We start from the raw sequence: 230,686 nt of genomic DNA, 5'->3' as shown, positions 1-230,686 counted from the left end.
CGCAGTGCTCCTGTACCACCAGGAGCTTGCGCTGTGGCAGCACGGCCAGAAGAAATTAATGCACTGCCTTCGCCGAACAACAAGGTTTGTACTACACGGTTATAAGCTTGAACGCCTTCAATGCCTAAGTAGTTTTTGGTCTTCTCTTGCTCAAGTAAAATGGCCTCGGCTTTTTTCACTGAAGCCAGAACGGGAGTCTGTCCTGCCTCATCCTTATAAATGCCAACACCAAGATTAACTTTATCCTGACGCGGATCAGCTTTAAAGGTATCGGTTAAACCAAGAATTGGATCAGCGGGTGCGAGTAATACTTGAGAGAAAATCATGACTACGTATCCTAATATGCGCGTGTAGGGGAAATTTCGGCTTATTTATACCACTGTCTTTAAGGGGGTAATAGCGACTTAAGTCCCTTCTTAGGGAAATTATTACACTATTGTCGATTCAACAATAAAAAGTACATTTTATTACGCAATTACTAGCCAAATAGTGACATTATTTAAATAAAGCGATTTACAACATCTAGATCACAAAATCACTCAGTTTTGTATTGTAGAGAAGAAACAGGTCAGAAGTCGCAATACTGAATGAGTAAAATAGTGGGCTTGGGCCTAACCAATCTATAGCTGTAGTTATACTAGATTAAGAATCATAAAATGTGGATGTAGAAGTTACAAAGCAAAAAAGCCCTGACATCAGTCAGGGCTTTTCTGTTTTTTGGTACCCGAGGCCAGACTTGAACTGGCACGCTGTTACCAGCGAGGGATTTTAAATCCCTTGTGTCTACCGATTCCACCACTCGGGCAAACTCTTTATATTAACAACTGGAATCGTGTCATTAATACTTTAATCTATGGAGGCGCGACCCGGAGTCGAACCGAGATCGACGGATTTGCAATCCGCAGCATAGCCATTCTGCCATCGCGCCCAAACTGCCAAATTTATTAAAATTTGGAGCGACATATCGGGTTCGAACCGATGACCTATACCTTGGCAAGGTATCGCTCTACCAACTGAGCTAATGTCGCCTATCATTGCGCTTAATCATTTGAACTCATGCTCGGCATGCTTTCCCTTGACTGCGGATTGGCATTCTACCGATTTAGACCTCAGAGTCAATCAACAATTTTTAAAAAATGATCTAAGCCGCATCGTTTGCCCAATAAACCGCCACACCTCAGTAAAGTTGATGTTTCATTCATCAATTTAGGCTTTTTTCCGATACTGATGCCGATGCTACCGCTAATTAAATGCGGCAGATAAACAGGGGATCATGGTGAGCTATGGAGTCGAGTCCAATAAAATTGTAGAAGTATAGAAAAACAAAAGCGCCCTATTGGGCGCTTTATTCAAAGGTTAGGCAAAGTCATTAATCACTCGAGAAAAACCTACGTGGGCAATTTACGCAGGTAGAGATAGCGTCGTTAAACCTAACATAGTTTGCATTACGCCAACCACTTGGCAACTGTAACCAAATTCGTTGTCATACCATACATAAAGAATGGCACGCTTGCCTTCTGCAATAGTCGCTTGTGAATCAACCACACCCGCGTAGCGAGAACCCACTAAATCGCTCGATACAATCTCAGTAGAGTCTGTGTAATCAATTTGATTTTGCAGTGGTGATTGTAACGCCGTATCTTTCAGATACTCGTTAAGCTCATCTTTACTGGTTTCAGCATTCAGGTTCATGCTGATGATCGCCATAGAGACGTTAGGCGTCGGCACACGAATCGCGTTACCAGTTAACTTACCAGCTAATGCAGGCAAAGCTTTAGCAACCGCTTTTGCTGCACCCGTTTCAGTGATCACCATGTTTAATGGTGCACTACGGCCACGACGGTCAGCGGTATGATAGTTATCAATCAGGTTTTGATCGTTGGTATAAGAATGAATCGTTTCAACGTGACCATTCTCGATACCATATTTATCATTCACAGCTTTCAGTACTGGCGTAATAGCATTGGTGGTACAACTCGCCGCTGAAACGATAATGTCTTCAGGGGTAATATCGCCTTCGTTCACACCGTAAACGATATTCTTAATCGCGCCTTTTGCAGGAGCCGTCAGTAATACTTTGCTGGCACCAGGGCTCTTAAGGTGTAAACCAAGACCCGCTTCATCTTTCCAAATACCCGTGTTATCAACAATCAATGCATCATTGATGTCGTATTTAGTGTAATCCACTTCGTCGGGTGAATTAGCATAGATCACTTGGATATAAGTGCCGTTGGCTATGATGGCGTTGTTCTCTTCGTCAACTTCAACAGAGCCATTGAAAGGGCCATGGACTGAGTCACGACGCAGTAAACTCGCGCGTTTTTCTAAATCGCCTTTCTTACCGCCACGTAAAACGATAGCGCGTAACCTTAACTTATTGCTGCGACCTGTGCGTTCAATCAGCAAGCGTGCCAATAAGCGACCGATACGGCCAAAACCATAAAGCACGACGTCACGCGGTGCGACATCATCAGCATGGTCGATGGCATCGGCCAACTCTTTTGCCATATAGTTTTCAATTTCGCTGACATCGGTGTGATCGCGCCAGTAATTGACTGCAAGCTTACCAATATCCACTTTACATTGTTTAACTGCGAGTTTGCTCAAAGCTTGAACGAAGGGGAAACTCTCGCGTAAACGTAATTTTTCACCGACATGACGACGAACTAAACGGTGCGCTTTAATGATTTCAATCGTAGAAGCATTGAGTAACGGCTTGCCGTAGACCACGACTTCAACGCCTTGGTTACGGTACAACTTGCCTAACAAAGGCTGCATTGCCTCTGCCATTTCAAAACGTTCTTGCCAACTTTGTAGGTGTTTATCAGCGCTCATTTACAGATCCTTTATCTCACTTTTCAATAAAATGTACTGAAAGGTTTGAGTAACATGACGAAAAGACCAATAATCTAATGCGGGTTTTAGGGAAAACCCTGTTTTGGTCGGCGCCATTGTAATGAAAGTCGCGCTTTGTTGCCAGTAAGATATTTTCTGTAAATCTGTAATTTTATTAGAAAAATTATCGTTTGGAGAGTGTTTTGAGACAAAATCTAGTAATAATTACATCATTTACCTTAGGGATGAGCTTTTTCGGTCTTTTCGGTTGTGATAATGACCGAAATATCTCAGCAATTTGTAAAAATAATCCTGAAATTTGTGCCGATTTGCATAAGGACAGCTGGTGTTTGACTGAAAAGACCAAGCTTATCCAAAACCGCTACAAGTTAAAAGACAGCGAAAACCTCACTGGTAAGCAGCTCTACTCACAATTAACCTACCTTGAGGATTACAGCCGTTGCATTGAACTCGCCTCTGGCGTTCAGCATATCATCCACACCAATCGCACAGCAGATAGAGCCAGAGCCTTTAGACTAAGCACTCAAAATTTAAGTTTACTACAAGATCAAACCCGTGAACGGCAAGACCCTTTTATGTCCTATTACCAATGGACTCGCTTTGGCGATACCGCAGCGTTAAATAGATTATTAGAACAGGAAAACGCCGGCGAAGTGACCGACCCCTTTCTACTTGCCCAAGTCGCCACCTATTACAGCAATCGAAATGCCATCAAAGCGCAACAACTCTATCTTAAAGTCTTTGCGGAGATCCAATACGATGATTTCGATGTTAACTGGTTACTTGGGCTCGCATCTGCCTATCGCCAGCAACAGGTTTTAGATAAATCCTATATGCTGACGAAGGCAAATTTACTACTTACGCAGCAGAAGTATTCTGAAGAAAAAATGCTAGCCTTGCTCGGTGGCAATAAAACGCTGGCGACTGAACTCAACTTAAAAGCCCAAGCCCTTATCGACGCGCTAAAAAACGGCACTTATTCTATGAGTCCAGTAAGACAATGGCTTGATCCTCAAGCGGTTGCCCAAGCGCCAACTGAAACCGAAGCAGTGCCGCCTGCGCCTGTCGAAAAAGTAAACTAAGCAACTGATGGCAAAATGTTTGCCATCTTGTAATTTTTTACCCAATTAACGCGTGAAAAATGGCGATTTCGCGACCGATGTAAAAAAAATACCTAATTTGTTAATCAAGACAGCGGTAAAATGCCGATTTAACTTGACGATAGCTGTCAGTTTGGTAATTTTACTACCAGTTGAATTTTATAATCACCAGAGGGATATGAGATGACTATCCGTGTAGCAATAAATGGCTATGGCCGTATCGGTAGAAACGTATTACGCGCCTTGTACGAAAGCGAAAAAGCTTACCCAATCAAGATTGTCGCTATTAATGATTTAGGCGATGCTTCAATCAACGCTCACCTGACAAAATACGATTCTGTTCACGGTCGTTTCAATGCCAAGGTTGACCATGATGCCGAAGCTATTTATGTGAATGGCGATAAGATCCTCACTTTCCAAGAACGTGATCCTGCAAAACTGCCATGGGCAGAGTTGCAAGTTGACGTGGTTTTCGAATGTACCGGTATCTTCACTTCTAAAGAAACCGTTCAACCACATTTAACCGCTGGCGCGAAGAAAGTGATTATTTCTGCTCCAGGTAAAAATGTGGATGCCACAGTTGTTTACGGTGTGAACAACAACGTGCTGACGTCAGACATGACAGTGATTTCAAATGCTTCTTGTACGACTAACTGTTTAGCCCCTTTTGCTAAGCCGTTAAATGACGAGATTGGTATTGAATCAGGCCTAATGACCACCATTCACGCTTATACCAACGATCAACGTTTATCTGACGTGTACCATACAGATTTACGTCGTGCCCGTGCTGCGGCACTGTCAATGATCCCAACTAAAACTGGTGCAGCTGCTGCTGTAGGTTTGGTTGTACCTGAATTACAAGGTAAGTTCGACGGTTTAGCGGTTCGTGTACCTACAGTTAACGTATCACTCGTGGATTTATCTTTCATCGCTGCCCGTGACACTACAGTTGAAGAAGTGAATGCCATTATCGAACGTGCTGCCAGCGTTGCGCCATTGAGCGAAGTGTTAGCGGTAAACAAAGAGCCATTGGTGTCTATCGACTTTAACCACAATGCGTTTTCTTCAAACTTTGACGCAACTCAAACCCGTGTAAACGGTCGTTTAGTGAAAGTGATGTCTTGGTATGATAACGAGTGGGGATTCAGTAACCGTATGTTAGATAACGCGGTTGCACTGATGAACGCAAAGTAATCTAGTCACTAGATTCCGCGTTACTCAATTAAGCCTCGCATTTGCGGGGCTTTTTATTGCCTTAGTTTTAATAAAAACAACAGACATAAAAAATCCCCACGCTATGGCGGGGATTTTTATTACGCTGAAGAAAAGCTAAATAATGGGCTTAGGCATTACCCTTCACTTTCATATTCAGTGTCTTGGCAAAATCCAGCATACGCGTCAGTGGGATAAGCGCTTTAACTCTTAAGTCTTCATCCACAAAAATCTCATGGGTGGTTTTATCGCTGTCGGCGAGTGACGCTTCAATGGCCTGCAAACCGTTCATCGCCATCCAAGGACAGTGGGCACAGCTCTTACAGGTTGCGCCATTTCCGCCGGTTGGCGCTTCAATTAAAATTTTACCTGGCGCCGCCTGCTGCATTTTATAAAAAATGCCGCGATCGGTTGCCACGATAAAACGCTCATTTGGCATGGTCTGCGCTGCTTTAATCAGTTGACTGGTCGAGCCAACTGCATCGGCCATCGCCACCACACTGGCTGGCGACTCAGGATGCACAAGGATAGCTGCATCGGGGTAAACGCTTTTCATATCGCGCAGCGCGTTCGATTTAAACTCGTCGTGAACGATACAATCGCCCTGCCACATCAACATGTCGGCGCCCGTCTGTTTGGCGATATAACTGCCTAAATGACGATCGGGTCCCCAAATAATCTTTTTACCTTCGCTGTCCAAGTGCTCTACGATTTCAAGGGCAATACTAGAGGTCACCACCCAATCGGCGCGCGCTTTAACTGCAGCCGAAGTATTGGCGTAAACCACCACAGTATGATCTGGGTGGGCGTCGCAGAAAGCGCTGAACTTATCGATTGGACAACCTAAGTCCAATGAACAAGTGGCTTCTAAGGTCGGCATTAAAATGGTTTTTTCTGGGCTTAAAATCTTGGCGGTTTCACCCATAAACTTGACCCCAGCAACGATTAAGGTTTTTGCTGGGTGATCGCGGCCAAAGCGCGCCATTTCTAAGGAGTCTGAAACACAGCCGCCGGTTTCTTCGGCAAGGGCTTGGATTTCAGGATCGGTATAATAGTGGGCAACCAGAACGGCATCTTTTTCAATGAGCAGTTGCTTGATACGTGCCTTATAGTCGGCTTTTTGCGTATCGGACAAAGGCACTGGCTTAGGCGGAAACGGGTAATCAATGGTTTCTATTGTTGGAGCAAATGGGCTGGGGGCTAACTGACTCATAACACATCCATCAGGATAACGACGTTCGGGAATTATACGTAATCGGGATCAAAAGATTAACCCATTTGTGCAAAGCAAATAAAAAAGGACGCTTTTAGCGTCCTTTTAGTGTCAGTTATTCGTGCCAGCGCCTTAGCGCATCGCTAATAACATCTCTTGAGGCTGCTCAAGATACTGTTTCCACAGATTACAGAAGCGAGCAATGGTGCCGCCATCGATCACTCTATGGTCGCCAGACCAGCTCACTTGCATGATTTGGCGAGCTTCGACGTCCCCTTTCGCGTTAAAACGCGGCAAGGTTTGCAACTTACCTAAGGCCACAATCGCCACCTCAGGTTTGTTGATAATTGGCGTCGCCACTGTGCCACCTAAGGCGCCAATGTTAGAGATGGAAATGGTGCCGTCTTTCAGATCCGCTGGCGCCACACGGCCGCTGCGGGCTGCTTGGGTCAGACGGGTGATTTCTGCCGCCACTTCTAAAATGCTCTTGTCCTGCACATCTTTGATGTTGGGCACCAAAAGACCCACTTTAGAATCCACCGCCATGCCGATATTGTGACGTGCCTTGTAAGTGAGTTCAGTGCAATCCGCATTCACTTGACTGTTCATCACCGGGAATTGAGTTAATGCCAGCGACATCGACTTCATAAAGAAAGGCATCATGGTCAGCTTCACTTCATCGGATGAATACTTAACCTTCATACTTTCACGCAGTGCAACTAAGTCTGTTAAATCAAACTCTTCGCAATAGGTAAAGTGCGGAATGCTCGACACCGACTCCACCATCATACGGGCCATCACAGCTTTTACGCCGCGGATCGGCTCAACCGTGTCAGCGCGTTGAGTCACTGTCGATGTTGGAACTTGGGTTTGAGATGCTTGAGTCGCTTGAACTGGTGCTTCTTTTACCTGAGTCGCACTTGATGCAGAAACATTGCTCGCGCCTTGTTGGAAGCGAGTGATGTCTTCCTTATACACACGGCCGTGCTTTCCTGTGCCAGGTACTTGGCTTAAATCAATATCTAAAGATCGCGCCATACGGCGAACAGCAGGGCTGGCCAAGGCTTTACCTTGGCGAGCAGGTTCTGCATTCACAATCTGGGCTGCTGGTGCCGCATTGGCCACAGTATCAGTGTTTGTTGTTGCCGCAGGTGCAGAAGCCATATGCTTAACTTCAATGGCAAATAAAGGCGCATGTACTTTAGCTAGCTGACCTTTGCGATAATGCAGTTTGGCAATTTTACCCGCTTTAATAGCAGGAATTTGCACCAGCGCTTTATCTGTCATCACGTCGGCAATCGGTTGATCTTCCTCAACCCAATCACCTTCGCTCACTAGCCATTCGACGAGTTCACATTCAACAATACCTTCGCCAATATCCGGTAGTAAGAATTCTTCAATGCTGATGGATGAACTGGATGACGTATTGGCAGTTGTTGCCGCCACAGGCTCAGTCACTTTTGCAGTCGTCGCAGCAGATTCAGCCACAACCGCTTCACCTGAAATTTCAACGGCACCTTCAATTTTTACGGCATAGAGCGGCGCATGCACTTTCGCAATATCACCCTTGGCGTAATACAACTTAGTGACCACGCCCGCAAAAGGTGCAGGGATTTGCACTAAAGCTTTGTCTGTCATGACATCGGCAATCGGCTGATCTTCAACGACTGTGTCGCCTTCTTTGACTAGCCATTCAACCAACTCACACTCCACAACACCTTCGCCAATATCCGGCAAAATAAAATCTTTAATCATACCGGACTCCTAGAAGGTCACTGATGCTTTGATGGCTTCAAACGTTTTGAATGCATCTGGCATGTATTCTTTTTCATGAATGAGTGGGTACGGGGTATCTAAACCACAAACGCGGCTGATGGGCGACTCTAGATACAAGAAGCATTCTTGCTGAATCGTCGCGGCAATTTCACCGGCAAAACCACCCGTTAATGGCGCTTCATGATTGACCAGTAGACGTCCGGTCTTTTTGACTGAATCGGCAACGGTATCGATATCCCAGGGTGACAAGGTGCGTAAATCGATAACTTCACAGGAGATCCCTTCTTTAGCGGCCATGTCGGCGGCTTTTTCAAGAATTTCCATTTGCGCGCCCCACGCCACTAAGGTGATGTCTTTACCTTCGCGAACCACTTCAGCCTTACCCAGTTCAATTTCATAATCGCCCGCGGGCACTTCGCCAACCGATGCACGATATAAACGCTTAGGCTCAAAGAAGATCACCGGATTTTTGTCACGGATTGACGCCAACAGCAATCCTTTGGCTTGCTCAGGGTTGCGTGGCACCACCACTTTTAACCCCGGCGTCTGGGTAAAATAGGCTTCAGGTGATTGCGAGTGATAATGTCCGCCCGCGATACCGCCGCCATAGGGCGTACGGAACACTAATCCACCGACATCGAACTCATTACCGCTACGGTAACGGAACTTAGCCGACTCGTTAACGATTTGATCAAACGCCGGAAAGATATAATCGGCGAATTGAATTTCAGCCACGGCGGTCATGCCATTTGAGGCTAAACCATTGGCAAAACCGGCAATACCTTGCTCTGTCAGCGGCGTATTAAAGCAGCGAGCGCGACCGAATTTTTCTTGAAGACCGGAGGTGGCGCGAAATACCCCGCCAAAGTGGCCCACATCTTCACCAAAAACCACCATGCGTTCATCGGCTTGCATGGCAATCGACAAGGCCTCATTGACGGCCTGTAACATATTCATTTCAGCCACGGCTTATAGTCTCCCTGCACTTTTTGGATAGGCTTGCGGATATTTCTTGATATGTTCTTTAAGATCGGCAAGTTGCTTTTTCAGCACTGGCGTCGGCTTGTCGTACACATCTTCAATAATTTCATCCAGCATAGGCACAGGAATTTTTTCAGCCACTTTTACCGCAGCCAATACTTCTTCACGATATTTTTCATGCAGTTTCACATCATCCGCTTCAGCCAACCAACCTTTGTTGATAAGCCATAATTTGAAGCGTTTAACCGGATCGTGTTGCTGCCACTTGGCTTCTTCATCTTTCGAGCGATAACCTGAGGGATCGTCTGAAGAAGAGTGTGCGCCGAGACGGTAAGTCATGGCTTCAATCAGCACAGGCGCATTATGCTCAATCGCATAGGCGCGGGCTTGCTGAGTTGCGGCTAACACGGCCAACATGTCATTACCATCAACACGAATGGTGTGCATGCCATAACCGACACCACGGCTGGCAATACCGTTTCCAGCAAACTGCTCTTCAGTGGGGGTAGAAATGGCGTAGCCATTGTTACGACAGAAGAAAATCACTGGGCATTTCAGTACCGCGGCCATGTTTAGGCCAGCATGAAAATCCCCTTCCGATGCAGCGCCTTCGCCAAAATAACAAACCGCGACTTTGCGCTTACCTTGCATTTTTAAGCTGTAGCCCACACCAGTCGCCTGCGGGATTTGCGTGGCTAACGGTGACGAAATCGTTTGATAATGCAATGCCGCACTGCCGTAATGGATTGGCATTTGGCGACCTTTACCAAGATCTTTCTCGTTACTGAACATCTGATTCATAAACTGTTCAGTGGTAAAGCCGCGATAACGCAGCGCCGCATGCTCACGATATTGTGCAAGGATCACATCTTCTTGATCGAGTGCGGCCACACTGCCAACAATCGCCGCCTCTTCACCCGTACAGGTCATGTAGAAACTGATGCGTCCTTGACGCTGGGCGCCAAGCATACGTTCATCAAGTACCCGAGTGAATACACAGGTATCGTAAATTTTAGTGGCTAAGGTTTCATCTATCACAGGCAAAACCGCGGTTTCATAAGTGGTGCCGTCGGCTTGTAGAATTCGAAGGATAGGAATGTGTAGCGATGCCTTATCCAAGAAGCCGACACGGTGCACTGTATCAGTGTTGAGTGTTGCTTTGCTCATATTGTGCTCTTGTTATCTCATTACGCATCAAAGCGTTTTGATGCGTCTGTTTATACGAATATGCCCGACGAACATTACGTTAACGTAAACTACCTATCAACCATTGGCATAGCTCAAACCACAAGTTATCCCTGCCACGCATGTATATATTGCTTTACAAGCCTAACGCACGTCCGCATTCACCGCAGGGATCAGGCAAATCACAGTGCGATTACCAATAGGCACTTTGGCATTAGGGAACACGACAGACTCAAACTCATGTTCCACTTTAATTTCTTGCCCACCTTCCCGCGCTAAAACAAAGCCCTTCGGGAAAGATCTGAAGTTTTCGACATCAGTTGCGAAGGTAAATTCAAAATCATCGAAATGTTTATTGATGACGCGGCACACTTGGTACAAGTTAACCTTATCGGCATCAAATGCATCCAGCGCCAACGGCTTAGCGGTGATCAAGCGCATGAACATTTCATGGGTGGCGATAAAACGCGTCATGTCGTTCTGCCCCATGGGATACACTTTGCCAAGCTCAATGGTAAAGGCATCGGCACCGTAGCGTTCAGAGGAAAAATAGCTGAAGGTCGTGGTCGGTTCATGGTGGAAAAGTACTGTATCGACGCCGCTTGCGGCTAAAAACATAATTTGCTCGCCGCTAAAGGCGCGCCCAGGACGATAGGGATAGATAGCGAACTTTTCATGCTTCGAGGCGCGCATCGCCGTGTGCAGATCATAATGGATGCGCTGACGTCCATCGGCAACCGCAGTATAAAAACGATCGACATAGGCTTCGAGTTTTTTCGCGCGAACTCGCTCAGGGTTCACTAACCCTGGTGGATTGGAATGCTCACCACTAAAGAGACGATTCATGTTTTCGTCAATAATCCGCGTGCCGTTATTAATCGCTAATGGGTTACCAATGAGAAATAAAGTGCGCTGCTTTGCGATGATCTTTTGCTGTAGAAGTTGTTTAATTAAGCTATTGCAGAGTTCAATAGGCGCGGTCTCGTTACCGTGAACACCGCAGGAAAGCACAATATCTTTTCCTTCATTCTTTACTGGTTCGAAAACAATAACACCGGTATCCCACACTTCCACTTGAGTATGATCGCCTAAGTTAAATGAAAATTCGCCATCGAACTGTTTAGGGTGGGCTAAGGTGAGCGCTAAAAAATCCTTTGAATCTAACAGAGCTTGTAACACAGAATTCTCCTTATAATGATGTGTAACAGTATTGGCGCAATAGCATAAGTACAGGCAGTAATAACCACTTAAGCATTTATCTCACCGCGGTTAGTCTCACTCGCACCTAAAAAACGGCTTCAATACTAACACATGTTTTTAGTGCTGTTCTCAGACATTTATTGCCGTAAGACCCAGTTTTAAGCGGAATGACATTCAACTAAGCTGATTGTTAAATTCTTAGGACATTCCCTAAGAATTTCCCATGATAAATATTCCAGCTTGAGGCTTGCTTTTGCACTCAAGTTTCATCACAATCCTTAGCCATCTAGACTTCTATTGGGTTTAATTATGGCGTTAGCAACCTTTGGTGCCGGCTGTTTCTGGGGCGTAGAGTATTTTTTTAGACAAGTGAACGGCGTATCGAATGCCACCTGCGGCTATATGGGCGGCAATAATGCGGCGACGAGCTATGAAGAAGTCAAAAAAGGCAAAACGGGCCATGCCGAAGTGGTACAAGTGGAATTCGATCCCGCCCTTGTCAGTTATGAAGACTTGCTCGATGTATTTTGGAAAAACCATAATCCTACGAGTCTGAACATGCAAGGCGGAGATATTGGCACTCAATATCGCAGCACCATTTTCTTCCACGACCGTGAGCAAAAAGCGGCCGCCGAAGCCTCAAAGTTAGCTTTTGCCCGCTCGGGCCGTTGGGGATTACGCCATATCGTCACTGAAATAGTGCCACTTCAACAGTTCCATGTGGCTGAGGAATATCATCAAAATTACATCGATAAGAATAACTTACCGAGTTGTCATATCGAGTACTAAATACGGTCAAATCAGTATTAGATCAACTACTCACAGCTGAATTAGACACAAACAAAAACGCACTCAAATCTGAGTGCGTTTTTTATTTTGAGACGTTAGCTAAACCTACTACTGCATTAAGCGTTTAGCGCCTTATCAATTAATGCCTGCGCATCTTTGATGATCTCAGCCAAATGTTGCTCACTGATAAAACTTTCGCCGTAGATTTTAAATAACGCTTCAGTGCCCGATGGACGCGCCGCAAACCACCCATTAGCGGTGGTAACTTTGATGCCGCCAATCGCCGCATTATTGCCTGGCGCATGGGTTAACACGTTTTCGATTGTCTCACCTGCAAGCACAGTGGCATTTAAGGTATCGGCATTGAGCAAAGCAAACTTGGCTTTGTTTTCAAGACTGATTGGGCTATCGATACGCTTATAGAAACTTTGGCCAAATTGTTTTACTAACTCTTGGTGACGCTGACCTGGGGTTTTACCTGTCACCGCAAGAATTTCTGCGGCAAGTAATCCTAAAATGAAGCCGTCTTTATCTGTGCACCATGTGCTGCCATCACGGCGTAAAAATGCCGCGCCAGCACTCTCTTCACCGCCAAAGGCGATTGTGGCTTCGGCTAAACCGTCGACAAACCACTTAAAGCCCACAGGCACTTCGAGTAACTTTTTGCCGTGGAAAGCACAGATTTTATCGATAAGCGCACTCGATACTAAGGTTTTACCTATGGCTAAGGTATCGCTCCAATCTGGTCTGTGTGTCAGTAAATAATCAATAGCGACCGCAAGATAATGATTCGGATCCATCAAACCCGTACCAGGGCAAACGATGCCGTGACGGTCATAATCGGGATCATTACCAAGGCATAAATCAAAGGATTCTTTATGGGCGAGTAACCCGGCCATCGCGTAGGGAGATGAGCAATCCATGCGGATTTTGCCGTCTTTATCCAGCGGCATAAAGCTAAAGCTTGGATCAACCTTATCATTAACTAACGTGATATCGAGCCCATAACGCGCGGCAATCGGTGCCCAATAGAAAATCCCTGAACCACCGAGCGGGTCAACGCCGATACGCAGCTTAGCGTTGGCAATCGCCTGCATGTCGATAACATTTTCTAAATCAGCCACATAAGGCGTGATCAAATCAATGGCGTTGACATAGCCTGATGCCAGCGCTTCGGCATACACTAATTTTTGCACGCCAGCTAACGCTTGGCGCAAGTAATCATTGGCCCGCGATTCAATCCAAGCGGTGATATTACCTTCGGCCGGTCCACCATGGGGTGGATTGTATTTAATCCCACCATCTTGAGGCGGATTGTGGGAAGGCGTAATGATCAAACCATCGGACAATGCCGCACCCGTAATATTGGCTTCGCGATTGGCGCAAATCACCCCATGGGAAACCACTGGCGTAGGCGTAAATCCATCGTTCTGTTGGATTTTCACTGTGACTTTATTTGCCGCAAGCACTTCAATTGCCGACAAATAGGCCGCATAGGATAACGCATGGGTGTCAATCCCAAGGATCAGCGGCCCATCGATATTTGCCGATTGACGGTAGTCAACCACAGCTTGGGTAATCGCCCAAATGTGTTGTTGGTTAAAACTGCCATTGAAAGCGCAGCCTCTGTGCCCAGAAGTGCCAAAGGTGACGCGTTGTTGTACGTCATCCATATTTGGCGTGATGCTGTAATAATGGCTCATCAGTTTTGGAATATTGACCAGATCCGTCTGATTAGCGATTTGTCCTGCCCTTTGATGTATTGCCACCTATGGCTCTCCTGCACTCAATTACAATTAGAAAAAGTAGAAAAATGTCGTACTAACCAGGCTCACCCGCGGATTAAACGCGCTCGGCGATGCCCGCAGCTACTGTCGCATCACAACCAAATTGCACTAAAACTTCCGATAAAATAGTGCGTTTCTTGGCGGTATTGTTGTTACTCGTTACCCAGAAACCACTTGCACCAATTTCTTTTGGGTTAGCCGAAGCACTCGCTTCGAGCAGTTCCTCCTTAGAGCGAGCAAAATACAAACGATCGCGCCCTTGGATCTGCAAAATTTGTGAGAATTGCTCTGGGGCTAATTGATACAAACTTTCGAGCAAAAACAGAAAACGACCTACTGCGCCTTTTTGCTGCGATAACTGATGTTCATCGACTAAGCGACTAAAATCATTCACTGCTGGCACTGTTTGCGCCGCGATGGGCTGAATAGGTTCAGCTTCAAGGCTCGGTTGGCTAATCGCCAAAGGCTGGGGTTGTTCGACCGCATCGACGGACAGGCCGAGTAATCGACGAAGAATGTCAGAGGCGCTCTCACCAATTCGTTCTGTTTTGCTGGCAATATGACGATAGAGCTCTTCATCTACTTCGATATATTTCATAACCTTAATTATCCTTTGTTATTCGACAGGCTTAACCGAAAAAAGTGTACCACAGCGATCGGGGCAGATCATTGCGATCTGTTACCAGTGTATCTATCTCTATCAATCTGATAAAGCGCCATTATTCTAAAAGTGCGGGAAATAGCACAGCAAACTAGCAGTTAATCGACAATTGCCGAAAAAGCACACAAGTTACTGGCCGCCCCCACTATAGAAATGGCAACTGACTTGTCAAGCCAACGGCATTAAGGGCACAATTCGCGTCACGCTAAGCTAAAAATCTCCAACAGGAATCACCATGAACTTTGTTTCCACAGGCCAAGGACCCGCAGTGCTCTTGATCCACGGCTTGTTCGGTAATCTAGATAACCTCAAAGGTCTAGGGCAAGTATTAGAAAATCAGTATCAAGTTATTCGTGTCGATGTGCCCAATCATGGTTTAAGTGAGCATTGGGATCAAATGGACTACCCTCGCCTCGCCACTGCAATGATCAGCTTGCTCGACGAACTGGCTATTGAACGCGCCCATATTGTGGGTCACTCCATGGGCGGTAAAATCGCCATGGCGACGGCGTTAGCCTTTCCAGAGCGCATTATCAGCATGGTGGCAGCCGATATCGCCCCTGTCGCCTATGAGCCAAGACACGATACAGTGTTTGCGGCATTAGAAAGTCTGCCCTTAGAAGGCCATACCGACAGACGCTTTGCCCTAAACCACTTAATTGACAATGGTATTGACGAAGCAACGGCACAATTTTTACTCAAAAATCTACAACGCACGGATACTGGCTTTCGTTGGAAAATGAACTTAAGTGGCCTAAAGGCTTGTTATCCTAATATTATTGGCTGGCAAAATCAGACACTAAATCCAGTACAAAGCTATGCTGGACCAAGTCTGTTTATTCGCGGCGGCGACTCAAATTATGTCACTAGCGAGCACAGAAGCGCTATCATGGCGCAATTCCCCGCGGCACAGGCAAAAACACTTGAAGGATGTGGTCATTGGTTGCATGCGCAAAAACCCGCCATTTTTAACCGGATCGTGTCTGAATTTATTGACAAACACTCAATGTAAATCAGCAGCAAACTCGACCGAAAGCATATGGCAGCCGCCATCTTGTTGTGATATATTCGCGCCTCTTTTGGCCTTAGAACACTCTCAAGGACTAAGAAAGTATGTTATCTCAGTACATGGAACAAATTGAAACCATCGGCCTGAACCTGTTTTTTGCCTCGATATTTTTCTTTATCGGCATGGCCATCCACGATGTGCTTAAACAAGGTAACGTGCCAAAATTTGGTCGATTTATTGTTTGGTTAGTGTTATTTCTCGGCTGCGCCGGGTTTATTGTAAAAGGTATTATCCAGATCACTTGGGAAGGCTCAGGGATCGGTTAACAATAAGAACATGGCAAAAGAAGCGACAGACAGAACCACTATTGACCTTTTTGCCAACGAAAAGCGCCGGGGCCGACCACGTAGCAATCCTTTGTCCCGTAGCCAACAGCTTAAGGTCAACAAACGCAATCAAATCCAGCGCGATAAAGCCAACGGATTAAAGCGAATAGAGTTAAAGGTGTCACAAGATTTGTATGACGCCTTGAATGAGCAGGCATTGGCCAGTAACATCAGCCGTAGCCAGTTAATCGAATTAATTCTTCAGCAACAAGTTGAGTGCTGAACGAGTACCAGCAAGATTAACCTAATAAGTGAACTAGACATTAAAGGATAGACAATGGCAACTGTAGGTCTTTTTTTCGGTAGCGACACAGGTAACACCGAAGCTGTAGCCAAGATGATCCAGAAAAAACTGGGTAAAAAAATGGTTGAGGTGAAAGATATCGCCAAAAGTACCAAAGAACAGATTGCAGAGTATGACTTGCTGCTGTTCGGCATCCCGACCTGGTATTACGGTGAAGCGCAATGTGACTGGGATGATTTCTTCCCTGAATTAGAGCAAATTGATTTTACTGACAAACTTGTCGCTATTTTTGGTTGTGGTGATCAAGAAGACTACGCTGAGTACTTCCTCGATGCCATGGGCATGGTTGGCGATATTGTTCAGGCCCGTGGTGGTATTATCATCGGCCATTGGCCAACTGCAAGCTACAATTTTGAAGCCTCTAAAGGTCAAGTCGATGACGACCACTTTATTGGTTTAGGTATCGATGAAGATCGCCAACCAGAGCTGACTGAAGAACGTGTTGATGCTTGGGTTAAGCAAATTTACGAAGAAATGTGTTTAGCTGAATTAGAAGATTAATTCTGTTAACCATTTGATTAAAGCGGCTTAACGCCGCTTTTTTTATGCATATATTTCTGACTAAGAATAACGACATACCACACTCATGACCAACACACCCAGCTCCACCCATTGGGATATCTTTTGTACCGTCGTCGATAACTATGGCGATATTGGCGTCACTTGGCGTTTAGCCAAACAAATGGCTAATGAGTACCACATTCCAGTTAATTTGTGGGTCGACGACCTCGCAAGCTTCTCCCATATCTTACCGACACTCGATCCACTAAAAGCCACTCAAACCTTCAATGGTGTGAATATTATTCATTGGAAAGAGCCTTTGCCTGTAGCGTTTGTCGCAGGAGCTGTGCTCATCGAAGCCTTTGCCTGTGAACTCCCCGAACAGGTAAAAGCGCAGCTGGCTTATTTACATCAGAACGCCCCAAAATCTGTACCTGTTTGGCTGAATTTAGAGTATTTAAGCGCAGAGGATTGGGTTGAAGGCTGCCATGGTCTGCCATCGTTACAAGCCAATGGTTTGAAGAAGTATTTCTACTTTCCCGGTTTTAGCGCCAAAACGGGTGGACTCATTTGCGAGCAAGATTTGTTTGCCGAGCGCGATGCTTGGCAAGCTAACTCAGCTAACAAATTACAGCTTTTTAGTCAGCTAGGTCTTAAGGGGATTGAGGCTCAAGATACTGTGATTAGCATCTTTAGCTATGAAACCGAGGCACTGCCGGCGTTATGCGAGTTATGGCAGCAATCGGCCGAGAAAATTCATGCGCTAATCCCCAAGGGTCGCAGCTTAAACAGTCTGACGCATTTACTGCCCTGTGAAATTGCCGCTCTAGTGCCGGGTCAACAGGTAAATCATGGCAATTTAACCCTGCACATTTTACCTATGACTGACCAACAGGGGTTTGATCGCCTGCTCTGGAGCAGTGATTTTAATATCGTGCGCGGTGAAGATTCCTTTTTACGTGCCCAATGGGCCGCAAAACCCTTCATTTGGCACATTTATCCCCAAGAAGATGATTATCACCTCGTAAAATTAGAAGCTTTTCTCAAACTTTACTGCGATAATCTGCCACCTAAAATTGCTTGTTATTGGTCTGAATTGAATCTCGCGTTCAACCAAGCACAGCAATCAGCCGTGAGCCTTCACTGGCAAAACCTTAATCCTGTTAATTTGCCCTTGTTGCATCACCATGCTAAACAATGGCCAATTAATGCATTAAATGCTGCAGATCTCGCTACTCGACTAGTTCAGTTCGTTAAAAACAGCTAAGATACTGCGCGAAAACAGAAAAATCTAAACATAGGAAATAGTGTAATGAAAACTGCTCATGAAATCCGTCCTGGTAACGTGATCATGTTAGATGGCAGCCCATGGGTTGTGCAGAAAACTGAAACAACTCGTTCTGGCCGTAACGCTGCTATCGTTAAGTTAAAGTTGAAAAACTTACTGCTTAACTCTGGTACTGAAACGACTTTCAAAGGTGAAGATAAGTTAGAAGACATCATCTTAGATCGTCTTGACTGCACATATTCTTACTTTGCAGATCCTATGTTTGTATTCATGGATGCAGAATACAACCAATACGACGTAGAAGCTGAAAACCTAGGTGATGCAGCGGCTTATATCGTTGACGGTATGGAAGAAACTTGCCAAGTGACTTTCTATGATGGCAAAGCTATCTCTGTTGAAATGCCAACCACTATCGTACGTGAAGTGATCTACACTGAGCCTTCAGCTCGTGGCGACACTTCAGGTAAAGTGATGAAGCCAGCGACTATCACTGGCGGTGGCACAGTGAGTGTTGCTGACTTCGTGAAAGTAGGCGACAAAATTGAAATCGACACTCGTACTGGTGAATTCAAGAAGCGCGTTTAATCGCCCTTCTCGTTTCCAGACGAAGAAAAGCCAGTGCTTGCACTGGCTTTTTTGTCGCTATTTTTTAGTCACTCATTTTTAAGACTCTTGAGTCATTGAAGGGGTTAAAACTTTAATAAGTAATAATTCCCTTATTCATAAAAGCGTTAGCATTGCGGCCCTAAGAAACGTCGCTCCCAAGCCCCTATCTCACTCAAATAACTTTGGAATTCAATTTCCTTCACCGATACAAAGCCAGTGACAAAATCGTCCCCGAGTAAGCGTCGTGCCGAATCACTTTGGCGCATTTGCGTTAACGCAGCTAAAAATGTCTGCGCTAGGTCATGGCTGCTATCGTAGGCGCTCCCGGTTTCTGGTGCACTTGGCGATAATTTTTCTTCCATTCCGGCAAGGCCCGCAGCCAAAGATGCGGCAATCATCAAATACGGATTGGCATCGGCGCCCGCAATACGGTTTTCTACCCGTCTCGCCACCGGAGCACTTAATGGCACACGTAGGCCCGTGGTGCGATTATCAACGCCCCAACTTAAATTAATCGGCGCTTGACTGCCGGAAATGTAACGTCTAAATGAATTGATATTGGGTGCAAATAACAACATTAAATCAGGTAGATACTTTTGTAATCCGCCGATATAGTGGTGAAAACGGTCAGTGTCGCTACCATCTGCATGGCTGAAAATATTATTACCTTTATCATCGACGACACTTTGATGTAAATGCATAGAACTGCCGGGTTGACCCGCTATGGGTTTCGCCATAAAAATCGCATTCAAGCCATGTTTTATGGCGATTTCTTTCGCGGCGTATTTAAACATAAAGGCTTGATCTGCAAGAGCCAGCGGATCGCCATGCACTAAGTTAATTTCATATTGCGATAGCCCCATCTCATGGATCCAAGTATCACCTTTAATCCCAATCGCATCGATAGCGGCATTAAACTCATCCCAAAATGGCGCGAGTTCATTGAGCATATTCATGCTAAACGCGGATTGACCATTTTCAGCTCGGCCACTTTTTGAAATGGGCGCCTGATACGGCACACTCGGATCGGTATTCGCCTCCGTAAGATAAAACTCAATCTCAGGGGCCACCACGGGCGTTAACCCCAAGGCTTGGTAACGGGCCAACACATTTTTTAACATAGAGCGCGGCGCAAATGGACATAAATTACCATCCAGTAATACGCAGTCATGGATGGCAAATGCGCGCGGCACTGTGCTCCATGGGATCATCTTGAGAGTGCTGTAATTGGGGACGAGTAAAAGATCAGGATCAGCATCAGGGAAAACAGGATCGTAGGAATACTCACCGGTAATCGCTTGCATCGAAATCGCTTGGGCAATACGTAATTCAGCACCCTGAGCAAAACTTCGGGCTGGCATAAGCTTTCCCCTTGGATAGCCTGAAATATCAGGGAATAAACATTCGACATCACGTATTGTGCCGTGCTCGAAAAACGCAGTAAGAAGAGTTGAGTCCATTTGATTCGTTTGCCACTAATGTTGAAAATAATACCCTGAAGGATGCAAAGTATAATCAGGCTTTGATTTGAAAAGCTACATGGCGACGATGAAATATGTAAAATATAAATGACAATTCCGTAAAATATAATTTGACATCAGTTGAAAATCTTCATTTAGCAGTGTAATCGTGTTTATTCTAGTTCAAGCCTCATCACTCTTTACTCACCTTTTACTCATTCTAGCCGCCTAACCCCATTACGGCAGACATAAAAAAACCAGCCGTAGCTGGTTTTTTTATATTAATCGTGACAGAAGTTATGCAATCACAATAAAGCCGATAAATGCTATTACTGCTGCGATAAGTGCATAAGGTAACTGAGTCACAGCATGGCTCACTAAGTTACAACCTGAGCCTTGGGCGGCCAATACGGTTGAATCTGAGTAGAAGCACGCTTGGCTACCAAATGATGATGCAGACAATAAGGCCCCAATGACTAATGGGATGTCCGCCCCTACCGCTTGCGCTAATGGCATCACGATAGGAATCGTCACGGCAAATATACCCCAGCTCGAACCTGTGGCAAATGCGAGTATAGCCATAGATAAGAACACTACCGCAGGTAGCAATTTAGGTGTCATAAATGGGCTTAATGATTCAATGACATACTGCGGCAGTAATAACTGATCGCACACATCCTTAAACACAAACGCCGCAATCACAGTGCTAATTGCTGGTAGCATGCTTTTAAAGCCATCGATCATTTGGTCCATCATCTCTGAAAATGGCATCAAACGCTGCACTGCATAATAAGGAATCGTGATAACTAAGGTCGCCAGCAAGCCTTTCCACACGTCGATATCAAAGTACACGGTAAAGGCAACTAACAAACCAATAGGCACTAAAAAGTTATGCAGTTTGCCCTGATTATCGGCGTGCTTAAATTCCTCTTCTATGGCTTTAACCGCATATTCATCCGAAGTTTGAACTTGGTCGAAATCCACTTGCGCTTCAGCGGGTTCACCTTGGGCAGCGCGCAGCTGCGCAGTCTTCATTGGACCAATGGCGGGCACAATACCTAATGCGACAAGTAGCACCATAGCCACAGCTAACCAAGCATAAAGCATATAAGGAATGGCTTGCATGTAAACTGCAATGCCTTGACCTTCGGCTGCCACACCGTTATCCACCAGTAATCCACCAAAAAATACCGCCCAAGTCGATAATGGCACTAACACGCACACGGGCGCGGCGGTGGAGTCTACGACATAGGCGAGCATTTCACGGGACACTTTAAATTTATCCGTTACACGCTTCATGGTTTCACCCACGGTCAACGCATTGAGATAGTCATCGATAAAAATCACGATCCCAAGGATAAATGTCATTAATAGGGAAGATTTAGGTCCTTTCGCCAATTTAAGTGCATTGCGGCCAAACGCTAATGCGCCGCCAGTTCGTACTAAAAGTGCGATGAGCGCGCCAAAACCACCACACACCAGAATCAACCAACCTATGGTTTCATCGGCCATAACCTTCAATGACACACTAGCAAAATTGTTTAAGACTTGACTGGGATCGAGTAACAGGAAACCGGTTACCGCACCTATGATCAAAGATAAAATAGGACGGCGTAACCAAATAGCTAACACCAATACCACCAAAGGTGGAATGAGACTTAACGCTGTCGGTTCAGACATGCACTTAGGTCCTCTAAATAAATCGCCTAAAAGGCAAATGGTTTTAGAATAACGTCTGAAATCAACACGATTCAGAACGTCAACACAGCTGCTTCATGATGACTAACCCTGAAGATAAAACCCGCGAATTGCTTGCTATCTAAGGTGCCTTGCCAAAAACATCGCGCAGAAAATAAAGCGCATCGAATATTGAGTCAACTATAAATTTAACTTGATAGAAAATAAATTGAATTCCCGTGAGACAATTTTACATAACCGCATAATCTAAAAGACTTTTAACGCCATTGTAACTTAAACATTTATGATCTTCTTAGCTTAATAAGCATTCAATAAATATGCCTAATTATCACAAGATAAAATGCCGCTTGCATAAGTTTACCTTATCAAAAATCTGTGATTAAAAATCAACCATTAAGTATCAGCTAAAATACATTTTCTTCTGTTACGATTAATATGGCTAATATAGAAAAATCAAATATGAGTCAGCTAATGAAAACGCATTTTCATCTTTCGAAATGAAAAAACATAAACAAGATTCCTCTACCAACCCAACAGATAAACAATCTTAAAATCATACAAATATCAGAACATAAAACTTGTGCATATTTCTTTAATCGACTGTTAAAGCATATTTAACTGAGGGGTATTTATAAAAAAAGCGCAATTCTGTGCTTATCCCCCCTTTCATCTACAATGAAATTTCGTTATGGTGCGCTAACTTAAGCCAAAACTTTATGCATGTTCCGAGGTGTAAATGCGCCCTATCATCAAATCCAACAAGCTGGATACCGTTTGCTATGACATCCGCGGCCCAGTGCACAAGGAAGCCAGACGTTTAGAAGACGAGGGGCATCGAATCCTCAAACTCAACATTGGCAATCCGGCCCCCTTCGGTTTCGAAGCGCCTGAAGAAATTGTGCGCGATGTGATCCTCAATTTACCCAGTGCCCAAGGCTACTGTGAGTCAAAAGGATTATTCTCTGCCCGTAAGGCCATAGTGCAGCATTATCAAGCCCAAGGGATTTTTGGTGTCGATATCGAAGATATCTATATAGGTAACGGCGTTTCAGAACTCATTATGATGGCAATGCAAGGCCTGCTAAATACCGATGATGAGATCTTAATCCCCTCACCAGACTATCCCCTGTGGACAGCAGCGGCGAATCTCGCGGGCGGCAAGGCTGTGCATTATCGCTGTGATGAAGAAGCGGACTGGTTCCCCGATCTCAACGACATTAAAAGTAAAATTTCATCACGTACCCGCGGCATAGTGCTGATTAACCCGAACAACCCAACCGGAGCTGTATACAGCAGAGAATTACTGCTGCAAGTGGTTGAACTGTGTCGTCAACATGATCTGATCCTTTTTGCCGATGAAATTTACGATAAAATTTTATACGACGAAGCCAAGCATATTCCTGCTGCGGGTCTATCAGACGATATTTTAACTGTTACTTTTAACGGTTTATCAAAGGCTTATCGTGCAGCAGGATTTCGTATTGGTTGGATGATGTTATCTGGCAATCTTAAGGCTGCTAAAAGTTACATCGAAGGCTTAGAAATGCTGTCCTCGATGCGCCTCTGTGCAAACGTGCCCAATCAACATGCGATTCAAACCGCGCTCGGCGGTTATCAGAGTATTAACGAGCTTATTTTGCCTAATGGCCGCCTCACAGTCCAAAGGGATGCCTGTTACGAATTACTTAACCAAATTCCAGGTGTGAGCGTTAAAAAACCCAAGGGCGCACTCTATGCCTTCCCGAAACTGGATATGAAGAAATTCAACCTAAGGGATGATGAGCGTTTAGTGCTGGATTTACTCAGAGAAAAGAAAATTCTGTTAGTGCACGGCACGGCCTTTAACTGGCCTGAGCCTGACCATTTGCGAGTGGTTTTCTTGCCCTATAAAGAAGATCTGAAAAAAGCATTTACCGAGTTTGGCGCCTTCCTCGAAAACTATCGGCAGTAAGTCTATCCTCAGTTAACAGTTTGAGTCATAAAGCGATCCTAGTGGTCGCTTTATTTTTAGCTATTTCTTTAAATCCTCTACGCTCATGCTCACGTGTCATCCAAGGCTGTGATAATCTAAGACTTCACTAGCGTCAATACTGCCTATTCACTCGTTTCATGTCTTCCATTGCAGCTTGTCGCCTACCGATTTCACTCTTTAGCAGGAAAACTATGAGTCATTTATTTGCGCATTTAGCTCGCATGAAACTTATCCAACGCTGGCCTTTGATGTACAACGTTCGCACTGAAAATGTTCAAGAACACTCGCTGCAAGTTGCCATGGTGGCCCATGCACTGGTGATCATCAGTAATAAAAAGTTCGGCACAACGCTCTGCCCCCATCAAGCCACTAGTCTGGCGATTTTTCACGATGCCAGTGAAATTCTCACGGGTGACTTACCGACGCCGGTAAAATACTTCAATAAAGAAATTGAAGCCGAGTATAAAAAGATTGAGGCGATTGCCGAGCAGCGCATGTTAGATATGGTACCTGAGGAATTTAAAGAGGATTATCGCAGTCTGTTCATCAGCGATTACGCCGATCCCGTTTACAAGACCATAGTGAAATCCGCAGATACTCTGTGTGCCTATCTTAAATGCCTTGAGGAAAACCGCGCGGGCAACAGTGAATTCAATACCGCCCGTAAGCGTCTCGAAGACATGCTGTCGACGAATCCTGATCCCGCAGTACAGTATTTTATGAACTGCTTTGTACCCAGTTTCACTTTGAATTTAGACGAAATTAACAAGATGCTTTGATTTTCCACTCTCGCTAGGAATGCATATGACTTCAAGTGTTTGGCAAGAACGCCGTCATGGTGAAGATAAACAACGGCGCTTTGATCACCGCAGCCCCTACCAAAGAGACAGGGCGCGTATTCTCCACTCGGCCGCCTTTCGCCGCCTTCAGGCCAAGACCCAAGTGCTCGGTGTTGGCATGAATGACTTCTATCGCACCCGATTAACCCACTCACTCGAAGTCTCGCAAATTGGCACTGGCATAGCCGCGCAGCTCAGACGCAAATATCCACAACATAAGCAGCTGCTTTGCTCTATGAGCTTATTAGAGTCCTTATGTTTAGCCCACGATATTGGTCATCCTCCCTTCGGCCATGGCGGTGAAGTCGCATTGAATTACATGATGCGCGACCACGGCGGCTTTGAAGGCAATGGCCAAACTTTTCGTATTTTATCGAAACTTGAGCCCTACACCTTAGATTTTGGGATGAACTTATGTCGGCGTACCATGCTCGGGATTTTAAAATACCCAGCGCCGCACTCGAAGCTATTTGTCGCGGGCGAGCATAGTGAAATAACCAACCACAGACAGTTAAAACCGTCACAATGGCCGCCGGTTAAGGGCATTTTCGACGATGATAACGACATCTTCGCTTGGGTGCTTGAGCCTTTATCTGAGGCAGATAGCCGTCGTTTTACATCGACTCAGCAAGGTTCACACCCCGCCCTGCACCACTATCCGCATCTGCGAACCCAGTTTAAATCCTTCGATTGCTCAATTATGGAACTGGCAGATGATATTGCCTATGCGGTGCACGATCTCGAAGATGCGATTGTGATGGGCATAGTCACAGCGTCCCAGTGGCATCAAGATGTGGCGCCGACACTGACGAACAGCAGTGATGCGTGGATAAAACAAGAGCTGGCAGATATTGGCAACAAGCTGTTTTCCCATGAGCATCACCTGCGTAAAGATGCCATAGGCACACTCGTTAATGGCTTTGTCACCGCTATTGTTATCTCAGAAGATGACGTGTTCGAAGAGCCATTATTGCGCTTTAATGCGACGTTAGAGCCAGAATTTGCCATTGCGCTCAATGTGCTCAAGCAACTGGTTTATAAATACGTTATTCGTAAACCCGAAATCCAAATGCTCGAATATAAAGGCCAGCAGATTGTGATGGGCTTATTCGAAGCCTTCGCTTCCGATCCCGAGCGTTTACTGCCACTGAACACCCAAGAGCGCTGGCGCGAAAGTGAGCAACAAGGTTTAAACAGTCACAGAGTGTTGGCGGACTATATTTCGGGGATGACAGATGAGTTTGCAGGCAGACTGTATCAACAGCTATTTAGCCCAAAAGCCGGCTCAAATGTGGAACTGAGCAAGGAAATGTAGGTAAACAGACATTGCGCGGCCCGACTTGCTATAAAGCCAGACCGTTTGTAAATGTACGAGTTTCTATAAAAGCTAGACTTTCTATAGCGTCGGCTATCGCAGACATTCTTTATCAAAGGCTAAAGATAAAAGACAAAAAACCACCTCGCGGTGGTTTTTTATTTTGTCACTATTTCAAACTCGATTTATAAAGCGCCAATGGCATCTTTACAAAGTTGAGTGATACGATCCCAATCGCCGTGTTCCATTGCATCCGTTGGCGCAATCCAACTACCACCAATACAATCCACGTTTTTCAGCGCTAAATAATCTTTATAGCTGCTTGGCGTAATGCCACCTGTTGGGCAGAAGCGAATATCCGCTAGCGGACCCGAGAAGGCTTTCAGCGCATCAACACCACCCGAAGCTTCGGCTGGGAAGAATTTAAAGTGGGTGTAACCGAGCGCCATCCCCGTCATCACTTCTGAAATGCTCGCAACCCCTGGAATTAAAGGGATTGGACCATGCATACCCGCTTTGAGCAGTTCAACCGTTGCCCCTGGGGTAATAATAAACTGCGCACCCGCGGCAATCGCAAGATCAAGCTGAGCTTCGTTTAGGATAGTCCCTGCGCCCACTAAGGCCTCAGGCACTTCTTTAGCGATTTTAGTGATAGCTTCGAGTGCACAAGGCGTACGCAAAGTCACTTCTAACACGCTAATGCCGCCGGCAACCAGTGCTCGCGCTAATGGCACCGCATGTTCAATCTTGTTAATCACCATAACAGGAACAATAGGGCTGCGTTTAAAAATATCTTGTGGCTGTAGTGACCAGTTATTCTCAAGCATTGCGTTATTCTTCCTTTGTATTAATAAAGTTCATCGATGGCATTAGTACAACGCGCACCAGTTTCTGGACTACTTAGATTTGAACGTAGCGCACTAAATAACTCGCGGCCCATCCCATAACGTGAGCGATGTAAATCGACTATTCCCGCGGCTCTGGTGGCAAGTTCAGCTTCAGATACAAGCAGGCTCAGTTCGCCTGTTAACGCATCGACACGGATCAAGTCGCCATCTTGGACTTTGGCAATTAAACCGCCATCTAAGGCTTCTGGCGTCAAGTGAATGGCCGCAGGGACTTTACCCGACGCGCCAGACATACGACCGTCGGTCAGCAGCGCGACTTTAAAGCCTTTGTCCTGAAGCGTTCCCAATAGTGGGGTTAACTTGTGCAGTTCTGGCATACCGTTGGCTTTCGGGCCTTGACCTTTAACCACCACAACACAATCTCTATCCAGAGCACCGGCTTGGAACAAGGCATCGAGTTTGTTTTGATCGTCAATCACCACTGCGGGCGCTTCAACGACACGATGTTGTTCTTGTACTGCTGACACTTTGATCACAGCGCGGCCTAAGTTACCTTTGAGTAATTTTAAGCCACCGTTGCCTTGGAAAGGTGATGCGACTGACGTTAACACTTCAGTATCTAAGCTAGTCGTTGGACCATCGACCCAGCGCAGTTCACCGTCGAGCAGCCTTGGCTCTTGGGTATAACGGCGTAAACCAAAGCCCGCAACGGTATTCACATCTTCATGCAATAGACCCGCATCGAGCAATTCTTTGATTAAGTACGCCATGCCACCGGCTGCATGGAAGTGATTAATATCGGCATGACCGTTTGGATACACGCGCGCCACTAGTGGTACAGCATCGGATAATTCAGAAAAATCATCCCAGTTCACAATAATACCGGCAGCACGAGCCGCGGCGACTATGTGCATCGTCAAGTTAGTAGAACCGCCAGTAGCCAAAAGTGCCACAATGCCGTTAACCACAGACTTTTCGCTGACCACTTCACCGATTGGGGTATATTGAGTACCCATTTCGGTTAAACGACACACTTGCTTAGCGGCCATCTTGTTTAAGGCTTCGCGCAGTGGATCATCAGGATTTACAAACGACGAGCCTGGTAACTGCAGACCCATCACTTCAAGCATCAGCTGATTCGAGTTTGCAGTGCCGTAGAAGGTACATGTTCCTGCACTGTGGTAAGACTGGGCTTCAGCTTCTAACAGTTGCGCGCGATCCACTTTACCTTGGGCAAATTGCTGACGAATACGGGCTTTTTCTTTGTTCGGGATACCTGATTTCATCGGCCCAGCAGGCACGAATAACATAGGCAAGTGACCAAAGCTTAAGGCGCCGATAAGCAAACCTGGTACGATTTTATCGCAAATGCCGAGCAGTAAAGCGCCATCAAACATGTTGTGAGACAAGCCCACAGCCGTTGCCATCGCAATCACTTCACGACTCAGTAAGCTCAATTCCATACCGGGTTGACCTTGAGTCACACCGTCACACATGGCCGGAACACCGCCCGCCACTTGTGCAACACTGCCGACTTCCTGACAGGCTTTTTTAAGCAATTCAGGATAGCTTTCATAGGGTTGGTGCGCAGATAACATATCGTTAAATGCCGTCACTATGCCGATGTTCGCCTTATTCAATTGACGCAATGCATTTTTGTCGTCTGGATTACAGGCGGCAAAACCATGGGCTAAGTTGCCACAGCTCAATGAGCTACGGTGTACACCATGGTTACGAGCATCATTCAATGCGGCGAGATAACCTTCACGTGACGCTTTGCTACGGGCAATAATTCTGTCGGTAACAGCTTGAACTACTGAGTGTATTTCTACTGAGTGCATAGTGACTCCTTAAGCGCTCCAGAACACATCAACGGGCGTTTTACGCTGCGCTAATACGGCTCTGATAGGCATAGCATGGACATCATCACTTTCTAACGCTTGACGATATACGGATAATTTCTGTTCCCCGACCAAGTGCAGATAAATTTGTCTGCTGTTCAGAATCGCACTCTTAGAGAGCGTAATTCTACCATGGGGCGCTGTGGTGGGGTTCGTCGCCACACACAGGGCTTGGGTTGTGAGCGCATTTTCAAGCTCAGCACTGCAGGGAAACCAAGAGCAGGTATGACCATCGTTACCCATGCCTAACACCACCACATCAAAAGGACGTGGGAAGTTAGACAAGGACTCGGCGGCCATATCGGCGCCCGCTTCTGCAGTCGAAAACATGTTTTTTAAACCGCGGAATTTGGCATTCGCCGCACGGTTTTGTAATAAATGTTCACGCACGAGACGCTCATTAGAAGCATCGGCGTCGGCTTCAACCCAGCGCTCATCGGCAAGCGTGATATAAACATCACTCCAATCGATGGATTTCATGCTCAATAGTTGAAATAACTTAAGCGGCGTCGAACCACCGGAAACGACTAAGCTCGCTTTTCCGCGGGCATCGACGGCTTCCTGCAACTGGCTCGCAATTCTATTCGCAAGCTGTTGTTCTAACGCACTTGGCGTATCGAAAGATTTGAATACGGTTTCTTTAATCATCAAAGTCTCCTACTCGTCCCACGAACGGCCATCTTTGGTGATCAAAGCAACTGACGCAACTGGACCCCAAGTACCCGCAGGATAAGGTTTTGGTTTTTCGTTGCTTTGTTCCCACGATTGGATAATACCATCCACCCAAGTCCATGCCTGCTCGACTTCGTCGCGGCGCACGAACAGCGCTTGATTACCGAGCATAGCTTCGAGTAATAGACGCTCGTAGGCATCGGCGATGCGTTCATTTTTAAAGGTATCGGAGAAGCTCAAATCGAGTTTAGTGGTTTGTAGACGTTGTTTTTGCTCCAAACCTGGCACTTTGTTCATCATCTGGATTTCAACCCCTTCATGGGGCTGCAGACGGATCGTCAGCTTGTTCGGTGGCAGATTACGGTAGCTTGAGCGATATAAGTTATGCGGTGGGTTTTTGAAATACACCACAATTTCAGAGCTCTTAAACGGCATACGTTTACCGCTACGTAAATAGAAAGGCACGCCCGCCCAACGCCAGTTGTCTATATCCACGCGGATCGCCACGAAGGTTTCTGTGTGTGATTGAAGGTTGGCGCCTTCTTCTTCTAAATAACCCGGGACTGGGCTGCCCTTTAAGAAGCCTGCGCTGTACTGACCGCGTACGGTATTTTCATACACATTGTCTGAATTAATCGGACGCAGTGATTTAAGCACTTTAACTTTTTCATCACGGATGCTGTCAGCATCTAAGTTAACGGGTGGATCCATGGCAACGAGCGTTAACACTTGCAGCAAATGGTTTTGGATCATGTCACGCATCTGACCCGCTTTGTCGAAGTAACCCCAACGGCCTTCGATGCCCACTTCTTCTGCGACTGTGATCTGGACGTGGTCAATCGTACGGTTGTCCCACTTAGAGGCAAATAAAGAGTTAGCAAAACGCAGTGCAATCAAGTTCTGTACGGTTTCTTTACCTAAGTAATGGTCGATACGGTAAACCTGACGTTCTTTGAAGTAAGCGGAAACTTGGTCATTGATAACGCGAGAAGAGTCTAAATCTGAGCCGATGGGCTTTTCGAGCACCACGCGTGAATCTGGGTGGATAAGATCTTGTTCATGCAAACAACGGCAAATGTCGCCGAATATTGCAGGTGGCGTAGCAAAGTAACTGACCATAACGCGCTCTTCTGGTTTGAGCAGATCATGGAAGGCACTGTAGCCCGCTGAATCGGTAAAGTTAGTGCCTATATAGTGGCAGCGGGACAGGAAACGTTGGAGAGTCTCTTCGCACAAAGGCTCTTTCACGAAGGTGTTTAATGCAAGCGTGACTAATTCGATAAACTCATCTTGAGTAAACTCGTCTTTCGCGACACCGATCACTTTCGTATCTTTATCGAGAAGTTCAGCTTTATCTAGCTGGTATAAAGAAGGTAACAACTTGCGTCGTGCCAAATCGCCTTTAGTACCAAAGAGTACGAAGTCACAAGCTTTGGCGCCTGATGTTGTTTTGCCCATTGCGTTACGATCTCCTTTGTATGTCGTGTCCCTTCATGTCGATGAAGAAATCCACACTTTTGTTGTAATATAACAACAGAATTTGTTAAATGCATCTATTTTTATAAATATTAACATTCTAGCTAACTAGTCACTTGCTGCATAAATCTGATATGCTTTTTGTGCTTAAATTACTGAAGGTAGTAAAGTCTTATTTCAAAATTGTACTGAAAAGTTACTACATAGAGTCTATTAGTGGGCTGCCAGTCTTGATCTGCTCCCACGAAATAAAAATAAATAAAATTACATTCTCAATTTAGCGGACATACGCGTATGAATACCCTAGAAAAGGTTCAAAAAAGCCTCACCCATTTTAGTAAATCAGAACGCAAAGTTGCAGAGGTGATCTTAGCATCACCACAGACAGCTATACATTCTAGCATCGCCACACTGGCTAAGATGGCAGATGTCAGTGAACCTACTGTGAATCGTTTCTGCCGCCGCTTAGATACTAAAGGTTTCCCTGATTTTAAGTTACATCTAGCACAAAGTCTTGCGAACGGTACACCTTATGTGAGCCGCCACGTTGAAGAAGATGATTCGACTGAGTCTTACACGACAAAAATATTCGAATCTTCAATGGCTTCGCTCGATACCGCACGTCAAAGCCTAGACATTTCAGCCATTAATAAAGCCGTTGATATTCTCACTCAAGCTAAGACTATTTCCTTTTTTGGCCTAGGCGCATCCGCTTCAGTTGCCCATGACGCGCAAAATAAATTCTTCCGCTTTAATGTGCCTGTCATCTGTTTTGACGATGTTCTAATGCAACGCATGAGCTGTATTAACAGTAATGAGGGCGATGTGGTGGTATTGATTTCCCACACTGGCCGCACTAAGTCATTGATTGAAATAGCGCGTTTAGCGAGAGAAAATGGTGCAGCTGTGATTGGTATTACCGCCCGCAACTCGCCTCTGTCAATGGAATGTACACTGCCCGTGACAATGGAAGTGCCAGAAGATACTGACATGTATTTACCTATGGCCTCGCGTTTAGCCCAATTAGTCACTATAGATGTATTGGCAACGGGTTTTACCTTACGTAGAGGCCCACGTTTCCGCGATAATTTGAAACGAGTGAAAGAAGTGTTAAAAGAGTCTCGCATCAATAAAGATCCGATACTGTAACTCACTTCCTTTTCTAAAAATGGCTAGTGTTGATCCTTAACCTAGCCATTTATCGTGCAAATATCAGCGATACCTCACAATTTTCATACATAACTTTAGATCAATTTGATTGTAACTTTACTACAAAATTTGGAATTGCATGGTAATATAGTCCCAAGATTTTTTTTAACTTTAACGGAGTATCCTTATGTTCCGCAGAACCAAAATCGTCACCACTCTAGGTCCCGCTACAGATCGTGATGATAACCTACGCCGCATCATAGCGGCAGGTGCAAACGTTGTACGTCTTAATTTCTCCCACGGTTCCCCCGAAGATCATCTAAAACGAGCAACTCAAGCGCGCGAAATCGCTAAAGAGTTAGGCGTTCATGTGGCCATTCTTGGTGACTTACAAGGCCCTAAAATCCGCGTTTCTACTTTCAAAGACAATAAGAAAGTACAACTCGTATTAGGTCAAGCCTATGTACTTGATGCCGAGTTAGCCAAAGGTGAAGGCGACGAGACCCAAGTGGGTATCGATTACAAGCAATTGCCAGACGATGTGACTGTTGATGATATCCTGATGTTAGATGATGGCCGTGTTCAATTACGCGTTGAGCGTGTTGAAGGCCGTAAAGTGCATACCACAGTGACTGTGGCGGGCCCTTTATCTAACAACAAAGGTATTAACAAGCAAGGCGGCGGACTTTCTGCTGCTGCGCTAACCGAAAAAGACAAAGCTGACATTTTGACTGCGGCAATGATCCAAGTGGATTATTTAGCCGTGTCTTTCCCGCGCAGTGGTGCTGATTTAGATTACGCCCGTGATCTTGCCCGTCAAGCCGGTTGCAATGCCTTGATCGTGGCTAAAGTAGAACGTGCTGAAGCCGTTGCGACCGATGCCGCTATGGATGATGTGATCTTAGCGTCTGACGTTGTTATGGTTGCCCGTGGTGACTTAGGTGTTGAAATTGGTGATGCTGCACTCGTTGCAGTGCAGAAGAAGTTAATCGCCCGTTCACGCCAACTGAATAAAGTCGTCATCACTGCCACTCAGATGATGGAATCGATGATTTCAAGCCCAATGCCAACCCGCGCCGAAGTGATGGACGTGGCGAACGCTGTGCTTGATGGTACCGATGCTGTGATGTTATCTGCTGAAACTGCTGCCGGTGACTTCCCAGAAGAAACCGTTAAGGCAATGGCAAACGTGTGTGTTGGCGCTGAATCTCACCCAAGTGTGATTGTGTCTAAACATAGATTAGATGTGCGTTTCACTTCAGTTGAAGAAACCATTGCACTATCAACTATGTATGCAGCAAACCACCTAGAAGGCGTTAAGGCGATTATCGCTCTGACTGAATCGGGTGCAACACCACAGTTGATGTCTCGTATCAGTTCTTCACTGCCAATCCTGGGTTTATCACGTCACGCAACAACCTTAGCCAAAATGGCCTTGTACCGCGGCGTGTTGCCAATCTACTTCGATTCAACTATCCACCCAGCCGATGAGCTAGCGCAAAAAGCGTTAGAAGCATTAACTGCGGCTGGTTATTTGAATAGCGGTGATATGGTGCTGATGACCAAAGGCGATGCAATGGAAACCATCGGCGGCACTAACACCTGTAAAGTGTTGATCGTAGCTTAGGTTGCTTAAGCTTCTTCTAACAACTCAAGCTCGTTAGAAAAAAGCCAATAAAAAACCACCTCATGAAGGTGGTTTTTTTATATTGACTATTTTCTGTAAGTGCAGATTTCTGTTGATGAAGATTTGTTGGTCTCTCATTTCAGAGGGAAATCCAAACGGCCTAAGCGGCTTAGCTATCGAACTTAACACCGCTTAGACCAAACTGCACTAACATTAAACGCTAACATCAAACACTAACAATCACTATAACGCTTCGAAATCATTCACATTAATTGCCGCTAAGCGCAGCTTATCAGCATGCTGTAACTTTTGTTCTTCGTCGGCAGTGATAACGCCAGTCTCGAGTGCTTTTGCAAACAAGACTAGATTCGGCACTTTTGCTGGCAACTCACCGGCACGCTGCGCTTTCTTCAGTTTTTTATAGATATCTTTACAGGCATATTGCGCGATAAATGCTTGCTCAACTTCAGCAATACCGCCCTTATCCCCTTCAAATTCAGGACATAAGAAAGTAATACGTTCGCGAGCAGGGCCAGGCTTCAACATGCCGCTAACTAAATCGGTCGCCATTTTGTCGCTCGGTGCAGTGAAGTGATTACCCAGCGGGAAAATTAAGCCGCGCAGTAACCAGGCCACAGGACGGCTCGGGAAGTTACGAATCGTGTCTTCCAACGCTTTAGCCGCCAAGTGCAAACGATTGGCCATTACATAACGTACCGCAGGCAAATCGTCCTGTTGACGGCCATTATCTTCAAATAACTTCAAGGTCGCTGAGCCTAAATACAACTGGCTGAGCACATCACCCATACGTGCCGACAGCATTTCTTTGCGTTTTAAATCGCCGCCCATGATCAGCATAGATAAATCTGTCATTAAGGCTAATGCAGACGAAATACGCGACATATCTTTATAGTACTGCTTAGTTTCACCGCTCACTGGCGCACTGCCAAAACGGCTACCGCTTAACGCGCTAAACAAAGCACTGAAAGCATTACGCGTGGCATAACCCATGTGACCCATTAATAACGCATCAAAACGCTCTAAGGCTTCATGTTGGTTTTCCATCGCTGCGGCTTCCATTTCGGCAAGCACGTATGGATGGCAGCGAGTCGCACCTTGACCAAAAATCATCAATGAGCGGGTTAGAATATTCGCGCCTTCCACAGTGATCGAAATTGGATTCGACATATAAGGGTGGCCTAAATAGTTTTTAGGTCCTAATTGAATGCCCTTACCCGATTGAATATCCATGGCATCATTCATCACAGAACGGCCTAATTCAGTCATGTGGTACTTAGCTATCGCGGTCACGACCGAAGGTTTGACTTTTAGATCGATACCCGTGGTTGTTAAACGACGCGCAGCTTCTAACTGATAAGTGTTGGCAATAATACGCGCCAGCGCTTCTTGCACCCCTTCAAACTGACCAATTGCCATACCAAACTGGTGACGCACATAGCTGTAAGCCGTTGTCGTCTTCGTCGCCATGTGACCAGAAGCCGTTGCCAATGCTGGCAATGAAATACCGCGGCCCGCTGACAAACACTCAACCAGCATACGCCAGCCTTTACCGGCAAACTCAGGGCCACCGATAATCCAATCCAGCGGAATAAACACTTCTTTACCTTGAGTAGTACCGTTCATAAACGCCATACCCAGCGGATTATGACGACGACCAATAACCACACCAGGATGATCCGTTGGGATCAACGCACAGGTAATGCCTAAGTTTTTCTTATCGCCAAGCAGACCTTCAGGATCGCGCATTTGGAATGCTAACCCCAGAACCGTCGCTACAGGCGCCAGCGTGATATAACGCTTATCCCAGGTGAGTTTTAGCCCGAGCATTTCTTCGCCATTGAAGGTATCACGGCACACAATACCCACATCTGGGATAGCGCCGGCATCACTGCCCGCTTCTGGACCAGTTAATGCAAAACAAGGAATTTCATCGCCTTTAGCTAAAGCAGGTAACCAACGTTCTTTCTGCTCGCTCGTACCATAGTGGGTCAGCAACTCACCTGGGCCTAAAGAGTTCGGCACCATCACAGTAACAGCAGCGCTTACGCTACGGCTGGCTAATTTGCTGACAATGGTCGAGTTTGCATAGGCAGAGAAAGCTTTACCACCAAATTTCTTCGGAATGATCAGTGCGAAGAAACCTTCTTTCTTAAAGTATTCCCACAGCTCTGGCGGTAAATCCTTGCGGTTATGCACTATGTCGAAATCATCGATCATCGTCAGTGCTGTCATCACTTGATTATCAATAAAGTCTTTTTCTTCTGCAGTTAGCGTGGGTTTGCCATAGCTATGCAAGGTATTCCAGTTAGGATTTCCGCGAAATAACTCCCCTTCCCACCAGACATCACCCGCTTCCATCGCTTCACGCTCGGTATCGGAAAGTGGCGGCAAGACCTTCTTGAAAAAACTAAAAACTGGGCGGGTAATAAACTGCATCCGGATATTTTTCACCGCAAACAACACGACAATGGCTATCAGGGCAAGAATTATAATCGTCAACATTATCAAGACCTTTTAATTAAGAAGAAACGGGGACTGATACGCCAGCCGCCATGTAGGGGATCACTTTACGGATCACGGCTTCGATGTCGTTATGCTCACCAAACTCAGCAGCAGCGATATCGTTTAGGGCATCGGCGGAGGCCATAGTGAATACGATAGTGCCTAAGGTAAAGTGTAAGCGCCAAAACATTTCAGCGGGTGGAATATGTGGTGCACTGGCCGAAACGGCTTTAACAAAAGCATCCAGATGCTGGCCGTAATGGGTAGTGATAAACCAACGTAAATGCCCTTGGCTTTCGATATAGCCACGGCCTAAAAGCTGCAGGAAGATCGTGGTGCCTTCGGTACGAAGCGCGTTTAAATCCAATAAAGGATCGACCAAAGAAGACAGGATCTCTTCGAGTGTAGCTTGTGCTGGAGCGGCATTTAAACGGTGAATTTGGCTTGAAGCAGCAGGCATAAATACGTCTAAATAGCGGGCTAACACTGCACGGATCAGCTCTTTTTTAGAACCAAAGTGATAATTGACCGATGCTAAATTCACCTCAGCTTTGCTGGTAATGAGTCGCAAGGAAGTCTCAGAAAAGCCCCGTTCGGCGAACAGTTTTTCTGCGGCATCAAGTATTCTAGTTTTTGTATCGGATCGACTTGCCATTCCGTGACCTTGAATTAATTTAAAACACTCGTTTAAATTAAACATTGGCACCACGGATGTCAAACTAAAATTGGACAAATTCACCGCTTTCTAGTCTGTGATACAAGCGGTATGTCGTACATGTCCGAATAAGTGTTAAAAACAAGTCAATTAACCCTTGTGCAATAACCCTGTGGTTTAGGTAAACTGTGTAACACAAAAACAACAAGGAAAACTAGACATGGTTATTTCATTGAATCGTCGCAGTAAAATCGCCCTCACAGTGGCACTCGCGCTGGGATTAACGGCCTGTAATGATGCACAAAGTAAAACAGACAAAACAGCTACTGCAGAAGCAGCTGTCATCAATACCGCCCCAGATAAAGCACAAGCCATTGCTTTTATTAACGATGCTGAAGCCAAGATGGCCGAATTATCGATTGAATCTAATCGCGCCGAGTGGATTTACAGCAACTTTATTACTGATGATACCGCGGCCCAGTCTGCCGCAGTCGGCGAAAAGGTCAGTGCAGCGTCGGTAAAATTTGCAACCGAGGCGGCTAAGTATGCCAATGTGCAACTCGATCCCGTAAATGCCCGCAAGCTCAATATCCTGCGCAGTGCGTTAGTGTTACCCGCGCCGCTCGATCCTGCGAAAAATACCGAGCTGGCGCAAATTAGTTCAGAATTAAATGGCTTATACGGCAAAGGAAAATACTGTTTTGCCGACGGCAAGTGTATGACTCAGCCTGAGCTATCGAGCTTAATGGCCGAATCACGAGATCCCGTAAAATTACTGGAAGCGTGGAAAGGCTGGCGTGAAATCGCCAAACCTATGCGTCCCTTGTTTCAACGTGAAGTGGAACTGGCCAATGAAGGCGCAAAGGATCTTGGTTATGCCAACCTGTCTGAACTATGGCGCAGTCAATATGATATGAAACCCGATGATTTTTCACAGGAACTCGACCGTCTTTGGGGCCAAGTTAAGCCTCTTTATGAGTCCTTGCACTGCTACGTACGGGGAGAATTGAATAAAGAGTACGGCGATACCGTCGCACCGAGCACTGGCCCCATCCCGGCACACTTACTTGGCAACATGTGGGCCCAGCAATGGGGCAATGTGTATGATCTCGTCGCCCCTGACAATGCCGATCCGGGTTACGATGTCACTGAGTTACTGGCAAAGAAAGGCTATGACGAGCATAAAATGGTGAAACAAGCCGAAGGCTTCTTCACATCATTAGGGTTCGCACCATTGCCAGAAAGTTTTTGGGCACGTTCTCTATTCGTTCAGCCAAAGGACCGTGATGTGGTTTGTCACGCTTCGGCGTGGGATCTCGATAATCTCGACGATATCCGCATTAAAATGTGTATCCAAAAAACTGCCGAAGATTTTAGCGTTATCCACCACGAACTTGGGCATAACTTCTATCAACGCGCTTATAAGCAACAACCCTTCCTGTTTAAAAACAGCGCTAACGACGGTTTCCATGAAGCAATTGGTGACACGATTGCACTGTCAATCACGCCAAGCTATTTAAAGCAAATCGGCTTATTAGAAGAAGTGCCTGATGCATCTAAGGATATCGGCCTCTTACTAAAACAAGCCTTAGACAAAATTGCTTTCTTGCCCTTTGGCCTGATGATAGATCAGTGGCGCTGGAAAGTGTTTAGCGGCGAAATCACGCCTGCCCAATATAACCAAGCTTGGTGGGAACTGAGGGAAAAATACCAAGGCGTCAAAGCACCGACTGAACGTAGTGAAGCAGATTTTGATCCGGGTGCTAAATACCATGTACCAGGCAATGTACCCTACACCCGTTACTTCCTAGCGCATATTTTGCAATTCCAATTCCATCAAGCGCTGTGTGAAACTGCAGGCGATAAAGGTCCGGTACACAGATGCAGTATTTATGGCAATCAAGCCGCGGGAGAGAAACTCAATAAGATGCTCGAGTTAGGCTTAAGTAAACCTTGGCCAGAAGCATTGAAAGAAGTCACCGGCAAAGAAACGATGGATGCAAAAGCGGTGCTCGATTACTTTACCCCACTTAAAACATGGTTAGATGAGCAAAATACCACCGCAAACCGCCAGTGTGGTTGGTAAGGGTTCATAAAATCATCACCCAATAACATAAAACAAAATGCCCAATAACATAAAACAAAATGCCCAATAAAATTGGGCATTTTTATTCAATACTTATCTGTTTAATCTAACGCCATCCCATGCCTTTACGATTGGCTTCACGGTTTTCAAGCTTAAGCTGTTCTGACTTAGTTAACATCACGTAAAGTGCCCCAGCACCGCCCTGCTCGGTTTTCGCCGAATGATAGGCAAGCACCATGTCGAGTTGTGATAACCAATAGCACACAGCTGATTTGAGCAATCCTGCAAAGGGTTGACTCTGATAGCCTTTACCGTGGATCAACATGACACAGCGTTCACCATGTGCCTGCGCTGCCAGTAAATAGTTAAGGACGGCATCACGAGCTTGGTTTAACCGATAAGCATGCACATCAAGCTCCATCTTGATGCTGTATTGCCCCATTCGGAGTCGTTTAAAAACGCCGCCTTGTACCCCCTCACGCTTAAAGCTCACAATGTCATCTGGCGCTTGCTGTGGAAACGCTTTTAAATCCAGTGGCATACACGCTAGAAAGGCTTCGCGTTGTAAAGCATCGCGTCTGTGTATTTGCTCTGCCGTCAACGCTTTCGGTGCTAAATTTACCACTGGCATATCGCCTTTTAGTGGCACGACTCCAGCCATTTCCTCAAAAAACAGTGCTGATTCATCATCCAGCATGGCAAGCTCCTTTACTTCACACTCTTGTACAGAAACACACTTTGTAAACATTCAAGGCTTTAGTTCAGCGGGCGCCTCCATTATAGTGACGCCATGATTGCCAGATTAGAATAAAGTAATGAAATTTTTGCCGCTAGTCCTGATGTGCTTATTGTCACTGCCAAGCTTAGCCAATCCAGCTAAAACTCATACAAAATCCACTGATGATCAATTGATCAACGCTAATTACCCTTTGTTTATTAGCGCTTTTAATCAATTGTCCCCTGAGGTGACCCGTGAGATTTACGCTGATGACGCTAGCTACTTATCTGAGAGTCAAAGTAAAGAAATTTACTATGGACGAGACAATATTGTCGCCATTTACAAGAAGTTTTTCGATAAAATCCGTGCCAAAAAAGCCACTATCGACGTGGATTTTCGCATTACTAAACGCAAAATTATCGGTAATGGTGCCATAGATACAGGCTATTATTTGGTTCGATTTTACCCGGCACAAGAAACCGGAGAACCTGTGAGTGAATTTGCTGGCAAATTTGCTATTGGTACAGAAAAAGTCTCATCCACCCAATGGAAAGTGAGCTTAGATACCAATAACCGCGCAGAACCTAGCTATTATCTGAATGCGAAACCGGTACCTAACTTATATTATGGTCGCCAATTTCCGCCTTTACCTGCGGGTAAAAAATTACCCTAATGTTAATGCCGATTACGTTTAAATGGACTATCTCACATCTAGCGCATTTAGATAGAAATAGAATAAATTTAAACAAATACAATTAAATTAAAGATTTAGCTAACATGACTACAACTAAGCAAACCTGCCCCTGTGGTAGTGGAATAAGCTATCAAGATTGCTGTGGTCCACTGCATACGCATGTAGACTCTGGGCAAGTCATTGCCCGTACTCCTGAACAGCTTATGCGCTCACGCTTCTGCGCATTTGTATTGAAAAATTTTGATTACATTTTAAAAACACATCATCCAGACTATCTAAATGGCCTTACTCTCACGAGCCTCAATGCTGGTCCTCACCCACATTGGTTAGGATTAGATGTACAGAGCAGTACTGAAACACCAAGCCACAATGCTCAAGCGGCGATAGCTGAACAACGACATGGCACAGTTACCTTTAAAGCTTGGTATAAGCTCGATGGTGAAATTGATGCTATCTATGAGCGATCCGAATTTATCTACCAAGCAAGTCGCTGGTATTACAGCCAAGGCCAGCAAATGACGGCTAAATTACCCGGTAGAAATGACCTCTGTATTTGCCATAGTGGCAAAAAATTCAAACAATGCTGCTTAAAATCTTAATAGGTATACAGTGCTGAGCTGCACTGGAGAATGACGGTGAAGGTTTATAGTGCTGATTGAACAAGCACAGAGATGAATAATAAAGGCAACCTAGATTACAAACCTAGGTTGCCTTTATTTTATCGTGAGCAGCACATTTGAAATAATTGTAACTTTAGTGGGTTATGACTGAAGCGCTTTTCGCCGACAAGATAAATTGTGCAAACTCAGGCTCCCGTAATGCAGGACTATAGAGATAACCCTGTGCCTGATGACAAAAACTTTTCGCTAAAAATGCTTCTTGCTCAAGGGTTTCAACCCCTTCTGCCGTCAGAGATATATTCAATGCATTCGCCATGGCAATAATGGCTGACACAATTTCGCGACTTTCGCGGCTGACGGTAAGATCTGAAATAAACGAACGATCAATTTTAAGTTTACTGATCGGAAACTGCTTCAAATAACGCATAGAGCAGTAACCCGTCCCAAAATCGTCAATCGCGAGCCCTACGCCTAATTCTGCTAATTCTTGACATAACAAGGTCGCGTGGCGAATATCACCCATCAATTCAGTCTCAGTGATCTCTAAGATTAACGTCTTCGGTTTCAAGCGATAACGCGTCAACAACTGCCACACTTGCTCGAATAAATTACCACTGAAGAACTGACGAGCCGACACATTCACATGCATTGTCATATCGGCATTATGATGCTGCCATAGGTTTAACTGTCGACATGCGGCCTCTAAAACCCAACTGCCGATAGAATTAATCATCCCCGACTGCTCTGCAATATCAATAAAGGAAGCTGGAAATAACACGCCTCTTTTAGGGTGGTGCCAACGGATTAAGGCTTCGGCGCCAATATAGGTATTCTGCTCAAGATCCCTCAGAGGCTGATAATAAAGCTCAAACTGACGACCACGGATCGCACTGTGTAAATCACGTTCTATCTGCGCATCCTCTTTAAATGCACTCAATAACGTGCTGTTAAATACTTGGATTGCAGTGCCTTTTTTCTTTTTAGCATACTGCACTGCAATATCGGCACAGGTTAATGGGGCAAACAAACTCGCCACAGAGGCAATATCAACCACAGCTAAAGCAGGCTTTGGTTCGACTTGCTCGCGGCCGATTAAAATAGGCATGGCAAGATGTTGATACAGGCGCGTACTAAAATAATCGAGATCGTAAACCGCATTATCATCGGTCAACAGCACGGCAAATTCATCGCTGCCGACGCGGGCAATTTCGGTGGCCTTATTAATCTCAGAAAAATGTTTCAAGCGGCGGGCAATTTCTATCAACAAGCTATCGCCATTTTCATGACCATAGGTATCGTTAAAACGCTTAAATCCCACTAAATCAACTAATAACAACAGTCCCTTCGTGGTACGTTCAAGGACTCGATTAAAATGAGTACGGTTATGTAGTCCCGTTAATCCACAACGCCAAGCAAGCCGTTCAAGCTCTGACTTATAGTTATGCTCATCGGTATTTTCTTCACACGAGACCAAGGCATAATGATTACCGCGATCGGTAATGAACTGACTCAGCACGTATGTCAGCCAATAACGACTGCCATCGGCACGACTAAACTGCACTTCGCCTTTGGCAATTTCCCCCCTAAAGATTTGCGCTAGGGTTTGCTCGGCTAATTGGGCATGCTGCTTGAAAAAAGCCAACTCACGGATATTCGCGCCGATAATCTGCTCACGGGGTATGCCGGTGATTTCACTGTGCGCCTGATTCACATACTCGACTTTTTCAGTATGCAGATTAATTAACATACTGATTTGTCGCGATTGTTCAGTGGCACAGCGAAATAAACTCAAGCTTTCTTCTTTATCGTAGCTGTGTTTTGTCGCTAAGGTCAGGGCTAATTGGTCAGCCATCTGGCACGCGAGGTGAATTTCACTGTCATGCCAGTGGGGAGTCAATTGTGCCCGCTCGATGCAGAGCACACCTTCGAGATGACCATTGATGCGAATGGCGATGTCGAGACTCGAGTTGATTTGCCGCGGGATAAAATAGCACTCAGCCAATTCACTTAAACGTGGATCGGTCAGGGCATTGCCTGCATCGATATGGCGCAGAGTTTTGAGCTCGTGTACATACCGGGGACAATCTTGTAATAACTTAGGTCGATGAATGTCTTGCAACATCATAGAACCAAATTGTGCGACGAGTGATTGGGTTTGTTGATCAGATGAAAAAGTCCACACTGATACCAAAGAAACCGCTAAATTCTGGCACAACAACTCTGTGGTTAACTCTGCCGTCTTTGTGAAATCGCCCTGCTGTTTTGCAGTTGACTGTACCAAAGACTCCAATAAATGCTGATGCTGACGTCGCTTCACGCTGGTTCCCTACAAAACTTCGTGTTGGGCTAAAGGTCTTTGCTGTTAGCAAACTTACCTTGAAATTTAGAATTAAGCTGATTGAATTATTCTTATTTGGAGGCAGATTACACTAACTGTTGTAAGCACAGCAACATGTGGCACAATTTATTACAATTTGGTTAACAATAGCAGCATTTTTAGGCAATTAGCGCGATTTCCGTGACATCTATAACCGACTAAAAACTAAAGTGCTGCTCTAAAAATTACAGGCCGTTTTCCAATTGAAAAATCATTTTTTCCGCACTGACATTGAAGGTCAGCAGTAAGTCGACGCCTTCAGCTTTAGTCACAAATTCAGTTTGCACTTCAGCAAATCGAGTTTGAGCGCGTGTTGCCATGCTTTCGGCATCCGCTTGAGCGCTATCGCCAACAAAATTTAACGTCAATAACGTATCGTGCTCATCAATAACGGCGCCGATATCGACAAAGCTGCCGCAATCGGTGCAAGTGTCATTCACTGTCGGGCTCTGTGCTTCTATTATGCCTTTCATCTGTATTCCTTAATGTATAGAGCGACTGATTAACGGCATCACTAAAATATGCTCGTTAAATTTTTAACGCGGTAAATTTTAACTCGATAGGTTAATACGAATTATAGGTAATTAAGCTTCAAGATAACTGGCTTTAGCTCACGCTTATTTATCGAAATGGATCAGATTGACCCGATGGGTATTGAAGATCACTTGCGGGAAGACGGCCTTAGGCTGAGGCGAGCAAAGGCACAAGATTACGTTGGATTGCCAATTGATCAGCAAAGTGCATGATCTCGACTTTGGGTGCGGTTAATTGGCCCCTTTGCCTCAGCTGAGTCACATGGTCACAGTTACTTAACGCTTCTGCCATTGCGACTGACTCGCCGCCACGGATGACTAAGGCTTCCGGTCGCAATGCTTGTTGTAATTGAAACGCACGTGGACCTTGAGCCATAAAAATACTGCTGTTATCAACCACTGGTTCAGCAGACGATAAATCCGCCATTAAACTTTGCTGCGGTGGTAATTCGAACTGACGCTGTAATTTTTGCGCCATATCGAGTTCATTTTGCCATTGGAATTGTGCCATGTCCCGTGCGTCAACCGACAGTAACGACAGCAACAGGGCGAATTCGCCCCGTCTGTCGTTTTCTATCGCCGCGTTTAAGCGGGTGCCAATTTGGGCTTCGTTGACTAAAGGAACATCAATTTGCATAAAAAAACATCGTCAAAACAATTCGTTGTTAGTTAATCGACCATTTGATACATAACTTTAGGAATATTTTTAAATTGGGTATTTACATGGAAAAGGTTTCTGACTACTATGGCGGCCGCAATTGAGGAGGGGTTCCCGAGTGGCCAAAGGGATCAGACTGTAAATCTGACGGCTCAGCCTTCGAAGGTTCGAATCCTTCTCCCTCCACCATTTGCACTGCAAGTTTTATCGTGTTGTTCGAAAATGATGTAGAGTTTTACAAAAGCGTTAAAGGTATTCGTGGAGGGGTTCCCGAGTGGCCAAAGGGATCAGACTGTAAATCTGACGGCTCAGCCTTCGAAGGTTCGAATCCTTCTCCCTCCACCATCTTTATCTCTAACGCAGAGAATCATTTTCAAAAACTAAACATGGCCAATGTTTAGTTTTGTCTTGATAAACAAGTCCGTTATTGATGATGTTTTGAAAGACAATTTTAAAAGTCAGTTGTAAAGCTAAAAAGAAAGTTTGTGGAGGGGTTCCCGAGTGGCCAAAGGGATCAGACTGTAAATCTGACGGCTCAGCCTTCGAAGGTTCGAATCCTTCTCCCTCCACCATTTCTTTCACTCTCGCATATCCTTCTTGTTCCACTTCCGCATAGTCTTTTTCAACTTAATCTGACTGTTCCAGCTTAATCTAATTAAATTCTTGGCATTTCTATATTAAGTAAACCTCTTGGTGAGCGACATTTGTTTTTGATTTCAATTACGTCGTGCTCTACTTTAAGCGAATGACTTCAAGCTCATCCAATAAAACCGCTTTGCCCGTCCCTGTGATATGCTCTGTAAATGATCCCTTTCGATGTGACTACTATGATTTCTAACACGATTCAACCACCAGTGGATTCTCACAGCGCTCACAGACTCTGCCCAACATGGGAAGCCCACGCAATAGGCAAGATTGAAGCGGATTTTCAGCGTAGCGCCGATACCCACTTGATTAAGCTTGAATTACCTATGCTCGATGGCATAGATATTTATCTTAAAGATGAAAGTACCCACCCGACAGGGAGTTTGAAGCATCGCCTCGCCCGCTCACTCTTCCTCTATGCCCTGTGTAACGGCTGGATTAAGCAAGGCACGCCAATTATCGAATCCTCATCGGGCAGTACGGCGATTTCTGAAGCCTACTTTGCCCGCTTACTCGGTTTACCTTTTATTGCCGTGATGCCCAAAAGCACAGCTAAAAAGAAGATTGAGCAGATCACTTTCTATGGCGGCCAATGTCATTTTGTCGATCATTCCAGTGAGATTTACGCAGAATCGGCGCGCCTTGCCGCAGAGCTCGGCGGCCATTATATGGATCAATTCACCTACGCCGAGCGTGCAACCGACTGGCGCGGTAATAACAATATCGCTAACTCGATTTTCAATCAGATGGAGCGCGAGCCACACACTATCCCGCGGTGGATAGTGATGAGCCCAGGCACTGGCGGCACATCGGCGACCATAGGCCGCTACATTCGCTATCAGAGGTTGGCAACACAACTTTGCGTAGTCGACCCGCAAAACTCCGTTTTTTTTGATTTCTATCAGAGCGGCGATGCCAGCTTAACCTGTTGCAATGGCAGTAAGATTGAAGGCATAGGTCGACCGAGTCGAGCCATCGTTTATTCCTAGAGTTGTCGATACTATGCTGCAAATTCCCGACGCCGCATCGGTGGCGACGATTCATTGGTTAGAACAATTAATTGGCCGCAAAACCGGCGCATCCACAGGAACCAACCTGTACGGCGCATTGCAACTTGCCGTACAAATGCAAGCGCGTGGAGAGCAAGGCTCAATAGTGACCCTCATTTGTGACTCGGGTGAGCGTTACCTTGATACTTATTACGATACAGATTGGATTGCAGCTAACATCGGCGATATTGCGCCCTATCAGCGCCAACTTGCAGCATTTAATCATTTCGGCCAGTTAAGTGAGCTTGATTAAGCAACTGTATTAAGTCGTTAGGTTTAGAATCCACAAAACATCCACCATAAAAAACGCCCCACAACTGTGAGGCGTTTTTTATGCTTTGCAGATTAGCATTAATCAATATTCAAATACTTATGGGTCTGGATCGATAAGCGCCAATTACGGGCGATACACACTTTCATCGCCAGTTCTGTCGCTCTAGGCTTTTGACTAATCGGCTGCAGGCAAATCGTTTTCGCTGAAATATCGATGTCTTGCAGTAATTCATCAAGTTCATCGATGTGATTTTCAGTAGCGATAGGATGCTTAATCTCATTGGCACGGTTCAGCGCCTGTGCTAATACCTGATAGCCCCCTTTCATGTTCACCTTGGGTGATACTGTCACCCAAGTGTCATCGGCACAGTTGATTTCGAAGGTGCCACTGGTTTCGATTTGAGTCGCAAAGCCTTGACTGTGCAAGGTCTCGGTTAATTCGCGTAAATCGTACATACAAGGCTCACCGCCGGTGATCACGATATGCCGCGCAGTAAAACCTTTAGCGTGAAAAGCAGCGATAAGACTTTGCGCCGTATGATCAGCCCAGCGACCAATGGTGCCGTCCACGGTAATCACTTGCTCTGGCGACACCTTATTGGCTTCAAGCACATCCCATGTCTGTTTCGTATCGCACCAAGCACATCCCACAGGACAACCTTGTAGGCGGACAAATATAGCAGGCACTCCGGTAAAAACACCTTCACCTTGAATGGTTTCAAATACTTCGTTGACAGGGTAATTCATACTGACGTTCCACTTTTCTGGGGCGGCATTTATAGTGGATTTTAGCTTGAGCTGCAAGTCTTTGCGCCGAGAAAGCCTATTTCGACCCTATAGTCAGAGTTTGCAAGCCCTATGGCCTGAGTTACACTAACGCCCTATTTATACCTGTTCTACGGTGAAGTGAAATCCTTTATGTCAACGAGCTTAGTGTCAAAAACAGTGGTGTCCAAAGCAGTGGTGGTATTCAGTGGCGGACAAGACTCAACAACCTGTCTTATTCAAGCCCTAACCCAGTACGATGAAGTACATGGGATCACTTTTGACTACGGTCAACGTCACCGCGAAGAAATTGAAGTTGCCAAATCCTTAGCAAAACGCCTGAAGATCACCAGCCATAAAGTCATGGATGTCACCTTACTTAATGAGTTAGCTATTTCAGCCCTCACCCGTGATGCAATACCCGTTTCACACGAGTTGATGGAAAATGGCTTACCCAATACCTTCGTGCCCGGCCGTAATATTTTATTTTTAACGCTTGCAGGTATTTATGCCTATCAATTAGGGGCGCAAGCGATTATCACAGGCGTGTGTGAAACCGATTTTTCAGGCTACCCTGATTGTCGTAACGATTTTGTCAAAGCGATGGAATCCGCCTTGGTTCAAGGCATGGATAAACAACTAAAAATCATCACGCCTTTAATGTGGCTCAATAAGGCACAAACCTGGGCACTGGCGGATAAATATCAGCAACTTGATCTGGTTCGCCACCATACTCTCACTTGTTATAACGGCGTGATTGGCGATGGCTGTGGTGATTGCCCTGCCTGTCATCTTCGCAAACGTGGATTAGATGACTATCTACAGAATAAAGCAGCGGTCATGGCTGAGCTTGACGCCAGCGAGCCAAAAGCATGACACGCAGTCCCTATTGGGTCGCGCTGATGGTGAGTCTGATCTGTGCGGGTTTGTATGCCGCAGGCTTAGCAAGCCCCGATGTCGATAACTTACTCGCCTATCGCCGCAGTGCAATTAGTGAGGGTGAATGGTGGCGATTAATCAGTGGAAATTTACTGCACACGAATCAATGGCATCTATTGATGAACCTTGCAGGGCTGTGGGTGGTGCTATTTTTGCACCATTTTCATTATCATCTCAAAGGCTTAAGTGCACTATTTTTCGTGTTATGTTTACTTGAAGGTATAGGCTTGTATTTAGGCTATCCGCAATTGCTCGGTTATGTCGGCTTAAGCGGTATGTTGCATGGTTTGTTCGCCTACGGCGCAGTGCAGGATATTGTCCGTAAGCTGCGCTCAGGCTATCTGCTGCTCGTTGGCGTTATCATCAAGGTCGGTTACGAACAGCTTTATGGTGCCAGCAGTGATGTCACCGCCATGATAGGTGCGCGCGTGGCAACCGAGGCGCATTTGGTCGGCTTAATCTGCGGGCTGATTTGCGCTTTAGCAGTGTTTATCAAGCTAAAAATGAGCCAATCAAAAGTCCCTGCTTAATCCAAGTCAAGATATTAAAAAGCCGTCGCAGCATGATTGCTGGACGGCTTTTTTAATGCTAAGCGCAAGAATAAATCTAGGCTTTGATCAACAGGTCCCGCAGGTGCTTGACTTCATCACGCATTGCCGCCGCTTGTTCAAACTCTAAGTTGCGCGCATGTTCATGCATCTTCTTCTCAAGCTGATCAATTTGATGGCTTAACTCTGCCGCATCGGCTTTATGATAATGGGACTTAGGCTCAGCCACTTTGCCATACACAGCTTTACTGTCGCGGCCATCATCCACATCCATCACATCGGTGATCCGTTTAACGACGCCCTTAGGCGTGATACCGTGTTTTAAGTTGTGCGCCCGCTGACGTTCACGACGTCGGTCAGTTTCACCTATCGCTTTCTCCATCGAATTGGTGATGCGATCGGCATAGAGGATCACTTTACCATTGACGTTACGCGCCGCGCGGCCAATCGTTTGGATGAGCGAGCGTTCAGAGCGCAAGAAGCCCTCTTTATCGGCATCTAAAATACACACCAATGACACTTCAGGCATATCTAAGCCTTCGCGCAATAAGTTGATCCCAACCAACACATCAAACTTACCTAAACGCAGATCGCGGATGATCTCAACCCGTTCGACAGTGTCAATGTCCGAATGCAGATAACGCACTTTTACGCCATGTTCGTCGAGGTATTCGGTCAAATCCTCCGACATACGCTTAGTGAGCGTCGTCACTAACACCCGCTCATTGACGGCCACTCGCTTGGCGATTTCAGACAATAAATCGTCCACTTGGGTCCCAACAGGGCGCACTTCTAATTCAGGATCGAGTAATCCCGTTGGCCGCACGACCTGCTCAGCAATCTCGCCTTCGCTCTTTTCCAGCTCGTAGGCACTCGGTGTTGCCGACACATAGATAGTTTGCGGCATCAATTGCTCAAACTCTTCAAACTTGAGCGGTCGGTTATCCAAGGCGGACGGTAAGCGGAAACCGTATTCCACAAGTGTGGTTTTACGGGAACGGTCACCTTTGTACATAGCGCCGATTTGCGGCACTGTCACATGGGATTCATCGATAATTAATAAGCCGTCGGCAGGCAAGTAGTCGAGTAAGGTTGGTGGTCCTTCCCCCGGTGCGCGGCCAGACAAATAGCGCGAGTAGTTTTCGATGCCAGAGCAATAACCCAACTCCACCATCATTTCCACATCGTATTGCACCCGCTCATGGATACGCTGGGCTTCAATTAACTTGTTGTTATTGAGTAGATATTGTTTACGCTCGCGTAGTTCTTCTTTAATAAACTCAGTGGCGGCGATGATTTTTTCCCGCGGCGTGACATAGTGTGTTTTAGGGTAAACCGTCGTACGGGCGATACGTTTAATAATATGGCCCGTTAACGGGTCAAACTCACTTAAACGTTCAATCTCATCGTCGAACAACTCGACTCGAATGGCATTACGCTCAGAATCGGCGGGGAAAATATCAATCACTTCACCGCGCACACGATAAGTACCACGTTGTAGCTCAATATCATTGCGCTTGTACTGCAATTCACTGAGACGAATTAAGATGTCACGCTGCCCCATCACATCGCCTTGGCGTAGATGCAGCAACATTTTTAAATAGGAATCGGGATCGCCCAAGCCATAAATAGCCGACACCGAAGCAATCAGCACCACATCTTTACGTTCTAACAGCGCCTTAGTGGCGGATAAGCGCATCTGCTCAATGTGAGCATTAACCGAAGCGTCCTTTTCGATAAAGGTATTTGACGCAGGTACATAGGCTTCGGGCTGATAGTAATCGTAGTAAGAAACGAAATACTCGACCGCATTATGGGGAAAGAACTCTTTCATCTCGCCATAAAGCTGCGCCGCCAAGGTTTTATTAGGCGCCATGATAATCGTGGGCCGGCCTAACTTTTGGATCACATTGGCAATTGTGAAGGTTTTACCTGAGCCCGTCACTCCGAGTAAAGTTTGGCAGGCCAGACCCGCTTCGAGTCCATCGACTAATTTGGCAATCGCTGTAGGTTGGTCGCCTGCGGGGGCGAATTGCGATTCAAGCTGAAAAACAGATTCTGACACGCGCACATATCCTTTTAGTGAGTCGCCCCATTCTAATCAAGTCACCGACTAAGCTCCACAGTTATCCTTCCTGTCGTCATATCAATACGATCTAAAACCGCAAGATGACAATTTAAAGGAAGAAACATGAAACTTTTAAACTAAGGCGTTTTCAGCGTTTTTTGCTCACAAAACACCCGCAAACTAAGCAAAAATGCCAATTTAATACACAAGAAATCAATTTCGTTCGATTACAAAATTGCAACCTTGTTTTCACCCTCAACAAAAACCACTTGCTTTTAGTATGCATTTGATAATGTTTAAATTTATTTTTGAACCCCAAAATAGTGCATTTTAAGTCCGCCGCCCATACCCCAAGGCTTTGGCGGCCATTTTTCAGGACAACTCACAGGGTTATCCACAGATTTTGTTGATAAGTCGAAATAACCTAGAAACCACGCGGGATTGGAGGCTGTCATGTGTCTTAACAACCGTCTCTCGGCATTTAGTAATTTAATTACATTTGATAAATGTTGCTACTTGTATCAATTTCACTAACTGTAATTAACGCGCGCAGTGGTAGCGCATCTGGTGCCACAACGGATAGTGAAGTGCATCACTTAATTTGAAAAACAGCTCACGCTAATTCGATAAAGCCTCAATTAACACCTCCATCAACAACAGCAAACTTGTTAAAACAGAAAAACAGACTTTAACAGCGAAAAGATAACCCACGTTTTCTATCGGTATAAAGAACTGAGTAAATTCACATTACCCCACCTGAAATCCTTTTTGAGCGGTTTGAGTCTTAAGTACTCGACCAAGTACCAAAAACAGTGTCGATTATTTAGCGAATGATTTCAATTTCATAGAATCACCGCTTAAAAACGATGGACTCAATTATGGCTATATTGTGAATTGTTAAGTGGTTTTTCACGAAAAATGTCGAATTCTGCACCACGATGCACATTAGATGAGCACTTAACAGCATAATTACACTTTTTTTAGTAACTCGAGTTGACTCATCCAACAGAGCGTTTTACTATGCGCTCCGTTCTCAACGAGTCGCTACGATTGTGTGAAACGATTCCCCTGTAGTTCAGTCGGTAGAACGGCGGACTGTTAATCCGTATGTCACTGGTTCAAGTCCAGTCAGGGGAGCCACTTTAAGCACATGATAAAAATGAGTTAGAACAAGCAGTAAGATAAGTTGTAAACAATTCCCCTGTAGTTCAGTCGGTAGAACGGCGGACTGTTAATCCGTATGTCACTGGTTCAAGTCCAGTCAGGGGAGCCAATTACATTATCAAGCTGAAGCATTAAAATGATTCCCCTGTAGTTCAGTCGGTAGAACGGCGGACTGTTAATCCGTATGTCACTGGTTCAAGTCCAGTCAGGGGAGCCAATTTAAGCAAGCTAAAAAGTCGATAGTAATATCGCATCTCGATTCCCCTGTAGTTCAGTCGGTAGAACGGCGGACTGTTAATCCGTATGTCACTGGTTCAAGTCCAGTCAGGGGAGCCATTTAAAAAGTGTTATTTCTGTAAAGTCGATAGCAATATCGCACCCTCTACTCCCCTGTAGTTCAGTCGGTAGAACGGCGGACTGTTAATCCGTATGTCACTGGTTCAAGTCCAGTCAGGGGAGCCAATTATTCTTCGTTTTGTTCCCGTGTCTTTGCCTCTTCTGGCTTCTAGTTACCCTATTCTTTTCCGTTTTGTTTTTAAGCAAATGCAGTTACACTGTTATCAGCTTATTAATAAAAATTTATGAGTGTCATCACACAGATAGCTGCAGTTAAGTATTCTTGACTTAAACTTATCCTGTTTGAGCTCACCCAAAAAAATAGAGCGGATTTTTATGGCCATGTCAAAATCATATCCAATTTTTTTACTGCTTATTTTCTTAGGTCTTTTTGCTTGGGTTTATCAAAGCGAAAATAGCCAATTACAAATCCAACAACAGCAAGAACTGGATAGCTTTAAAACCAGTTTAACCCGCTACCAACAATGGCAAGGTGATGGCGCCGAACTCTTCAAAAAGCTTTCTGAAAATTACCCATTCCAATTTTTCCAATATATTGATGATACAGATGGCCAACTGAGTTATACCGAAGGTCGTTTAGACAGCCAACATCCTCATCCTTTAGCCCGTTTATTTTCTATTGAGCTCAGTCATACACAAAAATTGGCAACCGGTCGTTTACAAGTCAAACTCAGTGCAAACCAAGCGATTGAAACTTCGATTAGTCATACTCAAAAGCTCGGTGTCATGTTACTGGTGGCTTACCTTATCTTGCTGTTAGTGTTTATTCTGTTAATGTCAAAACATAGGGCGGCGATACGTTATGCTGCTGATTATATTTCAAAAATACCTGAGTTAGGGTTTTCTGCTGTCGCATCATCAAAACTCACAGGTGAGCTCAACCCCATTGGAATATCCCTTGAAGAGTGTCGTCTTCAACTTAAAGCCCAAATCGATAAACTCAATCAAGAGAATGAAAAGCTGCATAAAGCGGCCTATCAAGACACAGTGACGGGTTTTGGTAGTCGCCAACGCTTTACCCAAAAATTAGAAACCATAAGCAATCCCGATATTCCTCAATTGGGGCTGATGGCAATGGTTAAGGCCACAGAGCTTGCGCAAATCAATCAAAAACAAGGGCGAACTGCGGGGGATGATTATCTTTCAAGGGTGGCAAATTGTATCCGCAAAGCCTGTAGCAAGTATTCAGATGCAGAATGTTTCAGGGTATCGAGCGCTGATTTTGCCATCTTTATTCCTGATGTCATGCTGAAGGATGCGCCAAAATTTTTAGATCAATTAAAAATTTATCTCGATGAATATTTGCAGATGACAAAAGCGGAATCTGTTGCCCATATCGGTTTAGTTCCCTATCACCAAGGTACCGATGCGGTTAATTTGCTGACGATTGCGGATACCGCAGTCAGCATAGCGCAGACCCTTGGACCTAATAGTTATCATATCCAAGAAAAACTCAATGGTGACGAGCAGTTTGGTGATGATCGCTGGAAAATGGCGATCAATGATTTAGTCACTCGCCAAGCATTAAAATTCTACCAACAGCCAATTCAGCCCTGCCGAACTGATGTAGAGGTTTACCGTGAGTTGTTAGCGCGCTTTTACAATAGCGAAGGTAAGTTTTTACCGACCACCACAGTGATCGCTATGGCCGAACGTCACGGTATGAGTTCTGAATTAGATAAACTGGTGGTGATCAGTGCATTAAGAATGCTTAAGGAAAACCCGACCATTTCGGGTAACTTTGGCATCAATATCAGCGCATTTTCTGCGCATCAAGATATGTTTCTCGCTTGGCTAAAGGACATTTTAGGCAAGCAAAAATACATCGCTTCACGCTTAGTATTTGAGATCAATGAGTCCGGTATGCAGTCTAACTTAGGGGCAAGCTATAAGTTCGTTCGCGAAATACATAGCGTTGGATCGCGGGTGTCGATAGAGCGTTTTGGCATGAGCTTTACGTCCTTCAAATTTTTCAGTGAAGTGCGTCCAGACTACATAAAGCTTGATGGCAGCTACACATCGAATATCGATGAAGACAGCAATAATAAGTTCTTCGTCCGTATGATGGTGGATGTTGCAAGACGGATAGGCATTCGGGTTATTGCGACCAGCGTCGAACGCCAAGAAGAAAAACTCACCCTCGAAAAACTCTTAGTTGATGGATTGCAAGGCTATTACATAGCACAGCCCCAAGCCATGGCGATTACAGATCAAATTTAATACTTTAACGGGTTAATTCGTCGCCAAAATTTACAGTAAAGATGGTTAACCCTGCATTCTATATGTTGTTTATGCAAACGGAAAAGTCGATAATACGGCCAAGATCCGTTTAGAAAAGTATTGAGATGACTGAATATCTCCTCTTGTTGATCAGTACAGTACTGGTCAACAATTTCGTTTTAGTGAAATTCTTAGGCTTGTGTCCTTTCATGGGGGTCTCCAGTAAACTGGAGTCCGCTATTGGCATGTCTATGGCGACCACTTTTGTGCTGACGTTAGCCTCTATTCTCAGTTACCTCGTCAACCAGTATCTATTATTACCCTTTGATCTGAGCTACCTGCGAACCATGAGCTTCATTTTAGTGATTGCGGTTGTGGTGCAATTTACTGAAATGGTGGTGCAAAAAACCAGTGCTGCACTGCATCGCGCTTTAGGGATTTACCTGCCGCTGATCACAACTAACTGTGCTGTGTTGGGTGTTGCCCTATTGAACGTTAACGAGAAGCACGATTTTATCCAATCGGCTATCTATGGCTTTGGTGCTGCGTTAGGCTTCTCATTAGTGTTAATTCTCTTCTCGGCGATGCGCGAACGTTTAGCTGCCGCAGATGTCCCCTTACCTTTCAAAGGCGGCGCCATAGCGATGATCACCGCAGGTCTTATGTCCCTCGCCTTTATGGGATTCACAGGATTGGTTAAGTAAGATGTCCGGAATTTTAATTGCAGTCATATTGTTGACCCTATTGGCATTAGTCTTTGGACTATTACTCGGTTTTGCCGCCGTTAAATTTAAGGTTGAAGGCAATCCGATTGTTGATGAACTCGAAGCGATTCTGCCACAAACCCAATGTGGTCAATGTGGTTACCCTGGCTGTCGCCCTTATGCTGAAGCGATTGCCAACGGCGATAAAGTCAACAAATGCCCTCCCGGCGGCACTGCCACCATGGAAAAACTGGCGACCCTGATGGGCGTCGAGCCAGAGCCGCTGAATGCCGAAGCACAATCTCAAGTAAAAAAGGTCGCCTACATACGTGAAGACGAATGTATTGGCTGCACTAAGTGTATTCAAGCCTGCCCCGTGGATGCGATTATCGGTGCAGGTAAGCTTATGCATACTGTGTTGACGACCGATTGCACGGGTTGCGATCTCTGTGTTGAGCCTTGTCCCGTCGATTGTATTGATATGATCCCAGTCACCCAGAATCTTAAAAATTGGAACTGGCGCTTAAATGCCATCCCAGTGACTCTCATTCAAGAGATTCAGAACCAAGACCCACAGTTAGAAGAGGAAAAGCGGTGTTAACTTTATTAGATCAATTAGATAAAGGAACCCTTTGGCGCTCACCCGGTGGTATACATCCACCCGAAGTCAAATTCCTCTCGAACGCGACGCCGATTAGCCAACTGCCCTTAGCCGCTACGTACTTAGTGCCCATTCCTCAAGTCGGTGAAAACTGCACACTTGCGGTAAACATCGGCGATAGCGTATTAAAAGGCACACCGTTAACTCAAGGTACCTCCATTTGGCATTTACCTGTGCATGCGCCGACATCAGGCACTATCGTTGCCATTGAGCCAAGGGCCAGTAACCATGCTTCAGCATTACCGGTTAATACCTGCGTTATTCAGGCCGATGGCAAAGACACTTGGTGTGAGCTGGTGCAAAATGAGCTTGATGACTTAAACCATCAACAGATGATCGATAAGATCCGTGCTGCTGGCATTGCAGGCATGGGCGGCGCGGCGTTTCCAACTCATATTAAGCTTAATCCGGTCAGTGAAATTGATTTAGTCATCATCAACGGCGTCGAGTGCGAACCTTATATCAGCGCCGATGACAGATTAATGCGCGAATACAGCCAAGATATCCTCGCCGGTATTGGCATTATTCATCGGCTATTAACGCCAAAACGCATTGTTATCGCCATTGAAGATAATAAGCCAGAAGCGGCAAAAGCCATGCAAGCTGCAGTCGTGCAATGTGGGCTCCCAGCGGACAGCATTCGGGTAACGGTCATTCCGACAAAATACCCTTCTGGTGGTGAAAAGCAGTTAATTCAAATCATTACTGGCCGCGAAGTGCCCTCAGGCGCGATTCCCGCCAAACTCGGTATCGTCGTGCATAACGTCGGCACTGCCTTTGCGATTCATCAAGCGGTTACTCAAGGTAAACCGCTGATTGAGCGCGTTGTGACTGTGACGGGCAAAAATGTCGGCAAACCGGGGAACTACTGGTTACCGATAGGCACACCTGTTGAGCATGTGCTAGCTGCGACTGAGTTCACGCCTGAGCCTGAACAAAAGGTGATTATTGGCGGGCCTATGATGGGCCATGCATTGGCGAATATCCAAGTGCCTATTTTAAAAGGTACTAACTGTATTCTGGTGCCAAGCAGCCAAGAAATAGGAACTACGCCAGAAGAAAAAGCCTGTATCCGCTGCGGCGAATGCGCCAATGCCTGCCCTGCACTCTTATTGCCACAGCAACTCTTTTGGCACGCCAAGGCCGAAGAATATGACAAAGCAGCCAGTTACAATCTAAAGGATTGTATTGAATGCGGTTGTTGTAGTTACGTCTGCCCGAGTGATATTCCCTTAGTCGAGTATTACCGCATTGCCAAATCTGCACTTAAACAAGCCGCCGATGAAAAGCAGCAAGCGGAGCGCGCTAAACAGCGTTTCGATGCCCGTTTAGCGCGTCTTGAAGAAGAAAAACTTGCCCGTGAAGCTAAGGCCAAAGAAGCCGCAGAGCGCCGACAAGCGACTATGACTGGCACGGATAAAAATGCCGTCGCTGAAGCCATGGCACGGATCGCCGCGAAAAAAGCCGCAGCGGCACAATCAGCAACTGAAGAGTTGTCGACTGAAGAATCATTGAATCATCAATCAAACGTAATAAGCACTGATACGACAGACGCGCCCAAAGGTAAAGCTGCCGTTGCCGCAGCCATCGCCCGCGCTAAAGCGAAGAAAGCCGCCCAAGTGAATGCCAATGGTGCTGATACAAACGATGTGGTGAATGTTACTGCAAGTGATGAATCCTTCTTAGCAACAGATGCAATCGCGCAAGAAGCGCCATTATCTCAGAAGGACAAAGTCGCCGCGGCCATTGCTCGCGCCAAAGCTAAAAAGGCGGCTCAGCAAGCCGATACCGCGCCGCTTGAAACGACTGAAACGGCTGACAGCACACCAGAAGCCAGCGCTGCCGATGATAAAAAGGCCAAAGTGGCTGCCGCAGTCGCGCGGGCAAAGGCCAAGAAAGCGGCGCAGCAAGTAGAAACCGCCGCTAGTGATATTGAAGTTAGCAATACTGAAATTATCGTTAGTGACGTTAATGATTCAGAAGCGATTAAGAAAGCCAAAGTAGCCGCCGCGGTTGCCCGTGCTAAAGCGAAAAAAGCCGCGCAGCAAGTTGAGACAAATGCTGACAATGATTTAACTCAGACCGCGACTCCAGCAGTTGATTCCGCAGCTAGCGTTCAAGCAGATGTGAATGATGATACAGAAGCCGCCGCTACTGACGTTAACGACGCTGAAGCGATTAAAAAGGCCAAAGTGGCCGCCGCTGTTGCTCGTGCTAAAGCGAAGAAAATAGCTGCGGCATCAGCAGCTGAGTCTAAAACTGAGTCTGAAATAGAGTCCGTTGACGACATTCAAACTAAAGCTAACGTGGCATCGCCGTCGATAGCAGCACTTGACGCCGTCGCAGCTAAACCCGAAGCCGTTTTACCATCCGCAGAACCCATTGAAACGGCAGCCTTATCAGGCGATGAGCTTAAAAAAGCACGGATTGCTGCGACCATCGCCAAGGCGAAAGCCAAAAAAGCGGCACTCGCTCAACAAACCGAAGCTTCGAGCGATTCAAATGTTGCTAATGATTAAGAACAGAATGATAAAAAGGGAACACAATGGCGTTTAAAATAGCCTCATCACCCCATGTCACACGTAATTTGCATACCTCAACTGTGATGCAAAGGGTGATTTTATGTTTACTGCCGGGCCTTGTGGTGCAATGCGCCTTTTTTGGCTGGGGCACGCTCGTGCAAGTCCTGCTGGCGATCCTTGTTGCCTTAAGCTGTGAGGCCGCGGTGATGAAACTTCGCAATCGTGATATCAAAGCCAGCCTTAGCGATAACAGCGCCATGCTGACCGCAATCTTGATTGGTGTCGCCATTCCTCCCCTAGCACCTTGGTGGATGATAGTGATGGGCACCGCCTTTGCGATCGTTATCGTTAAGCACCTTTACGGCGGTTTAGGCCATAACCTGTTTAACCCTGCAATGGCGGCGTATGTATTGCTGTTAATCTCATTCCCAGTGCAAATGACCACTTGGATAGCACCGAGTACCGTTGCGCTGCATTCGCCTAGCCTAGCTGAGAGCTTGCAACTTATCTTCAACATTGGCGCCCACGTTAACTTGGAACAGTTTCGTTTAGGAATAGATGGCATCGCAATGGCGACGCCACTCGATACCCTTAAAACCGATTTATCCCTAGGATTAACCACCACTGAAAGCCTGACTAAAGCCATCTTTGATGGCAGCACAGGCGTAGGTTGGTTCTGGGTGAATTTAGCTTATCTGGCTGGCGGTTTAGTGTTACTTAAACTGAAAGCCATTCGTTGGCACATCAGTACTGGCGTGTTATTGGGGCTCTTTGTTGCATCGAGTATCGGTTTCTTACTGTCGCCCGATACCCAAGGCAGTCCCCTATTACATTTGTTTTCTGGCGCGACCATGTTAGCGGCATTTTTTATCGCAACCGATCCCGTCACAGCTGCAACCAGCCCCCGAGGTCGCATTATCTTCGGCGCGTTAATTGGTGTGTTGGTGTACATCATCCGCATTAAAGGCGGTTACCCTGACGCCTTTGCCTTTGCCGTGTTATTGGCTAACCTCTGCGCCCCCTTTATTGACTACTATGTGCGGCCACGCACCTATGGTCATTCAGCTAGCTAAGGCCATTTAGCGGACTACCGTCATGCTACAAGATAATGTCATTCTGCTGGCAACGAGAGCTTAAGGAAAAAGAGTTGAAAAATCCGATGATTAAAAATGGTTTTTTATTGGCACTGTTTGCCTTGATTTGCACGGGTCTCGTCGCCGCGGTCAATCAACAAACCTTTGACAAGATTAAGCAGCAAGAACAACAGGAATTGATGCGAGTATTGCAACAATTAATCCCTGATGAAATACATGATAACGAGCTTACCGCTCAGTGTACCTTGCTATTAAACAAAGAAGCATTAGGCACGGATAGTCCAATGCCGGCCTATATTGCTACCCATGCAGGCAAGCCTGTCGCTATCGCCATGGAAGCCATAGCACCCGATGGCTATAGCGGTAATATCAAATTAATTGTTGGAATTAATATCCAAGGTGAAGTCTTAGGCGTACGTACCTTGTCCCACCAAGAAACCCCTGGGCTGGGTGACAAAATTGAACTACGTAAATCGAATTGGGTCACTCAGTTTGTTGGTAAAGTGCTGGGCTCTGCAGATGATAAGCAATGGTTGGTTAAAAAAGATGGCGGCGATTTTGACCAATTTACAGGGGCAACCATCACCCCGCGCGCTTATGTTAAAGCAGTCAAAAACGCGGTATGGTATTTCAGCACTAACCAAGCACAAATTTTCAGCCAGCCGCTAAATTGTGAGGCCAACCATGACTAATTATCGCGAAATTGCGTGGCAAGGACTGTGGAAAAACAACCCAGGCCTAGTGCAACTGTTAGGTTTATGTCCGCTACTTGCGGTTACTGCAACGATCACTAACGCCCTTGGCCTTGGTCTAGCCACTATGCTGGTGCTGATTGGCTCTAACATTTTGGTGTCACTGGTGCGCGACTATGTGCCCAAAGAAATTCGTATTCCTGTGTTTGTGATGATCATCGCCGCGCTAGTCACCACAGTGCAACTGCTCATTAATGCCTATGCCTACGGCCTATATTTATCCCTTGGGATCTTCCTGCCATTAATTGTGACGAACTGCATCATCATCGGCCGCGCCGAAGCCTTTGCCTCGCGCAATAATGCGTTTAGTGCCGCCTTCGATGGTCTTATGATGGGCCTTGGTTTTACTTTAGTGCTTACAGTGCTGGGCGCAACGCGGGAAATCTTAGGTCAAGGCACACTGTTTGATGGAGCGGATCAACTGCTCGGCCCATGGGCTAAATCGTTAACCATCCACTTATGGCAAGTCGATACCCCATTTCTCCTTGCTATGCTGCCACCCGGCGCATTCATCGTGATGGGATTATTGATTGCATTGAAAAATGTGATTGATAAAAAAGTCAAAGAACGCCAACCTCAAGTCGCCGCAGAGCCGAGTGTTACCCGCGCACGGATCACTAAGGTAGGTTAGGCTTTCAAGTAACGACAGGCATTATGGCGATCAGATATGCCCTAGTGTTAACGCGTTTAATGTGTGCCTAGCACATGATTAGCGGCAAAACTCAAAGCATAAGAAAATCAGCGAACGTGGGTTGTAAACTCATCAATCATCATTAATAAGATAGTGATAATGAACGGTTGAGAGTTGACACCCACCACAGCGCAGGAATCGTACATGAATCAAGAAAAACGTATCCAGATCCTCACTCGTCTTCGCGATAACAATCCCAAACCTGAAACCGAACTCAATTTTTCAAGTCCCTTCGAACTGCTAGTGGCAGTGACGTTATCGGCCCAAGCAACAGATGTGAGTGTCAACAAGGCAACAGACAAGCTCTTTCCTGTAGCAAACACAGCCCACAGCATTTATGCCCTTGGCGTAGAAGGTTTAAAGCAATACATAAAAACCATAGGCTTATATAACAACAAAGCCATCAATGTGATCAAAGCCTGTGAGATCTTAATTGAGAAATACAATGGCGAAGTGCCAGAAAACCGCGAAGCCCTAGAGTCTCTGCCCGGCGTTGGCCGCAAGACGGCTAACGTGGTACTAAACACTGCGTTTGGTTGGCCAACCATCGCCGTAGACACCCATATTTTTCGCCTCGCCAATCGCACTAAATTCGCGCCCGGCAAGAACGTAGTCGAAGTGGAAGAGAAAATGCTAAAAGTCGTGCCGGCGGAATTTAAAGTCGATGTACACCACTGGTTTATCCTGCATGGCCGCTACACTTGCCTTGCGCGCAAACCCCGCTGTGGTAGTTGTATCATTGAAGACTTGTGTGAATTTAAAGAAAAAATTTATCCTGAAGAGTAAACCCAAGCCAGTTAGCCTTGGCTTTTCTTCTCGAGCAAACTGACTAGCTCTTCATATTTTGGCCCTTGCCCAAATTGCGGCAAGGCCACTGCAAAAACCACGATTCCAAAGGCCATATAAATGGCGAATTCATTGACCCACAAGCCAGATATCGTCAGCCCAGTACCCAGCACGACTAATGCAATCACAGCTAATCACACTTTCTGCGCCATCTGTACTTTTCGCTTGGCCGACGCAATTAATGCTATTTCAGTTTCGCTAAACAACATCTTCAAATCCTTGTTAAGTTTTACATGCATTAAATCACAGACAAACAAAAAGCCGCAATAGCGGCTTTTTTGCTTAACTTGGAACTGGGTTAACTCAAACTTGTATTAGTCGTTAAAACATTGAAACAAAGAACGCACTGAAAAATAAAGCAATAACAACTGTGGTGCCTAAAGCCATTTTAAGTTCGGTGTTCATCATTCACTCTCCTAGTTGGTATGGCTACATTATTATCAACCCAGTGATAAAAACCCATGTTTGTATCTGTGTTTTGTGAGCGATAGCCAATTTATCGGCAATTTTCTCTTCTAAATCCTGAAAATTCCTCTTACAGACAATCATTTCCCTATCCTAAGCTTTAATCTGGGTCAAGCGCAGTAAAAACAATGGCTGACATTTATCGAGGTCCATCTACAGATTTTTGGTATACTCCACCCCGTAATCTATTTAGAGAGAGGACCTATGTCGCAACTATTACATACTATGATCCGCGTCGGTAACTTAGAACGCAGTATTGCTTTTTATACTGAAGTGCTCGGCATGAAGCTACTTCGCACCTCTGAAAATCCAGAGTACAAATATTCTTTAGCTTTCGTGGGTTACGGTGAAGAATCCACAGGCCAAGCCGTGGTTGAACTGACCTATAACTGGGGCACTGACAAATACGATTTAGGCACAGGCTTTGGCCACTTAGCGATTGGTGATGAAGATATCTATGCCCGTTGCGCAGCTATTACCGCAGCCGGTGGCAAAGTGACTCGTGCCCCTGGTCCTGTCGCAGGTGGTACCACTGAGATTGCGTTTGTTGAAGATCCAGACGGTTATAAAATTGAGTTCATTCAAATGAAATCAGCGACTCAAGGTTTAGGTTAAGTCCTGCCAACTGAACCCGAAAAATAGCTGAGCAAGACTATTTATTCAGCGAAAAATGCCGGATCTTCATTCGGCATTTTTGTTTTTATACTTTAGATCTCACCATAGGCACAAAGTAACATAAATCAAGCCAGTGATTTACTGCTCACGCCATGCGTTTAAACCGACTTTATCGAAGCTTTATCTTGTGTCAGCTTTCGCTCGGTTTTGTTCGCCACTTTACGGCTGAAATGACGTTTAAACCAAGGCGTGCGCCACAGCAGCAACACACTAAAACCTACGATATACAGGCTCGGTTCGATGATTTCTGATTTTACCGACCAGTAAAAATGGATTGGCGCTAATATCGCGACTAAATACACCCCATAGTGCAAGGTTTGCCAACGACGTCCCATCTTGCGCATCAAGGCTTTAAACGAAGTTATCGCCAAAGCGGTGACGATAAGATAAGCCACTGCGCCGACTAAAATATACGGCCGTTTTACCACCTCGCTAAACAGTAATTCCCAAGCAAACAACAGATCTAAACTAAAAAAGGCCAAGATATGCAAAGTGGCATAGGCAAACACATATAACCCCACTAAACGGCGGGTCTGCATCAACAGCCCTTGCTTGGTCAACTTGGCAATCGGTGAGATCAGCAAGGTCGCCGCTAGTGCATTTAATGCGCCTATGCCTGTGTAGTGGATAATGTGCTGCACGGGATCGCCGCCTGCACGGCCAAGCACCACTGTAAGCACAAGGTAGACGATGGGCACTAAACCCAACAAATGAAATAACGCTTTTAGCCAAAACAAGTGCTTAGCGGTTAATCTCAACATAGCTTGTCCCCGCTTAATGGCGAATCCCCAAACAACAAACCAATCATCAATAGTATTTCCTCAGATCCATGCCGTCATACAGTGAAGCCACAAACTCGCCGTAACCGTTGAACGGCTGGGTATCGATGCGGGTTGCTGAAAACAATCCCCCCTCGCCGATACGACGCTCTGTGGCCTGCGACCAGCGTGGATGATCCACCGCCGGATTAACGTTGGCATAAAATCCATACTCGTGTGAGGCAAGCTGATTCCAGCTGGTCGGCGGTTGTTTATCCATGACGCGAATTCGCACTATTGATTTAATACTCTTAAAGCCGTATTTCCACGGCACCACTAAGCGAATGGGCGCGCCGTTCTGCGGTGGCAAGGTTTTACCGTACAAACCCACCGACATTAAGGTTAAATCGTTCATTGCTTCAGCTATCGTGAGGCCTTCAACATAGGGATAATGAATACCGCCCCCCATTAATCGGCTCTTCTGCCCCGGCATTTGCTCGGGATCGAAGGCGGTTTCGAAGGCGACATACTTGCCCTTACTGGTGACGCCAACTTTTTTCAATAATGCCGCCAGCGGGAACCCCACCCAAGGGATCACCATAGACCAAGCTTCAACGCAGCGCAGGCGATAGTTACGCTCCTCAAGCGGGAACATTTTAGTCAGATCATTAAAATCTAAGGTCATGGGCCGTTCAACTTCACCTTCGATACGCAGTTGCCAAGGGTCGACTTTAAAGCCTTGGGCATTATTGAAGGGATCTTGCTTGTCCGTACCAAATTCGTAGAAATTATTATGCTGCGTCACTTTATCAAACGGGGTTAACACATCGGCGTCACCGTACTGCTTATTGGATTGAAACGTCAGTGGCGTAGTGATAAATGAGGACTTAGGTTGATCGCCAAATAGATCGAATAATCCAGCCTGCACATAACCGGGCACGCTGGCACCGATAGCACCGAGTCCCATGGCTTTTACAATTTGCCGACGCGAGCGAAATACCGCTTCTGGCGTCACTTGGTTGTCTTGCATGTGCCACTGCGCTTTTTTAAGAATACCTGGGGTAAAACGGGAATGTTTAGCCAATTGACACCTCTACCATCCAATGATTAAAGTCACCGAGTTGCGATAAAAACCTTCTCTGGCGCTCGTCTGTATCGCTCACTCTTATATAGACAGGTAAAAGCCAGAAAAACTTTCCACCCGCGAATAAATTCACCTTAAACGTATAAGACTTGCTCATTCAAGCATTAAGCGCAGATATAGTTGATTAAAGGGCTTGAAGCCAGTTGGGGGGCATGCGAACCTAAGCGCCAAAGCTAAAGGAGTGCTATTGATCATGCCATTTTCTCAATCTTTTTCTGTCGCCGAAATCATCGGCCTTCTCGCCATTGCCTTCTTAGGCCTGTTGATCGGTGCTCTGCTCAATCAAAAACTCACCCGCCAACGCTGGCAACTACACAAAGACCAACTTGAGCAAGAAATGCGTCAAGTAAATGAAGATGCAGAATTATCCTTAGCACAACAGCAAATTTTGGTCGATGACAAAGAAGCGCAATTACGTCAATACCAGCAACGCCTTGAGCTCAAAATTGAACAACTGGGCAAAGCCGAGGCCTTAGCCGAACGCGTTCCCACCTTAGAGCAGCAATTAAATGATAGCCAGCGCCGTCAGTTAGAGATCCAATTAGCCCTGTCGAAATCCAATGCCATGCAGCAAACCATTCAAGCCAAGGCCGATGCCCAGCAAGAATCGCTGCAGGATAAAATTGCCAGCTTAGAATCGGCCGAAGTGCGTTTACAAACCCAATTTGAAAACCTCGCAAACCGTATTTTTGAAGAACGTAGCGAAAACTTTAAGCACCAAAATGCCAGCCAACTCGAAGGCGTGCTTGGGCCATTGAAGCAACAGCTAGAAGGATTCAGACAGCAAATTCGTGAATCCTACACCCACGAACAATCCGAACGCAGCGCCCTCAAACATCAGCTTGAGCACTTAAGGGAGCTCAACCTTAAGATGAGCCAAGATGCCATCAACCTGACCAAAGCGCTCAAGGGCGATAACAAACAGCAAGGTAACTGGGGTGAAGTGATCCTCGATCGCGTACTGCAAGAAAGCGGCCTACGTGAGGGCCATGAGTACCATACTCAGCAAGATCTCAAGGATGATAGCGGTAAACGCTTTAAGCCGGATGTGATTGTGCATCTGCCAGAAAATAAGGATGTGGTCATCGATGCTAAGATGTCGTTGGTCAGTTATGAGCGCTACTTCAACAGTGAAGATCCGGCACTGCGCCAACAGGCGATTAACGAGCATGTCATTTCAATTCGCAGTCACATTAAAGGCTTAAGTCAAAAGGATTATCAACATCTGCATGGCCTTAAGAGTCTCGATTATGTATTGATGTTTATTCCTATCGAACCGGCATTTTTACTGGCATTGGAGCATGATCCTAGCCTAGTCAATTTTGCCCTTGAGCAGAATATCATGTTGGTTAGTCCAACGAATTTGTTGGTGGCCCTGCGCACAATTAACAATATTTGGCGCTACGAATATCAAAATCAACACGCACAAACCATTGCAAAACAAGCGGGTCGAATTTACGACAAGTTATGTGGTTATATTGAAGATATGGAAAAACTCGGCCGCGCCTTAGATAACGCCGAAAAAACCTATCACAGTGCAATGAACAAGCTGTCATCGGGCAAAGGCAACCTAGTGCGTCAAGCCCATTTAATGCAGCAGCTCGGGGTCGATACCAGCAAACAACTGGATAAAATGCTGCTAGAAAAAGCGCTCAATGAAGCCCAGGACGATAACGACACTCAGGATGACGACGCTGAACTTAATCTGTCGCATACCCGCGATCCTAAGGACACAGAACTCGAGCCTGTCGAGTGCGATGATAGATAACAAGAATTGAACACCCATTAATTACCTCAAATCGATACGGACATGTCGATTGATACCTTGATGCCCGGAGGCAAACGCTCCATGTGCAAAGCAGTTATAAATGTGGTTATATCCAGTGCAATATTGCTCGCAGGCGCATTGAATGCCCCTGCTGCACTTGCGTTAACATCAACGCAGAAAACCTTTCTTGAGGCTGAAAAAGCCCTGAAGAAGCAAGATTATGCAACCTATAAACCCCTACGGGCAAAACTAGGTAATTATCCGCTCGCGATTTATTTAGATCATGATATCGACATAGGTGCTCTTAATGCCTTACAGGGTTATGCAGCTAAAGCCTTGATTGAAAAATATGAAACCACACCCATGTACAATAGGTTACGGTCTAAATATTTAAACAATGCTGGTAGCCAAAAACGCTGGAATGATTATCTTGCGATCACCCCAGAAGCGCCTACCGACATCCGCCTGCAGTGTTATTACTATGAGGCGAAACTCGCCAAGGGCGATCTAAAAACGGCTTATGCGGCCGCACAATCACTTTGGGTATTTGGGGGTTCGCGACCAAAGGAATGTGATCCTCTTTTCAACACATGGACCAAAGCCGGTAAACGCACGCAAGATGTCGTATGGGCGCGAATGATGCTGAGTTTCGAGGCTGGCGAAACGAGTTTACTGAGTTATTTATCCCAAAAAATCACCACTCATAGTAACGAAGCTAAGCGTTTAGTCGCCGTCTATAAAGATCCCAATAGCCTGCGCCATACCGAAAAGTTTAAAGATAAAAATCCCATTGTCGGTGACATAGTTGCCGCAGGATTAAAACGCCTTGCCCGTAAGGATCTCGACCAAGCCATTAATTTGTATGAACGGTATCAAAAGGCCCATCGTTTTACCCCAGAACAAGCGCAGCAGCTGGATAAATACCTTGTTCGCCGCATTTTAATTGAACAAGATAATAACTATAAAAACTATGTCGACAATGTGCTCACTGAGCTGAAAAATGACGACTTATTTGAGCGCCGTTTAAGATGGGCTATCCGCGATCACGACATGCGCAGTATTGCCCGTTATTTGAACCTACTCCAACCAGAAACCTTGGCAAAGGAACGTTGGCAATACTGGCTTTATCGCACCAATGCCAAAGAAGCGCCTGAAAGCGCCATAAAAGCGCTCGCGACAATCAGTAATGAACGTAATTTTTACGGTTTTGCTGCTGCGCAGTTCTTAAATAAACCGGTATCACTCAATCAAAGCCCTGAGCCTGTTGTTGATGCCAATAGTCAAAAGTTAACCGATGATCTGGGTTTTGTCAGAGTGCAAGAGTTAATGGCGCTCGACCGTTATTTCGATGCTCGCTATGAATGGATGTCGCTACTAAAACGCAGTGACAATACGATGCGAGCACGCTATGGACGCTATGCCCATGAACAGGGCTGGTACGATTTTGGTGTTGAAGCCAGTATTCAAGGTAAGTTGTGGGATGATATTCCTCTACGCTTCCCTATGGCACACCAAGCCGGTTTTGAGCACGCCAGCAAAAAGCATAGGGTTAACATCGATGAGATCCGTGCGATTAGCCGCCGCGAAAGTGCATTCTATCTTTATGCGACCTCGGGCGTAGGTGCCCGTGGTCTAATGCAAATTATGCCTGCCACGGCCAAAGCTACCGCCAAAAAACACGGGGCCAGATATAGCGATCCAAAGGATCTCTACAGCGCAGAGCTTAACCTCAATCTTGGTAGCGCTTACTATGCCCAGCTGTTGAAAGAGTTTAACCAAAACCGCATCCTCGCCACGGCGGCCTATAACGCGGGTCCCTCTCGCGTGCGTCGCTGGTTATCAAACTCTGATGGCAAACTCGATGCCATGGGTTTTATCGAGGCCATTCCCTTTACTGAAACCCGTGAATATGTTCAAGCCGTCCTCAGCTATCGATTGATTTATGAGGCGCAAAAGCAAAAAGCACAGCCATTATTCAGCGAAGCTGAGCTTAAGTTTGCTTACTAACTCGTGACATGAAAAGGAACTCGATACTCAGCAGCATCGAGTTCCTACTTTTCAGCATACCCTAGGGTAAAGCTCATGCTTTAACCACCAAAAATTCTAAATGATATTCTCTAAATTCAAATAATTAGCAAAGCGAATAATTATTCAGCAATCACGCCGTTTTATCGAAAACTTGTTTGCACTGAAGGGCGTTAAATGCGAATAATTAGTATTAAAGCATTAAGAATCCCATTACACCCATGATTAACCTTAGTTCGTTAACCCTTAGCTGCGAATACCAACCCTTTGTCAATCCTCATACTTTAGCCATCGACGGCTATGAAGCCTTAGCACGCTTTTACTTGCCTAATGGTGATGCGGTTGCACCTAATATTGTGTTCGAGCAATTGCATGAATCCACAGAAATACTCGCTGCAGTTGAATATCAAGCCAAGGCATTTCAACTCATCCATGCGCCGAGTCAGCAGCGAATTTTTATCAATGTTGATCCCCACGCCGTCGATGGACCACATACCGCCAAGCTCATTCGTTTGCTGTCCCACTATGAACGAGTCACTGTCGAGATCATCGAAAACACCTGCATTAACGATGCCCAGCTGGCCAGTCAATTATTCACTCAATTTAAACAAGCTAAGATACATGTGGCGCTGGATGATATTGGTGCGACCCACTCCATGCTCAGTGTCGATCTGATGATGAACGTGGATTATCTTAAGTTTGACCGCCATTGGTTAACACACATAACACACCCCGAGGGAGCCCAATTATTAATTGCATTGGTCAACTTTGCCAAAAAGACCCACAAACAGTGCATTTTAGAAGGCATAGAAACTGAAGCTCACTTAGCCTTTGCGCGGGATATTGGTGTCGACTTTGTCCAAGGCTTTTTGTTTAAATCCTGGTTTATTCGCCCCACCAGCAGCCAAGCACTGTGCCTTACGTAAGATCAGGCTAAAACGGTTTACATTCGCGCCACCAGCCCACTCAAGACCAAATCTAATGCTGTCGAGTAATTGATTTAGCACTAGAAATGCCACTGGATATACGGGCGATGATCCGCCATAGTGATAACGCACATCAGCTTACAAGTGCACCTTAAGCACACTTCCAAATGTATTAGGAGTCGCCCGTGGCACAATCTGGGATCAGCGAATTACTACAACAACTCGAACAAGTATTGCTGGGCAAGCCTAGGCAAATTCGTCTCGCTTTAGCCTGTATTCTCGCCCGTGGGCACCTGTTGATTGAAGACTTACCCGGTATGGGTAAAACCAGTATTTCCCATGGTATAGCCCAAAGCTTAGGTTTGAGCTATCAGCGGATCCAATTCACCAGTGACATGCTGCCTGCCGACATTCTCGGCGTATCGATTTTTGATAAACATCAAACACAATTTATCTTTCATCCTGGACCAATTTTTAAGCAGATGATTTTGGCCGATGAAATTAATCGCGCCAGCCCTAAGACACAAAGTGCTTTACTCGAAGCGATGGCCGAACAACAAATTTCCGTCGATGGCATCACCCACAGATTGCCCAATCCTTTCTTTGTGATCGCGACTCAAAATCCCACCGATCAATCCGGTACATTTTCGCTACCAGAATCGCAGCTCGACAGGTTTATGATGCGTCTGTCTATTGGTTATCCAAGCCACGATGCTGAGCTCGCTATGCTTAAGAGCAATCATAACCACTTAACCTTAGATCAATTGCCCCAATGCCTGACACCGATGGCCTTAATGCAACTGCAAGAGCAGTGCGACAAAGTCAGCGCTTCCGATGCCTTACTCAATTATATTTTGGCCTTAGTGAGTTTTTCCCGTAGCCAAAGTGACAGCGTGGGGTTATCACCGCGTGCCACCAAAGCGCTATTACAAGCGGCTAAGGCATGGGCCTTTTTAGAAGGCCGACATTATTTAGTCCCCGAAGATGTGCAAGCGGTATTTTGTTGTGTAGCGGAGCATAGACTCAGAACCAGTAGCCAATTACAGGGTGAAGCCCTATCTGAGCGAATTCTCGCCAGTGTTAACCCTATTATGTAGCAAGATACTGTAATGAGAAGATATCGCTAAAGTATGCAGTTAACGCATTAAACTAAGGAAATAACTCAGAAGTGAAACGACTGATACTCCCGACTTTCATTCCGATGTTAGTCCCGATTTGGCAACGTTGGTTAGCAAGACGCTTGCCACCGAGTCCCGAAATAACCTTAAGCCATCGCAGTATTTTTATTCTGCCGAGCGGTTTTGGGTTAGTTTGGCTTGGTCTGGTTTTACTCTTATACTTATTCGGCACTAACTATCAAAACAACTTAGTCATTGGCCTCAGCATCTTACTCCTAAGCCTCTTTAATACCTGCATTCTATACAGTTACAAAAATCTGGCCGGCTTACATGTACGGGCCACGACGCCGCCCGAAGTCTATGCGGGCGAAACCTTAACTTTTCCTGTCCTTATCAACACTCACCATAGTGGCCATAACATACAACTTAACTATCCGCATAATCGCACTTATACGGTGCAGAACGTCGGCACAGATGAACAACAAGCGCTCGTGCCCTTCGAATATCATCAGCGGGGCCTAGTGTCACCGGGTCGGCTCAAAATTGAATCCTTCTATCCCTTAGGGCTTTGCCGCGCCTGGTCGCATGTGGATTTAGCCATTAGTCACTTAGTCTTTGCCCAGCCGATTGAAGCGCCGCTACAGCTTGAGGCTGATCATACTCAGTCGGAGCAAGATCCCCTGTTACTCGCGGGTAAACATGTATCGGGGATTGATGAGTTCAAAGGCCTTAAACCCCATGTGCTCGGCGAATCCCTCAAGCAAGTGGCATGGAAACAATGGGCACAGGGTCGCGGCATGCTGACTAAAGAATTCCAGCAGCCCCAAGGTGATCCCGTCTGGTTAAGGCTCAGACCCGATGCCAAACGCCTCGAAACCCAATTGAGTCAGCTAAGCTGGCAAGTCAATAAACTCACGCAACTTGAGCAGTATTTTGGCTTACATCTGCAAAACCCAATGGGAGACGATGTCTTGATCGCGCCCGCGATAGGCAATCACCATAGGATCGCCTGTCAAAAAGCCATTGCCTTATATCCACAATTAGCGCCTTCAGCGGCGAAGCCCCCATATCAGTCATCAGCCGCTAATCACCCACAAAAAACGAATCAAGCTCCCCGCAAGCAGCATCATATCCCTACTTCGAGGGAGCAAGTATGAAGTTAGCGGCCAATAGCATGACACCGCAAATCGGCGACAATATTAGCCGCCAGACACTTTTTTGGTTATTGATCACCAATATTGCGGTATTAAGCCCACTATTTGATAAAACCACGCCTTGGACTTTGGGCATTTGCGCTATCTGTTTGCTGTGGCGTGTGGGGATTTATGTCGGCAAAGTGGCAAAACCACCGCGTTTTTTGGTGACCAGTCTTGCGATCGGCGCCGCAACCACACTGGCACTCGTTTCAAAGGAAATAGGCTTACTCAATGCGCTAGTAAATCTGCTGCTGTTAGGTTATGCCTTAAAATACATTGAAATGCGTAATCAAAGGGATGTACGCGTTGTCGTCCTCGCGGGCTATTTTATTATCGCGCTGACCTTTATCGACCATCAATCCCTGCTTAATACCGCGCACTTGCTCGTGGTGACGTTGATCAATACCTGCGTACTCGTGACTTTGTATCAAGATAAGCAATCCTTAAAACACACGGCTTGGATAGGTGGCAAATTTTTACTCCAGAGCCTTCCCCTCGCGCTGCTGTTATTTTTAGTGTTACCGCGTCTTGCACCGCTCTGGTTAGTGCCCAACATGAAAGAAGCCCAAACGGGCTTGTCCGATAGTCTGGCGATTGGTGATATAGGTAAGCTCACCCGTTCGACTGAACTGGCCTTTAGGGCGAGTTTTACCAATGCAACGCCCATTAATGCCGAGTTATATTGGCGCGCCCTCGTGATGGAGAACTATGATGGTGTCACTTGGCGCCAAGAAGCGGGGATTAAACAGTTGCAAAAAGATGCGCTGCTGTTTCCGCCCTCACGGCCCAGCCCAGCATTGATAGGCAGTGAAGGTCAAGATGCTGCAAAACAAGGTGAGCAAAACAACAAGCTGAGTATTCGTTACCAAGTGATTGCTGAGCCGAGCCACCAGCCGTGGTTATTTGGTCTCGATGTGGCCTATAGCCAAGATGATAACGTGGTCAATATGCCCGACTATCGGCTGTTGGCGCTGCGCAATATCGATCAGCGAATGAGTTATCAAGTAGAGTCTTGGCCTAAGGCTAAGATGGATCTCAGGCTATCTGCGCGGCAAAGGCAGATTAACCTCGAACTACCGAGCCAAAGTAATCCACGCACTTTAACGTTAGCTGAGCAGTTTAAGACTCAGTATCCCGCGCCTAAGCCACGACTATGGGCCATGATGGGCCACTTTAATAGTGAGCCTTTTTTCTACACTCTCACGCCGCCTCCCCTTGGGCCGCAGCAAGTGGATGATTTCTTATTTGAAAACAAAGCCGGTTTTTGCGTGCACTATGCCGCAGCCTTCATTTTTATGGCGCGGGCCACAGGCTTACCCGCGCGTATGGTCACAGGCTATCAGGGCGGTGAATTTAATCCGCAAGCGGGTTACTACAGTGTGTATCAATATATGGCCCACGCATGGGCAGAAGTCTGGCTTGAAGATGAAGGTTGGGTGCGTTTCGACCCCACCGCTATGGTGGCGCCCAATCGTATCGAGCAAGGATTCGACGCCCAGTTTGATCCCGAGCAGAGTTACCTGCAGGAAAGCCCTTTTAGTAGCTTACGATTTAAATCCATGCCTTGGCTCAATGAGTTAAGACAACGTTTTGCCAGCATAGATTATTACTGGAGCGTGTGGGTACTGGGTTTTAACCAAGAGAAACAGAATCAAGTGCTCAGTGACATTTTAGGCGATGTGACTCACACTAAAATCGCGGTCTTTATGGGGCTCTGTATCAGCCTTATCGTGCTCTATATCGCCTACAGTGCGGGCTTATTACATTTTAGAGTTCAAGGCGATCCTATTAGCACTCGTTATCAACAGATCTGTAATCGTCTTGCACACCACGGCATTAAGCGCAAAGACAGTGATGGACCAAATCAATTTGCGCAGCAGATTATTGAGCAATACCAACACAGTGCACCAAAGCTTTGCACGCTGTTCCAAACCTTGACCCAAAGTTATGTAGCGCTGAAGTACCAAGATTTACCGGCTAAAGACTATCAAGCGCATTTAACCGCATTTAAAGCGGCGGCGAAGCAACTCAACTGGTTATTGCTCAGAGCCAAAGTGAAAGATAAGTTCAATCTAGCCTAGCATTCGTCAACTGAGCTGTAACTGACGATACCTCATCAGAGCAAGCAGCAATAAACACCTAAAATTGCGGGTTAATTCCACAGAAGCAGCAATAGTGTTGAATCTTATAAATCAAACACATAGAATTGTTTTATTGTCACCATGCCGAGTTGCACATGCTAAAGTTAATCCAGTCCAATCAGATGGAAGTGCTCTGCGCCCATTTAGCCGCTTACCTGACCCAACCCCTTGCTTTTGCACGTCTACTGAGTAACGAGCATATTCTGGTGCAGAGTCCCGGCATGTCGACTTGGCTACGCCTCGAAATCGCCAAACAAAATGGAATTGCTGCCGCATTGGAATTCCCGCTGCCATCGAGCTTTACCTGGCAGTTGTGCCATGACTTATTGCCCGATGTGCCCAAGGACAACGCCTTCACTAAGGCAGCGATGACCTGGAAGCTGATGCAACTCTTACCGCGCATGTTGCAAGATGACGCCTTTGGGCCATTACGACACTATCTAAGTCATCAGCAATCCAGCACAAATGCCGCCGACACGAATGAACAGCACAACACCCGTGATATGACGGCTGACGACATTAAGCTGTACCAACTCTGTGGCCGCATTGCCGATATCTTCGACCAATACTTAGTGTATCGCCCCGATTGGATTTTAGCGTGGGAGCAAAACGAGCATCCCGACTCACTCACCAAGCCGCTGAATGAAGACCAACGCTGGCAACCCATTTTATGGCGCGCGCTCATTGCCTTTAACCGTGATGAGCTTAATCAAAGCCATTACCACAGGGCCAACCTGCACAGTGACTTAATTGCAGCGCTGAATCATCCCGACACGTCACTCGCCAAATTGCCACAACGCTTATTTGTGTTTGGCATTTCCTCGATGGCGCCGCAAACCCTTGAAGTGCTTTACCATCTAGCAAGTCGTATCGATGTGATAGTGCTGGGTTTAAGCCCGTGTCAGCACTATTGGGGCGACATTGTTGATCCCCGTAATCGTGCCCGCATGGCGGTGCAATATGCGGGTAAACGCCAATTAGCCGAACTGTGGGAAGATAAACTCGAAGTGGGTAACCCGCTGCTTGCCAATAACGGCAAGATGGGCCGTGAATTACTCGATATGCTGCTTGAGCTCCCCGCCGAACACTGCGACTTTGGCGATGATGTGTATTGTGAGCCCTGTGACGATCCCAACTCGCCGCACAGTCACGCCAGCATGCTCCACGGGGTGCAATACGATATTTTAGAGATGCAAACCTTAGACAGAGTGCTAGGGCCTGATGCCGAGCTGTATCAGAATGTCGAGAACAGACGCCTGCTTAAGCGCGACGATGAATCCATTCGAGTCAAGAGTTGTCACAGCCCACTGCGGGAAATCGAAACCCTGCACGATCACTTGCTTGAGTTACTCAGCAATGATATCGACCTGACGCCTAAAGACATAGTGGTGATGATGCCCGATGTCGCCGCCTACGCGCCCTACATCGATGCTGTCTTCCCGGCGAAGCAAGGCCTGCATTACGTTCCCTACGCCATTGCCGACCGCGGCGCAGCGCAGGAATCACCGCTCATCAATAGCTTTTTAAATTTACTCGGGATTAATCAGAGTCGTTTTGGTCTGACCGACATTTTGAGCATACTCGAAGTGCCCGCCATTTTGCGCCGTTTCCAGCTCGATGACGATGAATTGCAACTGATCCGCCGCTGGTTAGATGAAGCGGGCGTGCGCTGGGGCCGCGATGAACAAAGCCGCCTTAAGCAAGGTGTGCCGGCGTTTGAGCAAAACTCCTGGGCCTTTGGTATTAAAAGGCTGATTTTAGGTTACGCCTTGAGTGACGATGCGCCGCTCTACCAAGACCATCTTGTCGTCACTGGCATCGAAGGCCAATCGGCGCAGGCGTTAGGTAAGCTACTCAATTTTATTGAAGTGCTCGATGAAACGGCGCAAATACTCGCCCTGCCGCAAGTGGGCGCCCTGCGTTTAGCGGAATTAACTGAGCTACTAGATGCCTTCTACGACACCGATGAAGACGAGCGCGAACAATTGCAGGAAATCCGCGATGCCATCGCCGCCCTAGAGCAAGAGTTACTATCGGCGGGTAAGCCCGTGGATACAAAAACGTTAGAGACAAACCCGCTAGAGGCGCTAACCCAAGAGCGTATAAGCGGACTGAGCCTCAGTATTGAAGTACTGCAGCAGTGGTTTAATCAACGCTTAACCGAATCTCGGGTCGGCCAGCGTTATCTTGCGGGAAGCGTGAACTTTTGTACCTTAATGCCGATGCGATCGATCCCCTTTAAGGTCGTGTGTTTACTCGGCATGAATGATGGGGTTTATCCTAGGGTTCAACATCCCGTTGGCTTTGATTTAATGGCACACTTTGGTGCCCGTAAAGGCGATCGCTCCCGCCGCCTCGATGACAGATATTTGTTTTTAGAAGCCTTATTGTCGGCGCGGGAGCAACTGTATATCAGCTACATCGGACGCAGCGAACGGGATAACTCTGAGCGTATCGCCTCTATGCTCGTCTCTGAACTGATTGAATATTGTCAGCTGTGCTATCTGCCTGAAACGCTATTGGCTCAATCGCAAAACGCTTCAAGCCCCATAGACCCAGAGGATGCCGAAAAAGCCCTCTATAACGCAATTGTCAGCCACCAGCCGCTGCAACCCTTTGATCCCAAGTTGTATCAAGCCACAGTAAAAAGTGATGACAAAGATGGCTCGGCGGGCATAGGCCAAAGTTACAGCCTGCAATGGTGTCCGCCCAATGCGGGCGCTGCGGGCACACATGCGGGCCGCTTTATCGGCGCGCAAACTCGCATCATGCTCGAAGCGGATGAACAAGACTCAGTGCCAGATACAGAGGCACAGCCAGCTTCTGTGCACGAACAACAGCAAAGCAAGCAAGTGGATGTGTCTGCCCTGATCCGTTTCTTTCGAAATCCGGCGCAGTACTTCTTCAACCGAACGCTTAAAGTCGATCTCAGCCTTAATATTCAGGCCGATGATAATGACGAGCCCTTTAGCTTGAATGCCCTAGAGCGCTATATGTTACAGGCCAAGTTACTCGATGATGCCATAGGCCAAGGCCTAACTGAGCCCGATATCGAGCTGATTAAACGCCTCAAAGCCAGTGGCACTTTGCCCATGCAGCCCTTCGATGATTTGCTACTGCGCCAATATCAGCATGATATTAAACCTTTGATTGGCAGAACCTTGTTCCTCAAGGGAGAACAAGCCAGCAGTCACGCCGATATTAAACTCGTGTTTGACTTGCCCATCACGGCGGGTAAATCCCAGCAAGTGTTACTGCAAGGTCGTATCGATGACATCAGCCCTAAGGGGTTAGTCAATTACCGTCCCGGTAGCGCCCACGGTCGCGATGTGCTGAGGTTATACCTTCGCCACCTGTGTTTAATGGCAATGGGCCACACACATGCAAGCTATCTACTCGACATGGGGCATTTCCACGCCCTAGCGCCAATCACTGCTGAACGCGCCCATGCGTTACTGGCCGATTTGCTGGTGCTGTTTTATCAAGGCCAACAACACCCACTGTGTTTTATGCCGCGCACGTCACTGGCCTACGTCAGCTGCGAGGGTGAGCACGATGAGCGTTTGCAGCAAGCGTTACCCGAATGGTTAGATGAGCAGAGTCAATTGGGTGAAGCTGCTTTTGGAGAAGGAAATGAACCCCATTACCAGCGATTATTCAGTTTCCCGCGGGATTTCTCTGAGGATAGCTTTGGCGCATTAGCCGAGCGTATCTATCGCCCTATGGTGAGTTTATATCTCAAAGACACGCTGGCTCAGCTTGAGGAATTTGCGCTCAACGATGGCATGAGCCAAGGCCCTGCTAATGAACACGCGACTGACACACAAGCTCTCGCACCACATTTGAACCGCAATAGCGCACAGGGAGAGCAAGCATGAGTGAACACATGCCGTTGAACACGCAAGCCTTACATTCAGCACCACAAGCGCTTGATCCTCTCACTCTGCCCTTTGGCGGTAGTCGTCTTATTGAGGCCAGCGCAGGCACAGGTAAAACCTACACGATTTCAGGTCTTTATTTACGCTTATTGCTTGGTGATGGCATTCTTGCACCGCTCACCTGCGAACAAATTCTCGTGGTCACCTTCACCAATGCGGCCACCGAAGAGCTAAGGGATCGTATTCGCCGGCGTATTCAAGTCGCCTTTAAGTGCTTCTTAGGGCTAACGATTGCCGATCCCTTTGTACAGGCGTTGTATGACAACACCCCAGAGAATGAACGCGCCATTGCCCTGCGGCGGTTCGATCTCGCCCTTAAATCCCTCGATGAAGCGGCGATTTTTACCATTCACGGTTTCTGTCAGCGAATTTTATCGGATCTCGCCTTTGAGTCTTCCTTACTGTTCGAATCGGACTTTACCTTGGACGACAGCGAATTTTTGCACCATGCCGTGCGGGATTTTTGGCGTGAGGCCTGTTATCCGCTGCCCGATTACTTAGCGCAAATCATTGCCAAGGAATTTGGCGAGCCCGATGGTTTAGTCAAACAGTTGCGACCGCTCCTTGGCGCCAGTCAAGCAAAGCCTCTGAAACCCGCGCTTAAGTTTGATGCCTTAGCCCTGTCACTACGCCAAAGTTTAGAGCGCTTTAAATTAGCTTGGCCAAGGGGACGCGATGGCTTATTGGCATTGCTACACAGTTTGCCACTCAACGGCACCCGCTTTGGCAAAGCAACGGATAAGTACCCCAAGCTCGCCGCCATGTTCGATGCACTAGATAACTGGCTCGCCTTCGGTCATGGGTTGCCGCCACTGAAAGAATTAGAAGCCTTATCGCTGTCTGAGTTAAAACTCAACAAGGGCGGCGTGCTCCCAAGTGTGAGCGAAGCACCGCTGATGGATCATATGGAGCAACTCGCCACATTGATTGCCGCCATTACACCGGCATTTTTATATAGCGCGAAACTCGGCATAAGCGAGCGATTTGCCCAGCAAAAACAACAAAAAAATGTGCTGACCCCAGATGACTTACTCACGACATTAGCGAGCGCGTTAAACGCCAATAACGAAACCTTGCCCAAAGCCGTGGCAACACGTTTCCCCGTCGCGCTTATTGATGAATTCCAAGATACCGATCCGCTGCAATTTGCGATCTTCTCTGGCATCTACCAAGACCGCTACTCGTTTGAGCAGCAAGGCAAAAACGGTACAGAAAATAAGCTCAGCCTGTTGATGATTGGCGATCCTAAGCAAGCCATTTATGCCTTTCGCGGCGCCGATATCCATACCTATATTGAGGCCCGTCATCATACGCAGGCCCACTATCATCTGGATACCAACTACCGCTCAAGCGCAAACATGGTTGCTGGGGTCAACCATCTGTTTAGCCAGCATCACGATCCTTTTATCAATCAATCGATCCCCTTTGATAGCGTGAAAACGCCCAGCAGTGCTAAAGGGAAAATCCTCACTGAAAAAACCGCAAACCCCGCCGCCTTAAGATTAAGACTCTTAAGTGAAAGCGCAGAAAACGGCCTCAACAAAACCACGGCAAGACACTTGCTCGCCGAAGACGCGGCGGCACAAATTACCCGTTTACTGACAGATGCAGCCAATGGCGAATGCCACGGCCCGAAAGGGCCTTTGATCGCTAAAGACATCGCTATCCTAGTGCGGGATCGCAACGAGGCGGCGGTAATGAAAACCGCCTTGAGTAAACGCCACATAGGCGCAGTATTTTTAAGTCGCGACAGTGTGTTCGATACCCTTGAAGCGCGGGAAATGGCGTTAATTTTGCGCTCTCTAGCGAACCCAAAAGATGAACGGGCACTGCGCAGCGCCCTAGCCACGGCATTATTGGGCTACAGCGCCGAGCAAATTCATGCCTTTAACCAAGATGAAGAACACAGACAGCTGTTATTAGAGCAATTTTTTAACTTGCACCAAGTGTGGCAAAAACGCGGCATCATGCCCGCGCTACTCAGCCTTGCCAATAGCACTAAACTGATTGACCGTTTACTGCACACCGCCAGTGTAGAGGTAGATGCTCAAGAGCAAGATGCCACAAACGGTGAGCGTCGCCTGACGGATTTTCGCCACCTTGCCGAGCTATTACAACAAAAGGCCACCGAACTTGATGGTATGAGTGCCCTGCTCAATTGGTATGAACAGCAACTGATTGATAACACAGGCACCGATGAACAGCAGCTGCGCCTTGAAAGCGAGCAGAATCTGGTGCAGATCGTCACTATCCATAAGAGTAAGGGTCTTGAGTATCCCGTATGTTTTGTGCCCTTTGTCAGCCTAGCCCGCGACAATCGCCGCCGCCCTACGCCTATGCTGTACCACAGAACTAACGATGCAGGTGAGCAAGAGCTAGTATGGGATATCGAAGGCACGGATGAGGGTTGGGAGCGCGCAAAACAAGAAACCTTGGCCGAAGACTTGCGCCTTTTGTATGTGGCGCTCACTCGCCCTGTGTATTTGTGTTACTTGTATATCGCCAACCACAGTCGTCAGCTTAAAAATGGTCTTAAAAGTCAGCTACATGAAACCGCTATCGGCTATCTATTGGGCATAGGCGACTCAGAATGTGACTTTGCCCGTATCTGCAATGCTGCGCAGCAGCTCGCCCAAGATGTGGAAGCCATAAGTCTTGATAAGGTGCCCGATGACATAGACGAGCGGCCATTGCCCTCAAGCCAAGACTTAGCACAAATACTGAGCGCGAAAACCTTAACCCGCCAATACAGCACGCCGTGGCGAGTCGGCAGTTATTCAGGTCTCGTTAAAAATACCAGCCATGGTAAAGCCGCTCCGGGTGCCGACGATGAAATATTAGGTACGCTTGAATATACGGCTGCGCAAACACTCTCTATTCCTGATGAGGCAAGTCATGATCTGCAGGATGACATGCTCAATCGCTTTAACTTTGAGCGCGGCGCCAATGCCGGTAGCTTTATGCATTTAGTGTTAGAAGAGATTGATTTTACGCAGGCAGAAATCGACTTACCGCTGCAATTGCCTAAAGCCATGCTGCAATATGGTATCGCGCCCGAGTGGCAAACAGTATTACATACTTGGTATTTGGATGTGCTGCATACACCGCTCTGCGCGATACCGCACGCCTTAGAGTCGCAAGTCACGGGGCATGTAAGCGCCGTCAAACCTGCTCATCCAGATCTGTGCTTAGCCAAGTTATCGCCGCAGAATACCTTAGTCGAAATGGAGTTTTATTTACCCTTAAGCGAACTTAAAGATACTGAGCTCAATGCGCTACTGCAGCAGTTTGGCTATGAGTCGACACTTAAGTTTGATGATCTCAAGGGCATGCTCAAAGGCTTTATCGATTTAACCTTTGAATACCAAGGTCAATATTATATCGCCGACTATAAGTCGAATCATTTAGGCGACAACATCAATGCCTATCATCAGAGCGCGCTGCAAAGCGCAATAACCGATCACAGGTACGATTTGCAGTACATTCTCTATTCATTGGCGCTACACAGGTATTTGAGTTTACGCCTGCCAAGTTATGACTACGACAGCCACATAGGCGGTTGTTATTACTTGTTCTTACGGGGAATGTCGGCTCAATATCCCGGCTATGGTATTTATTACGACAAACCGCCGAAGGCACTTATTCTCGCGCTAGATTCACTTTTTAATGACAATTTATTTCACAGCAGATTGGCTCGTGCAATAGATACAGGAGTCACGGCATGATGCGCTCAACCCAAGGGCTAAATGCACATTCACTCACAGCAGCGAAATGGATAGATCATGGCGCAATTCAGCTTACAGCGCCGCTGCCAGAGCTGTTAAAACAGTGGGAGCAAGAACGACTGCTCACACCGCTCGATCGGCATTTCGCACTCGAAATGAGTCTCTTACATCCAAGCGACAGCCAACATCCCTTGTTTATTTTGCTGTGTGCGCTATTAAGCCAGCAATTATCTTCACAGCACAGCTGTCTAGTGCTCGCCCATATTGTGCCACTTAATCCCATGGCCGAACAAAATAGCCATTGTAAAATCACCTTAAGCCTCGAAGCACTCACTGAGACCTTACAAACCTTTGATGCCGTCGGCCAAGCGGGCAGTAACAAACCGCTTATTTTTGATAATGGCAGACTCTATTTACAACGTTATCATCAATTTGAAACCTCAGTGGCCGCTGCTTTAATTCGCTTGTCCGGAAGCGTATCTAAGCACTTATCTGAAGAAGCAAGCCACCAAGAGCAAACTCAAACTGCTAAGTTGAGGTCACTGCTAGATCAACTGTTCCCTGCCAATGTGCTCGCGCCCCATGCACTCACTACCAATGTACTAACTAACAGTGAAGACACAGCACCCATTGATTGGCAAAAGGTCGCCACGGCCACAGCGCTGGGTAAAAAACTGTCGGTGATCACTGGCGGCCCAGGGACGGGCAAAACCACTACTGTGACTAAGCTTTTGTTATTGCTACAAATGGAATCACAGCAGGAAATCCGTTTAGTCGCGCCAACGGGAAAAGCTGCGGCTCGCTTAAGCGAATCAATCAAAGCCTCAAAAGCGCGTCTGGCGAAGGAACTCAGCGCCCATGCTGATGTTGGAGCTCTCAATAGAAATAGCCAAGACTTTTTAACGGCTCTGGGACGTATTCCAGAGGAGGCATCAACCTTACACAGGCTGCTTGGGGTGATCCCAAATTCGCCGCACTTTCGCCACCATCAAGGTAATCCGCTTAGGCTCGACTTATTAATCGTCGACGAAGCCTCTATGGTCGATTTGCCCATGATGTACAAACTGCTCAGCGCACTGCCTGAGCACGCCAGTTTGATTTTACTCGGCGATCAAGACCAACTCGCCTCGGTTGAGGCTGGCGCTGTGCTCGCCGATATTTGTGCGGGACTTAAAATACCAGTAGATCCCAATAACTTTGCTCAGAACAACATAGCGTCAAACAGCCCTGCTCTGTGGCAAATGCGCTATTCCAAAGAACAAGCCCAGCGTCTGAGTGCTTTAACGGGTTTTGAGTTAACGCCCTATATCAGCGACGCCCCTAAACTTGGCGATAGCTTATGTATGCTAATGCACAGCCACAGATTTAAAGGCGATGCAGGGATTGGACTGCTCGCCAGTGCCGTCAATCGCGCAGATCTTCAAGGCATTTTGCAGGTATGGCAACAGGGACCTGCAGAATTGAGCTGGTTAGAACACAGTATGATCGTAAGCCAAACCCAAGCCAAAGTAAGCGAGCCTGCTAATAATGTGGGACTCAATTTACTGCTGGAGCAAGCCTGCCAGCAATATGGCACTTATCTCAGCGCCTTGAATAGCGATACGAGTAATAGTGATTTAAGCAAGCGTCCAAGCACAGCTGACATCATTGAACGCTTTAACCAGTACCGTATTCTATGTGCTATGCGCTCGGGCGATTATGGGGTTGAAGGCATTAATCAGTATGTGACTCAAGCACTGGCCAATGCCAAGCTGATTAAACCGCTACAGGAGTTTTATCTGGGTCGGCCCATTATCATCCAAAGCAATGACTATAACTTAGGCCTGTTTAACGGTGATATCGGATTGATTTTGCAGGATGAAGATAAACCCGAACGTTTAATGGCGCACTTTATCAAGGCCGATGGCAGCCTATTAAAAGTCTTGCCAGCCCGTTTGCCCAGCCATGAAACCTGTTATGCCATGACAGTACACAAAAGCCAAGGCAGCGAATTTAGCCGTGTGGCCTTAGTATTGCCGCCGAGCCCCAGCCTAGCCCAATGGCAACTGCTGACCAAAGAGTTGGTCTACACCGCCATCACCCGCGCTAAAGTCCACTTTACCTGCTTAGGCACCCAGCACGTATTCGAGCGGGCCAGTAGCCAAGCAACCCAACGCGCATCGGGTCTTGCCGACCGCCTTTGGGGGTAAATGAAGCTTTGTGGTCAATGGGGAACACTTTAGGAACTACATTTTAAGATATGGCTTTTAGATTTACTCTAACCATGAAACTAAGGATTTAAACATTGATTAAAAAGGACATTATTACACTTAAGGATCTACAAGCCGTTATTGCCTTGTTTGACGCCATAGCACCAGGTGCCGCTTTACCTAAGCGTTATTATGAAAAAACCCGCTATATCCAGTGGTCAGAATTTAAAGACATGCAGGTATATGCACTCGACTTTGAGCCCTATTTAACGATTAGCCAGCGTTGTAATATGACGTATTTTGGCATACATCAAAGTACGCGACGTTTATACCTAGCACACTGTAATGATGCTGGCCACGCACCGCGCTGGGAAGCGAGACCAGTGACCTTAGCGCAACTAATGGATGTCGAGTTAATGGTGAATTTACATAAAAATCATGCCTATAACTTAGGGCTAAACATCTGTTTTGATCTGAACTATTTACTCTGAGCTTTGGTATTAATGTACAAATTCGCATGACTGAATATCGGTGGTGGGCCAGGCAATATCAGTTGCTAAAATCAATTTGAAATTATCAATGTCACCCGCAACGTTTTTCCGGTACCCGAAGGCACAAGGACAACGGATCTGATTATGCTCGCTCGAGCCAAGAATTAGCCGTTTGGTTCGCTCAAAACTAAGCTGTAGCGAAAAGATGTTTTGGTAAACCCTATACTTTCATAGTATTGCTGTGTGGCAATGCGCTGCATCGATGTAGTGAGTTCGAGTAACTGGCAATTCTCTTGCTTTCCCCTCTTTTTCGCAAAGGCAATCAACTGAGAGCCAACGCCCTGACCCCGCATGTCGGCATCCACCACAATTGCGGTTATACGACAGATACGACTCAAGGCGGGGAAATAATCAAAGAACATTAAGGCCATCACAGCGACAACTTGCAGGTCACCCTGCGCATTATGTTGCTCATACACCAGTAATTCATCACTGCGGCGCAGAGAATCATGCTGATATTGGCTTAACGTCTGGGCTAAAGCGGCATGGGACAAAGAATAACCGAGTTGCTCAAGTAATACCTGCACACTATCTGTATCCTGTAAGCGGGCTAACCGAATGTTTTTATTCACCATGAGATACCATGTTGTAATCTGCCTAAAGTCAATGTCACTCGTACTGGGTTGCACAGTTTAGATGACGGTGACGAAGCAATAGTCCAACGACATTGCCATCTCACGCCACAAAAATCAAAATAAACCCGACAAAGGCACAACCCCATATTTGCAATGCGATGTAATGCGTTAAAATTCACCACTTAATAGCCATCAGTCAGCAAAACCTTGCACTCATAGGGGCAAGAAAACTAAGATGACAGCGGCTGTACTATAGGATGATATTCGTATTGCCACAGGCCGATGTCATCCGATTTTGCTCACTTTGAGGAATCACCCACAATGTCTAAGATCAACCTGCTTTTGCTGTGCGGCGGCGGAAGTGCCGAACACGATATTTCACTCATGTCGGCCAACTATTTTGAAACCTCACTGGCAAAATCCGAGCAGTTTTCCGTCTTGCGAGTCGAACTGGATAAATTTGGTCAATACCGCACCGCTGCGGGTGATGATTGTGAACTGACCAATAGCCGTGAAATTCGCTTCCGCGATGAGAGCAAAGCCCCATGGCCGGTCGATTACGTCATTCCCTGCATTCATGGCTATCCCGGCGAAACAGGTGACATTCAATCCTATTTTAACCTAATCCAACTGCCCTATTTTGGCTGTGAGTCCGAGGCTAGCAGTAACTGCTTTAATAAGATCACCGCTAAAATGTGGTTCTCGGCCTTAGGTATTCCGAATACTCCGTATATTTTTCTAAACCAATTCGATGATGCAGCAATAGAGCAAACCCAAGCCGCATTAGCACTATGGGGATCCATCTTCGTCAAAGCGGCCTCACAGGGTTCCTCTGTTGGTTGTTATAAAGTCGATGACAGCGATAAAGTCGCTGGCGTGCTTAAAGATGCTTTCGGCTATGCGCCCTATGTTATCGTTGAAAAAACCATTAAAGCCCGTGAATTAGAAGTCGCAGTATACGAGTACAACGGTGAAGTGGTGGCGACAGTACCAGGTGAAATCATCTGTGATACCAACACCTTCTACACCTTCGATGAGAAATACGCCAAAAACAGTAAAGCACGCACCGATGTGGTGGCACAGAATGTGTCAGCTGAGATCAGTGAACAAATCCGCGCCTATGCAATCAAAGCATTTAAAGGTATGAAATTGCGTCACCTGTCGCGCATCGACTTTTTCTTAACCGCGGATAATGAAATTTTACTAAATGAAATCAATACCTTCCCAGGTTCTACGCCGATTTCTATGTTCCCCAAAATGCTGCAAAATCACGGTCATGACTTTACTGAATACTTGAGTCTAGTGATTAACAGCCAGATAACCGCTAAATCTTAGCGCTCGCCACCTGACTCAATGTAAACTCAGAGACTCAGTGCAGCACCTGTTTTCAGTAATAAAAAGAGCGCCTCGGCGCTCTTTTTATTTATTATTTTTCAATGTTTTATATCTAAAACTTGAATTATTACCTTACATCTAAACCCAATATCAAAATCAGACTGTCACTGATTAAGCCGCCCTCACATCTAGGTCAAACATCTAGGTCAAACGTCAAAACCCTTATGCAGCTCAGCTTGCTTTGCCAACAGGGCAAAGAATGCAGCTTTGGGCATAGGCTTATAAAATAAATATCCTTGAATTTCTTGAATATGATTCGCCATTACAAATTTAAGCTGGGACTCAGTTTCTACCCCTTCTGCCGTCACAGTTAAATCTAACGCATGGCTTAAACGCACTATGGCCTCCACCAACGCTTCGTGACGTTTGCCTTCATCTAATCTGTCGATAAAGCTCTTATCGATTTTAATTTGATCGATAGGAAAATTAGCTAAATAAGATAGAGATGAGTAACCCGTCCCAAAATCATCTAAGGAGATTTTAATCCCTTTAACTCGCAAACCATTAAGTACATCAATAAGATACGTATGCTGCTTCATCAATAAAGATTCAGTGATCTCAAGGGTTAATCTGTCATAAGGGAAATCTGTCACCTCAAGTTGCTCGGTAATCGCAGCAAAGGATTCCACAAAGGCATCTTGTAGTTCATGGGACCAAAACTCAAAAGTCGAGACATTCACCGATAAATTAATGGGCCAATTTCGTTCCTGCATTTCTAAAATAGTCTGCATAGCACCAAGGCGAACATCTCGACCAATATCAACGATTAAACCACTATTCTCAGCGATGGGAATAAATTCATCGGGTGGAATAAACGTTCCCTCATGCTGCCAGCGCAGCAGCACTTCAGCACGGACAATCAAGCCTGTGGTCGCATTGACTATGGGTTGGTAATAAAGCTCGAAGGTATGCTGATCTAATGCCTGCTTAAGCTGATTATGAAGGCTAGCAACACGCTCGGCATTTAGCTGCATTTGTTCAGTAAAAAAATGATATCGATTGCGACCATTTGCCTTAGAAATATACATGGCCTGATCGGCACAATTTAACAACTGTTCAAGATCGAGGGCATCTTCAGGAAAACGGGCAATCCCTATACTTACCGAGCTATAAACGCCTTTTCCATCGGCTAGCACATAATGTTTTGCCACATTTTTGTTAATTGTATCTGCAATTTGTGCCAATTCTTTCTGGTTAACAACCCCAGGTAATAGCAAGGCAAACTCATCCCCTCCTAAGCGTGCAAACACCATAGTGTCATCGACACACTCGCTGATCTGTTTAACCACTTGCACTAACAGTGCATCACCTTTGTCATGGCCATGGGTGTCGTTAACTTGCTTAAAGTTATCTAAATCCATCAACATAAAACTAAAGCCGGGAGTCAAACTGTCGGAGGTAATTAACGCTTGGATCTGCTTGAATAACGCATTGCGGTTAGCAAGTCCGGTAAGAGAGTCATTATTGGCCTGATACTTAATCAGCTGCGCCGCTTTCTTACGTTCACTAATGTCTGAAAATAGCCATGCAAAACAGGGTTGCTGACCATTGGATTCTCGGAAGGTCGTGACGATAAGGTCAAGATAAAACTCCTCGCCATTTCCCCTAAGACCCACCAACTCACCCTGCCACATTCTGTCCTGAGCTAAATGCTCAAATAACCCCACTAATTCATTAGATTGGGATGATGCTAAAAAAATCTTAGGATGAAAGTTAGCGATATCAGTATCTTGAGGGATAACTATATGTCTGAAAGCAGGATTAGCATAGAGAACTGCATCGTCAGAATTGGAAATAACCAGAGCAAGGGGTAAACGGTCAAAAATTTTCACAGCTAAATGCTGAAATTCCATTGCACGACTGCGTTCAATGGCTAAACTCGCCAGTCTTGCCGCCTCAGAAATGAGCTCTAAATCCTGCTCTGTTGGGGATTTTATCGTGTCATAATACATGGCAAATGTGCCTAGCACTTTACCATGAGTATCTTTGATAGGTTCTGACCAACAAGATTTAAGACCTGCACGTAATGGCAGTTCTTTATAATTAACCCAGTAAGGATGTTGAGCGATATCTTCAACGATGACACGCTGCGCATAATAGGCTGCCGTGCCACAAGAACCCACATTGGGGCCAATTTCGACACCATTAATGGCTTGATTGTAACTGTCGGGTAAATTGGGGGCGGCACCTAATAACAGACGTTTACCGTCAGCACTGAGCAGCAACACAGACCCTCTGGTTCCTACTTTTTGAGCTTCGATTTTTAAGACTAAGGCGTGCAAGATTTCATGTAGCGGTGCGCCATTGAGCAGCATAGAAAGAATACTGCTATAACAAGCTATGCTGACATTGTGGGCGAGTTTAACGTCTGCATGATCGAGCAGATCTGGAAGGTTAACGCCGTACGCCATAATTTCCTTAAGAGCAAAGTTGCAATATAAATACTGATTAACAATGTTAAATATTTATAACTTATAAGAAATTCTAGGCACTAATGTTAATTAAGTAAACCCTTTACCTACGCGGTAAAAGGTTTACTTTAGTCTAAAAAGCAATGCTTTATTCTTGAATACGTTCAAGTTTGGCAAGGTAAAAGCCATCAAAGCCGCTATCGGCTGGGCTGATACTTTCATCCTCAATCAGGCGAAAGTTGGGGTTCTCGGCTAAAAACGCATCCACTTGACCGCGGTTCTCGCAAGGAAAGATAGAGCAAGTCGCATAGACGACTATGCCACCGACTTTGACCATGCGGCTGTAACTGCTCAAAATGTGTTTTTGCAGTTCCATTAACACGGGTAAACGCTCTACGGTATCACGCCATTTTGCATCGGGATTACGCTTTAATACACCCAAACCAGAGCAAGGCACATCAAGCAATACTCTATCGGCACTGAGCTTTAAGCGTTTAATGGTTTTACTGCTGGCGATAACACGGGTTTCGACATTGTGTGCCCCATTACGACGCGCTCGTTCCTTAAGTTTGTCGAGTTTCCATTGCTCCACATCCATGGCCAACAAGCGTCCTTTACCCTGCATTTGCGCAGCTATGTGTAAAGTTTTACCACCCGCACCCGCGCAAGCGTCGATCACTTTCATGCCAGGTTTAGCATCAAGCGCCGCCGCCACGCGCTGAGAGCCCGCATCCTGCTGCTCGAATAAGCCATCTTTAAAGCTTTGTGTACGGAACAAGGCTGAATCGGAGGTCACTTCAAGGGCGGAATCGACCCCATCAACACAGAGCGTGCTCACAAACTCAGCGGCAAGCTTAGCGGCCAGTTCATCACGAGTCACCTTAAGGCTATTAGCGCGTAAAAAACGTTTCGGCGCTGTACTTAACGCGGCGCGCTCTTTTTCCCAAGACTCACCTAGTTGCTCACGGCCCATAACATCGAGCCACTCAGGGCAACCGTCCCACAACACCGGCTTAGTTTTCGCTTGCTCGATACGCTCAGCTAAACGCACCTCATCAACTTGCAGCGAATATTGCATTTTAGGCAGTTCAAGCCCGTGAAATAAATGCCAGGCATTAAGCAATTTAGAGCCAAAACGCTCCATCTCATCTGGACTAATTTCCGCCAGATAACAATATAAATTTAAACGACGTAGGATATCACCCGTCGTTAATGCGATACGCGCCTGCTCGGCGGGTACTAATTGCAACCCAGAAAAATGCTGAGAATAGGCCCGATCTAAGGGTTTTCCTTGGCTCAGCACCATAGTTAAGATACTGATCACTAATTCGTTCGAGCTGGCAGAAAGCGGAGAATTCAACATTTAAAAGGTCACCATGAATGATAAAACCGGAGGATCATAGGAGGTCAGGCCTTAATACGCAAGCGCGCTGGCGCCGAGTTAAGGTTAAAGCCATAAAAAAAAGCGATCCTAAGATCGCTTTTTTGCCACAGTCAGTTTAACCCATTACATTTTTGAGCCTTTAGCCCCGTAGAACAGGATAAAGCCATAACAAATCACGGGCAGAATAAAGGCGAGTTGCACGCCAAGATTATCCGCTAACATGCCTTGGAATAAAGGCAAAATCGCGCCGCCCACAATCGCCAAACACAGAATGCCACTGCCCTGTGAAGTGTGTGGACCTAAATCACGAAGTGCTAAGCTGAAGATCGTTGGGAACATAATCGAGTTAAATAACCCCACCCCAAGGATTGCCCACATGGCAATGCTGCCACTGGTTGTCATCGCTGCAATCACAAGTAGCGCCGCCATAAAAGCATTAAATGCAAGCACTGAGCCTGCTGGTACTTTTTGCATCACCACAGAGCCAATGAAACGTCCCACCATAGCGCCGCCCCAATAATAGGCGATGTAATGGGCGGCTTCGGCTTCTGGCATACCCGCTATATGGCTTTCACCTAAGAAGCTAACTAAAAAGCTACCGATAGACACTTCTGCGCCGACATACACGAAAATACCCACAGCGCCGAGCACTAAGTGCTTGCTTTGTAAGGCACTGGTTTTACCTAGATGGGTCTGAACTTCACCTTGAACACTTTCATCATGCTCACGGATCACAGGTAAATCTAACTTCGCAAAAATCAGCGCTAAAATTGCCAAGGCGCCAGAAAGTAACAGGTATGGCAGTTTAACCACTTCTGCTTCAGCGCTCGCTTGGGCTAAATCGCCTGATACTGAACTGGCAACAGAAAGAATTAACATAGCACCAAAAAACGGTGCAACCGTTGTGCCTAAGGCGTTGAACGCTTGCGTTAAGTTCAAACGACTCGACGCAGTTTCGCTACTGCCTAAGGCATTGACATAAGGATTAGCTGCCACTTGCAGGATTGTGATGCCGGATGCCAAAACAAATAATGCACCGAGGAACAAGTTGTAAGTAGCGAGGGCCGCCGCAGGATAAAACAGCGCACAACCAATACTTGCAATCACGAGACCAGTAACAATTCCCTTTTGATAACCCAGCTTTTTCACTAAGTTACCCGCAGGGATTGAGACTAGAAAATAAGCACCGAAGAAACAAAACTGGATCAACATGGCTTGAGTATAATTCAGTGAAAACACCGCTTTAAGATGCGGGATCAGAATATCGTTCAAGCAGGTGATAAAACCCCACATAAAAAACAGTGAAGTCAATGAGATCAAGGCAAAACGATAACTGCCCGACCCATTTTCGCCAGTGCTGCTCGTGTAGCTACCGGTATTAATTGATGACGCCATAGTTATTCTCTCTGTATGTTTTTATTATCAGGAACTAATTAAGGTTACATTCCCCATGGTGCCCGTGGGCGGGTTTATATCAAACTGTGGGCTTGGGATCCCGTATCTATAACACTTCAACCGAATAAAAATGAATCATTTTCACTTTAACACTGCATAAAAGCTGGTAAATGCCGAAAACTTCAGCTGATTGTGTTCTATTTGTGCGGTTTTAAGGCCATGTCCCGTCAGCGACTCACTGATTTCAAATGCAGAGAAATCAAACTCGACCTCGGTATCACCTAAATTGAATCCCACGAGCACTTTTATATCGCCTAAGGTGCGAACAAAGGCCAAAATGGGCTCCTTTGTATCAACAAATTTAATATCACCTTCAACTAACACTGGGTGTAACTTACGCCAAGCCAGAAAACGTCGATAACCATTGAGCATAGAATCAGCATCAGATTCTTGTACATCCACAGCTAACGCTTGGTGCGCAGGTGGAATTGGCAGCCAAGGAGAAACATCACTAAAGCCAATAAAGTCAGCGCCTTGCTGCCACGGCATTGGCGTACGGCAACCATCACGCCCCTTAAACATAGGCCAAAATGTTTTGCCAAAGGGATCTTGCAGCTCATGGTATTCAATTGGCGCCTCGGTTAGACCGAGTTCTTCACCTTGATAACTACATATACTGCCGCGCAGCGAACTTAGCATGGCATTGAGCATTTTGACCATGTCTGAATTCAGCTTACCTTGCCCCCAACGACTCGCTACACGCTGCACATCATGATTGCCGATAGCCCAACATGGCCAGCCATCACCTATGCTCGCTTCCAAAGCCTCTACGGTTTGGCGAATATAACTTGCGCTGTAATCATCAGTAAGCAACTCAAAACTGTATGCCATATGCAGGCGATCTTCGCCCTTAGTGTAGGCAGCCATTACAGCCAAAGAATCTTCGGCAGAGACTTCGCCTAAGGTCACCGCTCCTGGATAGCGATTGATGAGCTTTCGTAAATCTTCAATAAAAGCGATGGTTTGCGGACGGTCATTATTGTAGTAATGGTATTGATAAGCGTAAGGGTTATCTTCACTGAAACCACGGCCCTGACGTTTATCCTTAGGCTTTGGCGGATTATCCCTGAGCAGTTCATCGTGATAACAGAAGGTAATGGCATCTAAGCGGAAGCCATCTACCCCCTTTTTAAGCCAAAATTCAACGTTATCCAGCACAGCTTGGCGCACTTCGGGATGATGGAAATTAATATCGGGCTGACTACGCAGGAAGTTATGTAAATAGTATTGCTGTCTGCGCGGTTCCCACTCCCAAGCACAACCGCCAAAAATCGCGAGCCAGTTGTTAGGCGCTGTACCGTCTTCCTTAGGATCGGCCCACACATACCAATCCGCCTTGGGATTCGAACGGTTCTCGCGGCTCTCAATAAACCACGCATGTTGGTCCGAGGTATGACTTAATACTTGATCAATAATGACCTTAATACCTAAACCGTGGGCTTTTTCAATCAATTCATCGAAATCATGCATAGTGCCAAAAAGAGGGTCAACTTCGCGGTAATCACTGATGTCGTAGCCAAAATCTGCCATAGGAGATTTAAAGAAAGGTGAAATCCAGATGGCATCGACATTGAGACTCGCAATGTAATCCAGCTTTATGATAATGCCGCGTAAATCCCCGACGCCGTCACCATTAGTATCTAAAAGGCTACGCGGATAAATTTGGTAAATCACTGCACCACGCCACCACGTTAACTCACTCATTGTTGCCCCTTTTATCATTATTCTACAGCGAACTTTCCCTGACACACTCAAGCAAACAGTTATCGTTTTGTTACTGCAGAGTAAAGTCATCGCGGCTTCTTTTGTGTTACCGAGCATACGTGAAGAGGGAAATAAGGTTCAATACACCTGCATACGTATGCAGAAGATGCAGCCAATAGTCACATGACATCACAATGAAATTTACTCTTTATTAACAGTCACTTGATTGCAAAATAAAATCATTTTATTCCCTGAGTTCACCCTCTATCACAGTCTATTCTTAACTCTGCTAGGTATTGAATACGTATGCACTCTGTTGTTCAGCTAAGAAACTCGGGAGTAGTATCTTCACCGTTGCATAACAATTTGGTCATAAACGCAGCACTTATGCAGTCAATTAAGCGCCCATATACCAAAAAAAGGCCGCAAACATAACGCGGTGATAACGATAAAACGCTCTACAAAGCGATAAAGCGACTCCAAGGGGAAGAGAGATATGATGCGATTTAAACCCAGTTTGCTAACCTTAGCGCTCATCGCCGCAGGTGCCAGTATGCACTCCTATGCGGCAGATGAAGTGACCACAGATAAGGAAGCAAAAGCAAAAGAAGCTGCTATTGAGGTTATTGAAGTTAAAGGCTTTAGAACCAGTGTCATCAAATCACTAAATGATAAACGCTTTGGAGATACCGTCTCTGAATCGATTTCAGCAGATGATCTTGGCGCCCTTCCCGATCAGTCAATCGCTGATGCACTGACTCGCTTACCAGGCGTGACTGCAGTGCGCACTGGTGGACAAGCAAGCGGCCTCAATATTCGAGGTCTTGATGGTGATTTCGTCTTTGCAACGCTTAATGGACACGAACAAGTGACAACGGGCGGTAAACGCGCGATTGAGTTTGACCAATATCCATCCGAATTAATTAGTCAAGCCGCCGTCTATAAAACACCAAAAGCCTCGCTGATTGAAGGTGGCGTCGCCGGTACGGTAGAATTAAAAACCGCAGATCCCTTAAAAAGCGACAAAGACCAATCATTTAATATCAATGCTCGCGGCAGTTTTAATGACAGAGCGGATGAGATTTCCGATGCCGATCAATATGGCAACCGTCTTAGCTTTGCCTATCAAGGCAAATTCCTTGAAGATACACTCGGTGTGGCGCTAGGCTATGCCCATTTGTACCAACCTTATGTTGCCAGTCAATTCATTGGTTTACGTTTCAACGACGATAAAAAAGATGTCAATGGCGACGGTGCTGCCGAATCAATCAGTGAAGGTTTTGAGTTACAGCAAAAAGGCGGTGATGATACACGTGATGGTTATATGGCGGCTATCCATTGGCAACCAACAGACAATCTCAGTATAAAAAGTGATTTATTCCATTCAAAATTCACTTCCGAAAACTTTGCCCGAGGCTTTCGCGTTAAGTCATTAAAAAACGGTACTATTAGTGATGCGGTTGTCGAAAATGGTTCTATGACAGGCGGAACGGTATCAACTGATGGTACTGATAACTTTGCCGTTTTTGTTATCAATGATAACGACTCAAAATATTCAGAACTGACATCAGGCTCAGTCAATATTGAGTGGAACAATGGCGGCGCATTAACTGTCGCAGGTGATGTGAGCTATTCAAAAGCCGATGGTGAGTTCGTCAACGGCGGCACTCGTGCAGTTTTATATGATGATATAGGTAATGAAGTACGCTCAGCCGAATCAATTAATTATCAACTACATGGTTTAAGCCCAGCCGATGTCAGTTTTTCAAACGACTATACCAATACCGCGACCTTGGGTTTAAAAGAAGTGGGTATGTGGCCATACGATCAACAAAATGATCTTGTCGCCTACAAGTTAGACTTTAACTATGCATTAGATTCTGGTTTCTTAACTTCAGTTGATTTTGGTCTGCGCTACTCAGAACGTGAGTTTAATGCGCAACGTTCACAAGCGGGTTATGGTTTTGAATTTGGTAAAAACCCAACTAACCAGCCCGTGCTTCAAATGAACACTGACATGACAAATGTCGTCAACTTTGGCGGTGAATTATCTGGTTACCCTAACTTCCTTTCCGTTGATTTTAACAAAGCCATTGAGCTGGTTAACGCGCAGTTAGCGGCAACAGGACAATCCCCTTTCACCCCAACTGCAAATTGGTCTAATAACTGGACCATGATCCAAAGCGGTTCGGTCAATGAAGATGTATTAGCTGGCTATGTCCAAGGTAATCTCGAGTTTGACTTAGGCGATATGAAAGTCACGGGTAACGTGGGCGTGCGTATTGTTCAAACAGATCAAAGCAGTAAAGGTCTACAACAAGTTGGCTATGGTCTAGGTGAAGCGATTACTGATGAACTTGGCGTGGTCAGTACCGATTATATCCGTAACGAGATAGGTAAAACCTATACCGATTATTTACCGTCACTCAATTTAACTTTCCACCTCACTGAAAATGATCAACTGCGCTTTGCTGCAGCCTCTGTGATGTCACGTCCTCCAATCGACAAGCTAAAGTCAGGCATGGGATCTTGGTATGACGATTCTGCTACACCGGGATACAAAAAATACAATGCTTGGGGTAACACCAGTCCTCTACTCGATCCGTTTTATGCAGATCAATACGACTTATCTTACGAGCACTATTTTGAAGATTCTGAAGGTGCGGTTGTCGTAGCCTTGTTCTACAAAGATATTAAATCCTTTATCAACAACTTTACAATCCAACCATTTGATTTTGAAGGTAATGGATTTATCGTCCCCGATACTATTATCGATAATGGTGTTGAATTCCCAGTAGTGAAAGATGAAGGTCAATATCAAACTGCGATCAACAACGACAATGGCGGCTACATTCGTGGTGTTGAGTTAGGTTATACCCAAGTCTTTGATTTCCTACCATCGCCACTCAGCGGTCTTGGCTTCACTGGCAGCTACTCGTATTCAGACAGTGAAGTGGAATTTACCACAGATTTAAGTGGTTCAAACTTAACCATTCCATTACCAGGTTTATCAGAAAGCGTACTCAACACCACCTTGTTCTATACTCTGGACGGTTTCGATACTCGCGTCAGCATGAGATATCGTAGCAGCTATGTTTCAGAACAAGTGGCAGTTGAATCACAACTTGCTTTCTTCGATGCCGAAACGATTGTGGATTATCAAGCTTCATACGCTCTGGAAAATGGACTTAAGTTCTTATTCCAAATTAATAACTTAACTGATGAACCGAACAAAACCTATTTTGGTGAAGAACATCAGACAGGAACAATCCAATACTTCGGTAGACAGTACTTCCTAGGGTTAAGTTACTCTTTATAAACTACCCCAAATAAAGCCTGCTTCAATTAAGAAGCAGGCTTTTGCTTATGTAGATTTCAGCATTTCTAACATTCATCATGCCAGCACGTTTTACTTATTTCTCTTTAAAAGGCTTACATTATGATCCGTCAAAACCTAATGATTGCGCTTTATTTATGCTTGGTTTGCTCTTCATTTAATACGGCCTATGCAAACACCTTTGAGCCAGATATATCGACGGACGTTAAGCTTGAACCCGCTTTTTGGTGGGCGGGAATGCAGAATCCTGAGTTACAGCTGATGCTGTATAGCCGCGAACTTCCAAGCTTACCGCAGCAGATTAAGGTTGATATACAAGGAAAAGGCATCACACTTAAAAGCCTTGAGCACACTGATAACCCTCACTATCTGTTTATCAATTTAGATCTGAGCCAAGCTGCGCCGCAAACCTTTGAGCTAATAATTTCCAACACTGACTCGGCTTCAAAAGCCGACACGCCTCTTTATCGCCTGCCCTATACGTTGCAAGGGCGTGCTAAGGGCAGCCGTGAGCGCCAAGGATTTAGCAATAAGGATGTGATTTACCTTATCACGCCGGACCGATTCGCCAATGGCGACACGAGTAATGACAATCAAGCCGATATGTTAGAGCAAGTCGCAGCTAACTCTCCCAGTAATCTCAACTATCCCGATGCTCGCCATGGCGGCGATATAGCAGGGATCAGCCAGCACTTAGCATATCTGGCAAAACTTGGCGTGACTCAGTTATGGATCAACCCGCTGCTTGAGAATAATCAAGCCCAGTATTCATACCACGGTTACTCAATTACCAATTTATACCGCGTCGATCCCCGCTTTGGCAGCAACGAAGATTATAAAGCCTTAGTCGCTAAGGCTAACAAGCTTGGCCTAGGGGTGATTAAAGATGTTGTGGTGAATCATATCGGCTCTAACCATTGGTGGCTCAACGATTTACCTAGCCATGACTGGCTGAACGATGCCACAAAAACGCAGCTAAAGAATAAAAAATCCAAGCCTAATTTGACTCAGTCTGCCGATGCTAAATCCAGCGCTATCACATCCAGCGTTACCAGCCCCCGTTTCACCAGCCATAGGCGCACGACAGTGCAAGATCCCTACGCGGCTACGCAAGATCAAATCGATTTTGTCGATGGTTGGTTTACCGACACTATGCCAGATCTGAATCAAAGCAATCCAAAACTGGCAACCTATCTTATCCAAAACAGCATTTGGTGGGTCGAGTACGCCGGACTTTCGGGGATACGTGAAGATACTTACTCCTACGCCGACAAAGGGTTTCTCGCTAAATGGTCTAAGGCCGTAATGGCTGAGTACCCAAATTTTAATATTGTTGGCGAAGAATGGACCGCAAACCCCATCACAGTGTCCTATTGGCAAAAGGGCAAAATCAATGCCGATGGCTATACCTCAGATTTACCCAGTTTGATGGACTTCCCGCTATATGAAAAATTGATTGCCAGCCTTAATGAGCCAGAAAGCTGGGATACGGGTTTTATCAAGCTTTACGAGATTTTAGCCAACGATGTTGTGTATGCAGAACCTAGTAAGCTAGTGCTATTTGAAGGCAATCACGACACCAATCGTATCTTCAGTTTAGTTAAAGAAAATATAGACTTATACAAGATGGCCCTCACCTATGTGCTGACCGCCAAACGCATTCCACAGCTGTTCTACGGTACAGAAGTGTTGATGACAAGCCCAACCGAGGGCCGTCACGATGGCGTTGTACGCAGTGATTTTCCCGGCGGGTTTGCCAACAATGCCACGAATGCCTTTACCGGCCAAGGACTGAGTGAACCTCAACGACAAGCGCAGCAATTTATCCGTACCCTACTGAATTACCGTAAACAATCCCCTGCGCTGCAATCGGGCGATTTACTGCACTTTGTGCCGCAGGATGGCATCTATGTGCAATTTCGCTGCTTATTAAATGATCCATTATCAGCTGAACAGAAAGCCGAAGCACTTAAGTCACTAACTCAACACAATTCTCAAACCCAACACAATGCCTGTACTCAGCCCTTAGCCGATAAAGTCATGGTGATTTACAATAAAAATGACAAAGCAGTCACGCTAGATGTAAACCGCTTTGCCAGTGTACTTGGCGATAACCGCGCCGCTACAGATATCATCAGTGGCAACACAGTTTCACTCAATCAAGCGCTAGCATTGCCCCACGCAGGGGTCACTATACTTGAGTTTAAAGCAAGACCGCAGCTAAATACTGGCTTACCTAGCCGTCAGACCTCTAATCACATGAGTTACTCAGCTAGCGATTTAACTCAGGCTCAAACAACTCACCCAATCAAAAACTCAACCCTAAAAGGAATTCAGTCTTGAGCTTTTTATCGCCTATCTATTCCCGAGTGACTCAGTGCCCTGAAGAGGCTAAATTTCCCATAGTGGCTTTACTTATAACCAAAGCGGCAAAAACCCAGCAGCGCCGACAGTCATCACTCAGCTTATGTTTAAACGCTCTATTCAGTGCCTCTTTATTAACTGCCTCGCTTTTTAGCTTCTCGCCCAATGCAAATACATCGACGCAGGCGCTTGATAATGAGTTACTGCCAAAGTCTGAGAGTGAGGTTATGACGTTTAAACCTGTGGTGTATCAAATCTTTACTCGCCTTTATGGCAATAAAAATCCAACCAACAAACCTTGGGGCACGATTGCCGACAATGGCGTCGGCAAGTTTAATGATATCGACGATATTGCACTCAATAGTATCAAGGACCTAGGCGTTACCCATGTGTGGTACACTGGCGTTCCCCACCATGCATTGATTGGTGATTACAGCGCGATTGGCGTGAGTGCAGATGATCCCGATGTGGTAAAAGGCCGTGCGGGCTCACCCTACGCAGTCAAAGATTACTACAACGTCAACCCAGATCTGGCGGTCAATCCCGCCAACCGTTTAGCCGAGTTCGAAGCGCTCATTGCCCGTACCCATCACCACGGCTTAAAGGTGATTATCGATATAGTGCCAAACCATGTGGCGCGCCATTATCAATCCGTGAGTAAACCCCAAGGCGTGCGCGATTTTGGCGAAGATGATGATACAGGCATGGAATACGCCAAAAACAACAACTTCTATTATGTCGTTGATAAATTTGATGTTAATAATGGCTTCGAGAGGAAAAAGGGAAAAGCGCATGCCTTTGAAGTGCCAAGCTTACCCGCAAATCTTAAACCGCTGGGCGGAGAAGCTCACCCATTAAGTGAAGGCAAATTCAACGAATTTCCCGCAAAATGGACTGGCAATGGCTCACGCTTAGCCAAGCCTGATGCCAATGATTGGTACGAAACAGTCAAAATCAATTACGGCGTACGCCCCGATGGCACGTATGACTTCCCTCGCCTGCCAGCCAATTTCGCCACTTTAACGCAGGCGCAGTATTACGCTTTTTGGCAACAACACTTAGCCGAGCTCCCAAGCTCTTGGATTAAATTCAATCAAATTGCGCAGTACTGGCTAGCGAAAGGGGTCGATGGCTTTCGCTATGATATGGCCGAAATGGTACCAGTGGAGTTTTGGAGCTATCTCAACAGCCAGATAAAACACACAAATCCCGATGCCTTTATCTTGGCCGAGGTCTATAACCCCAAGCTGTATCGAGATTATATCCAACTTGGCAAAATGGATTATCTGTACGATAAGGTCGATCTTTACGACACCCTAAAAGCCGTGATGGCGGGTAAAACCAGCACAGCTAATATCGCGGCAGATCAGGAAAAATTGCACGATATTGAATCTCACATGCTGCACTTTTTAGAAAACCACGACGAGCAACGTATTGGTAATGCAGCATTTTTAGCAGCGCTACACACAAATAAGCCCACGGCAACCCAAGCCGTTAATCCACACTATGCCCTACCCGCTATGGTAGTGTCGGCAACAATAGGTACTTCACCGACGTTAGTGTATTTTGGCCAAGAAGTGGGAGAAGCCGCCATCGACAACCCAGGATTTGGTCATGCATCACGCACCAGTATTTTTGACTATGTTGGCGTCCCCGCCCATCAGCGCTGGATGAACAATGGCAAGTTTGATGGTGGACAATCAACCCTAAAGGAAGTCACTTTGCGGGCTTATTATCAAAAATTACTGAACCTAAGCACAGGTAAAAATGTACCTGCGCTCTTAGGAGAGTATTACTCGCTCGATGCCGCCAACCGCAGCGCACAAACCGCCACAATGGATACTCATGGCAGTGCAACGGGTTATGATGACAGCACTTTTGCCTTTGTGCGCTTTGAGCGCTTTGAGCGCTTTGAGGAAGATACGACCAATAAAACGAGCCAAAAACTGATTATTGTGAATAACTTTAATCAAACTCAAGCAAAGCCATTATCCCTTAAGTTACCAAAGCCACTTATCGACCAATGGCAATTAACGGATGGTACCTATTCACTTAAGGATTTGCTGGAAGACAATAAAGCACAGTTGGTTGTCAAACTAGGTGAAGGACAAGTTCAGATGCAACTTGCACCGCTGTCTTCAGCCATATTCGAGCTGGAAGATTAAACGAGCAAAAAGCCTAGGTGAGCTAAAAAGTGAAATCGACCGATAGCGTCACGCTAAACTGTGACGCTATCTTTTTTTAACCGTTATACTCTCAAACCTTTCTATCTTATTTGATCAACCATTAAAAATCACAAAGGAAAGCAATGTTACTCGGCATTCACCATGCAGCGATTATTTGCAGCGACTATCAAAAGTCCAAACACTTTTATGTAACCATTCTTGGCCTTACCGTGCTTGCAGAGCATTTCCGAGAGGCACGTAAGTCCTATAAACTTGATTTACAACTGGCCGATAAGAGTCAAATTGAGTTATTTTCATTCGATAATCCACCCAAACGACCAAGCTATCCCGAAGCCTGTGGACTTAGGCATCTCGCCTTTCGCGTAGCATCAATTGAAACCGCCATCGAACATCTTCATAGCCATCACATTACCGTTGAACCCGTCCGCATTAACGAATACACAGGCAGAAAATTCACCTTCTTTAGCGATCCCGACGGCTTACCCTTAGAGTTATATGAGCTATAGCACGAGTAAAATAAGGCAACATCGCAGCAATAAGATGAATAAAGCTTAATTACGCTACGGGATAGTCAGCATTAGACTCAATAAAACGACGCAGCCGTTTAACCAATAGTTTAAGTAATCGATTGACCAGTTTGACGCTGTGATAAGGTCAAAGCCTACCTAGGCTAACCATTTAGGAACTCAAGATGTTTGATAATCCAGCATTATTACTATGGAGTTTAGTCTTTAGCCTCTTTGGTCTTGGCTTTTTCACCTATGGCAAACGCCAAGTTGCACCCATCCCTTTAGTCGTTGGCCTCACCCTGATGATTTATCCCTATTTTGTCACCAATCTCGCGTTACTTATCGCTATCGGCATCGCCCTGATCGCACTGCCCTATTTTGTAAGGATATGATTTGGGGTTTATAGAAATGTTTACGGACAGAAGCTACAAAATAAATGGTGAGGCTAATACAACTTCGTATACCTCTACACTCATACCACAATAGGTTGATACAAAATCTCAGGCACCCCACGCTTCTTAAGAAAATATTGCGCCGTCTTTGTTATTTTTTCAGTATGAGAAACTGTTTTCACCTGATAATAACCGCTTAAAATTCGCTTAGTCAGCATGACCGCGAAATCATAATGTTCCTGTTGATAAGGTTCTATTACCTCATTTGTTGGAATTAATTCATTTAGCTCATTCATTTCTAACCAATCCATCGCTTCAGCAAGCCAAAATAGCTTTATGGCAATGGCTAACTCGCATAATGGATGATCCGCAATTGCAATAGGAATCTCATTACCATCATCCCAATTATAATGGTCCAATAAGGCATACAATTCATGTGCTGACGAGATAGTTTTTACAAGGTTTACCGCCTCTTCAACATCCTCGATTTCATAAACAATTCTATCAATAATGTCTGTCATTATATTTAAGTCCTTAATGTTTCAATCAGCCCATTTAACATAGGGTAAAGGAGTGATAAGAACTTAATACAAAGCCCGAAATAGGAATGGCCAAAAGATGAAACTCCTTTTCGTTCACCTCACCCCTGATAAATGAGTTCAACTATTCTCGGCAGATGGTAAAACGGCCGAGTGACAAAATTCCCAATAGTGAAAGGATTAATAGGGATAAACTGCCACCGCCGCTGTAACCTTGTTTATGTTCAATGGTAAAATTAACGGGCCATCCAACTTTAGAAATACGGCCTAAGCATATCTGTTATGCCACTATCGCTCACTGGTCATGACTTTACTGGCCAAACCAATAAGCAAAACACCTGATACGCCCTCTAAGGCTCTAGAATAACGCTGAGAATTGGGGCGACTAAATACCCAGCTTCCCGCAGACGCATAAAGAAGGTTACATAGCGTCGCTAAAAAACTGAAAATGAGACCAAGCGTTAACAGCTGCATTGACGTTGAACCCGCTAACGGGTCAATAAACTGCGGCAAAAAAGATAGAAAAAATAAGGCGACTTTAGGATTAAGTACGCTAACGACAATGCCTTGGAAAAATACATTACCGTTTGGTTCACTATTTTCATCAACTACAATTTGATTGTTGCCACGCCACATTGATATTAACGCTTGAATGCCTAAATACACAAGATACGCTGCACCCAACCACTTCACTATGCTAAAAGCAAACGCTGAACTGAGAATGATTGCAGATAATCCCAAGCTAGCAGCAAGCGTGTGAACAAAATAACCCACACCTAAACCCATCGCAGCTTTAAGCCCACTGCTCATTTTCCCTTTCATTGTGTTAGATACAATGTAGATGACATCGGGTCCGGGGATAAGATTGATAGCAAGGCAAGCAACTGCAAACAGTAATAGTGAATTTAAATCCATTTAATTTTTCTCCTTGTTAAACGCGTAATGTATCTCGCCGCTTAAGTGGTGTCCGACGCAATACCGCAGCCTCTGTAAACCACTTTAAAAATAAAATCAAAACGTTAACTACAAGTAAATTGGTAACCAGAACCTGTGCTCAACTTTATATACTTTTTGCTCACGTCTTGATTCAAAGCAAACTTCAATTTGCTCATCCTTAACGATCTTAATTTGCGCTTAATTTTTTTATTCACGGCAAATCGTTAAACGGCGCACCGCAAAAATCCCCAGTAGTGAAAGTATCAATAGCGATAAGCTGCCACCGCCGCTGTAACCTTGTTTATGTTCTATGGTGGCGACGTGCTCTTCCTTAACCCGAGTTTTAAAACGGGCAAGCTCGTCATCTAAATTGACTATCATGTCGTTCACCGCAAGCTCAAAACCCTCGTAGGATTTCTCTCTTAGGGTTGTCGTCACGCCAACAGCGGTTGAACTCTCAGTTAACTGATTAATACCTGGCGCCCTAAATAACATCTTCTGGCTACGCATATCGAAAACGGCTGTATCAACAAAGGTTTGAATCGCATTTTCATTACCGGGAATTAAATACATGCCCACGATAGTCCAATAAAGGATGGAGGATTTGTTCTCGTGGCTTTGCATCAATTGATCGTAAGAAACCAATGCCATAACATCAACATCATGCAGGCGAGCAACCTGCTGCAAGGTTTCAAAACCTTTACCATTTTTAAGATAGGTACTTGGGATCACTTCGATACGATCAATATAGTCATATTTGACAAAGGATTTTTTAACCTTATCAAGTAATGCCATCTGAGTTCGGCTATCAATTGCATCGGCTTGCCAATGGGACGAAGGCAAGAAAGCGATGCCGACGGTAATCGGTAAACGCAGCACAGGTAAGGATGGCTGCTGGGCTTGGCGACTCTTCTCATCAGGGTATAAATATTCAACTAAGCTACTTGATACCGCATTTTTCTCCGTAGTATTACCGTTAAAAAATGCACTACAACCACCCAGTGAAAGCATGGCGAATGAGGCTATACCACAGGCTATTACCTTAAGTTTCATTTGTTTCCCTACCGTATCCATACACTTGCTGTTAATGATGAAAACTGAACCCACAACTAATGCAGATTTTGGATTACCTTATCCACTCATCAGAGTAAAAACAAGCTGTTATGTTCACATATCACAGCATTAATCTTCTTTGATTAGATTTTAAATACAAAAAAGCCGCACTATAAATGCGGCTAGTGAATAGGTAAAACCACCTTCTAAAATACAACTTAAGTCAAAAATTAAGCGTATTTACGCACTTTTTTAAGGGCGATTTGTTGTTTTAGCATGGATAAATGTTCGATAAATACTTTGCCATGCAAATGGTCGATTTCGTGCTGCAACACTATGGCTAAAAACTCATCGGTTTCGATTTCGATAGCTTTGCCAGTTCTGTCTAAGGCTGTCACTTTAACTTTTTCAAAACGTGACACTTTAGCGCGATAACCTGGGATAGACAGACAACCTTCTTCACCGACGAACTCACCTGACTTTTCAACAATCTCAGGGTTAATCAGCACTAAAGGCTGATCGCGACCGTCAGATAAATCAATCACGATAATGGCATCTGTACTGCCGACTTGAGTTGCCGCTAAACCTATACCATCGTCCGTGTGATACATGGTTTCGATTAAATCATCGATAAATCCCTGAACAGCTTCAATATCTTTTACAGGTTGCGCTTTACGTTTAAGGCGCTCATCGGGAATAGTTAGAATATCGAGTACAGCCATGCCAGTTATCTTCTCTCATCGAGTCAAAAAAATTGGCGCTATTATGGACTATTTGACCATTTACACAATATTTAAGCTAAAAACAGTTTAAATATTTTGTTAGTAATCGAGCTAGCCGATAAAAATATCGAGAAGTGCTTAATCCTTTAAATGCCAAATACTCTCATATCTTCCGCTAAGCCACACTTTACCGTTACACTAGCGTGAACTCATCAAGCAAAAGTTTTTGAGCGTGATTCTTTGTGAGTCATACCAATCGTATTAAATATCTGTTCATTCAGCGAGAATTCAACGCGCTTTAGACAAGGCGAAGGCTTGAAGGCATAGTGGTGCTCTGTCGAAAGCCTTAAACGCAGTATAAAGCGTTTTGAAACCCGCCCTTTGGGAGCCTCACAGGTATCCCACTCCGGTGTTGCATTGACTTAAAAGAGAATAACGATTTCTGCGTCAATGCGCCTGAGATTTAAATACCTGTGAGGCTTTGAACTGATTAGATATTTAATGTGATTGGTATCAATACCATTAAGCTGAGGGTTAACAATTCAATGGCATCGTTTCCTAAAGACAAATCACCGCTGTATCAATACCTTGAACAAGATAAACAGAGTGTAGCGAAAAAACAGCCCCAAGCAGTGGATTTGTCTCCTATGGCGAAAATCTGGCATATCGTCGCCATGATCCCGCAGGGTAAAGTCAGCAGCTATGGCAAAATAGCCGATTATGCAGGATTACCGGGACGAGCGCGTTATGTGTCAAAAGCGCTGAAAGCAGCTCCCGAACATTTGTCACTCCCTTGGCATAGGGTACTCAATAGTCAAGGCAAAATATCCTTCGAGAAAAATTCAACCTTCTTTCAAGAACAGATGGAATTATTAAGAATTGAAGGGATAACAGTGAACTGCGGCAAAATTAGTTTGTCTGAATACGAGTGGCGCCCGGATCTGGTGACTTTAGTCATGGCAATGCCATTTTAGTTTAATATATTGATCCATAAACTATTTACATCTCTATTTACAGAAACGTCGTCCTCGGCTATAACCTGCTTACAGTCGATCCGATAATTGATTTATGCTCAACTGATTGACCCAGAACTGTGTAAGTAAGCATGCTACTCGACACTTTTTTATCAACCACTACCGACCATTCTGTAGTGATACAAGGTGAAAACCTGCGACCCAAGGAGCATTCTTTGCGTACCATTCCCACATTATTAGTGAGTTTAACCGTCCTCACTCAAAGTATGTTTGCCATGGCAGCGCCAACGCCGCTAACACCGCAGACGGCCGAATACCAAGTCAACTATGGAGACATTGAATTAGGAAAAGCCAAATACACGCTACCCAATGCCGAAGATGGCGTGTTTAAGTATCGTTTTGATAGCGATCTCAGCCTATTATTGTTAACCGATGTGCGTCACATCTTGAGTGAATTTACTCAAAATGATTCGCAGCTCAGTCCTTTGCGTTACTTACAACAACGCCAAGGTGTCGGGCCTAATTACACGGAGCAAACCGCATTCGCCAAAGCTCAAGGCTTTATTCATACCCGTTACAAAGATGAAAAAGGCAAGTTTCCCTATGATGATAAAATCTTTGATCCTCTTATGGTGCAGTTGCAATTTAGGCTAGATATGATGGCGGGCAAAGAAGTGCTCGACTATAAGATGGTCAAGGACAACGAAGTCGATGAATACAAATTTCATGTGATCGGTAAAGAACGAATGAACATCGACAGCGGCAGTTACGACACAGTCAAAATTGAAGTCGTGCGTGACAATAAAAAGCGTCAAACCTTCTTCTGGATGGCGCCTGACTTAGCGTATTTGCCCGTGCGGTTAACTCACTTTGAAAAAGGCAGTAAGCAGCTCGATATTAAGTTACTTAAATATCACTTCGATGAAGTGCCGAACCAAGAAACCATACCTGCAGACATTGCAGAGAAACCGCTAGTGCCTAAACTGCTCGGCACGACTGAAGGTTAATCGGTAAGGCGTTGAGTTAAGATGTATAAACTTAACCCAATGATACAAAGCCTTAGCTTAACAATACTGAACTAAAGCCAAACTCATATCGAATAAAGCCCAACCGAACTAATATCTAACTGAACTATATCTAACTGAACTTAGGGCCTACCTCTAAGTTCGGTTTCGGTTAATGTTCATCGCTAATGGTTCATCACTGATTGCTAGAAGGTATGTTAGATACTGAATCGAACTTTTTAATAGAGTGACCTGAACAAAACAAAATCAACCGTAAATCCGCTCGCCCTCATTATTTAGCTCAACGGCATAGCATCAGAGATCGATTAACAGCTCACCCAATCTAAACAGCTTCCAGTTACCCGGCTGCATAACGCGCCACTGTTCATTCTCGGTCAATGGGCGAGTCGCAATCACAGTCACCACATCATGGGCGGTAGTTTCCTTATCAAAATCAATCACCACATCGGTATCAATAAGTTTCGCTTTACCAAACGGCGCGCGGCGAGTGATGTAACATAAGTTATTACTGCAATAGCTCATTAAATGCTCGCCATCGCTCAATATCATGTTGAACACACCTAAGGCACGGATTTGCTCGGCCAACGTTGCGATGTAATGGAAAACTGCCAACATATCTTCAGGTTTAGTACCGCCAAACTTCTGGGCGACTTGTTCCAAAATCCAGCAGAAAGCAAGTTCGCTATCGGTATCGCCTACGGGTTGATAGCGCGAGACATGAAACTTGGGCAGATAGTCCGTCAATTGCCCATTATGGGCATAGGTCCAATAACGTCCCCATAATTCGCGGGTAAAAGGATGAGTATTCTCTAAAGACACACAACCGCGATTCGCTTGGCGAATATGGCTTATCACCACTTCACTTTTAATCGGGTAGGATTTGATCAATTTTGCAATATGCGATTCGCTACTCGGGCAAGCATCTTTAAAAGTACGGCTGCCTTTCCCCTCGTAAAAAGTAATACCCCAGCCGTCCACGTGGGGACCGGTTACACCACCACGTTGTGCTAATCCCGTAAAACTAAACACAATATCGGTCGGCACATTGGCGCTCATCGCCAGTAACTCGCACATATTTCTCGCCTATCATCAATCAAAAAAACTACTTATTGGCATTGTAACTAGTTGATGACATTTGTGGAATGATCAAAGCTGACAAATAATTTAAACAATTGTTTGAAAAATACTTGTATTAAAATTCTCTTAGGTTTAACTTTTATGCGACACAGGTCTGACCACAAACTATAATTGTGATCGCAATCAATAAAACACTCTATGACCTGTGGTTGGCACTCGGTCATATTTAAGGAGAATTACAGTGACTACCCTACTTTGGATCATCGCCATGATCTTAGTGCTAGGAGCCCTAGCTTACCTTCGGGTATCTTTGCTCACTGCCACTATTACAGCCGCTGTTGTGATGACAGCAGGATGGACACTCGATGTTGTCGGCCCTATCTCTTGGATCGTTTTCCTCGTGATCGCGCTGCCGTTAAATATCAGTGCATTTAGACAAAATGTGATCAGTCGTCCACTGATGAAGGTATATCGCGGCATCATGCCGGAAATGTCTTCAACAGAGAAAGAAGCGATTGAAGCCGGCACCACTTGGTGGGAAGCGGATCTGTTTGCGGGTAACCCGAACTGGAAAAAACTCCATAACTACCCAGTTGCGCGTTTAAGTGCAGACGAACAGGCCTTCCTCGATGGCCCTGTTGAAGAAGTGTGCCGCATGGTGAATCAACACCAAGTGTCACATCAACTTGCCGATCTGCCTGCCGACGTATGGCAATATCTGAAAGATCACGGTTTCTTCGCCATGATCATTAAGAAAAAATACGGCGGTTTAGAATATTCAGCTTATGCCCAATCTCGCGTGTTACAAAAACTGGCGGGCTTAAGTAGTGAATTGGCTTCAACTGTTGGCGTACCTAACTCTTTAGGCCCTGGAGAGCTGCTGCAACATTACGGCACGCCAGAACAACAAAACCATTATTTACCGCGTTTAGCCAAAGGGTTAGAAGTCCCTTGTTTCGCTCTGACCAGCCCAGAAGCCGGTAGCGATGCAGGCTCGATTCCTGACTTTGGTATTGTGTGTAAAGGCCAATGGGAAGGTGAAGAAGTTCTGGGGATGAAGCTGACCTGGAACAAGCGTTACATCACCTTAGCGCCTGTCGCGACAGTATTAGGCTTAGCCTTTAAACTGCGCGATCCAGAGCATCTACTTGGTGATAAAGAAGAACTCGGCATTACTTGTGCTTTGATCCCTACCGATATGGAAGGGGTTGAAACGGGTCGTCGTCACTTCCCGCTCAACTGCATGTTCCAAAACGGTCCGACTCGCGGCAACGAAGTATTCGTGCCATTAAGCTTCATCATTGGCGGCCCGAAAATGGCTGGTCAAGGCTGGCGCATGCTGGTGGAATGTTTATCTGTGGGTCGTGGTATCACACTGCCATCAAACTCAGCTGGCGGCGTGAAAACCGCAGCGCTGGCAACAGGTGCTTATGCTCGCATTCGTCGTCAGTTCAAATTGCCTATTGGCAAGCTTGAAGGTATCGAAGAGCCAATGGCACGCATCGGCGGTAACGCTTATCTGATGGATGCTGTAACGACTTTGACCACCACAGGTATCGACTTAGGTGAAAAACCGTCGGTTATCTCTGCGATTGTGAAATATCACCTGACCGACAGAATGCAGAAATGCGTTATCGATGCCATGGATATTCACGGCGGTAAAGGCGTGTGTCTTGGCCCCAATAACTATTTAGGCCGTGGCTACCAAGCTGCGCCTATCGCAATTACTGTTGAAGGTGCAAACATCCTTACCCGTTCTATGATCATCTACGGCCAAGGCGCAATTCGTTGCCATCCGTATGTACTCGCAGAAATGGAGTCAGCGTTTGATACTGAATCGGGTCAAGGTTTAGCTAACTTCGATGCAGCTATTTTTGGTCATATTGGTTTTGCGACCAGTAACTTCATCCGTAGCTTCTGGTTAGGTCTGACATCAAGCCGTTTCTCTAACGCGCCTTATTCAGATAAAACCAAGCGTTATTATCAACAGATGAACCGTTTCAGTGCCAACCTTGCCCTGCTTTCTGACTTAGCCATGGCAACCTTGGGCGGCAACCTTAAACGTAAAGAACGTATCTCTGCCCGTTTAGGTGACTTACTGAGCCAACTGTATCTGGCATCAGCCACGCTGAAACGCTATGAAGATGAAGGCCGTCAAACCGACGACTTGCCATTAGTACAATGGGCAGTTGAAGATGCGCTATATAAGCTACAAGCTTCTTTAGACGATTTACTGGATAACTTCCCTATGGGCCTTGGTGGCGTATTACGTGTGGTGATGTTCCCATTCGGTCGTCCACTGAAACGCCCAAGCGATGTGTTAGATCATAAAGTCGCTAAGATCATGCAAACACCATGTGAAAGCCGTAACCGTTTAGGTAAAGGTCAGTTCTGGACTAACTCTGAGCACAATGCTGTGGGGATCCAAGAACAAACACTACTCGACATCATCGCGTCTGAACCGCTACATGACAAAGTCTGTAAAGCCAGTGGTAAACGTCTACCATTTATGTGGTTAGATAAAGTTGCCGCAGAAGGTAAAGCCTTAGGAGTGTTAAGCGATGCCGAAGTGCAATTACTGGAAAGAGCAGAAATTGGTCGTATGAAATCAATCAACGTTGATGACTTTGACCCAGCAGAACTGCGCCCAGAAGTGGTTTCAACCACTTCACAGGAACGTGCAGCGTAATCCACTCAGTAAGATTTAAACCACAAAAAGGAGGCTAATAAGCCTCCTTTTTTATTCCGATGGCAAGGCGTGCCACAACTAAGTGAATTTGGTTGAGTTACTACCTCGACTTTGACCGATGCTTTCATTGCTCAGTATGACTGATCAGTACTATGCTAATGACATTACTATCAGTCCATTGATAAAAGAATACCATGTCAGTAAGTCGCTGACATGCCACTTTAAAAACTGTTCAGTTTTTAAACCTGTAGGGCTTTAGAGCTAATTCAGCCTTAACACTCTCCATCACTCAGGTCTTCAAAGTACCAGTAACCGAGGTTCACCCACTCAGTAAGCTGCTTAAGCAAGTCGGCATCGGCTAACCAGGGGGCTAAGGCGGTTTTATCTAACTGATTGCTATCACATAGTAGTGGGATCACCTCGGCCAATTCGGCTGAAAGCAGATACTTATCACCATTAATATACACAACGCCTTGTCCCACATTGATATCAAAATACAAACAACGCAGTCCGCCGAGGCGAATAAGCGGCTGCTCATCGAGCCAAGCGAGCACTTCATCTTGCGTGATGTCCAATGGCTCATCGGGTAAATCGAGAGCGCACTTTGACTGAGTTAAATAGCGGCCCGAAAACTCGCTCACCAGTTCATCGGTTAACATATTAGTCAGTTGCGTACGTAACCGCGCTAAATCGCGATTATCGACACAACCACTGCGCGTTGTCAGCTCGCGGTCTGGATCTTCAATCTGCTGTGCGCCTAAATCTTGCTCAGACAGATGATCGGCCAAAGCACTTACCATATCTTTGGCGGAAGCTGTACGATAACCTACTGAAAAACTTAAAGACTGTTCTAAGGTTATACCGTCATGGGGGAATCCTGGGGGAATATAAAGGATGTCGCCGGGCAATAACTCAGTATCGATAATCGGTTCAAAGGCTTCTGTGTGCAGCAAAGCGGGATGGGCGGCAAACTCTTTGTGCGGTCCCAGATCGCCTACGCGCCAGCGGCGACGTCCCGAACCTTGGCAAATAAACACATCATACAGATCGATATGCGGCCCCACGCCACCGCCAGGAGTGGCAAAACTCACCATCACATCATCTAAACGCCAGCGCGGAATAAAATCAAAACATTGGATCAGGGCTTCTGCATCGGGCACCCAGTTGTTCAAGGCTTGCACGATCAAAGTCCAATCCCGTTCACCGAGATGATCGTAGGAATCAAAAGGGCCAAATTCAGCCTGCCATTGCCCTGCCTGTTGGTACACTCGCCGAGATTCCACCAGCTCATCCATGGCTAACCCAGCTAACTCTTCGGGCGAGATTAAATCTTGAAAATGTTTGAATCCTTGGCGGATAACCAAAGGTTTTTTCTGCCAATATTCTGCTAAAAATTGCGCGGGCGTTAAGCCATTAATATCGAGTTGCATGGGTTGCTCACAAACCAAACTGTTATTCATAGAGGTAAATGCTAACAGGAAGCGAAACCAAGAAAGCTCGACCGGATCAACAAAGCATTAAGTCTTTTATCAGCGTTAATGTGATAGTGAATTTACTAACGTATTGAATTACAATCGGCTTATCTAAAAGCGTTGCGCTGTCAAAGACGGCAATGCTGACACATCATTTATAGAGTTCACATAAGATCTATGCCTACATCTGCAGCTAACACTTTGGTCGTGCTCGACTTTGAAACCACGGGGCTATCGCCCAATCAAGGGGACCGCGCGATTGAAATCGGAGCTGTGCTGATTGAAAACGGCGTGATCACCCAAAGATTTTCAGAGTTGATGAACCCAGGATTTAGAATAAGTCGTTTTATTGAGGACTACACAGGGATCAGCAATCAAATGCTCAGGGATGCAGCGCCCTGCAATGAAGTAATGGCGCGTTTTGCAGACTTTATCGCCGATCATAACTTAGTCGCCCACAATGCGGCATTTGATCAGCGCTTTTTAGACGCGGAATTTGCTCAAATTCGCCATCGCTATCGAGGGCAATTTGGTTGCTCCTTGCTGGTGGCAAGACGTTTATATCCAGCGGCACCGAATCATCAATTAGGTACTTTAGTGCGCTATAAACAGTTACCAAGCGATGGCACCTTTCACCGCGCCTTAGCCGATGCCGAAATGACTGGCCATTTGTGGCTGGCAATGCTGGCAGACCTTCAGCAAGAGTTCGGTCTCAATGCCCCCACCTTCGAGTTACTGCAAAAAATCGCCAAGAAAACCAAAGCAGATGTGCCGAAGTTTTTACGCCAATACTCAGGCAAGTGAACTCAAAAAGCAAAAAGCCGATAAATCCAAGGATTATCGGCGATGTTTCAATAAGCAAATTAAGTGCTCAACGACTTGCCAGCAAAAAACAGCAAGCTCCTAGCAATAACGGCCCATCTATAACGGCTTAAGCGGCGCACTATCAATGCCGCAGGAACTGCGAACCACTAAGGTCGTCGGAATAAGCTGCGCACTCACCTCTTGTCCGCGGATAAGTTTGAGTACACTGTCGACTAAAATTTCACCAGCTAATTGGGTATTTTGCTTAATGGTCGTTAATGGCGGATTGGCAAAACTCGCCACCGGAATATCATCATATCCCACCACTGCAACTTGTTCTGGGACTGAAATGCCCTTCTCTTTCAGCGCACGAATAGCACCAATGGCAATCAGATCGCTAGCAGCAAAAATAGCATCAAACTGTGCGCCTTTGGCCATCAATGCCATAGCCGCATCGTAGCCAGCACTTTCAGTGCTAATTGCCGACACTTGCTTAGTACGATCGACAGCAATATTCGCCATTTGCAGCGCTTTCACATGGCCTAAATATCTGTCCCTAAACTCAGGGCTGTGGCTTGAGGCATCGCCTAAAAAGGCAAAAGCTTTACGACCAAGGGAAATCAAGTGCTCTGTTGCAATCAAGCCGCCTTGATGATTATCACAACCAATCGATAGTACTGACTTATTGTTATGCTCAGCGCCCCAGATCACAAAATGAGTATTCTGCGCGAGCAATCGCTCCAGCTTTTGCTCGTAGTCCATGTAATCGCCGTAACCAAGCAGGATAATGCCGTCAGCTTTATTACTGTCTTCATAATCGGCGTGCCAATCGCTGGACAATTGCTGAAAAGAAACCAATAAATCATAACCTTGCTGCGCCGTTGCTCGGGTAATGGAGCCAAGCATAGACAGGAAAAAAGGATTGATTAACGAGTCATCGTTGGTGGGGTCTTCACACAATAACAGCGCTAAGGTATGGCTATTTTGGGTGCGAAGATTGCTGGCATTTTTATCGACCTTATAATTCAGCTCTTTAGCAATGGTTTGAATACGTTGGCGAGTTTCTAAATTGACTAACGGGCTGTTTCTAAGGGCACGGGAAACCGTTGACTGGGATACGCCAGCACGATAAGCAATATCAATCGAGGTCGCTTTCGATGCCATAAAGAGGATTTAACCTTAGTTATTATTTTGCGTCGATACTAAAACAGTTCCACCCACTTGTATAGACGAATGCGTTAACATCCGTCTTACATTAGAGGCTCTGCTTAAATGCCGAGCTGATCGAGCAAATCATCGGCTTCATTATCAATGGCACGAGTCGCAATGGCGGGTTTATCGGCCATCTTAACCCAAGGCGAAACATTCGAATTTGTGTCGTTATTTCCCCCAATCGAACTGTGCTGCTCTAACAGACTATCGGGATCGAATTCTTCATCGTAGACAAATTCATCTAAGCGAATGAATTCGGTTTTGTCCATGGCAAACTCGAGGTAGAAAATATGGTTATTCTCTGTCCTAAACGACACTCTACGGGCAACCGCATCGTCTAAGTTAGCGTCGATTGATATGGTTAGCTCTTTATTAATCGTCAACATTTTTGGCTGGCTTTGGCTGATTGACGTTTGCAATTCTTTAGAAATTTTATTAATAAAATCCCCTAGAATTTGGTTCATCAGTTCGCCCATCACATTACTCACTTCATCTGACGTATGTGAAAATGCGAGCTCAGACTCAGGCATGCCCATGTTCAGCATGTAGCGACGGTAGATTTCAATCGCTGCAGAGGCGGAAAAGTTGATCACCACTAGCCCTGAAAAACCACCATCAAAAATCGAGAAACAACCGAGATCAGGTTTAAGACGAGTACGCGCAATACTTTGTACCATACCCGCATGGGTAACATTGCTGGCACTGGTGCTAGAAAGGACGTGGGCGACTGAGTGGCATAACTTCAGTAAAATATCATCCGACGTTACGATAGTATTTGTGGTCATAATCGATTCTCAAACTGAATAATGAATTAATCTTGCGCGTAAAAGCGTAAAAAATCAAAATTAAAACAATTGATTAGCCTAATATAGCAAGATGGCAAAATTAACATAATGCTAACTTATTGATATTTAATAGATCAGATAAAACCTTCAACACAAAGCGACTTATAAAACGGCCTAACTTAATAAGAACATGCCCCATAATGCAACAGATTAAAGTTCCCTATCACTATTCTCTGCTTTAGATCAAAGAAACTCATATTTTATAACGGCTTTTACTTAATTTCTGTCACAGACGATTCAATTGAGATTGATTCGCAGGTATATTGATGCACAATAATAAGCCCTTAAGGAATCCAAATGATCACGTTTTTGCGCCGGTTTACCATTTTGCAACGCTTAATGATGATGCTCCTTATGGCCGCGATAGGGACTGTGTGTTTTGCCAGTTTTTCAATTAAAGAGCAGTACAGTAATTTAATTGAGCAGAAATGGTTGCAGATAGACGGTCAGCTCGCCAGCATGTTAAGCGTGATAGATGTGCACCGTCAGGATGCGCTCAAAGGTAAGTTTAGCGAAGCAGAAGCTAAACAAATCGCCGCGGATTTAATCAATCAAACTCGCTATTCAGGTTCCGGCTACTTCATTGTTATTGATGATAATAATCAAATCCTCGCCCACGGGGATAGCGCAAATCTTATTGGCACCTCAGCATTAACCTTCAAGTTACCTAATGGCACAAACCCCTTAGCCACTATGCTGCCATTAGCGCGTGCTAAATCGAAAACAACCCTCGAATACCCTATCGCCGATCCTATGACCCGCGCGATAGAAGACAAGCTTACTGAAGCCCGTTACTACCCGCAATGGGGCTGGACAGTCATAACAGGCGCCTATCTTAGCGATGTCAAAGCGAGCTTAAAGTCAGTCATTATCGACTATCTAATTATCATGTTTTTGATTTCAGTGCCGATTTTTGCCTTCTTCCTTGTGCTTAACCATTCCATCACCTCACCATTAAATGATGCTATTGATGCCCTTGAAGATATTGCCCAAGGCGAAGGCGACTTAAGTCAGCGCATTAATGCTCAAGGTAAAGATGAGATTGCCCATCTCGCCCGCGCCTTCAACATGTTCGCCCAAAAAATTGGCGACATGGTCGGCCATTTACAACCTTTAGGCCAAGCATTAGATAAAGATGCAAAACAGCTTTTGATTGCAGTTGAAGAGTCCAATCAGAGTGCTGAACATATCCACAGAGAAACTGGCAGCGTCGCCACAGCCGTCAATCAAATGCTGTCGACCACCCATGAAATGGCGAGCAACACCCAGCAAGCGGCCGATGCGGCGAACAGCGTAAAAGAACAAGCGCAGCAAAGCCAAGTCGTGATCGACAACACAGTCAGCAACACAGAAAAACTGGTGGCAGAATTAAAAGCCTCTGAAGTCATCACCCAAAAGCTGGGCGTCGCCTCACAGCAAATCGGTAGCATTCTCGATGTGATCCGCAGCATTGCCGAGCAGACCAACTTACTCGCCCTTAATGCCGCCATTGAAGCTGCTCGAGCTGGGACCCACGGCCGTGGTTTTGCCGTAGTTGCCGATGAAGTCCGCGCCCTTGCTACTCGCACCCAAGAATCGACCAATGAGATCCAAAAAATCATTAGCGAGATCCAATCCGGTGTTGGCTCAGTGATGAAGAGCAACAATCAAACTCAACTGCAATCCGATGAGCTACAGGCCCAAGCCCACGAAGCGGGTAAAGCCATGGCGGCGATTCTGCAATTGATTGCCCATATCAGTGACATGAACACACAATTAGCCAGCGCCACCGAAGAGCAATCACTGGTGACCGAAGAAATTAATCGAAATATTTGTAATATTTCGGAATTAACCGAAGTCTCAGTAAAAGCTAACGAAAGTAATAGCCATGCAGCTCAGTCACTGCAAGACATTAGCCAAGACATGTCCCGCACCTTAGGCCAGTTTAAAATCTAACTAAAGTGTATGAGAACGGCATGACTTGTCGATTGGGGCGCCATAGGGCGCCCTTTTCTTTGGGTAAACCTTCTGGTAACGCTTGTTAACCGCTATCTCACCAATAATGAATTTCAACGACAAAATCCCATTAACCACAAATTCTCTGTCACGCTAACGTTTGATATGCGGTATGCTTTAGCCTTAAAAATCCAACCGAGACACTGCCATGCGAATGACCTTAGCCGTTCACCCTGAACAGTACACAATTCATAGCTTTAGCCCGAATGCCGTATTGCCCAGTGAGGTTTTTGCACAGGACATGTATTTCATTGGTAAGACCCAAGAAGGTTTATCTTTAGTCGTTTCCAGTGAAATGGAACTCGACAGCCTAGAGCAAGAACCGGGCTGGTGTTGCTTTGAAGTACTCGGGCCACTGGGATTTTCGATGACAGGCATTTTATCTAAAGTGTCTGGCACCTTAGCGGACGAACAAATCAGTATTTTTGCGATTTCGACCTTTGATACCGATTACATTTTAGTAAAAAATAATCGTCTCAAAAGTGCCATCGCCGCCTTGAAAAAACAGGGCTATCACATCATAGAATCGAAAGACGAAGTGTAATACCCCTTTAAATATGAGCTCATCTACTATGTACGAAAAAACAGTCACCATTACCGCCAAACATGGCATTCACACCCGTCCAGCAGCCTTACTGGTTAAAGAAGCCAAAACCTTTGACTGTGATGTCATGGTCGAATGTAATGGTAAGCAAGCCAGTGCTAAGAGTCTGTTTAAGCTACAAACCTTAGGCTTATATTCTGGCGTCACGGTAAGAGTGTTTGCCGAAGGTGAACAGGCACAGGCCGCGGTTGAGAAAGTCTCTGAGCTGCTCATAACCCTAAGCTAGGCCTTTTCTTGCGCTAAAGTGCGTTTATCTGCAGATTTAACCGACACGCAAAAAAACTCATCTTGACCGTCTTGGCATGCTAATGCTTTACATACAAACACTTTACAAGCTTAGCGTCACTCAACTAGACTCGCTATCGCTAACGGACACTCAGTTCAGTGGTTAATTTAGGAAGGGATATGTCAATAACGGGGATTATAGTGTCATCGGGAATTGCCTTTGGACAGGCACTTCACCTGCTCCACACCGAACATCACCTCGATTATCGCCCTATTCCCCTGTCTAAAATCCCTCAACAACAGGGTAAATTTGCCAAAGCCTTGCAAGAACTACAGGCACAACTGACCCACAGTCAAGCTGCACTCGATAGTGACTCCGAAAATTATCAGTTGATCGAAGCCGACTTATTGTTATTAGAAGACGATGAATTAATCGAGCAAGTGAACGATGCCATTCGCACCTTACAATTGTCGGCAAGTGTGGCGGTTGAACGTATTTTTGCCCATCAGGCCAATGAGTTACAATCCTTAGATGATCCCTATTTAGCCAATAGAGCCCAAGATGTGCGCTGTTTAGGCCAAAGAGTCGTCGCGGCGATAAACGGCCATTTAGCTCAAGGACTCGAAAAACTCGATAGACCCACTATCTTATTAGCGCAGGATTTGACCCCCGCCGAATTTGCCTTACTGCCGCGGGAAAACCTTTGCGGTATTGTACTGAAAACGGGCGGTTTAACGAGCCATACGGCCATTTTAGCCAGAGCAGCCGGCATTCCAGCCATGTTAAGTTGTCAGTTCGACGCAGACTCTATTCCCAACGGCACGCCCTTAGTGCTCGATGCACTCGCGGGTGAACTTTGTGTCAATCCCAATCCAGACCAACAGGCAAGACTCACAGTCACCTTTCACCATGAACAAGCAAGGCGCGCAGCACTTCAAACTTACAAGGATGTCCCAGCGCAAACCCAAGACGGTCATACTGTGGGACTCATGGCAAACGTGGGTAATCTCAACGACATCACCCATGTCAGCGATGTCGGCGCCGATGGAATAGGTTTGTTTCGCACCGAATTTATGTTGATGAACGTCGCCACCCTGCCCGATGAAAAAGCCCAATACAGCTTATATTGCGATGCATTGCACACCCTAGGCGGTAAAACCTTTACCATCCGTACCTTAGATATAGGTGCAGACAAAGAACTACCCTGTTTATGCCAAGAAATTGAAGATAATCCCGCCTTGGGTCTTCGCGGCATTCGCTACACCTTGGCGCACCCAGAATTATTTAAAACCCAATTGAGGGCCATTCTGCGTGCCGCTAACCATGGCCCGATCCGTTTGATGTTCCCTATGGTCAATCAAGTCGAAGAATTGGACGAGGTGTTTGCACTCATTGCCCAGTGCCAAGATGCCTTGGAAGAAGAAGAGAAAGGCTATGGCGAACTTAGCTACGGTATCGTTGTCGAAACACCTGCTGCGGTATTCAACCTCAACGCTATGCTGCCAAGACTCGATTTTGTCAGCATTGGTACCAACGATTTGACCCAATATGCAATGGCCGCCGATAGGACAAACCCGCAGCTTACCCGTGACTATCCGTCCCTTTCGCCTGCCATTTTAGCCTTAATTAACATGACAATAACCCAAGCTAAGGCCGCTAATGTTAAAGTTTCTCTGTGCGGTGAACTCGCCAGTTCACCGCAAATTGCGCCACTGTTAATCGGCATGGGGTTGGACGAACTCAGTGTTAACTTAAGCTCACTCTTAGAAGTGAAAGCAGCTATTTGCCAAGGCAGCATCACACAATTTTCGGCATTAGCGCACACGGCATTACAACAAGATAGAATTGCAAGCTTACAGCAGTGTATAACAAGCTATAAATAGAGACATTTATTCGTTATGCTGCATTACAGAACAAAAACAATGACAAAAACAAGCAAAAGAGGCTCTAGATTATGGGATTTTTAAGCCGAATAAGGCGCTTGGTATCGGGCCAGACTCAATTAGCTGGCGGTATCATGGTATATGCCCCCGTTTCCGGCGATATCGTCGCCATTGAAAAAGTCCCCGACGTGGTTTTTGCTGAAAAGATTGTCGGTGATGGCATCGCTATCGCTCCCAAAGGCGAATTAATTCTGGCGCCTATCGACGGCACCATAGGTAAAATTTTTGAGACAAATCATGCATTCAGTATTGAGTCTCCCCAAGGTTTAGAGCTATTTGTTCACTTTGGTGTAGGTACAGTCGAGCTGAGAGGCAAAGGGTTTAAACGTTTAGCCCAGGAAGGTCAAGAAGTGAAAGTCGGCGATCCGATCCTGTCATTCGATATTGATTATCTAAAAGACCAAGTCGACAGCCTACTCACTCCTGTCGTTTTGGCGAACATGGAAGATGTCAAATACCTCGACAAAGCCCAAGGTAGTGTCACCGCAGGTAAAGACGTGATCTTTACGGTACAGCTCTAATCAAGCTTTACTTTAAGTGTTTGAATTAGCAGTTTGAAAATACCCTTGATTGATATAAAAAGGCTGGCTCCCCCAAAGGCGCCAGCCTTTTATTTATCTCCACTTTCCTCGCGAAGAGGCCTGTCCGATAGCTGAAATTTTTTCATCGCAAAACCGACATAATGTTTCAAACTGATTTAAAACAGAATAAGCCAAATATCAACCACCCAGATGTAGGATTGAATGACAATCGAAAGCACGTTAGCAAGGTGGCGATTTGCAGGCCGAGTAGACTAAGACAACCAGGCCAACAAAACTCCCTATCCTGTATAGCGAGTGCTATTCGAGCGTCAGAGTATCGGCTCACATTGGTCACAAAAAGCAAAAAGATCAATGCACCCGCTGGCTCTCGAACGAAATCATGACTATACATCTAAAGGTGCTTTTAATATTACAGAGGAATAACAATGAAGTTCAGTCATAAGATTGTCGCCGCATCCTCTGCGTTACTGTTAGTGACAGTAACGCTTCTAACGACCAAACAATACTACTCGATTCAGAATGAAATGCAGGCACAGGTGGAAGCCAGTGTCACCGAAATCGTCGATGGGGTTAGAAATACGGTTTCATCGGAAATTGAAGCCCGTAAACAATTGGCAGCTTATACGACCAGCCTACTGGAACAAGATCTCACGCCCGCACACATCAGCGCAGTCATCACTCGCCCCATAGTTAAAAATGCATTTATTCTCGTCGGTTTAGGTTATGAAAAAGATGGCACGAATATCAATAATAATCCTAGCTGGGATCCAGGTGCGGGATGGAACCCAAGAGTAAGGCCTTGGTATCTCGATGCAAAACAAGCCGATAAATTAATCATCACGGCTCCCTATGCGGACTCAGCCTCCGGTGAAATTCTCGTCTCAATTGCGACGCCCGTGAAAGATCAAGGTACATTCATCGGTGCCATTTTCTACGATGTTAGCTTGGTCGGGTTAGCCAAACTCGTCAATGAGGTCAAACTTTTCAACGCTGGCCATGTGTTTATTGTTTCTGGGGATGGAACGACCATAGCCCACCCAGAGGAAAAACGAAATGGCACTCTTATGGCCGATTATTTACCCAATGTCAAAGTGATGGAAACGCCACAAAAAGTAACCATAGAGGGAAAAAGTTTCACCTTGGATTTCTCACGCGTTGCGGGAGAGGACTGGTATGTTGGTGTTATCTTGGATGAGGAGATTGCCTATGCTGCAGTGACGGACTTACGCAATAGCTCTATTCTCTATTCCGTTATCGCCTTAATCATCAGTATCACAACCCTACTACTATTGATCACAACCTTAATGCGCCCATTACAAACATTAAACGATGCAATTCAAGATGTTGCTTCTGGCGAAGGTGATTTGACTCAACGCTTAAATACTAAAACAGACACTGAGTTTTCAGCGTTAGCCTTGGGATTCAATACCTTCACGGCAAATCTACAACAGTTGATCATTCAATCTAAATCCATTGGCCAGCTCATCCATAAAAGTTCAGAAATGACATCGCTAGAATTACAGCAATCTACTGATGCCATGAACTCGCAACTGCATGAACTAGAACAACTTGCAACTGCCATGCACGAAATGGCAACCACTTCAACTGACGTAGCCCGTAATGCCCAAGGCGCGGCTTCTGCTGCGAAAGAAGCAGATGAAGCAACAAGTGTAGGTTCTAAAATCGTCAGCGATACAACTGATGCCATTAATGCCCTGTCATCAAAAATCGATATGGCCGTCACTGAAGTCAAAACATTAGAATCTGCAACTGACAACATTGCCACAATATTGAAAGTGATCAATGACATTGCAGATCAAACAAATTTATTAGCCTTAAATGCCGCCATTGAGGCAGCAAGAGCTGGTGATTCTGGTCGTGGTTTTGCTGTGGTAGCAGATGAAGTCAGAACCCTCGCCCAAAGGACTCAACAATCTACAACTCAAATCCGTAACATGATAGAGCAACTTCAAGCAGGAGCAAGGGCTGTTGCAGAGGTAATGAGCCAAAGTAAAGATAATGCAGAAGATGCGGTTACACGCGCCCAAGGTGCTAATACCGCATTAAACAAAATTCGTGAAGCAATATTACAGATAAGTGATATGAACCTACAAATTGCCTCTGCAGCAGAAGAGCAGAGTTTAGTAGCTGAAGAAATTAACAATAATACTATCAGGATCAAAGATTTATCAGTCCAAGTTTCTGACACTGCAGTTCATGCAAATACAGCCATGCATACGCAAACTCAATACATCAAAGAACAAGATGCAATCCTTAATAAATTCATAGTCTAAGCCAGTGAGCCATGATTTTATCCATGGCTCACCATGACATCTACTAACAACAGGACCTCATCATGAGCAAAATAACGTTGTTCGTCATAGTTAGCATGCTTCAGATCCCACTACAGGCTAATGCCCAAACAACCACAGAAGAGTCGGAACGACTGCAACGACTCGAGCAAAGAGTTAAAGAACTTGAGCAACAAGCCAAAGCGGAGCCTGCCAGTCCCTCATTGCAATCCTCCCTACAAGACAGTCGTTTTATCCTCTACGGTTCACTACGTCCGACCTTAGAATACCAAGACAAAGGTGAGGATGTGTGGGATATCGGCGATGCACTCTCCCGCTTAGGGGTTAAAGCTGAAACCGAGTTCGCCTCTGGTTGGCGTGCCATTGCCCAAGGTGAATGGAAAATCCGTCTCGATGACAATGGCCGATTCGGCGAGGCGAGACTCGCCTTTGCGGGGATCGATTCTCCCTATGGCAAGTTGACTTTTGGGCGCCAAAGGCCGGTGCAGTACACGTTAGTCGCTGAATATGTCGATATCTTTAACAATGCGAATAGCCCCTTTGGTTATAACCAAGAGAGTCCATTTTTTGTTGATAATGCCTTGATCTATGAACTTAACATTAAGCCAATCACCTTAATGGCTTCAGCCATTTTTGATGGTAACTCAGGTGGCAGTGGTGCCGATGTAATTAATGTCGGCGTAGGATTTAACCAGAGTGGATTTCACGTAGGTATCGCCTACTTACAACAGGATACCTATGTGAACGATATTATGACTGGAGAAGAACAACTGGCCGGGGGCGTCATTTCCTATGAATTTAGCAATGGCATATATGCCGCCGTTGGTTATCAGCATAAAGACTACGAATTTGAAACCGCAGTCAATAGAACCGGTAATACATTTGATAGCGCCATCGCGATTCCAGTTGCGAAAGCTTATAAGCTGAAACTAGGATACTTCAGGTTTGAAGATGGGATAGAAGATACCAGCAGCCAAAATTATGATGGCTACAATCTCACCTTAGAGTGGCAAGCCGCAACAAATGTCCGCATGCATTTAGAATATTTACAACAAAATAATGATCAACGTGAAGACGACACTATCATAGCCTTAGGCATTCGCTATGATTTTGATTTAAATTGGCAACTTTAGTCAACGCCATCCCATTACCGTTAAGCCCGCAGCGCACTCAATGAAGCGTGCTATACGGCATCAGTAAGCAGCAAGATATGACTAAACGCTCTGAGGGCGTTTGGTTACATAAAGTGACAGACATCACCCGATAATCCCAATACGCTTCAAGCACACTGACATTTTATGCTCACGCTATCTCAGTAACACATCCCACTTGTGACATGCGGCGCACAATGCCACAATGCCAGCAAAATCAATGCTTGCAAGCCAAGCGTCCATCCACACTGGAGCATCATTTTGACCCTCTACGGTATTAAGAATTGCGATACAGTGCGTAAAGCACGTAAATGGATTGAAAATCATCAACTTCCAGTTCATTTCCATGATTTTAGAGATGACGGCCTACGTCAAGAAGACCTCGAATTCTGGTGTAACACCTCAGGCTGGGAAACCGTATTCAATAAGCGCAGCACGAGCTTTCGTGCGCTCAGTGACGCAGATAAAACCGATATCGATCAAGCCAAAGCCATTCAACTTATGCTGGCGCAACCGACACTGATCAAACGCCCCGTCTTAGTCGTCGGTGAACAAGTGCTGATTGGCTTTGATGAAGCCGCCTATAAAAGAGTATTCTCAGTATGATGCCAGCCGACAATTATCCCGTTACAGAACTGACAAAAGCGCTGATCGCCCGCCCTTCGGTGACGCCGCTTGATGAAGGCTGCCAAACCTTAATGGCAGAAAGACTCAGCGCCATCGGCTTTAATATCGAACCTATGGTATTTGAAGACACCACCAATATGTGGGCTCGCCGTGGTAATGAAGGCCCCGTTTTTTGTTTTGCGGGTCACACAGACGTTGTGCCGACAGGCGATGTGAGCCGCTGGCACACGCCGCCGTTTGTGCCCACCATCATTGATGGCTACTTATATGGCCGAGGCGCAGCGGACATGAAAGGCTCACTGGCGGCTATGATCATTGCCACCGAGCGGTTTGTGGCTAAACATCCCGATCATCATGGCTCTATCGCCTTTTTGATCACCAGCGATGAAGAAGGTCCATTCATCAACGGCACGACGCGAGTCATTGATACCTTAGAAGCGCGCAACGAGAAGATCACCTGGGCATTAGTCGGCGAGCCTTCATCGACCCTAAAGCTGGGCGATGTGGTCAAAAATGGTCGCCGCGGCAGCTTAACTGGCAACTTAACCGTGAAAGGCATTCAAGGCCACGTGGCCTATCCACACCTTGCCGATAATCCAATCCACAAAGCCGCGCCTTTCTTGGCCGAGCTAAGTCAAATGCACTGGGATAATGGCAATGAGTTCTTTCCGCCCACCAGCTTCCAAATTGCCAATATTAATGGCGGCACAGGTGCATCAAATGTGATCCCCGGTGCACTGGAAGTAATGTTTAACTTCCGTTACTCCACCGAAGTGACCGCCGAAATCTTGATTGAGCGAGTTGAAACTCTATTGAAAGCCTATGAGCTAGATTACGATATCAGCTGGATTTTCAATGGCCTTCCCTTTTTAACCGGTGATGGCCCGTTATTAGATGCAACTCGTATCGCGATCCGCCAAGTCACAGGTTATGAAACCGATCCGCAAACCACAGGCGGCACATCAGACGGTCGCTTTATCGCGCCAACGGGCGCCAAAGTGTTAGAGCTTGGCCCTGTCAACGCCACCATTCATAAAGTGAATGAATGCGTTAAAGTGGACGACCTTGAGCAGTTAGCCCTGTGTTATGAAGTCATTTTGGAACAATTACTGTGTTAGCACATCTGAAGATCCGTCCCGAAACCGCAAAGCTTTACGGCTTAAGCTCCCCTGAATTGGTGGATTATTTAAGCCCGTATCACCTTAGTTATCATAGCTTTGGGTTAGAGGAGAACACAGCTATCGCCTTTAAGTCTATGGCGGCAAAAGCTGAAGATGCGGGCATAAAACTCGCGATTTGCTCGGCTCATCGTCCCTTTGAACGGCAACTGGCAATTTGGAATGCCAAGGCTAGTGGTAAACGCGCGGTATTGGATGCCAATGAGTTACCGGTCAATATTCAGGGCTTAAGTGACGATGCCATAGTTGACTTGATTTTGCTCTGGTCGGCGTTGCCTGGCGCTTCACGCCACCATTGGGGTACCGATCTCGATGTGTTCGATGCGGCTCAAATTGATGTTAAAACCCTGCGCCTTGTTGAAGCTGAATATGTTCAGGATGGTCCCTGCGCTAAATTGCATGCTTGGCTGGTAGAAAATGCCCATGATTTTGGCTTTTACTTCCCGTTTCAGCAGGGACAAAGTGCGGTAAGTCCTGAGCCTTGGCATATCAGCTATTTCCCTGTAGCGCAGTTATTGTTGCCACAATTCGATCGTGCCGAACTGGCAATCCTGTTAGAAAACAGTGATATGTTGCTAAAAGATGCAGTACTCGCCCGATTAGACAGTCTAATAGATGAATACGTGCTGCGTATCGCTCAGCCCTAATCACGAAATACTCGCCAAGGTCAGTCAACACAGGTTAAGCCTAGCGCAATATCGTCAAAATGGGCGCCAAAATGCGGTTTAACACAATGATATATTTGATTAAGTAGGTTTTATGGATTTTTCTTCACACCGTCAGCAGCTTGTTATTGCCGATCGAAAATTAAGTTACCTTGATGTCGGATCAGGCCCTGTATTGTTGTTTGGGCATAGTTATTTATGGGATAGCGCTATGTGGGCGCCTCAAATTGCCACCTTAAGCGCCCATTACCGATGCATAGTGCCTGAACTTTGGGGCCATGGTCAGTCAGATTTACTGCCCAATAACTGCAAAACGCTACTCGATATAGCCGATCAAATGCTTGAGCTAATGGATGCTCTTGAGATAACTCACTTTAGTGTTGTCGGACAATCTGTCGGTGCTATGTGGGGCGCAGAATTGGTACTGAAAGCACCAACAAGAGTTAAAACCCTCGTTATGCTCAACAGTTTTATCGGCTTCGAACCCGAAGTCACCCGTGCGAAATATGATGGCATGCTGGATATGATTACCGCCGCTAAGGCGATCCCTGCGCCGCTGATCAGTGCGATTTCACCTTTATTCTTCGCCAATGATGCCGCAAATAACACTCCTGAACTGGTTACTGGCTTTGAACAGTCACTTGCCAGTATCACAGCGGAGCAAATCCCCACGATAGTTAAACTTGGACGAATGATTTTTGGTCGTCGCGATACCATGGAATACGCCGAGCAATTGACGCTACCCTGCCTCATCATGGCTGGCGTGGAAGATAAGGCCCGCAGCGTATTGGAAAGTTACCTGATGAGTGATGCCATTGACGGCAGCCAACTTGTGCATATTCCTGCGGCAGGACACATATCAACTCTCGAACAAGCGGAATTTATTAACCAACATTTAGCCGATTTTCTGGCTAAACATTATTAATCAATCGCTAAATCTACGCTTCAAGGTGCGAAAACTCGCATCTTGAAGATGAGTATTTCTACTTAGCACATGTTACTAAGATGTGCTTATATCAATATTGCTCACCCATACTTAATTCCTATTTTATGGATAAATACATTAGGCTTTACTTTATTAAAGTCTGTTATTGAGCACGCCTCGTTTCATTAAACTCACCTGTGAAGCCTCTATTAACAAGTAAAGACCTTGTTTTTGTTCCAAGCGGCTTAAAAAATGTTGCACAAAGGTGAAATCCACTAATTATCAACTACCTTTATACTGTATTCCCTCAACAAGGTATTCTGCCATGAGAAAAAGTACAGTTGCCCTCTGCGTATTCAGCACACTTTATATACCGTCTCTTTATGCCGATGTTCAAATAAATGGATTTGCCTCTATTGTCGCGGGCTCAAGTCTAAGTGACGATAAAAGCTATTATGGTTACGATAAAGAACTCGATTTTAATAATGATTCCAAAGTTGCCTTACAATTTACCGCCGATCTTGGTAGTGGCTTAAGAGCTACTGCACAAGTGCTATCCAGAGGCAGTAACGATTATAGCGCTGAATTCGAATGGGCTTATATCTCCTATGACATCAGCGACAAACTTATGCTTATGGCGGGTCGCCAACGTTTTAATCTCTATAAATACTCCGATTATATTGATGTCGGCTATGCCTATCATTGGATCACTCCGCCCCGCGGAGTTTATTCACTGCCATTTAATTCAGGTGAAGGTGTAGGCTTAGTTTATGCCGATTTATGGGGCGATACCGAAGTAGGTTTAACCTATAAATACATTACCACTTCAGTTTCTGACTACTCGCCTACAGGTTCATCAACGCCTCCTGCGCCCTTCTCCGCCGAGGGCCACATAATGAACTTTAACTTTGTAACCTCAGGGTTTGAGTACGGTTTAAATATTGGCATAGTCACCGATTTCTCCTACGAATTACCCGCACTGCTTGGCTTAGGTAATGCAATTTCTCAAACCGGACTCTTTACTCAGCAAGTAGTTGATGATCTTTTACCGATTAATGACAGCGCGTTACTCATTGGCGCTAACGTTAAATATGATGCCGAAAAATGGTTTATTTTGGCCGAATACACACGAATTGATGTCGATCCCAGTAGCTTTAATATTCAAGATTCAGCCTTTGTTTCCGGCGGGATCCGCTATCACGATTTCACCTTCCACTTAACCTACGGTATTGATAAAGGTGAGCCCCAATACGATGCCTATGACGCTATGTTACCTGTTTACAATGGTCTGCCACCGGCAAACCAAGCTGCACTCGCACCGCTTGTTTTTGGAACACAAGCGGCGCTTGAAGCACAGCAGGAAGACAGCGCCTACTACATCATAGGCACCCGCTGGGATTTCCATCCTTCTGCCGCACTGAAACTAGAGTACACCAACTACAGTAACGACAAACCGTCCTCCGATGAACAGTTGCTGAGTATGGCAATAGACTTAGTTTTTTAAGGAGTTAAGCATGAAACTATTAATAAGTTCTCGGTTGATGATAAAAACCTTAGTCGCCAGTGCGCTTCTATTTGGCAGTGCCTGTGTTCAAGCCGAAATTGCCGTCGTGGTGCACCCTTCTAATACGTCAGAAATTAGCGCTGCGGATATTTCACGGATCTATTTAGGCAAACTCAAGTCTTTCCCCAGTGGTGGCACTGTCGTCGCACTCGATCAACCTGAAGGCACGCCCGCACGTGATGCATTTGTTAAACAGATCCTTAATAAAACCGAGAGTCAGTTAAAAGCCTATTGGTCAAAACTGGTCTTTTCAGGCCAAGGTCAACCGCCCAAAGTCGTCGACTCCAGCGCTGAAATGCTCGCATTGATTGCCGCCAATCCCAATATGATCGGATTTGTTGACGTCAGCGAAGTCAACGATAGCGTGAAAGTGATCAGTAAGTTCTAACCCATACTGCATCATCCTTGTCCGCCTTAACCTGTGGCGGACAAGGTTTCCACTCAGCATTTGTGCGATATAAACAACAAACACACTATCAAAATCAAATGGTGCTTGAACCCTCAGAGAGGGCTTATCCATTTGCAGTACTATTAAGAAAAAATAATCTCGATTTTTAAATATCCTGATTCAAACCTTAATTGGATAGACCAGCAGAGCCAAATTTGCTGGTATACTCTTGCTAAAAATGTGCTGCTTGCATGAATTAGAGCATGAGAAGACATTTTATATGTCAATAAAACAATAGGTTAAAATGAAACTACTCAAACCTTTATTCGACAATAACCGCCGCTGGGCCGGACGTATACGCCAAGAAAATCCTGATTTTTTTGAACAATTAGCGAAACAGCAACATCCTGAATACCTGTGGATTGGCTGCTCAGATAGTCGCGTACCCTCAAACCAAATCATTGATCTTATGCCCGGTGAAGTCTTTGTTCACCGTAATATCGCCAACATGGTGATCCATACCGATCTTAACTGCTTATCTGTACTGCAATACGCCGTCGATGTGCTCAAGGTGAAGCATATTATGGTGGTGGGTCACTACGGTTGTGGTGGTGTGCGCGCAGCCATGGGTCAGCAACGCTTAGGACTCATCGATAACTGGCTCGGGCATTTACGTGATATCTATCGTATTTATCAGGAAGAATTACAACAGATGGACGAAGCCAAACGTTTTGATCGCCTGTGCGAGCTAAACGTGATTGAGCAGGTTGCTAATGTGACCAGTTCAACCATAGTGCAAGAAGCTTGGGATCGCGGCCAAGAAGTGGCGGTACACGGCTGGATTTACGGCATTGATAACGGTTTACTGACAGATTTAGATGTCACGGTTGACCGTGAACATGGTTTAGCTAATCCACGCTAACAGCCTGAATGTAGGCTTTCAACACCCCGCTGAGTGTCATCAATGCTCAGATAAAACCTGCCCCTGTGCAGGTTTTTCTTTTTCCATGACAATTTTCAGCAATAAAACATCGCAAGGGTCTATTACGCCAGTTATAATCCGTCAGTTAATTGCAGGCGACCTATGCGCCACAAATTCTAAGGAGATACCTTCCATGCCCGGTTTTGAATTATTTGGTCCTGAAGAGAAGCAGGAAGTCGCTGACGTTATGGAAAACGGTTTTACCTTCCGTTACAACTTCGACCATATGCGTAATGATCGCTGGAAGACGCGCGATATGGAGCAACTGCTTTGCGAGAAGATGAACGTGAAGCATGCTCACCTTTTATCAAGCGGTACTGCTGCGCTGCAAACGGCCATGATGGCTGCAGGCATTGGTGCTGGCGATGAAGTTATCGTGCCACCTTTTACCTTTGTAGCCTCAGTTGAAGCGATTTTTATGGCAGGCGCTATTCCGATTTTTGCCGAAATCGATGAGACATTGTGTTTATCTCCAGAAGGTATCGAAGCCGCGATTACCCCACGCACTAAAGCCATCAACTTAGTGCACATGTGCGGTTCTATGGCGAAGATGGACGAGATCAAAGCCGTCTGTAAAAAACATAACTTACTGATTTTAGAAGATGCTTGCCAAGCCATCGGTGGTAGCTACAAGGGCCAAGCCCTAGGTACTATCGGTGATGTGGGTTGTTACTCATTCGATTCAGTCAAAACCATCACCTGTGGTGAAGGTGGCGCTGTGATCACTAACAACACAGAAATCTACAACAACGCGCATATGTTCTCAGATCATGGTCATGACCACATTGGTAAAGACCGCGGCGCAGAGTCACACCCTATCATTGGCTTGAACTTCCGTATTTCGGAAATGAATGCCGCCTTAGGGTTAGCGCAGTTACGTAAACTCGATACCATTATCGATATTCAACGTAAAAACAAAAAGACCATTAAAGATGCAATGGCCGCTATTCCAGAAGTCACCTTCCGCCAGATCCCAGATCCCGAAGGCGACTCGGCTGGCTTCTTAACCTTTATGTTGCCAACCGAAGCGCGCACGCAAGAAATCAGCAAAAAACTGGCTGAAAACGGCGTCGATGGCTGCTTCTACTGGTATGTAAACAACTGGCATTATTTGAAAAACTGGAAACACATTCAGGAGCTTAAGGCATCTGCTGCGTTGCCAATCACATTAATCGCCGACAGACCTGACTATACTCAAGTTTCTGTGCCTAAATCCGATGCCATTATGAGCCGCACGATTTCTATGCTCATCAAGTTGTCTTGGACCGATGCTCAGATCGCCGAGCGTATCGAAAACATCAAGAAAGCATTTGCCCAATAATTCTACGGGAGTTTGTTGCAATGAGTTTTAAGAATTTTAAAGTAGTTGAAAAAATGATCTTCGGCCGTGGCTCATTCGTCCAATTGGATGAAGTGTTAGCTGCTGAACGTAAAACCGCCGACGACTTCGTGGTGTTTTTAGTCGATGACGTGCATCAAGGCAAAGCCCTTGAGGGCCGCATTCCAGCTAAAGCACAAGACATGATAATTTGGGTTAACGTTGATGAAGAGCCAAGCACAATTCAAATCGATGCCCTGACTGAACAAGTTCAAGCTTTCAATAGCAAACTGCCAGTGAGCGTCGTCGGTTTAGGTGGCGGTTCAACCATGGACGTGGCTAAAGCGGTATCGCTGATGCTGACAAACCCAGGTGGCTCTGCCATGTACCAAGGTTGGGACTTAATCAAGAACCCCGCGGTACACCACATTGGTATCCCAACGATTTCTGGTACTGGTGCAGAAGCGTCACGCACCGCCGTATTATGTGGTCCAGTGCGTAAGCTAGGCCTGAACTCAGATTACACAGTATTCGATCAAATCATCATGGATTCTGAGTTAATCGAAGGCGTGGAAACGGACCAATGGTTCTACACAGGTATGGATTGCTATATCCATTGTGTTGAATCGTTACAAGGTACCTTCTTAAACGAATTCTCTAAATCCTACGCTGAAAAAGCCATGGATTTATGTCGCCAAGTGTACTTAGACGACCACGTAGAAAAAGACGACAAGCTGATGATGGCGTCTTTCATGGGCGGTATGAGTATCGCTTACAGCCAAGTGGGTGCCTGTCACGCAGTATCTTATGGTCTGTCTTACATCCTGGGTTACCACCACGGTATCGGCAACTGTATCGCCTTTGATGTGTTAGAAGAATTCTATCCAGAAGGTGTTGAAGAGTTCCGTCTGATGATGAAGAAACATAACATCACGCTGCCGAAGAACATCTGTAAAGATCTGCCAGACGAAACCATAGCGAAAATGGTTGCCGTGACTAAGAGCATGGGTCCACTATGGGCTAACGTTTACGGCGCGGGTTGGGAAGAGAAAGTCACAGATGAAATGTTGACTGCCCTGTTCCGTCGTATCTAAGCTCTAACACATGTTAAAAGGGCTCAATTGTGAGCCCTTTTGTCTATATGCATTGTATATCTACACTGTATGCCTTTGATAAAAGTAGGATAATTTGATGAATGTGACTCTGTTAATCCCGGCTCGTTACGGTTCAAGCCGCTTCCCGGGCAAACCCTTAGCCCCGATTAACGGCAAGCCAATGATCCAACACGTGTATGAACGCGCGTCGTTAGCCAAAGGCCTCACCAATATTTACGTCGCTACCGATGATGATCGCATTAAAGCGGCCGTTGAAGGTTTTGGTGGCAAAGTGGTCATGACCAGCCCAGAAGCGGCATCGGGTACAGATCGTATCAATGATGCAATAAACCAACTGGGACTAAAAGATGACGACTTAGTGATCAACCTACAGGGCGATCAACCTCTTATTGACCCAACCTCTATCGAGCAAGTCATCAGCCTCTTCGAGCGTCACCCTGGTGAGTTTGAAATGGCCACCTTAGGCTTTGAAATCGTCAATAAAGCCGAGCTTGACGATCCTATGCATGTGAAGATGGTGTTCGATAACAACAACTACGCCTTGTATTTCTCTCGTTCGCGTATTCCTTTTGGCCGCGATACTCAAGATTACCCCGTTTATAAGCACTTAGGTGTGTATGCTTATACACGCAAATTCGTACAGGCCTTCGCAGCCCTACCATTAGGTCGTCTAGAAGATCTGGAAAAACTCGAGCAATTACGTGCATTAGAGTACGGCCATAAGATCAAAATCGCCATTAGCGCCTTTGATTCTATTGAAGTTGATACGCCAGAGGACATTCGTAAATGTGAGCAACGTTTAGCGGTTGATTAATCGCCCGTTAGGTGTGCGCGAGTCAATTCGAAACAGGAGCTGAGTATGTCGACCTTAGAAGTCTGGATCATTATTATTTTGATCGTCGGTGTCATCGCCAGCAATCTTGCTGCGTTGAAGTACAGTGCTAAGTTCAAACTGCCGCAGTTCGGTCAACATGGTAAAGATAAGCAGATAAAGCCAGGTACTACGAAGGCTTCGGCAGCAGACAATGACGCCGATGCGGCTTCAAACAAGCCAGGTTCTGCGGACTCCGAACCCAATAAAGCAGATCACAGCAAAACTGAACCACCTAGGGGCTAAGCTCAATGGCGGCTTTTAAAGAGTGAGTCTAAAGATGGCTCTTAAACATGCCTTTTAAAGACTGTGCTATAAACACTGAGCAATGACGTTCGCAAACATAGAAAAGGCGCCACAGGCGCCTTTTTTGTCTCTCAAATAACAAGCTAGCCAATGCCACTCATCCGCCTTAGGCTTTTTTCGCTGATGTGCGACTCAATGGCTGCTCCTCAAGGTGCGCCACTAAAAAGACTAAAAAGCGAAACAGGGATTTAATCTTAAGATCATGATTTTTATTGGGCTCTGCCGCGACTAACTTCTGCAGCGATTTGATTCTAGCGTAAGCATTCTCGACTAAAGCGTCGTTCTCTTTACCGACATATTTAGCAAACTCGGCAAATTCACCAATAAATTTCAGTGTCACTTTACGGTGATTTAACGCAGTGAGTGCTGCGCCCTCTTTCAGTTTTGCCTCAAAAATACTGCATTCTAAACCGCTGGCGATCGCACTTTGCGACAAACCGCTGCTTAAGGCATCGGCCAGAAAACCCAAATTGGCTTTTAACTCGAAGGCAATCGCCTGCTTACTGGCGCTCGATTGCTGCCAGCGACTGCGTTCCTTATCGAAAATATCGTATAGTTCTTTCCAAATGCTCATGCGCTTTGCCTACCTTGCACTGAATCGCTCCCTTCGTATATAGCACTCGACTTTTTTGAAATGCTAGCGTTGTTAATACTAACGTTTTTAATACTAGCGACTGAAAGTTATCATAAATTTAAGGTTTTCGGCATAGCGCTATGATAAATAATAAGTTAAATAATGGCCTAAAAGCACATTCACGCTAAAACTAAAATCTATATAAAAAAATGGCCCGAACGAGTCGGGCCAGAGTGCAAGCCATATTCACTGTGAGAGCCATGTGAAAACTGCCTGAGTGACAAACAAGCTCAGTGCAAACTCATGACTAACTCACTACTCATCTAATGGCATATAAAGTTAAAGCGCTTGCGATTTTTTCGCGTTATTTTTCTCGGCGGCGAGTCGACGCTGCGCTTCTTTTTTCTCACGGCGCGCTTCAATCACTTGATTTACATCGCTACCGATATGCGCTTCATTACGGGCTTTAGCCAGATTCACTTGACGTTCACGCTCAACGAAACGTTTACGCTGCTCGTCAGAAATTTTATCGATACAATGTGGGCAACTGACACCTTGCACATAGGCAGGGCTCTGTTTTTCAGCTTCAGTGATTGGCATACGGCAAGCATTACATTGATCGTATTGGCCTTTCTTCAAGTCATGATTTACCGCAACGCGGTTATCAAATACAAAGCACTCGCCTTCCCACAGGCTTTCTTCCGCTTTGACTTCTTCAAGGTATTTAAGAATACCGCCTTCGAGATGATAGACCTCATCAAAGCCTTGCTCTTTTAAATAAGCAGTTGATTTCTCACAGCGAATACCGCCAGTACAGAACATGGCGACCTTCTTATGTTTAGCAGGATCAAGATTCTGCTTCACATATTCAGGGAATTCTCTGAAGGTTTCAGTCACAGGATTAATGGCATTTTTGAAAGTGCCGATTTGCACTTCATAGTCGTTACGGGTGTCGACTAAAATCACGTCCGGATCAGAAATCAGCGCATTCCAATCTTGAGGCTTCACATAGGTGCCAACCACTTTAAGTGGGTCAATACCTTCAACGCCCATAGTCACGATTTCGTTTTTCAGCTTGACTTTAGTGCGGTAGAACGGCATTTCATCGTCAAATGATAACTTGTGAACGATATTGTCTAGGCCATTTTGGCTATTAAGCCACACTAATAACGCTTCAATCGCTTCTTGAGTGCCAGCAACTGTGCCATTGATCCCTTCACTTGCGAGGAGCAGAGTGCCTTTGATCTCGGCCTGTTCCATCATAGCGAGCAATGGCGCTCGGATAGATTCAAAATGCGGTAACGACACGAATTTATATAACGCACATACGACAACTTTAGCCATAACACCCTCTTTGCTGGCTGGAACTTAATTTCCAGTGCATAAACAAATCAATCATCTGCAGCCTTGCTGCAGATCCCAAAAATAGCGCGGAATTCTACCTGAGTCACAGCAAGATAAACACAGATAAAATACAAGGTCTTTAATTCTTTACGCACAGTGGTGAGAAAAATCATTCTATGATGACAAATTAAGCAGAAATCCCAGTATGAAAGCGTTACCATCTGCGCCCTTTGAATATTGCATGATTGGCACGCAATATTCGCATTGGCATACTCGCGTCATCAATAAGCATGCATAAATACGCTGACATCAGCTTTAGTCGCATCAACTTCCACGCATGGCGCCGCACAGTAGAGGAAATCCGAATGACGCTAGCCGTCTTATACACTTTTCGCCGTTGCCCCTATGCCATGCGAGCACGTTTGGGACTCTTATTAGCCCAATGCAATGTTGAAGTCCGTGAAATCACCCTTAAAGCCAAACCACCACAAATGCTAGCTGCCTCACCTAAGGGTACTGTGCCGGTATTAGTACTAGCAAACGGCGAGGTGATTGCCGAAAGTATTGAGATCATGCGCTGGGCACTCACGCAAGCAGATCCCTTAGAGCTATTGTGTCAGCAAAGTCCTGCTATTGAAGATAAAATGGCACAACTTATCGCGCAAAATGATCAGCAATTTAAACCATGGCTTGACCGCTATAAATATGCCGACCGTTACCCTGAGCAAACGCAAGCTTATTATTATCAGCAGGCGAGTCATTTCCTCCTGCAACTTGAAACATGCTTAGGGCAACACCCCTTTTTAGTCGCCGATACACCTCGCCTTGCCGACTACGCAATCGTACCTTTTGTACGCCAATTTGCCGCAGTGGATCTTAAATGTGCACTTAGTGATGATTTTCCGCGAGTCGCCGCTTGGCTAAATCGACTTATTTCGAGTGAAATATTTATTCGTGCGATGGAAAAATATGTGATCTGGGACGCTAGCCATTCTCCAATTTTCTTGTTAGGAGACGTGTAAGCCAATAAGATTTAAAGATTATTTTTATTTTATGTTATAGCCATCGGTAAAATATTCGAGTAAGGTATTTGCCACTAGGTAACTAATTTAGCTAATCGTAGCTAGACAATCTTCTCAAGAAAAGTAACCACGCCTAAAGACTCAAGGACGTGAATGATAGAACACAAGGATAAGACAGTTGGAAAATATGGATATTAATATCGTTATTATGCTTGGGGGCCTGGTGCTATTGCATTGTCTATTTGCCCTTCGGGCTTTCAAGAGTAAAGTTGATCTCAGCACTAACAAAAAGTGCTTATGGTGCCTACTGAGTCTGATACTCGGCCCTATGGGTTATTATGGTTTTCACGGTTTTATTCCCCTAGATAGAATTCTCAAAGACTAAACGGTAAAACTGAATACCTCCAAAAATCTAGTCATACCATTGATTTACTTATCAAATTAATACAAAAAATAGCGCAACCTTAAGCTGCGCTATTTTTACGACACAGTTTAATCAAACAAGGCATTACAGTTAACTACAAATGACTGTGCAATAATACCGAGTCATCAGGAACTTTTTGGATCACAGGCGCTTGCCCTTCAGCCAAGGCTTGTTTATAGCTTTGATTCATTTTAAGGGCGAGATACAAATCTGGTCGGATCAAAATACCACCTTCCCCTGTCTGCATACCCGCTTGCTCAAACCAACTCAGCATCTGCCGTTTACGTCCCGCAAGCACTAAACGAACGCCACGTTTTTTAAGCAGTTGATGCAAATCAGCCAACATGGCCATCACACTTAAATCCAAATGGGTAAAACAAGGCACTGCATCAATAATGATGCAATCGACAGGCTCAGATTCCCGAATAAACTTTTCCAGCAAACGGCGCTTAAAATACGTCGCATTAAAGTAAGTTAACGGCGAATTAAAGCGATATATAAATACTCCTGGAACAGATTTAGCTTTACCCGATTCATCGACACTACGGATAACGCCCTTATGATCTAAACCAAGCACTTGATCCGTAGGCCGCATCACAGTAGCGAGGAACTGGAATAAACCCAGTAATACAGCCAAGGTTATCCCAGGAATAACCCCAATAAACAACACAGAGAACAAGGTGATACAGGCAAGTAAAAAAGCAGACCTATCCCGCACTCGTAGATTCCACAGTGACTTTAAATCGATAAGCGAGATAGAGGCAATCACCAGCACCACACCTAAGGCGGCACTGGGGATGAACTTCAAAGGCGCAGTGAAAAATAGCGCCACAACACCAATCAATACCGCCGCAATGATAGACACTAACTGGCTCTTACCACCATTGGCATCATTAACCGCAGTGCGGGAATCCGCGCCGCTCACCGCAAAACCTTGAGATATGGCAGACGCTATATTGGCTATTCCTAACGCCCTGAACTCTTTATCGGCATCTATATCGTAACCGTTTTTTGCCGCAAAGCTTCGAGCCGTCAACATCATGCTCACAAAGCTCACCATGGCTAAGTTAAGCGCCGGTACCACAAGCTCACGGGCGATACCTAAATCAAATACAGGCGCTTGGAATGAAGGTAATCCTGAGGTCACTTCTCCGACGACGCTAATATCAAAGCTCGTCAGGTTAAACACCCAAACAAGGAAAGCTGCCATCGCCATTGCGCACATAGAAGCTGGCCATTGGGGACGAAACCGTTTCACTAAGGCATAAGTCGCTAGCGTCACAATCCCCATAGTCAATGTCGGCCAATGGGTTTTGGATAAGTAGGAAGGCGCACCGCTGAGGCGTTCGATTAGATAACGCTCATCGAAGGTAAAACCGAAGATTTTTGAAAACTGTCCCACGATAATGGTAATTGCAACGCCATTAAGCAGCCCCATCAAAATCGGCTTTGATAGAAAATCGGCGAGCACCCCCAACCTAAAACGACTCGCAATCAAGCACCAAAAGCCTGTCATGGCCGTCATGGTCATCACTAACTGCCAGTGCTTCATGCTATCCCCTGCAGCTAGGGGCGTGACAACCGCGGCGATAACAGCACAAGTCGCCGCATCTGGACCCACGATTAATTGTTTTGAGGTGCCAAATAGTGCGTATACCAACATTGGCAATACGCAGGAATACAAACCCACGGCAGCATTCACACCTGTGAGCTGGGCATAAGCAATCGCTACGGGTAATGCCACAGCGGCAACGGATAAGCCTGCGCGCACATCATCCCTAAGCCATTGCTTTTCATATTGTAATAATTGCGCCAATCCCGGCATAAACGAAATCAAACTAGGGAACTTCACTCGGCAACCTCCATATACACACTATCAAGATAAGCAACAAGTATAACTGAGACTGAAAATGTTCAGCTAAAAGGTCATTACCTAAAAAGCCATCAATAGTATGTTGGTTATGGCATAAAGCCAATCATTACGCGAGTGTCTTCCTCAGAATATTTATAGGGTTAGGCACTTAATTCAAGCCAAGCTAGCGTAATATCATAGGTAATGACACTAAGAGCAAGCTACCCATAAACCAATTAAAATGGCGCTTACGTCTATCGGTATTGAGTTTCTTACTGATCGCTGCACCGACAAATACCCAAGTAAATGATGCAGGAAATCCCACTATGTTGAACATTAATACGCCAAGAAACGCACTCAACCAAAAGCCATCGCCACTTAATGTAAAAGCGCTACACAGGGTAATCGTCGACATCCAAGATTTAGGGTTAATCCATTGAAATAATGCAGCTTCAATGAGCGTCATAGGTTTTCGTCCATCATCCAAATGCGTGCTCTGCACTGGCGACGTCACTAATTTGTACGCGAGATACAGCAAATATACTAAAGCGAAATATTTCAATACTTGGTGCAATACCGGTAATGCTTCAAACAAAGTACCGAGGCCGAATAATACCGCAAGATGTAAAGAGGTCGAACCCAAGCGGATCCCTGCAATATGTGGCACGGTACGCAGCACACCAAAATGCGCTCCAGAGCTAGCTAAGAGAATATTGTTCGGTCCGGGAGTCATTGTCATCGTCGCGCAAAATAGCGCGGTCGAGGCCATTAAAGTCCATAATTGTGGATCATAAAGCAGTGCAGTATTCATATTCGCCTTAAATTGTATGCATACATTTGTTGACATAAAAAGATGCAATAAATAATATACGGAGAATATTAGAGATCAATGGATTTATTGTCATGGGTACAATCTGGACGCCAGACCTAACGACTTTTTCAGGCCCGAAATATCAGCGCTTAGTCAGTGCCATAGAACAAGGCATTTTGCAGAAGGTGTTAACCCAAGGCAGTAAACTGCCACCGCAGCGCCGTTTAGCTGATACCTTAGGCATCACAATTGGCACTGTGACCCGCGCCTATGCATTGGCGGAACAAAGGGGTTACGTCGAAGCACGAGTGGGAGATGGCACCTATGTCAACGCCTCCCCTGTACCTGAAATGGGTAACGTACAATTGAATATGGCGACCTGTCAGCAGCCACTCACAGATCAAATCAGCACCCTAAGCGATTGCCTCAGCCAATTAGCGAAAGACCCCACTAAATTGAGTCAGTTACTCGGTTATCGCGCCAGTCCATTAGATCAACACCAACAAGTGTTCCACCAATGGTTAAACCAACGCGGCATACAGCAAACGCCCGAGCAACTGGTCTTTACCCATGGCGGCCAGCAAGCCATTTTTGCCTGTTTGAGCGCATTTTTATCAACAGGCGATGTACTGTTACACGAGCAATACAGTTATCCAGGCGTGAGAATTTGTGCTAAACAGCTTGGTGTCACTAGCGTTGGAGTGCCCCTTATCCACGAAGGATTAGATCTGCCGCGCTTTGAAGCCCTATTACAGATCCACAACCCTAAATTAGTCTATCTCACACTGAATAATCAAAACCCCACTTGCATTCAGTACAGTGAATCACAGCGGCAGAAAATCCTTGAATTATCAGAGCAATATCAATTCTATATCATTGAAGATGACGTGAATTATTGTTTACCTGAAGAATGGCATTCGCCCCTGTGGCAATTAGCAAAACAGCTGGCGATCCCAAGGGTGATTTATATTTCCAGCCTGTCAAAATTGTTTTCTGGCGGCTTAAGGCAAGGTTTTATTCTGGTTCCTGACCCCCTTATCGCCCAAGTGCGACTCGCTATTCATAGCCAATGCTGGATGGTGTCGCCGCTGAATATTGAAATTGCCTGTCAGTTGATAAAGAAAGGTCATATCACTGCAGAACGAGATACGCTCGTACGTCAACGCCAACGTCACTGTATCGCCATGGGCGAACGACTGGGATTAACCCAAACTTGGCGAGGGTTAAACGGTTGGATACAACTGCCAGAAGATATCAAAGCCCATCACCTCGTTACCGCACTGGCCGCAAAAGGCATATTAGTCCGTAATGGTGATGACTTTAATTGCCATGATAATTTTATCCGCTTGAGCCTTGGTGGCGCCGAAAATGACACTCAATTCAATCTCGCGGTTGAATGCATAGAATCGACCATACGTTCCTTAGTGCAAAATGCTTATTCAGTAGTGTAATGACTGCTTGTATAAGAGCTAACTTTCTGCATAAACATGGCTTTCTAGCCAAGTTATTTTTAATACTCTTTTTTGGGCTGTAATCTATAGCTGCAGTAAGATTGGCCATAAAACTCACGCAGCTATGATGCCTTGAATGTGCTATTTGAGAAATATTCTTCAGCTAGTCAAAAAATATTTCGATAATAAATCTTTTGGTAACTTTAACTTATCCAACAGCGTCATCACCTTCGCTTTCATGCTCTTCCGCTTTTACCTTTGCTAAAGCAGATTCTGCTGCTTTTTCTTGGGCTTCCCGCTCTGCAATTGCTTGCTGCACTTTGGCTTCTTCTAAGGCTTCAATTGGCAATAGACTGATAAGCTCAATGCCATTCGGAAATACGGTATCATTACCCGAAACAACGACGACCTTACCTTCTTTCGTCAGGTAAACCAGTGGTATTGCCGTCTCACCGTAACGCTTACGAAAATGTTCAAAGCTGAAGTTTTCGGTTAAATTCGTTACTTTCAGTTGAGCGCCTTTCGCCATTAGGCTGGCTATCTTGGCATAAGACACTGCATCACCAAACAAACATAAACGTTGCTTATAACTTTCAGAGAGCTGGTGGCGCGCACTGCCTACTTCGGTATTATTAAGACCAAAAACTTTTTTAGCACCAAAAAAGTCTTGGAAATGAAAGCTCACTAACGGGTTTAACTGTCGGTAAGGTGAAATAATCAACACGCGGCCAATTCCAGTTAAATCCATATAAGTTTCAGCATGTTCCGAAACAGGATTACCAAAATACACTGGAATATTATCCATACGCGCAAGGCGAATGTTATCCCAGTTATTATCAGCCAGTAGCACTTTGACATCTTTGGCTTTTAAAATTTTAGCTAACTCTCTGGAAAATTTAGAGGCACCAAAGATCAATAAACCTTGGGCAGAATCGGCTTTAACCCCAAGAAATCGTGCCCAACGTCCCGCCGTTAAACTTTGGACCACTACAGTGCCGATAATAATTAAGAACACTAAGGGCACAATTGCATCTGCGCCCTGCACATTGTTGGCTTCTAACTTGATTGCAAATAAAGAAGATACCGCCGCGGCCACAATACCTCGAGGGGCAATCCAGCATAAAAACCACTTATCCGCTTTCGACAGAGATGTGCCTATACCAGAAGCCCAAATACTCAGCGGTCGTGCCAATAACATGGTCACCGCTAAAACACCCAGTCCACCCCAACCTAAGCCGAGCATGGCATTAGAATCTAATCGCGCCGCCAGTAAAATAAACAGTGCAGAAATTAATAGTACGGTTAATGTTTCTTTAAATTCAAGGATTTCAGCAATATCCACACCACGCATATTCGCAAGCCAAATGCCCATAACCGTCACAGTCAATAAACCCGATTCTTCTTGTAATAGGTTCGAGCCGACAAAGATACCCAGCATTAAGGTCAAAACGGCGGTATTACGCAGATAGTGTGGCAATAGGTTGTGTCTTAAGATTTGTCCCGTTAGATAACCCGCTACTGCGCCAAGTCCTAATCCGAGGGACAACATAGAGCCTAAGGCATAGAGCACATGCGTCGTTTGATCGCTAGCAACGGTTATGTATTCAAAGACTAACACTGCGAGCAGCGCACCTATTGGGTCAATCACTATACCTTCCCAACGCAAAATACTCGCCAGCGGGGATTTAGGACGCACACTTCTGAGCATTGGCACGATAACCGTAGGTCCAGTCACTACCACTAGCGCCCCAAAGAGCAATGCAATTTCCCAACTAAAATCCAGTAAATAAAAGGTGGCCGTACTGATACAGGCCCAAGTGATCACGGTACCGATAGTCACAAGATGCGTCACCATACGACCATGATCTTTGATTTCTTTAAAGTTAAGAGTCAAAGCCCCTTCAAATAAAATCACGGCGACCCCGAGGGAAATTATCGGAAAAAGCAAATCACCAAAAATCGCATCAGGATTGAGGAATCCAAGCACTGGGCCTAAAGTGAGCCCACATAGCAACAAGGGTAAAATCGCTGGTAACCGCAGTTTCCAGCCAAGCCATTGACAAAATAACGATAGCACTCCAATTAGCGCTAGCATGCCAGTAATGTGTTCAACCATATAAATCCTTTAGATAACTGAGCTAAATACTAATGAGCTTAGCTTTAATGACGCAGATGACAACAGCATGAACAGTAAGCTGAAATTATCTATTCGATATATCTACTGTTAAATATGACTCTTCCCTCATCACCTATGGAGAAAAAATCAAGAAAACGGAGCAATCTAGCGACATCAAGTAAAATAAGCTGTAGTACAAATCCGAAAACATCAGATTTACCTTAAATAGGGATTTAAACTTAAAATAGAAAAACAAAAAAGCCTTATCTTTCGACAAGGCTTTAATCATTTGATAAAGCGAAGACATTGATCAGCGATACACGCTAGTGACTTTCGATAATACGCTAGCTCAAACTTTTATCATTATTAGGTTTCAACCATGGCGATAAGCAAATTCCTAACAACTAAAATGCGTGTGGGCCCTACTCACTTGATAGACACAACCACACTTATACATATTTACTGAATCCAAATAATAACGCAGGGGATAAATCCCCTGCTTAACACCATTAATCCCTACGGCTACCATAGTAATCGTGCAGTTCGTTTTCCCATTCAACATCTTTCATATTGGGCCAATGGCCTTTATCAAACCCCGGCGCCGTTTTGAGTCGCTCTAATGAGATGTCCATGACAAAACATTTTTGCTCATGATTAAGTGTCAGCATCTTCCAAGGCACTGCAAACAGCTTTTCTCCAAAACCAAAATAAGTACTGAACGACAGTACCGCATACCCGACGTGGCCCGTTTCCACTTCAAGCATAATTTCTTTGATATCCCCTAAGGTTTCACCAGAATTATTAACAACATTATTGCCGATCAGTGTTTCAGCGCCCATCAGATATGGGCCGGGTCCTTGTGCCAATGATGGAGAAGCGAACTGTGGATTGTTGTAAATGCCGTAAACATCGCGATCATGATAATTCATTTTGTTGACCTCTTTATTAGCGCAGCCCATGAAACTGGACAACGGAATAAGTGAAATACCAAACGTTGGTTTCGAATTGAACATGTCCGTCATTGGACATAAGTTAGAGTATGCATCTCTACAATCACTCGCTCTGTTCGGCATACCGCTTATCAGGTAATGCGAATATAAACACATCGACTCGTCAGATCCCTCTAAGTGCGCCAGCGTACCGACATCCCATTTGCTACGGCACAGACTCATGTTACCCAGTGCAAAATTGCCCCGGTATCAGGAAGATTAGCCATGTCAATTGCGACTATTTTATTGATTATTTTAATTTTGTTATTTCTCGGCATGCTCCCCACTTGGCCCCATAGCCGAAACTGGGGTTATCGTCCAGGTGGCTTTATAGGCATAGTACTACTGGTGCTGATTATATTGCTGTTAACGGGACGCGTTAGCTAATGCGCCCCATTTTTACTCTTTATCAAAAAGGATAATCTGATGAGAACAATTAAAATGTTAAGTATCTTCCTGCTGGCTCTAGGCTTAGTCGCCGTGGCCAGTTGCAGTTCTGCATACAACAAAGAAGGTACTGGCGAGTATTTAGACGACAGTGTGGTCACCACCAAAGTGAAAGCTGCCATTTTAGGTGATAAAAACTTAAGTGTGGCCGAGATTAATGTTGAAACCTTTAAAGGCGTGGTCCAGCTCAGCGGGTTTGTAAAATCGCGAGAAGATATCAATACTGCGGTAAAACTAACAAGCAAAGTCCCCGGCGTTATTTCAGTCAAAAACGATATGCAACTAAAATCTGGCGCACCTTCACCGCAACTAAAAAACTAGTCATTTAATCTCCATCATTCCGCAGCCCCGTTCTGATGCTGCGGCCCTTCATTTTGCAGCAGATTTTCTGGTGCCAAGTCAATGCCACCACAGGTTGAACCGCTATGCCCACTCAACACCAAGACACATTAACCCCACAAATTCAGAACCGATTAATCCGTCATCTGCCAGTGGTGGAACAAGCGGATTTATTATCGCAAGCTGAATTAGTCCAACTTAACTTTGCCGACTTACTGTGCAAGCCTGGCGAGTCATATCAATATGTCTATTTTCCCTTAACGGCTTTTATTTCTTTGATTGCTAAACTCCCCAAACATCCTGCATTGGAAATGGGTTTGATTGGTTACGAAGGTATGCTTGGGGCGACGACTTTGCTGGGCACTCGGCAAGTGCCTTCAGAGGCGATCATCCAAGGTTCTGGTCAAGCTTGGCGGCTCCCCATTGAAACCTTTGAAGGCTTGCTCGCTCAAAATACCAATCTGAAGCAAATAGTAGAGACTTATCTATACACTTTGTTATGCCAATTATCACAAAATGCAGTCTGTGCCCATTTTCACTCCATTGAGTCTCGACTAGCACGTTGGTTGCTAATGAGTCACGACCGAATTCAGACTGATGAGTTATATCTAACCCATCAATTTTTAGCCGACATGCAGGGTGTTAGGCGAAGCAGTATTACCGAGGCCGCAGGCAATTTACAGACCCGAGGCAGCATTTCATATAATCGTGGGCGATTACATATTCTTGATCGGCAAGCTCTACTTGCCCGTTGCTGTAGCTGCTATCACTCAATGCGCACTTAAGTGCATATTTTTCACTCAACGATTCAAAAAACCTGCCATTATGTTCGCTACCGTACATAGCATAGGTGTTTCTCGCTGTAACCTGAGTTAGCGACATCACCAAACAAGGAACGCTATCATAATGGACACACTAAAACTGAAATCTGTATCAGAGCGACCGCCACCGGAAACTCACTTCCCGCCAGAATCCAATCGGTTGTTATGTGAATTGCCAGAAGAAGTCAAACAACGTATTTTCCCGCATCTGAAACTGGTTCCATTAGAACTCGGACAAGTGGTCTGTGAAGCAGGCTCAAAGCAGCGTTATGTGTATTTCCCGCTGGACTCGATTATTTCGCTACTATATGTGATGGAAAATGGGGCATCCGCTGAAATTGCTGTCGTTGGCAATGATGGTATGGTCGGCGTTGCACTGTTTATGGGAGGAGAAAGCACCACGAGTCGCGCTGTAGTGCAAAGTGCTGGCGTTGCCTATCGATTGTTTGGTCAGCGGCTTAAAGATGAATTTAACCGTCATGGCGCCCTGCTCCATCTGTTACTACGTTACAGTCAGGTGCTACTGACCCAAATGGCCCAGACAGCAGTTTGCAATCGCCATCATAGTATTGAACAGCAACTGTGTCGTTGGTTACTACTTTCGATAGATAGGCTACCCGATGATCGCGTGCTGATGACACAGGAATTGATTGCTAATATGCTCGGCGTACGCCGTGAAGGTGTCACCGATGCGGCAGGCAAACTGCAGCGCATGGGAATTATCAATTACAGTCGTGGGAATATTGAAGTGGTCGATCGCGCGTTACTAGAACAAACCTGTTGTGAATGTTACGCAGTCGTTAAGCAGGAATCAGAACGGCTGATGCCACCTCAACAAGCGCAGCAAACATAAACGTACTGTGGATAAAAATACACATAACGGATGGCTAGACCACTCGTACAACAGCCATTCTATCGTTATCCCATATGCCACTTCAGTACTAAACCCACAATGGTACTGCAGAGCATAAACAAAACAGGCAGTCATCAACCCTACACGCCAACATGGCGCAAACTGATGCAGCCTAATATCCGACACATTACCTTTGTAATCAATGAATTATTATTGATTATATCGGCCCGCCCAGCAAACAAAAAACGTGCCGAGCGGCCAATATTGCCATCACTAATCCCATGCGCGCTAACGCACAGACGTTCAATATTTAGCAGGTCATGCTGAATGTACGGTTCATGCACTCTTGCACTACACCGGGTTACTTGAGGTTTATATGAAAAAATTCACAGAACAACATAAATCCATCGATAACGATGCACAAAATTCCGACACCAACAAAGCCAATCCTCCCGTCGTAGCCCGCAACCGTCAGATGATCAAAACCACAGTTGCAGATAAAGCTAAACAAGACGTGGATACCAGTAAAAGCACACACAATAAGCGAGGTTGAAGAACTTAAATCAAACGACAAGGAAGATAACTGGACTGAAAAAGAGCCAAATCATCACTCGTTAGCCTAGAACGTGACGAACAAACAGGGAAAAGTTTCATTGATTAAGTGCAAAAACTAAACCATGCAGTAACACACTGCGTTTAGCTCAAGCCGATGCAACCCTTAGTGTACCGGCCCTCTTTACTCAGAGGAGTAGATCATGAATTTCCGTGGCGTCAAATTACTCACTCATACCAACTGACTCAAAAATGGGGCTATTCACCAGCATATTGACTGTGCATGGTGCAATAACAAACCTAAAGACCACACTCGGTGCACTGTTTCCGAGAAAGGAATTTCAAATGAACATCAATAAAAATCAACAACCACAGCAATATCCAATCGGTTTACAGCGAGCCAAGCACTTCTTATTGGCAGGCTGTATTGCAACAGCGCTCGTGGGCTGTAGTTCAACGCCATTGACTAAGACCGCAGAAATGGAACGGGCTGAACACACCATTGCCCGCGCTGAGCAAGCAAGAGTCGGCCAATATGCCTCAAATGAACTGGCACAGGCCAGACTTAAACTTCAATCTGCAAGCAGCGCATTACTCAATATGGACACTGTCAGCGCCGATCGTTACGCCATAGAGGCGAGCCTTGAGGCCGAACTGGCACAAGCTCGCGCTGAGCTGGCACAAGCCAATAGCGTCAATAATGAAATGAAAAACAATATCAGCATACTGCAGCAAGAAATGTTGCGCCGTTCAGGAGGAATTCAGTAATGAAAAAACTTATCGCTTCGTCGGGTCTGCCTTTACGTTTTAGCCAAATACTGGCATATAGCCTACTCCTAACCACTGTAGCAGCTTGTAGCAGTACGCCCAAAATAGCTGAAGGCATCGGTGATATCCGTACAGAACTTAATAAACTGCAAGCGAATAATGAACTGGCAATTTTAGCCCCTGCTGCCATTAAACAAGCTGAAGAAGCCGTTCGCGCTGCTGAACAACCGGTAAAAGATGAGCAACAATCACAGCACCTAGTGTTTGTTGCTGATAAGAAAGTCAATATTGCCTTAGCTCAAGCGCAGAGCCGCTTTGCCGAGGATCAACACAAAGTCCTCGCTAAAAAACGCGATGACGCCAGATTGGATGCTCGCACCACAGAGGCCAATCAAGCCCATCAAGATGCGCGACTAGCCCGTGCTGATGCTGCAGATGCGCGTCAGGAAACGACCGAACTGCAAGCCCAGCTCACATTGCTGAATGCCCGTCAGTCAGAACGTGGTTGGGTCGTAACCTTAGGTGATGTTTTATTTGACACTGCCAAAGCGGATCTTAAGTCATCGACCAGTCAACATCTAACCAACCTAGCGAACTTTCTGAACAAGTATCCCGCGCGTGGTGCCATGATTGAAGGGTATACAGATAGTGTAGGCAGTGAACAATACAATCTGGGTTTATCGCAGCAAAGAGCTGATAGTGTTAGCCATTTTTTACAAGGAAAAGGGATCCAATCCAATCGGCTCAGTAGCCTAGGTAAAGGTGAAAGCTCACCGGTTGCCAATAATGAGTCCGCCAGTGGCCGCCAGCAAAACCGTCGGGTTGAAGTCATCCTCACCGACACAGCACAGGCTCCACAGTAGCTATCACTTAATCATATTAAGATTTCAGCGTGATCCTTGCTGACATTTGAATCGAGTCTCATCGCTAATAAGATGAACAGCGCAGAAATTAAGGAGATCAGTAAAAAGCAAAAAGCCCCATCTTTCGATGGGGCTTTTTGCAATTTGGCGGAGCGGACGGGACTCGAACCCGCGACCCCCGGCGTGACAGGCCGTGCAGATATGGATTTTAGTGCGTTACCTATTTTGCCTAAATTGTTGTCAATTGATTTAATTAGCATTATTCGAATGACAATCGGACTAAACATTAACGACTATTAACAACAACTTGGTGGTCACGGTCACGAAAACCGGTCTTTTCACCGATCAACATTTGATCAATTTTGATAACTAAAAATAGTGTTAACTTCATATTTAAAGCAAATATGCAGTCACAGAGAGCTACATTCTGTTAACCAAAATGATTTTAAAATAGTAAGACAGGCATGGTTTTTCAGTGAGTGTAATCTTGAACTTGTCTCCCATAGTTGACCCCCTCGATATCACCAGTAACCGTGCTAACAACAGGTGTTGGTCTCGGTGAAGTAACGGTCAAGAATCGATTAGAATAACGTAGCGATAAACACCTTAATATATTGAACGTGAAGTATAAAGAGTGGGAAGCACACCCATAAGACGGAGAAATGATTGCCAAAAGGTCACTTTAACAAGCCTATTCAGCCCTCTATAAAGTGACCAATACGGCCCTTTTTATCTACTAATATTCTAGCTTCTTCATAATTAACTATCGATTTTGAGTAAGAAATCTGAAAACGTCTTGTCGATAAGTTCTGTTTCTCCTGACTCAAAGTCCAGAAAAACAACCGCATCATTTTCCTTGTTAAAGCAAATGTAGTTGCCAAAGTTATCTATCGCAAAAGCAACCAGTTTTACAGAGATCTCTGAGACACCATTGTTCAACTTAATGATGTTTTCTACATCAGTGGGGTTGAATGACAAAAAGGACTTTATCGTTCTTTCTTGCGATGTACTGGTACTAAATATACTGACAGGAGGTCGGCTTCCATTATATTTCTTAACAAAGTCGATATAGGAGTCGACGAAGTTGTAGCCTAATTTTTCTTCAGCGTCAGGAATGAGACTATCCGCCGCCAAAGGTTTTATGTAACGCCATTCTTTCATTTTCGTTATCCTCTAAATCAACGGTTTTCTTTTCCGCCGCCCCAAATGGCTTTGCCACCAGTATGTCGGTTATTATTGTGATCTTCAGTGCTAATCAGCTGCATTTTCCCGGGCTCTTCATTGTGATGCCAAGTATAGCCATCAGGGGTTTCACCATTTTCAATTTGTTCTAACTGTTCATTGCTGAACTGCTTTGCAAACGCAGGATCGCTGTCAACTTTTTCTTTAAGTGCTTCATTCGCATATTCTGCTTGCGCAGTGTCTCTTGCCTGGATCAACTCTTCAGGCAGTTGTACATCAATTGCACTATTGAATTGCGGGAACACACCTTCAATTTCTACCCCATTTATTTCAACTATTTTGCGTTCATATATAACGCCATCTTCACCTGTTTGACCTTCTTTGCTTTCATTTATTGTTTTTATGTAAATTTTTCCATTTCCATCAATAGTCGCATTTTCAAGTAAACTCCCTGAGCAACCGATCTTTTCTCTATAGTAATCCTTCTCTTCTTGGGTCAAAGGTCTGGCCTCGCCTTCTTCACATTCAGGCTTCGCATCCACTTGCTCTAAGATAGGGCGGTCAAGTTCATTTAAGTCGATGCTATTTACATCAATACTCTCTAACAATTTCGAAAGTTCGGGCTGCAACTTACTTGCAATCTCTTTTATCGCTAATAAATCCATCATTATGCAACTCTCGGTTTAGCAAACTGTTTCCACTCTGAGTAGAGTTTTATGTATATCTCCCCTTTGGGGACTAATGACCGCAGTAGAGCCTGGATGATCATAATAACTTGCTCCTGAGACGCATTGTTGAACTTATCCAATACCAGCATTTGGAGACGACAATGTATTTGTTCTACGCTCTTAGCCTCGCAAATAACGCTTTCTAGCAGGTGGTTACAATCCAAAATATGAGGTACTAGAAAAGCGAAATCGCGGAAAAAGAGATCAGTGATACCGGTACGCAAATACTGTACAAGTCGAAATTTCATTGCCGCTGGCAAATTGCTTCGAAAGAGCGTTTCTGCCAATTGCTCTTCATTTGTTTCTGACTTCACTTGATTGTACCCACTCAAAAGATGAGTGAGTAGATTAAAGCGGAATGTCATTTCACTCATTGCGTTGGTTGGCATTGCCCGATACTGGTAAAGGCTTTCTTGCCCAGGAAAACGGCTAACTTTGCATAACACAGCTTCGAGCCATTCGTTCTGATAGACCACCGCTACCCCTCGAGGCAAACGGGCCATTTCGTCAATCTGATCTTCCGTTAGTGCCGCAGATTTACCTGCCAACAAGCGGTCTGCTTCATCTGGCAAGCGCATCAAGATTTTCGTGTTGGTATTGCGAATGGCTGAAATATGTACCGCTGACGGTGATTGATCCGCGATAATAAAGCCTTCGCCATACGTTCGCATTTCTGCGATGGCATTCGACAGCATTTCAACTGATTTCTCCGCAACACTGCTACCTTCTGCGCCATTCGTTGATGGGTTTGCTCGCAAGATATTATGGGCTTCTTCCAACACCGTAATGTGTTTGAGAGGTTGGTTCATAAGCATGTGCTCTGCACGGTATTCACCAAGTCTAATGATCAATAGCCCCATTAGAAGCGATTTGGTTTCCTGCGACCCGACTCGGCTCAAATCGATGATGACGTTTCGGTCGAACAGGTCGACATTGCTGATTTCATCAGCGGCAAAGATTTGGCCGTTCAGTCCGTTAACCATTGACCGAACACGCGTGACTAATGCACCTGTATAGTTGCTCTTCATTTCGTCAGAGTATGCCGATTGGGCGATGACGGACTCTAGCTGCATAAGCAAGTCAGCAAAGGTCGGGAACAACGGAGAACTGAGTGTTGACGTCGAGTCACGCAAATCCCATCCACAGGCCTCATAACTTCTCAACACTGCATCTTTGAGAATGGCAGGCATTGCGGCATACATTGGCCAGCAGACGTTAAATACTTCAATCAAGCGATCCGCATGTTCAAGGATATGGGTTTGTTCAGGGAAAGAAAACGGATTGATTTTAAGTAGTTCTGTAAATCGGTCATTTGTACCCAAAACACACACATCTTGGCGATTTCCGAAGACGTGCTTGTACTCTCCCTTTGCAGGCTCAATGACCAAGAAAGGAATCTCTTGCTGTATTGCTTGATACAGTAGCGCGTAAACAGTATTGCTTTTGCCTGAACCTGTTGAGCCAGTGATCAGGGTGTGGCTTGTCAGTTGGTCAAGGTCCAACTCAACAGTTTGTGGCAAGTCAGTCCACAAGTGACGTACTTGGCCCAGCGATATTGTTCGCGAGTTAGTGTCGGTTATATCCGCGTTCAGCGTTTGTACTTTCCGGCCAAATGCGGCGGTTTCTTGCACCACGACGGTAGATGTCGAGCGGCGGGGAAGGCTCAGCTGAAGGGCCATCTCCTTGCTCGATACCAAGGTTGCAGGAGTGAGGTAGGGGATGTGAGTATTCCCTACAAAACTCGGCTCAAGTCGAGGGTGCATGAGCTGCCCCAACCATTGGGTTATCGCATTGGCTTTTTTGCCAGCCCATGTGGTCAGAGCGAAATCTTCCATAGATGACTGAGTACCGCGGGTCAGGCCCAAGAAAATGCTTGATAGGGCTTCACTGGAGGCGGCACTGTCACTGACAAAGTAAGCGGTACTGAGCCAGCCACCGTGGCTTTTTGCTTCGTTGATCCGGTTTAGGTGGTGATCGACCTTCTCCAGCATATTCAAAATGCCTTTGTCCGCTGTCTCAAAACTTACTTGTTGTGTTGAGCCGTGGGTCTGCGTTAGTCCTTTGGTGTTGGTCGTGCTATGTGTGTCAGTTTCTGTTGTTGTGGCACTTGTTGCCGTCGATTGGTTCGTCGAATGGGTGCTGCTTTTACTTGTTGAGGTGGAATCAGAAGTGCCGACAGTGTCTGTTGTTTGGAACATGCTTGCAACTTGGCCACCAATTTGTCCACCAATCATGCCCCCTAAAGGCCCAGCGAGAAAGCCCACAGCAGAGCCTAGCGCCATCGTTCCCATTCCAATTATTTTATCCTTTTTATTTGGAGAGGATTTACTTTTATTGGTGGAGTGAGAATGGGAAATCGAGGTCGTTGTACTTTCACTGGTACCTGTTGTTTCGGTCAGCCCTAGGCTTTCGCCCAAAGAGTGGCTCAGCCCTTCACTGATGCTCAGGTTGATCGCATCGCTGTCCTGAATGCCATAGCTATATTGGCGATTTGAAAGTGCGGAAAGCTGGGTTGCTACTTGCTCATAGCCTGTGCGAACGTTATTCAATGCTTGCATAGAAACGGGCTCTGCGAGAATCAGCCCCTCATAAGTACGGCTTTCTGCCGCGTCAATAAAACGCTCTAGTCCTTGCATAAAGTGAGTCTGGTCTTCTGTAGAAAGACCCGGTACGCTGCTGACGGCGGTAACTGTTTTGCTTGAACTTTCCTCACAAAGTCCATCCAATAACGCATCTACCTGCGTACCATTTAACGAAGTCAACTTGCTACCTGGGAAATGCCCTTTGAAAGTCTCTTGTAACAAATCTCCCGAGTTTTGGCCCAACATTTTCCCTGGCTCACCGCGTGTGCCGATGTAGAGTAGAGTTTCTTTTCCGTCAGATTTTAGGAAAAGGAACACCGTATATCCGGCTGCACCCAATGCAGTGTAAGCCGCGGTGGTGCTTTCTAATACCGATTGTTTGTTTTCCTGAACCAAACGTTCCACGCGGAAAATGCGTACATCGCCACCACGGTTAAGTGGCACGCTTTGTTGGTTTTTAACCGGCAACACATCGTAGTGTTTGAGTTCCGCAAGGTAGCTTTTGTTAACCAATGCATGCGCAGTCGATAGCGTCGTCAGCGCCTCTTGTTGTGCGGGAAGCAACCCGGCCTGAGACGTAAGATTTTCCCTTTCAGTCTTAGATAGATTCATCATCAGTCCCACTAAACAATAACAGCCAGAATGACTAAGGCGATAGCTGCCAGCACACCACCAATCAGCATAAAGGATCTCAGAACGTTGTTCTCAGATTTAGACTCAGGGCGATGAATGCTGCCTGTTGATGGTTGCTCTCGATGCGGGGTCGATTGCTTCGGTGCGTGTTGTGGCTGAGTGTTCGGCAGTGTTGTAGGGCGAACATCATTTTGTGCAATCGTGAACACATGCTCACGCACTGCGACCATATGGCGAATGCGTTCCAATGAGAAGTTAGATGTCGCATAAAGCTCTTGACTGTGGTAGTAGTGACTATCCCACTTTACCTTGTCTTGTTCCATCTGCTGGGAATATGCGTTTTCTTCGTAAACAACAAAAAGGGTTGGATATTTAGAGAGTGCCCAAGCTATGGCTTGGTTAATAACCGCCGTTGATAGGCGCTTATCATTCATTTCCATAAATATAGCAATACGAACAGCAGAAAGGTCCCCACCGTTTACGCTGTTGCTTAATGATCGTGATGGGATAAACCCTGTTAAGTCGACAGATGAAAAATCAGCGCTCATTGTTTGCTCCTTTGTGCTTTTTGCGTCTTTGTGGCTTGTTGTCGAACTGGAGACAGGGCGAGAAAAACCTGCAATACCACATTCGGTTAAGTGACTTTTCACCTGAATAAGGTGCTCTATTCGTTTTAAACAGAAATTTTTTTCCGCCATATGGAGTTGCCTAAAAAAATAGCGCCCCCCCTCACGCTCCCACTTATATCTGTCATCACTAATAGGGTCTATGGTGCTATCGGTTCGGCACTCTTCGAAAAGTATTCGTTTATCAGCAGGCAGTGCTGACAAAATTTGGCGGAGTAACTCCGCTTTAAAATCCCGGCTTTTAATAAAATCGATAATTTTTGCTTTAAACTCTGCGGCTGTTAAATTTGGCGCAACAAGTTCCGTGGATGCTGTCATGGTATCTGGCCTCTAAAGACCCATTGATTTTATCAGTGGGCCAGTAACGGGTTAAAACTGTAAGATGGCTCCCAGCTCTTGCTTGATAGCGCGAATCTCGTCGATATCTGTTTTTGCTTGAGCAATAGCATTTTCGCGCTGAGTCTTGTTTTCAACCTTGTGTTCCAGATCGGCAAGAATGGCAGCAAACTTGGTGCTAAACTCGCCCTCCAAGAATGCGAGATAGTTATCAATTAGCTTGTCCTTGTCTTCTCTAATACGTTGAACAGCGTCGTCCTTTAAGGACGCAAACTGGTTGCGGATTATGATAATCCGTTCTTTCCAAAGCTCCTGGAGATCAACGTATTCTTCTGTTCTGTACTTAGCTACTTCGCGACGGGAAAACCACGTAGAAGGGCTAAACAGTTCGGGGTCATACACTTTTTCGTAGTGGCTAAAAACAGACTTTTTGCGGATATCATCTTGTTTTAATTCGATATCAAGCGAGATGGCCGAAATGGAATGCTTTAGAGCCTGATAAACAGGAAGTTCCAACGCATTGCTTTCTGGAAATAATGCAGCAACATAGCTTTGATACTCTTGATATAACTCATTTTTAATTATTTCTTGTGATCGTACAAATGCCTGCTCGTACTCATTTATGCTGCGATTAAACAGAAACTTAATGTCATTTGACGCGCTATCGATTTTGGATTCTGCCTCTCTGTTACTGACGTCACCGCTAAACCTATCACCTAACTCCCCGATACGTGCATAGACGTCTATTTCTATATCGTTCAAAGCATTATGCACGTCAATCGGCAAGTCTCGGCCTTCTTTTTTGAGCTGCTCTTTGTAAGCCTGAGTATTGAACCCCTTATCACATCGTGCTTTGAGGTTGTGAATTTCTGACTGCAGCATTAAAAGTGCTTGTTCATCAGTCTCCAGCTGTTTGAGTAACTCGGCCTCTTGCATTCCACGTTCAATAGCCGCAGTCATGGCCAAATACGCGCGATTGAGTCGCATTGGAAAGCTGTATTTATCGATGTACTCATCGATAACGGCTTCCACGCCAGGTAAGCCACTATTTAACAGTACACGCCACATGGATTTGTCTTGTAGTGCTTCATCATGTTGCGCTTTGTATTGCATGGCTGACATAACGGTTGAGCTTACCGACATGTATTGCGGGAATGCCATACTAGGCAGCTCGAGAAAAGACTCAGCATTAATCGTTTTGAATTGACGCTCTTTTAGGCTTAATTCACCTTGCTTGCGTAGTAGATATGCCATACGTGCTGAAACAGGGTAGATGTTCGGGTTGTAAATGCCGTTCTTTTCGAGGTAGCTTTTCACGTTGTCTAGCACATTTTCGATGTTTTCATCTTTTTCAGGGTCAAACTCGTCCATCTTGTTCACCACAAACAGGAAGCGATCCTTGCTTTGCTTACCGCCTTCGCTCATTGTGTCAGCAACAAGTTTTAGTAACTGAGCATCATCATTTGTGGCCAACTGTGTCGCATTCAACACATAGATAATGATTGGATTACGCTTTGAATCCTGAATAAATCCCAATGTCGTTCGCTGATGTTCAGGGTCTTGGCTGTTATTAGGCCCAGGAGTGTCGGTTAGCACAAGACGGACATTGTTGTTTTCTTTGATAGCACGGATATTACCTTTCAACCTGATGGTTTTGGTTTCATCGTCAGCGTTCCACGCCTTCATGGTCGCCAAGTTAACATCATCCAAATGCTCAAGGTGGTTACCATTGCTGTCGAAACGTTCGCCGTAAAAAACGTCGCCTCGGGATTTGTCGTCAAAAATGTGGGCTATGGTCGCGGTGGTTGCTTCGTTCGCAGCAGGCAGCAAGTCTTGCCCCAGCATAGCGTTGATAAAGGTGGATTTGCCAGAAGACATGGTGGCGACTACATATACGTCAAAATCATTGTTCAGTGCGTCTTCGAAGTTTTGCTTGGCTTTTGTGTCGCCATTCGCTTGATAGTTGGCAAACTTTGGCGACTCTTCACTGACACGTGTCATTAGGGCTTTGATTTTTTCCAGTCGCTCTTCAGCAGGCGCTACAGGCTTGAACTTTAGCTCAACATACATGCCTTTTTGGATTGCATTGTTGGCAGCTTCTTTAATGTCATTGAAGTCCGATTCGACGCCGGTGAACTCAATAAAGAAGTCGTTGCTGCCATTAAACAGAGCCTGAAGGTCATCAAAAATCTGTTCTACCCACTGCTGTAAGCGCTTAGAGCCGTATGTCGTGATGTTCGAACTTTCAGATGGGGAATGACCGTTAATGAGAAATTTGGTTTCTACTAAAAATGGGTTATGCGTTATTGCAATGTGATTCATAGTAAAGTCTCGTTTTAACTTGAGATAAATTGTTTTTTTTAATCAGCCTGTGTTTATGCTGCGCCCATGATGAGAGTGTTCACCGTGCTTAAGCCTGTGTAGTCAATGAAGGCATTCAGCTCCGTTTTACTCATCACTGGGATTTTCCCTTTCAAAATTTTTGTGAGCCTTCTTCGCACATTTTTCTTTAGTACAGGCGGCACGGCGGCAGCACTATTGAAGTGAAATGGATTTTCACGAAAACGAACCAATTCAGTCCCAAGGATATTTCGTTCTCTACGCTTTAGCTCAACGTGATTTAGTGATTTTTTTGCTATCAAAGCAGACTGCGCCATAAGCGGTATAATTTGGGCTTTTTTGTAGCCAAGCCCTTCTAAATATTTGCTCGCTAAAGTTACATAATGTTTGGCGGTTTCCCCCTTTTCTTCATCCAGTTCATCTACTTTGTTCAGAGCGAAGATGATGCTTTGTTTCGGGCAAATTTCTCGAATGGTACGAATGATCTCCGCATCATCAGTGGTACCAAGCTGTGTTGCATTAAGCACGTAAAGAATTGGGCTTTTAGGGTGTTCCTTTAATACATTTATAAACCGTTCCTTATGTCGTTCGTCCCTGCTGTTATTGGCTCCTGGTGTGTCAACTAAGGTATAACCCGCCGACATCGAATGTAGCTTGCTTCCTGAATAGGGAATGGCAACATCAAAAGCTGCGATGTCGTCCGAACGATTCCACTCGCGGATTTTTTCAGCGCAAAGGATGTTGTTTGATGCAATAATACTTCCCGAGTGGGAATAGGCCATTGCATTCGGCTTTGTTTTCGCGCCTACGGTTATACGAGCTATTTTGGCTGTAGTCGCCTCGTTGCCCGCAGGCAGAAGCTCTTTACCGATAAGCGCATTTATAAGTGAGGATTTTCCTGCACTCATAGAGGCAGCAACGAGTATACATTTTGTTTTTTTCTTCATAGCACTACGCTTTCAGTTTCACAGTCTGTTTGGTTTAACCAAGACGTTAAATTTTTTCGAATGTAGGTATCGAGTTCGCATGGAGAGAGAACGCGAATGTTAGGTATCCAATATTGAACGATCGGGGCGATTTGGTTGTAACTCCATGCTGAGGAGGAAATCACGAGCGAGCCATCTTGTCGCTTTTCGACGATTTTTTGTTTTGGTAGAAGGGCTTTACGTTCAAAGTAGAAAGCAACGTCCTGCGACACTTCGAGAGTCACATTAAAGATGGGCTGTCCAAACCAAATGGTGTCTTGCATTTTAATTTTCTCAACAACCGATGGGTCATAGACAAAGTGCTCTTTGTGGACGCATACGAACTTGATACGAGCAAGTGAGAAAGTCTTGAGTGTGCCTTCTGAAATTGCTGCTAAATACCAGCTGCCATGGCTGTAAACCATGAGGTATGGTGAAACCATCCGAGACTTATCTTTGTATAAGAAACTAACGGTTCTTCGATTTTTAATCGCAGTTTCAAAGGCACTATGAAGCGAAGAAATAAAGTCAGCCTCAAGAGGTTGCTCTTGAAAGTGATAACAGTCGCTGGTTGAGTTATTAATAAAACTACGAAGAAACCGAGCAGCTTTAAGCGGAAGTGCTTTTTTGAGTCCAAGATCATTAATCAAGCGAACAAGATCTTGTTCGTTATATTGACTTCGAGCGGACGCCGAAAGAAGGTAATTTCCTGTTTCAGGGCAACGTTCGAGAATGGCGCATAAACGGTCAAAATCTCTACGTATTGTTTTAGTACTGACCTTATATTGTTCAGCCAAATCGTTAACGCTTAGCAACTGTCCAGAGTATGCCCTAGCAGCGATATCGGCTAAACGATTTGCAAGAATATTGCTTTTCATAAAGATTAGATCAAGTTCCTTCTAGAATATTCCATATACTACAGCAAGGTTGAGACAGGATGTGTCCCACCGGATGTATAAATGTTAATATTTCCCTGATTAATTTTAGTATTGATAACTTTTATTAAGACTTTCCAGTAAAGAAATCCAAGCAATTAGCTTTTTCAAGATTAGTCTTGCACTAACGGGTATATTGCATCCCCCCATACCTGATCTGCGCCGTCCATCATGAGTTCAATAACTATTGGCACAATGCTAGATAGCAATGAGGAGCAATCACGCAGTTGCTCACGATTTGCCTGACTATTGTATGTAGCACCTCCGTGAAGCAGTTGATTTCTAAGTGTGTAAAGCCTTGAAAACAAAATGCTCAAAACGGTGGTGGTATCTCCACTCGCTAAAGCATTATTTGCTGCATTTTTTGCTTTTGACTGCTCTAGCTTCCACTTTTCCTCACTAATTTGTCCAGATTTAAACTTCCAAAATGCTTGAAAAATATACTCATTGTTTAAGATCAGTCTGATAGATGTGGAATAGTGAGACCAGACAATTTCAGATAGCTTTTTAGATGTATCTAAGAACCCAATTTTTGCCAAAAACTCTTGATATAGACCACGCTCACAAAAGTCTTGTGTAGAATCAAAATCCTGCGCATAAGCTGCATTGAAAGCTATCCACAGGAAAATAAACTGAGAATCATAATCCTCACACTGCTCAGCTTTATTGAGCCAACTCAAGGCTCGATGGACGCGCAATGAAAGAGCTTGTGGGTAGGAGCCTCGCTCTGAAGGATCCCCTCATAAATCAGCCATAGCATAGCCATATTTGAGCAACTGATTGGCGAATAATACCCAGGCCGCCAGCAATTCTTTCTCCGTGATTTGATAATCAGGCCGCCTGAGTACCTCCAATCCCAAGCGAATCGTTGAGAGTACCGTTCGATGCCCAATGGTATTGGCCTGAAAATGCTTATCCCAGCCCTGTTGCTGTGCGTGTAAACCAACTAGCCACAACAGGCATTGAACCATCAACGCTATCAGTAGGATGATGTCGAATCGCTCTGGACTGTTGGTACGACTTTGGCGTAAGCCAAAGCCGTATGCCGGGCTTTTGAGGTCACGAAAGGTTTCCTCTATTTGCATACGTTTGGCGTACAGGTTTACCAGCTGCTTTGGGCTCCGAGATTCTGGTGGTAAATTGCTGGCTAACACCCAAGGCTCTTTCGCCGATGTTGAGTACGTTTTTGCCGATGGATGGTGGCAATTAGTCCTCGTTGAACGCTGATTTGTACGCCCCTTAGGTTTGCTACGATCGATAAAGCGTGAGATGGCAATTGATAGGGTTAGTTTTGGTCAAGGTCTTACAACCCAGGCTCTTCGCTTGACCGTTGGCCAAGTCATGTGTACTGCGAACTGCACGCCAATTTTCAGCGCCAATATCTGCAAATTGAACTGTACCGCGAATACGGCTTAGCCAAAACCAACCATGCGCCTCAACCTCTTTGTACCAAGGCACTTTGAACCCCGCGTCAGTCACGATGAGAGGGGTAACATGCAAAGGTAAAATCTTGGCTAAGTCCGCTAAAAAACCGTTGTGGGAGGCCTTAGAGCATTGTTCTGATAGGGGATAGGACTTCTCATACAGGGTAATAGAGCGGCCATTGAAGGCTATTGAGGCGCGCAGAGCCATGATGCGTTTATGCTCTCGGATGTCTGACCAATCGACGAGCACAATCGGCATAGGGTTACCAGAACAGATGAGGCTGGCATGCCATTGGTAGACAGCTAACCGTTCTTGATGCAGATGCGTGTTGCCGAGCAAACGATCAATGCGCTTGATGTTGTGCTTGGTTCGGGCCGTGGTTGGTAAATTTCGACCTAACTCAGTCAAGGTCAGTGTCTTACATTCAATCAGTGCCTTAGAGGCCAGCATCAAGCTGTTTAATCGTTTTAGGTGAAGTTCTGGGCAGTATTGGTGTAAAGAATGTTGTAGGATATTGGCTTCGCGCATCTTGTTGTCCAAGTGTAGTTTTTAGCGAAACCATTTGATCATGCAACAAGATGCGCTTCCACTCTAATTTGATGATTTATTTGTAAATCATCAGGGGATTCTTCAGAGCCTCGCTCCCGTCGATGACGTTCCTTAAGTATTTGATACACAGCATAACTCTCCAGAAAATACCACTAACCATTACATTAATGAATAGATTAAGCAACATGTTTATTTGTTAATCGCCACCATTTAACTAGATGACTTTTATACTCATAAAATCGCAACAGTAAGCAGTTTTAAAACGAAGATATCGAGTTTGTGATAGGAACAACGACATCTGCATTTTAATATCTATTAAAGGGCAGCTTATAAACGGCTACAAAGTTTTCATTTCTCCGTCTTGTTCAACAACTGCAGCACGCACAATTTCTCGCACAACTCTCATGAAGTTTAAAGAAGACTCAGAGTTAACGGTTCCAGGTATGGGTTTTCCAGTTAGTGGATTGCCATTGCAGGGCTAGGAATAATCCATTGGAAAGTTAAATAATTCACAACTTTAGGTCTTGTTCATAAATTCGATTATGGAAAAAACCAGATCACGATCACATAAATCGATCTTTTTACCGATCAACTTTTGATCACACTTGGGAGATGAAAAAGTGAGCCCTATATTAAAGGAAGGACGCAATCACAGGAAATGGAATTCTGATGGCCCAAATAATTTTAAAGCTCCAAAAGAAGCATCAGGTGAACTTACATCCAGCAGCGAGAAAAGCTTTCGATGTAATGCAATCATTACCTGGGTTATGTAATCTACATGCCTTACCTGCAATTATCAGGTCTGAATTTGCCTCCCAAACAATATATTGCTTGGAGTACATAGATTCGAAAGCCAGCATCAATAAGGCAAAACACTATACAAGAACATTTCAGTTTTATAGCCCTATCTGGGCAGCACTTTTTTGGGAAAATGGTCGCCCACCAGAAGGTACTCTTCTGGTTTTAGAAACAAATACTCAAGACCAATTGACGCCTGAAAGCGTCGAGAAAAAAGCATGGTTATCACTATTGCAAGTGCTCAGTCTATCCATCAATTCTAAAAATGTTGCCACTTTTATTGATGCTTGGCGCCAAGGCCTGCCAGAGCAGTTTTCACGAGAACTCTTTGGGAAGGATACACTACCTGACCAGCTATTTTGTGATTTGTTATCTATCTCGAGAGGCACTCTGGTTCAGCAGCGGCAGCGCCAGTTTCCTAAATGCCCAATATCTGATTCTGTCGATATTCTCGCCGAATTAGCAATGCCATGGGAGCCCAAATAATGACTCCTCCTGCACGCAACACCAGCAAAAAATTAAAGGAATTTTTAAGCAAATATTTTGCGCCAGAGCATTTAAATCCAGAGCTCAAGCAAACGCTGTTAATGCAACTAGCCTATAGTATTCAAGCATTTCCAGCAGGCTATTGGGAGCAATTCGAGCTAATAGATAGGCTAGTAAAAATTCTGATAACAAAAATGTCTTCAGGCTCTGTCAGTAACACTGAAATATTTGGAATTTTAAAGAAAAATAAGCATCTTACATCATACCCATTTGCTGCCACCATTTGTGCAGTGTTACCCCCCAATGCCACGCCACAATGGAGAACGAAATACACAGCATACCAATCGATTGTTCTTATCTGTTGTTTCATACGCTATACCCATGACAAGCAACTCGCAACCTCAGGAAATGAAAATGCATTACGCGAGCTACGTCTGGTAGCGATGGACCCCAAGCATCGAAAACTATTAGATATACTGCCAGAATTGGATGACGCATCATCAGTTGAACTACTGATGTCAAAACTTAAAGAACTACGGAAGGAAAAATATCCTGCCCCGCAAGAATACGGCCTTGGCTACTTGGAGTTAGTGCTTAGAGAAGCAGTATCAGGGAGCAAAAGACGACGAAGAAGAATTAGAATACCTCCTATTTCAGACCCTGACACCTTCATCGAACTTAATCCAGTTGATGCATTTGAAGACGCAGGCCTTGAGGTTAAAGAACTATGTGTCGCATCCACAAAACCGACGACAGCTCAAGAACGAGATGAGGCAATATCGGTAACAGCCGGTCGAACATTTCGTATTGAAGATAAACCCTTAACGAATCCCCCATCCTCAAGAGCGGTACGGGCTATACAGCATAAGTGTCTGACTGAAAAACTCGGCATTATGCAGTTATCCTTAAATTGCAGTTACAATCAACTGACCGAATGGGATATATGTCAACTCATTCGTTTTACGACCAATGGAATTAAAACTGGAGTAAACCCAGATAGCTGCTCAACTCTACTGCTGTGCTTGCTATGCGGTCGAGATCCTATTTCACTAGGACAATCTTCAAATACATTTTGTCTCACACATTACAAAAATCGCCCTTGCATATCTCTAACCCACACAGTACCAGCAAGCAAACAAGATGTAAGACTAGAAAAATGTTTGAACAATATAACAAACCATTTGGTGCTGCCGCTCCCTCAATGTTTACAAGATAAGCTTACTCAAAACGTGGGCACTGCAGACTTGAAGTCCGTCATTAATGACATCAACAAGCAACACCGATGTCGTTTAAGTCTCGGAAGAATCACCCGTTTTCTTGAACATTGGTATATCAATAATGGACTAGATCGTGCCGAAGTCGGACTCATAAAAGGGCGAGCCCCCCGAAACCAGCCTGCACTGAGCTATTCAAATTTCGATGCAGATAAACTGATTGAAAACCACCACAGATACGTGAGTTCAATCTTCGAGATAGCTGAGATCGCTTCGCAACTCCCCGAAGTAAAGCCCATCAAAAAGCAACTGGGAAGTGCATTACATCTCCCTCCATCGACTTTACACAATTTTTTTCGCGTTTTGAGGAGCCAAATTCCTCGCCCGCGAAAGCAATCTTTGGAAGAACTCACGACACTACATAATCACTATGTCTGCTACGTATGGGCGCTTTTGACGTTTGCAACCGGTCACCGCGATGTTAATGCACCAATGGGACAGCGTACCGATTTCAACAGCCATAACAATACCTGGTGGATTAGCGATAAAGAAAACCGACATGGGATATCTGCTAGAACGCTGATACTTCCACAGACTGCAGTGAAGCAACTTGAACATTATCTACAACATCTTCAAGAGTTGAAAAAACGCAGTCAACTCATCGCAAAAGATATTTTCAAACGTGCAGACGAGGCAATGACAGGCAGCGGAAATCTTCTATTTTTTATAAAACATCAAGAACAGGACAACATCCCCCAAATTACGCAAGAACTCACGCCTGCCAGAGTAAAAGCATTTCTTGGAGACCAGTTACCCTGGCCTGGCAACTGGGGGAGGCATCACATGCGTAGCGAATTAAAGCGTCTCGGTGTTGTTCCGGCAGAAATAGATGGTTGGATGGGACACGAAGATATTGGAGAAGAATCAATGGGTCGTCATAGCATGCTATCAACTCAATACCTCAACCGTATTGCTCAGCATATCGAAACGCTACTGAACACTCATGAAATTACGGTGGTTGACGCATGGAAAACCCGCTGATCCTTCCACATGAACAGAAATCCCTAGTACGGTTATTGGGGCATCAGTCCAGAACTGCTGCTCGGCAAAAAAGTCATATAACGATAATAAAACAAGCTCTGGCCGTACTTGAACATCATCTACCTGAACTGTTTGAAACACCACCGAAATACGACCGATTTTCGGCAGTTTGGCCACAGGTTGACTCAGAACTGCGAAAGGCCCTCAAATCGGAAACAGCTTACCGCCGAGGATATGCTTTTATCTGCAGGCAACTAGAAACGGGTAACCGACAAGGGCTTTGGCAGATCAACCCTCCCTCAGACTATCTCACGCTTCGTAGAGTTCGACCGCTTAGAAATTTGACCTGGCAACACAATACTTCTGTTTTCGCATCAAAAATTGACGGTTTGCTAGACAAGCTTGATAAAACATCCGATCCCCAACAATGCTTTGCCAGATTGCTGATGAGCTGCATTTGCTATGGGGGCCTGAATCGACCTAAGCTATGGCCCGCGCTGGCGAAGGCATTAAATAGCGATAAACCATTAAATGGCAATAAAGACCTTTGCTGGCTAACGTTGAGACCAAATCCAGGGCAGGACTTTGCCAGTAACCTTTACACCGTTCAAGACGATTTTGAACCTAATAAAGCTCAGGTTGAGGTTCATTTTTTCCCCGATCCAATAAGTCTCGGGCTAATAAAGCCATTTCTAAACAGCCGAACAAGAAGTTGGCGGCCCCCAAAATCAATCAATCAATGTTTAGAGATAATTAAGTCAGAACTTAAACTCATTCTTCCAAAAAAACAGTTTCAACAAGGTGGGATTTGTTTTGCAGAGGCTCAACCTAATGTCGAGTTACCACAAGTGTTGGTAGAGTATTCGTTGGGACGTCAAAAAAGCGCATCCCTACCCAATGCCTACTGGTTCAGATTATTTAAAGGTGCAACGGGCCCCTGCAACGTAAGAAACTTTGCTCAATTCAAGAAATGGTATAATCCAATACAAACAGACCCTTCAGTCACATCGCCATCACACCGTTTTAAGCTAGGTAACCGATACCTGCTTAACCAAATAAGAGAAATATTTAAGCAGAATAACGCTAATCCCCAAGGAAAGCGCCAAGTTGTTCTTCATTTACAAGAACTAACACAAGCAAGCCTCTGCCCTAACGAAGAGATCCTGCTTCAATGGCTCATTCACCACCTGACTACTGAGAAAAATGAAGTATCAACAGCGAATAGGTACTTTGGAGCAATTGGAGGCCACTGGTTGGCTGCGACCGCAGACATTGACTTATACAGCTTGAGCAGTGACGACTTTATCGATATTTATCAAGAAATTATGAATCGTACTGATAGTCAACATGAACTGCACTATAAAGCTCGTCGGTTTGAGAACCTACATTTATTCGCACAACAGAGATTTGATCTCCCTCCTCTTAATCAGCCACTAAGCGAAGGTAGCAATATTACTCCCCATGTAAGTGCAGCCATTGTTGATGAGCCACTGTTTTCAGCCCTGCTTCGCCAAATCGATTATATAGACGATTTAGACCATGCAGCCCAACGGATGTTAAAATGCTATTTGCTCATTGCCTATCGTACAGGTCTCAGACCCGGTGAAGTCGCAAAACTGCGTCTAAAAGACATTGAGCCTTCCTCTATCGGCTGGCTATTTGTTCGTGAAAGCCGCCACGGGCATAACAAAACCGACTCTGCGCTTCGAAAAGTGCCTTTATTTCCTTTGTTGACCGACAACGAAAAAAGTTTAATGGAAAGCTATCTTAGGGATCGCCTTATGGCTTGCCATGAACGTTATAACGAATTGCTCATTCACGAAGACGCTAATCCCTTTCAAGTTGTCAATACTGGTCAAATATCCGTGATGGTGAAAGAGATATTGTCTCAGTTAACCGGCGGAATTTACTATCGTCTATATCATCTTCGCCATACAGCATTGTCCAGACTTCAACTCCTTGCCCATGATGACTTAATCACATTACCTGAAGTTATCAAGGCGATGTTGCCATACCCACCGTCACAAAAAAGGATAATATCTAAACTGATATTTGGTGAAGACCGGTTACGAGACAGATATTCTGCGCTGGCAGTGTTTGCTGGCCATAGCAGTCCAGACACCACATTCAGAAGCTATCTACATTTTACCGATTTACTGCTGGGCAGCCATTTGGCAATAAACGCTCAAGAAATACCTGAAGACACAGCAAATATTGTACTTGGAGTACGCCCACACCGTTATAAAGTGATGCAAAAATCAGGAAACATCACTCCTGTGCGTTTGCTGCCATTTTTTAGAAAGCGGCTAGCCCCTTTTATGGGTCCGGTGAGCGGCATTCGCCAAAGTACAATCCGCCAGAAAAATGAGGTTGTAAAAAGCAGTCACTACAATCAAGCCTTGGCGGTACTCAGGAGTATTGAGCTTGGTCATGACTATCAAGACGTAGCCTTTCAGTATCGCCTCACTCCTGAACGCGTCAAACGCTGGATAGATGCTGCAACTGCACTTCGGATGTTAAAAACACCACGAAGCATTGGCCGATTGTTTTCAAACAGACGTTGTTATGCGCTGCTACCAGCAGAACCCATTGACATTTCTGTTCGAAAGGATATTTATTCAGCCCTACAAGTATGTCGCGAACTCAAGTCGAGTCAAAAAGGAAACGTCGAACTACAATGGGCTATTCAGTATTACTTAACGCATACAACCAGCAGTAACCCGTCGATTTTCTTTAACAAAACAACAGAGTTTCAGCGATTTATGGCAGTGGTAAGCAAGCTTTTTACTTGGAAGCGCTGGCACCTTATACTGCATTATCAATATGGAAAACCCTATAATCAGTGGAAATGCCACCGCAACCTTCAGATAACCTGCTACACGTTACAGAAAATAAATGAATATCCAGAAGGATCTGGAGCATTATTTTTACGGCACATAAAAACACGCGGCGACGAAGCAATAAGCCAATATTCCTCCCCGGCACTGAAAACCTTATTTCACCAGCTGGCGATTATCCTGTTCAAAGCGGAGCAAATAAAGCAATGGGAACAGAGTTAATGTCACCAAGCTTCATCCGAGCCGCTTATACCATTGATCGTTCATAGCAGAATGAGCGTACCAATGATGTGGAGGCACATCTGCAAAAGCGGTGCGCCAATGGCATACTTCCATGGAGAGATTGTCGCATAGTCTCACCATAGAGGCCGGAATATATGCCTCAGAGCGGCGCCCGATCTTGACCGACAAGCAACTACTCAACGCCTCAAAAATCTTGGGGGAATTTCGATACAACAACTCTAATGGCTCAGCCAACACCATAAAATTGTATGACTCGTGTGAACCTGCAATGCCATCCCGAGTATCTGCATTATAAAAAAGGTGAATTTTACCTATGTCGTGTAAAAGGCCTCCAATAAAAGCGACGCATACACTTAAAGGCCCAACATTGTATCGCCAGCAAAGCATTGCTGCCGTAACAGCCACCTCATGGCTATGTTCCAGTAATCCACAAGCATGATTATGATGATGACTTCGGCTCGCTCTGGCGTTAAAAAACTGTCCCATCAGCTCATTGTTGAGTAATACCGCTAAGTAAAAGCGTCTTAATGCCTCATCATGGATAAGTCCCAAAATCCCCCAAATATCGATAATGATTGACTCACAACCTGTGGGAACAAGTTTAAAATGATGATGCACAGCAGCTTTATCGGTAACCTCATGGATATTCAAGGTTATTTTTACCCGCTGCAAATCATTGCTAGGGCTCCACTGAACCATCACTAGCTGCCCCTCAGGGTTTACACCTTCCATAACATTGGGGGTTAGCTCTAGTGCATAAGACTGTCTTAAGCAGCTAAATTGCCACAACTCTACCTGTTTTCTCCGCTCTATCAGATGTACCCAGGCCAAGTCATCAGCATTATTTGTTCGGGATTTAATATTCATTTTGACGACTCCCCTTTTGGACCATTGCCAATCAACCGTTCAAACGCTGCGCCATCTTGCCCTAATAAATTAGGTACATAGCGAGAATACACTCTAAATAACATCCCCGTATTGGCATGTCCTAACTGCCGAGCAATCCATTCTGGGCTCTCTCCAGCTGCAAGCCACAGGGTTGCTGCAGTGTGTCTGGTCTGGTAAGGATTTCGCTTTTCGAGTGCCAGACTTTCCAGCAGGGGATACCAAACACGTTTGGTCACATTCTGATGGCTCAGTGCATCTCCACGGCGGTTACAAAAAACGAATTTGCTCCGAATTTTGGTTAGCTCACTTTGGGCCTGAAGTGCTTCATATACAGGCTGATTCATTGCAATCGCACGGTCTGAACTTGACGTTTTAGTTAGGCCAAGGCTGCCACGAACTAATGACTGGCGGATGTGGATCAATCTGTTTGTAAAATCAATATTTTCCCACGTCAGACCATCGATTTCCCCTGTTCTCATCCCCGTGAAGAATCTAACGAGGTAGTAAGTTCGGAAATCCGGTCTCACATTCTCTATAATCTGGTATACTTCGTTGAGAGAAAATGGCTGAATCTCACTTCTTGGCATAGGTAACGCCTTAATATTTCGCCATGGACTCTGAAACTCGAAGCGTTCGGCAGCCTCATTCAGGATCAATCGCAAATACGTCATGATGTGGTTAATGCGGGAGGCTGATAAAATTCTTAAGGTGACCAGATCCGGTTCGCATAAACTCGTGCGAAAGCCTAGAATGTCCGTCTTACTGATAGAAGCAATCATACAATCCCCCATCGCGGGTAACAGATGACACCGAAGGATACCTTCGACGGTCTCAATTTGACTGACTCGCCACTCAACTCGTTTTTCTTCTAACCAACGATTAGCGAAAATGCCAAACTTCATTCGTCCTCCGGAAGCTTTAAGTTGGCTAATATTGGCAAGTTGTCTGAAATACTCAGCTTTAGGGCTATCAGGAAAATGATGCCCATAATCAAAGCTACCGGCCTTAATTTGCTGTTCGAGTAGCGTTAGCAATCTATTGAGTTTCTGCCGATTAGTTGAGTTATCACCAAGGCTCGTCTGCTCTCGGCAGCGCATACCCTTATAACGAAAATCCAGATAAAGTTTGCCATCACGGCTATTTACAGTTCCCATGGCAACCCCCTAGTTCATCTGATTTATCAGATCATGGGCGGAGGCTCCGAGCAACATAGACTCCTCTACTCGTTCCCATATGTAGAGAATTTTTCGCCCGCCAAAAGGCCGGATGTAATGCACACCTTCAAATAGCACCGCATCCTTTAAGCATTGGCGGATAGTACGAACGTCGTACTTAATCCTTATGGATAACTCTTCAGTAGTAAGATAAGTATTCATACCTGTCACCTTGCACATTCAAACTTGACTCACAAATGATTCATTTGAATCTCTCTAGATTAAAATAACCCATAAAAGATTAAAGTCAAGCTTTATTTGCGTCATGCATGAGTCGTTTGATATGATGGATGACAAATAAGACTTATGGATAGAACATGATCAGGATTCTTCTCATCAAGCAGCTTGATGAAAAAGCGTTCAAGGAAAAGCGTCGTATCACCTTGTCTGAAGTGAGTGAAAAGACAGGTATTAGCCGTGCCACATTGACGCGTATAGCCAACGTACCAGGCAATGTGACTAACACTGATACCATCAATGCCCTATGCAAGTATTTTGAATGTGAGCCAGGGGAACTATTGATGTATGTCGAAGATGAATCCAATACAAATTAGAGTGTTAAATTCATGAATCTATCGAAAGAGGGGCTTTTGGATATCCCCTCTTTCATATATGGCGCGAAAAAGAATGCTTAACCTTTTGTTAAGAATTGGTTAAACCATTACATGCTGAAAATAAACGTCTGTTGTCCAATCACTTGAATTATGAACAGTTAAATCACTCTCCAGCGATTTCAGAGTCTGTAATTGCTGCTTAAAATCGGTCTCAAAGTCAAAACCAACCGCCGCTTTCTTTGAGAATGGATCTTTAACTGACCAATAGCCAACACCTTGATCCAACTTGATTATGACGCTCTCACCATCGGAGAAATGCAAATGCAACTGCCTGCGATGTGCTATGTCAAAGCGAGAACTATGACAAGTAATTTCCGGGACTATATTAGTCTTGTCTTTCAACCATTCACGATAGATACCAACAAAATCCTCCTCGTTATCCCAGTCGTGATGCAAGCATACTCCTACCTTTTCTTTGGAGTGGAACAAAGTATAAAGCACTAGCGTTTTGATACTTGGCTTAACCATGCACAATGATGCAATGATCTGCGTTAGCATTAACATTGTCGCAGGGCTTTGAATGTATCTGTCAGAATAATGGATAGCCTCAATATCCTTATTGCTCAAAAGCTCAATTATTTTGGGCTCCTGCTTGAACAGATGCATCCAGAATGCCTCACCAAAGCGAAGCAACTTCCCATTGAGCTCTTTATCAATTTCGATCGAACCAGCAATGCTATGAGTTTCTGGGGACTTGAATTCAAGTATATCGAGTTTAGCTTCCCGAATAGTTTCGCTCGTTACTACCAATGAATCCGCTTTAAGCCAACCACTGCCCGGTAATGAGTTCTCTGGGTTAGTTGAAGCAACTGTGACCAACGTTGACTCTCCCGCCATCTGAGCCACAATATTACTTTGTGGTAGCACTCCTGTCGCAATTTTTGCCCCCAACATTTGCAATGTCCATAACTCTTGTGACAGCTCACGCCCTATGTCAGCCGCTGGTATCACCAAAGTCACATCAACCTGATCCACTGACAAATAGGTGTTTATTGTGCGCTTAAAGTTAGGATGGTTAAGATCCCAGTCATTTCGGTCCCCGTTTAGCCAAAACGTAAGGCTATTGGCACCTTTATTAATCTGCTCCTTGATTATGTGAGCAACGGAAAAAGGTTGATATTTGGCATCGTCAGCGACTCTAATATGATCAGGAATCTGATTATAAAAAGAAAATTCCGTGCCCAACCATTCCAGAGCTACATTTCGGTCTATAAGGTCGATATCATGCCTTGTATCTGATTCAAGTAGACACTCACTGCAGCCAGACCGGCATTTATCACATGCTAGTTTCTCTACCATAGAGCCGATCAAAGACTGGATATGAACATTTACAGAACTGGCAAATCCAGCACCACCGGCCACCATGTCATAGAGTTGAACAACATATGCTGCATGGGTGCTATCCACGATTGCAGGTCTGGCGGCGTAACCAAGCTCTCCGGTTCCTATCCCGAGTTTATCGGCCAAAGCCAATCTGAGAGCGACCGCCAAAGTCGTCGCGACAGTCTTACCTTCTGTGTTAGCAGGGATGTATTCGTTTCTTACAGGGTGTTTAAAGACCAGCTCAAAAACATCAGTTTTGGCGTGACTTCCCAAATGAACACCTTGTATGAGGGCTCCTGAACCATCACACTGAGTATTAATGTCGCCCCGTTTATCAAACTTTGAAGCCTTCAATGGTTTATGTGGCTTAAACGGCGATAAAGCGTGTGGAAAGTCGCCGTTTTTGTCCAGCGATTCGGCACGGCCACATTGCATACACAAGGCATACCCCGTTCCATGCAGTCCTGAACTGTGATTAAACACCGTCCCTTCAGCAGAAGAGACCATATAGCCCATATTGGCATTGGGTAGCGATATTTCCGTCGCATTTTTTCCTACCGAGACCCAAGAAGGCTCCACAGGTATGAACATCTGGCTGGTAATATCATTTGAAGGTGAAGTATAGAAATCAGTAACAAAACCGGTAGGCTGTAATACCCGACGAATGTGTTGGGGTTTTATAGGTTGGCCGCAACTTTGGTTTGTGCACACCATGTTTAGTTCAGATGCTGTGACTTCCTCTTCAAAGCCTGTTTGACCACAGCAATCACAGCGCCAAGCCAAATCAAATTTCTGGGCCTCTTTTGCGCCTGAGTCAGAAACATTGTGCCAATGCAGCGAAATCCCCCCGGAACGAAAAACCCTACCATCCAGCACTATTTCCGCCCCTGGAGCGTATTCCCGTATTGCTACCGCAAGATTGCGACTGGGCAAACCACGTAAACGTGAAACGTTGTCTTCCCTTTCCTCTTTGGCAGTTTTGTCTTCTTTTCTGCTGCGCAAATAATCTTCAATATTGTTGTTGTCAAAATTCACAACATCGGTAGGAAATCCATAGCCAGGTAAAAATGATTTCGATGCCAACTCGCGCAGAAGATACTCTTTGGAAAGCCTTGCTTTTTCAAGCTTCAACCGATATGCATAAGGGCTTTCAGGTAATGCACTTGCTTGCTCTGCTTCAAGATATTGATATTCCTTTAGCCATCGGTTTTCCAGCTTTTTCAGTACTTCGGCCGAACGCTCTCTGAGTTGATATGGTTGATATCCGGCCAGCACGGTGCCGCGCACCAAAGACTGTATTGCACCATCCCAGCAAACTGCATCGCTCGCCAGCCAGTCACGAAAACGAGAGCAAACTGAGCTATCTTGTGGGAGATAAAACCACTCAAGGTTCAAAGATGTCGTCTCTGTCGTGGTTGACCCAATAACATCACGCAAAAAAACAGCCAATAACATCGAGTTGATATGACGCTGAACTAGTCTCTCCGAGTTGAACGCAACGTAAGGTGCAGGGATCTTTGTTTCAAACGGCCAGGTCGGTTTGGAGAAAACCGCTTGGTCATGGGGGTTTGCTTTACAAAGGGTGTATGACATGGCTCTGGATTCTTTGCTTCGACCAGCACGCCCTGCCCGCTGCAAGTAATTGGCAGGATGCGGTGGTACGTTATTCATCACCACCGCCGAAATCCCGCCAATATCCACCCCCATTTCCATAGTGGTGGAGCAATTTAGCACATTGATTTTTCCCGATTTGAACTTGTCTTCGTAATCTTGCAGCCGCTCTGTACTTTGCTGTGCTGAGTGCTCAGCAGTACGATAATAGAACCCACCTTCCACAGCCCGGTCGTTAATATCCGTCCACAGGTTTCGCTCTCGAAGCGACTTCACATGCTCATTTTGACTGACCAATTCTCGCGTATGAGATAAGCCTTTTTGAAAATCGAGCTGAGATGCATCGAAATGCCAGATTGCCGGGAATGTGATCTCTTCACATTTATAGTCAGTAGGATTAAGAATATTTTGGGGTAGATAAGGCGTAAAACCTTTAAATGCGCTGTCCAGCAATTTATTCGTTACCGGACAAATATACGCTTTGTCAATAAATGAGAAAGTTAATTTTTCTCTGTTAAGAGCGAAGCGGTTTTCATCTGCAACAAGCACCCTTGCCTTCTCTGTTAAATCACTCCATGCCGATTTCAGCCAAGTGTTGATCAGCTCTTTGTCTCGATTAGAGTCAACATTAAGGCCCGTTCCCAAACATAAAAGCTTAACCAAGCGGTGCATTTGACCACTTTTTACCTGAGGCCATTTTTTAATCCGGCCTTCATCGAGCTCGTCAGAGTCAGGGTTTCTAAGTGCCTTAGACGAGAATCGGGTACCAATCCAGCGCAGCCAACCACCGTCCTCTACTCGGATAAAGGTGTTCTCACGGACAAAGAAATCCAATGATACTTTGGTAAAGCTTTGCCAATCAGCGAGAGTCAGTCCGTGTTCTTCCCAGCGACGAGGACAAAGCGTAATCCTTTCCAACCCTGCGTAGCCAACTTTCACAAGGCCCTGAGTCTCGGCACTGTTCTGGCGTTTTGGCCGTCGGACAAACTCGCGGAAAAGCAGCATTTCAGCCAATTTCACACTGCCGTCGGTTTGTTTAAATACCTCAGGTGACATGTACTGGTTGTAGAGCAGCATGCCGCCCTGGAAGTCACTCTTACCGGCGAGTGCTTTCACCATTTCATGCCAACCAACCTCGACTATTCGAACCTGTTCAACACCTGAATCCATGGCATTGGCTTGTTCTTCTAGAACAGATGCAGGCCCTTCCATCCCCATAGTTCTAAGCGTCTTAGCCTGCTGTCTCAAGTCTTGGGATGTCACTCCCTCTACCGGTTTATTATTATCAACAGGCTGTTCTAACTGCTTGGCTTTCAATACCTCAACCACAGCGCCACGCAGTTTGGAACGTTCAGCTTCCTGCTGCATCCGTACCGACAAGCGGGCTGTCCCCTGACGACTATCGGTAAAGGTTATCAATCTGCGACCACGGGCTGGCAGCGACTGGGGCCCAATTTTGCCATTTTTATCATTTTCAGAATCGAAATCTGGGCAAAACTCAAGTAAGGTCGGCACTACGTTCGCAATGTAAAATGGCGCCCCTAACAAGGCCCGTCTGAACGGCAATCCCTGTTTACCTCCGCCAAACTCACAGTTACTGCAGGTAAGTGAAGCACCAACATCAAAAGCCACCCTGTACCCATCTGAATCATAAGAATGGAGTTCACCGGTTTTACTAAGCAAAATATCCTGATATACCCCTTTGGCATCAGGTTTTGCCCCGATAATGGCTGGCAGCGAAGAAGACTCATCGTTATCTTGCGTCGAAGTATCGTCCTCGGCGGATTCATGCTGCAGCGAGAACTCGTCAACTGCGTTGCCATTCCACTGCACCAACTTCCCCCCTCGGTCACGTGCCATGAGATGTGGCTCATTACAGTCCCCGCAGAAACTTAGCTCAAACACAGGCGCTCCACATTCGCAGTGGTTTGCTTGGACGGCATAGACATAACCGAACGGCCAATAGTGCTCAAGCGCAGAGCCCCTCTTATGTGAACAATTTTTATCGATACAGGCCCAGAGGCCATTAGTCATTCGCTGAAAAAAATGTGCCCTGACTTTGACAAACGCTTCTTGAGATGGCGACGGTTTTGTCCCAGACAGCAAGTCCAACCACCGCAGAATTTCAGCTTGAGGCAATGGTGCTTCGTTAAGCCTCTTGGCAATTCTTAACCCTATCTCATTGATGGTCAGTGGCGTTTTACTCTCAACCAACACCTCTCTCAACGTCTTCGCCAAAGGAGATGCCAACAACGCACAGAATCTGGTTTTAGATACTTCCGGGTCTGGTTTACCTTTCTCAACAGGTTGCCCAGATGGCTCGATACTCTCGAGCTCGTTCAAACTAAGCGAATCGCCATCGACAAAGTCGAGCTCAGGAATAATCCTCCTACCATCAATGACTTTGACTTGCTCAGGAGATATACCAGCAAGTTCAGCAAGATACTTCGTTAGTTGTGTACTCGCTTCAGCGCCAGCAATTGTTGCTGAGGTTGCGACGAATCGCACATCCTTCGCTTCAACCCCAAACGCCTGCAGCACACGTCTTAGCTGTAAAGCCAACTCAGCAGCTTGAGAGCCAACATAGGTATGGGCCTCATCAAGGACAATCCAGCGGAGTGATTTTTGTTTGCGGGAAATATCAATTATCGGAGAGTCAATCTGCCTTACCAGCATATACTCCAGCATGGTACCATTTGTCACCAGTATGGGGGCTGGTGATTTGCGCATCAGCTCGCGAGACAGTACTTCATTGGGACGTTGCTTTTGTTCCTGTCGTTTTTTATTCTCGCTGTTTTCTGTATTGCCGTTATATAAACAGTAACGGATACCCCCATTGAAGTGCTTGGTCCAGGCGTCAAGTCGCTCCTGTTGAGAGTTAATGAGCGCGTTTAGTGGGTACAAAAAAAGAGCTCTAACCCCCACCAACTGCGCTTCAGCAGAACAATATTCCTGATACAGATCCTGCAATACAGGCACCATGAAGCATTCGGTTTTTCCTGAGCCCGTGCCTGAAGTAATAACCACTGATTTGGGCGGTTCTTCCAGTAAGGTTTGCCATGCGGTTAACTGATGAGTGTAGGGTTTAATCGACTTTTTAAATCGATAGCGGCCATTGGTTTCATCATCTAAGGCATCAACCAGCTCTGCTGCCAGCAGTTCTTTAGAAAGCTGTGCCATATCCCAGTCACCTGACTCCCAACCAAAAGTGTGTTCAAAAACTGGCGGAGCAAGCATGGCCTGCGAGTTGCCACATTCAGACGACAAGAGTTCACTTAAGTGGTTTCTGAGCGATGGATTAGTGATACCAAGGACGCTTAGTGTTGCTTCCCTTGCCCTGGAAATAGATTGATTCACCAACTCTGAAAAAAAACGTGTCATTTTCCAAACCTTGTTTATGCCTGAGTGAAATAATTGATAAAGCAACGATAAACAGGCTCAAACCAATCTCGGTCGAAGTCTCTTAATTTGCGGAAGTGGAATAAGGCTTCATCCGATCGCTGCAGTGTATCCGCACCTTTGATTATTCCGCTGGCAATTGCGGCAGCGAAAATTGGGGCATAAACCACCCCATTGTGGAACGTCCTTGTAGTCAAAAAATCGAATGGCAATTGTCGAAGTGCTAGGCAGCAACTACGAATTTCCTCTCCTAATTCCTCAGGCCATATCACTTCATCAGATTGCTGATTAAGGAGTGCCTGATACCAACCGTTCATCATGTGTTGCATGACTGGAACTGGCAAAGGGGGCGACGTCGATTTATGCTTAAGATACGTCGCCACTGTATCCTCCAATACAGGGATCGACACAGCAAGCTTATCAACCTGCTTTGACACAATATCTCGGATGAGGCTATCCGATATACCCACAACCGATAGACTTGCCCCCAATAAGCTGGCAGCATGCTGCCAATGCTTTAGCTCAATAAAGGCCCATAACACAGGGAGTTCATCATCGATTTTTGCAATTAATTGGGGATCACATTCAAACCGAAACAGTGCCACAGCCAAAGCTCGTGGGTCTTTAACCAAATGCCGCCAAACCTCAAACGTCGATAGCGGCAAATAAGAAAAACTCCGGTAAGTATCTCTAAGATACTGCCAACCACTGTGAGTCCAATCCTCTGCCATCTGCGACAAAACTATGCTTATTGCATCTGGAACAAAGTGCGGATGATAGAGCCGTGCTGCTTTCTGCAATGTTTTTAACTCGTCGCGATTCACTCCCTCCGCTGAACCAGGAATGAACTTGGCGCGAAACTTTATGTTGCTCGACTCTTGGGGAATGACCAACCAAGGACCGCCATCCTTTACATAGGATGGCAATTCATATACCTCGGTATTCACTCCTTGGGACTGCCTACTTGAAAGCAAAATAGGCTTCTGCTCCGGATTAGCTAAATTCATTAATGCCGGCTTTAAAGAGGATGATGGCAAAATACCCAAAGACTCAGGATAAACGGTGTTGTTACCTTTATCGTATTCAAGAATCATTGAGTAACGACTGATCCTATGTCGAATAGTTCGACCAGGCCCGCTGATGGAGAGGTCGACCTTTACATCCAGTGCATCAGACGTCGACAGCAGTGATAGAATCGCGTCTCTCAATCCATATAGGCTTATCTGAACAGGCTTGTCCATTACCTTATATTGCCAACGATAATAAGGCGGGCGCACTGTACTTCCTGTAGATTGGCTAATCGCTTCAACCTGAAAGCTGGCAGGGCACCCTTGCTGTGCAAAAAGATGCAAACGCGCGCCAAAGAGATCATCAACCGAAAGCTGATTTGCCAACGCCTGACCATTCGCGTCATAGGTTAAAGCCCCCTTTGACGGAAAAGGCACGTCAATATATATCGGCTCAGAACCCAGACTTGCCGTCACCTCAAGTCGCACAGATTCTGGTGGCATATCTTTGGCTGACAATAAGATCTCTGTTACGCCGCAATGCTTTTTCAGAGAATCAACGTTAACAAGGTCTGATAGAACCCTTGTAATACAGGAAAAAGCAGTAAATATCTTGATAACCCCTTTATCAGGAGTCACACCGGCGATGAGCTCAACCGAGAAGTCCTGAGGAAGAATACCTATCCGTTTTTTCAGCAATGTCACATTTTCTGATGTTCTGACAGAAAATGTATGACGGCCATAGAGCTGTGAACCATGTAAACTACTGATGTTGTGGGAGCCGAGATAACTGGAGTATTGATTAGTCGCTATTTCTGAAGCCTGTTCAGCTGATGTAATTGATGGTACCCCTAAAAAAATCAAGGCAGGGGTTGTCTTCCAATTGAGTTGTTCCCCTTTAATCATTACAGTACCAAAACCATAATCTTCTGCACCTGTGGTAATCACAAAACGTTCTGAATCAGTCGTGATGATTTCACACCGGCCTTTAAGTCGGGTAAGGCTAAATTCACCAAACGGCATACTGTTGAAACCATGTTCCCATAGACCATGAACCAAAGTCATCTGTGCATGCGCAGAAGTTAACACAAAAACCTCTTCACGACTGGTTGTAACAGAAGCCTGCGCTAATACTCGCCATTTTCCAGCGTCATCCATCAGAGTAAGCGGCACCTCCCCAAGTTCAAGCGCGCTATCCGCCAACCGTATATCGGCCAGCCGCAGTCCCCCCTGCATCGCAACCAGATAGAGCTCGCTTTGTACCTGTTGTCGTTTGACCAAGGTGCTGGCAATTCTCATCCGGGCTATTGCATGTTCGGCTTCAAACTGGACAAAGGCAGGACCGAGGGAAGCTATTTGCTTATCACCTTCAAAAATAGCTAACTCGATTCGACCGGATGTCAGCTGCAATCTGGAGAGCTCGAATCGACAATTCAACGGCAGCACAACTTCGGTACTGAACGACTGGTTATCAAAAGAAACAAAGTGCCTGCAGCACAGCCTAGTACGTTGGCTCGCGACCCTTTTTACGGCCTCTGATGCACCTACCAGCAACTGACTGAGAAAGGCTGAACCCACCTCACTTTCCAATGGCAACGGAAAACTTCGACGCCACTCTGGAAAATGCTCGTCCAAGTATGCAGCTGGTCTTACCTGCTTTTCCAGTGCAAATTGATGTACCAGGCTATCAAGCTGCTCAACCATATTTGAAATCAGCTCAACGGACTCTTCACCCTGTAAATTTTCTGGCAGTCGTAAAATTCGATCACGGATAAGCTGCTTTACCGCTTCCGGGCCCCATTCCTTAGCCTGTTGATAACGGCCAAAAATGGTGGAAAAAGCCTGCTGATAGTTATTCGAGTCCTCAGACAATTGTTTTGAAGGCAAACCACCTTCTTTAAATACTGATCCCAAATAGTCACATCTGTCTGACTGGTAACGGGATATACTGCGTCCCCAATATCGCTCTAAGCCCACTCTAACAACGTCTGCTCGCTGCCCTGGTGACAATTCAAATCCCATAGTGTGGAAAATGGGTTGCCAGCTCCATTCGAGGTTGTATTCGCGGCGAAACCACTCGGCACAATAGAGGATGAAAGCAGCACACCACTCGGCTGAAAACCTACCATGATCACAGAATCTTGCGGAGTCAGATAAGATGTCTTTAAGATCGGCATATTCTGCCGAGGTGACCTGATACTCATATAGAGGCTGAGCTTTGGGTGCAGTCAAACCACGTTGACTGAGAAAGCCACAAAGCCAAGATTTGGGGGTACGCTGAATAGATAGTGTGGGGACCGACATAAAAGTGCAAACTCCTTGTAAAACACCATACGGATAATACGATGGTGTTAAGAGAATGTCATTGACATAACGCAAAAAACTGAAAAACACTTCACTGGCGGATATACAGACCCTCCACTGGCCACCAAACCAACGCGTAACTGTCATAATCAGAAAGCTGACGTAATATGTCAAGCCTACAGCTTCTTGACGTTACGAGAAGGAGACCAATCCGATGGGTTAACATAGAACTGACGTTGGACTTCATATTCAATCGCCTGTGGTTAATTAAAAAGTTAAAGCAACAAGCTCGAACTTATCGACAATGCCTGCATCAGCCCTTTATGCAGCCCCATATCCAGCAATGATGGCCTCGAGAGGCAGATCTTTTTCACGGATAAGCGCCACCACAGCTGCGATATCCTGCTCGATGTTCAGTGCCATGGCCTGCTGGATTTCAGACATCACACACTCGGCCTCTGTTTTGGAAAGTCCGCGAAGCAGGCTGATACGCTCACGGGCTTCTATGGACATCAGCTTATTGATAACGTCAGGAGAATGCGCCTGCGCCGAAGCCCTTAGTTGCGGCTTAATTTTGGCAGCCCTTGGCTCAATTCTACGCTGCGCAGCCGGTTTAAGCTCCAGCGAAGAGCTTGCTGTATGCTCTTGACCGATACCGTCATCATTGGCGACCTTCACAGCTGCCGCAACCGATGAGCAAACCAAGGCGTTTCGCTTAGGTTTGCCTGAAATCATTTCGGCATATTGTGCCAAAGTTGGTAGCATAAAGTTAAGGTGCTTAATCACCGCGGTTTCAATAGCTTTCATCTCTTTAGACTTGATATAGCCTGCGGGTTTACGAGCCTGCAAAGCCAGCTTAATGGCTTGCTTGACTTCATCTAAACGATACTGAGTCGCTACTTCAACCTTACCAGCCTCCAACACCCGCGCCTCTTCACGGGCTTTCATCACCTCAATTCGGGTACGGAGCATTTTGGTACAGGTCTGGATCAGCCGCTCAAAACACGCGACAGCTGATAATTCCGCGGGCTGCATGCTGATATCCGAAACCGCCTCGGTTTGCGGCAATGTAGGAGCCATCGACGCCCTCACCTCACGCTTTACCTCGGCAGTAAAATTGTTGAATGACTTGATATCTGAAGGTGTTGAACCGGTATAAAGAGGCTTGGGCACTCCATCTATCTGTACCTTCAGATGATTGGTCTGGGTTCGCTCGTAGGAAAATGGCGTATGGGTACCCAAAAACTCTGTCAGGAACCGAATCACCCGCTTTTGATATTTACTGTAACCGACCTGCTTACACATAACTTCCTCACAATCGAAATGCTCTTGAGGGTCATAGTAATGAATTGCTGCCGTTCTCGGAGATAATAAGCTTATGATGATTTAGCGGAAATGCCTGTCTGCAACGAAGTGCTTTGCTGCATAGGTTTTCCAACGTCCTTATTTTTATTGTTCTAACTTAAGAAATATCCAACATTTATGGTTTTTGGCGCATTTGATTGGAGCTATGCGTTGCATAGCTCCCACTTTTAAATCAAAGGTTTTGGTAAAAAACCATCTCAGCCGAAAGACAAACTGCCATCCTCGGGAAGAATTATATAGCTCTTGCTCTTATCGATTTTAAAAGGTAGAACCCATAACCTTAATGATTCAGAAAACGCAAAATGCCCTTCCAATGGTTTTTGAAAACTCCCTGTCTGTGGGTAAATCAATATCAGCGTTCCCTTAGCCTCCAAGTACTTTTGCCCATAAGCAAACATCTGGTAAAAATCCGCTTGGGATAAATCAAACTTGTCGGTACTTTCTGGATTGATGCGTTTCCACTTGGTATCAAGCACACAAACTTGCTCACCGCCCTTTTCAATCATCAAATCAGGCTTTAGGGTAAACAACTCTCGCTGTTTATCTGCTCCTAAGTGATGAGTGACAAGCTTTTCTGTTTTAGCCTGAGTACGGAGCGAATACGCGGTGGGAAGTTGGCTTCTCAGCGTTTTCGCGACAAAGGACTCAAACACCGACTCCATCGGAAATAAGAGTGAAGGTGCCCCTGCATCCCCTTGCATGCTAATCGGTGAAGCCTCCCCCAGAATCAGTTTCGCCCAACTTAATGCGGGTTGGTAATGCTGCATCCCACGGTCGAACTGTACACTCCCAAAATCCTGTTTAGTATTCAAGCTTTTGGGCACGGTATCAAATGCAAATAACAGTTCTCGCAACAACTTCTGATTGCTGTGGTTCCTGCAATATCCTTGCACCTTGAGCATGGCGGTTTTCAACAGTCGGTTAACCGGCCTGTTTTCAACATACTCATCAAACTCGCAGTAAAATCGGTGCTTCGCCACCGTGTTGTAACGAAGCTGCCCCACCATGCTCAGCTTACCTTTTTTAACCAAAAGATTGTCTAACTGACGCACATAATCACGCTTCAACCCCCGTTTAACGATGTGGTTCACACAATCCAAAAACTGCGAGATAAACACTTCAAGAAGCGGCATTTTCAGGGTGTTGAGTGCAGCGTTATCCAGCTGAATGTGGCGAAATTCACCCAAGGCTTGCAACATGATGAGCAGTGTCGCACGCGCTTGCTCATAAGTCGTTTCACCCGAATCAGAATCCAAGCCCGCTTTCGGCAACACCTCAATATGATGACCAGAAGGAACAAAAATGACTCCGACATAATTTTGTACCTGAAGCAGCCTGCAACCCCGCTTGAAGCAAGGCTTCATAAGCTGGTTGAAACCGGAGTTATCCTCAGTCAAACACCGCTTCTCTAAATAGCAGAAGTCGGCATCGGGGATCACTGTGTACCCCTCAACATAAGCGCCATAACTGTCAGAGCAGAGGTAGCCGAACTCAAACACAGTAGGTGGTATCACTGACATGAATTACACACCCTCAGCGCTTGTTTCACCTTGAGCCATCACAGCATCGTTGTCCTTCGTCGAATGTGCATACATACGACGATACACCTCAGCATCTCGCCATACTGGTTCATCAAACATCTTCAGTTTGTAACGTGTTAGCGCCTCACCGTAGGGACTCAGGTCATGCTTTTTGCCAAACAGAGCATCAAGGTCATTGTTTTTAAGCTCTTTTGTTTCAATTAGCTGTAGGTCCGATTCACGCTGATTATCCCCCAGCACCAAACGGATCTTCTGCCAGTCTTCAAAAAAGTACTCTTGCAACAGCGGGACGACCTTGTTCTGGAACACACTCACCAGCTTGGTAAAAGCTTCCTCTTCCTTCCCTTCGGCTTTTAAGTTCCTCACTGGGATAAAAAACGCATGGCCAAGGGTGTGCTCACGGTCGTACAAAATCTCAATGCGCTCGTTCAGGGTTTTTAGCAGTGTTTCAAGGTCGATGCCTTTTACCACAGCCCCATGGAGCAGAATTGGGTTTGGCATCATCTCGATAAAGTCAAAGCGGCGGCGCAGCGCGCTATCCATCATCGCCAGTGAACGGTCGGCGGTGTTCATGGTGCCGATGATATCTACATTCGACGGGACCGAAAACGGCTCTTGGCTATAAGCAAGATTCACTGATATAGCATGTTTACAGCCTGTACGTTTGTCTGCTTCGATAAGAGTGATCAGTTCACCAAAGATTTTAGAAATATTGCCGCGGTTAATTTCGTCAATAAACATTGCATAGCGGTGGTCAGGATCATTCGCTGCGCGCTGGCATAGCTGTAAAAAAGCGCCCGATTCGACAGAGTAGTGAATGTTTCCGTCATCATCGGTTTTTGCTCTTAATCCTTCAATAAACTCTTCATAGCCATAAGACTGATGGAAGGTGGTGGTACTGTAACGCTTAATCACCTCGGCAGATTGTGGCCCTTGGTTAATCTCGTTTGCTAAGGCGACCAAATCTTCCACCAGCTCTAACTTCTCCTCAACAATAAACCAGAAAGCATCTTCGGTTTTGTCAAAAATTGCAGGCTCACTATGGGACTTATACTCTACCGTTTTTGAGGTCAACACGGTAAAGCTTTGCAACGCTGCCCAAGCGGTATTGGCAAGATTTTTATCTCGATTGTTAAGCTCTGCTTTGCACTTAAAATACTCATGCTCAACAAGCTGTTTTACTTTGGCTCTCCCACCAATTTCTAGTAAACACAGCGTTAAAACTTGCATCCAGTTTAACGGTTCAAGCTTGGTTTTTAACCAAATATTACGCTCCAGCACTTCTGGCTGACTCGTGTATTGTTTGAACTTTTCTTGGAGCAGATAGGTTTTACCAGTACCTGGCGGACCATATAAAATTTGGTTCAAGACTGTGTTTGCTTGTAGAGAAGATTGTTCGTTGTTCGAGTAGATTGCTTTTTCCTCTTGAACCTCACTAATTTCATCTCCGTCTTCTTGCTTATAAGTTGCTCTCCACTCATAAAGGCTCCAAAGCAAAATATTGCGAGTCTGAACATCAATATTTTTGGGTAAATAGCTTTTCGTTTTTTGTAGCAGCTCGGTATTATCGCTAAGCCATGTCGCTTGACGTATCACGGCTATTTGATATTGGTTATTGAGGCAAGCAAACACTTCTTTAATGTAATCATCACCCACAATACTGGTAAATTTATCTGGTGAAGCCGCTGCAAACACTCTATGTATCACCGCCCAGAGTATCCTTTTAAAACGGCCAGCCTCTTTCCAGTCAGCTGTTAAATTTTTGTAGGTTTCTTCGTTTGGCTGCTTTAAAATTTGGCGGGTTACATGTAATAAATACTCGCGATTTTCCTCAAATTCTTTTTTATACATAAAACCCTGTCCCACACTGGCAATACCATTACCTCCGTCATACCAAAGGGTTTTAAGCTCTTCCTGAGAAATCTCTTTACCACGTTTAAGCCGCTCTGCTAGCTTACAGGTTTCAACATAACGCTTGTACCAGCCACTCTCGTTAAAATTAAACTCATTAGCTAAGTACCATTCGAAGAACTGAGCCACCGAATGTTTGACGTGACCGTTCAGCCATAATGTAGCTAAAGCATCTTTGTATTCCTGCTTTACTTCAATACCAGATGTTTGTGGGCTCCATTTTTGCTCAGGCATCGCACCTTGCAGCAACATCATAGGTAATAAACCTTGCTCACATGAAGAACGTAGCTCTTCAAGCTTAAAGTCTATATAGCGTTTCTGCTTAGTGGCATCAGACCAATGCTCATCTAAGTAGCTTTCTTGACTTACAATTCCTTTTGCAATAATTCCCCGAGGTTCCACACCCACTCGAATTAGGTAGACTGTATCGCCGAGCTTAGGCTGCTGACTATGGCAAGACCACCTTACAACGTCACCGCTCTGGTAATCTAAAGTGCCTAATTCAGAGCCTTCTCCACCATTGGAAAAGTTTTTGGGGTTCCATGTTAATAGATAAACGGACATAGTTATTTCCCTATAAAAGCATGCTTGGTGCATGCAGAAAATTGATAAGCAATTAATTTTAAAACATTTCTCTACTATCGTGAGTTGCTTCCCCTCAATGGCCGCAACAATAGCAGATTATGAGCAATTCATTTGGTGTCATATTTTGCATCTACTGCTTCTTCACAAGCTTGCTTCACAGCATCAATTTGCTGGTCAAGTCGCGCTAATTGTTTTTGCAGTATTTTGATTTCAGCCTCTTTTAGTGCTTTCGCCTCTCCATTGAGAGAGATTATGTCGGCTTCAATTGGGATCATCTCCAATTTCAGCTGAAGTCGTTGCTCCGTTAGCAGTTTTGTTTTTTGCTGTTTTAACACCATCTTCTCGTTAAAAATGTTGAGTTCTTGAGTTGCAGCACCCAAGCCGGATGAAATGGAGTTAAGCACACTGCTGGTTACTTCTAGGGCCTCATTAACCGCGCCAGAAATATTATCCTGAATCTCTTTATGTTCAGGCTTTGGCGTTGTCAGTTTCATGACTAAACCAGCAAGTAATAATATCGGTAATGCAATGTAGGTTAAATAAACACCAACATAAGATACGCTAAACAGCGTGACCACATAAAAGATCAATGTGGTCCAGAAAACAAACGAGGCTTTAGCATGCATAGCGATACCAAATTGACTAATATTGAACAACACCCACCGAAGTGGTGGGCTGAAATAAAAAACACTCATCTACTATCAATTATTGTTTCAGTTTTTTCGCAGTTTTGGCTAACGCTTCAGCCTCCGTGCGCGCTTGAGCAATGCGCTCAAGCAGCTTATCGGCGGGCTCGTCGTTAGGGTCTTGTGCCACCAGCTCACCGCGGAAGGCTTTGGCTAAAATGCTTTGGGTGAGGTTATCCACCCGCGCTTGGGCTTTTTTCACTTGCGCTTCGATGCTGTCGGCAAAAACGAAATAGTGATCGACAAGACGGACGATTTCTTTTTGTTCTTCAGGTGAAGGCAAAGGGCAAGGTATTTCTGATAGCTGCTTTTTGTTTATTTTAGGAAGAACTGTCCTACTATCACCATTAGATGCCCATTCAGTAAATTGATCGCTTAACAGCCAATTCAAAAGAAATCGTGGCTCCATTTGCGTATTTAATGGGTACATATCGGCACTACATACACCGCTAAAATCCACAATTACAGCTTTACACAAATATGGTCGAATCTTTGAATAAAGAACTTGCCCTGCAAAAAAACGGTGTTTAGCACTTTTAACTTTATCTTCTTCAACGGTTGTATATTCGAATAATCGACCCGACTTACTTTCTATATGATTTGGGGCTATATGAAAATCCTTGGGATTATCTAACGGATCTACGAGGTTAGACGCTACTTCATTCACAGCATCAAACCTAACCCATATCCAACCATTTGGTAGTGATTTAAGATTTTTCCCACGAAAATCTGCTACTTGCGCAAACGAATCCTTTACCGGAATATTTCTTCCCGCACGCCACTCCTCCGTCAACTTACCCGACACGGCGGCGGCGAGGACGGATTGGCGAAAGCGTTTAAGGATCGTGGGAATGCGATCCAGCCGCGCTTTAATGGTATCGACTTGCGCCAATACTTCATCCAGCTTAGCTACGATGCGTTTTTGTTCGGCGAGTGGGGGAAGTGGTAATTCATAATTTCGAATATCACTCGCTTTACATGCTGGATATAGTGCGCCAATCGTAGTTCCTGAGACAGCAGCAATAAATGATTTACTTTTTACTATTGAAAACAGCCAGTCTGGCTCAATTAATATTGGCTTGAGTACATCAAAACCCGTCGATGCAATATTGCCATCAAGCTCCGGTGGAATTTTTGCAACAGCGTTTAGATTAGGACGCGTCATTGACACAATGATATCACCTGTATTTACGAGTTTTCTCGCTCGACTAGGAGCATCACATCCTAATATTTCTGAGGGTGAGGTAATCGTTTTAGACTCTCTATCAACACTACTTATATCAATGTATTTAAATGTCAATGTATCAGAAGGCTTAAACTGTTCAGGCTTTGTACACAATGAGTCTATATTGCATTTCACCCACCCCTTCGGCAATTCACTCATTCGTTTGCCTCCGCAGGCGCCGCGCCTAGGACCTTTTCTTGCAGCCCAAACGCCTCGGCCACCAACAACTTCTGCCCTTCTGCGATATCCTCTGCGCCCAGAGCTTGCATCAGTTGGTAAATTTCTGCCATGGCTTCGGTGAGTTCGGCCATCGCTTCTCCGGCCAGCACTTCTGGCTCGGGCAGGTTTTCGGCGCTAGTGGCTTCGAGATCTTTCAGCCAGCTAATATCTAAGCTGTCGCCTTTTTGCTCGCGAATATACTCACGGCTAAATTTACGCCAGCGAGCGTTGTCGATGGTGTGTTCTACCGAGTCGGTGTCTTCGGCATACATCGCGCCGAGCGTATCGTACACGCCTTCTTCTCGCACAGATTGGCCGTTTTTATCTGGGCCATAGGCGGCAATAAACGTGGCAAAATGGGCCTCGGTGAGTGGGCGGCGCTTACCAAAGGTGTTCATATTGGTGCGCAGATCAAATACCCATGTTTCTTTGGTGCAGCCTTTATCTTGGTATTTATTTTCTGGCGTGCCTTTTTGAAAGAAGAGCACGTTGGTCTTCACCCCTGCGGCGTAGAAAATCCCCGTCGGCAAGCGCAAAATGGTGTGCAGGTTGCATTTATCCATTAAATCGCGGCGAATGTCGCTGCCTTTGCCACCTTCAAACAACACGTTATCGGGGATCACCACGGCCGCGCGGCCACCCGGCTCAAGCGCATCGTAAATATGCTGCATAAAACACAGCTGCTTGTTGCCAGTTGGGTGCACAAAGGTGCGGGTAATATTGGTGCTGGCCGCGCTGCCAAAGGGCGGGTTGGTTAAAATCACATCGGCTTTGGGTAGGTTTTCGCCGGCACTGCCAAGGGTGTTGCCAAGGCGAATTGCCCCTTCGTTGGCGTCGCCTTCAATATCGTGCAGCAAACAGTTCATCAGCGCTAAACGGCGGGTTTCGGGCACCAACTCTAGGCCGACAAAGGCTTTTTTCATTTGAAAATCTTGGTCATCATCGTCCAAGTCATCCAAATCGTTGGTGTGAGCTTTGATGTATTTATCCGCCTCAATCAAAAAGCCAGCCGTACCGGCGGCGGGGTCTTGAATGATTTCCCGTGGCTTGGGCTGTATCACTTGCACTATGGTGCTGATCAGTGGCCTTGGGGTGAAGTACTGCCCTGCGCCGGATTTGGTTTCGTTGGCGTTTTTTTGCAATAAGCCTTCGTACATGTCGCCAAAATCATCGCGGCTTTTGCCTTGGCCGCCATCAAACCACTCTAGGCTATCCATGTTGCTGACCAGTTCAGTGAGCTGTGCGGGTTGAGTAATGGTGGTGTTTACGTTTTGGAAGATGGCCCGCACGATGGCGTGATCGTCTGCGCCGAGCTGCACCAACATATTACGGTAAAACTGGTGCTGATCTTGACCGATGCGCGATTTCAGATCCGCCCAGCGAAATCCTACTGGCAGTAAATCTTGCTCTTGGCCGGTTTCTTGGCACATTTTTAAAAACAGTAAAGACGCCAGCTCGTTGACATAGTTTTGGTAAGACACGCCACCATCACGCAGGTTGTCACACAGTTTCCACAGTTTGGCGACTAAATCGTTGTTATTCATATAAATCTCTTTTCAGCTCCCCATGCGGGGATAAGTTAGGCGGGATTGTCACCCCGCCGCTCACGGGCTTTACAGGCTCATTTACAGGCAAAGGGCTGTGATGTTGCACAGGATTGTAGGCAACTAGGCCCGTTCGTCCCACATATATTCATTAAATTCGGCGAGTATGGTGTCTAATTGGTCATCATAGACCGTCATCAGCTTGGGTTTGCCACCTTTGCGCTTGTAGTTACCGGTTTTGAAGGTGTCCTCATCTAGAACGACTTTTTCTTTAATCGACCCGGCGAGGCGTTCTAACCAGCTTAACTGCTCTGCATTCCAATCCTTACTGCGCTTGATGCGTGTCAGTGCTAAATCGACCCGTTGTTCAAACGGCATGAGTGCATCGCCAATGGAAGCGCGGCGAATATGGCCAATTAACTTAGCGGCAATATCCTGATTTTTAGCGACTTTCCAAGCGCTTCGTAGGGTTGAGTCGTTGTAGTTTTGCGCATCAAACCATTCTTGCAGCGCGATCAATCCTTTACGGGTCAAGTCCCGTGGGCGGTTGACAATAATATCGAGTGCTTCCTGTTGGTTTGCAGAACGATCAACTAAGCGATCGAAGGCATCTAGAAACTCTTCGGCGCTGTCGTGATCGCCCCATACTTGGCTGACATCGGTGATCTCATCATGGATATCGGTGAAAATCGGCATGTCTCGCAGGGCATTAATTTCAGTTTTAAGGTGCTCTAAACGCCCGACCAAAGTGGTGACGTTATTGAAGATCTCCGCTGACCATCGCGGCCCTTTTTGTTTAAGCGTTTTACCAAGGCTTGAAAAATCGCAACCAGCAGCATCGAGACACAGTTCATCTAAGCGCTTGATATGCGACTCGACTTCTTTGGATTTATTACGATTAAATTGGGCGTGGCTGATGATGCGTTGCAGTTTAGCCACCAGCTGCTCATGACTATGATCGGCAAAGCTTCGGCCATCGGCCTCAATCACTTTGTAGGTTTGTGAGTCGGTGATTTCGTTAACCAAGGTTTGTAGGTCAACCTGAGGACGCACCACCACAGGACGCATAGTATCCACACTTTCGAGCGTAGCGTAGAGATCGACCGCATCAAAAATCCGGAACGAGGTTTTACCCACCAGTGGGCATAACCGGGTCGCGCGGCCTTTCATTTGCTCATATAAGATGCGGCTACGCACTTTACGCATAAACACCAGATTACAAATACTCGGAATATCAATGCCCGTAGTGAGCAAATCGACGGTGACGACCATGTTGGGCAAACGCTCTTTGTTAAAGCGGGTGATCATGGATTGCACTTTTGTGCTGTCTTTATCCGCATCACCGGTGATTTTTATAATCGCGTCATGCTCCAACTGCGGGTATTTGGCTTTAAACGCGGCGCGCAGTTCATCAACGACCATATCGGCGTGGGCATTGTTTACACAAAATACTAAGGTTTTTTGCGCACTGCTGGGGTCGAGGTGATTAACCAACTCCTGACACACGACTTTATTGAAATTAGAGGCAATTAAGTTACGGTTGAAATCAGCGACTTCAAAACCCTGTTCGTCTTCTAAGGTGTCGTTTATCAATTCACCTCGGTTAGATAAGCGTTGCACTTGTGTGCCTTGAGACAGGTACACTCCTTCGCTACTGAGCTTGGTTTTAATTTTGATCGGCGGTTCTTGGTCGCATAAATAACCATCGATTACAGCTTTACGGTAGCTATAACGATAGACAGGCTGCTTTTGTGGCCCACCGAAAATATCCACTGTATGCAGTGCTGGGGTGGCGGTTAGTGCGACTTTTACCGCATCGAAGTGGTCGATAATACGCCGATAGGCAGAGATATAATCTAAGGCATTGCGGAATTTCTCTTCACCTTCGGTTTGCTCTTTATCGAGAATGTAACCACGGTGCGCCTCATCCACTATGATGCAGTCATAGCGGCCTACAGGCATGACTTCATCACTTTGTAGGGTTCGCTTTACCAAAGATTGTACGGTTGCAACATGGATTTTGGTGCTATCTTCGGGAAATTTATCGGTTAAGCCTTTGATATTAAATATGGCATTAAAGGTGTCACCTTTAATATTGGTATCTTCAAACGCACCGAGCGCCTGCGCGCCGAGTGATGTTCTATCAACTAGAAACAAAATGCGCCTAAAGCGCTGCGACTGGATAAGACGATACATAAGGGCGATAGCGGTACGGGTTTTACCTGTACCCGTTGCCATCGCGAGCAAAATATCCTGCTGTCCGTTGATAATGGCTTGCTCTACGGCGTTAACGGCTTCTTCTTGGTAATAGCGAAGGCCAAGGTCACTCATATCGGTGTTTTGAGCAAACCACTGGTTGAGATGTTGATTATCGCGCGCCAGCAGATCCAACAATTCTTCTGGCCTGTGCCACTCTGGTAATGCCTTGGGCATATTAGTGGGGCGACGTACATCGCGATACCAGATCCCACTTTTGGTTTTGATGGCCGAGCGATATTCACGGCCATTAGCAGAAAAACAAAAAGGCACATTAAAGGTGCGGCCATCGGTGTCTAACCAGCGAACCGCATAGCTTGATTTGGACTCTGCCACCTGTGCTAGCTGCTGAGTATCACCATTGGCGGCATCTTTAAGTAGCTCAAATAACAAGTGATTATCGAAACATTTACTGTATCGATAAGCTTCGCTGAGTTTGCCGCAAACGTCTACGTTGGCCTTTTTAGCCTCAATCACCCCGACGGGCATCAACCCAATAAATAGTATGTAATCGGCAAAACCGAGTTTTCCCGTTTCATCCTTCGCTGTCGGCCATTCTGCAATTGCTTGATTTCGTCCTACCTGAGGACGAGCCCCGTTAGAAAAGGTAAGATTTTTACTGTCGGCATCCCAACCCGCTTTGCGCAATTGGACATCGATCAGGTAACGCGTTTCAGCTTCATTCAACTCAAGGCTGCGACTGGTTGCTTGCTCTGTAATTTGCTTATGGTAAGTACGGCGTTGTTGTTCCGTCTTTTTGGCAAGTTCGGCATCCTTTGCCGCAAGTTGCGCTTTGAGTGCTGTAATTCGCGCATCGGTTTGCGCTTGCGTTTCTTGCTGCTTACTTTCAAGAATCGCGATATAGCCGTTGAGTGCGACTAGGCGGGCCTTTTGGGCTTCGAGTTCAGCTTTAGATTGATGCTGTGCCTGATTGGCGGACTCCAACTGGCGTTTCATTTCTTCGACTTCAGTCAAATAACTGTTTTCGCATTTTGACGGAAGTACAAAGGGTTCGGGTTGGAAATCAATCTCTTTCGTCGAAATACGATAAAACCATACGCCAAGACGATACCCAAGACGTAAACACATTTCGGCATCATTTAGGTCGTTATGGTAGTGATGTACCGCTTTATTACCAATCTGTCTGAGTTTATGAAATACACTGAGAATACCACTATCCATAAAGGGTAAGCGCCCAATCTCACGCAGAAGATCGTTCTGATTATCAGGGATTTCCTGCATCCCTAATAATTTGGCGAGCATTTTTGCCGTCATCTCACCAAACTGACGCATTTTTACCAATGAGGTATTAGGATCATCTGGAAAATTATTTTCCGCAGCGCAAGCTAACGCGTACAGAAAGTCGTTGACGCCTCTGAGAAACTCAAAATTAGATTTTTTCATTGTGACTTTCCATTCAATAGCGCCGTATCATCAAGCAAGCCGTGGGAGCAAAGTGCCACACGATACCTTTGACCTACTTTTTCTGGCAATGACATCACGGCTAGTTTATCTGCAGTTGCCGCCGGCAGTACTTTTTTAAGCTTGTGATTTATCTGGCTGCAGACGGGCTGAAGAAAAGACTTCTCCATCCCTCTTAATTGATGAAGATTTTGTTCTTTAAAATCCTCTGGGGTTATCCCGAAACTTTCAAATACTCGAGGGTCTTGCGACATAGTAGCAAACAGACTCAGAAAGCCCAGACTGTGTGCTGGGTCCTCATCAAAATATCTGTCCACCAGCAGCCCCGCTTCACCTTTATGATAAAGCCAAAGATAAAAGGCCAATTCCTTTGCGGTGAGTTTAATCTCAACGCCTAGGGTCTCGAGAGTTTTGGCCTTGGGATTGATTTTGACCGACAAGGTTTGGTCTTGCCCGGCATTCAACAAGGCTACAGTTTGGCTGAATGATAGGTTTTCCATCGAAGCCAGCAGGCTAGGGTCAATGGAGTGTCGCATTCTAACAAACGGAATTTCCGCCAAAGTAACTTGGGCTTTACTGACATCTACCTCGCCTTGTCCATTCTTACCTGTGACCCATTTGGTTGACTTTGTAGGAAACCAAAAATCACGCACAAACTCAAAGTCATCGTCGACAAACACATGACTTAACGTGTCTTGATGCCGACCAAGGAGCGACATGGCATAGCCAGTGTAAAATGCCATGGTCTTGCGCCCGCCCGCGAGTGATGTATGAAGCGCAATGTTGGGAACACTGGTTAACCTGAAGAGTGTCTTGGTAATGAAGTCTGCCATAAGGCTTTGGTCGTCAACGGTTTTAGCATCATCAACCTGATTACCGTCATCATCTTCAATCAACCAGATATGGGACTCATCGAAACGAAAATCGGGGAGCTTATATTCGTCTTTTAGTGCCTGTAAATGACCATCGCGAAACAGACCATTCATCAGCAACGGCTTAGCTGAAAGCGTGGTAATAACAAACACTTCATCTGGAAACGGCTTACCGCTCTGATGGATGGCGTACAGGGTTTCTGTAAGAACCTGAGGACTGGCCCCTATGGTTGCTAATAGGATGTTTTTCATAACGTTCCGTGTTTTAAATACTTAGACTGTGAGTTTACTCGGGTCTGGTTAAAGAGGCTATCCCTAGTCTCACGATATGTAAAGGAGGCGGAAAGTTAAGCATCATCAATAACCTAGACACGCTTGTATCAGGTAGTAAAAACCAGCTTGGCTGAACAGTATAACTACTGAGCGCGCTTAACTGTACTAGCTCAAACCTGAGTTGATGGTTACCGTTATTTGCTATCTCCACCCTTTGTTTTTAGTATCCCTTAATATCCTTATATGACAAGAAAACTACTTCCCCGTCCGATAAGAAATAAATCTACCGAGTCAGGCTATCAGACTCTGCACTGGTATGGTGAACTTCAAACAACTCTTTGAATCTACCATGATAAGCGTTCTGATTATTGGGGCTCGATGGTGTCAATTGAAATATTCTGGAACCGTCTTTCCGTCTGTAGATTCCCCAGGTAGCGTTACAGTCGCACGTTGCCTCAAAACAATCATGTTCACGAGGCGTAAACCTTGCAGATTTAACAGCGCACTCAGGGCAGCGAGACAAACGAAGTAAGTCTGCATGTACTGACAATAAGTTACTTTTCGCCGACTCAACCTCATCAGGCAACAACCGGATTCCCGTTTCGAGACTCAGTTTTTTTATGTTTTGCTCAAATTGACTGGTCCAGTCGGACTCCAGCGGTGCCAGAACCTTGATCGCGTCATTCTCCACTTTGGCATTTGCGATACTAATGCCTCGAAGGATAGAACGGCTGACTTCAATCTTTTGGCCATAGCGATTGACTAAGCCTTTCGCGTACCAGCGCTGAAGCGCCATAGCCAAGTTCTCTACGCAGAACAGTTCAAGCGGCGATGCAGTAACGGTTTCGACCGTATGTTGAAATGCCGGGCAATTGAACTCGTCTGGTCGGCGAAGCCCTGATTTTGTCGATGCTAAAGGAGAGATCAGCAGACGCTGTTCGCTGTGATTGGTGTATGCCTCAGAAGGCAGACTTGCACTTTCCAGATCGCTAAAGATAGGAATGATCGTGAGCGCAGAATATTGATTCCTTAATGTAATCTCGTGCCCGGCCTTTTCCAAAACGAGTACCGTACTGGAATCAGAGGGAGGCAGTCCAATCGCCTCAAGTGCATGATATACAACTAACTCGACATAATCCGAGTAGAGTTTAGCGCGATATTGGGCGAGGCGAATCTTTTCATCCTGATCAAGCTCAGTACGCTCCTGAGTTTTTACCCAGCAGTCCCATAGTCGAACTAGGTGACGATAATGCTGATCGTGAGCCAATACGTTCGTTATTCTCAGCTGGCTTCCAATATGCACGTTCCTCGGAATTGCCTTATAAAGCTTCGATTGGCGCAGGCCGCGCACTTCCCGGAGCAGAAAACGAAGATTTTCAAGAGTGACCTTACTTCTGGAAGCTGCGAATTCTAGATCGTCATCACTAAAACTTTGGCCCCACATTGAGCAGATATTCTTACTAATCTTCCAATAGAGGTCGCTGCCCACTGAATAGGACAAAGCGGAATCAAAGATATCAGCGAGCTGCTCGATCTCCCTTAGGCGGCTTGCCAGGTATATGTCGAGGTGATCGATCAATCGTGCAAAGACGCGATTCTCGTATATGTCGTAGTTATCTTCGTTAAGCCGTGTAATGACGCGTTTAGGCATAATCCCAGTAAAGGTACGGGATTGCCAGTCTTCAGAATGTGCAGCAAGATAATCAGGAGCCTTATTGGATAAGCGTTTGGCTCTGCCAGTCTGGACCAGCTCCTCTTTCTGAATCAGTTCCAGCCTAGAGCGATAGGCAATTTCATAAAGGTGCCCCGCCTGAAATACTTCAAGCAGCAGTGACTCCAACGGTTGCATCTCGCTTCGACCTAAGACAGTCGGAGGCAGCAACGGCGAAACGTTATGGAACTCCGCAGGTGAACGGCTGTTGAAGCGTATCGCGATATCGCTGACCGTATCACTGAGCAGGGCTTCAATTTTGGCGCGGGTTTCGGCATCGGCAGTGCGATAACCCGGCTGGAAATAGGTGCCCGATGTGGGCCCGCAGTGCCATCGACCACCACCTTCATTGAGCAGCAGCTGACCCGCTGTAAGCTCAAAGCGTCTTTGATACTGCAACGGGTATTGCTCTACCTGATATCTGCCGGAGATGATCTCTTGCGGCAGGTCGGTCAGGTTAAGCTTTTCCCCGGTAAACCGGTCAAGAAGCATGATAGTGATCACCCCTTACGGTCGAGTTCTTTTTCAAGCAAACGTAGCCCTTTGACCGGTTTGTCGTCGGTATAAAGCAGTTCCCAAGTTTCCTCCAGGGCCTCAATCAACTGGTTTACATCATCCTTTGTTGTGTCATAGCGGCCCACCACTTTGCCTGGGCGCAGAACTTTGGTTGTGATCAGGTGATCCACGGCCTGACCAAGGCTCCCTCCTGCCGCCAAAACAACAGGAATAAAGGCTGTAAGCTGGCGCTCCAGTCGGTTACCCCACCCAACACTGAATTGCTTTTGCAGCACATCACTGAAGCTGTTAGATGGATGTAAAAACCCTTTAACCCGTTCAATTTCGGAGGCGTAACGATCTTTGGCGCTATGGAAGGCCTCTATAAGCGATTCAAAACTAAACTTGACGGGCTCTTCCGCGATACGGGTATCAATTTCAAACCGGTGCTCATTGCGAGGCAACTCCATCACATGGGCACGGTCATAGGTTTTGTCGGCGAATTCATTGGTGGTTTCATCATGGTTTGCAGTTCCAATGAACCAGACATTCTGCGGGATTTGCAGCTTATGCTGATCAATCAGCATTTTCGGTGCATTGGGACAAGGCGAGGTTGCTAGCGCGATCTGCTGCCGTTCAGGATCTTCCTCAAGAGCAGATAAGAATTCAGCAAAGTACTGCTCAGGACGGGAGAGGTTCATCTCGTCCAACAAAATAATGCATGGTCGGTCAGCGTAAGCTGGCAAAGAAGCCCGATAAAGACCTTGTACCGCTTCTTTCTCGTAGTACTTTTTCTCAAACGCGTTGTAATGACCCAGCAGGTCTTCTTTATCTCGCCAGCCAGCCTGAACACGGACACTGGTGCAGTGGCCCCCGACGGCACGAGAAAATGCGGTAGCCAAACTAGTTTTACCAGTACCACTAATGCCCTGAAGAATAGCCAGTCGTGACATGGCGAGACCACCGAGAAAAATTTGGATGTCCTCGAGGCGGTAGTAAAGCTCTTTCCCAGTATTCACATCAAGCGCGATCCTATGCTGCAGCACTTGGGCAAACTGCTTAAGATCTCGAACAGCTTCCAACTTCGGCTGACTTTGCAGCTTGTGGTCATTGTCCATGGCTTGCATTGCAGGGAAAGCGGTTTGACTGCTCTGGCGCTGTACCAAATCATCGACTTGTGATTCTAGATCATCAACGGCACGGGACAATACTTCTTTGTGCTTGCGTAAAACCCGAAGCTCTTTCTCTTGGGTTTCCTGCCCGATAACAGACATTGCTCCCTTGGCCACAGTCCGACGTAATTCATTGACCTGACGTTCCAGATCGAGTTTGTCCTGCTCCTGTAAGTCGAACTCATGGCGTAATTGGTCGTATTGCGATTGCAGCGAACCAGAAGGTTTCAAGGCGAGTTCGTTCTTAAGCTCTTCGATTTGCCGTTGTGCCTGATTGAGTTGCTCAATAAGCGCTTGCGGAGAGCGGTCCCCCATCAGCTGGCGAATATCATTCCAGGATTCAAGCTCTTTATCCCGGGTTGCAAGCATACCATTCGCAGAAGCGAGCCGTTCACGGAGAGCCTCCAACTGACGATCTTTGGCAGCCAGTTGCTCCGCAGCCAGCTCCTGTGCTTGTTTATCCAGGTGTTTTTGTTGATTCTGTAGAGCAACCAGCTTTCCAGCTAGGCTATGTTTAAGACTTTCGAGCTCGTATTGCTGAGCATCAAACTCAACCCGTTGCTCAAAAAGTTTGCGCTCTTTAGCTGCAATAGCATTAAAAGCACCTTGCTGAGAAACTAATAACTCGCGATGGCGTTCCATACGGGCATTAGCAGCAGTTTGCTCTTCAGCAGCGATGGCTGACTGCAGTGCAGCCAAAGACTGCTCCAGTTCCACTTTCTTTATCTGCAACTGTTCGAGCGAGGCCTCATTCTGTTTGGCAAAGCCCGCAACAGCATTGAGTTCTCGAGTTTCTAGTTCACGCTTCTTGATGGCAAACTCATTTTGCTCAGTAGCAAACGTCAATTTGTCTTTGTTCAGTTCGGTTTCCTGAGCTTTTAAAGCGGCTTTCTCTTTTTTGAAGGCTTCCTTATTTTGCTCAAGAATTGTCCGTTCATTATTGATACGAGATGATTCTACATTGGCTTGTACTGTGTCTATTTCGAGTTTTGAGCGGTAACGGCTACACTCAGAAGTCAGCCGGTTTAACTCAGAAATTAACTCATCCAATAGATTCTGTGTTTGTTCGTCAGCTTTAGCAATTACCTCTTCCTTAATTGCTTCTGAAATACCCTCCTGCAGCTCAACGTCATCAGGCAAGCGCCCGAGTACACTAGCCAATTTTTCGGCAAGGCTCAGGCCAGAAGCTGAGGCTTTTTGATTGTTCGACGCACTTGACGCAGTCTTATTTGGTTTTTTTGCCATTTTTATATTTCTTTCTCAAATAATTTAACCCAGCTGATAAGCCATTGGGTTTGATTAAAAACGTGTTGTTTATCTAGCAGCTCACCCGATGCATGCCCCGCCTTATTTCTGAGATCGGCCAACTGCAACAGCTTGCGGATCCACCCAGGGGAGTGATGCTCGAGCTCAACCAAGGGGTGCCTCGGATGGCAGAAACATGCCAGCAATGCACCAGCCAGCAACGATTTTAATGAGCCATGTTCGCGCTCAATTGCCATGAGCATCCCCCTAGAGTCAACACTTGCCAACGCTTCGGACTCCTTGAGATTGAGGCCTGCTACCGGCAAGTGGTTAAATAGCGTTACTCGGGAGCCCCAATCCAGTGTCTTTTGACGTTTTTCCCCACTTCCGGATAAGTCGTTGCCTCGTAGCATGTGGCAAACAGATTTACCGGTATATTTTTTCAGGAGTATTTTTATTAGGCATTCTGCGACTTTTTGCGCAGTGATACATTCACTATCGATGTCCTCCCATCTGCATTTCTCGCCATTTAGTATGTTGGCTTTAGACAAACGCAAGAGTGAGCCAACGTACCTCTCAAGTTCCGGATACCCGGAAAGCCAAGGCCACTCAGCCAACAACTCAAGACGAAGCTGTTCTTCATCCTGTTCGATAGTGGCTTGCAGGTCTGCCGAGGTTCCGTATTCAATGTTAAATAAGCGTGCGACTCTTCCGGCCAGGAGTTGATCCTTCTCAAGACGCTCATTCAACAACTCCCGCATATAGTCTGCTGCCGGGAAATAACCGAAAGGATCGCTGGCCAACCAGGGAACTTCCCCGTTGTTTGCCTTTTTCACATAGCACCAGGCCAGTACCTGAATAGGCCGCTCTACCAAAAGCTCGTAGCCTCTGGAAAAGGTGGCGCGTAACTCAGCCCAATCACCACCGACCTGCAGACTGTTGAACCTGGCGGTTTCTGCACGCTCCAGTGCCTCAAAGACCGCCCCGGTATCAGGCGCATCAGGAAGCTTGGTAGCTTTGAGGCAAAAGGGTTTCTCGTATTTACCTTCTCCGCGACTGCGCAAGAAGGTTGGGAATCCTTTGTCGTCAAATTTGTCGGGTTCGATGGTTTCGAGGGCATTTGCAATACGAGGCAGGAGTTTGCCACTCCATGGCTCCTGAAACAGATAAGCCGTTGACAACTCCCTCCCGCAGATGATGCCATCATCAAGAGCTTCTTCTGCCTCAGAGGTTAGTTTGAAGCTTTTATCCAAAAGTCCGTTTGGCTGCAGTTGTGCCGCAATGATAAATTTGACCAGCTCCGGATCGAGTGCCATGTAGTCTGCGATTTCGCTGCTATGCACAACACCCGCACGGATTAGCTTAAGGATCGTTTTTTGAAACAGGTTTACATTGCGTGCATTTCTGCCCGGCGCCAGCACTTTCCAGGCCAGTAGTGGCACCAGCAGATGTTGTCGCTCAAATCCAAAGCGTTCAAATTTAGGCGAGCAGATGATTGGCGTGCTGGAAGGGTTAAATAACAAAGCCGTGCTCTCCATTGCATAGATTTTCGAAACTGTTCAACGCGGGAACGGCTTTCTGTGCCGCTACTGAGGTCGCCATTGCCCTGTCTCCAACCACAATGAGAAGGCTGCGTTGACGACTCATTGCCACGTTCATCCGATTGGCCAGTCTTAGATGGCCGAACTTTCGATTGAGTTCGGACTCGGAGTTCAGATCGACCCTATATGGGTTACTGCGGGTCATTGAAAGCAGAACAATGTCAAACTCTTTGCCCTGAAAAGCATCGACGGTGCCAATCCGTAGACGTTCATGAACTTTTCCATCGGGATCTGTAAAGGTGGTGTAGTTTTTGTTGATCTCCAATTCACTGTTTGAATCGCAGATACCGTGCTTGACTAGTTCTTTTTTGATCTCGGTGACCTGAGCACTGTAAAACGAGATCACCCCGATGCTCTTGGTTGGTATGAGGTGGGTAAGACGGGCAACTTCATCTGCAACTCGTTTGGCTTCACACTGTCTGGTAGTGATGGGGCCACTCTTAAACTCTGAGCCTTCACAATTGGGTACATCAATCCAACCACAGACTTTGCTGCCATATTCGGTCAGTCCATGGTCGAAGTTTTGAGCGGCTAAACCAGACTTGAGCTCACCATCATAAAACTGATTGCTGATGAACTCTCCCAAAACTGGATGCATGCGGTATTGCTTGTCCAGAGTGACTGTTCGGTTAACCCCGTCTTTGTTTTCCAACGCTTTCATTTGGCGGAACAGGCGTGCAAACAGACTTTCCCGCAGACCGCTAGCCAAAGACTCATCCAAACTCTCCTGAGAGATAAGGTCTTGCTCCAACTCCGGTTCGAGAATGTGTGGCAGCTGCATATGATCCCCGACCAGAATGATGCGCTTCTCGCCCATAGACATCGGAATGAAGAGATCGAGTGGGTTTGCACGTGCAGCTTCATCAACAATGATGGTGTTAAACACCACAGATGAGCGGTTTTCGATGATCTTCAGATCAGCCATCGAGTTGGATGCAGATTGCTGGCACGTCGCGCCAAGCACGGCTGAGTATTCGGCCGTTGCGTTGCGCACAGCTGCAGGCTGATAGCGAAGCGCGTTGGCATAGTCATCCAGTACCGTGGTGACTCCATATCGGGTTGCTTCAAATTTGCCCGAAAGCTCGTCGCGGATCTGGCATAACAGCTCAGTGATGCTGTTATCAGCCATTTTCCGTTGACTAATAGGACGGGAATCCACAACAAGGCGGTCGAGTATTTTATCTTTCAGAGCCTTTAACTTGGGCAGATCCGGTCGATTTGAGGGCATCTGCCAATTTGAAGCTTGCTCAAGAAGCTCCAAAGCAGCTGCTTTCAGCTCTATTTTTCCAATGTAAGCACTGGTAAGCAGATCTTGTACACGATCGATGCCGTCATCGCAAAACGCAGTTTCGGTTACGCGAAGTGCCTTAACTGAGGCAAGTATCTGTCTCAGGTCAGCGCCGCTGACCAGTGACTGATTGATACCAAATTTCTGTTTTATCAGGTCGTCCAAATCACAAAGAAGAATCGAGGAAGGGCTCAGTTGACTAATTTCCGCTAGCGCAGTCAGATGATTTCTGACATCACGAAGATGCTCCTGCAGCTCTTGCGGCAGTAAGCGGGAGACCATGGCCTTCGTCAGACTTTGCTGGACGTTTTTCCAAGCCTGCCAGACAGGATCCTGAGCCTTAAGAGTCGAGAGCTTTTGCTCGACCTGTATCGCACGTTCTTCACTCCAGACTGATACCTGATCGATACGTTGAGCATCCCGATTTCTGCGTCCTCCAATTTTTGGGGCCGGTAAACCAAACACCTCCGATCGTTCTAGGGCATTCTCGACGGCATCATGTTGGTAGCTGGAGACTAGGGTCTGATGCTGAACCTGCTCAGAATCAGACACTTCAGCCAGGCGTTTTAGCAAGGCCGCAATGACCTGGGTTTTACCGGTTCCCGGCGGGCCCTGAATCAAACAGATATCGGGCGTATTCAGGGCTGCGTTGAGTGCTTTACGTTGGCGGTCAGTTGGCTCACCTTTGAACATCATACGCGCCGCAGGAGACAGCGCTTCCAAAGTCCGACGGCGAATGCGTGGCACCTCTCTCTCTTCAAGGAGGTACCTAAGCTGTGGCATAGGGTTTTGCCCCTGACTGATCAGCTCCCAAGCTTTTTGCCGACGCTGAAGACTGGTCATCGTGCCAGCCAATGACAGAAACAAATAGCCTTGTTTTGGAGGAGAAATAGTTTTCTTTCCAAAGTCGGGTTCAAGAGTAAGGCTATTTTTACTTGCTTTGATGAATTTGCCGGCGAAGCGTCGCGCTTTGTCCTGCGGGGAAACAACTTTTGATAACTCGTCCTGAGTGAACCACTCAGGCAAGTTTTTATCAGCTTCCAGTAAGCCTTCGGAATTAGAAAGCAGGCCTCTAACAAAGTCTGGCAGTTTTTCCTGCATATCAAGGTCAAGCTCAAACTGCCAACGAACCGTTTCCTGGCCCACCGGCTCATAGGAGCGGTATCTGATATAGCCTTGCGCGATTGCTTCTGCCTCGGCTTTCTTTTGCTCTAACTGATTGTATTTTCGCCACAGACTGATGTAGCTCTGATTACTGTCAATGATGGCGGAAATCTGTTGCTGCGCTTCCTCTGAAGCCAATAATGCCGCTGAAGATGCATCAACAAATTGAATGTCGGCTTGTAGCCATAGAATGCCGTTGCTTTGCTGTCGACTGAGGGGTCTGAGTCGTTCAATAAACCAGGAACCTTTGCTTCGCTGCACCATATCAATCAACCAGCGACGGCCTATCAAAGTAAAGCGGCTCTGACTCCCAATCTGGATACTGTTGTCATTCCGATACATTTGAGCAAAGCAACCGCCGCCTTGGCTATCGCAAACAAACTCACCCAGTAGCCACTTTAGGACTTCCTCAACGGGCCACTGCGTGTTCGTTGTTTTTGCACGGATCTGTTCGATGATTTGTTCATCTGCACCAAGATGCCAGACTTCGTCGATTTCGACGGTGTCTTGAATCGGAAGGCAGGCAAGGTAAAGCGCGTCAGGTTCGAACTTGGCGACCGTTGCCAAGGTCACTTTAGCGGCGGGTTCCGGCAGTGCCTTTAGATTGACCTCGGCGAATTGTTTCTCATCGTTGATAAGAAGAAAGTTATCACCATGTTCCCGAATGGTGACGCATGAAAATTTGTCCCAGTGCGCTTTATTAAACCGTTCGGACCAGGGTGACGAAACCCGTATTAAATCCGTCTGAAAGTATGGAAATTCAAATAACTTCATATCTATGATTTACCAGTTAAAAATCCATACAGGGTGAGTGGCAGACATATCTTCCAGATGCAGGGCAAATTTGGTGTTGGAGCGACTCTCTGCTTTCAGAAGTTGGCGCTTGTGGATCGAGCTAGTCTTGCTGTCCGAGGTTCTCTGCAGATGGAGTAGCTGACCCTCAGCAGGGATTATGTAAAGCCCATTGTTGGTTAGCTCAAGTTGGCACAGGGGGGCAGAGTTATGGTAAAGCGCGCTGGCCGGATCCAGTTTTTTTAGTGAAACAGGTTTATCAGCAGTTATAACGATGCCGCTGTGTGAATTGATCCAGCCATTACCCTGCTGTTCACTGTCATCAGCTTCAAATTCAGGTGTGTAGTAGTAATGCTTTAACAGCAAAAAAGCGCTCGGATTGATGACACCATCGCAGAACGGACATTGATGAGCTCGATTGTAGATAAAGCTTTGCCCACACACTTCGTTCTTGCAATTGAGAGTAGCCATACTCGCTTGCTCAAATGCTTCGGCCCACTCCATCATTGAAGGGCGCTGTATGGGGTCATTAATACCCTCAGTGAAGCACTGCTGGAAAAGACTCTTAAGCTTTTTCGTCATAGCTACGGTGAACAATCCGCGTTTTCCTGGTGCTGCTGCATTGGAGTCGTCCATCTGATTCTCAATCCACGGCAATTCACCCCGAAGTGCTTTTTCCTCTATGGCTTCATCGCCCTCTGTCACCATCTCACCTTTAAGTGGGTGCATGAAAGTCAATAGTTGGAAGGCAATCACCGCAAAACTCCACGAGTCAGTTAATGAACTAATCCCCGCCTCACTTCTGACCAATTCCGGTGCGCCGTAGTCAGGCGTATAGACAGCTTGGTTATCGATAACACCATTTGTCACCAGATTGTCGCAGTCAATCAGCCACACTTCACAAAAATTGGGGTCACCGGAGACAAACACGTTATCTGGCGACAAGTCACCATAGGCGATACCACGGCCATGAAGTTCAGCCAATTGACGTGCTAGCTTTCCCAACAACTGGTAAAGACGCAACAGACCACCAGTTGCTTTGAAAACGCTGAAATCTTGCGCTACAAGTAACGCTTCGTAGGAGTCATCGAGGATCTTACGTAAGGGAAGCAGTTCATCCATCATCTCCATGATGTAACCCGGCTTTGGTTCTGTCAGAATGACAATCGGCCTTGCTAAGTGGAGACCATCCAGATCCTGCCTCATTACCCAGCGAATCCGTTTCGACCAGCTTGTGAGCTTGTTGTCATCCTCGAAATTGACGAGTTTTGCCAGATAGCCAGAGATATCGGTACCGAACACTTCGCCCTGACCTCCCTCCCCAACCTTACGGGTTAGCTTCCATTCACCGCCCTTCTCGTCTTTTGCAACGGTATTTTGATTGTTTTTAGGCTCAGTCATATCCTCTTCCTAAATAGATTGCCGCAAAAGTTTTATCGTCGCCATGCATAGGTACAGGCCAATTATTCAGTTGATGAGTTATCCACTTTTTGGCATTTTTTGCGCTTTTAGGCCTCAAGACTTTACGAATCTCTGCGGCAAAGTCGGAATAACTTTCGGGCAAGAGATCGTCACTTATCCCGTCTGTCATTATTGAAATTTCAACGCTATCCGTTGCCTCTTCAAAAACAAGCCATCGCCAATCGGATAATTTTTTGGCGATACCTAATCCTGTCGTTGCGTTGCCAAATGCCTTGTCAATTTGAAAAAGCTGCCAATAGCCGCTATTAAGCCGACCATAAATGAGCCCATCACCGAGTTGTGCGACTAAAGCACGACCATCAGGCAGTACCCAGGCAAACAAGCAGGTTGTGACCGCATCCTGCGTACGAAGTGGTTGCACCCGATGAACCCATTGGCGATGGATTTCCGGAATCAACACCCTGGGGTTGAATCCCGAATTACCCAATTTTATTATTGCCGCTTGAACAGCTTTACAGGCATATCGGGCCCCTACGTCTGCATATGGTCTTGACCCCATACCATCGCTCACAACTACCAGACAGCCAAGTTTACCTAGCCTTCTCAGCAACAAGGCATCCTGATTTTTCAGATTATCCTGAATATGTGCAAGCCCTCTGACAGAGGCTCCAAAGAGCTGAATTGTTGCCATCAAAAATCAAGTTCTTCGTCATCCTCGGGCATTGCCTGGATCTGGATTGGTGCTGACAGCTCAGGATTGGCGCTGCGTGTCCGGGTGGTCACGCTCATGGTTACAGCGCGGAAAAACTTGTGGATATCTCTAGCATGTTGCGCCTCAAACAGTGGTGCTTCGGGATCATCAATAAAATCCTCCAGCATAATCCGATCTGCATCCTGGCCGATTGCCATCGCTATGCGGGACGCCTTACTGGCACGCTCTGAGCCATTCAGTGCTTCTAATGGCGCTTCCCAAGCGTCTGTTGCGTAACCGTCAGACACCAAGACGATAACCGGGCGATAGGCTCGGGAAGGAATAATCTCCTTATCCTCAAGCAAAATACGGGTTCGATTAAGTGCAGCTCCGAGAGGCGTCATTCCAGCAGCCGTCATCGGAACGACATCAGTTATGTCCTTTGCCGCAGTCAGTGGAAGATGTTCATTAACGCCTTGTCCAAAGGTGATGAGGCTAACTTGGATTTCAGCACGAATTCGGCTTTCTGCTGCAAATGTTGCAATCATCTGCTTGACCGCCTCATTCAATGCTTCGATCTTGCCATCTACCGACATACTGCCGGAAGTATCACACAGAAGAATAACTGGTAACGGTCGAGGAGTATTCACGACAAAATCAGTCAAAGCCATATGTAGTTCTCGCTTCAATTTTAATAAGGTTTGGCATAAAAATAGTACTTACTAAGGTAATTTTTCCTTGGAAGAACTCTATCTATAGCAGCTCATTATCTGAGCTCTAAAAACTGTAAATCCTCTCACAATGGCTTCGGGGACTGATTATTTCACATCTATGACTAATTAATTGATATTAAGACATCATATCATCATATTGTCAGCTGAATCGTGGATGTCCCCCGTAATATTCTACACATATTGTTACGAATATTGCCCTTCAAGATATCAGCGCAAATTCAATTAACGATCATCCAACTAACCGTATCTGTATAGATAAGCGATGTTATAGTTTTAAAATGATTTGAAGTTTTTTATAAGTTTGCGAACTTCTTTTTTTGTAAGTGAAAAAAGCTCAACTTAACGATCGATTAACTGCGTAATAGGAGGAAATGCTCCGAAGCTGAATGCAGCGTTAATCATTTCCCAATGGTAAGCTGACGCAAAATGGAGCCCAGAAGCCTTAAAGTGGGGAGTAATAATTCTCATCGTATTACGTTCCTTATAACGACCAAAAGACAGCCGAGCATACTACTTTTATTTGATATAAAAAATATGAAACATTAAGCTTTGACACTTTTCCAGCAACTAATCGCTACTTATACATTCAACATTAGCACCATCTAGGAAGGATTCTGGCATAGCTGAACCCCTTCTTAATGATGCAGAATAATACCAATTATATTAATTATGTGATCTAATTGGTCATCAGTTTTTAATCATACAAAATATGAATCATCCCCACATCGCAGCCTTAGTAAAATCGGAGAAAAGTGCACGCAAACGTATGCGCTATCTTGCCTTACTCCATTTCACTGAAGGTCATTCTCGTACCGCCATCGCAAGCATGCTTAAGGTCAGTAGAACCAGTGTCAATCGCTGGGTCACCGCCTATTTAACCCATGGGCTGACTGGCCTTGACGATGCGCCCAATCCGGGCCGTCCTGCGACACTGTCCATCGCACAGCAAGCTAAGCTTAAAGCGTTCGTACAACACAGAAGTCTATCTGAACAAGGTGGCAGGTTGATGGCCAAGGATGTCGGCCTATTTATTCAGTCTGAATTTGGTGTGACGTTCAAGCAAGCAAATATCTACCGCTTGCTGCATCAACTTGGCTTCTCATGGATTACCACTCGCTCTCGCCACCCGAAACAATCTGAGGCTATATAAGAGGCTTTTAAAAAACTTCCGGATGGCAACGATCCTTAACACACCTGGACACGTTGCACTCGATCGCATTGACGTTTGGTTTCAAGATGAAGCCCGCTTTGGCCAACAGAATACCACCACCCGTATTTGGGCTGAGAAAGGGACCCGTCCACGGGCCGTAAAGCAACAACAATTTGAATCAGCGTATCTATATGGCGCCGTGTGTCCGGCAACAGGCGCCACGGAAGCCATTCTCGCCCCGTTTGCCAACAGCGATTATATGCATGAACACTTAAAATTGATCTCGGCCGCAACAGAATTTGGACGGCATGCACTGGTCATCATGGACGGCGCAGGCTGGCATCAACAGGATTTGGCCGATGACTTTGATAATCTGACGCTTCTCAAGTTGCCACCTTATTCACCGGAGTTGAATCCAATAGAGCAGGTATGGCAATGGCTGCGTCAAAATGTGTTGGCCAATCTTTGTTTTATTAGCTATGACGACAAGTGTTCCATCGCATGGAATATCTTCATTGAGAAGAAAGCAAGAGTGATAGAATTGTGTACTAGACCGTGGACAATGTTGACCAGTTAGTTAATGGAATTGGTATTAATAGAATTGGTATTAAAGGAGATGAGGACATAGTGGATGCCTGCAAGCCAGGCTTAGAACAGCTTTATCAGTTGTACAAAACGCTAGAAATTGACTCTCGGTCAAAATAAGCATTAGGTCACTAAAGTGTCACGAGTTGGTCACGGTCACGAAGGGAGGAATGAGATTGCAAACGGAGTAAAATCAAAAAGACCGTGCTAATTAATAGCATGGGCTTCATGAAAGTTGGCGGAGCGGACGGGACTCGAACCCGCGACCCCCGGCGTGACAGGCCGGTATTCTAACCAACTGAACTACCGCTCCAAATTCTTCCATATCCAAATATTTGACGGGTATCTAACCCACTAACCCCAGCGTGACAGGCCGCTGATATTAAAACAGAACGATAATTCAACACACTTATCAAGGCTCTGCTTTAGATGCGAAGAATAATACGGTTGAGCCCTGCAGGCGTCAACCGTTTTTTTACTTAGATTTATCATTTGATTAAAAAAAAGCCAAATCAATTGCAGACCTTGATTTATATCCCAAATATCGCTGCAACGTTCCAGTTCAAAGTCATAAATCAAACATATTAAGCAACGCTTGGCTAACGGTCTTTATCTGCCTCATCTGGCATAGTGAGATCGATTTCATCTAATGAAGGCGCTGCGGGTAAATTTGCAGATGCTTCATTCAATAAACGTAACTCCGCGGCAGCTAAGGCCTGCGCCAAACTTTGGCGCTTACGCCACACAATTAATCCCACCACGCCTAAGACTAATAAGATAGCGTTGACTGTAATGATCCAGAACATTGCATCTTTCTTCGCAAGCTCTTCTTCCTCTGCCGCTTTTTGTGCAGCAACAGCAGCCAACTCTTCGGCACTTGGTGGTGGTTCTGGTGGTTCAATTAAGTTAAAGAAAAGCTCAGGTAAATCCAGCACGATTTCACGACCAGTGACAGTCGTCGTAGCCACAAAACCTTTAATTCGATAACTACCAAACTCTGTCACTGTAGGTAAATCTAATTCAGAGTCAGGCTCAGTGAGACCATTTACAACCAAAGGCAGTTGCAAGCCAGCAGGGCCGACTAACTCAAAGGAAAAATGCGTCTCAGCCAGCTGCAACACTGTCTTATCCACGTGTAACATGACTTTCCATTGCCCTGTTAGCGGATCGTCAGGGGTAATAACTTCTAGATTAATTGGCCGAGGTGACAATTTAAACGGGAATGAAACCTGCCGTTCAAACACATTATTACGTGCCTGCACGACAAACTCATAATCACCCCAAGGCTGCTTTATATTGATATTGCTGGTAAATACACCATCGTCAGGTTTTTCATCGTAATCTTCACCATTGTCTTTATAAGAACCAACAATAATATCACCCGCGGCAAAGTTTTCATCGCCCGCCTTATGTTTACTCACAAAATGTGCAGTCCATTCGACTAAATAATCTAACCCAGGCATACGCACACGCTGCTCGTCACCCATTAACTGCGCGACAATTTTAACTTGTTCACCTTGGAAGATTGGCTGTGGTAAAGTCTGGACTTCGATTTCGAGTTTAGAGAGCTTCTTAAGGGTTGAACCTGAGACAACCTTGCCCACCAACTGCCAAGGTCCGGGCTGTGGTGACTCAATGTAAATAATATCGCCCGTTATACCATCAACCCACTTAACGGTTTCTGGATGACGATTGGCATACCATTTACTGCCATCGGGTAACACTATGACCACGGGCGCAGAGCCATATTCACGCTCCACTAATAAGGTCATGTTATCGACCATATGATCAATACGAAAACGGTTTTTAAGCTCGGAAGCCGTCTCCAATCCTACAATCGGTGCAGCCTTTGGTGGCTTGACGACTTTTTTGGCGGGATCTAGGTCAGCGGCCAATACACTCGCCACACTAAATAACAGCATAGTGACAACAAGGCAAAGCGCTAAAATGGGTTTATGGCGCGACATCGGCATAGTAATTCTTCTATCCTCTCCAGAGGCATTTACCTGATTTTGCGACTAAATCAAGGCGTTGTTCATGCATTGTCAGTTCATCGGCCGATGCGCCAATCACTTTAAGATTAAGTGATTGCGGATCAAAACGTTGAATCCCCCCCGCTTCCTGCCCCGCTTCTTCGTTAGACAAATTAAACTTTGTCTGTCCGCCAGTCATGATCAGATAAACATCAGCGAGGATCTCGGCATCGAGTAATGCGCCGTGGTACTCGCGGCGAGAAGTATCGACGCCGTAACGCTTACAGAGAGCGTCGAGATTATTTTTCTGGCCGGGATGTAAAAACTTAGCAATCTCTAAGGTATCGAGGATCTGACAAATATCAGCGGTTTTCGGACCACGCGGCTGCAGCAGTGAAAACTCATGGTCCATGAAGTTCACGTCGAAGCTCGCGTTATGTGCGACGATTTCAGCGCCGTCGATAAAGTTGATAAACTCTTGAGCAATTTGATGGAAACGCGGCTCTTTAGCCACGCGCTCATCGGTAATACCGTGAACAGCGATAGCTTCGGGATCAATTGCTTGACCTGGATTGATATATTGGTGGTAATAACGCCCCGTCAAACGACGGTTTACCACTTCCACACAACCAATCTCGATGATCCTATGGCCTAAATAGATGGCGCCGCTGCCCTGGTTCATACCTGTGGTTTCGGTATCTAAAATAACCTGACGGCTAGCATTAGAGATAATATTCATGTTTTTATGCGCTTCTTATGACAATTTTTAGTTATACTCGGCCGAAATTCCCAGCTATGGTAACAATTTGATGACTGAACTAAAACTGATCCACATCTTCACCGACGGCTCTTGCTTAGGCAATCCCGGTCCTGGCGGCTATGGCATTGTAATGAATTATAAAGGCCATACAAAGGAGATGTCCGACGGTTTTGCGCTCACGACCAATAATCGCATGGAATTGTTAGCCCCAATCATAGCGTTAGAAAGCTTGAAAGAGCCTTGCCAAGTCGTGCTCACCAGCGACAGCCAATATATGCGCCAAGGCATAATGACATGGATCCATGGCTGGAAGAAAAAAGGTTGGATGACATCAAACCGTACCCCAGTCAAAAACGTTGACCTATGGAAACGATTAGATAAAGCCTCACAGATGCACACTATCGACTGGCAATGGGTTAAAGGTCACGCGGGCCACGCCGAAAACGAACGTTGCGATGTGTTAGCTCGCACCGCAGCAGAATCTAAACCAACCCAACCCGATTTAGGTTATCAGCCTTAACCCAGTACCACTCAGTGTAAACTCGCTAAGTGCGAAAAAGTAAGTTCGATGCCATCACGCCTAAGTTAAGCACTTGGGCGTGATGACTTAATTCGCGATTCATCTCACAGTTTAAGCTTACCGTCAAAATTAACCTTTTAAATAAATCGCTTAAGCTCACTGTTTACGAGGGCCATTGCTATCAAACGGCTTATTTTAGTTCCACACCTGCAATATTGAAAAAATTCTCACAAAACAGCACAAAAGCTTGACCTAGGGATGTCGCCTGACGGCTCTTATGGGTGATGCGATAAAACTGCCGCTCGAGTACGAGCCCCTCAATCGTGACTAACGCTAACTCTTTACGACTGATTTCTTTCTCTAGCGCCAACTCAGATAACACCCCAAGCCCAGCACCTTGTTTCACGGCCAATTTAATCGCATCCGGCGTAGTAAAGCAGAATTTAGCCTCTGGCTGCATATCCAACTCATTGGCGGCATTTACAAAATATTCGCGAGTGCCCGATCCTTCCTCACGTAGCACCCAAGACAGGCCTTTAACCGCCGCAGGTTTAACCACTTTCCCCGCCAGAGGATGCGCCGGATGACAAAACACCAGCAGCCTATCCTTATGCCATGCCTCGACACTCAAACGATTGTCAGTGCAATGGCCTTCAATAAAGCCCATTTCAGAGCGGAACTGAGCTACCGCTTGGATCACATCTTGAGTATTTGTGATCGCCACATCCACATGGGTTTGAGTGTGCTGCTGACAAAATGCCACTGCGGCTTTCGCCATCAGATAGTTACCTATGGTCGAACTGGCACTGATACTTAAGCGCCCAACCAAATCGCCACCATGGTAGGTAAATGCCTGCTCAATTTGCTCAACACGGTGCAATAAATCCGTCGCCAGTGGCAACAGTAAATTGCCCTGCGAGTTCAGCTGTAATCGATTACCAATGCGCTCGAATAGGCGGGCATTGAGCTGTTTTTCTAACTCAGCCAAAGCCATAGAAGTGGCAGGTGGTGATAAATTAACCTGCTCCGCCGCCTTTGCGACTTGGCCGCTACGTGCCACAGCTTCAAATACCGCCAATTGTCTTAAGGTGATCCGCATATTAAAACCTGTACTTAAAAAGGAAATGGCTTGTCAGTTTTCCGAATGCTCTGATAAATGCCCCGAACGACCCGCTGTCGGCGCCGTGGTCCAATTTGTCTGCCGCACCTTACGTTTATCGCGAATAGGTGTGAGTGGCGACTCGAGTTTACGTGCCACAATCAAATACAAACTGCCCGCGCTAGGAAGCCATGACGCTAAACTCTGTTGAAAAAATCTACCTTGGGTAAACTCGCCCATTAATGGGTGATAGACCAAACGCTCATCCCCCACCACTTGATAACCTAATAAACCTAACCAATCTCGCACCCTCGAAGGCATAAAAAAACGGCCATTCCAAGGAAGACAATCCTGATATTTAGGCCATAACTTACCCAAAAATACCGGACTCAAGGGATTAAAACCGACGATAAAAAGATAGCCTCCGGCGATGAGTACCCTATCGGTTTCGCGAAGAATACGGTAAGGATCGGGTTCAAATTCGAGCAATAGACTCATTACCACCGCATCTATCGCCGCATTCTGCAGGGGTAAATGGCAAAAATCGCCTTCAATAGAGGCCCCTTTAGATGGCGAGAGTGAAAAATGATGGGCGACTGGCGACGCCATGCTCGACAATTCGGCACTCAAAGGCCCTAACTTTAATAAATGATAACCAAAGACTCTTGGCCACCAATCTTCAAGCTGTTTAGCGACGGCTTGCTGTAGTGCCTCACCATTGGGTAGGTCACTCCATTGTTCGGGCTTGAGCTCAGTACTAAAATACGACACAGAGTTCCTCCGTTAGTTGGGTAGACAAGTATCCAATTGGGTCAAAGATGACCAACATTCTGCCACAGGGCAAAAACGGCAAAGGTCGCCAAGGGCCGTTCACTCATGGATAATACCTTTATCTTCAAATTGAAATACAGACATAGGCGGTTCTATGCTCACTATAACAGCGATCAAAGCCTTTAATGACAATTATATCTGGGTGTTACAACAACAGCCCCATACTCAGGTTTATGTTGTCGATCCCGGCGATGCAAGTGTGGTTATTGACTATCTAGAGGCCAATCAACTCACGCTAGCGGGCATTTTACTGACCCACCACCACAATGACCATACGGGTGGCGTCGCTGAACTTCAAGCCTACAGTCAAGACCGACTCACGGTTTATGGCCCAGATAATGAGAAGATCGAAGGCATCACACATCCACTGCACGCAAAAGCCAAGCCCAAATTCACACTGGAGTATCTCAGCGCTGAGCTGCAAGTCTTAGATGTACCAGGCCACACTGCAGGACATATAGCCTACGTTGTTGAAGATGCCTTATTTTGCGGTGACACCCTGTTTAGCGGCGGCTGCGGACGCTTATTTGAAGGCACGCCAGCGCAAATGCACAACTCACTACAGCAACTTGCCCAGCTTCCCGCCGACACTCGGGTTTATTGTGCCCATGAGTACACACTTTCAAACCTCAAATTTGCCCTCGCGGTCAATCCCAACAATCGCGAGCTCCAAGACTATAACGAACGCGCGATGCAGTTACGTCGCCAAGACAAAGCGACTATTCCCTCCACCATCGCTTTAGAGCGTGCCATCAATCCCTTTTTACGCCCCAGCGACACTGAAATTGTCGATAACATAAAACAGCATTTTAGCGGTCTAAATCACGCAAATTTAGACGAACTCAGCGGTTTTACCTTACTCAGACAGTGGAAAGATAATTTTTGATCACAAAAGCAATATTATAGATTGAAATTCAAACAGTTTTTCTCATTTTTGATGATGTAAGTCAAAAATGGCCTTACATTATGTACGATAATTAAGGGACAAGATCGAAAAGATCCCATAGAATGGCTCGTTTTGCGTGAAAACTTTGCGCGCTGCGTTGTCTTTATCTTCATATAAAACATACTGTTACTATAAAGAAAAGCGATGCACTAACAGAGGACTACCGTTTTCAATGAGAGTATCACTTTATGTTGTTGTAGGGGGATTTGCCCTACTCACAGGCTGTCAAACATTAGACAACCATGGCGTTAACCAAACAGAAGTTGAAGCCGTCACAACCGAAAATACAGTCCCAGAATATTACCTCGCAACCGAGGCTCCATCGGCGCAAATTACCGATGTGTGGGAGCGAATTCGTCAAGGCATGCAGTTACCGGTTCCAGATCAAAAATTGGTGAATCAATACCGTGATTGGTACATCAAAAATCCACAGCATCTGGCGATCATCTCGGAACGTGCTGCACCTTATATGTACATGATTGTAGAAGAACTTGAAAAGCGTCATCTTCCTATTGAGATAGCTTTGTTACCCATAATTGAAAGCGCCTTTGATCCTTCCGCATCATCGACTGGCGCGGCATCGGGTCTGTGGCAATTTACCACACCTATGGCCAGTCATTTCGGTTTAGAAATGAACTGGTGGTATGACGGTCGTCGTGATGTCCCCGCATCAACGACTGCGGCGCTCGATATGCTGGAATACCTCTACGATAAAACCAATAACAATTGGCTTTATGCCATTGCTGCCTATAACTCGGGTGAATCACGGGTGCTCAATGCAATCAAACGTAACGAGAAAAAAGGCTTAAAAACGGATTTTTGGTCATTGGATTTGCCCAGAGAGACAGAACGCTATGTGCCGCAACTGCTCGCACTGGCAGAAGTCATTAAACACGCTGATGAATATGGCATATCTTTAGCGCCAATCGACAACAATCCCACTATTGAAGTGGTTGATATTGATAGTCAAATTGATTTAGCCATGGCGGCAGGTTTTGCCAATATGACCACGCTTGAGTTACAAAAACTCAACCCAGGTTATAACCGCTGGGCTACATCGCCACTTGGTCCGCACACCTTAGTGCTACCAATTGATAAATCGGAAGAATTTAAAAAGGCGCTCGCTGAAACAGAAACCGAAGATAGGATCAGCTGGTTACGTTACACGATCAAATCTGGCGATAGCATTGGCAAGATTGCTACGCAGCACCATACGACCGTTGCCGCTATTCGCGCCGCCAACGGCATGAAAAGCAACACGATCGTCGCAGGCAAGCATTTGATTATTCCTGTCGATGCGCAAGACAAGCAACTTTATGCCCTGTCAACTAAGCAGCAATTGCCGAAAAAATCACATGCTGCAGTTGAATCAACAAAAATTGCTTATCATGTTAAGTCAGGAGACACCCTCTCTGAAATAGCCCAAGCCCATAAAGTGACGGTGAAACAACTCAGCACTTGGAACAAATTGGCTAAGAATAGCAAGCTACAAAACGGTCAGAAGTTAGTGATCTTAGCACCAAAGGAGCTTGAGCAAACCGCACAAATTCGTACTGTCAGTTACAAGGTAAAATCCGGTGATTCACTTGCCCGTATCGCCAATAAATTTAACGTAACTGTTGCCGAGCTACTCGAGTGGAATAGCCTAGCACAATCACAGTATTTACAACCAGGCCAAGTGATCAAATTAGTGGTTGATGAAACTAAGTTGAGTGCGTAAGGACTAAACTAGCACATAGTTCGAACGGATTAGTGCTATAAATCCTAAGTAAAATTGAGCCATAGATAACAAAAAGGCAGCAACCCTATCGGATTGCTGCCTTTTTCTATTACGGGCTTTTCTATTATGAGAGGCGGCGTTATTCCATCGTCAGTAATAAGACAACGGGCGCCATAACAACGGCATCAGACTCTAATGCTTTAGCGGCAAAATGCGCTTCTAAGCGAGCACCGTCTGCTGGTATTCCTGCAAATGCTTTGGGCGGAATACTAAATGAAGTCGTGATCACTTTCCCTGCCGCCAATTGGCTATCACGTAATGCTTGGGTAAACATCATATCATCCGACCAAGCCCACAGACGTTTGCCCTCTTGCGTTACCAACCACAAATCCGCCGTCATCCCAGAGTTATAACGTAGGCCGACAGCATAGGTTTGTGGATTTGTCACAGTCAATGTCGCCTTAACCGGTTGCTTAAAATCGATAAAAGGTTCTAAAGTTAATTCGCCGCAAAGCAGGCCTTGTGCCTTTTCTGCCATCACAGGTTCAGCCTTTAATGTCGGAGTGCTTTTAAGCCCAGAAACATCGAGCGCCAGATCGGCAGCGCGAATAATCTCAGGCTGAACGGCCACGGCTGTTGTAGTCTCACCCTTGGTTGACTGACTCGTGTCAGCGGCTTCAGGCGCTGAGCACCCAACAAGTTGCCCGCCGACAAAAGCACTCGCGCAAACAAGTAATGCGTAACGCGTTGAAGCAACCATTAAAAACCGCCTAGTTTTTTCAATAAGGAGTCTTTTAATTTTTCCTTAGCTTTGTCGGTTTCTTCCTTAAGCTGATTATTCAGTAAGGCTTTAGTATCCAAAGCATATTCAGGTTTTTGGAAAGTGCCTGTAATCGCCAACGGAATATCAACTCCAGCCAGCGCATCTTTGTCGCTACCGCCCTGACCCTTCAATGAATTCACTAGGCTAGCGGTTAGTCTGTAGTCCAAGGCTTCAGTCAATAAATTCGCAGTGCCTTTACCATCCAAACGCAGTAAAGGCGAAGACAAGGCAAGATCTGGATTCGTGGCAACGCCATTATCCAACGAGAAACTGCCGGTCAGGCTCGAGAAGTCAGTTTTGCGCTCCGCCTTCGTTTCTGGCGATAAGTCGCCCTTTAACTTAGCTTGTGCGCTGCGGATCATCTGTGGAATATTTACCCCGTACAGAGCACCGTCATTAATATCAAAATGACCATTCGCTAACAGGTTTTTCTTTAACTGCTCAGGGATCAAACTCTTACCTTTCCCCTTCACATCAAAGTTGGCTGTACCCGCCAGTAAATCCACATCCGCTGCATCTTTCAGCAAAGGACGAATTTGTACGCCCGTCACTTTTTTATCGAATTGATAACTTGCCACCGCTTGACGAGCATCAACCTGAGCGCTCACCAGCAACTGACCTTGATATAAATCCGCATTCAATTTCGTCAGATCTAACACGCCATTTTTAATGTCCACATCCATTAACCAATTTTGAGTCGACAGATTCGCGACCTTAATAGACTTAACAGTCAACTTGAGTTTTACATCAAGCTGCTTAAGGGCTGAGAGATCAGGCTCAACTGCCTGAGAGTTTGCTGCTGGCGCTTGTTCAGCGGTGACGGTGGCCTCTGTTTTAGGTAACAGTGTATCTAAATCAATATCGCCAACTTGAAAATCAGCATTAATTTGTGGAATTTTCGTACCATAATTAACACCTACTTTACCCGCAGCGGTAATGCTCGCCGCGGTAAGCTGCGCAATATCGACGGACAATTGCTGTTTATCAAGGGCGATTTGAGTTGCTAAGCTGACAGATGTTTCGAGTTTCTTGTTCGGAATACTCTCACCTTCCACCACAGTGTCAATTTTCAGCCCATTGATAACGAGTTGTTTAAAGTCTCGACTGAGTTTTAGTTCACCTTTAGCTTCGCTACTTACCGTCATATCCGGCATAGTTGCACTGAATTCAAAGGCGATAGGCGCAAATTTATCTAAGGAGAACTCACCTAAGGTGAAGCTATTTAAGGTAAAGATTTGAGTCTGCTTATTAGCTTCGTCAATCATATTAATTTGGGTATTGGTGATAGAAATGCCACCAATATTAATGTCGTTAAGTTTGGCATTCGATGAGGATTCGGCGGCAGCTGGAGACGCTGTTTTTGGGCTATTATCACCGCTCAACCCATCGAAACTGCTAGTGCCATTTTTACGGGTGACTAAATTGATCGTTGCGCCATCGAGACTCAATTCTGCAATTTCAATTTTCTGACTAAACAACGGCATTAGCGCCACTTCAGCAACGGCTTTTTTGACTTCTAACATAGCCTTAGGCGTAAAGCCTTCAGGGTTAGATAAAGACACCCCTCCTAAATTAATACCTATAACAGGGAAAAATGTCCAAGATAAATCGTCAGTAATGACTAATTCACGACCCGTTTGTTTTTTTACGGCATCGACTATTTCAGGTTTAAAATCATTAGGGTCGAAAAAGACGGTGAGATAAACGGTAACTAAAAGAATGAGCGTCACCATTAAGGCTAAGAGCCACTTAATGAATTTCATATAAATATCCTTATCAAAAACAACTTGAATTTATAGCAACTAATGCATTTAGAAATGTTAATTTAAAAATGCAAAGTTCAACATTTCATCACTTACTGCAATACCATTTTCATCAGCATAGAGCATCATACCAGGCTTAACCGTCACGCCCCCCATATCGACAGCCACATTAATTTGGCCTTGACCTAACTTTTCGGTTTTTATCGGCATAGCCCCTAAGGCAAAGACACCTAAGCTGAAAGTATTTAATCTCGCCACATCGCGAACACAACCATTAATCACTATCCCTTGCCAACCATTATCTAAGGCGCTCTGCGCTATGAGATCCCCTAACAATGCGCGGCGCAGAGAACCGCCCCCATCGACAACGAGCACTTTTCCATGCCCATCCTGTGCAAGTATCTCTTTTACCTTTGAATTATCCTCAAAGCACTTTACTGTGACTATCTCGCCCCAGAAGAGCCGTTTACCACCAAAGGGTTTAAATGCAAGGGGAAGTAACTGTAATTTAGACGGATAGTGGTCGAATAAATCTGGTAGTAGATCAAGCATTTGAATCTCCATGATAGTCTATAACTTTAGACTACTCATTATTGTAGACCCCGACAAGGTCAAAGCAAAAATCAGCGGAATTTTTTATTTCATTTTAACGTGCAAAGGCTTGGTGTATATTGGCATAAGCATTATAATCTGCGATAGTTAACGTCCTATGACACTCTTTAAAGTTTCATAAATTTGTTCCCACACCTCTTTGTTATAAAGCGAAAACCAAATGACAACTGATCTTGATTTACAGAGCGCAATCGCAGCTCTTGATGAGTATGGATATGATAAGAAAGTCTCAACGGATCTTGAGCAAGCACGTAACAAGCAACAAATGGGTAAATATATTAAATCTCTCGACTATAGTTTACGTCGATTATTGATATTACAAGAAACCGTTAATGAGTTAGTTGAAGAAAAGAAACATCAATTAGCTCAGCAAGAGAATATTCAAACCTACAAAACAAAAATCATTAACTTGTCTAGAGAATTTAACATTTCTTACGATGAAGTATTAGCGCTGATGGCATCATCTAAATCTAAGAAGTAAGTTTATCGCCATTGTGCTCTATCACCACGCAGTGAAATTGTTTGATTAACATCTGCATATGCCATATAACGAAATATATACTTTTTCGGTTATATGGCAGAATTTTTGGCTTTTCATTATTCGCACAGTGTTAACGATTTCATTTCATAAGTAACAATGCCAACTTATGTTAAGCTCACACTATACCTGTCTAGCTATTTGGCATAAAAAAGCAGAGCCTAAGCTCTGCTGATTTATATCAATATGCGAACTTATTTGCTCTGCATTAATTGGCGAATATATTTCACTGGTGCACTACCATAACTCAAGAATGTTTCGTGGAAAGTTTTAAGGTCAAAATCTTTACCTTGCGATTTTTTGTATTCTTCACGGAAATCATAGATTTCTCGATAACCTGAATAGTAACTCGTCAGTTGCACTTGACTAAGTGTCGCACGGCGCCACTTTCCTTCGGCTTCAGCTTGCTGTTGGAAGGCTTCATTCATCATCAGGGCAATAGCTTGGTCTTCGGTCATGCCTTTCACATGAATGCTATAATCCAAAATCGTGTTACATATAACACGTAAATTCCACTTGTAGTACATCAACCACATTTCAGGCTCAAAATTTCCATAGCCTTCTTCTAACATCATACGCTCGGTATAAACCGCCCAACCTTCAACCATAGCGCCATTGCCAAATAAACTTTTCACTAAACTCGGAGATTGATTAGAATAAACGAGTTGAGTGTAGTGCCCTGGGATGGCTTCATGAATATTGAGGATTTGCAGGATCCAGTGATTATATTCACGTAAGTAACTCTCGGCAGACTCATCACTCATGCCATCGAGCGGCGTCACGTTATAATAAGTATTACCTGACTTCTCATAGGGTCCAGGCGCACTAATTGATGCACCGGCATAACCACGCATATATTCGGGCGTTTCACGGACAACGAGTGGTTTTTTAGGATCTAATGTGACTAGTTTTTTCTTATTTACAAATTCAATCAGCTCTGGAATTTGCTTACGCACTTCATTCACGAATTCATCGCGCTGAACATGCTGAGTCGATAATTTATCGATTAATTGGCGAATGGCGAGCTTACTGTCAGCGGGCTTTGGCATAGTAAAATATTTAGGCCATAACTTATCGGTAATTTTAGCCATTTCTCCTTGAACACGCTCTTTATCGGCTACGGCTTTTTGATATAGCTGTTTCGCCGTCATCCCCGCTTGGATATCAAAGGCAAATTTTTGCTCATATAATGCCTCGCCAATTCTAAAACTACGTGCTCCATCTTTTTTAAGTTGAACCACTAATTTGTCTAACCAAGCGATATGGCCGTTAATCGCGGCAGTTGCTGCATCGAAACGCGTTTTAAATAACGCTTTTTCCGCATCAGTCAGACCAGAGTCGGCGACCTGTTTTAATAAGTCATCGGAAAAAACCGAAAATGCACCTTGATTCTGCAGCACTGCTAACTCAGAGTGCTCCAATGTTGGTTTGCTAATGTTCGCCTGCGCAGCAGCATAATAAGCTGGCACATTTTCTAAACGCGCTAATACCGAACGTAATCTGTCATCTAATGGAGCGAAATTTTCATTGATGATTTGGGCAAAACCGCCCGATACGTTGTAACTTGAAGGATCCCACTGCCAAGATTTAAAACTGTCAATTTCCCATGCCATACTACCGAGTAAATTGTCGATCAGATGGTAATCAATCAGTTCATTCGGCGTTAGCGACTTTTGCTCGAACTGAGTCAATTGCGCTTGCTGAGCTTTCACAAACGCTAAGGTCTTTGCTCGACCTGCTGCATCGGGGATTTCAAGGTAACCATCGTTAACATGCTTGCCACTGTATAAGGCCCAAGTCGGTGACAATTCCCACAATGAATCAATAAAGGATGCTGAAAATTGCTCAAATGAGTGGGCTTTAATTTCAGGTGCGACCACGGGCGCGATTTGGCTCGTATGGGACTGACAACCAGCAAGGCTGGCCAGCGATAGCACTATCGCAAGGGAAATAGCGTTTTTTTTCATTATTATGGGTCCTTTGTTGAGATTTATCAGGCATACAAAAATTACCTCAGTTAATCATATTGCCCCAATAATTGCAGCTATGTTAGCCATGAATACATGTGTGGTTACAAAATTGTAAGTTCTCAATATATTGCCGCCTATCATTCGCCTATTCGACGTTTAAGCCCCTCTTTACCAAACACACACAAATAATGATAATCGCCTATTCTGTTTCACCTCCTGCTATAATATCGCCCTGCTCCACTGTTCATGCTTTAGCGTAACAGTTTGCTTATACATTATTGACCTGACCCTTTACCTGAGACATTCAATGCCATTTTCCAAACTTGGATTAAGCGATCCGATTTTAAGAGCCATTACTGAGCTCGGCTATTCACAACCTACTCCGATCCAAGAAAAAGCCATTCCGGTGATCTTGAAAGGCAAAAACCTGCTTGCTGGCGCGCAAACAGGTACAGGTAAAACCGCCAGTTTTGTGTTGCCTATACTGCAAATGTTCGCCGAGATGCCGAAAATCCGTGCTAAACGCGTTCGTGCATTAATCTTAACACCAACCCGCGAATTGGCCGTTCAGGTAGAAGACAATATTGCCAAGTACGCAAAATACCTGCCGCTGACGTCTATGGCCATGTATGGTGGCGTGGATTCCGCACCGCAGAAACAACGTCTTATTGAAGGCGTCGATATTCTGGTGGCAACACCCGGTAGATTGCTCGATATGTACACCCAAAGAGCGATTCATTTCGATGAAATCTCGGTATTAGTCCTAGATGAAGCCGATAGAATGCTCGATATGGGATTTATCGAAGACATCAATAAGATCATCGAACGTCTGCCAACAGAACGCCAAAATCTGTTGTTTTCGGCAACCTTATCTAAGCAAGTGCGCTTTTTAGCGAAAACAGCGGTTGAAAACCCAGTCGAAATTGAAATTGCCCGCGACAGCGCAAACGCACCGCAAATCGACCAATGGTTGATCACTGTCGATAAAGATAAAAAGTCGGCACTGTTAAGCAAACTCATCACTGAGCAAGCGTGGGAACAGGCACTGATCTTTATCCAGACGAAACAAGGCGCCGCCAAACTGGTTAGTCAACTCGAAAAACGTGGCATTGCCGCCGAAGCCATTCACAGCGGTCGCAGCCAAGCGGTACGCGAGCAATTATTAGTGGATTTTAAATCTGGCAAACTACGCTTTTTAGTCGCGACTGGCGTTGCTTCCCGCGGTATCGATATCGACGCCCTCACCCGTGTGGTCAATTATGATTTGCCCGATGAAGCCGATGATTATATTCACCGTATCGGCCGAACCGGTCGTGCTGGCGCCTGCGGCGAAGCCATTTCCTTTGTTTCTAAAGATGATTTTAGGAATCTATGTGCTATCGAGCGCCGTCTAGGTCACCTCATAGTGCGTAAAGAAATTGAAGGCTTTGTGCCGAACAAAGAAGTGCCTGTGTCTATTCTCGATTTTGTGCCCAAAAATACTACGCCAAAAACCTTTAAAGCTCGGGCACCTGAGGCCAGATCCTCGCGCCCCGCGAAAGAAGGCTCCTTTGAAACCGCCCATGCGAAAAAGCATCGCAGCGCGAAATCAAAGCCAGAGGTTAAAGCCAATGTAACACGGCCGCAATCTATTCAGACTGACAACGGTAACGAGACAACAGGTCGCAGCGCGCCCTTTAATCCGTGGAATAGCGGCCCTAAAACCAAGTAATGACTCAGTACAAGTCGTGACTTATTAGATATAAAAACTCATTAAGATAGAAGATATTAGCATGATTACATTTAGCACCAATCTAGGCGACATCACTATAGAACTCGATTTTGAACATGCGCCTGTCAGTTCAAAAAACTTTGTCCGCTATTGTGAAGAAGGCTTCTTTGAACACACGATTTTTCACCGAGTGATCAAAGGCTTTATGATCCAAGGCGGCGGGTTTACCGCAAAAATGAAGGAAAAACCGACCCACGAGCCTATTGTTAACGAAGCCAACAAAGGCCTAAGTAACACCATAGGCACAATCGCTATGGCTCGCACCGATGCGCCTCACTCGGCCACCGCGCAATTCTTCATCAACACAGCCAATAATGACTTTTTAGACCATACTGCCACCACCAATAACGGTTGGGGCTACGCGGTATTTGGTAAGGTTACGGCGGGAATGGACATTATCCAGCAGATTGAGAAAGTCAAAACCTCCACGGTCGCTGGCCACGAAGACGTGCCCCGTGAACCTATCGTCATCGAGAAAGTAACGATTAATATCCAAAGTTAATTTTTAAAACAATAAGACTTTTTCGTTAATATGATTAATCGCTCAGTTTTAGTTAAGCGATTAATCATTTCCCCAAAGTTATTTAGTTAACTTTTCAGTACCATTCAACGCAATTTCATTTGATATAAACCTAAAAACACTAAATCCCCAATACAAAATCACTTAGTGTAAAATAAACTGATGGATTATTTAATCGTTCCCATTATTGACTTAAGACTACTAAATATAAAATTAACCTCACAATATAGGCTTCTTTCAAACAATATAGACCTCTTTCAAACAATGTTATTCATCATAAAAGCTGAAAAACAGCAGCACATACCTGACATCAATATCTTAGACTAGCCGCACAAGTTGATAATATTAAAACAATACACCAACCATAATCCTTATGGTAAAAAGAGGCTTAACTTGCCATCTGATATAGATAAAAAAACCATTTCTGTATCTATTATCGTTTCTTGCTAATGCTTATTATCCCTATTTATTTTTAAGCCAGAATCATTGTTAACTTAAGCTACGAACCCTATTCAGATAAGCAGAGAAAGCTTGCTATAGTGATCAGAAAATGATGTTTCTATTGGATTCTAATAAGCTATATCGTAACTTCTGTGCCTTTGTTGATGAAACCAGAACTCTCATGACAAAACTTTTGACTAGAGATAGCGTCTAAGCATTTAGGGAATTTATTTTGAATAATAGAAAAGGTAGTCTGTTTATGGTTGCTGCGATGGCAGCATTTTCTATTGAAGACATGCTGATCAAATCCGCAGCAGAAACCACCTCTATCGGCCTCATTTTAGCGCTATTTGGCCTAGGTGGAATGTTGATTTTTATACTGTTAACCTGGCGAAAGGGTGAAACTGTGCTTCATCCTGCAGTCTTGTCTACCCCCATATTAGTACGTGCACTATGTGAAATCGTCGGCCGATTCTGTTTTGCTTTAGCCATCACGTTAACGCCACTCTCAAGTGCATCCGCTATTTTGCAAGCCACACCTTTAATCGCCATGCTTGGCGCGGCATTGTTGTTCGGTGAACAAGTGGGTCATAAGAGATGGCTTGCAGTATTGATTGGTTTTATGGGCGTGCTGATGATTATTCGTCCAGGACTTGATGGTTTTGAGGTCACATCTTTATTCGCCGTTATCGCTACCTTAGGTTTTGCAGGACGCGATTTAGCAACACGCGCAGCCTCTCCCGTGTTATCTAATATGCAGCTTGGAGTATATGGTTTTTTTGTGTTGATTCCTACAGGCTTAGCGATACTGATTTACCAAAATGAAGCAATACAGTTTAGTGCTACCGCAGCAATACAAATAATTGGAGCAATCGTCTTTGGTGTAGTTGCCTATAATGCGCTGACAATCGCTATGCGCACTGGAGATGTATCGGTAGTAAGCCCCTTTCGTTATACACGTTTACTCTTTGCCTTAGCTTTAGGAATATTTATATTTGGAGAATCCCCAGATTTGCTGACTATTCTGGGAAGCCTACTCATAGTATTAAGTGGCGGCTATACCTTAGTTCAAGCGCGTAAAAGAATGACAATGAATAACATAGCTAATGTGGCAAAAACCTAAGGACTCACTAAGAATGGCTAATCGAGTGTCAGAAATGCTTGGTTTTACCAAGGACACGGAAGGAGAACAAAACGGCGATTTTGCCCAGATGCAACAAAGGGAACCAGTAAGATACTGATTACCTTTGCTTTAATTTGGCGAGAGAGGGAGTCGAACCCTCGAATCACACGCCTCTCTAACAAACCCTATAAAATCATAGTGTTGTGCACCTTGATTTTTTCAGATTGTACCAGCTTTTTGTACCACTTTAAATACTAGAGGAGCAGACTTTTCAAGTCGACTCCTTCAAAAACAATACTGATTACTACATCTGATGTTACCTGAAATCAAGTATTAAATATCGTATATAACTCAACTCGCGTCGGGACATAGGTTAAGCCCGAAAGCCAATACAATCTTGAGTGAAGAAGTCCCATCGAAAAAATAGTACTGTAAGTTTGAGCATGTAGTGACTTGATATAAGTAACTACAAGTTCATCCCTAGGTTTACTCCGAATATCAGCAAGCAAACCTAGGCATACAGTTTATCCAAATTTTATCCTGACTCCTGCATTAGCAATAAACCCATCATTTCGAGACCAGATATCGGTAGTCCATTGTCCTGCTGGACTCCTTTCAGGCAACAGCAACGGATGGGTATCGCTCTGTTTGATATTCAGCAGGTTTTCCAGATTGATGAACCAACTGTAGCGGCCAAATGTCATTTCTCCCATTAGGCCTAAGTGCCAGTAGGGTTCCGATTCGAATAGATAAGGATTGTCATTTAGACGTTGAATGCCAGTGTAATAGGCCTCAAATCCTGCTCTAAAGTTTCCGTGTTGTTCCCACATCGCGACAAATCCAGCGGAATGCTTAGGCGTTAACGCAATAGCTCGACGTGCTGTGTTATCTTGACTGGATTCAGTAGCGTCAAGATATAGATAACTCGCCGTCAGCTTAAGGTCGCCAAGATAGTAACGCAGTAGCATTTCAGAACCGCGAATACGGCTTTCGCCCTCTGCGTTGACTAAACGGACTCGGTTAGGAGTCTCATTATTTCCCACAGTGAATTCTTCAAGTTCGGTGACATTGCTAATATCTGAACCGAACAAGGTTAAACTCGTCTCTAAATCGTCGAAGCGGTAAGTAAAATCCAGTGAAGCTGTTTTGGCGGTTTCTGCTTTGAGCTCCCCTAGAGGCTCAAGTCTTGATAACCCTGCCGCTTCAATTTCTTCCACAAATGGGGTTGGAGCATAATAACCTCGGCCATATGAGCCTCGTACAGTAAAATCATCAGCTCGATACAAGAGCGAGAACCGTGGGCTAAGCTCACTACCGTACTGGCTATGGTCATCCATACGAGCACTGACAGAGGCAATTAAGTCTTCGGTCAAGTTATAGTCGACAAGGGCAAAGAGTCCCGGCACATCGAAGGAATAATCAAATTCAGAATAATTATCTGAACTGTAGGTTTCTGATTGATACGCTGCACCAATGACCCAATCCAAACGATCAAGGTATCCAGATAGACTCGCTTCCATCAGGTAATTACCATGCCTGTCATTGTCGTTATCAACGCCATAGCCATGGAAGTGTTCTTGCACCATGGCGGAAGCTCGGGTGCTAAAGGTCAAAGTATCGGCCACGGGGCGATTGTAGACTATGCCACCATCCATCCGCTCAGAGTTCTGAGTTTCAACAAAGGGATTGCCGTCTGCAACAGTATACCCGTTTAGTGTCCCACCTCGACGGTTCTCTGTCATATAGCCCGCTGTAAGATAAAGATTGTCACCGTTTTCACCCTCGATGAATAATCTTGGTCTCAAGGTATAACGTTCATACTCTGGAAGATCTGCCCAACCATCATCATCTATGTCTTCGATACTTTGATAATGAGCTCCCGTGGTAATTGAGCCTTTGATGTTCTCACTAAGTGGAGACTCTGCGTAACCAGTAAAATCTTGGCCATTTTTAGATGTCAGATTTAAAAGTGTCTCGCCAGCAAATTCATCTCCTGGTCTTCTAGAAACCAAATTAATAACCCCCCCTAAGGCTGAGCCACCATAAAGGGATGAAGCAGAGCCCTTAATAACCTCGACTTGGCCTAAATCCGTAGGAGGTATTTGAAGTAAACCGAGTGATGAGGCTTGATTCCCGTACAGAGGTAAGCCATCAGCTAATAGTTGAGTATAACGCCCATATAAGCCCTGTAATCTTACATTAGCACTACCAAGAGCTGGAGACGTCGTTTGCACTCTAACCCCACCTGTTTCAGCCAATAGCATAGAAATATTGCCCGGACGCATAGCGGCTTTTTCTTCAATTTCTTCACTAGTGACAACTTCGATTCTTATTGGCTGGTCGTCAACAATCCTTCCAAGACGAGTAGATTGAACCAAAATACGCTCCATACCTTCGTCATGTTCATCTGTGTGTTCATCACTCTGTGGCTCATGGGTATCATCATGTTCATGCAGATTAGTTGTCTCATCTTCAGTTTGAGAGACGTCTGTGTGCAGATTGTTTTTTGTATTGGCCTGTACTTCATAGGTTGCAGTGGTGCCCATGGTTAATATAACGAGGGCTAAAGGCGATAAGAAATGCATTTGTCAATCCTATAGCGTTGAATGTTGAGTAAGTGATACGATGCAAGGCTAAAGGTTACAGTAACTGGAGGGTCAAGTTGAAAATCAGTGAACTGGCATTAGCTTCACAAATACCCGTAAAAACAATTCGCTTTTATGAGCAGGAAGGATTGCTCCCCGCCCCTAAGAGGATGGCAAATGGTTACCGCTACTACTCTCAGAATGATGTAGAGACACTGATTTTTATCCGTCGCTGTCGAGCACTAAATATTGCTCTGAGTGACATTCGTCGGTTGGTTGAAGTGCAACAACATCCTCATCATTCCTGCGCCGTGGTAGATGAAATCATTGCCGAGCAACTCGAGCACATACGTCAAACTCAACGGGAGTTAGCGAAGCTAGAAACATCTCTCTCATCCTTAGTCTCCTGTGATAATCACCAAGTCAGCGACTGCTGCATCCTAAAGCGACTCAAAGATGAGGACTGCCACGGTAATTAGGCTTTTCACATAAAACTTGGAATAGAGGTATTCTTCTGCCAGTGTAGATGGCCGGAAATTTTTTCATGGTTAACTCTAATGACTCAATTCTTCGTTTGCTCTATTCCCGATTATGCCGGCAGACGTAATCGATTTAAGTAGAAAAAAACATCAGCATCTGTTGGGTGCATAGGCATCATAATGCTTACGTTACATACTAGGGGTACTGCCCTGTTATGATATAGACAGCAGACCTATAAGTTGGATCTGCTGAAACCTCTTTATGAACAATATCTCTATCTCTGCTGTCACACACTGCTTTACTAATTAAATGCTCAGCTAATACCTCACTGCTACTATGAAGAGAAGCAAATATTTCCTTAATTTGCGGTAAGGTTTTTCCTGTATATTGCAGTTGACGGATTGCATCGCCCCCCCAGTACCCCCCCTGATATTTCAAAATACTCTCAATGAGCTCCCAATCTTCCTGTAACTCAGTTGGTGCCTTAGCCTTGCAAAATGTAGCAACCTGTTCCCACATATAAATCTGTTGATATCGCTTCACGACATCATCAATTGAAGCCGAGACTTGTATTGATAATATTGTCCCTATAAAGGCAATGAGCAAAGCTAAGATACTTGATTTACGCATATTTCCTCCAAAAAAAAGCCATCAATAGAATCTGATGGCCTTGTCGATTAGTTACTCAAAGAGTTGTTATCTGATTGTTTGGCTGGTAACTGCTCTTGTTCTTCAGCCATCCATTCCAGCCTCAACCGCAGTTGCCAGATGGCAATCCCAGTCAGAAAACAGAGTAATAAACCTGTCACTCCGGCTCCTGAAGTGGCAATCTTGAAGACATTGCCATCGTGATAACTAAGCACTGAAAGTATAAGAGTAATACCGTAGGTAAACAGATATGCAGCTCCACCTATCCAAGTTTGGAGATATAGCTTTTTCTGTCGATAGCCAATCTCCTGACCAGAGGGTTCATTATTTACGTCTTTCTTCAACCAATCTAACTGCTCAGAGAGATACCACATCCCGATATAACCCACTCCCATAGCTATAACAGAGATGTTACCTTGGAATGTGATTGACATTCTGAGGATGAAATAATCCAGTGAACCACCAATCGAATCCTCAAGGGCAACCAGAGATAAGTGTAGTGGCACACTAATTTTGGCCACCTAAATAGAGGTGATATTATTACCTCGTAGATGACTTTAGGTGAACACATGAGATCGACAACCAGAAAAACATTTAGTGCTGAATTCAAACTTGAAGCAGCCCAATTAGTCCTCGATAAAAACCATAGCATCATCGAAGCTGCAAAGGCGATGAACGTAGGTAAGTCCACTATGGATAAGTGGGTGAGACAGTTAAAACTAGAACGCCAGGGTGGCACACCAA

At 45.5% G+C, this 230,686-nt stretch carries 176 protein-coding genes, 12 tRNA genes and 4 pseudogenes (1 of these 192 cut by a window edge); 100 read left to right on the top strand and 92 right to left on the bottom strand.

What is annotated here, in order from left to right:
• The 5 genes from L5L91_RS10380 to L5L91_RS10360 all read right to left on the bottom strand — a co-directional run.
• Positions 1–326: the 5' portion of an amino acid aminotransferase gene (locus L5L91_RS10380; protein WP_198573461.1), read on the bottom strand. It extends 868 nt beyond the left edge of the window; the window shows 326 of its 1,194 coding nt (coding positions 1–326); it begins with the start codon at positions 324–326; its stop codon lies beyond the left edge, outside the window.
• Positions 327–718: 392 nt separating this feature from the next.
• A tRNA-Leu gene (locus L5L91_RS10375) sits at positions 719–805 on the bottom strand.
• Positions 806–854: 49 nt separating this feature from the next.
• Positions 855–928 (bottom strand) — tRNA-Cys (locus L5L91_RS10370).
• Positions 929–952: 24 nt separating this feature from the next.
• Positions 953–1,028 (bottom strand) — tRNA-Gly (locus L5L91_RS10365).
• 373 nt (positions 1,029–1,401) lie between these two features.
• Positions 1,402–2,835, bottom strand: coding sequence for a glyceraldehyde-3-phosphate dehydrogenase (locus tag L5L91_RS10360; protein ID WP_263236403.1), 1,434 nt, complete (start codon positions 2,833–2,835; stop codon positions 1,402–1,404).
• Positions 2,836–3,038: 203 nt separating this feature from the next.
• Between L5L91_RS10360 and L5L91_RS10355 the strand changes: the two genes are divergently transcribed.
• Both L5L91_RS10355 and gap read left to right on the top strand, forming a co-directional pair.
• On the top strand, positions 3,039–3,938 hold the full coding sequence (locus L5L91_RS10355) for a DUF2989 domain-containing protein (protein WP_263236401.1): 900 nt from the start codon (positions 3,039–3,041) through the stop codon (positions 3,936–3,938).
• A 201-nt stretch (positions 3,939–4,139) separates the two neighbouring features.
• Positions 4,140–5,150, top strand: coding sequence for a type I glyceraldehyde-3-phosphate dehydrogenase (gene gap, locus L5L91_RS10350; RefSeq protein WP_006081590.1), 1,011 nt, complete (start codon positions 4,140–4,142; stop codon positions 5,148–5,150).
• Positions 5,151–5,298: 148 nt separating this feature from the next.
• Here gap and nadA read toward each other — a convergent pair whose 3' ends face one another.
• The 5 genes from nadA to astE form a co-directional block, all read right to left on the bottom strand.
• Positions 5,299–6,381, bottom strand: coding sequence for a quinolinate synthase NadA (nadA, locus tag L5L91_RS10345; protein ID WP_263191992.1), 1,083 nt, complete (start codon positions 6,379–6,381; stop codon positions 5,299–5,301).
• Positions 6,382–6,513: 132 nt separating this feature from the next.
• A complete protein-coding gene (locus L5L91_RS10340; protein WP_263236399.1) occupies positions 6,514–8,136 on the bottom strand; it encodes a dihydrolipoyllysine-residue acetyltransferase in 1,623 nt (540 codons plus the stop codon).
• A gap of 9 nt (positions 8,137–8,145) precedes the next feature.
• Complete coding sequence (locus tag L5L91_RS10335) at positions 8,146–9,123, bottom strand: alpha-ketoacid dehydrogenase subunit beta (RefSeq protein ID WP_028759982.1); 978 nt, start codon at positions 9,121–9,123, stop codon at positions 8,146–8,148.
• A 3-nt stretch (positions 9,124–9,126) separates the two neighbouring features.
• Positions 9,127–10,305: a thiamine pyrophosphate-dependent dehydrogenase E1 component subunit alpha gene (locus tag L5L91_RS10330; protein ID WP_006081586.1), complete on the bottom strand. Its 1,179-nt coding sequence runs from the start codon at positions 10,303–10,305 to the stop codon at positions 9,127–9,129.
• A 162-nt stretch (positions 10,306–10,467) separates the two neighbouring features.
• Positions 10,468–11,502, bottom strand: a complete 1,035-nt coding sequence (gene astE / locus L5L91_RS10325) for a succinylglutamate desuccinylase (protein ID WP_263236397.1) — start codon at positions 11,500–11,502, stop codon at positions 10,468–10,470.
• A gap of 330 nt (positions 11,503–11,832) precedes the next feature.
• On the opposite strand from astE, the gene msrA reads away from it, so the two are divergent.
• Complete coding sequence (gene msrA / locus L5L91_RS10320) at positions 11,833–12,312, top strand: peptide-methionine (S)-S-oxide reductase MsrA (protein WP_105252470.1); 480 nt, start codon at positions 11,833–11,835, stop codon at positions 12,310–12,312.
• Positions 12,313–12,428: 116 nt separating this feature from the next.
• On the opposite strand, the gene pgm is transcribed toward msrA, so the two are convergent.
• On the bottom strand, positions 12,429–14,081 hold the full coding sequence (pgm, locus tag L5L91_RS10315; RefSeq protein WP_263236394.1) for a phosphoglucomutase (alpha-D-glucose-1,6-bisphosphate-dependent): 1,653 nt from the start codon (positions 14,079–14,081) through the stop codon (positions 12,429–12,431).
• Between the two features lie 73 nt (positions 14,082–14,154).
• Positions 14,155–14,697 (bottom strand): replication initiation negative regulator SeqA, encoded by a 543-nt coding sequence (seqA, locus tag L5L91_RS10310; RefSeq protein WP_263236392.1) that lies wholly within the window; start codon positions 14,695–14,697, stop codon positions 14,155–14,157.
• A 298-nt stretch (positions 14,698–14,995) separates the two neighbouring features.
• Here seqA and L5L91_RS10305 point away from each other — a divergent pair, with 298 nt between their 5' ends.
• The 6 genes from L5L91_RS10305 to efp all read left to right on the top strand — a co-directional run bounded on the left by L5L91_RS10305 (position 14,996) and on the right by efp (position 18,833).
• The gene (locus L5L91_RS10305; protein WP_263236390.1) at positions 14,996–15,772 is read left to right on the top strand and encodes an alpha/beta fold hydrolase; all 777 of its coding nucleotides are present in this window, start codon (positions 14,996–14,998) and stop codon (positions 15,770–15,772) included.
• 101 nt (positions 15,773–15,873) lie between these two features.
• Entirely contained in the window at positions 15,874–16,095 is a 222-nt protein-coding gene (locus L5L91_RS10300) for a DUF2788 domain-containing protein (RefSeq protein WP_006081578.1), read from the top strand.
• Positions 16,096–16,105: 10 nt separating this feature from the next.
• Complete coding sequence (ybfE, locus tag L5L91_RS10295; RefSeq protein WP_006081577.1) at positions 16,106–16,378, top strand: LexA regulated protein; 273 nt, start codon at positions 16,106–16,108, stop codon at positions 16,376–16,378.
• 54 nt (positions 16,379–16,432) lie between these two features.
• Positions 16,433–16,960 carry a flavodoxin FldA gene (gene fldA, locus L5L91_RS10290; RefSeq protein ID WP_006081576.1) on the top strand — a complete coding sequence of 176 codons (528 nt, stop codon included), beginning with the start codon at positions 16,433–16,435 and terminating at the stop codon, positions 16,958–16,960.
• Between the two features lie 85 nt (positions 16,961–17,045).
• Positions 17,046–18,227 carry an elongation factor P maturation arginine rhamnosyltransferase EarP gene (earP, locus tag L5L91_RS10285; protein ID WP_263236387.1) on the top strand — a complete coding sequence of 394 codons (1,182 nt, stop codon included), beginning with the start codon at positions 17,046–17,048 and terminating at the stop codon, positions 18,225–18,227.
• A 45-nt stretch (positions 18,228–18,272) separates the two neighbouring features.
• Complete coding sequence (gene efp / locus L5L91_RS10280; RefSeq protein WP_105252465.1) at positions 18,273–18,833, top strand: elongation factor P; 561 nt, start codon at positions 18,273–18,275, stop codon at positions 18,831–18,833.
• A gap of 146 nt (positions 18,834–18,979) precedes the next feature.
• Here the strand turns inward: efp and L5L91_RS10275 are convergent, their stop codons facing one another.
• Positions 18,980–20,314 carry a glutamine synthetase family protein gene (locus tag L5L91_RS10275; protein ID WP_317630173.1) on the bottom strand — a complete coding sequence of 445 codons (1,335 nt, stop codon included), beginning with the start codon at positions 20,312–20,314 and terminating at the stop codon, positions 18,980–18,982.
• A gap of 297 nt (positions 20,315–20,611) precedes the next feature.
• Positions 20,612–21,994: a Na+/H+ antiporter NhaC family protein gene (locus tag L5L91_RS10270; RefSeq protein WP_113939692.1), complete on the bottom strand. Its 1,383-nt coding sequence runs from the start codon at positions 21,992–21,994 to the stop codon at positions 20,612–20,614.
• 754 nt (positions 21,995–22,748) lie between these two features.
• Between L5L91_RS10270 and L5L91_RS10265 the strand changes: the two genes are divergently transcribed.
• From L5L91_RS10265 to L5L91_RS10255, 3 genes are all read left to right on the top strand, one after another.
• Positions 22,749–23,963, top strand: coding sequence for a pyridoxal phosphate-dependent aminotransferase (locus L5L91_RS10265; protein ID WP_263236382.1), 1,215 nt, complete (start codon positions 22,749–22,751; stop codon positions 23,961–23,963).
• A gap of 212 nt (positions 23,964–24,175) precedes the next feature.
• Positions 24,176–24,763 (top strand): 5'-deoxynucleotidase, encoded by a 588-nt coding sequence (gene yfbR / locus L5L91_RS10260; protein ID WP_263236381.1) that lies wholly within the window; start codon positions 24,176–24,178, stop codon positions 24,761–24,763.
• A 25-nt stretch (positions 24,764–24,788) separates the two neighbouring features.
• Entirely contained in the window at positions 24,789–26,138 is a 1,350-nt protein-coding gene (locus L5L91_RS10255) for an anti-phage deoxyguanosine triphosphatase (protein ID WP_168825240.1), read from the top strand.
• 185 nt (positions 26,139–26,323) lie between these two features.
• Here the strand turns inward: L5L91_RS10255 and L5L91_RS10250 are convergent, their stop codons facing one another.
• The 4 genes from L5L91_RS10250 to zwf are packed head-to-tail and all read right to left on the bottom strand — an operon-like array spanning position 26,324 to position 31,017.
• Positions 26,324–26,965, bottom strand: a complete 642-nt coding sequence (locus L5L91_RS10250; protein WP_028759995.1) for a bifunctional 4-hydroxy-2-oxoglutarate aldolase/2-dehydro-3-deoxy-phosphogluconate aldolase — start codon at positions 26,963–26,965, stop codon at positions 26,324–26,326.
• 20 nt (positions 26,966–26,985) lie between these two features.
• Entirely contained in the window at positions 26,986–28,812 is a 1,827-nt protein-coding gene (gene edd / locus L5L91_RS10245) for a phosphogluconate dehydratase (protein ID WP_028759996.1), read from the bottom strand.
• A 24-nt stretch (positions 28,813–28,836) separates the two neighbouring features.
• Positions 28,837–29,535: a 6-phosphogluconolactonase gene (gene pgl / locus L5L91_RS10240; RefSeq protein WP_105252460.1), complete on the bottom strand. Its 699-nt coding sequence runs from the start codon at positions 29,533–29,535 to the stop codon at positions 28,837–28,839.
• Positions 29,536–29,544: 9 nt separating this feature from the next.
• Entirely contained in the window at positions 29,545–31,017 is a 1,473-nt protein-coding gene (zwf, locus tag L5L91_RS10235) for a glucose-6-phosphate dehydrogenase (RefSeq protein WP_028759998.1), read from the bottom strand.
• Positions 31,018–31,329: 312 nt separating this feature from the next.
• Between zwf and L5L91_RS10230 the strand changes: the two genes are divergently transcribed.
• Both L5L91_RS10230 and pyk read left to right on the top strand, forming a co-directional pair.
• Positions 31,330–32,184, top strand: coding sequence for a MurR/RpiR family transcriptional regulator (locus L5L91_RS10230; protein ID WP_006081563.1), 855 nt, complete (start codon positions 31,330–31,332; stop codon positions 32,182–32,184).
• Positions 32,185–32,371: 187 nt separating this feature from the next.
• Entirely contained in the window at positions 32,372–33,811 is a 1,440-nt protein-coding gene (gene pyk / locus L5L91_RS10225; protein WP_263236379.1) for a pyruvate kinase, read from the top strand.
• A 243-nt stretch (positions 33,812–34,054) separates the two neighbouring features.
• Here the strand turns inward: pyk and L5L91_RS10220 are convergent, their stop codons facing one another.
• Positions 34,055–36,334 (bottom strand): acyl-CoA dehydrogenase, encoded by a 2,280-nt coding sequence (locus L5L91_RS10220; RefSeq protein WP_168825236.1) that lies wholly within the window; start codon positions 36,332–36,334, stop codon positions 34,055–34,057.
• Positions 36,335–36,350: 16 nt separating this feature from the next.
• Entirely contained in the window at positions 36,351–36,989 is a 639-nt protein-coding gene (locus tag L5L91_RS10215; protein WP_028760001.1) for a TetR/AcrR family transcriptional regulator, read from the bottom strand.
• A gap of 220 nt (positions 36,990–37,209) precedes the next feature.
• Here L5L91_RS10215 and L5L91_RS10210 point away from each other — a divergent pair, with 220 nt between their 5' ends.
• Complete coding sequence (locus tag L5L91_RS10210; protein WP_263236378.1) at positions 37,210–39,075, top strand: M2 family metallopeptidase; 1,866 nt, start codon at positions 37,210–37,212, stop codon at positions 39,073–39,075.
• 106 nt (positions 39,076–39,181) lie between these two features.
• Here the strand turns inward: L5L91_RS10210 and smrA are convergent, their stop codons facing one another.
• Entirely contained in the window at positions 39,182–39,772 is a 591-nt protein-coding gene (gene smrA, locus L5L91_RS10205) for a DNA endonuclease SmrA (RefSeq protein WP_198573474.1), read from the bottom strand.
• A 118-nt stretch (positions 39,773–39,890) separates the two neighbouring features.
• Here smrA and L5L91_RS10200 point away from each other — a divergent pair, with 118 nt between their 5' ends.
• Together L5L91_RS10200 and L5L91_RS10195 are read left to right on the top strand one after the other, a co-directional pair.
• Positions 39,891–40,466, top strand: a complete 576-nt coding sequence (locus L5L91_RS10200) for a DUF4440 domain-containing protein (RefSeq protein ID WP_028760004.1) — start codon at positions 39,891–39,893, stop codon at positions 40,464–40,466.
• Between the two features lie 104 nt (positions 40,467–40,570).
• The gene (locus L5L91_RS10195) at positions 40,571–41,086 is read left to right on the top strand and encodes a YchJ family protein (RefSeq protein ID WP_263236377.1); all 516 of its coding nucleotides are present in this window, start codon (positions 40,571–40,573) and stop codon (positions 41,084–41,086) included.
• Between the two features lie 154 nt (positions 41,087–41,240).
• Here the strand turns inward: L5L91_RS10195 and L5L91_RS10190 are convergent, their stop codons facing one another.
• From L5L91_RS10190 to L5L91_RS10180, 3 genes are all read right to left on the bottom strand, one after another.
• Positions 41,241–43,424 (bottom strand): putative bifunctional diguanylate cyclase/phosphodiesterase, encoded by a 2,184-nt coding sequence (locus L5L91_RS10190; RefSeq protein WP_263195809.1) that lies wholly within the window; start codon positions 43,422–43,424, stop codon positions 41,241–41,243.
• Between the two features lie 245 nt (positions 43,425–43,669).
• A complete protein-coding gene (locus L5L91_RS10185) occupies positions 43,670–43,957 on the bottom strand; it encodes a DUF406 family protein (RefSeq protein ID WP_219233569.1) in 288 nt (95 codons plus the stop codon).
• Positions 43,958–44,165: 208 nt separating this feature from the next.
• The gene (locus L5L91_RS10180) at positions 44,166–44,654 is read right to left on the bottom strand and encodes a VC2046/SO_2500 family protein (RefSeq protein WP_131524165.1); all 489 of its coding nucleotides are present in this window, start codon (positions 44,652–44,654) and stop codon (positions 44,166–44,168) included.
• Between the two features lie 125 nt (positions 44,655–44,779).
• Between L5L91_RS10180 and L5L91_RS10175 the strand changes: the two genes are divergently transcribed.
• The 4 genes and pseudogenes from L5L91_RS10175 to L5L91_RS10160 all read left to right on the top strand — a co-directional run bounded on the left by L5L91_RS10175 (position 44,780) and on the right by L5L91_RS10160 (position 46,622).
• Positions 44,780–44,864, top strand: a tRNA-Tyr gene (locus tag L5L91_RS10175).
• A 71-nt stretch (positions 44,865–44,935) separates the two neighbouring features.
• Positions 44,936–45,020, top strand: a tRNA-Tyr gene (locus L5L91_RS10170).
• 142 nt (positions 45,021–45,162) lie between these two features.
• A tRNA-Tyr gene (locus tag L5L91_RS10165) sits at positions 45,163–45,247 on the top strand.
• A gap of 231 nt (positions 45,248–45,478) precedes the next feature.
• Positions 45,479–46,622 (top strand): annotated as a pseudogene (locus L5L91_RS10160) (PLP-dependent cysteine synthase family protein).
• A gap of 98 nt (positions 46,623–46,720) precedes the next feature.
• Here L5L91_RS10160 and queE read toward each other — a convergent pair.
• Complete coding sequence (queE, locus tag L5L91_RS10155) at positions 46,721–47,389, bottom strand: 7-carboxy-7-deazaguanine synthase QueE (protein WP_168825223.1); 669 nt, start codon at positions 47,387–47,389, stop codon at positions 46,721–46,723.
• Between the two features lie 171 nt (positions 47,390–47,560).
• Between queE and queC the strand changes: the two genes are divergently transcribed.
• Together queC and rrtA are read left to right on the top strand one after the other, a co-directional pair.
• Positions 47,561–48,283, top strand: coding sequence for a 7-cyano-7-deazaguanine synthase QueC (queC, locus tag L5L91_RS10150; RefSeq protein WP_113939679.1), 723 nt, complete (start codon positions 47,561–47,563; stop codon positions 48,281–48,283).
• Positions 48,280–48,876 carry a rhombosortase gene (gene rrtA, locus L5L91_RS10145; protein ID WP_263185585.1) on the top strand — a complete coding sequence of 199 codons (597 nt, stop codon included), beginning with the start codon at positions 48,280–48,282 and terminating at the stop codon, positions 48,874–48,876. The genes queC and rrtA overlap by 4 nt, the downstream gene beginning before the upstream one ends.
• A 76-nt stretch (positions 48,877–48,952) precedes the next feature.
• Here the strand turns inward: rrtA and uvrB are convergent, their stop codons facing one another.
• Positions 48,953–50,959 (bottom strand): excinuclease ABC subunit UvrB, encoded by a 2,007-nt coding sequence (uvrB, locus tag L5L91_RS10140; RefSeq protein ID WP_263236375.1) that lies wholly within the window; start codon positions 50,957–50,959, stop codon positions 48,953–48,955.
• Positions 50,960–51,264: 305 nt separating this feature from the next.
• Positions 51,265–51,417, bottom strand: coding sequence for a hypothetical protein (locus L5L91_RS10135; protein WP_158497640.1), 153 nt, complete (start codon positions 51,415–51,417; stop codon positions 51,265–51,267).
• A gap of 609 nt (positions 51,418–52,026) precedes the next feature.
• Between L5L91_RS10135 and L5L91_RS10130 the strand changes: the two genes are divergently transcribed.
• The 13 genes from L5L91_RS10130 (at position 52,027) to nth (ending at position 61,913) form a co-directional block, all read left to right on the top strand.
• A tRNA-Asn gene (locus tag L5L91_RS10130) sits at positions 52,027–52,102 on the top strand.
• A 57-nt stretch (positions 52,103–52,159) separates the two neighbouring features.
• Positions 52,160–52,235, top strand: a tRNA-Asn gene (locus L5L91_RS10125).
• A 32-nt stretch (positions 52,236–52,267) separates the two neighbouring features.
• Positions 52,268–52,343, top strand: a tRNA-Asn gene (locus L5L91_RS10120).
• Positions 52,344–52,386: 43 nt separating this feature from the next.
• Positions 52,387–52,462, top strand: a tRNA-Asn gene (locus L5L91_RS10115).
• Between the two features lie 50 nt (positions 52,463–52,512).
• Positions 52,513–52,588 (top strand) — tRNA-Asn (locus L5L91_RS10110).
• Positions 52,589–52,798: 210 nt separating this feature from the next.
• Positions 52,799–54,703: a GGDEF domain-containing protein gene (locus L5L91_RS10105; protein WP_263236372.1), complete on the top strand. Its 1,905-nt coding sequence runs from the start codon at positions 52,799–52,801 to the stop codon at positions 54,701–54,703.
• 125 nt (positions 54,704–54,828) lie between these two features.
• A complete protein-coding gene (gene rsxA / locus L5L91_RS10100; protein WP_006081543.1) occupies positions 54,829–55,407 on the top strand; it encodes an electron transport complex subunit RsxA in 579 nt (192 codons plus the stop codon).
• Between the two features lies 1 nt (position 55,408).
• Entirely contained in the window at positions 55,409–56,008 is a 600-nt protein-coding gene (gene rsxB / locus L5L91_RS10095; protein WP_063884360.1) for an electron transport complex subunit RsxB, read from the top strand.
• Positions 56,002–58,587, top strand: a complete 2,586-nt coding sequence (rsxC, locus tag L5L91_RS10090; RefSeq protein WP_263236369.1) for an electron transport complex subunit RsxC — start codon at positions 56,002–56,004, stop codon at positions 58,585–58,587. The genes rsxB and rsxC overlap by 7 nt, the downstream gene beginning before the upstream one ends.
• A gap of 26 nt (positions 58,588–58,613) precedes the next feature.
• A complete protein-coding gene (gene rsxD / locus L5L91_RS10085; protein ID WP_263203801.1) occupies positions 58,614–59,663 on the top strand; it encodes an electron transport complex subunit RsxD in 1,050 nt (349 codons plus the stop codon).
• Positions 59,664–59,737: 74 nt separating this feature from the next.
• Positions 59,738–60,376: an electron transport complex subunit RsxG gene (rsxG, locus tag L5L91_RS10080; RefSeq protein WP_105252444.1), complete on the top strand. Its 639-nt coding sequence runs from the start codon at positions 59,738–59,740 to the stop codon at positions 60,374–60,376.
• Complete coding sequence (locus L5L91_RS10075; RefSeq protein WP_006081538.1) at positions 60,369–61,067, top strand: electron transport complex subunit E; 699 nt, start codon at positions 60,369–60,371, stop codon at positions 61,065–61,067. Before rsxG ends, L5L91_RS10075 begins: the two co-directional genes overlap by 8 nt.
• A gap of 204 nt (positions 61,068–61,271) precedes the next feature.
• Positions 61,272–61,913 carry an endonuclease III gene (gene nth, locus L5L91_RS10070; protein WP_168825144.1) on the top strand — a complete coding sequence of 214 codons (642 nt, stop codon included), beginning with the start codon at positions 61,272–61,274 and terminating at the stop codon, positions 61,911–61,913.
• 11 nt (positions 61,914–61,924) lie between these two features.
• Here the strand turns inward: nth and L5L91_RS10065 are convergent.
• Positions 61,925–62,182, bottom strand: a pseudogene (locus tag L5L91_RS10065) (hypothetical protein).
• A 460-nt stretch (positions 62,183–62,642) separates the two neighbouring features.
• Here L5L91_RS10065 and gloA point away from each other — a divergent pair.
• Positions 62,643–63,053: a lactoylglutathione lyase gene (gene gloA / locus L5L91_RS10060; RefSeq protein ID WP_263236366.1), complete on the top strand. Its 411-nt coding sequence runs from the start codon at positions 62,643–62,645 to the stop codon at positions 63,051–63,053.
• Between the two features lie 158 nt (positions 63,054–63,211).
• Here gloA and msrQ read toward each other — a convergent pair whose 3' ends face one another.
• Positions 63,212–63,874 (bottom strand): protein-methionine-sulfoxide reductase heme-binding subunit MsrQ, encoded by a 663-nt coding sequence (gene msrQ, locus L5L91_RS10055; protein WP_028760021.1) that lies wholly within the window; start codon positions 63,872–63,874, stop codon positions 63,212–63,214.
• 46 nt (positions 63,875–63,920) lie between these two features.
• Positions 63,921–64,955 (bottom strand): protein-methionine-sulfoxide reductase catalytic subunit MsrP, encoded by a 1,035-nt coding sequence (msrP, locus tag L5L91_RS10050; protein WP_028760022.1) that lies wholly within the window; start codon positions 64,953–64,955, stop codon positions 63,921–63,923.
• A gap of 253 nt (positions 64,956–65,208) precedes the next feature.
• On the opposite strand from msrP, the gene rmuC reads away from it, so the two are divergent.
• From rmuC to L5L91_RS10000, 10 genes are all read left to right on the top strand, one after another.
• Positions 65,209–66,783 (top strand): DNA recombination protein RmuC, encoded by a 1,575-nt coding sequence (gene rmuC / locus L5L91_RS10045; RefSeq protein ID WP_263236364.1) that lies wholly within the window; start codon positions 65,209–65,211, stop codon positions 66,781–66,783.
• 81 nt (positions 66,784–66,864) lie between these two features.
• A complete protein-coding gene (locus L5L91_RS10040; protein ID WP_263236362.1) occupies positions 66,865–68,790 on the top strand; it encodes a transglycosylase SLT domain-containing protein in 1,926 nt (641 codons plus the stop codon).
• A 239-nt stretch (positions 68,791–69,029) separates the two neighbouring features.
• The gene (locus L5L91_RS10035) at positions 69,030–69,734 is read left to right on the top strand and encodes an EAL domain-containing protein (RefSeq protein WP_263236360.1); all 705 of its coding nucleotides are present in this window, start codon (positions 69,030–69,032) and stop codon (positions 69,732–69,734) included.
• Between the two features lie 185 nt (positions 69,735–69,919).
• Entirely contained in the window at positions 69,920–70,831 is a 912-nt protein-coding gene (locus tag L5L91_RS10030; RefSeq protein ID WP_263236358.1) for an AAA family ATPase, read from the top strand.
• Between the two features lie 71 nt (positions 70,832–70,902).
• A complete protein-coding gene (locus L5L91_RS10025; RefSeq protein ID WP_263236357.1) occupies positions 70,903–72,009 on the top strand; it encodes a DUF58 domain-containing protein in 1,107 nt (368 codons plus the stop codon).
• The gene (locus tag L5L91_RS10020) at positions 72,006–74,129 is read left to right on the top strand and encodes a DUF3488 and DUF4129 domain-containing transglutaminase family protein (RefSeq protein ID WP_263236356.1); all 2,124 of its coding nucleotides are present in this window, start codon (positions 72,006–72,008) and stop codon (positions 74,127–74,129) included. The genes L5L91_RS10025 and L5L91_RS10020 overlap by 4 nt, the downstream gene beginning before the upstream one ends.
• A 155-nt stretch (positions 74,130–74,284) precedes the next feature.
• The gene (recC, locus tag L5L91_RS10015) at positions 74,285–78,067 is read left to right on the top strand and encodes an exodeoxyribonuclease V subunit gamma (RefSeq protein WP_263236354.1); all 3,783 of its coding nucleotides are present in this window, start codon (positions 74,285–74,287) and stop codon (positions 78,065–78,067) included.
• Complete coding sequence (gene recB / locus L5L91_RS10010) at positions 78,064–81,852, top strand: exodeoxyribonuclease V subunit beta (RefSeq protein WP_263236352.1); 3,789 nt, start codon at positions 78,064–78,066, stop codon at positions 81,850–81,852. The genes recC and recB overlap by 4 nt, the downstream gene beginning before the upstream one ends.
• Positions 81,849–84,041, top strand: coding sequence for an exodeoxyribonuclease V subunit alpha (recD, locus tag L5L91_RS10005; RefSeq protein ID WP_263236350.1), 2,193 nt, complete (start codon positions 81,849–81,851; stop codon positions 84,039–84,041). Before recB ends, recD begins: the two co-directional genes overlap by 4 nt.
• 95 nt (positions 84,042–84,136) lie before the next feature.
• Positions 84,137–84,532 carry a hypothetical protein gene (locus L5L91_RS10000; protein WP_263236349.1) on the top strand — a complete coding sequence of 132 codons (396 nt, stop codon included), beginning with the start codon at positions 84,137–84,139 and terminating at the stop codon, positions 84,530–84,532.
• Between the two features lie 164 nt (positions 84,533–84,696).
• Here L5L91_RS10000 and L5L91_RS09995 read toward each other — a convergent pair whose 3' ends face one another.
• The gene (locus L5L91_RS09995; protein ID WP_263236348.1) at positions 84,697–85,167 is read right to left on the bottom strand and encodes a GNAT family N-acetyltransferase; all 471 of its coding nucleotides are present in this window, start codon (positions 85,165–85,167) and stop codon (positions 84,697–84,699) included.
• Positions 85,168–85,488: 321 nt separating this feature from the next.
• On the opposite strand from L5L91_RS09995, the gene L5L91_RS09990 reads away from it, so the two are divergent.
• A complete protein-coding gene (locus L5L91_RS09990) occupies positions 85,489–86,502 on the top strand; it encodes a D-alanine--D-alanine ligase (protein WP_263236344.1) in 1,014 nt (337 codons plus the stop codon).
• A 206-nt stretch (positions 86,503–86,708) separates the two neighbouring features.
• Here L5L91_RS09990 and L5L91_RS09985 read toward each other — a convergent pair whose 3' ends face one another.
• The 4 genes from L5L91_RS09985 to L5L91_RS09970 all read right to left on the bottom strand — a co-directional run bounded on the left by L5L91_RS09985 (position 86,709) and on the right by L5L91_RS09970 (position 93,516).
• Positions 86,709–88,973 carry an EAL domain-containing protein gene (locus L5L91_RS09985; RefSeq protein ID WP_131524970.1) on the bottom strand — a complete coding sequence of 755 codons (2,265 nt, stop codon included), beginning with the start codon at positions 88,971–88,973 and terminating at the stop codon, positions 86,709–86,711.
• Positions 88,974–89,121: 148 nt separating this feature from the next.
• A complete protein-coding gene (locus tag L5L91_RS09980) occupies positions 89,122–90,336 on the bottom strand; it encodes an RsmB/NOP family class I SAM-dependent RNA methyltransferase (RefSeq protein ID WP_173245073.1) in 1,215 nt (404 codons plus the stop codon).
• A 144-nt stretch (positions 90,337–90,480) separates the two neighbouring features.
• The gene (locus tag L5L91_RS09975) at positions 90,481–91,752 is read right to left on the bottom strand and encodes a sugar MFS transporter (RefSeq protein WP_263236341.1); all 1,272 of its coding nucleotides are present in this window, start codon (positions 91,750–91,752) and stop codon (positions 90,481–90,483) included.
• A gap of 141 nt (positions 91,753–91,893) precedes the next feature.
• Positions 91,894–93,516: an alpha-glucosidase family protein gene (locus L5L91_RS09970; RefSeq protein WP_263236338.1), complete on the bottom strand. Its 1,623-nt coding sequence runs from the start codon at positions 93,514–93,516 to the stop codon at positions 91,894–91,896.
• Positions 93,517–94,012: 496 nt separating this feature from the next.
• Between L5L91_RS09970 and L5L91_RS09965 the strand changes: the two genes are divergently transcribed.
• The 5 genes from L5L91_RS09965 to L5L91_RS09945 all read left to right on the top strand — a co-directional run bounded on the left by L5L91_RS09965 (position 94,013) and on the right by L5L91_RS09945 (position 102,304).
• Entirely contained in the window at positions 94,013–96,835 is a 2,823-nt protein-coding gene (locus L5L91_RS09965; RefSeq protein WP_263236337.1) for a TonB-dependent receptor, read from the top strand.
• A 120-nt stretch (positions 96,836–96,955) separates the two neighbouring features.
• A complete protein-coding gene (locus tag L5L91_RS09960) occupies positions 96,956–99,196 on the top strand; it encodes a glycoside hydrolase family 13 protein (protein ID WP_263236334.1) in 2,241 nt (746 codons plus the stop codon).
• A complete protein-coding gene (locus L5L91_RS09955) occupies positions 99,193–101,382 on the top strand; it encodes an alpha-amylase family protein (protein WP_263236331.1) in 2,190 nt (729 codons plus the stop codon). The genes L5L91_RS09960 and L5L91_RS09955 overlap by 4 nt, the downstream gene beginning before the upstream one ends.
• Positions 101,383–101,525: 143 nt before the next feature.
• Complete coding sequence (locus L5L91_RS09950) at positions 101,526–101,909, top strand: VOC family protein (RefSeq protein WP_212600578.1); 384 nt, start codon at positions 101,526–101,528, stop codon at positions 101,907–101,909.
• 185 nt (positions 101,910–102,094) lie between these two features.
• Positions 102,095–102,304, top strand: a complete 210-nt coding sequence (locus L5L91_RS09945; RefSeq protein WP_263236327.1) for a hypothetical protein — start codon at positions 102,095–102,097, stop codon at positions 102,302–102,304.
• Positions 102,305–102,384: 80 nt separating this feature from the next.
• On the opposite strand, the gene L5L91_RS09940 is transcribed toward L5L91_RS09945, so the two are convergent.
• From L5L91_RS09940 to def, 5 genes and pseudogenes are all read right to left on the bottom strand, one after another.
• Positions 102,385–102,825: a DUF4274 domain-containing protein gene (locus tag L5L91_RS09940; protein WP_263166302.1), complete on the bottom strand. Its 441-nt coding sequence runs from the start codon at positions 102,823–102,825 to the stop codon at positions 102,385–102,387.
• Between the two features lie 142 nt (positions 102,826–102,967).
• Positions 102,968–103,075: pseudogene (locus tag L5L91_RS09935) on the bottom strand (rhombotarget lipoprotein); the annotation flags it as partial.
• Positions 103,076–103,131: 56 nt separating this feature from the next.
• Positions 103,132–103,758: a LysE family translocator gene (locus L5L91_RS09930; protein ID WP_263236325.1), complete on the bottom strand. Its 627-nt coding sequence runs from the start codon at positions 103,756–103,758 to the stop codon at positions 103,132–103,134.
• 228 nt (positions 103,759–103,986) lie between these two features.
• On the bottom strand, positions 103,987–104,832 hold the full coding sequence (gene rhlP, locus L5L91_RS09925; RefSeq protein ID WP_263236323.1) for a rhombotarget lipoprotein: 846 nt from the start codon (positions 104,830–104,832) through the stop codon (positions 103,987–103,989).
• 230 nt (positions 104,833–105,062) lie between these two features.
• On the bottom strand, positions 105,063–105,554 hold the full coding sequence (gene def / locus L5L91_RS09920) for a peptide deformylase (RefSeq protein ID WP_011789520.1): 492 nt from the start codon (positions 105,552–105,554) through the stop codon (positions 105,063–105,065).
• 545 nt (positions 105,555–106,099) lie between these two features.
• On the opposite strand from def, the gene L5L91_RS09915 reads away from it, so the two are divergent.
• Positions 106,100–106,528 (top strand): MGMT family protein, encoded by a 429-nt coding sequence (locus L5L91_RS09915; RefSeq protein WP_263236320.1) that lies wholly within the window; start codon positions 106,100–106,102, stop codon positions 106,526–106,528.
• A 215-nt stretch (positions 106,529–106,743) separates the two neighbouring features.
• Positions 106,744–107,535 carry a DUF3108 domain-containing protein gene (locus L5L91_RS09910; protein ID WP_263236317.1) on the top strand — a complete coding sequence of 264 codons (792 nt, stop codon included), beginning with the start codon at positions 106,744–106,746 and terminating at the stop codon, positions 107,533–107,535.
• 312 nt (positions 107,536–107,847) lie between these two features.
• Here L5L91_RS09910 and L5L91_RS09905 read toward each other — a convergent pair whose 3' ends face one another.
• A complete protein-coding gene (locus L5L91_RS09905) occupies positions 107,848–108,627 on the bottom strand; it encodes a class II glutamine amidotransferase (protein ID WP_028760047.1) in 780 nt (259 codons plus the stop codon).
• Positions 108,628–108,871: 244 nt separating this feature from the next.
• Here L5L91_RS09905 and fadE point away from each other — a divergent pair, with 244 nt between their 5' ends.
• Positions 108,872–111,319: an acyl-CoA dehydrogenase FadE gene (gene fadE / locus L5L91_RS09900; protein WP_168825095.1), complete on the top strand. Its 2,448-nt coding sequence runs from the start codon at positions 108,872–108,874 to the stop codon at positions 111,317–111,319.
• A 272-nt stretch (positions 111,320–111,591) separates the two neighbouring features.
• Here the strand turns inward: fadE and L5L91_RS09895 are convergent, their stop codons facing one another.
• Entirely contained in the window at positions 111,592–112,749 is a 1,158-nt protein-coding gene (locus L5L91_RS09895; RefSeq protein WP_263236435.1) for a cupin domain-containing protein, read from the bottom strand.
• A gap of 219 nt (positions 112,750–112,968) precedes the next feature.
• Here L5L91_RS09895 and L5L91_RS09890 point away from each other — a divergent pair, with 219 nt between their 5' ends.
• Positions 112,969–113,595, top strand: coding sequence for a PolC-type DNA polymerase III (locus L5L91_RS09890; protein ID WP_263236311.1), 627 nt, complete (start codon positions 112,969–112,971; stop codon positions 113,593–113,595).
• Positions 113,596–113,712: 117 nt separating this feature from the next.
• On the opposite strand, the gene L5L91_RS09885 is transcribed toward L5L91_RS09890, so the two are convergent.
• Complete coding sequence (locus L5L91_RS09885) at positions 113,713–114,759, bottom strand: LacI family DNA-binding transcriptional regulator (RefSeq protein ID WP_113939612.1); 1,047 nt, start codon at positions 114,757–114,759, stop codon at positions 113,713–113,715.
• A 104-nt stretch (positions 114,760–114,863) separates the two neighbouring features.
• A complete protein-coding gene (locus tag L5L91_RS09880) occupies positions 114,864–115,592 on the bottom strand; it encodes a DUF3334 family protein (RefSeq protein WP_263191876.1) in 729 nt (242 codons plus the stop codon).
• A 357-nt stretch (positions 115,593–115,949) separates the two neighbouring features.
• Between L5L91_RS09880 and L5L91_RS09875 the strand changes: the two genes are divergently transcribed.
• The 18 genes from L5L91_RS09875 (at position 115,950) to L5L91_RS09790 (ending at position 134,304) form a co-directional block, all read left to right on the top strand.
• Entirely contained in the window at positions 115,950–117,587 is a 1,638-nt protein-coding gene (locus L5L91_RS09875) for a methyl-accepting chemotaxis protein (RefSeq protein WP_263236308.1), read from the top strand.
• 208 nt (positions 117,588–117,795) lie between these two features.
• Positions 117,796–118,191 (top strand): ACT domain-containing protein, encoded by a 396-nt coding sequence (locus L5L91_RS09870; protein WP_028760054.1) that lies wholly within the window; start codon positions 117,796–117,798, stop codon positions 118,189–118,191.
• A 28-nt stretch (positions 118,192–118,219) separates the two neighbouring features.
• On the top strand, positions 118,220–118,477 hold the full coding sequence (locus L5L91_RS09865; protein WP_028760055.1) for an HPr family phosphocarrier protein: 258 nt from the start codon (positions 118,220–118,222) through the stop codon (positions 118,475–118,477).
• 179 nt (positions 118,478–118,656) lie between these two features.
• Complete coding sequence (gene ptsP / locus L5L91_RS09860; protein WP_263236307.1) at positions 118,657–120,360, top strand: phosphoenolpyruvate--protein phosphotransferase; 1,704 nt, start codon at positions 118,657–118,659, stop codon at positions 120,358–120,360.
• Between the two features lie 71 nt (positions 120,361–120,431).
• Positions 120,432–120,941 (top strand): PTS glucose transporter subunit IIA, encoded by a 510-nt coding sequence (gene crr, locus L5L91_RS09855; protein ID WP_006081821.1) that lies wholly within the window; start codon positions 120,432–120,434, stop codon positions 120,939–120,941.
• A 446-nt stretch (positions 120,942–121,387) separates the two neighbouring features.
• Positions 121,388–123,256, top strand: coding sequence for a methyl-accepting chemotaxis protein (locus L5L91_RS09850; RefSeq protein ID WP_263236304.1), 1,869 nt, complete (start codon positions 121,388–121,390; stop codon positions 123,254–123,256).
• Positions 123,257–123,318: 62 nt separating this feature from the next.
• Positions 123,319–124,407: a porin gene (locus L5L91_RS09845; protein ID WP_263236301.1), complete on the top strand. Its 1,089-nt coding sequence runs from the start codon at positions 123,319–123,321 to the stop codon at positions 124,405–124,407.
• A gap of 279 nt (positions 124,408–124,686) precedes the next feature.
• Positions 124,687–125,031 (top strand): ArsC family reductase, encoded by a 345-nt coding sequence (locus tag L5L91_RS09840; RefSeq protein WP_263138725.1) that lies wholly within the window; start codon positions 124,687–124,689, stop codon positions 125,029–125,031.
• Entirely contained in the window at positions 125,031–126,170 is a 1,140-nt protein-coding gene (gene dapE, locus L5L91_RS09835; RefSeq protein ID WP_173248640.1) for a succinyl-diaminopimelate desuccinylase, read from the top strand. The genes L5L91_RS09840 and dapE overlap by 1 nt, the downstream gene beginning before the upstream one ends.
• Entirely contained in the window at positions 126,164–126,877 is a 714-nt protein-coding gene (locus tag L5L91_RS09830) for a M15 family metallopeptidase (protein WP_263236298.1), read from the top strand. The genes dapE and L5L91_RS09830 overlap by 7 nt, the downstream gene beginning before the upstream one ends.
• A 112-nt stretch (positions 126,878–126,989) precedes the next feature.
• On the top strand, positions 126,990–127,820 hold the full coding sequence (locus L5L91_RS09825) for an alpha/beta fold hydrolase (RefSeq protein ID WP_263185440.1): 831 nt from the start codon (positions 126,990–126,992) through the stop codon (positions 127,818–127,820).
• Positions 127,821–128,145: 325 nt separating this feature from the next.
• On the top strand, positions 128,146–129,324 hold the full coding sequence (locus L5L91_RS09820; RefSeq protein WP_131524474.1) for a porin: 1,179 nt from the start codon (positions 128,146–128,148) through the stop codon (positions 129,322–129,324).
• 10 nt (positions 129,325–129,334) lie between these two features.
• Entirely contained in the window at positions 129,335–129,772 is a 438-nt protein-coding gene (locus L5L91_RS09815) for a phosphate ABC transporter substrate-binding protein (RefSeq protein ID WP_105252606.1), read from the top strand.
• A gap of 304 nt (positions 129,773–130,076) precedes the next feature.
• A complete protein-coding gene (can, locus tag L5L91_RS09810) occupies positions 130,077–130,694 on the top strand; it encodes a carbonate dehydratase (RefSeq protein WP_028760064.1) in 618 nt (205 codons plus the stop codon).
• Positions 130,695–130,887: 193 nt separating this feature from the next.
• Complete coding sequence (gene kdnA, locus L5L91_RS09805; protein ID WP_028760065.1) at positions 130,888–132,075, top strand: 8-amino-3,8-dideoxy-alpha-D-manno-octulosonate transaminase KdnA; 1,188 nt, start codon at positions 130,888–130,890, stop codon at positions 132,073–132,075.
• Between the two features lie 20 nt (positions 132,076–132,095).
• Complete coding sequence (gene kdnB / locus L5L91_RS09800) at positions 132,096–133,166, top strand: 3-deoxy-alpha-D-manno-octulosonate 8-oxidase KdnB (protein ID WP_028760066.1); 1,071 nt, start codon at positions 132,096–132,098, stop codon at positions 133,164–133,166.
• Between the two features lie 97 nt (positions 133,167–133,263).
• Positions 133,264–134,001, top strand: a complete 738-nt coding sequence (kdsB, locus tag L5L91_RS09795; protein ID WP_006081834.1) for an 8-amino-3,8-dideoxy-manno-octulosonate cytidylyltransferase KdsB — start codon at positions 133,264–133,266, stop codon at positions 133,999–134,001.
• 45 nt (positions 134,002–134,046) lie between these two features.
• Positions 134,047–134,304, top strand: coding sequence for a DUF2897 family protein (locus L5L91_RS09790; RefSeq protein WP_263161033.1), 258 nt, complete (start codon positions 134,047–134,049; stop codon positions 134,302–134,304).
• Positions 134,305–134,470: 166 nt separating this feature from the next.
• Here the strand turns inward: L5L91_RS09790 and L5L91_RS09785 are convergent, their stop codons facing one another.
• The 3 genes from L5L91_RS09785 to L5L91_RS09775 form a co-directional block, all read right to left on the bottom strand.
• Complete coding sequence (locus L5L91_RS09785) at positions 134,471–134,938, bottom strand: hypothetical protein (RefSeq protein WP_263236296.1); 468 nt, start codon at positions 134,936–134,938, stop codon at positions 134,471–134,473.
• Positions 134,939–135,277: 339 nt separating this feature from the next.
• The gene (locus L5L91_RS09780; protein ID WP_028760070.1) at positions 135,278–136,282 is read right to left on the bottom strand and encodes a rhodanese-related sulfurtransferase; all 1,005 of its coding nucleotides are present in this window, start codon (positions 136,280–136,282) and stop codon (positions 135,278–135,280) included.
• Between the two features lie 47 nt (positions 136,283–136,329).
• The gene (locus L5L91_RS09775; protein ID WP_198573292.1) at positions 136,330–136,503 is read right to left on the bottom strand and encodes a hypothetical protein; all 174 of its coding nucleotides are present in this window, start codon (positions 136,501–136,503) and stop codon (positions 136,330–136,332) included.
• 144 nt (positions 136,504–136,647) lie between these two features.
• Here L5L91_RS09775 and L5L91_RS09770 point away from each other — a divergent pair, with 144 nt between their 5' ends.
• Positions 136,648–137,304: a glutathione S-transferase gene (locus tag L5L91_RS09770; protein ID WP_263236293.1), complete on the top strand. Its 657-nt coding sequence runs from the start codon at positions 136,648–136,650 to the stop codon at positions 137,302–137,304.
• Positions 137,305–137,491: 187 nt separating this feature from the next.
• Positions 137,492–137,689 (top strand): hypothetical protein, encoded by a 198-nt coding sequence (locus tag L5L91_RS09765; RefSeq protein ID WP_028760072.1) that lies wholly within the window; start codon positions 137,492–137,494, stop codon positions 137,687–137,689.
• A 133-nt stretch (positions 137,690–137,822) separates the two neighbouring features.
• Here the strand turns inward: L5L91_RS09765 and L5L91_RS09760 are convergent, their stop codons facing one another.
• Positions 137,823–139,580 carry a SulP family inorganic anion transporter gene (locus L5L91_RS09760; protein WP_105252613.1) on the bottom strand — a complete coding sequence of 586 codons (1,758 nt, stop codon included), beginning with the start codon at positions 139,578–139,580 and terminating at the stop codon, positions 137,823–137,825.
• Between the two features lie 184 nt (positions 139,581–139,764).
• On the bottom strand, positions 139,765–140,391 hold the full coding sequence (locus tag L5L91_RS09755; RefSeq protein WP_263236291.1) for a LysE family translocator: 627 nt from the start codon (positions 140,389–140,391) through the stop codon (positions 139,765–139,767).
• A 92-nt stretch (positions 140,392–140,483) separates the two neighbouring features.
• Here L5L91_RS09755 and L5L91_RS09750 point away from each other — a divergent pair, with 92 nt between their 5' ends.
• Positions 140,484–141,842 (top strand): PLP-dependent aminotransferase family protein, encoded by a 1,359-nt coding sequence (locus L5L91_RS09750; protein ID WP_263236288.1) that lies wholly within the window; start codon positions 140,484–140,486, stop codon positions 141,840–141,842.
• A gap of 208 nt (positions 141,843–142,050) precedes the next feature.
• Here the strand turns inward: L5L91_RS09750 and L5L91_RS09745 are convergent, their stop codons facing one another.
• Positions 142,051–143,958 (bottom strand): cation:proton antiporter, encoded by a 1,908-nt coding sequence (locus tag L5L91_RS09745; RefSeq protein ID WP_263236285.1) that lies wholly within the window; start codon positions 143,956–143,958, stop codon positions 142,051–142,053.
• 509 nt (positions 143,959–144,467) lie between these two features.
• The gene (locus tag L5L91_RS09740; RefSeq protein WP_028760076.1) at positions 144,468–144,887 is read right to left on the bottom strand and encodes a PRC-barrel domain-containing protein; all 420 of its coding nucleotides are present in this window, start codon (positions 144,885–144,887) and stop codon (positions 144,468–144,470) included.
• Between the two features lie 285 nt (positions 144,888–145,172).
• Between L5L91_RS09740 and L5L91_RS09735 the strand changes: the two genes are divergently transcribed.
• The 8 genes from L5L91_RS09735 to L5L91_RS09700 all read left to right on the top strand — a co-directional run bounded on the left by L5L91_RS09735 (position 145,173) and on the right by L5L91_RS09700 (position 149,890).
• Positions 145,173–145,334, top strand: coding sequence for a DUF3309 family protein (locus L5L91_RS09735; RefSeq protein ID WP_219233657.1), 162 nt, complete (start codon positions 145,173–145,175; stop codon positions 145,332–145,334).
• A 39-nt stretch (positions 145,335–145,373) separates the two neighbouring features.
• Complete coding sequence (locus tag L5L91_RS09730) at positions 145,374–145,715, top strand: BON domain-containing protein (RefSeq protein ID WP_028760077.1); 342 nt, start codon at positions 145,374–145,376, stop codon at positions 145,713–145,715.
• A 104-nt stretch (positions 145,716–145,819) separates the two neighbouring features.
• Positions 145,820–146,518, top strand: coding sequence for a Crp/Fnr family transcriptional regulator (locus tag L5L91_RS09725; protein ID WP_263236282.1), 699 nt, complete (start codon positions 145,820–145,822; stop codon positions 146,516–146,518).
• A 121-nt stretch (positions 146,519–146,639) separates the two neighbouring features.
• Positions 146,640–147,407: a Crp/Fnr family transcriptional regulator gene (locus L5L91_RS09720; protein WP_263236280.1), complete on the top strand. Its 768-nt coding sequence runs from the start codon at positions 146,640–146,642 to the stop codon at positions 147,405–147,407.
• A 376-nt stretch (positions 147,408–147,783) separates the two neighbouring features.
• Positions 147,784–147,960, top strand: a complete 177-nt coding sequence (locus L5L91_RS09715; RefSeq protein WP_231466230.1) for a hypothetical protein — start codon at positions 147,784–147,786, stop codon at positions 147,958–147,960.
• Between the two features lie 344 nt (positions 147,961–148,304).
• A complete protein-coding gene (locus L5L91_RS09710) occupies positions 148,305–148,727 on the top strand; it encodes a DUF4398 domain-containing protein (RefSeq protein ID WP_131525782.1) in 423 nt (140 codons plus the stop codon).
• Positions 148,727–149,590: an OmpA family protein gene (locus tag L5L91_RS09705; protein WP_028760081.1), complete on the top strand. Its 864-nt coding sequence runs from the start codon at positions 148,727–148,729 to the stop codon at positions 149,588–149,590. Before L5L91_RS09710 ends, L5L91_RS09705 begins: the two co-directional genes overlap by 1 nt.
• A gap of 72 nt (positions 149,591–149,662) precedes the next feature.
• Positions 149,663–149,890, top strand: coding sequence for a hypothetical protein (locus L5L91_RS09700; protein ID WP_263236276.1), 228 nt, complete (start codon positions 149,663–149,665; stop codon positions 149,888–149,890).
• A 459-nt stretch (positions 149,891–150,349) separates the two neighbouring features.
• On the opposite strand, the gene L5L91_RS09695 is transcribed toward L5L91_RS09700, so the two are convergent.
• From L5L91_RS09695 to L5L91_RS09655, 9 genes and pseudogenes are all read right to left on the bottom strand, one after another.
• A complete protein-coding gene (locus L5L91_RS09695) occupies positions 150,350–150,751 on the bottom strand; it encodes an SMI1/KNR4 family protein (RefSeq protein WP_218678024.1) in 402 nt (133 codons plus the stop codon).
• A 17-nt stretch (positions 150,752–150,768) separates the two neighbouring features.
• Positions 150,769–151,440 (bottom strand): HNH endonuclease, encoded by a 672-nt coding sequence (locus tag L5L91_RS09690; RefSeq protein WP_263236271.1) that lies wholly within the window; start codon positions 151,438–151,440, stop codon positions 150,769–150,771.
• A complete protein-coding gene (locus tag L5L91_RS09685) occupies positions 151,440–154,694 on the bottom strand; it encodes an ATP-binding protein (protein ID WP_263236270.1) in 3,255 nt (1,084 codons plus the stop codon). The genes L5L91_RS09690 and L5L91_RS09685 overlap by 1 nt, the downstream gene beginning before the upstream one ends.
• 11 nt (positions 154,695–154,705) lie before the next feature.
• Positions 154,706–155,659 carry a hypothetical protein gene (locus L5L91_RS09680; RefSeq protein ID WP_263236268.1) on the bottom strand — a complete coding sequence of 318 codons (954 nt, stop codon included), beginning with the start codon at positions 155,657–155,659 and terminating at the stop codon, positions 154,706–154,708.
• A 51-nt stretch (positions 155,660–155,710) separates the two neighbouring features.
• On the bottom strand, positions 155,711–157,999 hold the full coding sequence (locus L5L91_RS09675) for a dynamin family protein (protein ID WP_263236266.1): 2,289 nt from the start codon (positions 157,997–157,999) through the stop codon (positions 155,711–155,713).
• Positions 158,000–158,052: 53 nt separating this feature from the next.
• The gene (locus L5L91_RS09670) at positions 158,053–158,964 is read right to left on the bottom strand and encodes a dynamin family protein (protein WP_218678029.1); all 912 of its coding nucleotides are present in this window, start codon (positions 158,962–158,964) and stop codon (positions 158,053–158,055) included.
• Complete coding sequence (locus tag L5L91_RS09665) at positions 158,961–159,860, bottom strand: helix-turn-helix transcriptional regulator (protein WP_263236264.1); 900 nt, start codon at positions 159,858–159,860, stop codon at positions 158,961–158,963. Before L5L91_RS09665 ends, L5L91_RS09670 begins: the two co-directional genes overlap by 4 nt.
• Positions 159,861–160,030: 170 nt before the next feature.
• The gene (locus tag L5L91_RS09660; protein WP_411569327.1) at positions 160,031–160,597 is read right to left on the bottom strand and encodes a hypothetical protein; all 567 of its coding nucleotides are present in this window, start codon (positions 160,595–160,597) and stop codon (positions 160,031–160,033) included.
• Between the two features lie 60 nt (positions 160,598–160,657).
• A pseudogene (locus L5L91_RS09655) lies at positions 160,658–161,870 on the bottom strand (IS4-like element IS10A family transposase).
• Positions 161,871–162,560: 690 nt separating this feature from the next.
• On the opposite strand from L5L91_RS09655, the gene L5L91_RS09650 reads away from it, so the two are divergent.
• The 3 genes from L5L91_RS09650 to L5L91_RS09640 are packed head-to-tail and all read left to right on the top strand — an operon-like array spanning position 162,561 to position 168,489.
• Entirely contained in the window at positions 162,561–163,175 is a 615-nt protein-coding gene (locus L5L91_RS09650; protein WP_263236262.1) for a hypothetical protein, read from the top strand.
• Positions 163,175–165,430: a hypothetical protein gene (locus tag L5L91_RS09645; RefSeq protein ID WP_263236261.1), complete on the top strand. Its 2,256-nt coding sequence runs from the start codon at positions 163,175–163,177 to the stop codon at positions 165,428–165,430. The genes L5L91_RS09650 and L5L91_RS09645 overlap by 1 nt, the downstream gene beginning before the upstream one ends.
• Positions 165,415–168,489, top strand: a complete 3,075-nt coding sequence (locus tag L5L91_RS09640) for a site-specific integrase (protein ID WP_263236259.1) — start codon at positions 165,415–165,417, stop codon at positions 168,487–168,489. Before L5L91_RS09645 ends, L5L91_RS09640 begins: the two co-directional genes overlap by 16 nt.
• Positions 168,490–168,501: 12 nt before the next feature.
• Here the strand turns inward: L5L91_RS09640 and L5L91_RS09635 are convergent, their stop codons facing one another.
• The 3 genes from L5L91_RS09635 to L5L91_RS09625 are packed head-to-tail and all read right to left on the bottom strand — an operon-like array spanning position 168,502 to position 170,774.
• A complete protein-coding gene (locus L5L91_RS09635; RefSeq protein ID WP_263236258.1) occupies positions 168,502–169,377 on the bottom strand; it encodes an HD domain-containing protein in 876 nt (291 codons plus the stop codon).
• Positions 169,374–170,552, bottom strand: coding sequence for a site-specific integrase (locus L5L91_RS09630; protein ID WP_263236257.1), 1,179 nt, complete (start codon positions 170,550–170,552; stop codon positions 169,374–169,376). Before L5L91_RS09630 ends, L5L91_RS09635 begins: the two co-directional genes overlap by 4 nt.
• A 9-nt stretch (positions 170,553–170,561) precedes the next feature.
• Positions 170,562–170,774 (bottom strand): hypothetical protein, encoded by a 213-nt coding sequence (locus L5L91_RS09625; RefSeq protein ID WP_254053132.1) that lies wholly within the window; start codon positions 170,772–170,774, stop codon positions 170,562–170,564.
• 155 nt (positions 170,775–170,929) lie between these two features.
• Here L5L91_RS09625 and L5L91_RS09620 point away from each other — a divergent pair, with 155 nt between their 5' ends.
• Complete coding sequence (locus tag L5L91_RS09620) at positions 170,930–171,166, top strand: helix-turn-helix domain-containing protein (RefSeq protein ID WP_172591336.1); 237 nt, start codon at positions 170,930–170,932, stop codon at positions 171,164–171,166.
• 99 nt (positions 171,167–171,265) lie between these two features.
• Here the strand turns inward: L5L91_RS09620 and L5L91_RS09615 are convergent, their stop codons facing one another.
• The 17 genes from L5L91_RS09615 to L5L91_RS09535 form a co-directional block, all read right to left on the bottom strand.
• Positions 171,266–177,541 carry a DEAD/DEAH box helicase gene (locus tag L5L91_RS09615; RefSeq protein ID WP_263236253.1) on the bottom strand — a complete coding sequence of 2,092 codons (6,276 nt, stop codon included), beginning with the start codon at positions 177,539–177,541 and terminating at the stop codon, positions 171,266–171,268.
• A 14-nt stretch (positions 177,542–177,555) separates the two neighbouring features.
• On the bottom strand, positions 177,556–181,044 hold the full coding sequence (locus L5L91_RS09610; RefSeq protein ID WP_263236251.1) for an STY4851/ECs_5259 family protein: 3,489 nt from the start codon (positions 181,042–181,044) through the stop codon (positions 177,556–177,558).
• Between the two features lie 147 nt (positions 181,045–181,191).
• Complete coding sequence (locus L5L91_RS09605) at positions 181,192–181,950, bottom strand: hypothetical protein (RefSeq protein ID WP_263236250.1); 759 nt, start codon at positions 181,948–181,950, stop codon at positions 181,192–181,194.
• Positions 181,951–182,432: 482 nt separating this feature from the next.
• Positions 182,433–183,755 (bottom strand): McrC family protein, encoded by a 1,323-nt coding sequence (locus tag L5L91_RS09600; RefSeq protein WP_263236248.1) that lies wholly within the window; start codon positions 183,753–183,755, stop codon positions 182,433–182,435.
• A 3-nt stretch (positions 183,756–183,758) separates the two neighbouring features.
• Positions 183,759–185,942 carry an McrB family protein gene (locus tag L5L91_RS09595; protein ID WP_263236247.1) on the bottom strand — a complete coding sequence of 728 codons (2,184 nt, stop codon included), beginning with the start codon at positions 185,940–185,942 and terminating at the stop codon, positions 183,759–183,761.
• A 437-nt stretch (positions 185,943–186,379) separates the two neighbouring features.
• Complete coding sequence (locus tag L5L91_RS09590; protein ID WP_263236245.1) at positions 186,380–186,967, bottom strand: hypothetical protein; 588 nt, start codon at positions 186,965–186,967, stop codon at positions 186,380–186,382.
• 10 nt (positions 186,968–186,977) lie between these two features.
• On the bottom strand, positions 186,978–188,342 hold the full coding sequence (locus tag L5L91_RS09585) for a restriction endonuclease subunit S (protein ID WP_263236242.1): 1,365 nt from the start codon (positions 188,340–188,342) through the stop codon (positions 186,978–186,980).
• A complete protein-coding gene (locus L5L91_RS09580) occupies positions 188,339–189,946 on the bottom strand; it encodes a type I restriction-modification system subunit M (RefSeq protein WP_263236239.1) in 1,608 nt (535 codons plus the stop codon). Before L5L91_RS09580 ends, L5L91_RS09585 begins: the two co-directional genes overlap by 4 nt.
• A gap of 123 nt (positions 189,947–190,069) precedes the next feature.
• Positions 190,070–193,606, bottom strand: a complete 3,537-nt coding sequence (hsdR, locus tag L5L91_RS09575) for a type I restriction-modification system endonuclease (RefSeq protein WP_263236238.1) — start codon at positions 193,604–193,606, stop codon at positions 190,070–190,072.
• Complete coding sequence (gene csm6, locus L5L91_RS09570; protein WP_263236236.1) at positions 193,603–194,748, bottom strand: CRISPR-associated ring nuclease Csm6; 1,146 nt, start codon at positions 194,746–194,748, stop codon at positions 193,603–193,605. The genes hsdR and csm6 overlap by 4 nt, the downstream gene beginning before the upstream one ends.
• A 304-nt stretch (positions 194,749–195,052) precedes the next feature.
• Complete coding sequence (locus L5L91_RS09565; protein ID WP_263236233.1) at positions 195,053–196,972, bottom strand: hypothetical protein; 1,920 nt, start codon at positions 196,970–196,972, stop codon at positions 195,053–195,055.
• An 8-nt stretch (positions 196,973–196,980) separates the two neighbouring features.
• The gene (locus L5L91_RS09560; RefSeq protein ID WP_263236232.1) at positions 196,981–199,392 is read right to left on the bottom strand and encodes an AAA family ATPase; all 2,412 of its coding nucleotides are present in this window, start codon (positions 199,390–199,392) and stop codon (positions 196,981–196,983) included.
• Between the two features lie 2 nt (positions 199,393–199,394).
• Positions 199,395–200,915: a hypothetical protein gene (locus L5L91_RS09555; RefSeq protein WP_263236229.1), complete on the bottom strand. Its 1,521-nt coding sequence runs from the start codon at positions 200,913–200,915 to the stop codon at positions 199,395–199,397.
• Positions 200,905–204,219 (bottom strand): DEAD/DEAH box helicase, encoded by a 3,315-nt coding sequence (locus L5L91_RS09550; RefSeq protein WP_263236227.1) that lies wholly within the window; start codon positions 204,217–204,219, stop codon positions 200,905–200,907. Before L5L91_RS09550 ends, L5L91_RS09555 begins: the two co-directional genes overlap by 11 nt.
• 9 nt (positions 204,220–204,228) lie before the next feature.
• Positions 204,229–205,638: a serine/threonine protein kinase gene (locus L5L91_RS09545; RefSeq protein ID WP_263236225.1), complete on the bottom strand. Its 1,410-nt coding sequence runs from the start codon at positions 205,636–205,638 to the stop codon at positions 204,229–204,231.
• Positions 205,631–206,350, bottom strand: coding sequence for a PP2C family serine/threonine-protein phosphatase (locus L5L91_RS09540; protein ID WP_263236223.1), 720 nt, complete (start codon positions 206,348–206,350; stop codon positions 205,631–205,633). Before L5L91_RS09540 ends, L5L91_RS09545 begins: the two co-directional genes overlap by 8 nt.
• On the bottom strand, positions 206,350–207,021 hold the full coding sequence (locus L5L91_RS09535; RefSeq protein ID WP_263236221.1) for a vWA domain-containing protein: 672 nt from the start codon (positions 207,019–207,021) through the stop codon (positions 206,350–206,352). Before L5L91_RS09535 ends, L5L91_RS09540 begins: the two co-directional genes overlap by 1 nt.
• A gap of 772 nt (positions 207,022–207,793) precedes the next feature.
• Between L5L91_RS09535 and L5L91_RS09530 the strand changes: the two genes are divergently transcribed.
• A protein-coding gene (locus tag L5L91_RS09530; RefSeq protein WP_411569326.1) for an IS630 family transposase occupies positions 207,794–208,811 on the top strand; the annotation gives its coding sequence in 2 pieces (ribosomal slippage) (positions 207,794–208,231 and positions 208,233–208,811; 1,017 coding nt in all).
• Between the two features lie 244 nt (positions 208,812–209,055).
• Here the strand turns inward: L5L91_RS09530 and L5L91_RS09525 are convergent.
• The 3 genes from L5L91_RS09525 to dnaQ all read right to left on the bottom strand — a co-directional run bounded on the left by L5L91_RS09525 (position 209,056) and on the right by dnaQ (position 211,531).
• Positions 209,056–209,132 (bottom strand) — tRNA-Asp (locus L5L91_RS09525).
• A gap of 286 nt (positions 209,133–209,418) precedes the next feature.
• On the bottom strand, positions 209,419–210,792 hold the full coding sequence (locus L5L91_RS09520) for a TIGR03503 family protein (RefSeq protein WP_173245141.1): 1,374 nt from the start codon (positions 210,790–210,792) through the stop codon (positions 209,419–209,421).
• 10 nt (positions 210,793–210,802) lie between these two features.
• A complete protein-coding gene (gene dnaQ / locus L5L91_RS09515; protein ID WP_173245144.1) occupies positions 210,803–211,531 on the bottom strand; it encodes a DNA polymerase III subunit epsilon in 729 nt (242 codons plus the stop codon).
• Between the two features lie 70 nt (positions 211,532–211,601).
• Between dnaQ and rnhA the strand changes: the two genes are divergently transcribed.
• The gene (gene rnhA, locus L5L91_RS09510; protein ID WP_006081489.1) at positions 211,602–212,072 is read left to right on the top strand and encodes a ribonuclease HI; all 471 of its coding nucleotides are present in this window, start codon (positions 211,602–211,604) and stop codon (positions 212,070–212,072) included.
• 190 nt (positions 212,073–212,262) lie between these two features.
• Here the strand turns inward: rnhA and L5L91_RS09505 are convergent, their stop codons facing one another.
• Both L5L91_RS09505 and L5L91_RS09500 read right to left on the bottom strand, forming a co-directional pair.
• The gene (locus L5L91_RS09505; protein WP_105252337.1) at positions 212,263–213,171 is read right to left on the bottom strand and encodes a LysR substrate-binding domain-containing protein; all 909 of its coding nucleotides are present in this window, start codon (positions 213,169–213,171) and stop codon (positions 212,263–212,265) included.
• Between the two features lie 33 nt (positions 213,172–213,204).
• Positions 213,205–213,942, bottom strand: a complete 738-nt coding sequence (locus L5L91_RS09500; RefSeq protein WP_219233661.1) for a class I SAM-dependent methyltransferase — start codon at positions 213,940–213,942, stop codon at positions 213,205–213,207.
• Between the two features lie 154 nt (positions 213,943–214,096).
• On the opposite strand from L5L91_RS09500, the gene gloB reads away from it, so the two are divergent.
• Together gloB and L5L91_RS09490 are read left to right on the top strand one after the other, a co-directional pair.
• Positions 214,097–214,888 carry a hydroxyacylglutathione hydrolase gene (gene gloB, locus L5L91_RS09495; RefSeq protein ID WP_263236215.1) on the top strand — a complete coding sequence of 264 codons (792 nt, stop codon included), beginning with the start codon at positions 214,097–214,099 and terminating at the stop codon, positions 214,886–214,888.
• Between the two features lie 232 nt (positions 214,889–215,120).
• Positions 215,121–216,668: a LysM peptidoglycan-binding domain-containing protein gene (locus L5L91_RS09490; protein WP_263236212.1), complete on the top strand. Its 1,548-nt coding sequence runs from the start codon at positions 215,121–215,123 to the stop codon at positions 216,666–216,668.
• Positions 216,669–216,807: 139 nt separating this feature from the next.
• Here the strand turns inward: L5L91_RS09490 and L5L91_RS09485 are convergent, their stop codons facing one another.
• The 3 genes from L5L91_RS09485 to L5L91_RS09475 are packed head-to-tail and all read right to left on the bottom strand — an operon-like array spanning position 216,808 to position 219,806.
• Entirely contained in the window at positions 216,808–217,428 is a 621-nt protein-coding gene (locus L5L91_RS09485) for a BsuPI-related putative proteinase inhibitor (RefSeq protein ID WP_263236210.1), read from the bottom strand.
• Positions 217,428–219,254: an AsmA family protein gene (locus tag L5L91_RS09480; RefSeq protein ID WP_263236208.1), complete on the bottom strand. Its 1,827-nt coding sequence runs from the start codon at positions 219,252–219,254 to the stop codon at positions 217,428–217,430. Before L5L91_RS09480 ends, L5L91_RS09485 begins: the two co-directional genes overlap by 1 nt.
• A 57-nt stretch (positions 219,255–219,311) precedes the next feature.
• Positions 219,312–219,806, bottom strand: a complete 495-nt coding sequence (locus L5L91_RS09475; RefSeq protein ID WP_028760092.1) for a putative 4-hydroxy-4-methyl-2-oxoglutarate aldolase — start codon at positions 219,804–219,806, stop codon at positions 219,312–219,314.
• Positions 219,807–220,026: 220 nt separating this feature from the next.
• Here L5L91_RS09475 and L5L91_RS09470 point away from each other — a divergent pair, with 220 nt between their 5' ends.
• Positions 220,027–220,347 carry a hypothetical protein gene (locus tag L5L91_RS09470; RefSeq protein WP_028760093.1) on the top strand — a complete coding sequence of 107 codons (321 nt, stop codon included), beginning with the start codon at positions 220,027–220,029 and terminating at the stop codon, positions 220,345–220,347.
• A 251-nt stretch (positions 220,348–220,598) separates the two neighbouring features.
• Here L5L91_RS09470 and L5L91_RS09465 read toward each other — a convergent pair whose 3' ends face one another.
• Positions 220,599–222,371 (bottom strand): DUF885 domain-containing protein, encoded by a 1,773-nt coding sequence (locus L5L91_RS09465; protein WP_263161001.1) that lies wholly within the window; start codon positions 222,369–222,371, stop codon positions 220,599–220,601.
• A gap of 310 nt (positions 222,372–222,681) precedes the next feature.
• Here L5L91_RS09465 and L5L91_RS09460 point away from each other — a divergent pair, with 310 nt between their 5' ends.
• The 3 genes from L5L91_RS09460 (at position 222,682) to L5L91_RS09450 (ending at position 226,229) form a co-directional block, all read left to right on the top strand.
• Positions 222,682–224,085 (top strand): DEAD/DEAH box helicase, encoded by a 1,404-nt coding sequence (locus L5L91_RS09460; protein WP_105252329.1) that lies wholly within the window; start codon positions 222,682–222,684, stop codon positions 224,083–224,085.
• 61 nt (positions 224,086–224,146) lie between these two features.
• The gene (locus L5L91_RS09455; protein ID WP_263138382.1) at positions 224,147–224,647 is read left to right on the top strand and encodes a peptidylprolyl isomerase; all 501 of its coding nucleotides are present in this window, start codon (positions 224,147–224,149) and stop codon (positions 224,645–224,647) included.
• A gap of 691 nt (positions 224,648–225,338) precedes the next feature.
• Entirely contained in the window at positions 225,339–226,229 is an 891-nt protein-coding gene (locus tag L5L91_RS09450; RefSeq protein WP_263161000.1) for a DMT family transporter, read from the top strand.
• A 524-nt stretch (positions 226,230–226,753) separates the two neighbouring features.
• On the opposite strand, the gene L5L91_RS09445 is transcribed toward L5L91_RS09450, so the two are convergent.
• Entirely contained in the window at positions 226,754–228,814 is a 2,061-nt protein-coding gene (locus tag L5L91_RS09445) for a TonB-dependent receptor plug domain-containing protein (RefSeq protein ID WP_173245174.1), read from the bottom strand.
• 77 nt (positions 228,815–228,891) lie between these two features.
• Between L5L91_RS09445 and L5L91_RS09440 the strand changes: the two genes are divergently transcribed.
• Positions 228,892–229,293, top strand: coding sequence for a Cd(II)/Pb(II)-responsive transcriptional regulator (locus L5L91_RS09440; RefSeq protein ID WP_173245177.1), 402 nt, complete (start codon positions 228,892–228,894; stop codon positions 229,291–229,293).
• A gap of 196 nt (positions 229,294–229,489) precedes the next feature.
• Here the strand turns inward: L5L91_RS09440 and L5L91_RS09435 are convergent, their stop codons facing one another.
• Together L5L91_RS09435 and L5L91_RS09430 are read right to left on the bottom strand one after the other, a co-directional pair.
• On the bottom strand, positions 229,490–229,924 hold the full coding sequence (locus L5L91_RS09435; protein WP_263236205.1) for a hypothetical protein: 435 nt from the start codon (positions 229,922–229,924) through the stop codon (positions 229,490–229,492).
• 47 nt (positions 229,925–229,971) lie between these two features.
• Positions 229,972–230,448 (bottom strand): hypothetical protein, encoded by a 477-nt coding sequence (locus L5L91_RS09430; RefSeq protein ID WP_263236203.1) that lies wholly within the window; start codon positions 230,446–230,448, stop codon positions 229,972–229,974.
• Positions 230,449–230,511: 63 nt separating this feature from the next.
• Between L5L91_RS09430 and L5L91_RS09425 the strand changes: the two genes are divergently transcribed.
• The coding region (locus tag L5L91_RS09425; RefSeq protein ID WP_263148818.1) for a transposase at positions 230,512–230,686 on the top strand (175 nt) is incomplete at its 3' end.

This window comes from Shewanella sp. SM55 (assembly GCF_025654025.1).
Taxonomy (GTDB): domain Bacteria; phylum Pseudomonadota; class Gammaproteobacteria; order Enterobacterales; family Shewanellaceae; genus Shewanella; species Shewanella oncorhynchi.
Note: the sequence above shows the minus strand (reverse complement) of the source record. Positions and strands in the feature narration are given on the sequence as shown.

Coding starts and splice junctions, on each gene's coding strand:
- L5L91_RS10360 (WP_263236403.1), bottom strand. CDS start 2,835: ATGAGCGCTGATAAACACCTACAAAGTTGGCAAGAACGTTTTGAAATG.
- gap (WP_006081590.1), top strand. CDS start 4,140: ATGACTATCCGTGTAGCAATAAATGGCTATGGCCGTATCGGTAGAAAC.
- nadA (WP_263191992.1), bottom strand. CDS start 6,381: ATGAGTCAGTTAGCCCCCAGCCCATTTGCTCCAACAATAGAAACCATT.
- L5L91_RS10340 (WP_263236399.1), bottom strand. CDS start 8,136: ATGATTAAAGATTTTATTTTGCCGGATATTGGCGAAGGTGTTGTGGAG.
- L5L91_RS10330 (WP_006081586.1), bottom strand. CDS start 10,305: ATGAGCAAAGCAACACTCAACACTGATACAGTGCACCGTGTCGGCTTC.
- msrA (WP_105252470.1), top strand. CDS start 11,833: ATGGCGTTAGCAACCTTTGGTGCCGGCTGTTTCTGGGGCGTAGAGTAT.
- seqA (WP_263236392.1), bottom strand. CDS start 14,697: ATGAAATATATCGAAGTAGATGAAGAGCTCTATCGTCATATTGCCAGC.
- L5L91_RS10305 (WP_263236390.1), top strand. CDS start 14,996: ATGAACTTTGTTTCCACAGGCCAAGGACCCGCAGTGCTCTTGATCCAC.
- L5L91_RS10300 (WP_006081578.1), top strand. CDS start 15,874: ATGTTATCTCAGTACATGGAACAAATTGAAACCATCGGCCTGAACCTG.
- ybfE (WP_006081577.1), top strand. CDS start 16,106: ATGGCAAAAGAAGCGACAGACAGAACCACTATTGACCTTTTTGCCAAC.
- fldA (WP_006081576.1), top strand. CDS start 16,433: ATGGCAACTGTAGGTCTTTTTTTCGGTAGCGACACAGGTAACACCGAA.
- earP (WP_263236387.1), top strand. CDS start 17,046: ATGACCAACACACCCAGCTCCACCCATTGGGATATCTTTTGTACCGTC.
- efp (WP_105252465.1), top strand. CDS start 18,273: ATGAAAACTGCTCATGAAATCCGTCCTGGTAACGTGATCATGTTAGAT.
- L5L91_RS10275 (WP_317630173.1), bottom strand. CDS start 20,314: ATGGACTCAACTCTTCTTACTGCGTTTTTCGAGCACGGCACAATACGT.
- L5L91_RS10270 (WP_113939692.1), bottom strand. CDS start 21,994: ATGTCTGAACCGACAGCGTTAAGTCTCATTCCACCTTTGGTGGTATTG.
- L5L91_RS10265 (WP_263236382.1), top strand. CDS start 22,749: ATGCGCCCTATCATCAAATCCAACAAGCTGGATACCGTTTGCTATGAC.
- yfbR (WP_263236381.1), top strand. CDS start 24,176: ATGAGTCATTTATTTGCGCATTTAGCTCGCATGAAACTTATCCAACGC.
- L5L91_RS10255 (WP_168825240.1), top strand. CDS start 24,789: ATGACTTCAAGTGTTTGGCAAGAACGCCGTCATGGTGAAGATAAACAA.
- L5L91_RS10250 (WP_028759995.1), bottom strand. CDS start 26,965: ATGCTTGAGAATAACTGGTCACTACAGCCACAAGATATTTTTAAACGC.
- pgl (WP_105252460.1), bottom strand. CDS start 29,535: ATGATTAAAGAAACCGTATTCAAATCTTTCGATACGCCAAGTGCGTTA.
- zwf (WP_028759998.1), bottom strand. CDS start 31,017: ATGGGCAAAACAACATCAGGCGCCAAAGCTTGTGACTTCGTACTCTTT.
- L5L91_RS10230 (WP_006081563.1), top strand. CDS start 31,330: ATGAATACCCTAGAAAAGGTTCAAAAAAGCCTCACCCATTTTAGTAAA.
- pyk (WP_263236379.1), top strand. CDS start 32,372: ATGTTCCGCAGAACCAAAATCGTCACCACTCTAGGTCCCGCTACAGAT.
- L5L91_RS10220 (WP_168825236.1), bottom strand. CDS start 36,334: ATGTTGACGATTATAATTCTTGCCCTGATAGCCATTGTCGTGTTGTTT.
- L5L91_RS10215 (WP_028760001.1), bottom strand. CDS start 36,989: ATGGCAAGTCGATCCGATACAAAAACTAGAATACTTGATGCCGCAGAA.
- L5L91_RS10210 (WP_263236378.1), top strand. CDS start 37,210: ATGGTTATTTCATTGAATCGTCGCAGTAAAATCGCCCTCACAGTGGCA.
- smrA (WP_198573474.1), bottom strand. CDS start 39,772: ATGCTGGATGATGAATCAGCACTGTTTTTTGAGGAAATGGCTGGAGTC.
- L5L91_RS10200 (WP_028760004.1), top strand. CDS start 39,891: ATGAAATTTTTGCCGCTAGTCCTGATGTGCTTATTGTCACTGCCAAGC.
- L5L91_RS10195 (WP_263236377.1), top strand. CDS start 40,571: ATGACTACAACTAAGCAAACCTGCCCCTGTGGTAGTGGAATAAGCTAT.
- L5L91_RS10185 (WP_219233569.1), bottom strand. CDS start 43,957: ATGAAAGGCATAATAGAAGCACAGAGCCCGACAGTGAATGACACTTGC.
- L5L91_RS10180 (WP_131524165.1), bottom strand. CDS start 44,654: ATGCAAATTGATGTTCCTTTAGTCAACGAAGCCCAAATTGGCACCCGC.
- queE (WP_168825223.1), bottom strand. CDS start 47,389: ATGAATTACCCTGTCAACGAAGTATTTGAAACCATTCAAGGTGAAGGT.
- queC (WP_113939679.1), top strand. CDS start 47,561: ATGTCAACGAGCTTAGTGTCAAAAACAGTGGTGTCCAAAGCAGTGGTG.
- rrtA (WP_263185585.1), top strand. CDS start 48,280: ATGACACGCAGTCCCTATTGGGTCGCGCTGATGGTGAGTCTGATCTGT.
- L5L91_RS10135 (WP_158497640.1), bottom strand. CDS start 51,417: ATGACAGCCTCCAATCCCGCGTGGTTTCTAGGTTATTTCGACTTATCA.
- L5L91_RS10105 (WP_263236372.1), top strand. CDS start 52,799: ATGGCCATGTCAAAATCATATCCAATTTTTTTACTGCTTATTTTCTTA.
- rsxA (WP_006081543.1), top strand. CDS start 54,829: ATGACTGAATATCTCCTCTTGTTGATCAGTACAGTACTGGTCAACAAT.
- rsxB (WP_063884360.1), top strand. CDS start 55,409: ATGTCCGGAATTTTAATTGCAGTCATATTGTTGACCCTATTGGCATTA.
- rsxD (WP_263203801.1), top strand. CDS start 58,614: ATGGCGTTTAAAATAGCCTCATCACCCCATGTCACACGTAATTTGCAT.
- L5L91_RS10075 (WP_006081538.1), top strand. CDS start 60,369: ATGACTAATTATCGCGAAATTGCGTGGCAAGGACTGTGGAAAAACAAC.
- nth (WP_168825144.1), top strand. CDS start 61,272: ATGAATCAAGAAAAACGTATCCAGATCCTCACTCGTCTTCGCGATAAC.
- gloA (WP_263236366.1), top strand. CDS start 62,643: ATGTCGCAACTATTACATACTATGATCCGCGTCGGTAACTTAGAACGC.
- msrQ (WP_028760021.1), bottom strand. CDS start 63,874: ATGTTGAGATTAACCGCTAAGCACTTGTTTTGGCTAAAAGCGTTATTT.
- rmuC (WP_263236364.1), top strand. CDS start 65,209: ATGCCATTTTCTCAATCTTTTTCTGTCGCCGAAATCATCGGCCTTCTC.
- L5L91_RS10040 (WP_263236362.1), top strand. CDS start 66,865: ATGTGCAAAGCAGTTATAAATGTGGTTATATCCAGTGCAATATTGCTC.
- L5L91_RS10035 (WP_263236360.1), top strand. CDS start 69,030: ATGATTAACCTTAGTTCGTTAACCCTTAGCTGCGAATACCAACCCTTT.
- L5L91_RS10020 (WP_263236356.1), top strand. CDS start 72,006: ATGAAGTTAGCGGCCAATAGCATGACACCGCAAATCGGCGACAATATT.
- recC (WP_263236354.1), top strand. CDS start 74,285: ATGCTAAAGTTAATCCAGTCCAATCAGATGGAAGTGCTCTGCGCCCAT.
- recB (WP_263236352.1), top strand. CDS start 78,064: ATGAGTGAACACATGCCGTTGAACACGCAAGCCTTACATTCAGCACCA.
- recD (WP_263236350.1), top strand. CDS start 81,849: ATGATGCGCTCAACCCAAGGGCTAAATGCACATTCACTCACAGCAGCG.
- L5L91_RS09995 (WP_263236348.1), bottom strand. CDS start 85,167: ATGGTGAATAAAAACATTCGGTTAGCCCGCTTACAGGATACAGATAGT.
- L5L91_RS09990 (WP_263236344.1), top strand. CDS start 85,489: ATGTCTAAGATCAACCTGCTTTTGCTGTGCGGCGGCGGAAGTGCCGAA.
- L5L91_RS09985 (WP_131524970.1), bottom strand. CDS start 88,973: ATGGCGTACGGCGTTAACCTTCCAGATCTGCTCGATCATGCAGACGTT.
- L5L91_RS09980 (WP_173245073.1), bottom strand. CDS start 90,336: ATGTTGAATTCTCCGCTTTCTGCCAGCTCGAACGAATTAGTGATCAGT.
- L5L91_RS09975 (WP_263236341.1), bottom strand. CDS start 91,752: ATGGCGTCATCAATTAATACCGGTAGCTACACGAGCAGCACTGGCGAA.
- L5L91_RS09970 (WP_263236338.1), bottom strand. CDS start 93,516: ATGAGTGAGTTAACGTGGTGGCGTGGTGCAGTGATTTACCAAATTTAT.
- L5L91_RS09965 (WP_263236337.1), top strand. CDS start 94,013: ATGATGCGATTTAAACCCAGTTTGCTAACCTTAGCGCTCATCGCCGCA.
- L5L91_RS09960 (WP_263236334.1), top strand. CDS start 96,956: ATGATCCGTCAAAACCTAATGATTGCGCTTTATTTATGCTTGGTTTGC.
- L5L91_RS09950 (WP_212600578.1), top strand. CDS start 101,526: ATGTTACTCGGCATTCACCATGCAGCGATTATTTGCAGCGACTATCAA.
- L5L91_RS09945 (WP_263236327.1), top strand. CDS start 102,095: ATGTTTGATAATCCAGCATTATTACTATGGAGTTTAGTCTTTAGCCTC.
- L5L91_RS09940 (WP_263166302.1), bottom strand. CDS start 102,825: ATGACAGACATTATTGATAGAATTGTTTATGAAATCGAGGATGTTGAA.
- L5L91_RS09930 (WP_263236325.1), bottom strand. CDS start 103,758: ATGGATTTAAATTCACTATTACTGTTTGCAGTTGCTTGCCTTGCTATC.
- rhlP (WP_263236323.1), bottom strand. CDS start 104,832: ATGAAACTTAAGGTAATAGCCTGTGGTATAGCCTCATTCGCCATGCTT.
- def (WP_011789520.1), bottom strand. CDS start 105,554: ATGGCTGTACTCGATATTCTAACTATTCCCGATGAGCGCCTTAAACGT.
- L5L91_RS09915 (WP_263236320.1), top strand. CDS start 106,100: ATGGCATCGTTTCCTAAAGACAAATCACCGCTGTATCAATACCTTGAA.
- L5L91_RS09905 (WP_028760047.1), bottom strand. CDS start 108,627: ATGTGCGAGTTACTGGCGATGAGCGCCAATGTGCCGACCGATATTGTG.
- L5L91_RS09895 (WP_263236435.1), bottom strand. CDS start 112,749: ATGCAACTCGATATTAATGGCTTAACGCCCGCGCAATTTTTAGCAGAA.
- L5L91_RS09890 (WP_263236311.1), top strand. CDS start 112,969: ATGCCTACATCTGCAGCTAACACTTTGGTCGTGCTCGACTTTGAAACC.
- L5L91_RS09885 (WP_113939612.1), bottom strand. CDS start 114,759: ATGGCATCGAAAGCGACCTCGATTGATATTGCTTATCGTGCTGGCGTA.
- L5L91_RS09880 (WP_263191876.1), bottom strand. CDS start 115,592: ATGACCACAAATACTATCGTAACGTCGGATGATATTTTACTGAAGTTA.
- L5L91_RS09875 (WP_263236308.1), top strand. CDS start 115,950: ATGATCACGTTTTTGCGCCGGTTTACCATTTTGCAACGCTTAATGATG.
- L5L91_RS09870 (WP_028760054.1), top strand. CDS start 117,796: ATGCGAATGACCTTAGCCGTTCACCCTGAACAGTACACAATTCATAGC.
- L5L91_RS09865 (WP_028760055.1), top strand. CDS start 118,220: ATGTACGAAAAAACAGTCACCATTACCGCCAAACATGGCATTCACACC.
- ptsP (WP_263236307.1), top strand. CDS start 118,657: ATGTCAATAACGGGGATTATAGTGTCATCGGGAATTGCCTTTGGACAG.
- crr (WP_006081821.1), top strand. CDS start 120,432: ATGGGATTTTTAAGCCGAATAAGGCGCTTGGTATCGGGCCAGACTCAA.
- L5L91_RS09850 (WP_263236304.1), top strand. CDS start 121,388: ATGAAGTTCAGTCATAAGATTGTCGCCGCATCCTCTGCGTTACTGTTA.
- L5L91_RS09845 (WP_263236301.1), top strand. CDS start 123,319: ATGAGCAAAATAACGTTGTTCGTCATAGTTAGCATGCTTCAGATCCCA.
- dapE (WP_173248640.1), top strand. CDS start 125,031: ATGCCAGCCGACAATTATCCCGTTACAGAACTGACAAAAGCGCTGATC.
- L5L91_RS09825 (WP_263185440.1), top strand. CDS start 126,990: ATGGATTTTTCTTCACACCGTCAGCAGCTTGTTATTGCCGATCGAAAA.
- L5L91_RS09820 (WP_131524474.1), top strand. CDS start 128,146: ATGAGAAAAAGTACAGTTGCCCTCTGCGTATTCAGCACACTTTATATA.
- L5L91_RS09815 (WP_105252606.1), top strand. CDS start 129,335: ATGAAACTATTAATAAGTTCTCGGTTGATGATAAAAACCTTAGTCGCC.
- can (WP_028760064.1), top strand. CDS start 130,077: ATGAAACTACTCAAACCTTTATTCGACAATAACCGCCGCTGGGCCGGA.
- kdnA (WP_028760065.1), top strand. CDS start 130,888: ATGCCCGGTTTTGAATTATTTGGTCCTGAAGAGAAGCAGGAAGTCGCT.
- kdnB (WP_028760066.1), top strand. CDS start 132,096: ATGAGTTTTAAGAATTTTAAAGTAGTTGAAAAAATGATCTTCGGCCGT.
- kdsB (WP_006081834.1), top strand. CDS start 133,264: ATGAATGTGACTCTGTTAATCCCGGCTCGTTACGGTTCAAGCCGCTTC.
- L5L91_RS09790 (WP_263161033.1), top strand. CDS start 134,047: ATGTCGACCTTAGAAGTCTGGATCATTATTATTTTGATCGTCGGTGTC.
- L5L91_RS09785 (WP_263236296.1), bottom strand. CDS start 134,938: ATGAGCATTTGGAAAGAACTATACGATATTTTCGATAAGGAACGCAGT.
- L5L91_RS09780 (WP_028760070.1), bottom strand. CDS start 136,282: ATGGCTAAAGTTGTCGTATGTGCGTTATATAAATTCGTGTCGTTACCG.
- L5L91_RS09775 (WP_198573292.1), bottom strand. CDS start 136,503: ATGGTAACGCTTTCATACTGGGATTTCTGCTTAATTTGTCATCATAGA.
- L5L91_RS09770 (WP_263236293.1), top strand. CDS start 136,648: ATGACGCTAGCCGTCTTATACACTTTTCGCCGTTGCCCCTATGCCATG.
- L5L91_RS09765 (WP_028760072.1), top strand. CDS start 137,492: ATGGATATTAATATCGTTATTATGCTTGGGGGCCTGGTGCTATTGCAT.
- L5L91_RS09755 (WP_263236291.1), bottom strand. CDS start 140,391: ATGAATACTGCACTGCTTTATGATCCACAATTATGGACTTTAATGGCC.
- L5L91_RS09750 (WP_263236288.1), top strand. CDS start 140,484: ATGGGTACAATCTGGACGCCAGACCTAACGACTTTTTCAGGCCCGAAA.
- L5L91_RS09745 (WP_263236285.1), bottom strand. CDS start 143,958: ATGGTTGAACACATTACTGGCATGCTAGCGCTAATTGGAGTGCTATCG.
- L5L91_RS09740 (WP_028760076.1), bottom strand. CDS start 144,887: ATGAATTATCATGATCGCGATGTTTACGGCATTTACAACAATCCACAG.
- L5L91_RS09735 (WP_219233657.1), top strand. CDS start 145,173: ATGTCAATTGCGACTATTTTATTGATTATTTTAATTTTGTTATTTCTC.
- L5L91_RS09730 (WP_028760077.1), top strand. CDS start 145,374: ATGAGAACAATTAAAATGTTAAGTATCTTCCTGCTGGCTCTAGGCTTA.
- L5L91_RS09725 (WP_263236282.1), top strand. CDS start 145,820: ATGCCCACTCAACACCAAGACACATTAACCCCACAAATTCAGAACCGA.
- L5L91_RS09720 (WP_263236280.1), top strand. CDS start 146,640: ATGGACACACTAAAACTGAAATCTGTATCAGAGCGACCGCCACCGGAA.
- L5L91_RS09715 (WP_231466230.1), top strand. CDS start 147,784: ATGAAAAAATTCACAGAACAACATAAATCCATCGATAACGATGCACAA.
- L5L91_RS09710 (WP_131525782.1), top strand. CDS start 148,305: ATGAACATCAATAAAAATCAACAACCACAGCAATATCCAATCGGTTTA.
- L5L91_RS09705 (WP_028760081.1), top strand. CDS start 148,727: ATGAAAAAACTTATCGCTTCGTCGGGTCTGCCTTTACGTTTTAGCCAA.
- L5L91_RS09700 (WP_263236276.1), top strand. CDS start 149,663: ATGAACAGCGCAGAAATTAAGGAGATCAGTAAAAAGCAAAAAGCCCCA.
- L5L91_RS09695 (WP_218678024.1), bottom strand. CDS start 150,751: ATGAAAGAATGGCGTTACATAAAACCTTTGGCGGCGGATAGTCTCATT.
- L5L91_RS09690 (WP_263236271.1), bottom strand. CDS start 151,440: ATGATGGATTTATTAGCGATAAAAGAGATTGCAAGTAAGTTGCAGCCC.
- L5L91_RS09685 (WP_263236270.1), bottom strand. CDS start 154,694: ATGAATCTATCTAAGACTGAAAGGGAAAATCTTACGTCTCAGGCCGGG.
- L5L91_RS09680 (WP_263236268.1), bottom strand. CDS start 155,659: ATGACAGCATCCACGGAACTTGTTGCGCCAAATTTAACAGCCGCAGAG.
- L5L91_RS09675 (WP_263236266.1), bottom strand. CDS start 157,999: ATGAATCACATTGCAATAACGCATAACCCATTTTTAGTAGAAACCAAA.
- L5L91_RS09670 (WP_218678029.1), bottom strand. CDS start 158,964: ATGAAGAAAAAAACAAAATGTATACTCGTTGCTGCCTCTATGAGTGCA.
- L5L91_RS09665 (WP_263236264.1), bottom strand. CDS start 159,860: ATGAAAAGCAATATTCTTGCAAATCGTTTAGCCGATATCGCTGCTAGG.
- L5L91_RS09650 (WP_263236262.1), top strand. CDS start 162,561: ATGGCCCAAATAATTTTAAAGCTCCAAAAGAAGCATCAGGTGAACTTA.
- L5L91_RS09645 (WP_263236261.1), top strand. CDS start 163,175: ATGACTCCTCCTGCACGCAACACCAGCAAAAAATTAAAGGAATTTTTA.
- L5L91_RS09640 (WP_263236259.1), top strand. CDS start 165,415: ATGGAAAACCCGCTGATCCTTCCACATGAACAGAAATCCCTAGTACGG.
- L5L91_RS09635 (WP_263236258.1), bottom strand. CDS start 169,377: ATGAATATTAAATCCCGAACAAATAATGCTGATGACTTGGCCTGGGTA.
- L5L91_RS09630 (WP_263236257.1), bottom strand. CDS start 170,552: ATGGGAACTGTAAATAGCCGTGATGGCAAACTTTATCTGGATTTTCGT.
- L5L91_RS09625 (WP_254053132.1), bottom strand. CDS start 170,774: ATGAATACTTATCTTACTACTGAAGAGTTATCCATAAGGATTAAGTAC.
- L5L91_RS09620 (WP_172591336.1), top strand. CDS start 170,930: ATGATCAGGATTCTTCTCATCAAGCAGCTTGATGAAAAAGCGTTCAAG.
- L5L91_RS09615 (WP_263236253.1), bottom strand. CDS start 177,541: ATGACACGTTTTTTTTCAGAGTTGGTGAATCAATCTATTTCCAGGGCA.
- L5L91_RS09605 (WP_263236250.1), bottom strand. CDS start 181,950: ATGGCTCCTACATTGCCGCAAACCGAGGCGGTTTCGGATATCAGCATG.
- L5L91_RS09600 (WP_263236248.1), bottom strand. CDS start 183,755: ATGTCAGTGATACCACCTACTGTGTTTGAGTTCGGCTACCTCTGCTCT.
- L5L91_RS09595 (WP_263236247.1), bottom strand. CDS start 185,942: ATGATGTTGCTGCAAGGTGCGATGCCTGAGCAAAAATGGAGCCCACAA.
- L5L91_RS09590 (WP_263236245.1), bottom strand. CDS start 186,967: ATGAGTGTTTTTTATTTCAGCCCACCACTTCGGTGGGTGTTGTTCAAT.
- L5L91_RS09585 (WP_263236242.1), bottom strand. CDS start 188,342: ATGAGTGAATTGCCGAAGGGGTGGGTGAAATGCAATATAGACTCATTG.
- L5L91_RS09580 (WP_263236239.1), bottom strand. CDS start 189,946: ATGAATAACAACGATTTAGTCGCCAAACTGTGGAAACTGTGTGACAAC.
- hsdR (WP_263236238.1), bottom strand. CDS start 193,606: ATGAAAAAATCTAATTTTGAGTTTCTCAGAGGCGTCAACGACTTTCTG.
- csm6 (WP_263236236.1), bottom strand. CDS start 194,748: ATGAAAAACATCCTATTAGCAACCATAGGGGCCAGTCCTCAGGTTCTT.
- L5L91_RS09565 (WP_263236233.1), bottom strand. CDS start 196,972: ATGCTTCTTGACCGGTTTACCGGGGAAAAGCTTAACCTGACCGACCTG.
- L5L91_RS09560 (WP_263236232.1), bottom strand. CDS start 199,392: ATGGCAAAAAAACCAAATAAGACTGCGTCAAGTGCGTCGAACAATCAA.
- L5L91_RS09550 (WP_263236227.1), bottom strand. CDS start 204,219: ATGAAGTTATTTGAATTTCCATACTTTCAGACGGATTTAATACGGGTT.
- L5L91_RS09545 (WP_263236225.1), bottom strand. CDS start 205,638: ATGACTGAGCCTAAAAACAATCAAAATACCGTTGCAAAAGACGAGAAG.
- L5L91_RS09540 (WP_263236223.1), bottom strand. CDS start 206,350: ATGGCAACAATTCAGCTCTTTGGAGCCTCTGTCAGAGGGCTTGCACAT.
- L5L91_RS09535 (WP_263236221.1), bottom strand. CDS start 207,021: ATGGCTTTGACTGATTTTGTCGTGAATACTCCTCGACCGTTACCAGTT.
- L5L91_RS09520 (WP_173245141.1), bottom strand. CDS start 210,792: ATGCCGATGTCGCGCCATAAACCCATTTTAGCGCTTTGCCTTGTTGTC.
- dnaQ (WP_173245144.1), bottom strand. CDS start 211,531: ATGAATATTATCTCTAATGCTAGCCGTCAGGTTATTTTAGATACCGAA.
- rnhA (WP_006081489.1), top strand. CDS start 211,602: ATGACTGAACTAAAACTGATCCACATCTTCACCGACGGCTCTTGCTTA.
- L5L91_RS09505 (WP_105252337.1), bottom strand. CDS start 213,171: ATGCGGATCACCTTAAGACAATTGGCGGTATTTGAAGCTGTGGCACGT.
- gloB (WP_263236215.1), top strand. CDS start 214,097: ATGCTCACTATAACAGCGATCAAAGCCTTTAATGACAATTATATCTGG.
- L5L91_RS09490 (WP_263236212.1), top strand. CDS start 215,121: ATGAGAGTATCACTTTATGTTGTTGTAGGGGGATTTGCCCTACTCACA.
- L5L91_RS09485 (WP_263236210.1), bottom strand. CDS start 217,428: ATGGTTGCTTCAACGCGTTACGCATTACTTGTTTGCGCGAGTGCTTTT.
- L5L91_RS09480 (WP_263236208.1), bottom strand. CDS start 219,254: ATGAAATTCATTAAGTGGCTCTTAGCCTTAATGGTGACGCTCATTCTT.
- L5L91_RS09475 (WP_028760092.1), bottom strand. CDS start 219,806: ATGCTTGATCTACTACCAGATTTATTCGACCACTATCCGTCTAAATTA.
- L5L91_RS09470 (WP_028760093.1), top strand. CDS start 220,027: ATGACAACTGATCTTGATTTACAGAGCGCAATCGCAGCTCTTGATGAG.
- L5L91_RS09465 (WP_263161001.1), bottom strand. CDS start 222,371: ATGAAAAAAAACGCTATTTCCCTTGCGATAGTGCTATCGCTGGCCAGC.
- L5L91_RS09460 (WP_105252329.1), top strand. CDS start 222,682: ATGCCATTTTCCAAACTTGGATTAAGCGATCCGATTTTAAGAGCCATT.
- L5L91_RS09455 (WP_263138382.1), top strand. CDS start 224,147: ATGATTACATTTAGCACCAATCTAGGCGACATCACTATAGAACTCGAT.
- L5L91_RS09445 (WP_173245174.1), bottom strand. CDS start 228,814: ATGCATTTCTTATCGCCTTTAGCCCTCGTTATATTAACCATGGGCACC.
- L5L91_RS09435 (WP_263236205.1), bottom strand. CDS start 229,924: ATGCGTAAATCAAGTATCTTAGCTTTGCTCATTGCCTTTATAGGGACA.